At 73.2% G+C, this 230,686-nt stretch carries 130 protein-coding genes, 1 tRNA gene, 3 pseudogenes and 1 riboswitch (1 of these 135 running past the window's edge); of the genes and pseudogenes, 54 read left to right on the top strand and 80 right to left on the bottom strand.

Translation table 11 applies throughout. The annotated features are described in order from the left end of the window. The 3 genes and pseudogenes from JO379_RS34320 to JO379_RS31050 all read right to left on the bottom strand — a co-directional run. Nucleotides 1–15,678 carry the 5' portion of a type I polyketide synthase gene (locus JO379_RS34320; RefSeq protein WP_209518061.1) on the bottom strand. Its footprint begins 16,650 nt before the window's first position, so the window shows 15,678 of its 32,328 coding nt (coding positions 1–15,678); the start codon lies at nucleotides 15,676–15,678; its stop codon lies beyond the left edge, outside the window. Nucleotides 15,679–15,698: 20 nt separating this feature from the next. Then, the gene (locus JO379_RS31055) at nucleotides 15,699–25,193 is read right to left on the bottom strand and encodes a type I polyketide synthase (RefSeq protein ID WP_209518058.1); all 9,495 of its coding nucleotides are present in this window, start codon (nucleotides 25,191–25,193) and stop codon (nucleotides 15,699–15,701) included. A 293-nt stretch (nucleotides 25,194–25,486) separates the two neighbouring features. Continuing rightward, nucleotides 25,487–28,411: pseudogene (locus JO379_RS31050) on the bottom strand (type I polyketide synthase); the annotation flags it as partial. A 438-nt stretch (nucleotides 28,412–28,849) separates the two neighbouring features. Here JO379_RS31050 and JO379_RS31045 point away from each other — a divergent pair. The 4 genes from JO379_RS31045 (at nucleotide 28,850) to JO379_RS31030 (ending at nucleotide 32,873) form a co-directional block, all read left to right on the top strand. Then, on the top strand, nucleotides 28,850–30,238 hold the full coding sequence (locus JO379_RS31045) for a glycosyltransferase (RefSeq protein ID WP_209518054.1): 1,389 nt from the start codon (nucleotides 28,850–28,852) through the stop codon (nucleotides 30,236–30,238). An 11-nt stretch (nucleotides 30,239–30,249) separates the two neighbouring features. Beyond that, nucleotides 30,250–31,308, top strand: a complete 1,059-nt coding sequence (locus JO379_RS31040; protein ID WP_130880875.1) for a DegT/DnrJ/EryC1/StrS family aminotransferase — start codon at nucleotides 30,250–30,252, stop codon at nucleotides 31,306–31,308. An 89-nt stretch (nucleotides 31,309–31,397) separates the two neighbouring features. Continuing rightward, entirely contained in the window at nucleotides 31,398–32,573 is a 1,176-nt protein-coding gene (locus JO379_RS31035) for a cytochrome P450 (protein WP_130880876.1), read from the top strand. Nucleotides 32,574–32,672: 99 nt separating this feature from the next. After that, entirely contained in the window at nucleotides 32,673–32,873 is a 201-nt protein-coding gene (locus tag JO379_RS31030) for a ferredoxin (protein WP_242626363.1), read from the top strand. Nucleotides 32,874–32,972: 99 nt separating this feature from the next. Here JO379_RS31030 and JO379_RS31025 read toward each other — a convergent pair whose 3' ends face one another. The 5 genes from JO379_RS31025 to JO379_RS31005 all read right to left on the bottom strand — a co-directional run bounded on the left by JO379_RS31025 (nucleotide 32,973) and on the right by JO379_RS31005 (nucleotide 86,365). Next, entirely contained in the window at nucleotides 32,973–34,160 is a 1,188-nt protein-coding gene (locus tag JO379_RS31025) for a cytochrome P450 (protein ID WP_130880877.1), read from the bottom strand. Between the two features lie 98 nt (nucleotides 34,161–34,258). Then, a complete protein-coding gene (locus JO379_RS31020) occupies nucleotides 34,259–40,444 on the bottom strand; it encodes a type I polyketide synthase (RefSeq protein WP_443742809.1) in 6,186 nt (2,061 codons plus the stop codon). A 30-nt stretch (nucleotides 40,445–40,474) separates the two neighbouring features. Beyond that, nucleotides 40,475–56,650, bottom strand: a complete 16,176-nt coding sequence (locus JO379_RS31015) for a type I polyketide synthase (protein WP_209518050.1) — start codon at nucleotides 56,648–56,650, stop codon at nucleotides 40,475–40,477. A 12-nt stretch (nucleotides 56,651–56,662) separates the two neighbouring features. Continuing rightward, nucleotides 56,663–85,045, bottom strand: coding sequence for a type I polyketide synthase (locus JO379_RS31010; RefSeq protein WP_209518048.1), 28,383 nt, complete (start codon nucleotides 85,043–85,045; stop codon nucleotides 56,663–56,665). Between the two features lie 288 nt (nucleotides 85,046–85,333). Continuing rightward, entirely contained in the window at nucleotides 85,334–86,365 is a 1,032-nt protein-coding gene (locus JO379_RS31005) for a GDP-mannose 4,6-dehydratase (RefSeq protein WP_130880881.1), read from the bottom strand. A 353-nt stretch (nucleotides 86,366–86,718) separates the two neighbouring features. Here JO379_RS31005 and JO379_RS31000 point away from each other — a divergent pair, with 353 nt between their 5' ends. Continuing rightward, on the top strand, nucleotides 86,719–88,470 hold the full coding sequence (locus JO379_RS31000) for an ABC transporter ATP-binding protein (protein ID WP_209518047.1): 1,752 nt from the start codon (nucleotides 86,719–86,721) through the stop codon (nucleotides 88,468–88,470). Nucleotides 88,471–88,548: 78 nt separating this feature from the next. Further along, nucleotides 88,549–90,564, top strand: a complete 2,016-nt coding sequence (locus tag JO379_RS30995; protein ID WP_130880883.1) for an ABC transporter ATP-binding protein — start codon at nucleotides 88,549–88,551, stop codon at nucleotides 90,562–90,564. Here JO379_RS30995 and JO379_RS30990 read toward each other — a convergent pair. Further along, entirely contained in the window at nucleotides 90,555–90,878 is a 324-nt protein-coding gene (locus tag JO379_RS30990) for a nuclear transport factor 2-like protein (protein WP_130880884.1), read from the bottom strand. The genes JO379_RS30995 and JO379_RS30990 overlap by 10 nt on opposite strands. Nucleotides 90,879–91,102: 224 nt before the next feature. Here JO379_RS30990 and JO379_RS30985 point away from each other — a divergent pair, with 224 nt between their 5' ends. Then, complete coding sequence (locus tag JO379_RS30985) at nucleotides 91,103–93,376, top strand: family 2 encapsulin nanocompartment cargo protein terpene cyclase (RefSeq protein ID WP_209518045.1); 2,274 nt, start codon at nucleotides 91,103–91,105, stop codon at nucleotides 93,374–93,376. Nucleotides 93,377–93,428: 52 nt separating this feature from the next. Here JO379_RS30985 and JO379_RS33520 read toward each other — a convergent pair whose 3' ends face one another. The 3 genes and pseudogenes from JO379_RS33520 to JO379_RS30975 all read right to left on the bottom strand — a co-directional run bounded on the left by JO379_RS33520 (nucleotide 93,429) and on the right by JO379_RS30975 (nucleotide 96,476). Then, nucleotides 93,429–94,007, bottom strand: coding sequence for a polysaccharide deacetylase family protein (locus JO379_RS33520; RefSeq protein ID WP_278046351.1), 579 nt, complete (start codon nucleotides 94,005–94,007; stop codon nucleotides 93,429–93,431). Nucleotides 94,008–94,243: 236 nt separating this feature from the next. After that, nucleotides 94,244–95,146, bottom strand: coding sequence for a TIGR04222 domain-containing membrane protein (locus tag JO379_RS33515; protein WP_245381596.1), 903 nt, complete (start codon nucleotides 95,144–95,146; stop codon nucleotides 94,244–94,246). Between the two features lie 3 nt (nucleotides 95,147–95,149). Continuing rightward, nucleotides 95,150–96,476, bottom strand: a pseudogene (locus JO379_RS30975) (MbnB/TglH/ChrH family RiPP precursor modification enzyme). Between the two features lie 170 nt (nucleotides 96,477–96,646). On the opposite strand from JO379_RS30975, the gene JO379_RS30970 reads away from it, so the two are divergent. After that, nucleotides 96,647–97,207, top strand: a complete 561-nt coding sequence (locus tag JO379_RS30970; RefSeq protein WP_130880888.1) for a GNAT family N-acetyltransferase — start codon at nucleotides 96,647–96,649, stop codon at nucleotides 97,205–97,207. Nucleotides 97,208–97,257: 50 nt separating this feature from the next. Here JO379_RS30970 and JO379_RS30965 read toward each other — a convergent pair whose 3' ends face one another. Beyond that, nucleotides 97,258–97,677, bottom strand: a complete 420-nt coding sequence (locus JO379_RS30965; RefSeq protein WP_130880889.1) for a CBS domain-containing protein — start codon at nucleotides 97,675–97,677, stop codon at nucleotides 97,258–97,260. Between the two features lie 228 nt (nucleotides 97,678–97,905). Beyond that, a complete protein-coding gene (locus JO379_RS30960) occupies nucleotides 97,906–98,667 on the bottom strand; it encodes a thioesterase II family protein (RefSeq protein WP_130880890.1) in 762 nt (253 codons plus the stop codon). A 230-nt stretch (nucleotides 98,668–98,897) separates the two neighbouring features. Between JO379_RS30960 and JO379_RS30955 the strand changes: the two genes are divergently transcribed. Next, entirely contained in the window at nucleotides 98,898–99,989 is a 1,092-nt protein-coding gene (locus JO379_RS30955; RefSeq protein WP_209518043.1) for a PP2C family protein-serine/threonine phosphatase, read from the top strand. A gap of 57 nt (nucleotides 99,990–100,046) precedes the next feature. Here the strand turns inward: JO379_RS30955 and JO379_RS30950 are convergent, their stop codons facing one another. Then, a complete protein-coding gene (locus tag JO379_RS30950; RefSeq protein WP_245382701.1) occupies nucleotides 100,047–101,651 on the bottom strand; it encodes an alpha/beta hydrolase in 1,605 nt (534 codons plus the stop codon). A 202-nt stretch (nucleotides 101,652–101,853) separates the two neighbouring features. Here JO379_RS30950 and JO379_RS30945 point away from each other — a divergent pair, with 202 nt between their 5' ends. Further along, entirely contained in the window at nucleotides 101,854–103,428 is a 1,575-nt protein-coding gene (locus JO379_RS30945; RefSeq protein ID WP_209518039.1) for an FAD/NAD(P)-binding protein, read from the top strand. A 34-nt stretch (nucleotides 103,429–103,462) separates the two neighbouring features. Here the strand turns inward: JO379_RS30945 and JO379_RS30940 are convergent, their stop codons facing one another. The 5 genes from JO379_RS30940 to JO379_RS30925 form a co-directional block, all read right to left on the bottom strand. After that, on the bottom strand, nucleotides 103,463–105,019 hold the full coding sequence (locus JO379_RS30940) for an MFS transporter (RefSeq protein WP_505016577.1): 1,557 nt from the start codon (nucleotides 105,017–105,019) through the stop codon (nucleotides 103,463–103,465). Nucleotides 105,020–105,110: 91 nt separating this feature from the next. Further along, entirely contained in the window at nucleotides 105,111–106,127 is a 1,017-nt protein-coding gene (locus JO379_RS30935; protein WP_130880894.1) for an isopenicillin N synthase family dioxygenase, read from the bottom strand. A 167-nt stretch (nucleotides 106,128–106,294) separates the two neighbouring features. After that, a complete protein-coding gene (locus JO379_RS34245; RefSeq protein ID WP_362221080.1) occupies nucleotides 106,295–106,369 on the bottom strand; it encodes a putative leader peptide in 75 nt (24 codons plus the stop codon). A gap of 90 nt (nucleotides 106,370–106,459) precedes the next feature. Continuing rightward, a complete protein-coding gene (locus tag JO379_RS30930) occupies nucleotides 106,460–106,834 on the bottom strand; it encodes an RNA-binding S4 domain-containing protein (protein ID WP_130880895.1) in 375 nt (124 codons plus the stop codon). 100 nt (nucleotides 106,835–106,934) lie between these two features. Then, nucleotides 106,935–108,137 (bottom strand): cytochrome P450, encoded by a 1,203-nt coding sequence (locus JO379_RS30925; RefSeq protein WP_307842192.1) that lies wholly within the window; start codon nucleotides 108,135–108,137, stop codon nucleotides 106,935–106,937. 309 nt (nucleotides 108,138–108,446) lie between these two features. Here JO379_RS30925 and JO379_RS30920 point away from each other — a divergent pair, with 309 nt between their 5' ends. Then, the gene (locus tag JO379_RS30920) at nucleotides 108,447–109,178 is read left to right on the top strand and encodes an oxygen-binding di-iron domain-containing protein (protein WP_130880896.1); all 732 of its coding nucleotides are present in this window, start codon (nucleotides 108,447–108,449) and stop codon (nucleotides 109,176–109,178) included. Between the two features lie 39 nt (nucleotides 109,179–109,217). Here the strand turns inward: JO379_RS30920 and JO379_RS30915 are convergent, their stop codons facing one another. From JO379_RS30915 to JO379_RS30855, 13 genes are all read right to left on the bottom strand, one after another. Beyond that, the gene (locus JO379_RS30915; RefSeq protein ID WP_130880897.1) at nucleotides 109,218–111,764 is read right to left on the bottom strand and encodes a bifunctional lysylphosphatidylglycerol flippase/synthetase MprF; all 2,547 of its coding nucleotides are present in this window, start codon (nucleotides 111,762–111,764) and stop codon (nucleotides 109,218–109,220) included. Then, complete coding sequence (locus JO379_RS30910) at nucleotides 111,761–113,077, bottom strand: alpha/beta hydrolase (RefSeq protein WP_209518037.1); 1,317 nt, start codon at nucleotides 113,075–113,077, stop codon at nucleotides 111,761–111,763. The genes JO379_RS30915 and JO379_RS30910 overlap by 4 nt, the downstream gene beginning before the upstream one ends. A 188-nt stretch (nucleotides 113,078–113,265) precedes the next feature. Further along, entirely contained in the window at nucleotides 113,266–114,102 is an 837-nt protein-coding gene (locus JO379_RS30905; RefSeq protein ID WP_209518035.1) for an alpha/beta hydrolase, read from the bottom strand. A 65-nt stretch (nucleotides 114,103–114,167) separates the two neighbouring features. Further along, nucleotides 114,168–115,127 carry an endo alpha-1,4 polygalactosaminidase gene (locus JO379_RS30900; RefSeq protein ID WP_209518033.1) on the bottom strand — a complete coding sequence of 320 codons (960 nt, stop codon included), beginning with the start codon at nucleotides 115,125–115,127 and terminating at the stop codon, nucleotides 114,168–114,170. Further along, the gene (locus JO379_RS30895; RefSeq protein ID WP_130880901.1) at nucleotides 115,124–115,816 is read right to left on the bottom strand and encodes a spherulation-specific family 4 protein; all 693 of its coding nucleotides are present in this window, start codon (nucleotides 115,814–115,816) and stop codon (nucleotides 115,124–115,126) included. The genes JO379_RS30900 and JO379_RS30895 overlap by 4 nt, the downstream gene beginning before the upstream one ends. Then, on the bottom strand, nucleotides 115,813–116,715 hold the full coding sequence (locus tag JO379_RS30890; protein WP_209518031.1) for an NAD-dependent epimerase/dehydratase family protein: 903 nt from the start codon (nucleotides 116,713–116,715) through the stop codon (nucleotides 115,813–115,815). Before JO379_RS30890 ends, JO379_RS30895 begins: the two co-directional genes overlap by 4 nt. Before the next feature lie 9 nt (nucleotides 116,716–116,724). Further along, a complete protein-coding gene (locus JO379_RS30885) occupies nucleotides 116,725–117,438 on the bottom strand; it encodes a nucleotidyltransferase family protein (protein ID WP_130880903.1) in 714 nt (237 codons plus the stop codon). A 51-nt stretch (nucleotides 117,439–117,489) separates the two neighbouring features. Beyond that, on the bottom strand, nucleotides 117,490–118,497 hold the full coding sequence (locus tag JO379_RS30880) for an SDR family NAD(P)-dependent oxidoreductase (protein ID WP_209518029.1): 1,008 nt from the start codon (nucleotides 118,495–118,497) through the stop codon (nucleotides 117,490–117,492). Nucleotides 118,498–118,633: 136 nt separating this feature from the next. Further along, entirely contained in the window at nucleotides 118,634–120,094 is a 1,461-nt protein-coding gene (locus JO379_RS30875) for a hypothetical protein (protein ID WP_207304022.1), read from the bottom strand. After that, nucleotides 120,091–121,608 (bottom strand): GT4 family glycosyltransferase PelF, encoded by a 1,518-nt coding sequence (gene pelF / locus JO379_RS30870; RefSeq protein ID WP_130880905.1) that lies wholly within the window; start codon nucleotides 121,606–121,608, stop codon nucleotides 120,091–120,093. Before pelF ends, JO379_RS30875 begins: the two co-directional genes overlap by 4 nt. A gap of 65 nt (nucleotides 121,609–121,673) precedes the next feature. Beyond that, on the bottom strand, nucleotides 121,674–123,848 hold the full coding sequence (locus JO379_RS30865; RefSeq protein ID WP_209518027.1) for a hypothetical protein: 2,175 nt from the start codon (nucleotides 123,846–123,848) through the stop codon (nucleotides 121,674–121,676). Between the two features lie 853 nt (nucleotides 123,849–124,701). Continuing rightward, nucleotides 124,702–124,848, bottom strand: a complete 147-nt coding sequence (locus JO379_RS30860) for a hypothetical protein (protein WP_165451653.1) — start codon at nucleotides 124,846–124,848, stop codon at nucleotides 124,702–124,704. A 109-nt stretch (nucleotides 124,849–124,957) separates the two neighbouring features. Then, complete coding sequence (locus JO379_RS30855) at nucleotides 124,958–125,668, bottom strand: L,D-transpeptidase family protein (RefSeq protein WP_130880907.1); 711 nt, start codon at nucleotides 125,666–125,668, stop codon at nucleotides 124,958–124,960. 168 nt (nucleotides 125,669–125,836) lie between these two features. Here JO379_RS30855 and JO379_RS30850 point away from each other — a divergent pair, with 168 nt between their 5' ends. The 6 genes from JO379_RS30850 to JO379_RS30825 all read left to right on the top strand — a co-directional run bounded on the left by JO379_RS30850 (nucleotide 125,837) and on the right by JO379_RS30825 (nucleotide 130,222). Beyond that, nucleotides 125,837–126,805, top strand: coding sequence for a 2OG-Fe(II) oxygenase (locus JO379_RS30850; RefSeq protein ID WP_130880908.1), 969 nt, complete (start codon nucleotides 125,837–125,839; stop codon nucleotides 126,803–126,805). Nucleotides 126,806–126,984: 179 nt separating this feature from the next. Then, the gene (locus JO379_RS30845; RefSeq protein ID WP_242626365.1) at nucleotides 126,985–127,173 is read left to right on the top strand and encodes a hypothetical protein; all 189 of its coding nucleotides are present in this window, start codon (nucleotides 126,985–126,987) and stop codon (nucleotides 127,171–127,173) included. Between the two features lie 39 nt (nucleotides 127,174–127,212). After that, nucleotides 127,213–127,914, top strand: a complete 702-nt coding sequence (locus tag JO379_RS30840) for a hypothetical protein (protein WP_209518025.1) — start codon at nucleotides 127,213–127,215, stop codon at nucleotides 127,912–127,914. 27 nt (nucleotides 127,915–127,941) lie between these two features. After that, on the top strand, nucleotides 127,942–128,871 hold the full coding sequence (locus tag JO379_RS30835) for a DUF6895 family protein (protein ID WP_209518023.1): 930 nt from the start codon (nucleotides 127,942–127,944) through the stop codon (nucleotides 128,869–128,871). Further along, nucleotides 128,868–129,941, top strand: coding sequence for a serine hydrolase domain-containing protein (locus tag JO379_RS30830; protein WP_130880911.1), 1,074 nt, complete (start codon nucleotides 128,868–128,870; stop codon nucleotides 129,939–129,941). Before JO379_RS30835 ends, JO379_RS30830 begins: the two co-directional genes overlap by 4 nt. 95 nt (nucleotides 129,942–130,036) lie before the next feature. After that, nucleotides 130,037–130,222: a DUF1737 domain-containing protein gene (locus JO379_RS30825; RefSeq protein ID WP_130880912.1), complete on the top strand. Its 186-nt coding sequence runs from the start codon at nucleotides 130,037–130,039 to the stop codon at nucleotides 130,220–130,222. Nucleotides 130,223–130,225: 3 nt separating this feature from the next. Here JO379_RS30825 and JO379_RS30820 read toward each other — a convergent pair whose 3' ends face one another. The 5 genes from JO379_RS30820 to JO379_RS30800 all read right to left on the bottom strand — a co-directional run bounded on the left by JO379_RS30820 (nucleotide 130,226) and on the right by JO379_RS30800 (nucleotide 134,580). Continuing rightward, on the bottom strand, nucleotides 130,226–130,849 hold the full coding sequence (locus tag JO379_RS30820; protein WP_130880913.1) for a DUF4291 domain-containing protein: 624 nt from the start codon (nucleotides 130,847–130,849) through the stop codon (nucleotides 130,226–130,228). A 68-nt stretch (nucleotides 130,850–130,917) separates the two neighbouring features. Beyond that, nucleotides 130,918–132,009: a magnesium and cobalt transport protein CorA gene (locus JO379_RS30815; RefSeq protein WP_245381595.1), complete on the bottom strand. Its 1,092-nt coding sequence runs from the start codon at nucleotides 132,007–132,009 to the stop codon at nucleotides 130,918–130,920. A 135-nt stretch (nucleotides 132,010–132,144) separates the two neighbouring features. Then, nucleotides 132,145–132,936: a 2OG-Fe dioxygenase family protein gene (locus JO379_RS30810; protein ID WP_209518020.1), complete on the bottom strand. Its 792-nt coding sequence runs from the start codon at nucleotides 132,934–132,936 to the stop codon at nucleotides 132,145–132,147. Nucleotides 132,937–133,151: 215 nt separating this feature from the next. Then, on the bottom strand, nucleotides 133,152–134,201 hold the full coding sequence (locus JO379_RS30805) for a phytase (RefSeq protein ID WP_209518018.1): 1,050 nt from the start codon (nucleotides 134,199–134,201) through the stop codon (nucleotides 133,152–133,154). A 112-nt stretch (nucleotides 134,202–134,313) separates the two neighbouring features. Continuing rightward, nucleotides 134,314–134,580: a hypothetical protein gene (locus tag JO379_RS30800; protein WP_130880916.1), complete on the bottom strand. Its 267-nt coding sequence runs from the start codon at nucleotides 134,578–134,580 to the stop codon at nucleotides 134,314–134,316. A 256-nt stretch (nucleotides 134,581–134,836) separates the two neighbouring features. Here JO379_RS30800 and JO379_RS30795 point away from each other — a divergent pair, with 256 nt between their 5' ends. Next, nucleotides 134,837–135,367: an SRPBCC family protein gene (locus JO379_RS30795; protein ID WP_130880917.1), complete on the top strand. Its 531-nt coding sequence runs from the start codon at nucleotides 134,837–134,839 to the stop codon at nucleotides 135,365–135,367. 65 nt (nucleotides 135,368–135,432) lie between these two features. After that, nucleotides 135,433–135,506 (top strand) — tRNA-Trp (locus tag JO379_RS30790). Nucleotides 135,507–135,716: 210 nt separating this feature from the next. Here JO379_RS30790 and JO379_RS30785 read toward each other — a convergent pair. The 4 genes from JO379_RS30785 to JO379_RS30770 form a co-directional block, all read right to left on the bottom strand. Then, the gene (locus tag JO379_RS30785; RefSeq protein WP_130880918.1) at nucleotides 135,717–136,439 is read right to left on the bottom strand and encodes a GAF and ANTAR domain-containing protein; all 723 of its coding nucleotides are present in this window, start codon (nucleotides 136,437–136,439) and stop codon (nucleotides 135,717–135,719) included. Nucleotides 136,440–136,465: 26 nt separating this feature from the next. Further along, nucleotides 136,466–137,200 carry a GAF and ANTAR domain-containing protein gene (locus JO379_RS30780; protein ID WP_207304023.1) on the bottom strand — a complete coding sequence of 245 codons (735 nt, stop codon included), beginning with the start codon at nucleotides 137,198–137,200 and terminating at the stop codon, nucleotides 136,466–136,468. Continuing rightward, a complete protein-coding gene (locus tag JO379_RS30775; RefSeq protein WP_242626367.1) occupies nucleotides 137,197–137,883 on the bottom strand; it encodes a GAF domain-containing protein in 687 nt (228 codons plus the stop codon). Before JO379_RS30775 ends, JO379_RS30780 begins: the two co-directional genes overlap by 4 nt. A 295-nt stretch (nucleotides 137,884–138,178) precedes the next feature. Then, complete coding sequence (locus JO379_RS30770; RefSeq protein WP_130880920.1) at nucleotides 138,179–138,577, bottom strand: cupin domain-containing protein; 399 nt, start codon at nucleotides 138,575–138,577, stop codon at nucleotides 138,179–138,181. A gap of 52 nt (nucleotides 138,578–138,629) precedes the next feature. Between JO379_RS30770 and JO379_RS30765 the strand changes: the two genes are divergently transcribed. Next, nucleotides 138,630–139,610 (top strand): helix-turn-helix domain-containing protein, encoded by a 981-nt coding sequence (locus JO379_RS30765; protein ID WP_209518016.1) that lies wholly within the window; start codon nucleotides 138,630–138,632, stop codon nucleotides 139,608–139,610. Here JO379_RS30765 and JO379_RS30760 read toward each other — a convergent pair. Continuing rightward, the gene (locus tag JO379_RS30760) at nucleotides 139,565–140,653 is read right to left on the bottom strand and encodes a YncE family protein (protein ID WP_165451654.1); all 1,089 of its coding nucleotides are present in this window, start codon (nucleotides 140,651–140,653) and stop codon (nucleotides 139,565–139,567) included. The two genes, JO379_RS30765 and JO379_RS30760, sit on opposite strands and share 46 nt — an antisense overlap. A gap of 226 nt (nucleotides 140,654–140,879) precedes the next feature. On the opposite strand from JO379_RS30760, the gene JO379_RS30755 reads away from it, so the two are divergent. Next, complete coding sequence (locus JO379_RS30755) at nucleotides 140,880–141,863, top strand: SDR family oxidoreductase (RefSeq protein ID WP_130880922.1); 984 nt, start codon at nucleotides 140,880–140,882, stop codon at nucleotides 141,861–141,863. Nucleotides 141,864–141,937: 74 nt separating this feature from the next. Here the strand turns inward: JO379_RS30755 and JO379_RS30750 are convergent, their stop codons facing one another. Further along, a complete protein-coding gene (locus JO379_RS30750) occupies nucleotides 141,938–142,855 on the bottom strand; it encodes a DUF2867 domain-containing protein (RefSeq protein ID WP_209518014.1) in 918 nt (305 codons plus the stop codon). Between the two features lie 49 nt (nucleotides 142,856–142,904). On the opposite strand from JO379_RS30750, the gene JO379_RS30745 reads away from it, so the two are divergent. Continuing rightward, nucleotides 142,905–143,495, top strand: coding sequence for a TetR/AcrR family transcriptional regulator (locus JO379_RS30745; RefSeq protein ID WP_130880924.1), 591 nt, complete (start codon nucleotides 142,905–142,907; stop codon nucleotides 143,493–143,495). 128 nt (nucleotides 143,496–143,623) lie between these two features. Here the strand turns inward: JO379_RS30745 and JO379_RS30740 are convergent, their stop codons facing one another. Together JO379_RS30740 and JO379_RS30735 are read right to left on the bottom strand one after the other, a co-directional pair. Beyond that, on the bottom strand, nucleotides 143,624–144,394 hold the full coding sequence (locus JO379_RS30740; RefSeq protein WP_130880925.1) for a CbtA family protein: 771 nt from the start codon (nucleotides 144,392–144,394) through the stop codon (nucleotides 143,624–143,626). 21 nt (nucleotides 144,395–144,415) lie between these two features. Next, complete coding sequence (locus JO379_RS30735; RefSeq protein WP_130880926.1) at nucleotides 144,416–144,640, bottom strand: CbtB domain-containing protein; 225 nt, start codon at nucleotides 144,638–144,640, stop codon at nucleotides 144,416–144,418. A gap of 301 nt (nucleotides 144,641–144,941) precedes the next feature. On the opposite strand from JO379_RS30735, the gene JO379_RS30730 reads away from it, so the two are divergent. Next, a complete protein-coding gene (locus JO379_RS30730; protein ID WP_209518012.1) occupies nucleotides 144,942–145,529 on the top strand; it encodes a histidine phosphatase family protein in 588 nt (195 codons plus the stop codon). A gap of 27 nt (nucleotides 145,530–145,556) precedes the next feature. Here JO379_RS30730 and JO379_RS30725 read toward each other — a convergent pair whose 3' ends face one another. After that, complete coding sequence (locus JO379_RS30725; RefSeq protein WP_130880928.1) at nucleotides 145,557–145,901, bottom strand: hypothetical protein; 345 nt, start codon at nucleotides 145,899–145,901, stop codon at nucleotides 145,557–145,559. Between the two features lie 175 nt (nucleotides 145,902–146,076). Continuing rightward, the gene (gene metE, locus JO379_RS30720; protein WP_209518011.1) at nucleotides 146,077–148,404 is read right to left on the bottom strand and encodes a 5-methyltetrahydropteroyltriglutamate--homocysteine S-methyltransferase; all 2,328 of its coding nucleotides are present in this window, start codon (nucleotides 148,402–148,404) and stop codon (nucleotides 146,077–146,079) included. A 152-nt stretch (nucleotides 148,405–148,556) separates the two neighbouring features. Next, nucleotides 148,557–148,749: riboswitch (cobalamin riboswitch) on the bottom strand. A 316-nt stretch (nucleotides 148,750–149,065) separates the two neighbouring features. On the opposite strand from metE, the gene JO379_RS30715 reads away from it, so the two are divergent. The 9 genes from JO379_RS30715 (at nucleotide 149,066) to JO379_RS30675 (ending at nucleotide 167,401) form a co-directional block, all read left to right on the top strand. Beyond that, the gene (locus JO379_RS30715; protein WP_372449121.1) at nucleotides 149,066–149,941 is read left to right on the top strand and encodes an endonuclease/exonuclease/phosphatase family protein; all 876 of its coding nucleotides are present in this window, start codon (nucleotides 149,066–149,068) and stop codon (nucleotides 149,939–149,941) included. A gap of 293 nt (nucleotides 149,942–150,234) precedes the next feature. After that, complete coding sequence (locus JO379_RS30710) at nucleotides 150,235–151,515, top strand: MFS transporter (RefSeq protein ID WP_130880931.1); 1,281 nt, start codon at nucleotides 150,235–150,237, stop codon at nucleotides 151,513–151,515. Between the two features lie 163 nt (nucleotides 151,516–151,678). Continuing rightward, on the top strand, nucleotides 151,679–152,983 hold the full coding sequence (locus JO379_RS30705) for a condensation domain-containing protein (protein WP_209518006.1): 1,305 nt from the start codon (nucleotides 151,679–151,681) through the stop codon (nucleotides 152,981–152,983). A 97-nt stretch (nucleotides 152,984–153,080) separates the two neighbouring features. Continuing rightward, entirely contained in the window at nucleotides 153,081–156,257 is a 3,177-nt protein-coding gene (locus JO379_RS30700) for a non-ribosomal peptide synthetase (protein WP_209518005.1), read from the top strand. Next, nucleotides 156,254–157,453, top strand: a complete 1,200-nt coding sequence (locus JO379_RS30695) for an acyl-CoA dehydrogenase family protein (protein ID WP_130880934.1) — start codon at nucleotides 156,254–156,256, stop codon at nucleotides 157,451–157,453. The genes JO379_RS30700 and JO379_RS30695 overlap by 4 nt, the downstream gene beginning before the upstream one ends. A 100-nt stretch (nucleotides 157,454–157,553) precedes the next feature. Further along, complete coding sequence (locus JO379_RS30690) at nucleotides 157,554–161,366, top strand: amino acid adenylation domain-containing protein (RefSeq protein ID WP_245381593.1); 3,813 nt, start codon at nucleotides 157,554–157,556, stop codon at nucleotides 161,364–161,366. Further along, entirely contained in the window at nucleotides 161,363–163,987 is a 2,625-nt protein-coding gene (locus JO379_RS30685) for a condensation domain-containing protein (RefSeq protein WP_209518003.1), read from the top strand. Before JO379_RS30690 ends, JO379_RS30685 begins: the two co-directional genes overlap by 4 nt. 419 nt (nucleotides 163,988–164,406) lie before the next feature. Next, nucleotides 164,407–165,801, top strand: a complete 1,395-nt coding sequence (locus JO379_RS30680) for a serine/threonine-protein kinase (protein ID WP_165451655.1) — start codon at nucleotides 164,407–164,409, stop codon at nucleotides 165,799–165,801. Between the two features lie 124 nt (nucleotides 165,802–165,925). Continuing rightward, nucleotides 165,926–167,401 (top strand): DUF6777 domain-containing protein, encoded by a 1,476-nt coding sequence (locus JO379_RS30675; protein ID WP_209518001.1) that lies wholly within the window; start codon nucleotides 165,926–165,928, stop codon nucleotides 167,399–167,401. A 36-nt stretch (nucleotides 167,402–167,437) separates the two neighbouring features. On the opposite strand, the gene JO379_RS30670 is transcribed toward JO379_RS30675, so the two are convergent. The 4 genes from JO379_RS30670 to JO379_RS30655 all read right to left on the bottom strand — a co-directional run bounded on the left by JO379_RS30670 (nucleotide 167,438) and on the right by JO379_RS30655 (nucleotide 171,765). Next, nucleotides 167,438–168,628: a ferritin-like domain-containing protein gene (locus JO379_RS30670; RefSeq protein WP_209517999.1), complete on the bottom strand. Its 1,191-nt coding sequence runs from the start codon at nucleotides 168,626–168,628 to the stop codon at nucleotides 167,438–167,440. Next, nucleotides 168,625–170,529 (bottom strand): GMC family oxidoreductase, encoded by a 1,905-nt coding sequence (locus JO379_RS30665; RefSeq protein WP_209517996.1) that lies wholly within the window; start codon nucleotides 170,527–170,529, stop codon nucleotides 168,625–168,627. The genes JO379_RS30670 and JO379_RS30665 overlap by 4 nt, the downstream gene beginning before the upstream one ends. Next, entirely contained in the window at nucleotides 170,526–171,050 is a 525-nt protein-coding gene (locus tag JO379_RS30660; protein ID WP_130880939.1) for a hypothetical protein, read from the bottom strand. The genes JO379_RS30665 and JO379_RS30660 overlap by 4 nt, the downstream gene beginning before the upstream one ends. 130 nt (nucleotides 171,051–171,180) lie before the next feature. Further along, on the bottom strand, nucleotides 171,181–171,765 hold the full coding sequence (locus JO379_RS30655; RefSeq protein WP_209517994.1) for a TetR/AcrR family transcriptional regulator: 585 nt from the start codon (nucleotides 171,763–171,765) through the stop codon (nucleotides 171,181–171,183). Between the two features lie 97 nt (nucleotides 171,766–171,862). Here JO379_RS30655 and JO379_RS30650 point away from each other — a divergent pair, with 97 nt between their 5' ends. Beyond that, a complete protein-coding gene (locus JO379_RS30650; protein WP_209517993.1) occupies nucleotides 171,863–172,282 on the top strand; it encodes a nuclear transport factor 2 family protein in 420 nt (139 codons plus the stop codon). Between the two features lie 16 nt (nucleotides 172,283–172,298). Here JO379_RS30650 and JO379_RS30645 read toward each other — a convergent pair whose 3' ends face one another. Further along, nucleotides 172,299–172,877, bottom strand: a complete 579-nt coding sequence (locus JO379_RS30645; protein ID WP_130880941.1) for a cupin domain-containing protein — start codon at nucleotides 172,875–172,877, stop codon at nucleotides 172,299–172,301. A 284-nt stretch (nucleotides 172,878–173,161) separates the two neighbouring features. Between JO379_RS30645 and JO379_RS30640 the strand changes: the two genes are divergently transcribed. The 3 genes from JO379_RS30640 to JO379_RS30630 all read left to right on the top strand — a co-directional run bounded on the left by JO379_RS30640 (nucleotide 173,162) and on the right by JO379_RS30630 (nucleotide 176,211). After that, entirely contained in the window at nucleotides 173,162–174,046 is an 885-nt protein-coding gene (locus JO379_RS30640) for an AraC family transcriptional regulator (protein ID WP_130880942.1), read from the top strand. Between the two features lie 92 nt (nucleotides 174,047–174,138). Continuing rightward, entirely contained in the window at nucleotides 174,139–175,041 is a 903-nt protein-coding gene (locus JO379_RS30635) for an NAD(P)H-binding protein (RefSeq protein WP_130880943.1), read from the top strand. 183 nt (nucleotides 175,042–175,224) lie between these two features. Further along, on the top strand, nucleotides 175,225–176,211 hold the full coding sequence (locus tag JO379_RS30630; protein WP_130880944.1) for a DUF6528 family protein: 987 nt from the start codon (nucleotides 175,225–175,227) through the stop codon (nucleotides 176,209–176,211). Between the two features lie 28 nt (nucleotides 176,212–176,239). Here JO379_RS30630 and JO379_RS30625 read toward each other — a convergent pair whose 3' ends face one another. Continuing rightward, a complete protein-coding gene (locus JO379_RS30625; protein ID WP_130880945.1) occupies nucleotides 176,240–177,421 on the bottom strand; it encodes a hypothetical protein in 1,182 nt (393 codons plus the stop codon). Between the two features lie 350 nt (nucleotides 177,422–177,771). After that, the gene (locus tag JO379_RS30620; RefSeq protein WP_130880946.1) at nucleotides 177,772–177,966 is read right to left on the bottom strand and encodes a hypothetical protein; all 195 of its coding nucleotides are present in this window, start codon (nucleotides 177,964–177,966) and stop codon (nucleotides 177,772–177,774) included. 370 nt (nucleotides 177,967–178,336) lie between these two features. Here JO379_RS30620 and JO379_RS30615 point away from each other — a divergent pair, with 370 nt between their 5' ends. Beyond that, complete coding sequence (locus tag JO379_RS30615; RefSeq protein WP_209517991.1) at nucleotides 178,337–179,524, top strand: CapA family protein; 1,188 nt, start codon at nucleotides 178,337–178,339, stop codon at nucleotides 179,522–179,524. 2 nt (nucleotides 179,525–179,526) lie between these two features. Here JO379_RS30615 and JO379_RS30610 read toward each other — a convergent pair whose 3' ends face one another. Together JO379_RS30610 and ligD are read right to left on the bottom strand one after the other, a co-directional pair. Next, on the bottom strand, nucleotides 179,527–179,913 hold the full coding sequence (locus tag JO379_RS30610; RefSeq protein ID WP_130880948.1) for an SH3 domain-containing protein: 387 nt from the start codon (nucleotides 179,911–179,913) through the stop codon (nucleotides 179,527–179,529). 116 nt (nucleotides 179,914–180,029) lie between these two features. Then, the gene (ligD, locus tag JO379_RS30605; RefSeq protein WP_130880949.1) at nucleotides 180,030–181,034 is read right to left on the bottom strand and encodes a non-homologous end-joining DNA ligase; all 1,005 of its coding nucleotides are present in this window, start codon (nucleotides 181,032–181,034) and stop codon (nucleotides 180,030–180,032) included. A 77-nt stretch (nucleotides 181,035–181,111) separates the two neighbouring features. Here ligD and JO379_RS30600 point away from each other — a divergent pair, with 77 nt between their 5' ends. Then, nucleotides 181,112–182,173, top strand: coding sequence for an ATP-dependent DNA ligase (locus tag JO379_RS30600; protein WP_130880950.1), 1,062 nt, complete (start codon nucleotides 181,112–181,114; stop codon nucleotides 182,171–182,173). A gap of 134 nt (nucleotides 182,174–182,307) precedes the next feature. Beyond that, nucleotides 182,308–183,537 (top strand): glycoside hydrolase family 6 protein, encoded by a 1,230-nt coding sequence (locus JO379_RS30595; RefSeq protein ID WP_130880951.1) that lies wholly within the window; start codon nucleotides 182,308–182,310, stop codon nucleotides 183,535–183,537. A 105-nt stretch (nucleotides 183,538–183,642) separates the two neighbouring features. Here the strand turns inward: JO379_RS30595 and glxA are convergent, their stop codons facing one another. Next, nucleotides 183,643–185,580 (bottom strand): radical copper oxidase GlxA, encoded by a 1,938-nt coding sequence (gene glxA, locus JO379_RS30590; protein WP_130881873.1) that lies wholly within the window; start codon nucleotides 185,578–185,580, stop codon nucleotides 183,643–183,645. A gap of 114 nt (nucleotides 185,581–185,694) precedes the next feature. Beyond that, nucleotides 185,695–187,500 (bottom strand): glycosyltransferase family 2 protein, encoded by a 1,806-nt coding sequence (locus JO379_RS30585; protein ID WP_242626445.1) that lies wholly within the window; start codon nucleotides 187,498–187,500, stop codon nucleotides 185,695–185,697. A 563-nt stretch (nucleotides 187,501–188,063) separates the two neighbouring features. Here JO379_RS30585 and JO379_RS30580 point away from each other — a divergent pair. From JO379_RS30580 to JO379_RS30555, 6 genes are all read left to right on the top strand, one after another. Beyond that, a complete protein-coding gene (locus JO379_RS30580) occupies nucleotides 188,064–188,519 on the top strand; it encodes a pyridoxamine 5'-phosphate oxidase family protein (protein ID WP_207304024.1) in 456 nt (151 codons plus the stop codon). Between the two features lie 104 nt (nucleotides 188,520–188,623). After that, entirely contained in the window at nucleotides 188,624–188,821 is a 198-nt protein-coding gene (locus JO379_RS30575) for a hypothetical protein (RefSeq protein ID WP_209517987.1), read from the top strand. Nucleotides 188,822–188,826: 5 nt separating this feature from the next. After that, entirely contained in the window at nucleotides 188,827–189,171 is a 345-nt protein-coding gene (locus JO379_RS30570; RefSeq protein WP_130881875.1) for an ArsR/SmtB family transcription factor, read from the top strand. Nucleotides 189,172–189,240: 69 nt separating this feature from the next. After that, nucleotides 189,241–189,414, top strand: coding sequence for a DUF6126 family protein (locus JO379_RS30565; protein WP_165451656.1), 174 nt, complete (start codon nucleotides 189,241–189,243; stop codon nucleotides 189,412–189,414). A gap of 276 nt (nucleotides 189,415–189,690) precedes the next feature. Then, nucleotides 189,691–190,080 carry a DUF6233 domain-containing protein gene (locus JO379_RS30560; protein ID WP_130880954.1) on the top strand — a complete coding sequence of 130 codons (390 nt, stop codon included), beginning with the start codon at nucleotides 189,691–189,693 and terminating at the stop codon, nucleotides 190,078–190,080. Between the two features lie 128 nt (nucleotides 190,081–190,208). Then, complete coding sequence (locus JO379_RS30555; RefSeq protein ID WP_209517984.1) at nucleotides 190,209–191,120, top strand: hypothetical protein; 912 nt, start codon at nucleotides 190,209–190,211, stop codon at nucleotides 191,118–191,120. A 108-nt stretch (nucleotides 191,121–191,228) separates the two neighbouring features. Here JO379_RS30555 and JO379_RS30550 read toward each other — a convergent pair whose 3' ends face one another. The 3 genes from JO379_RS30550 to JO379_RS30540 form a co-directional block, all read right to left on the bottom strand. Then, complete coding sequence (locus tag JO379_RS30550) at nucleotides 191,229–191,438, bottom strand: DUF5302 domain-containing protein (protein WP_165451657.1); 210 nt, start codon at nucleotides 191,436–191,438, stop codon at nucleotides 191,229–191,231. Between the two features lie 180 nt (nucleotides 191,439–191,618). Continuing rightward, complete coding sequence (locus JO379_RS30545) at nucleotides 191,619–192,254, bottom strand: hypothetical protein (RefSeq protein ID WP_307842190.1); 636 nt, start codon at nucleotides 192,252–192,254, stop codon at nucleotides 191,619–191,621. A gap of 166 nt (nucleotides 192,255–192,420) precedes the next feature. Further along, the gene (locus JO379_RS30540) at nucleotides 192,421–193,848 is read right to left on the bottom strand and encodes a HEAT repeat domain-containing protein (RefSeq protein WP_130880956.1); all 1,428 of its coding nucleotides are present in this window, start codon (nucleotides 193,846–193,848) and stop codon (nucleotides 192,421–192,423) included. 349 nt (nucleotides 193,849–194,197) lie between these two features. Here JO379_RS30540 and JO379_RS30535 point away from each other — a divergent pair, with 349 nt between their 5' ends. Then, nucleotides 194,198–195,676 (top strand): PP2C family protein-serine/threonine phosphatase, encoded by a 1,479-nt coding sequence (locus tag JO379_RS30535; RefSeq protein WP_209517982.1) that lies wholly within the window; start codon nucleotides 194,198–194,200, stop codon nucleotides 195,674–195,676. Between the two features lie 143 nt (nucleotides 195,677–195,819). Here JO379_RS30535 and JO379_RS30530 read toward each other — a convergent pair whose 3' ends face one another. Continuing rightward, the gene (locus JO379_RS30530; protein WP_130880958.1) at nucleotides 195,820–197,319 is read right to left on the bottom strand and encodes a DNA-binding protein NsdB; all 1,500 of its coding nucleotides are present in this window, start codon (nucleotides 197,317–197,319) and stop codon (nucleotides 195,820–195,822) included. A 235-nt stretch (nucleotides 197,320–197,554) separates the two neighbouring features. Between JO379_RS30530 and JO379_RS30525 the strand changes: the two genes are divergently transcribed. Both JO379_RS30525 and JO379_RS30520 read left to right on the top strand, forming a co-directional pair. Continuing rightward, entirely contained in the window at nucleotides 197,555–198,664 is a 1,110-nt protein-coding gene (locus tag JO379_RS30525; RefSeq protein ID WP_130880959.1) for an aminoglycoside phosphotransferase family protein, read from the top strand. A gap of 262 nt (nucleotides 198,665–198,926) precedes the next feature. Beyond that, complete coding sequence (locus JO379_RS30520) at nucleotides 198,927–200,951, top strand: N-acetylmuramoyl-L-alanine amidase (RefSeq protein WP_372449120.1); 2,025 nt, start codon at nucleotides 198,927–198,929, stop codon at nucleotides 200,949–200,951. A 65-nt stretch (nucleotides 200,952–201,016) separates the two neighbouring features. On the opposite strand, the gene JO379_RS30515 is transcribed toward JO379_RS30520, so the two are convergent. The 7 genes from JO379_RS30515 to JO379_RS30485 form a co-directional block, all read right to left on the bottom strand. Beyond that, nucleotides 201,017–201,517, bottom strand: a complete 501-nt coding sequence (locus JO379_RS30515; RefSeq protein ID WP_130880961.1) for a hypothetical protein — start codon at nucleotides 201,515–201,517, stop codon at nucleotides 201,017–201,019. A 65-nt stretch (nucleotides 201,518–201,582) separates the two neighbouring features. Further along, nucleotides 201,583–201,981 (bottom strand): ACT domain-containing protein, encoded by a 399-nt coding sequence (locus tag JO379_RS30510; protein WP_209517979.1) that lies wholly within the window; start codon nucleotides 201,979–201,981, stop codon nucleotides 201,583–201,585. Nucleotides 201,982–202,113: 132 nt separating this feature from the next. Beyond that, nucleotides 202,114–202,362 (bottom strand): DUF397 domain-containing protein, encoded by a 249-nt coding sequence (locus tag JO379_RS30505; protein WP_130881878.1) that lies wholly within the window; start codon nucleotides 202,360–202,362, stop codon nucleotides 202,114–202,116. 105 nt (nucleotides 202,363–202,467) lie between these two features. Beyond that, nucleotides 202,468–203,634: a thiolase family protein gene (locus tag JO379_RS30500; protein WP_130880962.1), complete on the bottom strand. Its 1,167-nt coding sequence runs from the start codon at nucleotides 203,632–203,634 to the stop codon at nucleotides 202,468–202,470. Next, nucleotides 203,631–204,800: a thiolase family protein gene (locus tag JO379_RS30495; RefSeq protein WP_209517976.1), complete on the bottom strand. Its 1,170-nt coding sequence runs from the start codon at nucleotides 204,798–204,800 to the stop codon at nucleotides 203,631–203,633. The genes JO379_RS30500 and JO379_RS30495 overlap by 4 nt, the downstream gene beginning before the upstream one ends. Continuing rightward, a complete protein-coding gene (locus JO379_RS30490; RefSeq protein ID WP_209517974.1) occupies nucleotides 204,797–205,756 on the bottom strand; it encodes a Zn-ribbon domain-containing OB-fold protein in 960 nt (319 codons plus the stop codon). The genes JO379_RS30495 and JO379_RS30490 overlap by 4 nt, the downstream gene beginning before the upstream one ends. A gap of 29 nt (nucleotides 205,757–205,785) precedes the next feature. Then, nucleotides 205,786–206,586 (bottom strand): crotonase/enoyl-CoA hydratase family protein, encoded by an 801-nt coding sequence (locus tag JO379_RS30485; protein WP_209517973.1) that lies wholly within the window; start codon nucleotides 206,584–206,586, stop codon nucleotides 205,786–205,788. A gap of 176 nt (nucleotides 206,587–206,762) precedes the next feature. On the opposite strand from JO379_RS30485, the gene JO379_RS30480 reads away from it, so the two are divergent. Further along, nucleotides 206,763–208,412: an acyl-CoA synthetase gene (locus tag JO379_RS30480; RefSeq protein WP_209517971.1), complete on the top strand. Its 1,650-nt coding sequence runs from the start codon at nucleotides 206,763–206,765 to the stop codon at nucleotides 208,410–208,412. A 21-nt stretch (nucleotides 208,413–208,433) separates the two neighbouring features. On the opposite strand, the gene JO379_RS30475 is transcribed toward JO379_RS30480, so the two are convergent. Together JO379_RS30475 and JO379_RS30470 are read right to left on the bottom strand one after the other, a co-directional pair. Then, complete coding sequence (locus tag JO379_RS30475; RefSeq protein WP_209517969.1) at nucleotides 208,434–209,354, bottom strand: terpene synthase family protein; 921 nt, start codon at nucleotides 209,352–209,354, stop codon at nucleotides 208,434–208,436. A gap of 82 nt (nucleotides 209,355–209,436) precedes the next feature. Then, the gene (locus tag JO379_RS30470) at nucleotides 209,437–210,864 is read right to left on the bottom strand and encodes a cytochrome P450 (protein WP_165451658.1); all 1,428 of its coding nucleotides are present in this window, start codon (nucleotides 210,862–210,864) and stop codon (nucleotides 209,437–209,439) included. Between the two features lie 253 nt (nucleotides 210,865–211,117). Between JO379_RS30470 and JO379_RS30465 the strand changes: the two genes are divergently transcribed. Continuing rightward, complete coding sequence (locus tag JO379_RS30465; protein ID WP_165451659.1) at nucleotides 211,118–212,455, top strand: cytochrome P450; 1,338 nt, start codon at nucleotides 211,118–211,120, stop codon at nucleotides 212,453–212,455. Between the two features lie 117 nt (nucleotides 212,456–212,572). Beyond that, entirely contained in the window at nucleotides 212,573–213,880 is a 1,308-nt protein-coding gene (gene paaK / locus JO379_RS30460; protein WP_209517967.1) for a phenylacetate--CoA ligase PaaK, read from the top strand. 27 nt (nucleotides 213,881–213,907) lie between these two features. Here the strand turns inward: paaK and JO379_RS30455 are convergent. Then, nucleotides 213,908–215,448: pseudogene (locus JO379_RS30455) on the bottom strand (fatty acyl-CoA synthetase). Nucleotides 215,449–215,583: 135 nt separating this feature from the next. Between JO379_RS30455 and JO379_RS30450 the strand changes: the two are divergent. Continuing rightward, nucleotides 215,584–218,004, top strand: coding sequence for a penicillin acylase family protein (locus tag JO379_RS30450; protein ID WP_209517965.1), 2,421 nt, complete (start codon nucleotides 215,584–215,586; stop codon nucleotides 218,002–218,004). Nucleotides 218,005–218,077: 73 nt separating this feature from the next. Here JO379_RS30450 and JO379_RS30445 read toward each other — a convergent pair whose 3' ends face one another. The 3 genes from JO379_RS30445 to JO379_RS30435 form a co-directional block, all read right to left on the bottom strand. Beyond that, nucleotides 218,078–218,677 (bottom strand): hypothetical protein, encoded by a 600-nt coding sequence (locus JO379_RS30445; RefSeq protein WP_307842188.1) that lies wholly within the window; start codon nucleotides 218,675–218,677, stop codon nucleotides 218,078–218,080. 137 nt (nucleotides 218,678–218,814) lie between these two features. Further along, nucleotides 218,815–220,374 carry an acyl-CoA synthetase gene (locus tag JO379_RS30440; protein ID WP_209517962.1) on the bottom strand — a complete coding sequence of 520 codons (1,560 nt, stop codon included), beginning with the start codon at nucleotides 220,372–220,374 and terminating at the stop codon, nucleotides 218,815–218,817. Nucleotides 220,375–220,388: 14 nt separating this feature from the next. Next, the gene (locus JO379_RS30435) at nucleotides 220,389–221,555 is read right to left on the bottom strand and encodes an NAD(P)H-dependent flavin oxidoreductase (RefSeq protein WP_130880974.1); all 1,167 of its coding nucleotides are present in this window, start codon (nucleotides 221,553–221,555) and stop codon (nucleotides 220,389–220,391) included. A gap of 720 nt (nucleotides 221,556–222,275) precedes the next feature. On the opposite strand from JO379_RS30435, the gene ltrA reads away from it, so the two are divergent. Next, on the top strand, nucleotides 222,276–224,021 hold the full coding sequence (gene ltrA / locus JO379_RS30430) for a group II intron reverse transcriptase/maturase (RefSeq protein WP_307842134.1): 1,746 nt from the start codon (nucleotides 222,276–222,278) through the stop codon (nucleotides 224,019–224,021). A gap of 151 nt (nucleotides 224,022–224,172) precedes the next feature. Here the strand turns inward: ltrA and JO379_RS30425 are convergent, their stop codons facing one another. The 3 genes from JO379_RS30425 to JO379_RS30415 all read right to left on the bottom strand — a co-directional run bounded on the left by JO379_RS30425 (nucleotide 224,173) and on the right by JO379_RS30415 (nucleotide 228,607). Beyond that, nucleotides 224,173–226,464, bottom strand: a complete 2,292-nt coding sequence (locus tag JO379_RS30425; RefSeq protein WP_209517960.1) for a serine/threonine-protein kinase — start codon at nucleotides 226,462–226,464, stop codon at nucleotides 224,173–224,175. Between the two features lie 204 nt (nucleotides 226,465–226,668). Beyond that, nucleotides 226,669–227,349, bottom strand: a complete 681-nt coding sequence (locus tag JO379_RS30420; RefSeq protein ID WP_209517958.1) for a response regulator — start codon at nucleotides 227,347–227,349, stop codon at nucleotides 226,669–226,671. Then, on the bottom strand, nucleotides 227,312–228,607 hold the full coding sequence (locus tag JO379_RS30415; RefSeq protein ID WP_245381591.1) for a sensor histidine kinase: 1,296 nt from the start codon (nucleotides 228,605–228,607) through the stop codon (nucleotides 227,312–227,314). Before JO379_RS30415 ends, JO379_RS30420 begins: the two co-directional genes overlap by 38 nt. A 179-nt stretch (nucleotides 228,608–228,786) precedes the next feature. On the opposite strand from JO379_RS30415, the gene JO379_RS30410 reads away from it, so the two are divergent. Beyond that, complete coding sequence (locus tag JO379_RS30410) at nucleotides 228,787–229,446, top strand: hypothetical protein (protein WP_209517956.1); 660 nt, start codon at nucleotides 228,787–228,789, stop codon at nucleotides 229,444–229,446. Nucleotides 229,447–229,588: 142 nt separating this feature from the next. Here JO379_RS30410 and JO379_RS30405 read toward each other — a convergent pair whose 3' ends face one another. Continuing rightward, nucleotides 229,589–230,641, bottom strand: coding sequence for an SDR family NAD(P)-dependent oxidoreductase (locus tag JO379_RS30405; protein ID WP_209517955.1), 1,053 nt, complete (start codon nucleotides 230,639–230,641; stop codon nucleotides 229,589–229,591). Nucleotides 230,642–230,686 lie beyond the last annotated feature (45 nt).

Below are 230,686 nucleotides of genomic sequence, written 5' to 3'. Positions count from 1 at the left end.
TCCGGCGCTCTCGCCGCCGCGCCGGCTGGCGAGCAGCAGCCGCCGCACGCCGCGCTCGGCGACCAGGTGGCGGGCGAGGACGGCGCCGAGGCCGCCCGTGCCGCCGGTGATCAGTACCGTGCCGTCCGGTCCCCAGTCGGGGCCCGCGTCCGGCAGGCCCGCGGTCATCCGCGTCAGTCGGCCCGCCAGGACCTCACCGTCGCGGACGGTCACCTGCGGCTCGTCCGCGCCGAGCGCCGCGGGCAGGAACTCCACGGACGACGCGTCGTCGAGGTCGACCAGGCCGAAGCACCCGGGGTTCTCCGTCTGCGCCGAACGCACCAGACCCCATACGGCCGCGGCGGCCGGGTCGGCGCCGCCGACCGCGCCGCGGGTGACGAACACCAGGCGCGAGCCGACGAACCTCTCCTCGGCCAGCCATTCCTGCAGCCGGCCCAGGACCTCCGTGGTCGTCTCGTGGGCGGCGGCCACCGGTGCGGTGTCCGTGCGCCCGGCGACGCCCACCAGCACCACACCGGGTACCGGGGCATCGGATGCCACCAGCGACGCCAGATCGCGGTGGACCGCGACATTCGTTCCGGTCGCCGTCAGTGCGTCGGCCAGGCCGAGGACGTCCGGTCCGGCCACGGCCGTCGGCCGGTCGGCCACGGCCTCGGCCCGCACGGGAACCCAGTCGGTCCGGAACAGCGCGTTGCGGCTCAGCGATGCCGCATCGCTCAGCTGCTCGCCCGAAACGGCCCGTACGAGCAGGGAGTCCACCGAGGCGACGGGCTCTCCGGTGGTGTCGGCCACGGCGATCGACACCGTGTCCGCACCGGTCCGGAAGAGTCGTACCCGCAGTGCCGACGCGCCGGTGGCGTGCAGCGTGACGCCCTCCCAGGAGAACGGCAGCCCGCCCTCGCCGCCGTCGCCGGCGAGCAGGGAGGCGTGCAGGGCCGCGTCCAGCAGAGCGGGGTGCAGACCGTACGCGGCGGCGTCCGCCTGGACGTCGTCGGACAGTACGACCTCGGCGAACACCTCGTCGCCGCGCCGCCATGCGGCCCGCAGGCCCCGGAACACCGGGCCGTACGCGAAGCCGAGCTCGGCGAACCGCTCGTAGCAGCCCGTCACGTCGAGCGGCTCGGCACCCGTCGGCGGCCACACCACGGCGTCGAAGTCCGTGCCGGCCGGTTGCACGCCGCCGGCGAGCACACCCGAGGCGTGCTGCGACCAGGACTGTTCGTCGGCGCCCTCGGGCCGGGAGTGGACCGTGACGGTACGGCGGCCGGTGTCGTCGGCGACGCCGACGCGCAGCTGTACCTGTACGGCGCCGTGCTCCGGCAGCACGAGCGGTGCGGCCAGGGTCAGTTCCTCCACCCGGTCGCAGTCGACCTCGTCACCGGCGCGGATCGCCAGCTCCAGCAGGGCCGTTCCCGGCAGCAGGACGCGGCCCAGCACGGCGTGATCGGCCAGCCACGGGTGCGACTGGAGCGACAGGCGGCCGGTGAACAGCACCCCTTCGCCGTCGGCCAGTTCCACCGCGCCGTTGAGCAGCGGGTGGCCGACCGAGGTGAGGCCGACGGCGGCCGCGTTCGCCGCCCCGGTCGAACCGGTCGGCCAGTACCACTGCCGCTGGAACGCGTACGTCGGCAGCTCCACCCGGCGGGCGCCCGTCCCGGCGAAGAACCCGGCCCAGTCCACCGGGACTCCGGCGGTGTGCACACGGGCCAGTGCGGTGAGCGCGGCCGCTTCCTCGGGCCGGTTCCCGCGCAGTACGGGCACCACGGTCGCCGTCCCCTCGGACAGGGACTCCTGGGCCATGGCGGAGAGCACACCGTCCGGGCCCAGCTCGAGGAAGGTCGTCACACCGTGGTCGGCGAGCGTCCGCACGCCGTCGGCGAAGCGGACCGTTTCGCGGACGTGCCGCACCCAGTACTCCGGGGAGCGCAGCTCCTGCGAAGTGGCGGGCCGGCCCGTGAGGTTGGAGACCACCGGGACCGTGGCTTCGGCGAACGACAGGCTGTCGACCACCGCCCGGAAGTCCTCCAGCATCGGCTCCATCAGCGGCGAGTGGAAGGCGTGCGACACCGACAGGCGCGATGTCTTACGACCTTCCGCCGCGAGGCGGCCCGCGAGGCCCAGCACCTCGGCCTCGGCACCGGCGATCACCACGGACGAGGGGCCGTTGACCGCGGCGATCGACACCTTCTCGGTCAGCAGCGGCAGTACCTCGGCCTCGGTGGCCCGGACGGCCACCATCGCGCCGCCCGTGGGCAGCGCCTGCATCAGCCGGCCGCGCGCGGCCACCAGGCGGCACGCGTCCGCCAGGGACAGCACCTCCGCCGCGTGGGCGGCGGCCAGCTCGCCGATGGAGTGCCCGGCCAGGAAGTCCGGCCGCACCCCCCACGAGCTGACCAGCCGGAACAGCGCCACCTCGACCGCGAACAAGGCGGGCTGGGTGTGACCGGTCTCGTTCAGCGGGCCGGCGTCGTCACCCCACATCACCTCACGCAGCGAGGTGCCCAGCAGCGGCTCCAGCTCGGCCAGTACGGCGTCCAGGGCCTCGGCGAAGACGGGGAAGCGCTCGTGGAGCTCGCGGCCCATGCCGATCCGCTGGCTGCCCTGCCCGGAGAAGAGGAACGCGAGCTTGCCGCCCGAGACCGAGCCGCTGACCGTCGCGGCACCGGGATCGTCGCCGGCCAGGGCCGCCAGCTCCCGCACCGCGTCCGCGAGGTCACCGGCCAGGACGACGGCCCGGTGTTCGAAGCCCGTGCGCTGGGTGGCGAGGGAGAAGGCCACATCGGCCGGGCGCGGCGCGGAGAGCGCCTGGACGTGCGACAGCAGGCGTGCCGCCTGGCCGCGCAGTGCCTCCGGTGACTTGCCCGACAGCACCCACGGCACGAGGCCGGGCTCCGTCGCGGCGGCGTCAACAGCGGCGGCGTCGGGAGCCGTGCCGTCGGGAACGTTGCCCTCGGTGAGGGGTTCGTCGGCGGTCGGGGGCTGCTCCAGGATCAGATGCGCATTGGTGCCGCTGATACCGAAGGACGACACACCCGCGCGTCGCGCACGGCCCGAGTCGGGCCACTCGACCGGCTCGGTGAGCAGTTCCACGGCGCCCGCCGACCAGTCGACATGCGTCGAGGGCTCGGTGACGTGCAGGGTGCGCGGCAGCAGACCGTGCCGCATCGCCATCACCATCTTGATGACACCGGCCACACCGGCCGCGGCCTGGGAGTGGCCGAGGTTCGACTTCACCGAGCCGAGCCACAGCGGGCTCTCGGCGTCCCGGTCCCGGCCGTAGGTCGCCAGGAGTGCCTGCGCCTCGATCGGGTCGCCGAGCTTGGTGCCGGTGCCGTGGGCCTCGACCGCGTCGACGTCGGCCGGGGACAGACCGCCGCTGGCCAGGGCCCGGCGGATGACGCGCTGCTGCGACGGACCGTTCGGAGCCGTCAGACCGTTGGACGCACCGTCCTGGTTGACGGCCGAGCCGCGCAGCACGGCGAGCACGGGGTGACCGTTGCGCCGGGCGTCGGACAGCCGCTCCAGTACGACCATGCCCGCGCCCTCGGACCAGCCGACACCGTCGGCCGAGTCCGAGAACGCCTTGGACAGACCGTCGGGTGCGAGACCGCGCTGGCGGGCGAACTCCACGAACGTCTCGGGAGTCGACATCACCGTCACACCACCGGCCACCGCGAGCGAGCACTCACCGCTGCGCAGGGCCTGCGCGGCCAGGTGCATGGCCACCAGCGACGACGAGCACGCCGTGTCCACCGTGACCGCCGGGCCCTCGAAACCGAAGGTGTACGAGATACGGCCGGAGGCCACGCTCAGGGCGCTGCCGTTGCCGCGGAAGCCCTCGAACTCCTCACCTGCCAGCGTCGCACCGTAGCCGTTGTGCATGGCACCGGCGAAGACACCGGTCTGGCTGCCGCGTAGCGTCACCGGGTCGATGCCGGCCCGCTCGACGGCCTCCCAGGAGAGTTCCAGCAGCAGCCGCTGCTGGATGTCCGTCGCCATCGCCTCGCGCGGGCTCATCCCGAAGAACCCGGGGTCGAACTCGCCGGCGTCGTGCAGGAACCCGCCGGACCGGGTGTAGACGGTCCCCGTCCGCTCCGGGTCGGGGTCGTAGAGGGAGTCGAGGTCCCAGCCGCGGTTGGTCGGGAAGCCCGACATCGCGTGGCCGCCCTCGGAGACGAGCCGCCACAGGTCCTCGGGGGAGCTGACCCCTCCGGGGTAGCGGCAGCTCATGCCGACGACCACGATCGGGTCGTCCGCCTGGGTGACCGTTCGGGTGGGTTCCGCGAGGGCCGGCTCGGTGTCCGGGCCCGTCAGCTCCTCCAGCAGGTGGTCCGCCAGCACCCCGACGGTGGGGTAGTCGAAGACCATCGTGGCGGGCAGTCGCAGCCCGGTCGCGGTGTTCAGCTTGTTGCGCAGCTCGACGGCCGTGAGGGAGTCGAAGCCGAGGTCGCGGAACGCCCGCTCCGGGTCGACGTCGTCACCGCTCGCGTGACCGAGCACCAGGGCCGCCTGGGCGCGCACGAGGTCCAGGAGGGCTTCGAGCCGTTCGGCCCGCTCCAGCCTGCTCAGCCGCTGCGGCAGGTCGGCCGTGGCGGCGGGCCCGGCCACCGCGGTGCGCCGGGAGCGGTCGCGGATCAGGCCGCGCAGCAGCGCGGGGGCCTCGCCGCGCGTGCGCAGCACCGGGAGGTCCAGCCGTACGGGGAGCACGGCGGGTTCACCGGTGGCCAGGGCGGCGTCGAACAGTGCCAGTCCCTCTTCCACCGACAGCAGCGGCATGCCCGCGTCGGCGGCGCGGCGGATGTCGCGGTCGTCGAGGGTGCTGGTCATGCCCGCGCCCTGCTCCCACGCGCCCCACGCCAGGGAGACCGTGGGCAGGCCCTGGGCGGCGCGGTGGTGGGCGAGCGCGTCCAGGAAGGCGTTGCCCGCCGCGTAGTTGCCCTGTCCCGCGCCACCGAACGTGCCGGACACGGACGAGAACGTCACGAAGGCGGCGAGGTCGAGGTCGCGGGTCAGTTCGTGGAGGTGCCAGGCGGCGTCGACCTTCGGGCGGAGCACGGTGGCGAGTCGCTCGGGGGTGAGCGAGGCAATGACACCGTCGTCCAGGACACCCGCCGTGTGCACCACGGCCGTCAGCGGGTGCTCGGCCGGGATCCCGGCCAGCAGACCCGCCACGGCGGCACGGTCGGCGATGTCACTCGCGACAACGCTGACCTCGGCGCCGTGCGCCGTCAGCTCCTCACGGAGCTCCACCGCACCCGGAGCGTCCGGACCACGACGACTGACCAACAGCAGATGACGAACCGAACGCTCGGTGACCAAGTGGCGGGCCAGCTCGGCCGCGAGACCACCGGTACCACCGGTGATCAGCACCGTGCCGTCCGGGTCCCAGGCGCGGGGCAGGCTCAGCACGATCTTGCCGACGTGCTTGGCGAGGCTCATGTAGCGGAACGCGTCGCGTGCCCGCCGGATGTCCCACGTCCTGACCGGGACCGGACTCAGCACGCCCGCGTCGAACAGCCCCATGAGGGCGTCCCACATCGGCTGGATGTGGGCAGGGTCCACCCATCCCAGGTCGAACGACACGTAGCGGATGTCCCGCAGGTCCGCCGCGTCCCGGATGTCGGTCTTGCCCATCTCGATGAAGCGACCGCTGGGGGTCAGCAGCCGCAGTGACGCGTCCACGAACTCCCCTGCCAGGGAGTTCAGTACGACGTCGATACCGCCGTCGCCCGCGACGGCCGCGAACGCCGCCTCGAAGTCGGTGGTGCGCGAGGAGGCGATGTGGTCGTCGGCCACGCCCAGCGCGCGCAGGACGTCCCACTTGCCCTCGCTCGCCGTGGCGAAGACCTCCGCGCCCAGGTGGCGGGCGATCTGGATCGCCGCCATGCCCGCGCCACCCGCGCCGGCGTGGATCAGGACCTTCTCGCCCCGCCGCAGACCGGCCAGCTCGACCAGCCCGTAGTACGCGGTGAGGAACACCAGCGGCACCGAAGCGGCCGTCTCCCACGACCAGGCGTCGGGCACACGCGCCAGACGCCGTTCGTCGGCGACGACCAGCGAGCCGAAGCCGCCGACCACCACGCCCATGACGCGGTCGCCGGGGCGCAGCCCCGTCACGTCGGGGCCGACCTCGAGGACGACGCCGGAGGACTCGGAGCCGAAGACACCGGCGTCACCGGGGTACATGTCCAGCGCGTTCAGCACATCGCGGAAGTTCAGCCCGGCCGCCCGTACCCCGATCCGTACGTCGCGCCCGGTCAGCGGCTCCAGCACCTCCGGGCAGGGGGCCAGTTCGAGGCCGTCCAGGCTGCCCTTCGCCCGGCTGCCCAGGCGCCACGGCCCGTCGGCCGGCGGGACGAGCCCGCCGCTCGACGCGGTACGGGCCAGCCGGCCCGCCATGATCTCGTCATCGCGGACGATCAGCTGCGGCTCGTCCGTACCGAGCGCGCCCGGCAGTCCGGCCGCCGACGACACGGACGCGTCCAGGTCGACCAGGCCGAAGCAGCCGGGGTTCTCCGTCTGCGCCGAACGCACCATGCCCCACACGGAGGATGCGGCCAGGTCGGCGACGCCACCGGCGTCCACGGCCACGGCACCCCGCGTCACGAACACCAGACGCGAACCGCCGAACCGCTCGTCGGCCAGCCACTGCTGCAGCCGGCCCAGGGCCAGGGCCGTCGCCTCGTGCGTGGCGTCGATCACGGTCGCGTCGGCATCGCCGATGACGGGCACCAGGACTACGCCCGGCACGGGACCGTCCGAGGCCGCGAGCGCCCCGAGGTCCGGGTGCACCGTGACGTCGACGTCCGCGGCGCGCAGCGCCTCGGACAGGCCGAGGACATCGGCCCCGGCGACAGCCACCGGTCCCACGATCGCGATGTCGGCCGCTACCGGGGACCACTCCAGGCGGAAGAGGGAGTCACGGTCCCGGGTGTCGGCCTCGGCGAGCTGGTCGGCCGAGATCTCCCGGGCCAGCAGCGAGTCGATGGTGGCGACCGGAGCGCCCGAGGTGTCGGCGATGTCGATCGCCAGGGCACCGTCCGCGGCGCGCGACACCCTGACCCGCACGGTGGAGGCGCCGGAGGCGTGCAGCGACACGCCCTCCCACGAGAAGGGCACCGCCTGGCGCTCCGAGCCGAGCAGTCCGCCCGCGTGCAGCACCGCGTCGAGCAGCGCCGGGTGCAGACCGAACGCGTCCGGGGCCGCCTGCGCCGCGTCGGGCAGGCCGACCTCGGCGAACACCTCGCCGTCGCGCAGCCACGCCGCCCGCAGCCCCTGGAACTCGGGCCCGTACGCGAACCCGTCCTCGGCGCGGGCCTCGTAGAAGTCGGTCAGATCCACCGGCTCGGCGCCGGCCGGCGGCCACACCGTCGCGTCGAACGGGGCGTCGGCGGCACCGGTCCCCGGGACCAGCACACCCATCGCGTGCTGGGTCCACGGCACGTCCACCGCGCCCTCGATCCGCGAGTACACGCCCACGGACCGGCGTCCGGCGTCGTCGGCCCCGCCGACCCGCACCTGGAGCTGGACCGCGCCGCGCTCGGGCAGGACGAGCGGCGCGGCGAGCGCCAGGTCCTCGATCCGGTCGCAGCCGACCTCGTCACCGGCGCGGATCGCGAGCTCGACGAAGGCCGTGCCCGGGAGGAGCACGCGTCCCATCACGGCGTGGTCGGCCAGCCACGGGTGCGACCGCACCGACAGACGGTTGGTGAACAACGCGCCTTCGCCGTCGGCCAGTTCCACGGCGGCACCGAGCAGCGGGTGTCCGGGGGACGCCTGCCCCACGGCCCGCATGTCGCCGGGGTTGCTCAGCATCCCCGCAGGCCAGAACCGCTCGTGCTGGAAGGCGTAGGTGGGCAGGTCCACCCGGCGGGCGGCGGTCCCGGCGAAGAACGCCTCCCAGTCGACCGGTACACCCTGCACTTGGAGCCGTGCGAGAGCGGTGACGACGGCCGTCTCCTCCGGGCGGTCCTTGCGCAGAACCGGGACCGTCACGGTCTCCTCGGCCACCGACTCGGCGGCCATCGCGGACAGCACACCGTCCGGACCCAGCTCCAGGAACGTTCCGACGCCCTCGGCCGCCAAGGTCCGTATCCCGTCGGCGAAGCGGACCGCTTCACGGACGTGGCGCACCCAGTACTCGGGCGAGCACAGCTCCTCGGGGGTAGCCACCTGCCCGCTGAGGTTCGAGACCACCGGCACCGACGGCTCAGCGAAGGCCAAGCCCTCGACCACCGCGCGGAAGTCCTCCAGCATCGGCTCCATCAGCGGCGAGTGGAACGCATGCGACACCGACAACCGCGACGTCTTACGACCTTCAGCCGACAGACGGCCGGCGAGCTCCAGCACCGCGTCCTCGGCACCCGAGACGACCACCGACGACGGACCGTTGACCGCCGCGACCGACACCTCGTCAGTGACGAACGGCAGCACCTCGGCCTCGGTCGCCTGCACGGCCACCATCGCACCGCCCGCAGGCAGCGCCTGCATCAAACGGCCTCGCGCCGCGACCAGTCGGCAGGCGTCCGCCAGCGAGAACACACCGGCCAGATGCGCGGCCGTCACCTCACCGATCGAATGACCCGCCAGGAAGTCCGGCTTCACACCCCACGAACGCACCAGACGGAACAACGCCACCTCAACCGCGAACAACGCGGGCTGCGTGCAACCCGTCTCGTTCAACGCCCCGGCATCATCACCCCACATCACCTCACGCAGCGAGCCCTCCACCAACGGCTCCAGCTCCGCCAGCACCACATCCAGCGCCTCCGCGAACACCGGGAAACGCTCGTACAGCTCCCGGCCCATCCCCAGCCGCTGCGCACCCTGACCCGAGAACAGCACCGCCAGCGGACGATCGACCGCCGCCACACCACGCGCCGCCTCGACCACACCGTCAGCCGACGACAACAACACCGCACGGTGCCCGAACAGCGACCGTGAGGTCGCCAGGGAGAGGCCCAGGTCCACGGGCGCGATGTCGGCGCGCTCGGCCGCGAAGGTCGTGATCCGGTCCAGCTGCGCGTCCAGCGCGGCCTCGGTCCGGCCCGACACCACCCAGGGCACCACGTCCGGTGACACCGTCGGCTCCGGGGCCGGCGCGTCGGCGAACGGTGCCTGCTCGACGATGACGTGGGCGTTCGTCCCGCTGATACCGAACGACGAGACACCCGCCCGCCGCACCCGGCCCTCGGGCCAGGCCGTCTGCTCCGTCAGCAGCTCCACCGAGCCCGCCGACCACTCCACGTGTGTCGAAGGTTCCGTCACGTGCAGCGTGCGCGGCAAGACACCCTGCCGCATGGCCATGACCATCTTGATGACACCGGCCACGCCGGCCGCGGCCTGCGTGTGACCAATGTTGGACTTCACCGAACCGAGCAGCAGGGGACGCTCCCCGTCCCGGTCCCGGCCATAGGTGGCCAGCAGTGCCTGCGCCTCGATCGGGTCACCCAGCGTCGTACCCGTACCGTGCGCCTCGACGACGTCCACGTCGGTCGACGACAGGTGGCCGCTCGCGAGGGCCTGGCGGATGACGCGCTGCTGCGAGGGTCCGTTGGGGGCGGTCAGCCCGTTCGACGCACCGTCCTGGTTGACGGCCGAGCCGCGCAGTACCGCGAGGACCTGGTGGCCGTTGCGCCGGGCGTCGGACAGCCGCTCCAGCACCACCATGCCGACACCCTCCGACCAGCCGACACCGTCGGCCGAGTCGGAGAACGCCTTGCAGCGGCCGTCGGCGGCCAGGCCGCGCTGACGTGAGAACTCCACGAAGGTGTTGGGGGTGGACATGACCGTCACACCGCCGGCCAGCGCCAGCGAGCATTCGCCGGCGCGCAGGGCCTGGGCCGCCCAGTGCATGGCGACCAGCGACGACGAGCACGCCGTGTCGACCGTGACCGCCGGGCCCTCCAGCCCGAAGGTGTAGGAGACGCGGCCGGAGGCGACGCTCGGCGCGCTGCCGTTGCCCCGGAAGCCCTCGAACTCCTCGCCCGTCAGGGCGTTGCCGTAGTCGTTGTACATCACGCCGGCGAAGACACCGGTCTGGCTGCCGCGCAGGCTCACCGGGTCGATCCCGGACCGCTCGATGGCCTCCCACGACGTCTCCAGCAGCAGACGCTGCTGGGAGTCGGTGGCGAGGGCCTCGCGGGGGCTCATGCCGAAGAACTCGGCGTCGAACTCGCCCGCGTCGTGCAGGAAGCCGCCGTGCCGGACGTGGGTCCTGCCCGGGTGGTCCGGGTCGGGGTCGTACAGACCGTCGATGTCCCAGCCACGGTTGACCGGGAAGCCGGAGACCGCGTCGGCGCCCTCGGTGACCATCTGCCACAGGTCCTCCGGCGAGTCCACGTCACCGGGGTACCGGCATGCCATGCCGACGATCACGATCGGGTCGTCGGCGACGGGGGTCGTGGCCCGTACGGGGACGGGGGCGGCCGCTTCCGCCTCGGCGCCGAACAGCTCGTCCAGCAGGTAGTCGGCCAGGACTCCCGGGGTCGGGTAGTCGAAGACGAGGGTCGCGGGCAGTCGCAGGCCGGACGCCGTGTTGAGGCGGTTGCGCAGTTCGACCGCGGTCAGGGAGTCGAAGCCCAGGTCCTGGAACTGGCGGGCCACGTCGACGGAGCCCGCGCCGGCGTGGCCGAGCACCAGGGCCACCTGGCTTCGCACCAGGTCCAGCAGGACCTCGCGGCGCTCCTCACCGGTGAGGGGGACGAGTCGCTGCACGAGGGAGTCGACGGCGTTCGAGGACTGGGCGACGGCGCGGCGGGTGGGGACCCGGATGAGTCCGCGCAGCAGCGGGGGGATGTCGCCCTTGGCGCGCAGCGCCGGCAGGTCGAGGCGTACCGGCAGTGCCACGGGCTCCGTACCGGCCAGGGCCGCGTCGAAGAGTGTCACGCCCTGTTCGACGGAGAGGGGCGGCATGCCCAGCCGGGCGATGCGCTCGACGTCCACGTCGGTCAGCTCGCTCGTCATGCCCACCGACTGGGTCCAGGGGCCCCAGGCCAGGGACACGCCCGGCAGGCCCGCGGCGCGGCGGTGGGCGGCGAGGGCGTCGAGGAAGGCGTTGCCCGCCGCGTAGTTGCCCTGTCCCGCGCTGCCGAGGGTGGCGGACACCGACGAGAAGACGGCGAAGGCGGTCAGGTCCGCGTCGCGGGTCAGCTCGTGCAGGTTCCACACCGCGTCGACCTTGGGCCGCAGCACGGCGCTCAGGCGCTCGGGGGTCAGGGAGCCGATGACACCGTCGTCGACGACACCCGCGGTGTGCACGACGGCCCGCAGCGGGTGGGCGTCGTCGATGGTCTCCAGCAGCCCGGTCAGCGCGGCGCGGTCGGAGACGTCGCAGGCGGCGACGCGCACGTCTGCGCCCTGTGCGGTGAGTTCGGCGACCAGTTCCTCGGCGCCTGCGGCGGAAAGGCCCCGGCGGCTGACGAGCAGCAGCCGTCGGGCACCGCGGCCGGTGACGAGGTGACGGGCCAGCACGGCGCCCAGGCCGCCGGTGCCGCCGGTGACCAGGACCGTCCCGTCGGGGTCCCAGACGGCCTCGGGGGTGGTGTCCGGCACCGAGAGACGGGCCAGTCGGGCGGCCAGCGGCTGTCCGTCGCGGACCGCCAGCTGCGGCTCGTCGACGGCCAGCGCGGCCGGTACGGAGGTGAGCGAGGCGGCAGTGGTGTCGAGGTCCAGCAGGCCGAAGCGGCCCGGGTTCTCGGTCTGCGCGGAGCGCACGAGGCCCCACGCGGCGGCCGCGGCGAGGTCGGTGGGGGCGTCTCCGGCAACGGCCACCGCGCCTCGGGTCACGAAGACCAGGCGCGCGTCGGCGGACCGCTCGTCGGTCAGCCAGCGCTGCGCCAGGCCCAGGACGGCGCCGGTCACGGCGTGCGTCGCCGCGGCCTGCTCCGCGCCCGGCTCGCCGGTCACGGGGACGAGCACGACGTCGGGCACCGGGGTGCCCGCGGTGAACAGGGCGTCCAGGTCGGCGTACACGTCGGTGGTAGTGCCGGTGGCGCGCAGCGCGTCGGTCAGGGCGGCGGTGTCGGTGCCGACGACGGCGACCGGTCCGGTGGCCGTCACGGGCTCGGCCCGTACGGCGGACCATTCCACGCGGAACAGGGAGTCCCGGCGTACGGAGTCGGCCTCGGTCAGCTGCTCGGTGGGCACGCGGCGGGAGACCAGGGAGTCGACGGTGGCGACGAGGCCGCCGGTGGTGTCCGCGACGGCGATCGAGACCATGTCCTCGCCGGTGCGGGACAGCCTGGCCCGTACGGCCGAGGCGCCGGAGGCGTGCAGGGACACGCCCTCCCAGGAGAACGGCAGTCCGCCGTGGCTGATCGCGCCGAGGTCGCCGAAGGCGGCGGCGTGCTGGGCGGCGTCGAGCAGCGCGGGGTGGAGGCCGAACGCGGCCGCGTCGGCCTCCCCGCCCTCGGGCAGGCTCACTTCGGCGAACACCTCGTCGCCGCGCCGCCACGCGGCCCGCAGGCCCCGGAACAGCGGTCCGTAGTCGAAGCCGATCTCGGAGAGGCGTTCGTAGCAGCCGTCCAGGTCCACCGGCTCGGCGCCGGCCGGCGGCCACACGGTGGTGTCGAAGCCGGCTGCGGCCGTGCCCGTGCCGGGGGCGAGGACACCGGTCGCGTGCGCGGACCACGGGGCGTCGAGGGCACCCTCGGCCCGCGAGTACATGCCCACGGTCCGGCGCCCGGCGTCGTCGGCCGTGCCGACCCGCACCTGGAACTGGATGGCGCCCTGTGCGGGCAGGACCAGCGGGGCGGCCAGCGCCAGCTCCTCGACGCGGTCGCAGCCGACCTCGTCACCGGCACGGATCGCCAGTTCCACGAAGGCCGTGCCGGGCAGCAGCACCCGGCCCTGGACGACGTGGTCGGCCAGCCACGGGTGCGACTGGACCGAGAGGCGGCTGGTGAACAGCGCGCCTTCGCCGTTGGCCAGTTCGACCGCGGCACCGAGCAGGGGGTGCCCGGCGGAGGCCAGGCCGGCGGCACGCATGTCGCCGGTGTTGCCGGCGACGCCCGCGGGCCAGAACCGCTCGTTCTGGAACGGGTAGGTGGGCAGGTCCACCCGGCGGGCGCCGGTGCCGGCGAAGAACGCCTGCCAGTCCACGCGGACGCCGCCGACGTGCAGCCGGGCCAGCGTCGTCACGGCCGCGGTCTCCTCGGGCCGGTCCTTGCGCAGGACGGGCACCACCACGGTGCCCTCGGGCACCGACTCGGCGGCCATCGCCGAGCAGACCCCGTCGGGGCCGAGCTCCAGCAGGGTGCCGACGCCCTCGGCCACCAGGGCCCGTACCCCGTCGGCGAAGCGCACGGCCTCGCGGACGTGCCGCACCCAGTACTCCGGGGTGCGGATCTCCTCCGAGGTGGCCGTGCGGCCCGTGAGGTTGGACATCACCGGGATCGACGGTGCCTGGAACGTCAGGCCGGCGACGACGGTGCGGAAGTCGTCGAGCATCGGCTCCATGAGCGGCGAGTGGAAGGCGTGCGACACCGACAGCCGCGACGTCTTACGACCGTCGGCGGCGAGACGGCCGGCGAGGCCGAGAACCGCAGCCTCCTCCCCCGCGACCACCACCGACGAGGGGCCGTTGACCGCCGCGATCGACACTCCGTCGGTCAGCAGCGGCAGCACCTCCTCCTCGGTCGCCTGCACCGCCACCATCGCACCACCGGACGGCAGCGCCTGCATCAAACGACCCCGCGCGGCCACCAGACGGCAGGCGTCCACCAGCGAGAACACCCCCGCCACATGGGCCGCCGCGATCTCACCGATGGAGTGACCGGCCACGAAGTCCGGGGTGACGCCCCACGACTCGACCAGGCGGTACAGCGCGACCTCTATGGCGAAGAGCGCGGGCTGCGTGAAACCGGTTTCGTCCAGCGCCGCGGCGTCGTCGCCCCACATCACGTCCCGCAGGGGGCGGTCCAACAGCGGGTCCAGCTCGGCGAGCACCGCGTCCAGCGCCTCGGTGAACACGGGGAAGCGGCCGTACAGTTCGCGGCCCATGCCGAGCCGCTGCGAGCCCTGGCCGGAGAACACCACCGCGAGCAGGCGCTCGTCCGCCGCGGCCACCCCGCGGGCGGCCTCGACGACGCCTTCGCCGGAGGCCAGCAGCACCGTGCTGTACTCGAACACCGACCGGCCGGCGAGCGAGAGGCCCACGTCGAGCGGCGTGGCGTCGGGGTGCTCCGACGCGAACGTCGTGATGCGGTCCAGTTGCGCGTCCAGCGCCGCCGGGGACCTGCCGGACACCACCCACGGCACGACGCCCGGCGTCACCGTCGGCTCCTCGGCGGCCGGTGACGGGGCGGCCGGGGCCTGCTCGACGATGAGGTGCGCGTTCGTGCCGCTGATGCCGAAGGACGAGATGCCCGCCCGGCGCACCCGGCCCGCGTCGGGCCACCGCACGGACTCCGTCAGCAGCTCCACCGAGCCCGCCGACCACTCCACGTGCGACGACCGCTGGTTCAGGTGCAGCGTCCGGGGCAGGACGCCGTTGCGGATCGCCATGACCATCTTGATCACACCGGCGACGCCCGAAGCGGCCTGGGCGTGACCGATGTTGGACTTGAGCGAGCCGAGCAGCAGCGGGCGTTCCCGGTCCTGACCGTAGGTGGCCAGGAGGGCCTGGGCCTCGATCGGGTCGCCGAGGGTCGTGCCGGTGCCGTGGGCCTCGACCGCGTCCACGTCGGCGGGCGCGAGGTGCGCGTTCTCCAGGGCGGCGCGGATCACCCGCTGCTGGGAGGGGCCGTTGGGGGCGGTCAGGCCGTTGGAGGCGCCGTCCTGGTTGACGGCCGAGCCGCGCAGCACCGCGAGCACCGGGTGGCCGTTGCGCTGGGCGTCGGAGAGGCGTTCCAGGATGAGGATGCCGGAGCCCTCGCCCCAGCCCGTGCCGTCGGCGTCCTCGGAGAACGACTTGCACCGGCCGTCGGCGGCCAGGCCGTTCTGCGCGGTGAAGGAGACGAACGCGCCGGGCGTCGACATCACCGTCACACCGCCGGCCAGGGCGAGGTTGCACTCGCCGCCGCGCAGCGCCTGCGCGGCCAGGTGCAGGGCGACCAGCGACGCCGAGCAGCCCGTGTCGACGGTGACGGCGGGGCCTTCGCAGCCGAGCGTGTAGGACAGCCGCCCGGAGATGACGCTCGCCGCGTGCCCGGTGGTGGAGTACAGCTCGGCGTCCTCGTCGGAGCCGTTGATGACGGTGCTGTAGTCCTGGCCGGTGGTGCCGACGAACACACCCGTCTGGCTCTCCCGCAGGGACGCGGGGTCGATGCCGGCCCGCTCCAGCGCCTCCCAGGACACCTCCAGCAGCATGCGCTGCTGGGGGTCCATCGCCACCGCCTCACGGGGGGAGATGCCGAAGAAGCCGGGGTCGAACTCGGCCGCGTCGTAGACGAACCCGCCCTGCTGGGCGAGGCTGCTGCCGGGGCCGTCGCCCGCGAGGGCGCCCAGGTCCCAGCCCCGGTCGGTGGGGAAGTCGGTGATCGCGTCGCGGCCCTCGGCGACGAGTCGCCACAGGTCCTCCGGTGAGGCCACACCTCCCGGGAAGCGGCAGCCGATGCCGACGACCGCGATCGGTTCCACCGCCGCAGCGACCAGTTGTTGGTTCTGTTGCCGCAGCCGCTCGATTTCCTTCAGGGACGACCGCAGCGCTTCGACGTATTGGTTGGTGGAGGTGTTCATCGTTCTTCTCCAGGTCGCTTTCAGTTCGTCGTGCTCTCGGTCGCCAGTCGCAGCAGGCTTTCGGCGTCCATGTCGTCGATCGACTCGATCGGTGACGCGGCGTCGGGCGCGGCGGTGGCGGTCTCGGCTTCTTCGTTGGCGAGCTGCAACACCATGTCCAGCAGGCCCGCCTTGCGGAGCCGGCTGATGGGGACGGTGGTGAGGGCCTCGCGGATGTGCGCGTCCGGGTCGTCCGTCTTCTGTGCCGGTGCGGTGTCCGGGAAGAGGTACGAGCGCAGGCACTGGGCGAGCGCGGTCGGTGTCGGGTAGTCGAACACCAGGGCGGCGGGCAGGGCCAGCCCGGTCGCCACCCGGAGCCGGTTGCGCAGCTCGATGGCGGTCACGGAATCGAAGCCGACGTCGCGGAAGGCCCGGTCGGCGGGGATGGCGTCGGCCGCTTCGTGTCCGAGGGTGGCGGACGCCTCGACGCGGACGACGTCGAGCAGGGCGCGGCCGCGTTCGGCGTCGGACAGCGATTCGAGCCGTCGGCGCAGCGCGGACTCGTCGCCGCCGTCGTCGCCGGCCGGGGCTTCCTGGGCGGAGAGCACCGCGCGGACCTCGGGGATGCCGGACAGCAGGGGGCTGGGGCGGGTGGCGGTGAAGCTCGGGGTGAACAGCTCCCAGTCCATGTCCGTCACCGTGACCTGGGTGTCGTCGTCGGTGAGGCTCTGCTGGAGGGCGGCAATGGCCAGGGACGGCTCCATCGACATGACGCCGCGCCGGCTCAGCCGGTCGTGCACCTCGGCGACCGTGGCCATGCCGGCCTCGGCCCACGCTCCCCAGGCGACGGCCGTGGCGGTCAGGCCCCGGGCCCGGCGGTGCTCGGCGAGGGTGTCGAGGAAGGCGTTCGCGGCGGCGTAGCCCGCCTGTCCGCCGCTGCCCCAGATGCCGGCGCCCGAGGAGAACAGGACGAACGCGTCGAGGTCGAGGTCCGAGGTGGCCTCGTGCAGGTGGAGGGCGGCGGTCAGCTTCGAGCGCAGGAGCGCGTCGAGCTGTTCCAGGGTGAGGGACTGCGCGTCGGCGTCGCCGTCGGCGACACCGGCGGCGTGGACCACGGCCGTCAGGGGGAGCTCGGCGGGCAGCCCCGCCAGCAGTGCGTGCAGCGCGACGCGGTCCGCGGCGTCGCAGGCCGCGATGGTGACCTGGGCGCCCAGGCCCTCGAGTTCGGCGCGGAGCGCCTCGGCGCCGGGGGCTTCGGGCCCGCGGCGGCTGGTGAGGACGACGTGCCGGGCGCCGCGCTCGGTGATCCACCGGGCGACGCGGCCGCCGAGGCCGCCCGTGCCGCCGGTGATGAGCACGGTTCCCCGCTCCCACCAGCGCCGCTCGGGGCGGTTGCCGCCGGGGGCGGCGTGGACGAGCCTGCGGCCGAAGCTCCCCGAGGCGCGGAGGGCCAGCTGGTCCTCGCCGTCCGGTGCGGCCAGGACGGCGCGCAGGCGGGCGGCGGTGCGCGGGTCGACGGTGTCGGGGAGGTCGATCAGACCGCCCCAGCGGCCGGGCTGTTCCAGGGCGGTGACGAGGCCGAGGCCCCACAGTGCGCCCTGGACGGGGTGGGTGACCTTGTCGTCGCGGCCGACCGCGACGGCGTCCCGGGTGAGGCACCACAGCGGTGCCCCTATCCCCGCGTCACCCAGTGCCTGCACCAGGGCCAGCGTCATGGCCAGCCCGTCGGGCACCGAGGTGAAGCCGGGGTGCCGCTCCTCGGCGAGGCCGAGCAGTGACACCACGCCCGTGAGGCCGGGTGTGCCCTCGGCGGTGGCGGCCAGGAGTGCGGTCAGGACGTCACGGTCGGTGTCCTCGACGTCGACGCGGACGGTGTCCGGGCCCAGGGCGTCGATGACGGCCGTGGCCCACGGGTCGTCGGCGCCGCGTGCCGGTGCGACCACCAGCCAGGTGCCGGCCGGGGTCGTGCCGCCGGGCTCGCGGAGCCGGGTCCAGTCCACCTTGTAGCGCAGGGCGTTGGCCGCGGAGGCCTGCCGGGACTTGGTCCGCCACGCCGAGAGGGCCGGCAGCAGCGCGCCCAGGGAGGAGCGTCCGTCGTTCTCGGCGACGCCGAGTTCGCCGGCCAGGGTGTCCAGGTCGCCGTTCTCGACGAGCCCCCAGAAGGCGGTGTCGGCTTCCGTGCCGGTGCCGGGTCCGCCCGGGGCGGGCAGCTCCGCCTCCGGCCAGTACCGGCGGCGCTGGAAGGCGTAGGTGGGCAGCTCGACGGGGGCCTGGGAGGGGGATGCGGGGAACACCGCGCGCCAGTCGACGGGCGCGCCCTGTACGTGTGCCTCGGCCAGGGAGGTCAGGAAGCGCTTGGTGTCGCCCTCGTCGCGGCGCAGCGATCCCAGCGCCACCGCGGACTCGATCTCCGCGGACTCGGCGGTCTCCTGCACGGCCCCGGCGAGGACGGGGTGCGGGCTGGTCTCGACGAAGAGCCGGTGCCCGTCGGCGAGGAGCGCTCGCGTCGCCCGCTCCAGCTGTACGGTCTGCCGCAGGTTGGTGTACCAGTAGGTGCCGTCCATGGCGGGCGTGTCGAGCCGCTCACCGGTGACGGTCGAGTAGAAGGGCACCTTCGGCGCCCGGGGGGTGACCGAGGCCAGCAGGTTCGCCAACTCGTCCTGGATGAGCTCCACTTGGGAGCCGTGCGAGGCGTAGTCGACCGCGACCATGCGGGCGCGGATCTTCTCGGTCGCGCACTGTTCCTTGAGCTCGGCAAGGGCTTCGGGGTCGCCGGAGACGACGACGGAGGACGGGCCGTTCACGGCGGCCAGGGAGATCCGGTCGCCCCAGGGCCCCAGGAGCGCGGTCACCTGCTCGACGGAGGCGGCCACGGACATCATGCCGCCCCTGCCGGACAGGGCCAGCAGGGCCTTGCTGCGCAGTGCCACGACGGCCGCGGCGTCCGGCAGGGACAGGGCGCCCGCGACGCACGCCGCGGCGATCTCGCCCTGCGAGTGGCCCATCACGGCGGCGGGTTCGACACCGTGGGAGCGCCACAGCGCGGACAGGGCCACCATCATCGAGAACAGTGCGGGCTGGACCACGTCGACGCGCTCCAGCAGCGCAGGGTCCCCGGTGCCCGCCAGGACGTCGCGCAGCGACCAGTCGATGTGCGGGGCGAGGGCCTCGGCGCAGTCGTCCACGGCGGACCGGAACACCTCGGAGGTCTCCAGCAGTTCGCGGCCCATGCCCCACCACTGCGAGCCCTGGCCGGGGAAGACGAACACCGGACCGGCGTCGCCGGTGGCGGCGACACCGCGGACGACTCCCGGGGTGGTGCCGGCTGTCGCGAGGGCCTCCAGGCAGCGGGTGAAGTCCTCGTGCGTCTCACCGAGCAGCACCGCGCGGTGCTCCAGGCGGGGCCTGGTGGTGGCCAGTGACCAGCCGACGCTCACGGGAGGCAGTTCGGGGCTGTCGCCCACGTGGGCGAGCAGCCGGGCGGCCTGGTCGCGCAGCGCGGCGTCGGACTTCGCGGAGACCAGCCAGGGCACGACGCCCGTGTGGTCGGGAGCGGGTTCGGCGCCGTCGGCCTCGGTGTCCGGTGCCTGTTCGAGGATGAGGTGGGCGTTGGTGCCGCTGATGCCGAACGACGACACGCCCGCCCGGCGGGTGCGTCCCTCCGCCTGCCATTTCTCGGTCTCGGTCAGCAGCTCCACCGCACCCGAGGACCAGTCCACCCGCGACGAGGGCTCGCTCACGTTGACCGTCCTGGGCAGGACGCCTTCCCGCAGGGCCATGACCATCTTGATGACGCTGGCGACACCGGCGGCGGCCTGGGTGTGGCCGATGTTGGCCTTGAGGGAGCCCAGCCGCAGCGGTGTCTCCCGGTCCTGTCCGTAGGTGGCCAGCAGGGCCTGGGCCTCGATCGGGTCGCCCAGCTTGGTGCCGGTGCCGTGTGCCTCGACCACGTCGACGTCGGCGGGCGAGACGCCCGCGTTGGCGAGGGCCTGTCGGATGACGCGCTGCTGGGAGGGGCCGTTGGGGGCCGTCAGACCGTTGGACGCGCCGTCCTGGTTGATGGCCGAGCCGCGGACGACCGCGAGGACCCGGTGGCCGTTGCGGCGGGCGTCGGAGAGCCGCTCCAGCAGGACGAGGCCGACGCCCTCGGCGAGGGTCATGCCGTCCGCGTCGTCGGAGAACGGCTTGCAGTGGCCGTTGACGGCTAGGGCGCGCTGCCGGCTGAAGCCGATGAAGGGGCTCGGGGTCGACATGACGGCGACACCGCCCGCGAGGGCGAGGGTGCTCTCGCCGTTGCGCAGCGACTGGCAGGCCAGGTGCAGGGCGACCAGCGACGACGAGCAGGCCGTGTCGACCGTGACCGCCGGGCCCTCCAGGCCGAAGAGGTAGGAGACCCGGCCGGAGAGCACGCTGGACGCGGTGCCGGTGGCCATGTAGGTCTCGGACTCGGCGGCGTTCGGGACCCCGGAGGTGTAGTCCTGGTAGGTCGCGCCGATGAACGTGCCGGTCGGGCTGCCCCGCAGCGAGTCGGGGTCGATGCCGGCGCGTTCGAGGGCCTCGTGCGCGGTCTCCAGCAGCAGCCGCTGCTGGGGGTCCATCGCCACTGCCTCACGGGGGGAGATGCCGAAGAAGGAGGCGTCGAACTCGGCGGCCTCGTGCAGGAACCCGCCCTGGACGGAGTAGGTCCGGCCGTGCCGGTCGGGGTCGGGGTCGAAGAGCGCGTCGGCGTCCCAGCCGCGGTCGGCGGGGAACTCGGAGATCACGTCGGCGCCGTCGACGAGCAGCCGCCACAGGTCCTCGGGGGTGTGCGCGCCGCCGGGGTAGCGGCAGCTCATCCCGACGATCGCGATCGGCTCGTCGGTCGCGGCGGCGGACACCGCGGGAGCGGTGGCGGCGGCGGTGCCCGCGATCTCGTCGCGGAGGAACTCCGCCAGGGCGAGGGGGGTCGGGTAGTCGAAGACCAGGGTGCTGGGCAGCCGCAGTCCGGTGGCGGTCACCAGCCGGTTGCGCAGGTCGACGGAGGTGACGGAGTCGAAGCCGACGTCGCGGAAGGCACGCCGTTCGGGGAAGGCCTCACCGGAGGCGTGGCCGAGGACGGTCGCGGCCTGGCCGCGGACCAGGTCCAGCAGCAGGCGGTCCCGCTCGGCGGCGGGCAGGGCGCGCAGCCGGGCCGCGAACTCTCCTTCGGCGCCGGCGTTCACGGCCGCCGCCACGGGCCGGGTCAGCCGCTGAACCTCGGGCACCTCGTCGAACAGCGTCGTGGGCCGGCCGGATGTGAAGATCGGGTGGTAGACGTCCCAGTTGACGTCGGCGATGGCGAGTACCGTCTCGTCGTCGTCCAGGGCGCGCCGCATGCCGGCCAGTGCCGGGCCCGCGTCGATGAAGCCGAGGCCGCTGCGGCGGATCTGGTGCGGGTCGAGCTGCGCGGCCTCCGCGTCGTCGGGCCACTTCCCCCAGTGCAGGGACGTGGCGGTCGCCCCGCGGGCGCGGCGGTGGTCGGCCAGCGCGCTCAGATAGGCGTTGCCCGCGCCGTACGCGGCGTGCCGGCCGCTGCCCCACATGCCGGTGATGGAGGAGAAGAGGACGAACGCGTCGAGTTCCTCGTCGTCCAGCAGTTCGTCCAGGTGCCGGGCACCGGCGACCTTGGCGTGGACGACCCTGGCGAACTCCTCCATGGTGGTCTCGGCCAGCGACTCCAGCTCGATGACCGCCGCGGCGTGCACGACCGTCCGCACGGCGCGACCGTCGGCTCCCAGTCCCGACAGCAGCCCGGCGACCGCGTCGCGGTCGCTGATGTCACAGGCGACCGCTTCGGCCTCGGTGCCCAGCTCGGCGAGTTCGGCGATCAGCTCCGTGGCGCCGGGCGCGGCCGGGCCCCGGCGGCTGACCAGCACGAGGTGTTCGGCGCCCTGGGCCGCGAGCCACCGTGCGAGGTCCGGGGCCAGCGCCCCGGAGCCGCCGGTGATCAGCGTCGTACCGTGCGGCCGCCAGCCGCGTCCCGCGCCCTGGCCGCCGGCGGCGGCCCGGACCACCCGCCGGGTGAAGACGCCGGAGGACCGGATCGCGAGCTGGTCCTCGCCGGTGGTGCCCGCCAGGACGGCCGCGAGCCGTCGGCCGGCGCGCTCGTCGAGCGTGTCGGGCAGGTCGACGAGACCGCCCCAGCGCTGCGGGTGTTCCAGCGCGGCCGTCCAGCCCACGCCGTGCACCTGTGCCTGTACCGGATGGGTGACCAGGTCCGAGCGGCCGGTCGATACCGCGCCACGGGTCAGGCACCACAGCGGTGCGTCGATGCCCGTGTCGCCCAGGGCCTGGACGAGCGAGACGGTCAGGGCGAGGCCGGAGGCGAGTTGCGGGTACGCGGTGCTCGGCTGTTCCGCCGCCGCCAGCACGGAGACGATGCCCGCCACGTCGTGGGCGTCATCGAGCCGGGCCGCGAGGACGGCGCGGTCGACGCAGGAGTCGTCCAGGACCAGACGGCGCACCTCGGCGTCCTGGCCGGTCAGTGCGGTCACCACGTCGTCGTCCGCGATGCCCTCGGCCGTGACCACGAGCCAGGTGCCCGACAGCGAGGCCTTCGGCACACCGCTCAGCGGTGACCAGGCCACGCGGTAACGCCACGCGTCCAGCGCGGACTGCTCACGGCGCTCACGGCGCCACGACGAGAGGGCGGGCAGGACGGCGGCGAGGGAGTCCTCGTCGATGTGCAGTCGGGAGGTGAGCGAGCCGAGGTCCTCCCGCTCCACGGCGGCCCAGAACTCGGTGTCGGCGGGGTCCGCCGCCGCGAGGAGTTCGACCTCGTGCGGCATGGCCCAGAGGCGTTCGTGCTGGAACGGGTAGGTGGGCAGGTCCACCCGGCGGGCACCGGTGCCGGTGTAGAGGGACCGCCAGTCGACCGGCACGCCCCGGACGTACACCTCGGCCAGCGAGGTCAGGAAGCGGTGGAGGTCACCCTCGTAGCGCCGCAGGGTCCCGACCGCGACGGCGTGGCCGCCGGCGTCCTCGATGACGTCCTGTACGGCCATCGCCAGCACGGGGTGCGAGCTGACCTCCACGAACACGCCGTGGTCCGCGTCGAGCAGCGTCCGTATGCCGGCTTCGAACCGGACGGTGTTGCGCAGGTTGCGATGCCAGTACTCGGCGTCCATGCCGCTGGTGTCCAGCCACTCCCCCGACACCGTCGAGACGAAGGGCACGTCGGACTCGCGGGGCCGGATCGGCCCCAGCTCGGACAGCAGCTCCTCGTGCAGGTCCTCGACCTGCGCGGAGTGCGAGGCGTAGTCCACCGCGATCCGCCGCACCCGGACACCCTCGTCCGTGAGCCGCGCGGTCAGCTCGTCCAGACCCTCCGGGTCACCGGACACCACCACCGAACGCGGACCGTTGACGGCGGCGACGGACACCCGGCCCGCGAAACCACCCAAGCGCCCCTCGACCTCGGCCACCGGCAGGCCGACGGACATCATCCCGCCACGGCCCGCCAGCCGACGGCCGATCGCCTGGCTGCGCAGCGCCACCACCCGCGCGCCGTCCTCCAACGACAACGCACCCGACACCACCGCAGCCGCGATCTCACCCTGCGAATGACCCACCACCGCATCCGGAGACACACCGTGCGCCTGCCACAACGCCGCCAACGACACCATCACCGCGAACGACGCCGGCTGAATGACGTCGACCCGCTCCAGGGACGGCGCACCCGGCATCTGGCGCAGGACGTCCGTCAGCGACCAGTCCACGAAGGCGCCCAGCGCCTGGGCGCACTCCGCCAGCCTCTCGGCGAAGACGGGCGACTCCTCCAGCAGACGGGCGCCCATGCCCACCCACTGCGAACCCTGGCCGGGGAACACGAACACCGTCTTGCCGTCGATGTCCGCGACGCCCTGGACGACGGCGGCGGCGGTCTCCTCGGCCGCCAGGGCGCCGAGTCCCTCCCGCAGGTCGTCCATGCCGGCGCCCACCATCACGGCGCGGTGTTCGAACAGCGACCGGGAGGCGAGGGAGTACCCCACGTCGACCGGGCGGAGGCCGGGTTCGGCGTCCAGCCGGGAGAGGAGGTTCGCGGCCTGGTCGCGCACGGCGGCCGGGGCCCGGCCGGAGAGCACCCAGGGGACCACGGTGGCGGGGTTGTCCGTGGCCGGCGGCTCCTCGGCGGCCGGCTCCGCGTCCCGCGGTGCTTCCTCCAGCACCGCGTGCGCGTTCGTGCCGCTGACGCCGAAGGAGGACACCGCGCAGCGGCGCGGCCGCTCCCCCACCGGCCAGGCGACCGACTCGGTGAGCAGCTCCACGGCGCCCGCCGACCAGTCCACGTGGGACGAGGCGGTGTCGCTGTGCAGGGACTTGGGGAGGACGCCGTGGCGCATCGCCATGACCATCTTGATGACACCCGCGACGCCCGCCGCGGCCTGCGTATGACCGATGTTCGACTTCAGCGAACCCAGCCGCAAGGGCACCTCACGACCCTGGCCATAGGTGGCCAGCAGCGCCTGCGCCTCGATCGGGTCACCCAGCCTCGTACCCGTACCGTGCGCCTCCACCGCGTCCACATCGGCCACCGACAGACCCGCGTTCGCCAACGCCTGCCGGATGACCCGCTGCTGCGACGGACCGTTCGGCGCCGTCAGACCGTTCGACGCACCATCCTGATTCACCGCACTGCCCCGCAGCACCGCCAGCACCGGATGACCGTTGCGCCGCGCGTCCGACAGCCGTTCGACGACGAGTGCGCCGACTCCTTCGGACCAGCCCGTGCCGTCGGCCGCGTCGGAGAACGCCTTGCAGCGGCCGTCGGGGGCCAGGCCGCCCTGCTTGCTGAACTCGACGAACACGGCGGGGTCGGACAGGACGGTGACGCCGCCGACGACGGCGAGCGAGCACTCGTCGTCCCGCAGCGACCGCATCGCGACGTGCAGGGCCACCAGCGAGGACGAGCAGGCGGTGTCGACGGTGAGCGCCGGGCCTTCGAGGCCCAGGGTGTAGGCGAGCCGTCCCGACAGGACGCTGGCCGCGGTGCCGGTCAGCGCGTGGCCGTCCAGTTCGCCCGTCGCCCGGGCCGTGCCCGGGTTCCAGTGGTACGAGCCGACGAAGACGCCCGCCTGGCTGCCGCGCAGCGACAGCGGGTCGATGCCGGCCCGCTCCAGGGCCTCCCAGGAGACCTCCAGCAGCAGCCGCTGCTGCGGGTCCATGCCCAGCGCCTCACGCGGGGAGATCCCGAAGAAGCCGGCGTCGAAGTCGCCCGCCTCGTAGAGGAAGCCGCCCTCGTGGGTGTCGCTGTGGCCCTCGCCGTCGCCGGTCAGCGCGGCCAGGTCCCAGCCGCGGTCGGCCGGGAAGCCGGAGATGGCGTCGCCCTCGGAGGCGACCAGGTCCCACAGTCCCTCCGGCGAGCTGACCCCGCCGGGGAACCGGCAGCCCATGCCCACGATCGCGATCGGCTCGCGGCTCTTGGACTCCAGTTCGTCGATGCGCTGGCGCGCACGTCGGAGGTCTGCGGCGACTCGCCTCAAGTAGTCGACAACTTTGTCCTGCTGGTCTTCCTGCACCGGTCCGTCCTCATCCCGTTATGAACGAAAGCTGTCGATCTTTAAGCGATTTCGAATTCTTCGTCGATGATGTCGAGCAGTCTGTCGACCGACGCTGTCTTGATGTCCTCTTCGGAGTCGTCGGGCAGCTCCGCCGTTCCCGTCAATTCCCTGAGTGAGACGACGAGTTGGTCCAGGCGCGCGGCGATCGCCGCGCGCTCGGCGTCCGTGGCGTCCGCCGCCGCGGCCCGCACCACGGCCTCCAGCGTGTCGAGTTCCTGGAGAGCCGACTCCGGTGAGCCGTCCACGAGGTGCGCCAGCAGATGGTCGGCGACCGACGCCGGTGTCGGGCAGTCGAAGACGAGCGAGCTGGGCAGCCGCAGCCCGGTGACGGCGCTCAGCCGGTCACAGAGTTCGACCGCGGTGAGCGAGTCGAAGCCCAGTTCCTTGAAGATGTGGTGGGCGCCGACGCGCCCCACGCCGCTGTGCCCGAGCACGGCGGCGGCCTCGGAGCGTACGAGGTCGAGCAGATAGCCGGTACGCCGGTCGGCGGGCATCGACTCCAGACGCGCGCCGAGCGGCAGCGCCCGGCCGGCCGGTGCGGGTGCGGGCCCCGCCTCGGCGTGGTCACCGTCGGCCGCCGTGTGCCGCAAGGTGGTGTCCGCCCCGATCGGCCAGAAGCGCTCGCGCTGGAAGGCGTACGTCGGCAGGTCCACCCGGTGGGCGGCCGTGCCCTCGAACATCCGCGGCCAGTCCACCGGCACGCCGATGACGTGCAGTCGGCTCAGCGCGGTCAGCAGGGCGGTCTCCTCGCCGCGGTCGTCGCGCAGGGCGGGTACCACGGTGAGGTCCGCCGCGCCCAGGCAGTCCCTGGCCATGGCGGAGAGGATCCCGCCGGGGCCCAGTTCGAGGGTGACGCCCACGCCGGCCGTGTGCAGGGTCGTGATGCCGTCGGCGAAGCGGACGGCCCGGCGTACGTGCCGCACCCAGTACTCCGGTGAGCACAGTTCCCCCTGCTCGGCGACGCGGCCGGTGAGGTTGGAGACCACGGGCAGGTGCGGGGCGGAGAACGTCAGGCCTTCGAGGACCGCGCGGAACTCGTCGAGCATCGGTTCCATCAGCGGAGAGTGGGCGGCCATCGTCACCCGCAGCCGTGAGGTCTTGCGCCCGTCGGCCGCCAGTCGTCCCGCGATCTCCAGGACCGTTTCCCGGTTTCCGGAGACGACCACCGACGACGGGCCGTTGACCGCGGCGATCGACACCTTGCCGGTCAGCAGCGGCTGCACCTCGTCCTCGGTCGCCTGGACGGCGACCATCGCGCCGCGGTCCGCGACCTCCTGCATCAGCCGGCCGCGCTCGGCCACCAGGCGGCAGGCGTCCTCCAGCGAGAACACGCCGGCCACATGGGCGGCCGCCACCTCGCCGATGGAGTGGCCGGCCACGAACTCCGGTGTGACACCGAAGGACTCCACCAGGCGGAACAGCGCCACCTCGACCGCGAACAGGGCGGTCTGGGTGTAGCCGGTGAGGTTCAGCTCCTCCGGGTCCTCGCCCCACATCACCTCCCGGAGCGGGCGCGGCACATAGCGGTCGAGGACGGACAGCGCCTTGTCCAGGGCGTCGGCGAAGACGGGGAACCGTCCGTACAGCTCCCGGCCCATGCCGAGGCGCTGGCTCCCCTGCCCGGGGAACAGCACCGCCAGGGCTCCCGCGCCGCCAGCCGTACCGCGTGCCGCGAGGGCGGTCTCGCCCCGTGCGGCGAGCAGCACGGCACGGTGCTCGAAGACCGACCGGCCGGCCGCCAGGGAGAAGCCGACGTCCACCGGTGAGAGTCCGGCGTCGGCGGCCGCGAGCGGCCTGACGCGGTCCAATTGGGCGTCGAGCGCCTCCTCGGTGCGGGCGGACACCACCCACGGCACCACAGCGGGCTCCGTGCCCGAGCCCGGCTCCCGTACCGGTTCGGCGACCGGCGGGGCCTGCTCCAGCACCGCGTGCGCGTTGGTGCCGCTGATGCCGAACGACGACACCCCGGCGCGCCGGACGCGCCCCGTCTCCGGCCACGGCACGGTGTCGGTGAGCAGTTCCACGGCGCCCGCCGACCAGTCGGCCCGTGCTGTGGGCGTATCGACGTGCAGGGTCTTGGGGAGGACGCCGTGGCGCATCGCCATGACCATCTTGATGACACCCGCGACACCCGCCGCGGCCTGCGTATGACCGATGTTCGACTTCAGCGAACCCAGCCGCAACGGCACCTCACGACCCTGCCCGTACGTGGCCAGCAGCGCCTGCGCCTCGATCGGGTCACCCAGCCTCGTACCCGTACCGTGCGCCTCCACCGCGTCGACGTCTTCAGGGGACAGTCCGCCGCTGGCGAGCGCCTGGCGGATGACCCGCTGCTGCGACGGACCGTTCGGCGCCGTCAGACCGTTCGACGCACCATCCTGATTCACCGCACTGCCCCGCAGCACCGCCAGCACCGGATGACCGTTGCGCCGCGCGTCCGACAGCCGTTCCAGCAGCACCATGCCGACGCCCTCGGCCCAGGCCGTGCCGTCCGCGTCGTCGGAGAAGACCTTGCAGCGGCCGTCGGGGGCCAGGCCGCCCTGCCGGGAGTGCCCGACGAAGGCGGCGGGGGTGGACATGACCGTCACCCCGCCGGCCAGGGCGAGCGAGCACTCCCCCGCGCGCAGCGACCGCGCCGCCCAGTGCAGGGCCACCAGGGAGGAGGAGGCGGCCGTGTCCACGGTGATCGCCGGTCCCTCCAGTCCGAGGGTGTAGGCCACCCGGCCGGAGGCCACGGCCGGGGACAGTCCCGTCAGGGAGTGCCCTTCCAGGTCCTCCGCCGAGTGCTGGGTGACGAGCGCGTAGTCCTGGCCGCTGGTGCCGACGAAGACCCCGGTGCGGCTGCCGCGCAGGCTCACCGGGTCGATCCCGGCGTGTTCGACCGCCTCCCAGGACACCTCCAGCGTCAGGCGCTGCTGCGGGTCCATGCCCAGCGCCTCACGCGGGGAAATGCCGAAGAAGCCGGCGTCGAAGTCGGCCGCGTCGTAGAGGAAGCCGCCCTCACGGGCGGCGCTGGAGCCCCGGCCGGTACCGGCGAGGGCCTCCAGGTCCCAGCCGCGGTCGGCGGGGAACGCGGAGATCACGTCCTGGCCGGAGGCGACCACGTCCCACAGGTCCGCGGCCGACCGCACGCCGCCGGGGTACCGGCACGCCATGCCGACGATCGCCACCGGGTCGGCGGCGTGCGCTCCCGCCCCCTGATCGCCCGCGCCGCAGGACGCGCTGTCTGCTCCGCTCGTCATGACGCTGCACCACCCATGAGGAATGTCGGCTCGGATACTTCACTTCGAGCCGGATCGTATGGGCGGGAAGGCTGTAGATTTCCCTACAAGAAGAACGCGATCTCTTCGCTGACGCCGTGTCATATCCGGTACGCAGGGCCGGGTCCGGTGCTCCTGCCGATCCGTCGGCCGCACAAGACTAGGGATTCACTTCGACCTGGCGTGAGACCACGTAACTGTCACGCTTCTTCCCGCACTCTTGTCCCTTGACGTCCCGGGCGGACGACGCCGGCCGTGGACGCGGGCATCGATGGAGACGCGGCCACTCGGCGACCGGCCGTGCGCACACCTGGCGCCGAACTGCCGGGCCGCCACTTCTGGAGGGTTATTGTCATGGGCTCGACTCGGCGGCCGATTCTGTTTGTCAGTTATCCCGAAAGCGGACTGCTGAATCCGCTGCTCGTCCTGGCCGAGGAGCTGTCCCGCCGGGGCGTCGAGGACCTGTGGTTCGCGACGGACGGGAACCGGCGCTCGGAGATCGAGGCGCTCAAGGTGGACACCCCGGTGGAGTTCGCCTCCCTGGGCGAGGTGGTGCCCGAGATGTCGGCCGTCACCTGGGACGACAAGACGTACCGGGAGGTGACGCAGCGGTCGAGGTTCAAGGCGCACCGGGCGGTCATCAAGCATTCGTTCGCCCCCCGCTCGCGGGTGGCGAAGTACCGGGCGCTCGAGGCCGTGGTGGACGAGGTCAAGCCGGCGCTGATGGTCATCGAGAGCATGTGCCAGTACGCGTACGAGCTGGCGGTCACCAAGAAGATCCCGTTCGTGCTGGGTGTGCCGTTCCTGCCCAGCAATGTGCTGACCTCGCACGTGCCCTTCGCCAAGTCGTACACGCCGGCCCACTTCCCCGTGCCGCACACGGGTCTGCCGTTGGACATGACCCCCGCGCAGCGGGCGGCCAACCATCTGTTCCGCCTGCGCACGCTGGGGCTGTTCCTGACGTCCGACATGCGCAAGGTGGTGGAGGAGGACAACCGGGTCCGCGAGGAGCTGGGCATCTCTCCCGAGGCGCGCGGGATGATGGTCCGGATCGACAAGTCCGAGCTGGTCCTGTGCTATTCGGTGCCCGAGCTGGACTACCCGTTCCCCGTTCCCCCCAAGATGCGGCTGGTCGGCACGATGGTGCCGCCGCTGCCTCAGGCGCCCGAGGACGACGGCCTCTCGGACTGGCTCGCGCGCAACGACTCCGTGGTCTACATGGGGTTCGGCACGATCACCAGGCTGACGCGGGCGCACGTCGCGTCGCTGGTGGAGGTCGCGCGGCGGATGAGCGACCGGCACCAGTTCCTGTGGAAGCTGCCCAAGGAGCAGCAGAAGCTGCTGCCTTCGGCGGAGCTGCTGCCGGACAATCTGCGGATCGTGGACTGGGTTCCCTCCCAGCTCGATGTGCTGGCCCACCCGAGTGTGAAGGTCTTCTTCACGCACGCGGGCGGCAACGGTTTCCACGAGGGCCTGTACTTCGGCAAGCCCCTGGTCGTCAGGCCGTTGTGGGTGGACTGCGACGACCAGGCCCGGCGGGGTCAGGACTTCGGGGTGAGCCTGAAGCTCGACCGCCCCGAGACCGTCGACGCGGACGACGTGGTCGACAAGCTGGCCAGGGTGCTCGGCGACCGTTCGTTCCGCGAGCGCGCCGAGCACTTCGGACAGATTCTGCGGGCGGCCGGCGGGCGGGGCGCCGCGGCCGATCTGATCCTTGGACTCCCCGCACTGGCAAAGGACTGAGCGAGGTTTCCATGGCATTCACGTATCCGGTTTCGCAGCCCTGGCTCAAGGGGCGGGAACTTTCCTATGTGACCGAGGCGATCAACGACGGCTGGATCTCGTCGCAGGGCCCCAAGGTCAAGGAATTCGAGAGCGAATTCGCGCGGTACAACGGTGTCGCGCACGGAGTCGCCTGTTCCTCCGGGACCACGGCGCTGACCCTCGCCCTGCGGGCGCTCGGGGTCGGCCCGGGCGACGAGGTGCTGATCCCCGAATTCACGATGATCGCGAGCGCGTGGTCGGCGACGTATCTGGGCGCGACCCCGGTGTTCGTGGACTGCGGGGACGACCTCAATATCGATGTCTCCCGCATCGAGGAGAAGATCACCGAGCGCACGAAGGTCATCATGCCGGTGCACGTCTACGGGCGCCGGTGCGACATGGACGCGATCATGGAGCTGGCCCACGACTACAACCTGCGGGTCGTGGAGGACTCGGCGGAGGCGCACGGCGTACGGCCGGTCGGTGACATCGCCTGTTACTCGCTCTTCGCCAACAAGATCATCACCTCCGGTGAGGGCGGCGTCTGCCTCACCAACGACCCCCGGCTGGCCGAGCAGATGGCCCATCTGCGGGGGATGGCCTTCAACAAGGCGCACAACTTCCTGCACAAGAAGCTCGCCTACAACTTCCGTATGACGAACCTCCAGGCCGCCGTCGCACTGGCCCAGGTGGAGCAGCTCGACGAGATCCTGGCCACCCGCCGGGAGATAGAGAAGCGCTACGACGAGGGCCTGCGGGGCATCGAGGGGATCACCCTGATGCCCCCGCGGGACGTGCTGTGGATGTACGACCTGCGCGCCGAGCGCCGTGAGGAGCTGCGCGCGTTCCTGGCCGACGCCTCCATCGAGACCCGGGTGTTCTTCAAGCCGATGAGCATGCAGCCCGGCTATCTCGACCCGGTCTGGCCGACGCTGAACGCGACCCGGTTCAGCGAGGACGGCTTCTATCTGCCGACCCACACGGGCCTGACCGAGGACGACCAGAACTACATCATCGGGAAGATCCGCGAGTTCTACGACGCGCGCTGACCCCGGGACCGTGGGGGCGGCCGGCGGCCGCCCCCACGGCAACCCACTGCCCACGACTGGGACGTTTCGACCCTCAGGGAACTGCACACATGACTACCACCGATTCGAACCTGGTCGGCTTCCCGTTGCGGCGGCCCGGCCGGCCCTATCCGCCGGAGGAGTACGCGGGCCTGCGCAAGCGCGAGGGGCTCGTCCGCTCGACGCTGCCCACCGGCGCGTCGGTCTGGCTGGTGACCCGGCACGAAGAGGTCCGGGCCGTGCTCACCGACCCCCGGATCAGCTCCAATCCCTCGCACCCGGGCTTCCCCCGTCCGGCGAAGACCGGTGGGGTACCGGCCCAGGACCAGGTGCCCGGCTGGTTCGTGGCCCTGGACCCGCCGGAGCACACCCGATTCCGCAAGACGCTGATCCCCGAGTTCACCGTGCGCCGTATCAGGGAGATGCGGCCGGTGATCCAGGCGATCGTCGACGAGCGCATCGACGCCATGCTCGCCGGAGGCAACTCCGCCGATCTCATCTCGGACTTCGCGCTGCCCGTGCCGTCGCTGGTGATCTCCAGGCTGCTGGGGGTACCGAAGGCCGACTGCGACTTCTTCGAGGCCCAGACCCGGGTGCTGGTCACTCTGACCTCGACCGACGAGCAGCGGGAGGCGGCCACCAAGGCGCTGCTGCGCTATCTCAACCGGCTGATCGCGCTCAAGACGAAGCGGCCGGGCGACGACCTGATGAGCCGGCTGCTGGCGGACGGCAAGCTGACCCCGCAGGAACTGTCGGGCGTGGGGATGCTGTTGCTCATCGCCGGCCACGAGACGACGGCGAACAACATCGGGCTCGGCGCGGTGACGCTGCTGATGAACCCGCAGTGGATCGGTGACGACCGGGCGGTGGAGGAGCTGCTGCGCTACTACTCCGTCGCCGACCTGGTGGCCTTCCGGGTCGCCGTCGAGGACGTGGAGATCGGCGGGCAGCTCATCAAGGCGGGCGAGGGCATCGTCCCGCTCGTCGCCGCGGCCAACCACGACGAGACCGTCTTCGAGTGCCCGCACCAGTTCGATCCCAGCCGGTCCGCGCGCCACCACGTGGCGTTCGGCTACGGGGTGCACCAGTGCCTGGGGCAGAACCTGGTCCGGGTCGAGATGGAACTCGCCTACCGGTCGCTGTTCGAGCGGATCCCGACGCTGGAACTCGCGGTGCCGGTCGAGGAGCTGCCGCTGAAGTACGACGGCGTGCTCTTCGGGCTGCACGCGCTGCCCGTGCGCTGGTAGCGGCGTTCGCCCGCGGGTCGGACGGGGGACTCGGACTCCCCCGTCCGGCCCGTCGTGTACCGGGCACGCGAGAAGGTATCGATTCGCCGATGGAGGAAAATGATGGTTCGTATCAGCGTGGACATCGACAGCTGTATCGGAGCCGGGCAGTGCGTGCTGTCGGCGCCGGAGGTCTTCGACCAGGACGACGACGGGATCGTCATGGTCCTCGACGGGGAGCCGGGTGAGCCGGTGGCGGAGGACGTGCGGCTGGCGGGCAGGATCTGCCCGTCCCAGGCGATCACCGTGCACGAGGACTGAGCCGCCGTACGTACCGGTGGCACGGAAACAGGCCCCGCCCCCACCTGATGGTGGGGGCGGGGCCCGTTTCACGCCCCGTTCACATCCCGGGCGGGGCCGTCACCACCGCATGGGCAGTTCGGTGAGACCGCCCGAGAGGCGGCCGCCCAGCACCTGGAGGTCCTCCACCGGCAGGCCGAGCCGCAGCCCGGGCAGCCGGGTGAAGAGCAGGGTGTACATCGTCCGCAGCTCCAGCCGGGCCAGCGGGGCGCCGACGCAGTGCCACATGCCGTGGCCGAACGTCAGATGTGGGTTGGGCGAGCGGGTGATGTCGAAGCGCTCCGGCTCGTCGAAGACCTGCTCGTCGAAGTTGGGGAGGGTGAAGTCGAGCAGGACGAGGTCGCCCGCCTCGATGGTCACCTCGCCGATCTCGACGTCGGCGCTGGCGTACCGCGGCAGCACCGAACCGCCGGCCTTGGCCGTCCGCAGGATCTCCTCGACGGCGGCGGCCATGACGCGCGGGTCCCCCAGCGCGGCCTGCCGCGCCTCGGGATTGGTGGCGAGCAGCACCACGCCGAGGTCGACGTGGCTCGCGACGGCGTCCAGCCCGGCGAACAGCAGCCCCGCGGCCATGGGGCCGACCTTCTCGGCCGGGGCCCCGGTCTCGCACAGCCGGGACATCACGTCGTCGCCGGGGGCCGCCTGTTTACGGCCCGCCAGCTCGACCAGGTAGGCGAAGAGGGCCCGCTGGCCCTCCACGACCCGCTGTGGGTCGTCCACGCCGGCCATGCCGGACAGCAGCTCCACCAGGCGCGCCCGGTCCTCGGGCGGCACACCGATGAGTTCGCAGAGCACCATCAGGGAGTACGGCAGGGACAGCTGCCCGTGCAGATCGGCCGGCGGCCCCTGGGCGACGAACCCCTCCAGCACACCCTCCGCGATGGCCTCCACACGGGGCTTCAGGTCGCGGACGCGCTTGGCGGAGAAGTTCGGTGTGAGCAGCGTGCGGGTCTCGGCGTGCAGCTTGCGCGCGCTCTCGGGGTCGGCGTCGGTGATCAGCATGTCCAGGAACGGGTTCCTGACGTACCGCGGGGCGTTGGCCGGGTCGGGGTGCGAGCGGCCGAGACGCTCGTCGAGCAGGAGTTGCTTGAGCTCGGCGTGCCGGGTCACGAGCCATGCCTCGTCGCCGGCGGGGGTCTTGACCCGGCAGACCGGGCTTCGGGCCTGGAGGCCGCGGAGCAGCGGGCTCAGTCTCAGTACGGCGGGCGGGTCGGCGGTGATCTCGGGCAGTTCGTAGGACGTGGTCATGGAGCCTCCTTCTGGCGGTTGGGCGAGGGAGCGTGGGGTGGCCGCCCCGGTTTCCGGGGCGGCCACCCCACGTACGGGGTCCCGGTGACCGGGTGGGGTCACGCGCCGGCGGCCGGCAGGGCCCGGACCCACTCCTCGATCGCCCGCGCCGTCAGTGCCGAGTGCTCCTTGGCGAGCGACAGGTGGTCGGCCTCGATCGTGCGCACCTCGTCCACGGGCACCGAGGAGGTGTCGAAGATGAGGCCGTTGCAGGGCAGCGTGCACTTGACCAGGAGCTTCGGAGCGGTGGTGGGGGGCGCTTCGATGCTGGTCATGGCCATGAACCAGTGGGCCATGGCGGACATCCGCGCACTGTTGAGGTTGACCGACGGGGAGTCGACGTCGGCCAGGTAGAAGCGCATGGTCCGGTCGAGGTCGTTTCCTTCGCCCTGCTCGTAGCGCACGCTCGGGGTGTCCAGCAGGACGACCGCCTCGGGGCGGACCCCCCACGTCTCCTCCAGCACACCCGCGGCCTGGTAGGCGAGCGAGCCGCCGGAGGAGTGGCCGATCAGGACGAACGGTTCGCCGTCACTGGCGTGCAGGACACTCTCCGCGACGATCCTGCCCGCGGCCTCACTGGTGGCGGGCAACGGTTCGCCCGGAGCGAATCCCATGAGCGGGAGCGCGGAGACATGCCGCTTGCCCCGGAAGTGCGCCGCGATGCGGGCGTACTGGTGCACGCCCCCGGTGGCTCCCGGTGCGCTGACGAAGACCAGGCGGGGGCTGCTCGGTCCCTCGGCCAGGGTGACCGGAGCGGACAGCTCCTCCAGCTCGGCCGGGCTCTCGAAGGTGGGCCGGGTGTTGGCGACCGCCCTCAGCAGGCGCATGGCCTCGACCAGTTTGCCGGCCTTCGCCGCGTTGAAGAACAGTCCTTCCACCGTGTCGTCCGCGTGATGGGCCGTTCGCACGCCACCGGCCGCCGTGGGCGCGGCCTTCGGGTCGTGTTGGTTCACGAACTCGGTGTGCAGCCACGCGGCGAGCTTGACGGGCGTCTCGTTGTCGAACACCACCGAGGACGGCAGTCGCATGCCGAGCACGTCGGCGAGCTGGTTGCGGAGTCCGACGGAGGCCAGGGAGTCGAAACCGAGTTCGAGGAAGCGGCGCTCGGGGTTGATCGCGCTCGCGTCCCGGTGGCCGAGCAGACCGGCGGCGTACCCCGTCACCACCTCCATGAAGAGGCTCGCCTGCGCCGCGGTTTCGAGCCCGCGCAGCCGCTCCCGCAGGGTGACGGCGGACCTGTCCCCCGCCGTGGCCGTCCGGCGCGCGGCCGGGACCAGGTCCCGCCACAGGGCCGGCAGCGCCTGCTGCACCTGGAGTCCCGCGATGTTGACACGGGCCGGGACGACGGGCGTTTCCGCCCGGCCGATCGCGGCGTCGAACAGGGCCAGGCCCTGTTCCATGGACAGCGGCGGCATACCGGACCGGGACATCCGCTCCATGTCCGATGTGTCCAGGGAGCCGGTCATTCCACTGCCCTCGGCCCAGGGGCCCCAGGCCAGCGAGGTGCCGGGCAGGCCCAGCCCCCTGCGGTGCCGGACCAGTGCGTCCAGGAACGCGTTGGCCGCGGCGTAGTTGCCCTGTCCCGGGGCGCCCAGCACACCGGAGACGGACGAGTACAGCACGAACGCCGAGAGATCCAGTCCGCGCGTCGCCTCGTGCAGGTGCCAGGCCGCGTCCACCTTCGGCCGCAGCACCCGCTCCATCAGCTCGGGCGTCAACGACCCCAGCATCGCGTCGTCCAGGACACCGGCGGTGTGCACCACGGCCGTGAGCGGATGCTCGGCCGGTACGGCCGCCACCAGCGCGGACACCGCGTCCCGGTCGGCCACGTCGCACGCGGCGACCGAGACCTCGGCGCCCAGGGCAGCCAGCTCCGCCCGCAGTTCCGCGACGCCCGGCGCCGCTTCGCCGCGACGGCTGGCCAACAGCAGTCGCTTCACCCCGTGTTCGGCCGCCAGGTGACGTGCCAGGCCGCTGCCGAGGCCACCCGTACCACCGGTGATCAGCACCGTCCCGTGACCGGACCACGGCCCGCCGGCGTCCACCGGCCCTGCCGGGTTCCCGGGCAACCGTGTCATGCGGGCCGCGCGGACCGTGTTCGCACGCACCACCAGTTGCTGCTCGTCCAGGGTGATCAGGCCGGGCAGCTCCGCGGCCGAGACGAACGCGTCGTCCAGGTCCACCAGCAGGAAGCTGCCGGGGTTCTCGGTCTGGGCGGAGCGCACCAGGCCCCATACCGCGGCCGCGGCCAGGTCCTGGACGTCCTCGCCGTCGAGGGCGATGGCGCCCCGGGTCACGAACACGAGCCGCGAGTTCGCCAGCCGCTCGTCCGCCAGCCATTCCTGCAGCAGACCCAGCACCCAGGTCGTCAACGCGCGCACCGACGCGGGCCCGGCGTCCGCCGCGTCACTCACGACGGGCACCAGGAAGACGTCCGGTGCGACGCCGTTGTCGCCGACCGCCCCGGTCAGGGTGTCCCCGTACCCGGTGATGGACTCGTCGGCCCGGTGCATCGCGTAGGCGAGGTCGAGTTCATCGGCACCGACGACGGCCCAGCGCGTGCCCGCCGCGGCCGCGGCACCCGCCGGGACCTCGGCCCACTCGACACCGAACAGCGACGCCTGGCCGCCGGTCGCCGTGACCGCCACCCGCTGGTCGCCGGTCAGCGGACGCAACGTCAGCGACTCCGCCGAGATCACCGGGGCACCCGAGGTGTCGACGGCGGTGAACGACAGGGAGTCCCCGTCGGTGGCGGTCAGTCTGACGCGAAGCGCCGAGGCACCGGAGGCGTGCAGGGTGAGCCCGCCCCACGCGCCGGCCACGACCCCACCGTCGGTGTCACCGGCGGCCAGCAGGCCGGCGGCCCGGACGACACCGTCCAGCAGCGCCGGGTGCATCGCGAACGCCCCGGTGGACGCCGCCTCGCGAGGAAGCGTCACTTCCGCGAACCACTCCCCGTCACGGCGCCAGGCGGCCCGCAGCCCCTGGAACACCGGTCCGTAGGCCAGTCCGGCCCGGTCGAGTCGCGGATACAGGTCGGCGAGGTCGACCGGCTGCGCCCCCGTGGGGGGCCACACACCGTCCTCGAACCCGTCGGCCCCCTCGGTCCCGCCCGTCGGCTCGGAGGCGACGAGCACACCGTGGGCGTGCGATGTCCAGTCCCCGTCCACGGCGTCCGTGGGCCGGGAGTGGACGGTGACCGCACGCCGGCCGGGCCCGTCCGCCCCGCCGACGCGGACCTGGACCGAGACCGCGCCCCGCTCGGCGAGGACCAGCGGGGCGTCCAGGGTCAGCTCCGCCACCCGGTCGCAGCCCGCCTGGTCCCCGGCCCGGACGGCCAGTTCGACGAACGCCGTCCCGGGCAGGGTGATCCGGCCCATGACCCGGTGGTCGGCCAGCCAGGGGTGCGTGGCCACCGACAGCGTGCCGGTCAGGACCAGCTCGTCGGAGCCCGCCACGGACATCGCCGCGCCCAGCAGCGGATGCTCGGCGGGTATCAGCCCGAGCCCCGCGGCGTCACCGCCACGCGCCGAGACCGTCGGCCAGAACCGCTCGCGCTGGAACGCGTACGTCGGCAGGTCCACGCGACGGACGTCCGTGCCCCGGAAGAACGCGTCCCAGTCCACCGTGACACCGCCGGCGTGCAGCTCGGCCAGGGCGGTGACGGTCGTGAGTTCCTCGGGGCGGTTCCTACGCAGCACGGGTACGACGGCCACCGCCTCGTCCGCCAGCGTCTCCTGGGCCAGGGCCGACAGCACGGCGTCCGGGCCCAGTTCGACGAAGGTGGTCACGCCCTGCTTGAGGAGCGTCCGCGTGCCGTCGGCGAAACGCACCGCCTCGCGTACGTGCCGCACCCAGTAGTCGGCCGAGCACAGCTCCTCGGCCACCGCCACGTCGCCGGTGAGGTGGGAGACCACGGGAATGGCCGGTGCCTTGGGCGACAGGCCCCGCACGACGGTGCGGAAGTCGTCCAGCACCGCGTCCATCAGCGGTGAGTGGGACGCGATGCTGATCGACAGCCGGGACGTCTTGCGGCCCTGGGCCGACAGCCGGGCCGCGACCTCCAGTGCCGCGTCCTCGTCGCCGGAGATCACCACGGACGAGGGGCCGTTGACCGCGGCGATCGACAGCTTCTCGGTCAGCAGCGGCAGGACCTCCTCCTCGGAGGCCTGCAGTGCCACCATTGCCCCGCCCGCCGGCAGCGCCTGCATCAGCCCCGCGCGGGCCGCCACCAGCCGGCAGGCGTCCTCCAGCGAGAACACCCCCGCCACGTGGGCGGCCACGACCTCGCCGATGGAGTGGCCCGCCACGAAGTCGGGGGTGACGCCCCACGATTCCAGCAGCCGGAACAGCGCCACCTCGACCGCGAACAGGGCGGGCTGGGTGAAGCCGGTCCGGTTCAGCGGCTCCGGGTCGTCGGCCCACATCACCTCCCGCAGCGGTCGCTCCAGCGCCGGGTCCAGCCGGGCGAGAACGGCGTCCAAGGCCTCGGCGAAGACGGGGAAGCGCTCGTAGAGCTCCCGGCCCATGCCGATCCGCTGGCTGCCCTGCCCGGAGAACAGGAACGCGAGCTTCCCACCCGAGACCACGCCGTGGACCACCGCGGCCGTCGGCTCACCGGCGGCCAGTGCCGTCACGGCGTCCACCGCCTCCGCGAGGCCGGCGGCCGGTACGACGGCCCGGTGCTCGAAGGCCGTCCGGCCCGTCGCGAGCGAGAAGCCGATGTCCGCGGGCCGTGCCCCGGGGTGCGCTTCGAGCCACGACAGCAGCCGGTCCGCCTGCCCGCGCAGCGCCTCGGGGGACTTGCCCGACAGGGTCCACGGCACCACACCGGGCTGCAGGGCGCCGTCGATTCCGGTGTCCTCGGCCGGCGGGGCCTGCTCGAGGATCACGTGCGCGTTCGTGCCGCTGATGCCGAACGACGACACACCGGCACGTCGCGCACGGCCCGTCTCCGGCCACTCCCTGCTGTCCGTCAGCAGCTCCACCGCACCGGCGTCCCAGTCCACGTGCGAGGACGGCGTGTCCAGGTGCAGACTGCGGGGCAGCACCCCGTGCCGTATCGCCATGACCGTCTTGATCACACCGGCGACGCCGGCGGCGGCCTGCGTGTGGCCGATGTTCGACTTCAGCGAGCCCAGCAGCAGCGGACGCTCCCGGTCCTGGCCGTAGGTGGTCAGGAGTGCCTGCGCCTCGATCGGGTCACCCAGTGTGGTGCCCGTGCCGTGGGCCTCGACCGCGTCCACGTCGGCCGGGGACAGCCCGCCGCTGGCCAGGGCCTGGCGGATCACCCGCTGCTGGGAGGGGCCGTTCGGAGCCGTCAGACCGTTCGACGCGCCGTCCTGGTTCACGGCGCTGCCGCGCAGCACCGCGAGGACCGGGTGGCCGTTGCGCCGGGCGTCGGAGAGCCGCTCCACCAGCAGCATGCCGGCCCCTTCCGACCAGGCCGTGCCGTTCGCGGCGTCGGAGAAGGACTTGCAGCGCCCGTCGGGTGCGAGGCCGCCCTGCTGGCTGAAGCCGGCGAAGTTCGCGGAGGTCGCCATCACCGTCGCGCCACCGGCAAGTGCCAGCGAGCACTCACCGTTGCGCAGCGCCTGCGCCGCGAGGTGCAGCGAGACCAGCGACGAGGAGCAGGCCGTGTCCACGGTCACCGCGGGTCCTTCGAGCCCGAGGGTGAAGGACAGCCTGCCCGACAGGACGCTCGCCGCCAGACCGGTACCGGCGTAGCCGCCCATGTCGTCCTGCGATGCCAGCACCAGGTGGACGTAGTCCTGGTCGCTGGTGCCCACGAAGACACCGGTCCTGGTGCCCCGCAGCGAGACCGGGTCGATTCCCGCGCGTTCCATCGCCTCCCAGGACACCTCCAGCAGCAGGCGCTGCTGGGGGTCCATCGCCACCGCCTCGCGCGGCGAGATCCCGAAGAACCCCGGGTCGAAGTCCGCGAGGTCGTGCAGGAATCCGCTCTCGAGCGTCGCGCTGCCGCCCTGTCCGTCGGCGGCCAGCACATCCAGGTCCCAGCCGCGGTCGGTCGGGAAGCCGCTGATCGCGTCGCCACCGGAGGCGACCAGATCCCACAGTTCCTCCGGGGAGCGGACTTCGCCAGGCAGCCGGCAGGCCATTCCCACGATCGCCACCGGCTCGTGCCGGCCGGATTCGACCTCCCGCAGGCGCTGCCGGGTCTCGTGGAGATCGGCGGTGACCCACTTCAGGTAGTCGACGAGTTTCTTGTCGTCCGGCATCCTCAGGGAACCTTCCTTGTAAAAATCGACCGGGGCTCAGCGGTCATTCATCCGGCCGAGCTCGTTGTCAATGAAGGCGAACACCTCGTCGGTACTCGCCGCCTCGATGCGTTCCGTCACCGCGAGTCCCCCGGTCTCCGTGCCGGTTTCCGTCAGCCGGGCCAGCAACTGCCGTAGCCGTACCGCGACTCCGGACTTCGTGACCTCGTCGGGGTCGCCCGCCGACAGTGCCGCTTCGAGCCGGTCGAGTTCGGCCAGCGGGGACAGTGCGGTGGCCGGGGTGGAGTCGCCCAGCAGGGCCGTCGCGAGGTACTCGGAGACAGCCAGCGGAGTGGGGTGGTCGAACACCAAAGTGGTGGGCAGCTTCAACCCCGTCGCGGTGTTCAGCCGGTCGCGCAGCTCCACCGCCGTCAGGGAGTCGAAGCCCAGCCGACGGAACTCCTGGTCGGCCACGATCGTGTCCGGTGCGGGGTGTCCCAGCACGGCGGCGACCTCGGTCCGCACCAGCTCCGTCAGCAGTTGTGCCCGCTCGTTCTCGCGCACCCCTTCCAAGCGCTGGAGCAGGCCGGCCGACCGTCCTGCGGATGCCGCGGTGCGGCGACGGGTTCGTACCAGCCCTCGGAGGATCGACGGTATCTCACCGGCCGATCGAGCGGTCCCCTCAGCCGTCAGCCCTAGGGAGACCACCAGAGGCTCGTCCAGATCGCATGCCGTCCCGAAGAGCGCCAGGCCCTGTTCGAGCGTCAGCGGCGGCATTCCGAAACGGTCCGTCCGCTCCGTGTCCGCGGGCAGGGCAGGTGACGTGCCGCTGCCTCGAGCCCAGGGGCCCCACGCCACGGACGTTCCCGCGAGGCCCAGGTTCCTGCGGTACTGGGCCAGGGCGTCCAGGAACGCGTCGGCCGCGGAGGAGCCGGCCCGCTCCGGGCTGCCCAGCACGCCCGAGACGGAGGAGCACAGGACGAACGCCGACAGGTCCATCTCGCGCGTCGCCTCGTGCAGGTGCCACGCCGCGTCCGCCTTCGGCCGGAGCGCTTCGGCCAGTCGCTCGGGGGTCAGCGAGGCGAGCGCACCGTCGTCGTGGACACCGGCGGTGTGCACGACCGCTGTCAGCGGGTGCCCCGCGGGGACCGACGCGAGCAGCGCGGCCAGGTCGGCGCGGTCCGCGAGGTCGCAGGCGGCGACGGTGACCGTGGCTCCGGCGGCCGTCAGCTCCGCCGCCAGTTCCGCCGCCCCGGGCGTCTGCGGCCCGCTCGGGCCTGCCAGCAACAGGTGTCGTACGCCCTTCTCGGCGACCAGGTGGCGGGCCAGCTCTCCCCCCAGGCCGCCCGTACCGTCGGCGATGAGGACCGTGCCGTCCGGGTCCCAGGCCCGTGCGTCCGGCACCACCTCCTGGGGCACGCGGACCAGCCGCGCGACCCGGACGGCCTTGTCCCGCACCGCCAACTGGTCTTCGTCGCGGGCCAGGAGGGCCGGGACCAGGGACGGTACGAGCACGTCGTCCAGGTCGGCGAGCAGGAAGCCGCCGGGGCTCTGCGCCTGGGCGCTCCGTACCAGGCCCCACACCGCGGCGGCTGCCGGATCGGTCACGTCCCCGTCGCCCACGGCGACGGCGCCGCGGGTCACGAACACCAGCCGCGAGGCGGACAGCCGCAGGTCGGCCGACCACTCCTGCAGCAGAGCGAGCACCCGGGCCGAAACGGCCCGCACCGACGCGGGCAGCGCCTCCGTCCCACCGGCGGAGACGACCGGGACCATGACCGTGCCCGGGACGGCACCTTCGCCGTCGAACAGCTGCGCAAACGAGTCCACCCGCCGCACGGACCGTTCGCCGTCCGACTCCAGGGCGTCGACGAGGCCGAACGGGTCGGCACCGACGACGGCCCACCGGCCGCCGTCGGCCACCGGGTCGTGGGTGTGCGGTGCGTCGGGCCACTCGATGCGAAGCGTCGCCACCCCCTCGGCAGCGGCGGCAGCCGTCTCCCCGACCTGGGCCGGGCGCAGGACCATGGACGTCGCGGAGAGCACCGGGGCGCCCTCGATGTCGACCGCGGCGAGGGACACCGCGTCCGCGCCGGTGGCGGTCAGACGCACCCGGACGCTCGACGCGGCTCCGGCGTGCACCGACAGGCCGCTGAACGAGGCAGCCACCAGGCGGCCCTGCGTTTCCTCCGGCATCGCGAAACCGGCGGCCTGGGCCACGGCTTCGAGCAGCGCCGGATGCACGGCGAACGCCGCCGCGTCCGTGACCTGCTCGGGCAGCGCGGCCTCGGCGAACACGTCGGTGCCGCGCCGCCATACCGCGCTCAGGCACTGGAACACCGGGCCGTGGGCGACGCCGTCCTCGGCCGACTCCTCGTAGTGGCCGTCCAGGTCCACCTGCTCGGCGCCCTCGGGCGGCCAGGTGGTCGCGTCGAATCCGGCGGCGGCGTCTTCGGCACCGTCGGTGAGTGTGCCTTCGGCGTGCCGCGTCCACGGCGCACCCGTCGTGCCTTCGGGGCAGGAGTACACGCCGAGCGGGCGCCTGCCCTCGTCATCGGGGGTACCGATCCGCACCTGGAGCCGCACGGCGCCCTGTTCGGGCAGCGTCAGCGGGGCCAGGAGCGTGAGGGTGTCCACCCGGTCGCAGCCGACCTGGTCCCCCGCCCGGACGGCGAGTTCCGCGAAGCCGGCGCCCGGCAGCGACACCGCACCGCCGACCCGGTGGTCCGCCAGCCACGGGTGCGTGGCGAGCGACAGCCTGCCGGTCAGCACCACCTCGTCCGACCCGGCCATGATCACCGCGGCACCCAGCATCGGGTGCCCGGCGGACGTCAGCCCCAGGCCCGACACGTCGCCCACAGCGGCCGACACGCGCGGCCAATAGCGCTCGCGCTGGAAGGCGTAGGTGGGAAGCTCCACCCGCCGGGCGCCGGTCCCGGCGAAGTACGCCGTCCAGTCGACCGGGACGCCCTGTACGTGCAGCCGGGCCAGGGCGGTGACGGCAGCGGTCTCCTCGGGCCGGTCCTTGCGCAGGACGGGAACCGTCATGGTCCCCTCGGGCACGCTCTCGGCGGCCATCGCCGAGAGCACTCCGTCCGGGCCCAATTCCAGGAGGACGTTCGCGCCTTCACCGGCCAGGGTCCGCACCCCCTCGGCGAAGCGCACGGTCTCACGGACGTGGCGCACCCAGTACTCGGGCGAGCACAGTTCCTCGGAGGTGGCGAGCCGGCCGGTGAGGTTGGAGACCACCGGCACCGACGGTGCGTGGAACGACAAGCCGCTCACCACCGCGTGGAAGTCCGCCAGCATCGGCTCCATCAGCGGCGAGTGGAAGGCGTGCGACACCGGCAGTCGATGCGTCTTACGGCCCTCGGCCGCAAGCTTGGCCGCGAGCTCCAGGACGGCGTCCTCGGCGCCGGAGACGACCACCGACGACGGGCCGTTGACCGCCGCGACCGACACCTCGTCGGTCAGTAGCGGCAGCACCTCCTCCTCGGGCGCCTGCACGGCCACCATCGCACCGCCCGCGGGCAGCGCCTGCATCAGACGGGAACGGGCGGCCACCAGGCGGCACGCGTCCGGCAGCGGGAAGACGCCCGCCACATGCGCGGCCGCCACCTCACCGATGGAGTGACCGGCCACGTACTCCGGGGTGATTCCCAGCGATGCCACCAGCCGGAACAGCGCCACCTCGACCGCGAACAACGCGGGCTGTGTGTAACCCGTCTCGTTCAGCAGGCCGGCGTCCTCGCCCCACATCACCTCGCGCAACGGGCGGTCCAGCGACAGGTCCAGCTCCGCGAACACCGCGTCCAAGGCCTCGGCGAACACCGGGAAGCGTTCGTACAGCTCCCGGCCCATGCCCAGTCGCTGCGCACCCTGTCCCGAGAACAGCACGGCCGGCCGGCGGTCGGCCAGCGCGCCGCGAGCCGCCTCGACGATGCCGTCCCCGGAGGACAGGAGCACCGCTCGGTGCTCGAACACCGACCGGCCCGCCGCCAGCGAGTACCCGACGTCGAGCGAGGACGCCGTGGTGCCGTCGGCCGCGTAGGACCGCAGATTCTCCAGCTGAGCGTCCAACGCCGCCTCGGTCCGGCCCGACACCACCCACGGCACCACGCCCGGGACCGCCACCGGCCCCTGGGTCACCGGGGGTTCGGCGAGCGGTGCCTGCTCCAGGACGACGTGCGCGTTGGTGCCGCTGATGCCGAACGACGAGACACCGGCGCGACGCGCACGGCCCGACTCCGGCCAGGCCGTCTGTTCCGTCAGCAGTTCCACCGAGCCCGCCGACCAGTCCACGTGCGACGAGGGTTCGCTCACGTGCAGCGTGCGCGGCAGCACGCCGTGCCGCATCGCCATGACCATCTTGATGATGCCCGCGACACCGGCCGCGGCCTGCGTGTGACCGAGGTTCGACTTCACCGAACCCAGCCACAGCGGACGCTCCGCGTCCCGGTCACGCCCGTAGGTGGCCAGCAGCGCCTGCGCCTCGATCGGGTCACCCAGCTTCGTGCCCGTGCCGTGCGCTTCCACCGCGTCGACATCGGCCGGGGACAGACCACCGCCGGCCAGCGCCTGGCGGATCACCCGCTGCTGCGACGGACCGTTCGGAGCCGTCAGGCCGTTCGACGCACCGTCCTGGTTGACCGCGGAGCCCCGGACCACCGCGAGCACCGGGTGGCCGTTGCGCCGGGCGTCGGAGAGCCGCTCCACCACGAGCATGCCGATGCCTTCCGACCACGCGGTGCCGTCCGCGTCGTCGGAGAACGCCTTGACCTGGCCGTCCGGGGACAGGCCGCCCTGGCGGCTGAAGCCGGCGAAGCTCGTCGACGTCGCCATCAGGGTGACGCCACCGGCCAGGGCGAGCGAGCACTCGCCACCGCGCAGTGCCTGCGCGGCCCAGTGCAGGGACACCAGCGACGACGAGCACGCCGTGTCCACGGTCACCGCGGGACCCTCGAAGCCGAACGTGTAGGACAGCCTGCCCGAGATGACACTGGCCGCGAGCCCGGTGCCCGCGTGGCCCTCCACGTCGTCGCGCGCCTTGAGGACGAGATTGGCGTAGTCCTGCCCGTTGGTACCGACGAAGACGCCGGTCCGGCTGCCGCGCAGCGTCGCCGGGTCGATCCCGACGTGCTCGAAGGCCTCCCAGGACACCTCGAGCAGGAGGCGCTGCTGCGGGTCCATCGCCACCGCCTCGCGGGGCGAGATCCCGAAGAAGTCCGCGTCGAACTCCGCGGCGTCGTAGAGGAAGCCGCCCTTGCCGGTCGCGCTGGCGCCCTGCCCGCCGCCGGCGAGGAGGTCGAGGTCCCAGCCACGGTCCGAGGGGAATCCCGCGATGCCGTCGCGGCCGTCGACCAGCAGCTCCCACAGCTCTTGCGGCGAGTACACCCCGCCGGGGAAGCGGCACGCCATGCCGACGATCACGATCGGGTCGTCCGTGGGCGCGGCGGGGGTCGCGACGGGAGCGTCCGAATCCGCCCGCTCGTCCACCAGCTCGGCCACGAGGTGTTCGGCGAGGGCACGGGGGGTGGGGTAGTCGAAGACGAGGCTGGTGGGCAGGGGCAGGCCGGTCGCGCCCATGAGCTGGTTGCGCAGCTCCACAGCCGTCAACGAGTCGAAGCCGAAGTCCCGGAAGGCCTTGTCGCCGCTGATCGCCTCGGCACCGGCGTGCCCGAGGACGGCGGCGGCCCGCGTGCGCACCATCGAAAGCACCAGGGCCAGGCGCTCGGCACCGGTCGCGTTCGTCAGCTGTTGCCGTAGGCCGGACACCGCCGACTCGCTGTCCCGGCGGGCCTCGCGCACGGCCTCCGCCGCCCGGAGCGCCTCGGGCAGCTCGTCGAGCAGCGCGCTCGGCCGGAGGCTCAGGAGCGCCTCCAGCACGCGTGGCTGTCGCAGGTCCGCGAGCACGACCGACGCCGCCGGTTCGGCCACGGCCCGGGACAGTGCCGTGATCGCGGACTCGGGGTCCAGGACGGCACCGCCCGTACGCACGTCCGCCCGGTCGGCCATGCCGTCGCCCGCCCAGGCCCCCCAGGCGATCGACGTCGCCGGGAGGCCGGCCGCGCGCCGCCGTTCGGCGAGGGTGTCCAGCACCACGTTGGCAGCGGCGTAGTTCGCCTGGCCGGGGTTGCCGACGGCGCCCGCGATCGAGGAGAACAGGGCGAACACCGACAGGTCCAGCTCACGGGTCAGCTCGTCCAGCAGGAGCGCCGGAGCGACCTTGGAGCGGAACACCGCCTCGAACCGCTCCTCGGTCAGCCCGTCGAGCACACCGTCGTCCAGCGTGCCGGACGCGTGCACCACTCCGGTCAGCGGGAACTCCTCCGGTACGGCCGCGAGGACGGCCGTGAGGCCGGCCCGGTCGGAGGCGTCGCAGGCGGTGACGGTGACCTGGGCTCCGAGCGCGGTCAGTTCGTCCCGCAGTTCCGGTGCGCCGGGCGCCCGCAGACCGCTGCGGCTGAGCAGCAGCAGATGCCGCGCGCCGTGCCGGGCCAGCCAGCGGGCCACGTGCGCGCCCAGCGCACCGGTGCCGCCGGTGATCAGCACGGTGCCCGAGGGCTCCCAGCGCTTGTCGTGCTCCCCGCTCGGCGCGGGCACCAGCCGGCGGCCGAAGGCGCCCGAGGCCCGGACCGCGACCTGGTCCTCTCCGTCCACGCCCGCCAGGACGGCGGCGAAGCGCCGCGCGGACCGCTCGTCGAGCGTCTCCGGCAGGTCGACCAGCCCGCCCCAGTGTCCCGGGTACTCCAGCGCGGCGACCCGGCCGAGGCCCCAGACCGCGGACTGCACGAGGCTGGGCAGCCCGTCGGAGCGGCCCACGGACACCGCTCCCCGCGTCACGGCCCACAGCGGGGCGGCGATCCGGGCGTCGTTCAGCGCCTGGATGAGGACGGTGGTGCCGATCAGACCGGCGGGAACACCCGTGGCCCCGCTCGTCCCGTCGAGCGCCAGGAGAGACACGACGCCCGTGAACTCCGCTCCCTGCCCGGACAGTTCGGCGAGCTCTTCGGCCAGTCGACCGCGGTCCTGGCCGTCGACGTGGAGGCGGACCGCGTCCGGGCCGAGCGCGGCGACGGCCGCATCGACCCACGCGTCGTCGGTCGTGCCGGCCGGGGTGATCACCAGCCATGTCCCGGACGGCGCGGCCGAGGACACGCCCGTGAGCGGGCGCCACGCCTCGTGGTAGCGCCAGGAGTCCACCGCCGACTGCACGCGACGGCGAGTGCGCCAGGACGTCAGGGCGGGCAGCACGGCTTCGAGCGAATCGCCGTCGATCTCCAGGCTCGACGCGAGGGACGCGATGTCCTCCCGCTCCACCGCGGCCCAGAACTCCGCGTCCACGGCGTCCGTGCCGGTCGCGACGACGGCGGCGTCGGCCAGGCGCGGCCAGTACCGCTCGCGCTGGAAGGCGTAGGTGGGCAGGTCCACCCGGCGGGCGGCGGTCCCGGCGAAGAACGCCTCCCAGTCGACCGGTACACCTTGGGTGTGCAGCCTGGCCAGGGCGGTGACGGCCGCGGTCTCCTCCGGACGGTCCTTGCGCAGAACGGGAACCGTCACGGTCTCCTCGCCCACCGACTCGGCGGCCATCGCGGACAGCACACCGTCCGGACCCAGCTCCAGGAACGTCCCGACACCCTCAGCGACCAGGGTCCGTATCCCGTCGGCGAAGCGAACCGCTTCACGGACGTGCCGCACCCAGTACTCGGGCGAGCACAGCTCCTCGGGGGTAGCCACCTGCCCGGTGAGGTTCGAGACCACCGGCACCGACGGAGCAGTGAACGACAAGCCGTCGACCACCGCGCGGAAGTCCTCCAGCATCGGCTCCATCAGCGGCGAGTGGAACGCATGCGACACCGACAACCGCGACGTCTTACGACCCTCGGCCGCCAGACGACCCGCGATCTCCAGCACCGTGGATTCCTCGCCCGCGATCACCACGGACGAAGGGCCGTTGACCGCCGCGACCGACACCTCGTCGGTCAGTAGCGGCAGCACCTCCGCCTCGGTCGCCTGCACGGCCACCATCGCACCGCCCGCAGGCAGCGCCTGCATCAAACGGCCTCGCGCCGCCACCAGTCGGCAGGCGTCCGCCAGCGAGAACACACCGGCCACATGCGCGGCCGTCACCTCACCGATCGAATGACCGGCGAGGAAGTCCGGCTTCACACCCCACGAACGCACCAGACGGAACAACGCCACCTCGACCGCGAACAACGCGGGCTGCGTCCAACCCGTCTCGTTCAGCAGAGCGGCATCATCACCCCACATCACCTCACGCAGCGAGCCCTCCACCAGCGGCTCCAGCTCCGCCAGCACCACATCCAGCGCCTCCGCAAACACCGGGAAACGCTCGTACAGCTCCCGGCCCATCCCCAGCCGCTGCGCACCCTGACCCGAGAACAGCACCGCCAGCGGACGATCGACCGCCGCCACCCCACGCGCCGCCTCGACCACACCGTCAGCCGACGACAACAACACCGCACGGTGTTCGAACGCCGAGCGTGCCGTCGCCAGCGAGAAGCCGACGTCCACCGGGCCGGCGTCGTTCGTGCCGTCGGCCGCGAACGACCGCATCCGGTCCAGCTGCGCGTCGAGCGCGGCCTCGGACTTGGCCGACACCACCCACGGCACCACGCCCGGCACCACCTCGGGGCGCGTCGCCGGTGCCGTGGTCCGCGGCGCCTGCTCGACGATGACGTGGGCGTTCGTCCCACTGATACCGAACGACGACACACCCGCCCGCCGCACCCGGCCCTCCGGCCAGGCCGTCTGCTCCCTCAGCAGTTCCACCGAGCCCGCCGACCACTCCACGTGCGACGAGGGTTCGCTCACGTGCAGGGTGCGCGGCAGCACACCGTGCCGCATCGCCATGACCATCTTGATGACGCCCGCGACACCGGCCGCGGCCTGCGTGTGACCGAGGTTCGACTTCACCGAGCCCAGCCACAGCGGACGCTCGGCGTCCCGGTCACGCCCGTAGGTGGCCAGCAGCGCCTGTGCCTCGATCGGGTCACCCAGCGGGGTGCCCGTGCCGTGGGCCTCGACCGCGTCGACGTCGGCCGGGGACAGACCGCCGCTGGCCAAGGCCTCGCGGATGACGCGCTGCTGCGACGGACCGTTCGGGGCCGTCAGACCGTTCGACGCACCGTCCTGGTTGACGGCCGAGCCGCGCACCACCGCGAGAATGCGGTGGCCGTTGGCTTGCGCGTCCGACAGTCGCTCGACGACCAGCATGCCGACGCCCTCGGACCAGCCGGTGCCGTTGGCGTCGTCCGAGAACGCCCGGCACCGGCCGTCGTGGGCCAGCCCGCCCATGCGGGAGAAGCCGGCGAAGCCCATCGCGGTGGACATCACCGTCACACCGCCCGCCAGGGCCAGTGAGCACTCGCCGCTGCGCAGGGCCTGCGCGGCGAGGTGCAGGGACACCAGCGACGAGGAACAGGCCGTGTCGACCGACACGGCCGGGCCTTCGAGGCCGAGGGTGTAGGACAGCCGGCCGGAGGCGACGCTGACTGCGAGACCCGTGGTCGCGTGGCCTTCCACGTCGTCCTTGGAACGCATGATGAGCGTGGAGTAGTCCTGGCCGCTCACGCCGACGAAGACGCCGGTGCGGCTGCCGCGCAGTGCCGCCGGGTCGAGGCCGGAGCGCTCGACGGCCTCCCACGACACCTCCAGCAGCAGGCGCTGCTGCGGGTCCATGGCCAGGGCCTCGCGCGGGGAGATGCCGAAGAATCCGGCGTCGAAGTCGGCCGCTCCGCGCAGGAAGCCGCCCGCGCCGGTGAGGTCGCCGCCGCCGATGCCGTGCTGGTCCCAGTCGCGGTCGTCGGGGAATCCCGAGATCGCGTCACCGCCGGAGGCGATGAGGTGCCACAGGGCCTCCGGGGAGTCCACGCCGCCGGGGAACCGGCAGCTCATGCCGACGATGGCGATCGGCTCGTCCGTTGCCGCGGCCTTAGGCGCCGGGCTGCCGCCCGTCGCTTCGGTGTCCGCGCCCACCAGCTCGTCACGCAGGTACTCCGCGAGCCTTGTGGGGGTGGGGTAGTCGAAGACGAGGGTGGCGGACAGGGCGATGCCGGTGGTGGTCGACAGCCGGTTGCGGAGTTCGATCGCGGTCAGCGAGTCGAAACCGAGCCGACGGAACTCCTGTTCGGCGGCGATGGCCTCCGGTGAGGGGTGGGCGAGGACGACGGCGGCCTCGGCGCGGACGAGGTCGACCAGGAACCGCAGGCGCTCCTCGTCGCCGAGCCCGGCGAGCTGCTGGGCCAGGTCCTTGCGGGACGCGCGGGCGGCGCTGCTCGCCACCGAGCGGCGGCCGGTCGTGACGAGACCGCGCAGGACGGCCGGCAGGCCGTCCGCCGAGGGCAGCGCGCCGGAGCCGGAGCCGATGGGCAGCGGGACGACCAGTGCCTCGTCGGTCGTGGTGGCGGCGTCGAAGAGTGCGAGGCCCAGCTCCACCGGCAGGGGTGGCATGCCGCCGCCGCTGATGCGGCGTACGTCGCGGTCGTCGAGGGTGCTGGTCATGCCCGCGCCCTGCTCCCACGCGCCCCACGCGAGGGATGTCGCGGGCAGGCCCTGGCTGTGCCGGTGGTGGGCCAGGGCGTCGAGGAAGGTGTTGCCGGCGGCGTAGTTGCCCTGGCCGGGGCTGCCCATGACGCCGGCCGTGGAGGAGTAGAGGACGAAGGCGGCGAGGTCCAGGTCGCGGGTCAGTTCGTGGAGGTGCCAGGCGGCGTCGACCTTCGGACGGAGCACCGCGGCGAGTCGCTCGGGGGTGAGCGAGGCAATGACACCGTCGTCCAGGACACCCGCCGTGTGCACCACGGCCGTCAGCGGGTGCTCGGCCGGGATCCCGGCCAGCAGACCCGCCACGGCAGCACGGTCGGCGATATCGCTCGCGACAACGCTGACCTCGGCGCCGTGCGCCGTCAGCTCCTCACGGAGCTCCACCGCACCCGGAGCGTCCGGACCACGACGACTGACCAACAGCAGATGACGAACCGAACGCTCGGTGACCAAGTGGCGGGCCAGCTCGGCCGCGAGACCACCGGTACCACCGGTGATCAGCACCGTGCCGTCCGGGTCCCAGGCGGGGGGATTGGTCAGCACGATCTTGCCGACGTGCTTGGCGAGGCTCATGTAGCGGAACGCGTCCTTCGCACGGCGCACGTCCCAGGTCTTCATGGGCAGCGGCCGCAGGGCGCCCCGGTCGAAGAGGTCGACCAGTTCGGTCAGCATCTGCCGGATCCGGTCGGGGTCGGCGAATCCGAGGTCGAAGGACCGGTAGTCGACGCCCGGCAGGGTGTCGGCGTCGCGGATGTCGGTCTTGCCCATCTCCAGGAAGCGGCCGCCGGGCGCCAGCAGGCGCAGCGACGCGTCCACGAACTCACCGGACAGGGCGTTGAGGACGACGTCGATACCGCCGTCGCCCGCGACGGCGGCGAAGGCGTGCTCGAAGTCGGTGGTGCGCGAGGAGGCGATGTGGTCGTCGGCCACGCCCAGCGCGCGCAGGACGTCCCACTTGCCCTCGCTCGCCGTGGCGAAGACCTCCGCGCCCAGGTGGCGGGCCAGTTGGACGGTGGCCATGCCCACGCCGCCCGCGCCGGCGTGGACGAGGACCTTCTCACCGGGGCGCAGTCCGGCGAGGTCGACCATGGCGTAGTAGGCGGTGAGGAACACCAGCGGCACCGAGGCGGCGGTCTCCCACGACCAGGCGTCGGGGACGGGCGTGAGGAGCCGTTCGTCGACGATGCCCAGGGGGCCGAAGCCACCGAACAGCATGCCCATGACGTGGTCGCCGGGGCGCAGTCCGGTGACGTCCGGGCCGGTTTCGGTGACGACGCCGGCGGCTTCGGATCCGAAGAGCCCGGCCTCGCCGGGGTACATGCCGAGCGCGTTGAGGACGTCACGGAAGTTGACGCCGGCGGCCCGCACGTCGACCCGCACCTGACGGCCGGTCAGCGGTGCGAGGACCTCGGGGCAGGGGATGAGGGCCAGCCCGTCGAGGCTGCCCTTGGCGGCGCTGCCCAGCCGCCACGGGGTGCCCGCCGGGGGCACCAGGGCGCCGGCCGACGCGAGGCGCGCGAGGCGGCCGACCCGTAGGGTGCCGGCGCGGACTACGGCCTGCGGCTCGTCGGCCTCCAGCAGTCCCGGGAGGGCGGGGAGCAGGGCGGCGGAGTCCGCCGAGTCGTCGAGGTCGGCCAGGAGGAGGCGGCCGGGGTTTTCTGCCTGCGCGGACCGCACCAGGCCCCATACCGGCGCCGCGGCGACGTCGGTGACGCTCTCGTCGCCGGTCGCGACGGCACCCCGGGTCACGATCAGCAGCCGGGAGCTGGCGAACCGCTCGTCGGCCTGCCACTCCTGGAGGAGACGCAGCACGCGGTGGGTCAGTTCGTGCGCCGATTCGGGGACGCAGGTGGGGTCGCCGGTGACGGGGACGACGACGGTGTCCGCCGTCGGGTCCAGTTCGGTGAGCGTGGCGGCGTGGAGTGCGGTGACGCCGGCGGACTTCAGGGCGTCGGCCAGGGCGAGGGTGTCGTCGCCGAGGACCGCCCAGCCGGTGTGGTCGGTGTTCCCCGGCACGGTCTGCGGCACCCAGTCGAGACGGAACAGCGAGTTCATCTCGTCGCGGCGGGTGTGGGCGGCCGCCGCCTGGGGCGAGGCCGACCGCAGGGTCAGCGAGGTCACCGAGACGACGGGAGCGCCCTCGGCGTCCACGGCGATCAGTTCGACGGCGTCGGGGCCGCAGCTGGTGATCCGGACCCGCAGCACGGAGGCGCCGGAGGCGTGCAGGGAGACGCCGCTCCAGGAGAAGGGCAGCAGGCCCCGCTGGTCGCCGTCGGCGCTGGCGAAGACGGTCGAGTGCAGGACCGCGTCGAGCAGGGCGGGGTGGACGCCGAAGGCGTCGGCGTCCTTGACCCGCTGGTCGAGGGCGACCTCGGCGAAGAGTTCCTCGCCGCGTCGCCAGACCGCGCGCAGGCCCCGGAAGACCGGGCCGTAGTCCAGGCCCGTCTCGGCGTAGCGCTCGTACAGGCCGTCGAGGTCGACGGTGTCGGCGCCGTGCGGCGGCCACTGCGCGCCGTCGAAGTGCAGCGTCCGCTCGTCCTTGGCGAGCATGCCGGTGGCGTGCAGGGACCAGTCCTGGTCGGGGGCGTCGGCGGGGCGCGAGTGGAAGCGCACCTCCCGGCGGCCGTCCTCGTCCGCGCCGCCCACGTGGATCTGCACCTGGGTGGTGCCGCGCTCGGGCAGGATCAGCGGCGCCACGATGGTGAGGTCCTCGACGGACGCGCAGCCGACCTCGTCGGCGGCGCGGATCGCGAGCTCCAGGAAGCCGGTGCCGGGGAAGAAGACCATGCCGCTGACGACGTGGTCGCCCAGCCAGGGGTGGGTGCGCAGCGACAGGGTGCCGGTGAGCACCAGTTCGTCGGAGCCCGCCATCACCATCGTGGCGCCCAGCAGGGGGTGCTTGGCGGGGGTCAGGCCGAGCCCGGCGGCGTCGCCGGCGCTCATGGACGCCTGCGGCCAGAACCGCTCGTGCTGGAAGGCGTAGGTGGGCAGGTCCACCCGGCGGGCGCCGGTGCCGGCGAAGAACGCCTGCCAGTCCACGCGCACACCGGCCGTGTGGAGCCGGGCCAGGGCGGTGACGGCGGTGGTCTCCTCGGGGCGGTCCTTGCGCAGGACGGGCACGGTCGGGGTGCCGGCCGGGGCCGACTCCTGGGCCATGGCGGACAGGACGCCGTCCGGTCCCAGCTCCAGGTAGGTGCCCACGCCTTCGGCGGCGAGGGCCCGTACCCCGTCGGCGAAGCGCACGGCCTCCCGGGCGTGGCGCACCCAGTACTCGGGGGCGCACAGCTCCCCGATCTCGGCGAGGGCGCCGGTGAGGGTGGAGACGACGGGGATCGCCGGCTCGGTGAAGGCCAGGCCGGTGACGACGGTGCGGAAGTCGTCGAGCATCGGCTCCATGAGCGGCGAGTGGAAGGCGTGCGACACCGACAGCCGCGACGTCTTACGACCGTCGGCGGCGAGACGGCCGGCGAGGCCGAGAACCGCAGCCTCCTCCCCCGCGACCACCACCGACGAGGGGCCGTTGACCGCCGCGATCGACACTCCGTCGGTCAGCAGCGGCAGCACCTCCTCCTCGGTCGCCTGCACCGCCACCATCGCACCACCGGACGGCAGCGCCTGCATCAAACGACCCCGCGCGGCCACCAGACGGCAGGCGTCCACCAGCGAGAACACCCCCGCCACATGGGCCGCCGCGATCTCACCGATGGAGTGACCGGCCACGAAGTCCGGGGTGACGCCCCACGACTCGACCAGGCGGTACAGCGCGACCTCGATGGCGAAGAGCGCGGGCTGCGTGAAACCGGTCTCGTCCAGCGCCGCGGCGTCGTCGCCCCACATCACGTCCCGCAGGGGGCGGTCCAACAGCGGGTCCAGCTCGGCGAGCACCGCGTCCAGCGCCTCGGTGAACACGGGGAAGGAGCCGTACAGTTCGCGGCCCATGCCGAGCCGTTGCGAGCCCTGGCCGGAGAAGAGCACCGCGGACTTGGCCCGGCCCGCGGCGAGGCCCTCCACGGCGCCGGGGGCGGTGCCGTTCGCGGCCCAGGCGGCCAGGGCGGCGCGCAGGCCGTCGCCGTCGTCCGCCACGACGGCCAGCCGGTGCTCGAAGGCTGCCCTGGAGGTGGCGAGGGACAGCGCCACGTCCAGCGCGGCGGGGCGGGTTTCCGTCTCCAGGCGGGAGAGCAGGGCGGCCGCCTGGTCGCGCAGCGCCTCGGCTGTCCGGCCGGACAGCACCCACGGCACGGCGCCCGGCCGTCGGACGGGCTCCTCCCGCGCCGCGGGGGTGGTGTCCGCCGGCGCCTGCTCGATGATCACGTGCGCGTTGGTGCCGCTGACGCCGAAGGACGACACACCGGCCCGGCGGGGGTGGTCCGCCTCGGGCCAGTCACGGGCCTCGGTCAGCAGCGAGACGTCGCCCGCCGACCAGTCCACGTGCGAGGAGGGGGTGTCGGCGTGCAGCGTCTTCGGCAGGACGCCGTGCCGCATCGCCATGACCATCTTGATGACACCGGCGACGCCGGCCGCGGCCTGGGAGTGGCCGATGTTCGACTTGATCGTCCCCAGCAGCAGGGGCCGTTCGCGGCCCTGCCCGTAGGTGGCGAGCAGGCTCTGCGCCTCGATGGGGTCGCCGAGCGGGGTGCCCGTGCCGTGGGCCTCGACCGCGTCGACGTCCGCCGGGGACAGCCCGGCGCGCTCCAGGGCCTGCCGGATGACCCGCTGCTGGGCGGGGCCGTTGGGCGCGGTGAAGCCGTTGGAGGCACCGTCCTGGTTGACGGCGGAGCCGCGCACCACGGCGAGCACGGGGTGGCCGTTGCGCTGGGCGTCGGAGAGCCGCTCCAGGAGCAGCACGCCGACGCCCTCGGACCAGCCGGTGCCGTCGGCCGAGTCGGCGAACGCCTTGCAGCGGCCGTCGCGGGCGAGGCCGCCCTGACGGCTGAACTCGACCAGCGAGCCGGGGGTGGACATCACGTTGACGCCGCCCACGAGCGCCAGCGAGCAGTCGGCGTTGCGCAGCGACTGCACGGCCAGGTGCAGGGCGACCAGCGATGACGAGCAGGCGGTGTCGACGGTGACGGCGGGGCCTTCCAGGCCGAGCGCGTAGGAGAGCCGGCCGGAGGCGGCGCTCGCGGCGATGCCGGTGCCGACGTCGCCGGTCGCGTCGTCCAGCGACCTGACGGTCAGATAGGCGTAGTCCTGGCCGTTGGTGCCGACGAACACGCCGGTCTTGCTGCCGCGCAGCCCGTGGGCGTCGATGCCGGCCCGTTCGAAGGCCTCCCACCCGGTCTCCAGCAGCAGGCGCTGCTGGGGGTCGATGGTGACCGCCTCACGGGGGGAGATGCCGAAGAAGCCGGGGTCGAAGTCGGCGACGGAGCCGAGGAAGCCGCCGCGCTGGCTGACGCTGGTGCCCCGGTCGTCGACCTCGCTGGTGTGCAGGGCCTCCAGGTCCCAGCCGCGGTCGGTGGGGAAGCCGGAGATGGCGTCCGTGCCGGAGGCGACGAGCTGCCACAGGTCCTCGGGCGAGGCCACCGCGCCGGGGTACCGGCAGCTCATGCTGACGATGGCGATCGGTTCGGTGGCGGCGGTGACCAGTTGCCGGTTCTGCCGCCGCAGCCGCTCGGCTTCCTTCATCGCGGCACGGAGTGCTTCGACAACCTTCTCGTTGGTGCTGTTCATGTCTCTACTCCGTCAATCGCGCGACGCGTCGGACTGGTTGTCGAGGGCGGCACGGACCAGGTCGTCCAGGGCCATGGAGTCGATGGACTCCTCGTCCCCGTCCTCCGGTGCGGGGTCTGCGGTGCCCCGTCCGGCCAGTTGCAGCAGGGGCTCCAGTACGCCGATGTCGCGCAGCTGGGCGAGTGACACCGAGGACAGCAGGGACCGGATCTCCGCTTCCTCGTCGTCGGTGGTGTCGGTGGGGCCGTTCTCGTCGGGTACGAGCTGCCGCAGCATGTGCTCGGCGAGGGCGGCGGGGGTCGGGTGGTCGAACACGAGGGTCGCGGACAAGCCCAGACCGCTGGCGGCATTGAGCTGGTTGCGGAGTTCCACGGCGCCCAGGGAGTCGACTCCGAGGTCCCGGAAGGACCGTTCGGCGCCGACGGCGTCCCGGTCGGGGTGGCCGAGGACGTGGGCGGCCCGGGTGCGGACCAGGTCGAGCACCGCCTCGTGGCGCCTGCTGTGCGGCAGGCCCGCGAGCCGGTCGCGGAGGCCGCCGTCGGCCGTGCCGCCGCCGTCCTGCGGCGTGGTGGCCGCGATGGCAGCCTGGTATCCGGGGAGTTCCCGCAGGAGTGCCGCCGGGCGGGCGGCGCTGAAGGCCAGTGCGAACCTCTCCGGTGCGACGTCGGCGACGACCGCCGTCGGTTCGGTCTCCATGACCAGTCGGCGCATGGCCTCCAGGGCCAGCTCCGGGTCCATCGCGCCGATGCCGGCGCGCTGGGCCGCCGCGTCCGCCGCGGCGCCGTCGGCCATGCCGCCGCCGCCCCAGGCGCCCCAGGCGATCGAGGTCGCCGGGAAGCCGTGGGCCCGGCGGTGTTCGGCCAGTGCGTCGAGCACCGCGTTCGCCGCCGCGTAGTTGGCCTGGCCGGGGTTGCCGACGGCCGCCGAGGCGGAGGAGAACAGGACGAACACCGACAGGTCCAGCTCGCGGGTCAGCTCGTCCAGCAGGAACGCGGAGGTGACCTTGGAGCGGAAGACCGCTTCGAAGCGGTCCGGGGTGAGCCGGTCGAGGATGCCGTCGTCGAGGACGCCGGCCGCGTGCACCACACCGGTCAGCGGGTGCTCGGCCGGGATGTCCGCGAGGACGGCCTCCAGGGCGGTGCGGTCGGCGACGTCGCAGGCGGCGACGGTGACGCGGACGCCCAGGGCGAGGAGTTCGTCGCTCAGCGCCCGCGCGCCGGGCGCGTCCTCGCCGCGGCGGCTGGTGAGCACCAGGTGCCGGACGCCGTCGCGGGCCAGCCTGCGGGCGACGTGGCCGCCGAGGGCCCCGGTGCCGCCGGTGATCAGCACCGTGCCGCTGGGGTCCCACTGCGGGCCGGACGCCTTGCCGGGTGCCTGCACCAGCCGTCGGCCGAAGACCGCGGCGGGCCGTACGGCCACCTGGTCCTCCCCGTCCGAGCCGGCGAGGACCGCGGCGAAGCCGGTGGCCGAGCGCTCGTCGAGGACCTCGGGGAGGTCGACGAGTCCGCCCCAGCGCTCCGGGTGCTCCAGGGCGGCGACCCGGCCCAGGCCCCAGACGGCGGCCTGGAGGGGGCTGCGCAGCGCCTCGGCCCGGCCCACGGACACCGCGCCACGGGTGACGCACCACAGCGGGGCGCCGATCGCGGCGTCACCCAGGGCCTGGAGCAGCGCGGTGGTGAGGGCGAGCCCGGTGGGCGCGCTCCCCTCCGCGGTCTCCCGCAGGGCCAGCAGCGAGACGACCCCGGCGAACGGCGTGCCGCCCGCGGCGAGATCCCGCAACTGCCCGGCGAGAGCCGGGCGGTCGGCGGTGTCCGCCACGTCCAGCCGCACCACGTCGGTGCCGAGCGCGGCGAGCGCCTCGGTCGTCCAGGCGTCGTCCTCCGGTCCGGCGGGGACCACGGCGAGCCAGGTGCCGGCGGGGCGTCCGCCGCGGGTCCCGGTCAGCGGCTTCCAGACGATCCGGTGCCGCCAGCCGTCGACGACGGACTGCTCCTGCCGGGCCCGGCGCCAGTCGAGCAGTGCCGGGAGCACCTTGGAGAGGGTGTCTCCCCCGACGCTCAGGACCGTCTCCAGGGAGGCGAAGTCCTCCCGCTCGACCGCGTCCCAGAACTCGCGGTCGCCGGCGTCTGCTGCTACTTGGGACGCCGCCGGCCGGTCGTCGGGCCAGAAGCGGGCGTGTTCGAAGGCGTACGTCGGCAGCTCCGCCCGGCGGGCGCCGGTGCCCGCGTAGAACGCGGACCAGTCGGGTGCGACGCCGCCGAGGTGCAGCCGGGCCAGCGCGGTGACCAGGGTGGTCTCCTCACTGTGGCCCTTGCGCAGGACCGGTACGGCGAGGGTCGTCTCCGGTGCGGACTCCCGGGCCAGGGCGGACAGCACCCCGTCGGGGCCGAGTTCCAGGAGGGTGGTCACGCCCCGGCCGGTGAGGGCGCGGACGCCGTCGGCGAAGCGGACGGCCTCGCGGACGTGCCGCACCCAGTACTCGGGCGTGCACAGGTCCTCGCCGGTGCTCATCTCACCGGTCAGGTTCGACACGACGGGCACGACGGGCTTGTGGTACGTCAGTTCCTCGGCCACCCGCCGGAAGCCGTCCAGCATGGGGTCCATCAGTGGCGAGTGGAAGGCGTGGCTGACGGGCAGGCGCGTCGTCTTGCGTCCCAGGTCCGTGAAGTGACCGGCGATCAGGAGCACCGCCTCCTCGGTGCCGGAGACGACGACGGCGTTCGGGCCGTTGACCGCCGCGATCGCGACCTCGTCGGTCAGGAGCGGGGTGACCTCGTCCTCGGTGGCCCGCAGGGAGACCATGGCGCCGCCGGTGGGCAGGGCCCTCATCAGGCCCGCCCGGGCGGTCACCAGGCGGCACGCGTCCGCCAGTGAGAAGACGCCCGCGGCGTGCGCCGCGGCGACTTCGCCGATGGAGTGGCCGCCCACGAACTGCGGCCTGATGCCCCAGGACTCCACGAGGCGGAACAGCGCCACCTCGATGGCGAACAGGGCGGGCTGGGCGTAGCCGGTGTTGTCGAGGGCCCGCGCGTCCTCGCCCCACATCACCTCCCGCAGCGGGCGGTCGAGGCTGACGTCGAGGTGGGCCAGCACCTCGTCGAGTGCGTCGGCGAAGACGGGGAACCGCTCGTACAGCTCGCGGCCCATGCCGAGCCGCTGGCTGCCCTGTCCGGAGAACAGGAACGCGGTCCGGCCGGTGCGGCCGGCCTCGCCCTCCAGGACGTGCGGGGCGAGGTCCCCGGCGGCCAGCGCGGTGAGGCCGTCGAGGAGGGTGTCCCGGCCGGTGGCCAGGACGGCGGCCCGGTGCTCGAAGGCGGTCCGGGTGGTCGCCAGCGCGTACGCGAGGTCGCCGACGGTCGCGTCGGGGCTCGCGGTGGCGTGGTCGAGGAGCCTGCGGGCCTGGGCGCGCAGCGCGCCGGGCGTCTTGCCGGACACCAGGACCGGGAGGGTGCCGGTGTCCCGGACGGGTCCGGCGGGTGCCGCGGCGGGCTCGGCCGCGGGCGCCTGCTCCAGGATCACGTGGGCGTTGGTGCCGCTGGCGCCGAACGCCGAGACGGCGGCGCGGCGCGGGTGCCCGGCGTCGGGCCAGTCGGTCGTCTCCGTGAGCAGCCGGACCGCGCCCGCCGTCCAGTCCACATGGGTGGTGGGGGTGTCGGCGTGCAGGGTCTTCGGCAGCGTGCCGTGGCGCATCGCGAGGATCATCTTGATGACGCCCGCCACGCCCGCCGCGGCCTGGGTGTGGCCGATGTTGGACTTCAGCGAGCCGAGCAGCAGGGGCCGTTCCCGGTCCTGGCCGTAGGTCGCGAGGAGTGCCTGGGCCTCGATGGGGTCGCCGAGCTTGGTGCCGGTGCCGTGTGCCTCGGCGGCGTCGACGTCGGTGGTGGACAGTCCGGCGGCGGCCAGGGCGCGGCGGATGACGCGCTGCTGGGCGGGGCCGCTGGGCGCGGTGAGGCCGTTGGAGGCACCGTCCTGGTTGATGGCCGAGCCGCGCAGGACCGCAAGGACCTGGTGGCCGTTGCGCCGCGCGTCCGAGAGGCGCTCGATGACGAGCATGCCCACGCCCTCGGACCAGCCGGTGCCGTCGGCGGCGTCGGAGAAGGCCTTGCAGCGGCCGTCGGCGGACAGCGCGCCCTGGGCGCTGAACTCGATGAATCCGGTCGGGGTGGCCATGACGGTCACGCCGCCGGCCACCGCGAGGGAGCACTCGCCGTTGCGCAGGGCCTGTGCGGCCAGGTGCAGGGCGACCAGCGACGAGGAGCAGGCGGTGTCCACCGAGACGGTGGGCCCGTTCAGTCCGAAGCTGTAGGCGAGGCGGCCGGAGAGGAGGCTCGCCGACTGGGCGGTCTGCCACTCCCCGAACTCCACCGGCGGGCGGTAGTCGCCGCTGCCGCCGCCGACGAAGACACCGGCGTCGGTGCCGCGCAGGGTGACGGGGTCGATGCCCGCCCGCTCCAGCGCCTCCCAGGCGGCCTCCAGCACGATGCGCTGCTGGGGGTCCATGACCAGGGCCTCGCGCGGGGAGATCCCGAAGAAGCCGGGGTCGAACTCGGCGGCGTCGTAGAGGAACCCGCCGTGCCCGGTGGCGCTGCGGCCGCGGCCGCCCGGCCCGCCGGAGAGCAGGTCGTCGAGGTCCCAGCCGCGGTCGGTGGGCAGTTCGCCCACCGCGTCGGTCTCCGCCATGACGAGCCGCCACAGGTCCTCGGGGGAGCGCACCCCGCCCGGGTAGCGGCAGGCCATGCCGACGATCACGACGGGGTCGTCGGCCGGGTGTCCGGTGGGCAGGGCGTCGGCCGTGGTCCCGGGGGCCCCGGTCAGCTCGCCGAGCAGTTCGGCCTTGAGGTGGTCGGCCAGCACGGCGGGCGTGGGGTGGTCGAACGCGAGGGTCGCGGGCAGGCTGAGGCCGGTCGCGGTGGTGAGCTGACCGCGCAGGTCGACGGCGGTCAGGGAGTCGAAGCCGAGGTCCCGGAAGGGCAGGTCGGCGTCGACGGCGTCGGCGCTCGCGTGCCCGAGGACCACGGCGACCTTGTCGCGGACCACGTCGAGGAGTTCGGCGGACCGCTCGGACTCCGGCAGGGCACGCAGCCGCTCCCGCAGCGTGTCCGCGGCGGACTGCCCGTCCCGGCTGCCGCGCGTGAGGGCTTCGACGGCCGTACGGGCCTCCGGCAGCTCCGCGAAGAGCGCGGTGCGGCGGGTGGCGGTGGTGGCGGGTGCGAAGGTCTCCCAGCGCACGTCGGCGAGGGTGATGCCGCTGTCGTCGTCGGTGACGGCGTGGGCGAGGGCGGCGAGCGCCGCCTCGGTGTCCAGGACGGGCAGGCCGCTCAGTCGCAGGTGCCCGGTCATGCCCGGGTCCGTCGTCGTGGCCCAGGCGCCCCAGGAGACGGTGAGGGCGGTGGCGCCCCGGGCGCGGCGGCGGGTGGCGAACGCGTCCAGGAGGGCACAGGCCGCGGCCCCTTCGCCCTGCCCGCGGACGCCCCAGACCCCGGCGATGGAGCTGAAGAGGACGAACGCGTCCAGGGGCCGGTCGCCCAGTGCGGCGTCGAGGGTGGTCACCCCGGCGAGCGCGGCCGCGGCGTCGGTGCCGGTCTCCTCGTCGGCGTGGACGACCGCGGTCAGCGGGGTCCCCTCCGGGAGGGCGTCCAGCAGGTCGGTCAGGGTGGCACGGCCAAAGGCGCCGGTGAGGTCGCAGGCGGCGATCGTGACCGTGGCACCCAGCCCGGTCAGTTCGGCCTGGAGGTCTGCGGTACCGGGAGCCCGCTCGCCGTCCCGGCCGGTGAGCACCAGGTGCTCGGCACCGTGCCGGGCCAGCCAGCGGGCGATGTCGCCGCCCATCACGCCCGTACCGCCGGTGACGAGCACCGTGCCGGACGGGGTCCACGCGGTGGAGGAGGAGCGGCCGGCGCGCACCAGGCGCCGCGCGAACACCCCGGAGGGGCGGATCGCGAGCTGGTCCTCGCCGTCGTGGCCGCCCAGCGCGGTGGCGAAGCGGTCACCGGTGCGCGCGTCGAGGGTCTCGGGCAGGTCGGCCAGACCGCCCCAGCGGTCCGGGTGCTCCAGCGCGGCCACCCGGCCCTGGCCCCACACGGCGGCTTGGCCGGTGTTCACCAGGGGTTCCGAGCGGCCCACGGAGACCGCGCCGCGGGTGACGCACCACAGGGGCGCCTCGATCCCGGCGGCGTCGAGCGCCTCCAGCAGCTCGGCCGGCCATGCCGCGGGCGCGGGGAGCGAGGTGTCCCCCGTGGTGGCGGCGAGCAGGGACACGACCGCCGTGTACGCGCCGTCGGATTCCTGAATCGCCGTCAGTCGGTCGGCCAGAGCGGCGCGGTCGGTGAGGTCGGCCTCGACGCGGACGGTGTCCTCGCCGAGCGCGGTGACGGCGGTGGTGAGCCACGCGTCGTCGGCGTACCCGGCAGGCAGGATCACCAGTCGGCGGCCCTGCGAGGTGGCGGGTGCGGTGAGGGGCTTCCAGGTGACCCGGTAGCGCCAGGCGTCCGCGACGGACTGCTCGCGACGGCGGCGGCGCCAGGACGACAGCGCCGGCACCATCGCCGTCACCGTCTCCCCGTCCAGCTCCAGCGAATCAGCGAGCGACCCGAGGTCCTCCCGCTCCACCGCCGACCAGAACTCGGCATCCACCGGATCCACCGACCCGGCCACCGGAGCGGCAATCGCCTCAGGCCAGAACCGCTCCCGCTGGAACGCGTACGTCGGCAACTCCACCCGCCGCGCACCGGAACCTTCGAACAGGGCCGGCCAGTCGACGGACACCCCGTGCACGTGCAGTCGGGCGGCCGCGGTGACCACGGCCCGCTCCTCGCCCCGGTCGCCGCGCAGCACCGGCACGACGGCCGGTTCGGGCTCCTGGCCGTCGAGGGCGCGCCGGACCAGTGCGGAGAGCACTCCGTCGGGGCCGAGTTCGAGGAAGGTCACCGCGCCGGCGGCGCGCAGGGTGTGGACGCCGTCGGCGAAGCGCACGGCCTCGCGGACGTGCCGCACCCAGTAGTCGGCGGTGCACAGTTGCTCGGCGTCGGCGAGAGCGCCGGTGAGGTTGGAGACGACGGGGATGCGCGGCGCCGTGTAGGTCAGACCGTCCGCGACCGCGCGGAAGGCGCCCAGCATCGGGTCCATCAGCGGCGAGTGGAAGGCGTGGCTCACCCGCAGCCGTGTTGTGCGCCGGCCGTCGGCGGCGAACCGCCCGGCGGTCTCCAGGACGGCTTCCTCGGCGCCGGAGACGACGACGGCGTTCGGGCCGTTGACCGCGGCGATGGTGACGCCGTCGGCCAGGAGCGGGGTGACCTCGTCCTCGGTGGCCTCCACCGCGAGCATCGCCCCGCCCGCCGGCAGCGCCTGCATCAGCGTGGCGCGGGCGGCGACCAGCCGGCAGGCGTCCTCCAGGGAGAACACACCGGCCACATGGGCTGCGGTGATCTCGCCGATGGAGTGGCCGCCCACGAAGTCCGGGGTGATGCCCCACGACTCGACGAGGCGGTACAGCGCGACCTCGACGGCGAACAGCGCGGGCTGGGTGAAGCCGGTACGGTCCAGCAGCTCCGCCTCGTCGCTGCCTGCCTCGGCGAACAGCACTTCCCGCAGCGGGCGGTCCAGTTCCAGGTCCAGGTGGGCGAGGACGGCGTCCAGGGCCTCGGCGAAGACGGGGAAGCGCTCATAGAGTTCGCGGCCCATGCCGGTCCGCTGGCTGCCCTGTCCGGAGAACAGGAACGCGGACGTGCCTGTGGCGGCGCGCGGGCCGCGCGCGGCCTCCGTCACCCCGTCGGCGCCGGCCAGCAGCACCGCGCGGTGCCCGAAGGCGGAGCGGCCGCTCGCGAGCGAGTACCCCACGTCCACCGGGGACAGTTCAGGGTGCCCGGCGGCGAAGGAGGTGAGCCGCTCGATCTGCTCGTCGAGCGCCTCGCGCGTCCGGCCGGAGACGACCCACGGCACGACGGCGGGTGCACTCGCGGGCACGGGCCCGGCTTCAGGGGCGGCCTGGGCCGGCGGTGCCTGCTCGACGATGACGTGGGCGTTGGTGCCGCTGACGCCGAAGGCGGAGACACCCGCCCGGCGCGGCTGCCCGGTCTCGGGCCACTCGGCCGGCTCGGTCAGCAGCTCGACGGCGCCCGCCGACCAGTCGACGTGCGACGACGGCGCGTCGATGTGCAGGGTCTTCGGCAGGGTGCCGTGCCGCATGGCCAGGACCATCTTGATGACGCCCGCCATGCCGGCGGCGGCCTGGGTGTGACCGATGTTGGACTTCACCGCGCCGAGCAGCAGGGGCCGCTCGCGGTCCTGCCCGTACGTGGCGAGCAGCGCCTGGGCCTCGATCGGGTCGCCGAGCGTGGTGCCGGTGCCGTGTGCCTCGACGGCGTCGACGTCGGCGGCGGTCAGACCCGCGTCGGCCAGGGCCTGGCGGATGACCTGCTGCTGGGCCGGGCCGTTGGGCGCGGTGAGGCCGTTGGAGGCGCCGTCCTGGTTGACGGCGGTGCCGCGCACGAGGGCACGGACCTCGTGTCCGTTGCGCACGGCGTCGGAGAGGCGTTCCAGGACGAGGATGCCGACGCCCTCGGACCAGGCGGTGCCGTCGGCGCCGTCGGCGAAGGCCTTGCAGCGGCCGTCGGGGGCCAGGCCGCCCTGGGTGCTGAACTCGACGAAGGAGTCGGGGCCGGACATCACCGACGCGCCGCCGACGAGCGCCAGTTCGCACTCGCCGGAGCGCAGGGCGCCGGCCGCCCAGTGGGTGGCGACGAGCGACGCCGAGCAGGCGGTGTCGACGGTGACCGCCGGGCCTTCCAGGCCGAGCGTGTAGGAGAGCCTGCCGGACATGACGCTGGCGGTGTTGCCGGTCGCCACGTAGCCCTGGACGTCGGAGGCCGACCGGCGCAGCAGGGTGGGGTAGTCCTGGCCGTTGGTGCCGACGAAGACGCCAGTGCGGGAGCCGCGCAGCGACGCGGGGTCGATGCCGGCCCGCTCCAGGGCCTCCCAGGTGGTCTCCAGCAGCAGCCGCTGCTGGGGGTCCATGGCCAGGGCCTCGCGCGGGGAGATCCCGAAGAAGGCGGCGTCGAAGTCGGCGACGCCGGTGAGGAATCCGCCTTCGGCGGTGGCGGAGGCGCCGGCCGCGAGGGCGCCGAGGTCCCAGCCCCGGTCGGCCGGGAAGGCGGAGATGCCGTCGCGGCCGTCGGCGAGCAGACGCCAGAGGTCCTCCGGGGAGGACACGCCGCCGGGGAAGCGGCAGCCGATGCCGACGATCGCGATCGGGTCGTCGTCGGCGGGGCAGGCGGCGGGTGCCGTCGCCACGGCGGCGGGCAGCGTGCCCGCGATCTCGGCCAGCAGGAACCGTGACAGCTCCAGCAGGGTCGGGTGGTCGTAGACCAGGGAGGCGGGCAGGCTCAGGCCGGTGGCCGCGGCGAGCCCGTTGCGCAGTTCGAGGGCGGTCAGCGAGTCGAAGCCCAGGTCCTTGAAGGCCCGGTCGGACTCCACCCGTGAGGCGTCGGTGTGGCCGAGGACCGCGGCCACCTGGGTGCGCAGCAGGTCCACCAGGAACCGGCCGCGGTCGGCTTCGGGCAGCTCCGCGAGGCGGCTGCGCAGCGCGGGTTCGCCGCCGGTGGCGGGGTCCGCCGCGGTGCCGGTCGTGGTGGCCCGGCGCATCTCGGGCAGGTCGGCGACGAACGGGGCGGGCCGGACGGCCGCGACGGTGGCGGCGTAGCGGCTCCAGTCGATGTCGGCGAGGGCGACGACGGTGTCGTCGTGCTCGATGGCCTGCTTCAGGGCGGCGACGGCCCGCTCGGGTGCGAGCGGTGCGAAGCCGCCGCGGCGTACGCGGCTCTCGACGTCGGCGTCGACGGCGACCATGCCGGACTGGGCCCAGGGGCCCCAGGCGAGGGAGGTCGCGGTCAGGCCGGCGGCGCGGCGGTGCTCGGCGAGGGCGTCCAGGTAGGCGTTGGCGGCGGCGTAGTTGCCCTGTCCGGCGGCGCCGAGGGTACCGGCCGTGGAAGAGAACAGGACGAACGCCGACAGGGCGGTGTCCTGGGTCAGCTCGTGCAGATTGCGGGCCGAGACGGCCTTGGCGTTCATGACGGCGGAGAAGTTCTCCGGCGTCAGGTCGGCCAGGACGCCGTCCTCGACGACGCCCGCCGTGTGAATGACCGCGGTGAGCGGCCGGTCGGCGGGGACGCCGGCGAGTACGGCGGCGAGCGCGTCGCGGTCGGCGGCGTCGCAGGCGGTGACGGTGACGTCGGCGCCCAGCTGCTCGAGTTCCGCGCGCAGCGCGTCGGCGCCGGGGGCGTCCGGGCCGCGGCGGCTGGTGAGCAGCAGGTGCTGTGCGCCGCTGCGGGCGAGCCAGCGGGCGACGTGGCCGCCGAGTCCGCCGGTGCCGCCGGTGATCAGCACGGTGCCGGTCGGGGCGAACACGCGGCGTACGGGCCGGTCCGCGGCGGGGCTGTGGGCGAGTCGGCGGACGAAGACGCCGGAGGCGCGGACGGCCACCTGGTCCTCGCCGTCGGTCCGGGCGAGGACGCCCGCGATACGGCGGGCGGTGTGGGCGTCGAGCTGCTCGGGCAGGTCGAGGAGACCGCCCCAGCGCTGCGGGTTCTCCAGGGCGGCGACGCGGCCGAGTCCCCAGACCGCCGCCTGTGCGGGGTCCTGGAGGTGCTCGGAGCGGCCGACGGAGACGGCGCCGCGGGTGACGCACCACAGGGGCGCGTCGAGTCCGGCGTCGCCCGCGGCCTGGACGGCCGTGGCCGTCAGGGCCAGTGCGGCGGGCACGCCGGGGTGTCCGGCCGCCTCGTCGTCGGTGAGCGCGAGCAGTGACAGGACGCCCTCGAACCGGGCGCCTGCGTCGAGCAGTTCGCGCAGCCGCCCGGTGAGGGCGGTGCGGTCGGGTGCGGTCACCTCGACGCGGACGGTCTCCACGCCGAGGCCATCGGTCAGGGCGCCCGTCCAGGGGTCCGTCTCCGAGCCGGCCGGGACGAGGAGGAGCCAGGTGCCGCGCGGTGCGGCGGTGGCGGGTGCGGTGAGCGGCTTCCAGGTGACCCGGTAGCGCCAGGCGTCCGCGACGGACTGCTCACGACGGCGGCGGCGCCAGGACGACAGCGCCGGCACCATCGCCGTCACCGTCTCCCCGTCCAGCTCCAGCGAATCAGCGAGCGAACCCAGATCCTCCCGCTCCACCGCCGACCAGAACTCGGCATCCACCGGATCCACCGACCCGGCCACCGGAGCGGCAACCACCTCCGGCCAGAACCGCTCCCGCTGGAACGCGTACGTCGGCAACTCCACCCGCCGCGCACCCGAACCCGCGAAGAAACCGGACCAGTCCACGGACACCCCGTGCACGTGGGCGTCGACGAGCGCGGCGGTGAGTGCCGACTCCTCGGGGCGGCCCCGGCGCAGCAGGGGGACCAGCACGGTGTGCGGGTCGTCGGCGAGGCTCTCGCGGGCCATGCCGCAGAGCACGCCGTCGGGGCCGAGTTCCAGGAAGGTGCGTACGCCGTGCTCGGCCAGCCAGTTCACGCCGTCGGCGAAACGGACCGCGTCGCGGACGTGGCGCACCCAGTAGGCCGGGGAGCACACCTGCTCGGCGGTGGCGAGCCGGCCGGTGGTGTTGGACACGAAGGGGATGGCGGGCGCGTGGTAGGTGACGCCTTCGGCGACGCGGCGGAAGTCGTCGAGCATCGCGTCCATCAGCGGCGAGTGGAAGGCGTGGCTCACCCGCAGCAGCCGGGTCTTGCGCCCGTCGGCCTCGAAGCGGGCGGCGAGGTCCACCACGATGTCCTCGTCGCCGGAGACGACCAGCGAGGAGGGGCCGTTGACGGCCGCGAGGGACACCCGGTCGGTGTGGTCGGCCAGCAGCGGGAGGACCTCGTCCTCGGTGGCCTGGACGGCCGCCATGGCACCCCCGGCCGGGAGGGCCTGCATCAGCCGGCCGCGCGCGGCCACGAGGGCGCAAGCGTCCTCCAGGGACAGCACCCCGGCGACGTGCGCGGCGGCGAGTTCGCCGATGGAGTGCCCGGCGAGGTAGTCGGGGCGGATGCCCCAGGACTCGACGAGGCGGAAGAGTGCCACCTCGACGGCGAACAGGGCGGGCTGGGCGTAGCCGGTCGCATCGAGCAGCTCCGCCTCGGGCGTGCCGTCCCCGGCGAAGACCACCTCGCGCAGGGGGCGGTCGAGGGCGGTGTCCATCCGGGCGATCACCGCATCCAGCGCGTCGGCGAACACCGGGTACCGCTCGTAGAGTTCCCGGCCCATGCCGGGGCGCTGGCTGCCCTGTCCGGTGAAGAGGAACGCCAGCCGGCCACGGCCGGCGGTGCCCGTGCGGACGCCCGGGGCGGTGGTGCCGTCGCGCAGGGCGGCGAGGCCGCGCAGCAGTTCCTCGCGCTCCCCCGCCACGACGCCCGCCCGGCGGTCGAAGCCGGTCCGGGAGGTGGCCAGGGAGAAGGCGAGGTCGGTGAGGTGGAGTCCGGGCCGCTCGGCGAGCAGGGACAGCAGCCGGTCGGCCTGGGCGCGCAGGGCGGTGTCGCTCTTGGCGGACAGCGTCAGGGGCACGATGCCGGGCGCGGGCCCGCTCGCGGGCGCCGCCGGTTCGTCGGCAAGGGGTGCCTGTTCGAGGATGGTGTGCACGTTGGTGCCGCTGAGTCCGAAGGAGGACACACCGGCCCGGCGGGCACGCCCGGTCTCGGGCCACGCGGCCGGCTCGGTCAGCAGCTCGATGGCGCCGGCCGACCAGTCCACGTGGGACGAGGGGGTCTCGGCGTGCAGCGTCCTCGGCAGGACGCCCTCGCGCAGCGCCATGACCATTTTGATGACGCTCGCGACGCCGGAGGCCATCTGGGTGTGGCCGATGTTGGTCTTGACCGACCCGAGCAGCAACGGCCGCTCGCGGTCCTGGCCGTAGGTGGCCAGCAGGGCCTGGGCCTCGATCGGGTCGCCCAGGGCGGTGCCGGTGCCGTGTCCGTCGACCGCGTCGACGTCGGCGGGCGTGAGGCCGCCGTTGGCGAGGGCCTGGCGGATGACGCGCTGCTGGGAGGGGCCGTTGGGGGCCGTCAGACCGTTGGAGGCGCCGTCCTGGTTGATGGCGCTGGCGCGCACCACGGCGAGGATCTCGTGGCCGTTGCGGCGGGCGTCGGAGAGCCGCTCCAGCAGGACGAGGCCGACGCCCTCGGCGAGGGTCATGCCGTCCGCGTCGTCGGAGTACGCCTTGCAGCGGCCGTCGACGGCGAGGGCGCGCTGGCGGCTGAAGCCGATGAAGGCGTTCGGGGTGGCCATGATGCTGACGCCGCCGGCGAGGGCGAGGGAGCTCTCGCCGTTGCGCAGCGACTGGCAGGCCAGGTGCATGGCGACCAGCGAGGAGGAGCAGGCCGTGTCGAGCGTGACCGCGGGACCCTCGAAGCCGAAGAGGTAGGAGACCCGGCCGGAGAGGATGCTGGAGAGGGTGCCGGTGACCATGTGGCCCTCGGATCCCTCGGTGGCGTTGGCGGCGCCGGTGCCGTAGTCCTGGTAGCTCGCGCCGATGAAGGTGCCGGTCGAGCTGCCCCGCAGGGAGTCGGGGTCGATGCCGGCGCCTTCGAGTGCCTCCCAGGCGGTTTCCAGCAGCAGCCGCTGCTGGGGGTCCATGGCCAGGGCCTCACGCGGGGAGATGCCGAAGAAGGAGGCGTCGAAGTCCGCGACGTCCCGCAGGAATCCACCCTGGACGGAGTAGGTCTTGCCGTGGCTGTCGGGGTCCGGGTCGTAGAGCCCCTCGGCGTCCCAGCCGCGGTCGGCGGGGAAGCCGGAGACGGCGTCGGTGCCGTTCATGACGAGGTCCCACAGCGCCTGCGCCGAGCCGACCCCGCCGGGGTAGCGGCAGCTCATTCCGACGATGGCGATCGGCTCGTCGGTGAGTGCGGCGGAGGCCGCCGGGGCGGCCGCGGCGATGTCCGTGCCCGCGATCTCGGCGCGCAGGAACTCCACGAGCGCGAGGGGGGTGGGGTAGTCGAAGACCATGGTCGTCGGCAGCCGCAGCCCGGTGATCTCCCGGAGGCGGTTGCGCAGGCCCACGGCGGTCAGCGAGTCGAAGCCGACGTCACGGAAGGCACGCTGGTCGGACAGTGCCTCGGCCGAGGTGTAGCCGAGGACGCCCGCCGCCTCGGAGCGGACGAGCTCCAGCAGTTGGCGTTCCTGCTCGACGGCCGGGAGGGCCCGCAGCCGGGCCGCGAACTCCCCTTCGCCGCCCTTGCGCACGCTTCTCTCGGCGGCCTCGGCCAGTCGGCGGACCTCGGGCACCTCGTCGAAGAGCGTGGTGGGACGGCCGGAGGTGAACACCGGGTGGTAGGTGTCCCAGGCGACGCCCGCGATGGCGAGCACCGTCTCGTCGTCGTCCAGGGCGCGCCGCATGCCGGCCAGCGCCAGCCGGGCGTCCATGAACTCCAGGCCGCTGCCGCGGATCTGGTCGGGGTCGACCCGGCCGAGGCCGAGGTCGTCGGCCCAGATGCCCCAGTGCAGGGACGTGGCGGTGACCCCGCGGGCGCGGCGGTTCTCGGCGAGCGCGCTGACGAAGGCGTTGCCCGCCACGTAGGCGGCGTGCTGTCCGCTGCCCCACATGCCGGCGGCCGAGGAGAAGAGGACGAAGGCGTCCAGCTCGGCGTCGTCGAGCAGTTCGTCGAGGTTCTGTGCCCCGGCGACCTTGGCGTGGACGACCTTGGCGAAGGCCTCCATGGTGGTCTCCGCCAGGGAGTGCAGCTCGATGACGGCGGCGGTGTGGATGGCCGTGCGGATGGTGTGGCCGTCGGCCTTCAGGCCGGCGATCAGTTCGGCGAGCGCGTCGCGGTCGGTGATGTCGCAGGCGACGACGGAGGCCTCGGCGCCCTGTTCGGCGAGTTCGGCCACCAGCTCGGCGGCGCCGGGGGCGTTCATGCCGCTGCGGCTGACGAGGACGAGGCGCTCGGCGCCCTGGCCCGCGAGCCATCGTGCGATGTGGGGGCCGAGGGTGCCCGTGCCGCCGGTGATCAGTGTGGTGCCCCGGGGCGACCACGCACGGTCGGGGTTCGGTTCGCCGGCCGGGGCGGGGAGCACCCGCCGGGTGAAGACGCCGGAGGGGCGGATCGCGAGCTGGTCCTCGCCGGTGGTGCCGGCGAGGGCGGCGGCCAGGCGCTGTCCGGCGCGCTCGTCGAGCGTTCCGGGCAGGTCGATCATGCCGCCCCAGCGCTGCGGGTGTTCCAGCGCGGCCGTCCAGCCGACGCCCTGCACCTGCGCCTGCACCGGGTTGGTGACCAGGTCCGAACGGCCGGTCGACACCGCGCCACGGGTCACGCACCACAGCGGCGCGTCGATGCCCGCGTCGCCCAGGGCCTGGACGAGCGCCACGGTCAGCGCGAGGCCGGAGGCCAGCGCCGGGTGGGCGGCACAGGGCTGCTCGGCCGCGGCCAGCACCGAGACGATGCCGGTGACGTCGCCGGCGTCCCGCAGCCGGGCCGCGAGAACGGCGCGGTCGACGCAGGACTCGTCCAGGACCAGACGGCGCACCTCGGCGCCCTGGCCGCTCAGCGCGGCCACCACGTCGTCGTCCGCGATGCCCTCGGCACCGACCACCAGCCAGGTGCCCGACAGCGAAACCTGCGGCACACCGCTCAGCGGCGACCAGGCCACGCGGTAACGCCAGGCGTCCAGCGCGGACTGCTCACGCCGCTGGCGGCGCCACGACGACAGTCCGGGCAGCACGGCGGCGAGGGACTTCTCGTCGATGTGCAGGCTCGAGGTGAGGGCGGAGACGTCCTGCTGCTCGACGGCCGCCCAGAAGGCATCGTCGGCGGGGTCCGTCGTGGCCGTCCGGTCGGTTTCGGAGGGCACGATCCACAGGTGCTCGTGCTGGAAGGCGTACGTGGGCAGGTCGACGCGGCGGGCACCGGCGGCGGTGAGGTCCACCGGCCATGCGACGTCCGTGCCCCGGACGAACACCTCGGCCAGCGAGGTCAGGAACCGCCGCAGGCCGCCCTCGTCACGCCGCAGCGTGCCGGTCACCAGCCCCTGGCCGGTGGCGTCGTCGAGCATGTCCTGGACGCCGACGGTCAGCACCGGGTGGGAGCTGACCTCCACGAACACCCGGTGGTTGGTGCCGAGGAGCGACTGTACGGCCGCTTCGAACTCGACGGTGTTGCGCAGGTTGCGATGCCAGTACTCGGCGTCCATGCCGCTGGTGTCGAGCCACGCGCCGGTGACCGTCGAAAGGAACGGCACGTCGGACTCGCGGGGCCGGATCGGCCCCAGCTCGGACAGCAACTCCTCGTGCAGGTCCTCGACCTGCGCGGAGTGCGAGGCGTAGTCCACCGCGATCCGCCGCACCCGGACACCCTCGTCCGTGAGCCGCGCGGTCAGCTCGTCCAGACCCTCCGGGTCACCGGACACCACCACCGAACGCGGCCCGTTGACAGCGGCGACGGACACCCGGCCCGCGAAACCACCCAAGCGCCCCTCGACCTCGGCCACGGGCAGCGCGACGGACATCATCCCGCCACGGCCCGCCAGCCGACGGCCGATCGCCTGACTGCGCAGCGCCACCACCCGCGCGCCGTCCTCCAACGACAACGCACCCGACACCACCGCAGCCGCGATCTCACCCTGCGAATGACCCACCACGGCGTCGGGACGCACGCCGTGCTCCTGCCACAACGCGGCCAACGACACCATCATCGCGAACGATGCCGGCTGGACGACGTCGACCCGCTCCAGGGAGGGGGCGTCCGGTGCCTGGCGCAGGACGTCGGTCAGCGACCAGTCGACGAACGGGCTGAGGGCATCGGCGCATTGGGCGATGCGCTCGGCGAAGACGGGCGACTCCGCCAGCAGGCGGGCGCCCATGCCCACCCACTGCGAACCCTGGCCGGGGAACACGAACACCGTCTTGCCGTCGACGTCCGCGGCACCGCGCACGACGGCGGGCGACGACGCGTCGGCGGCGACGGCCCGCAGTCCGGTCAGCAGCTCCTCGCGGTCCGTGCCGACGACGACCGCGCGGTGTTCGAACAGCGAGCGTGCCGACGTCAGGGAGAAGGCGACGTCGGCCGGGCGCCAACCCGGCTCGGCCTCCACGGCCGACGCCAGGCTCGCCGCCTGGTCCCGTACGGCGGGTGCGCTGCGCGCGGACACCACCCAGGGGAGCAGCACGTCGCTGTCGGCCGCCGGGGCGGCGGGCTCCTCGGCCGCCGGTTCCCCGTCCCGCGGTGCTTCCTCCAGGACCGCGTGCGCGTTCGTGCCGCTGATGCCGAAGGACGACACCGCGCAGCGGCGCGGCCGCTCCCCCGCCGGCCAGGCGACCGGCTCGGTGAGCAGCTCGACCGCACCGGCCGACCAGTCGACGTGGGAAGAGGCGTTGTCGCTGTGCAGCGACTTCGGCAGCAGGCCGTGGCGCATCGCCATGACCATCTTGATGACGCCGGCGACGCCGGAGGCCGACTGGGTGTGGCCGATGTTGGATTTCACCGAGCCGAGCAGCAGCGGCCGGTCCGCGTCGCGGTCACGGCCGTAGGTGACCTGGAGTGCCTGGGCCTCGATGGGGTCGCCGAGCGGGGTGCCGGTGCCGTGGGCCTCCACCGCGTCGACGTCGGAGGGGGTCAGTCGCGCGTTGGCGAGGGCCTGGCGGATGACGCGCTGCTGGGAGGGGCCGTTGGGGGCGGTCAGACCGTTGGACGCGCCGTCCTGGTTGATGGCGCTGCCGCGCACGACCGCGAGGACGGGGTGGCCGTTGCGGCGGGCGTCGGAGAGCCGCTCGACGAGCAGGATGCCGACGCCCTCGGCGAGCGCGAAGCCGTCCGCTTCCTCGGCGAACGCCTTGGACCGGCCGTCGGTGGCCAGGGCCCGCTGGCGGCTGAAGGCCACGAACGGGTCGGTGGTCGTCATGACGGTGACGCCGCCCGCGACCGCGAGGGTCGTCTCGCCGTTGCGCAGCGACTGGCAGGCCAGGTGCAGGGCGACCAGCGACGACGAGCAGGCCGTGTCGACGGTGACGGCCGGGCCTTCCAGGCCGAAGACGTAGGAGACCCGGCCGGAGAGGACGCTGGGCTGGCTGCCGGTGACCATGTGGCCCTCGGAGCCGGGCTCGGCGCCGCCGCGGCCGTACTCCTGGTAGCTGGAGCCGATGAACGTGCCGGTCAGGCTGGAGCGCAGCGAGGCGGGGTCGATGCCGGCCCGTTCGACGGCCTCCCAGGTGGTCTCCAGCAGCAGTCGCTGCTGGGGGTCCATGCCCAGCGCCTCACGCGGGGAGATCCCGAAGAAGCCGGGGTCGAACTCGCCGGCCTCGTGCAGGAATCCGCCCTGCGTCGTGTAGGTCGTGCCGGCCCGGTCGGGGTCCGGGTCGTAGAGGCCGGTGGTGTCCCAGCCGCGGTTGGCGGGGAACTCCGAGATGGCGTCCACGCCGTCCGCGACGAGCCGCCAGAGCTGCTCGGGCGAGGTGACCCCGCCCGGGTAGCGGCAGCTCATGCCGATGATCGCGATCGGTTCGTCGTCGGCCGCCGCCGAGGTGGCGACCGGGCCGGCCACGTCGATGCCGGCGCCGAGGATCTCGGCGCCCAGGTAGCGCGCCAGGGCCAGCGGGGTGGGGTAGTCGAAGACCATGGTGGCCGGCAGGGTGAGACCGGTGACCGTGCCGAGGCGCTTGCGCAGCTCCACGGCGGTCAGCGAGTCGAACCCGGCCTCGCGGAAGGCCCGTTGTCCGGGGACGGAGTCCGCCGAGTCGTGGCCGAGGACCGCGGCGGCCTCGTCGCGGACCAGGTCCACCAGCAGCCGCTCCCGCTCCTCCGCGCCCAGGGCGCGCAGGCGTGCGGCGTACTCGGAGGCGGCACCCGTCTCGTGCTCGGTGCTCAGCCGCAGGTCGCGGATCTCGGGCAGGTCGGCGAGCAGCGCGCTGGGGCGCATCGCGGCGAACAGCGGGAAGTAGCGCTCCCAGTCGACGTCGGCGACGGTGACGGTGACGTCCCCCTGGACGACCGCGCGCCGCAGTTCGGTCATGGCGGACCGCGGGGTGAGGAAGCCCAGGCCCTGGCGGACCAGGCTGTCGGAGATGGCGTCGTCGACGGCCATGCCGGCCTCGGCCCACGGGCCCCAGGCCACACAGGTCGCGGCCAGGCCGTGGGCGCGGCGGTGCTCGGCCAGGGCGTCGAGGTAGGCGTTGGCGGCGCCGTAGGCGCTCTGGCCGCCGCTGCCCCAGACACCGGCGATCGAGCCGAAGAGGACGAACAGGTCGAGTTCGCGGTCCCCGAGCAGGGCGTGGAGATTGGCCGCGCCCGCGGCCTTGGCCGACATCAGTTCGGCGAAGGCGGCGACGGGGGTCTGCTCCAGGGGTGCGGCCTGGCCGACGCCCGCGGTGTGCACGACACCGGTCAGCGGCAGCTCCTCGGGCACGCCCGCGAGCACCGCGGCCAGCGCGTCGCGGTCGGCGACGTCGCAGGCGACGATCTCGACGCGGGAGCCCAGCGCCTGAAGTTCGGCGCGGAGTGCGTCCGCGCCGGGGGCGTCGGGGCCGCGGCGGCTGGTGAGCACCAGGTTCTCGGCGCCGGAGCGGGCGAGCCAGCGGGCGACGTCGGCGCCGAGCGCCCCGGTGCCGCCGGTGATCAGCACGGTGCTGCGGGCGGTGAAGGCCGTCTCGGCGGGCAGGTCCCCGGCGACGGCGCGGGCGAGGCGGCGGCCGGAGAGGCCGGAGGCGCGGACCGCCACCTGGTCCTCGCCGTCGAGGCCGGCCAGGACGCCCAGCAGGCGCTGGACGGCGTGCTTGTCGAGCACCTCGGGCAGGTCGACGAGTCCGCCCCAGCCCCGCGGGTACTCCAGGGCGGCGACACGGCCGAGGCCCCACGCGGCGGCCTGGGCGGGCCGGGTGACGGGGTCGGCGGGGCCGGTCGACACGGCGCCGCGGGTGGCGGTCCACAGCCGGGCGCCGAGCCCGCTGTCGCCGAGTGCCTGCGTGAGGGCGACCGTCAGGGCGAGTCCGGTGGTGAGCGGCGGGCAGGCCGTGCTCGGGCGCTCGTCGAGCGGGAGGAGGGACAGGACGCCCGTGAGGCCCTCGGCGTCCTCCAAGGCGGTGAGCCGCTCGGCGAGGACGCCCCGGTCGGCGCACGCGTCGTCGAGCACCAGGGAGCGGGCCTGCGTGCCGTGGGCGTTCAGCGCGGCGAGCAGGACGTCGTGGAGCGCGCCGTCGGTCCCGTCGGTGGTGACGAGCAGCCAGCTGCCGTCCGCCGCCGGGGCGGCGGCCCCGCGCAGCCGGGTCCACTCGACCCGGTAGCGCCAGGTGTCGAGGAGGGCCTTCTCCTGGTTGCCCTGGCGCCAGGACGACAGGGCGGGCAGCAGCGAGCCGAGCGAGGAGACCTGCTCGTCCGCCAGACCGAGGATGGCGGCCAGTTCATCGGCGTCGCCCCGCTCCACGGCGGCCCACAGCCGCTGGTGTGCGGGGTCGGCGGACGCGTCGGCGGTCACGGTCACCGGGGACGGGCCCTGCGGCCAGTAGAACTCGCGCTGGAAGGCGTACGTCGGCAGGTCCACCCGGCGGGCGCCGGAGCCCGCGAAGAAGGCGGACCAGTCCACGCTCACGCCGTGCACCTGCAGGCGCGCCAGCGCCGCGGTGACGGTCTGCTCCTCCGGGCGGTCGGCGCGCAGCACGGGGACGAGCAGGGCGCCGTGTTCGTCGCCGAGGGTGTCCTGTGCCATGGCGGACAGCACACCGTCGGGGCCGAGTTCCACGAAGGTGCTCACGCCCGCGTCGCGCAGGGTGCGGACGCCGTCGGCGAAGCGGACGGCGCCGCGCACGTGCCGGGTCCAGTAGTCGGGGGAGCGCAGCTCCTCCTCGGTGGCGAGCCGCCCGGTCAGGTTCGACACCAGGGGGATGGCCGGTGCCGCGTAGGTCAGCGACTCGGCGACGCGCCGGAAGTCGTCCAGCATCGCGTCCATGCGGGGCGAGTGGAAGGCATGGCTGACCCGCAGCCGCCTGGTCTTGCGCCCCTCCGCCGCGAGGCGGTCGGCGATGTCCCGGGCGGCGTCCTCGTCACCGGCGACGACGACCGACGCCGGTCCGTTGACCGCGGCGATCGAGACCCCGTCGGTCAGCAGCGGCAGGACCTCCTCCTCGGTGGCCTGGACGGCCACCATGGCGCCACCGGCCGGCAGCGCCTCCATGAGTCCGGCGCGGGCGGCGACCAGCGCGCAGGCGTCGGTGAGCGTCAGGACGCCCGCGACGTGCGCGGCGGCGATTTCGCCGATGGAGTGCCCGGTGACGTAGTCGGGGGCGACGCCCCAGGACGCCACGAGGCGGAACAGCGCCACCTCGACGGCGAAGAGCGCGGGCTGGGTCCAGCCCGTACGGTCCAGGAGGGCGGCGTCGGCCGAGTCCGCGGCGGCGAAGAGCACCTCGCGCAGCGGACGGTCCAGATGGGCCTCCAGGCGCGGGGCCAGTTCGGTGAGGACCGCGTCGAGGGCCTCGGCGAAGACGGGGAAGCGCTCGTACAGTTCGCGGCCCATGCCGAGGCGCTGCGCGCCCTGGCCGGCGAAGAGGAACGCCGTCCTGCCGGGGTGGGCGGCCTCGCCCTCGACGAGGTGGGCGTCGGGCCGGTCGGCGGCCAGTGCGGCGAGCGCGCGCAGCAGCGCGTCCCGGTCGCCCGCCACCGCGGCGGCGCGCTGGTCGAAGCGGGAGCGGGTGGTCAGCAGGGAGTGCGCGATGTCGGCGGGGTCCAGCTCGGGGCGCGCCTCGACGTAGGACCGCAGGCGTGCCGCCTGCGCCCGGAGGGCGTCACGGGTGCGGCCGGAGATCAGCCACGGGACCACGGCTGTGGCGTTCGGGGCGGCCGGGGCGGTGCGCTCGGGAGCGGGGGCCGGGGGCTGCTCGATGATGGTGTGGACGTTGGTGCCGCTGATGCCGAAGGAGGAGATGCCCGCCCGGCGGGGGCGGCCGGTCTCGGGCCACGCGGTCTGCTCGGTGAGCAGCTCGACGGCGCCCTCGGTCCAGTCGACCTTGCTGGAGGGGGCGTCGACGTGCAGGGTGCGCGGCAGGACGCCGTGGCGCATCGCCATGATCATCTTGATGACGCCGGCGACACCGGCGGCGGCCTGGGTGTGGCCGATGTTGGACTTCACCGAGCCGAGCAGCAGCGGCCGGTCCGCGTCGCGGTCCCGCCCGTAGGCGGCCAGGAGGGCCTGGGCCTCGATCGGGTCGCCGAGGGTGGTACCGGTGCCGTGGGCCTCGACGGCGTCGACGTCGGCGGGGGTGAGGCCGCCGCTGGCGAGGGCCTGGCGGATGACGCGCTGCTGGGAGGGGCCGTTGGGGGCCGTCAGGCCGTTGGAGGCGCCGTCCTGGTTGATGGCGCTGCCGCGCACGACCGCGAGCACGGGGTGGCCGTTGCGGCGGGCGTCGGAGAGCCGCTCGACGACGAGCACACCGACGCCCTCGGACCATCCGACGCCGTCGGCCGCGTCCGAGAACGCCTTGCAGCGGCCGTCCGCGGACAGCCCGCGCTGCTTGGAGAACTCGACGAACACCGACGGCGTCGACATGACCGTCACACCGCCGGCCAGCGCCAGCGAGCACTCGCCCGCCCGCAGGGCCTGAGCGGCCAGGTGCAGGGTCACCAGCGACGACGAGCAGGCCGTGTCGACGGTGACGGCCGGGCCTTCGAGGCCGAAGGTGTAGGAGACACGGCCCGAGACCAGGCTCGGGGAGGTGCCGCTGCCCTGGAAGCCCTCGAAGTCACCACCGGCGAGCACGGCACTGTAGTCGCTGTACATCACACCGGCGAAGACACCGGTCTGGCTGCCGCGCAGGCTCACCGGGTCGATCCCGGCGCGCTCGACGGCCTCCCAGGAGGCCTCCAGCAGCAGGCGCTGCTGGGAGTCGGTGGCGAGCGCCTCGCGCGGGCTCATGCCGAAGAAGGCGGGGTCGAACTCGCCCGCGTCGTGCAGGAAACCGCCCGAGCGGGTGTAGGCGGTGCCGGGGTGGTCGGGGTCGGGGTGGTACAGGCCGTCGACGTCCCAGCCGCGGTTGGCGGGGAAGCCGGAGACCGCGTCGGTGCCCTCGGTGACGAGCCGCCACAGGTCCTCCGGCGACGTCACGCCGCCCGGGTAGCGGCAGGCCATGCCCACGATCACGATCGGGTCGTCGGTGTCCACGGCCCGCGCGGCGGGCGCGGTGACGGCGGCCTCCGATCCGAGCAGCTCGTCGAGGACGTACCCGGCCAGGGTGCGCACGCTCGGGTAGTCGAAGACGAGGGTGGCGGGCAGCCGGAGCCCGGTCACGGTGTTCAGCCGGTTGCGCAGCTCGACCGCGGTCAGCGAGTCGAAGCCGAGGTCGCGGAACGGGCGGGCGACGTCGATCTCCTCGGCGTCGGCGTGCCCGAGCACCAGGGCCACCTGACCGCGCACCAGATCCAGCAGGGCCTCGTCACGGTCGGCGTCGGCCAGCCGTCCCAGGCGCTGCACGAGGCCGGTGGCGGTGCTCGATCCGGCCACGGCGGCGCGCCGGGCGCGGGTACGGATGAGGCCGCGCAGCAGGGGCGGTACGTCGCCGCTCGCGCGGAACGCGGACAGGGACAGGTCGAGGCGGACCGGCAGGACGACGGGCTCGTCGGTGGCCAGGGCCGCGTCGAACAGCGCGAGGCCCTGCTCGGCCGACAGCGCGGGCATGCCCGCACGGGCCAGCCGCTGGAGATCGGCTTCGGTGAGCGTGCCGGTCATGCCACCGGACTGGTCCCAGGGCCCCCACACCAGGGAGACGCCGGGCAGGCCCTCCTCGCGGCGCCGCTGGACGAGCGCGTCGAGGAAGGCGTTGCCTGCGGCGTAGTTGCCCTGGCCGGCACCGCCGAAGGTGCCGGCGACGGAGGAGAACACCACGAAGGCGGTCAGGTCCGCGTCGCGGGTCAGCTCGTGCAGGTTCCACACCGCGTCGGCCTTCGGACGCAGCACCGCGTCGACGCGCTCGGGCGTCAGGGAGGCGATGACCCCGTCGTCGAGGACACCCGCCGCGTGCACCACGGCGGTGACCGGGTGCCGGTCCAGCAGGTCGGCGAGAGCCTCACGGTCGGCGATGTCGCAGGCGGCCACCACGGCCTCGGCGCCCAGCTCCGCCAGCTCCGCGACCAGGTCCGGGACGCCGTCGGCGGCCGGGCCCCGGCGGCTCACCAACAGCAGCCGTCGCACGCCGTGTTCGGTCACCAGGTGCCGTGCCACGACCGCGCCCAGGCCGCTGGTGCCGCCGGTGACGAGCACCCGGCCCTCGGCGTCCCATACGGCTGCCCCGGACACGGCGTCCGACACCGGCACCCGGGCCAGGCGCGCGGCCTTCAGCTCGCCCGCGCGGACGGCCAGCTGCGGCTCGTCGGAGGCCAGCGCCCGCGTGAGCGCGGCGGCCGAAGCGTCGTTGCCGGTCTCCGTCTCCAGGTCCAGCAGGCCGAAGCAGCCGGGGTTCTCCGTCTGCGCCGAGCGCACCAGACCCCACACCGCGGCCGCGGCCGGGTCGCCGCCGCCCAGGGCGCCCCGGGTGACGAACACCAGGCGCGAGCCGACGAACCGCTCGTCGGCCAGCCAGTCCTGAAGGTGGCGCAGGGTCCGGGCGACCAGCGCGTGCGCGGAGCCGATGGTCTGGTCACCGGCCTCACCGGCGGCGGGGATCAGCACCACGGCCGGTATCGCCGCGTCAGCAGCCGTCAAGGACGCCAGGTCCTGATGGAGCACCGCGCCCGGCAGGGCGCCGGCCAGGCCGAGGGCGTCGGAGCCCACCAGGGCCACCGACTCCGGCGCGGCCGCCTCGGCCCGTACCGGTGCCCAGTCCAGGCGGAAGAGCGCGTCGCGGGCCGCGCCGGCGTCACCGAGGCGCTGCTCCGAGACCGGACGCAGCACCAGGGAGTCGACGGAGGCGACCGGCTCGCCGGAGGTGTCGGCGACGGCGATCGAGACCGTGCCCTCACCGGCCGGGGCGAGCCGGACCCGCAGCGCCGTGGCGCCGGTGGCGTGCAGCGACACGCCCTCCCACGAGAACGGCAGCCCGCCTTGGCCCTGCGCGCCGAGGTCGGTGAACCCGGCCGCGTGCAGCGCCGAGTCCAGCAGCGCGGGGTGGAGGCCGAAGGCACCCGCGTCGGCCTCGCCGCCCTCGGGCAGGCTCACCTCGGCGAACACCTCGCCGCCGAGCCGCCAGGCGGCCCGCAGGCCCTGGAACGTGGTGCCGTAGCCGAACCCGTCCTCCGCGAGGCGGTCGTAGTGGCCGTCGAGCGCCACCGGCTCGGCGCCCGCCGGGGGCCATACGGTCGCGTCGAACGGCACCCGGTGCTCGCCGGCGGTGAGCACACCGGTGGCGTGCTGCGTCCACGGCAGTTCGTCGGCACCGTCCGGACGGGAGTAGACGTTGAGGGTGCGGCGGCCGGACTCGTCGGGGCTGCCGATCCACAACTGGACCTGGATGCCGCCCTGTTCGGGCAGGGTCAGCGGGGCGGCGAGGGTCAGCTCCTCGACCCGGTCGCAGCCGACCTCGTCGCCGGCGCGGATGGCCAGCTCCAGGAAGGCGGTGCCGGGCAGCAGCACCGTGCCGCGTACGGCGTGGTCGGCGAGCCAGGGGTGGGAGCGCAGCGACAGCCGGCCGGTGAGCAGGGCGCCGTCGGAGTCGGCGAGGGAGACCGCCGCGGACAGCAGCGGGTGGTGTGCCACGCCGAGTCCCGCGGCGCGCAGGTCGCCGGACTGGCCGGGGTTGTCCTTGGGCCAGTACCGCCGCCGCTGGAAGGCGTAGGTCGGCAGGTCGACGCGGCGCGCTCCGGTGCCCTCGAAGTAGGCGCCCCAGGTCACCGGGACGCCTCGGGTGTGGAGACCGGCGAGGCCGGTGGTCGCGGCCTGGGCCTCGGGGCGGCCGGCGCGCAGCAGGGGCAGGGCGGCGCGGTCGTCGGCGCCGGCTTCGTCGAGGCAGCTCTGGGCCATGGCGGCGAGGACGCCGTCGGGGCCGAGCTCCAGAAAGGTGGTCACGCCGTGGTCGCGCAGCCAGTCGACGCCGTCGGCGAAGCGGACGGCCCGGCGGACGTGGTCGACCCAGTAGTCGGTGGAGGTGACCTGGGCGACGGTCACCGGCTCGCCGGTCACGTTCGACACGAACGGCATCAGCGGGGCCTGGAGGGTCAGCCCGGACACCACCGCGCGGAACTCGTCGAGCATCGGCTCCATGAGCGGCGAGTGGAAGGCGTGGGAGACGCGCAGTCGCTTGGTCTTGCGGCCGTCTGCCTCCAGGCGGGCGACGACGGAGGCGAGCGCGTCCTCGGCGCCGGCGATGACGACGGCGCCCGGGCCGTTGACCGCGGCGACGGACACCCGGTCGGTGTGGTCGGCCAGCAGCGGCTGGATCTCGTCCTCGGTGGCCTGGACGGCCACCATGGCGCCACCGGCCGGCAGTGCCTGCATGAGCCGGCCGCGGGCGGCGACCAGGGCGGCCGCGTCGCTCAGCGACAGCACCCCGGCGACGTGGGCAGCGACGACCTCGCCGATGGAGTGGCCGGCGAGGAAGTCGGGCTTGACGCCCCACGACCGGGTCAGCCGGAAGAGGGCCACCTCGACGGCGAACAGGGCGGGCTGGGCCCAGCGGGTGCGCTCCAGTTCCTCCTCCCGCTCGCCCCACATGACGTCGCGCAGCGACCCGTCCAGGTGGAGGTCCAGTGCGGCGAGGGCTTCGTCGAGCGCCGCGGCGAAGACGGGGAACCGCTCGTACAGCTCGCGCCCCATGCCGAGGCGTTGGCTGCCCTGGCCGGAGAAGAGGAAGGCGAGTTTGCCCTCGCCCCGGGTGGTGCCCTGCACGCAGCCGGGCGCCGGGCGGTCCTCGGCCAGGGCGGTCAGCCCGGCGATGACGTCGTCGTGTCCGGCGGCGACGAGCACGGCGCGGTGCTCCAGGCCGGCGCGCGAGGTGGCCAGCGAGTACGCGGTGTCGAGGACGCCGGGCCGGGGGTCGGCGGTCAGGGCGGACAGCAGTCGTCCGGCCTGGGCCCGCAGGGCCTCACGGGTGCGGCCGGAGAGCATCACCGGCACGACACCCGGGGCGACGGTGACGTCCGCCGGGCCCTCGGTCTCGTTCGCGGGCTCGGGCTCCGGGGCCTGCTCGACGATGGTGTGGGCGTTGGTGCCGCTGATGCCGAAGGAGGAGACGGCGGCGCGCATCGGCCGACCGGTCTCGGGCCAGGCGGTGTTCTCCGTGAGGAGCCGGACGGCGCCCTCGGACCAGTCCACGTGGGAGGAGGGGGCGTCGACCAGCAAGGTCCTGGGCAGCACGCCGTGGCGCATGGCCATGACCATCTTGATGACACCGGCGACACCGGCGGCGGCCTGGGTGTGGCTGATGTTCGACTTGACCGAGCCGAGCAGCAGCGGCCGGCTCTCGTCGCGGCCCCGGCCGTACGTGGCGAGCAGTGCCTGGGCCTCGACGGGGTCGCCCAGCGTGGTGCCCGTGCCGTGTGCCTCGACGACGTCGACCTCGTCGGCCGACAGCCGGGCGTTGACCAGTGCCTGCTGGATCACCGCTTGCTGGGAGGGGCCGTTCGGGGCGGTCAGGCCGTTGGACGCGCCGTCCTGGTTGACGGCCGAGCCGCGCACCACGGCGAGGATCTCGTGCCCGTTGCGCTGGGCGTCGGAGAGTCGCTCCAGCACCAGCACACCGACGCCCTCCGCCCAGCCGGTGCCGTCGGCGGAGTCGGCGAAGGAGCGGCAGCGGCCGTCGGCGGACAGCCCGCCCTGGCGGCTGAACTCGACGAACGTCGTGGGGCTCGCCATGACCGTGACACCGCCGGCCAGCGCCAGCGAGCACTCGCCCGCGCGCAGCGCCTGGGCGGCGAGGTGGAGGGCCACGAGCGAGGAGGAGCAGGCGGTGTCGACGGTCACGGCGGGACCGACGGCACCGAAGACGTAGGAGATACGGCCGGACAGCACACTGCCGGTGTTGCCGGTGAGCTGGAAGCCCTCGACGCCGTCGGCGGGGCCGAGGCGGTAGTCCTGGGCCATCGCGCCCATGAAGACACCGGTCCGGGTGCCCCGGATGGAGGTGGGGTCGATGCCGGCCCGCTCGAAGGCCTCCCAGGACGACTCCAGCAGCACCCGCTGCTGCGGGTCCATGGCCACGGCCTCGCGCGGCGAGATCCCGAAGAAGCCGGTGTCGAATTCGGCCGCGTCGTGCAGGAAGCCACCGGAATTGGTCTGCGAGGCGGCGAGGGCCTCGGGGTCCCAGCCACGGTCCGTGGGGAAGTCGGTGATGCCGTTCCCGCCGGCCTCGACCATCCGCCACAGGTCCTCCGGGCCGGCCACACCGCCCGGGTAGCGGCAGGTCATGCCGATGATGGCGATGGGCTCCTGGGAGGCCGCCTCGAGGTCCTGCACCCGCTGCCGTGTCCGTCGGAGGTCGGCTGTCGCTCGCTTGAGGTAGTCCCGGAGCTTCTGTTCGTTGTCCATCTCAACTCAACCAATCTCGACAGCCAGTGGCCGAACCTGAATCGCGCCGCCCGAACGTCACCCGGCAGGCACGTCTTGGCCCGGGGCGACGAGACTCGCGGCATCCGCGTCCGCGGAATGCCATGAAGCGAGTCTCGTCGGGACGTCGGCAAGAAATCCCTAGTTCTGCGCGGTGCTTGCGTCCGCGACGACGCGGCGGGACGCGGGTACGCGTCACGCCGCGTCGGTTTCTTGACGCCTGTTGTCTGCTGCTTGTCTGTTGCTTGTCTCTTGCGTGTCTGCCGGCTGTTACCAGCTGCCGGCCAGCAGGAGGTCGCCGTACTCGTGCTCACGAGAGACCTGCTGGAGGTCGGACTCGACCATCATGTGCATCAGCTGCGGGAAGTCGACGGTCGGCTCCCAGCCCAGCTCGGTGCGGACCCGCTGGGTGTCGGCGCACAGCACCTCCACCTCCGCCGGGCGCACCAGGGCGGGGTCGACGCAGACGTAGTCCTTCCAGTCGAGGTCCACGTGCTCGAAGGCATAGCGCACCGCGTCCCGGACCGTGTGCATCTGGCCGGTGCCCACCACGTAGTCGGTCGGCTCCTCCTGCTGGAGCATGAGGTGCATCGCCCGGACGTAGTCGCCGGCGAAGCCCCAGTCCCGCACCGCGTCGAGGTTTCCCAGGTCCAGCTTTTTCTGGTGGCCCAGCTTGATGCGGGCGGCCGCCAGCGAGATCTTCCGGGTGACGAACTCCGCGCCACGGCGCGGGGACTCGTGGTTGAAGAGCATCCCGGACACCGCGTACATCCCGAAGGACTCGCGGTAGTTCTTCGTGATGAAGTGCCCGTACGTCTTCGCGACGCCGTACGGGCTGCGGGGGTGGAACCTGGTGGTCTCGCTCTGCGGAGTCTCGGCGGCCTTGCCGAACATCTCCGAGGACGACGCCTGGTAGAAACGGATCTGGCCGCCGCCCGCATGCCGGGAGCCGTTCAGTCCGCTCACCATGCGGATGGCTTCGAGCATCCGCAGGACACCCATGCCGTTGATCTCGGTGACCAGTTCGGCCTGCTGCCACGACATCGGCACAAAGGAAATCGCGCCGAGGTTGTACACCTCGTCCGGCTGCACCGTGTCCACGGCCGAAACGAGACTTGCCTGATCCATGAGATCGCCGTCCACGAACGACAAATCGGAGACCAGACGGCTCACCCGCGATTTCCGCGGATTGGCCTGTCCCCTGATCAATCCCCATACCTGGTAACCCTGCGACAGCAGGTGTTCCGCCAGGTAAGAACCGTCCTGTCCGGTGATCCCAGTGATCAACGCGCGCCTGGACATGTCATCCCCTTCTCTCCCCCGGACAGACCGCCCGCACGCAGAGCTGTCCCACCACGGGAGCGGAACATGCGAAAGTCCGACGGTGAACGCACCGGAAGAATGACCGGTCGATGAACTGGCACCGAATGCGCTTCTGTCCGGCCGATATATGCGACCGCACGCTCGCAGTCGCCCGACGGCAGTGTCAAGAAAATGCCGACACACTAGGGAATTTGCGAGACTCGGCCCCCGCGGGACACCGTCGGCCGATGCCCGCGAGTGTTCGGCAGCGCGAACACTAGGGATTCTCCTGTGTGTTGTGCGGTGGACTGGGCGGGTCGGCGGTCCGCCGGCCCTGCCGTCCGGAGAGTTCGGTGCTGATCAGACTCCTGCGTGCCCGCCTGCGCCCCTACGGCCGCTCCGTCGCCCTTCTCGTGCTGCTGCAACTGGTGCAGGTCACGGCCACGTTGCTGCTGCCCATGTTCGGTGCCGCGGTCATCGACAACGGCGTGGTCAAGGCCGATACCGATTACATCTGGCGGACCGGCGCCGTCATGCTCGTCGTGGCGGCCCTGCAGATCGCCTGTGCGATCGGCGCGGTGACCCTCGGCTCCCGCACCTCGATGGGCCTCGGACGCGATCTGCGCTCGGCGGTCTTCCGCCGGGTGCTGGACTTCTCCGCCCGCGAGGTGGGCCGCTTCGGCACCCCTTCACTGATCACCAGAACGGTCAACGACGTCCAGCAGGTCCAGGCACTGTCCCAGTCGGCCTTCGGCATCGCGGTGTCGGCACCCATCATGTGCGTCGGCAGCGTGCTGCTGGCGCTGCGCCAGGACGTGCCGCTGTCGATGTTCCTGGTCGCGATCGTCGTGGTGATCGCCGCCACCTTCACGCTCATCCTGACCCGGATGAGCCCGTGGTACGACCTGATGCAACAGCGCGTCGACCAGGTCAACCGGATGCTGCGCGAGCAGATCACCGGGGTCCGGGTGGTGCGGGCCTTCGTGCGCGACACCCACGAACGCGAGCGGTTCACCCGGACGAACGCCGAGATGACCGCGCTGTCGCTGCGTGTCGCCCGGCTGATAGCGGCGATGCTCCCCCTCGTCATGCTGGTGATGAACGCCTTCATGGTGGGGCTGATCTGGTTCGGCGCCCGCCGTATCGAGGCCGGGTCGATGCAGCTCGGCTCGCTGAGCGCCTTCCTCAGCTATCTCGGTCTGATCCTGATGTCCGTGGTGATGGTGACGTTCGTCTTCCTGGCCGTACCCCGCGCGAAGGTGTCCGCCGAACGCATCCAGGAAGTGCTCGACACCGAGCCGAGCGTCAAGGCACCCGAGTACCCGGTCCACACCGGCACGGACGCCGGCCGACTGGAGCTGCGTGCCGTGGAGTTCCGCTACCCGGGAGCGGAGGAGCCGGTACTGCGGGACATCGACCTCACGGCCGGTCCCGGGGAGACGGTGGCGATCCTCGGCAGCACCGGGAGCGGCAAGACGACCCTGCTGAACGTGGTGCTGCGGCTCTTCGACCGCACGGGCGGATCGGTCCTGGTCGGCGGCGTCGACGTGCGCGCGTACGACGCGGACGCCCTCTCCCGCACCGTCGGCTTCGTGCCGCAGAAGCCCTATCTCTTCTCCGGCACCGTGGCGAGCAATCTGCGGTTCGGCAAGCCCGAGGCCACCGACGAGGAGCTGTGGCGCGCCCTGGAGACCGCCCAGGCCCGGGAGTTCGTCGAGCGCATGCCCGGTGGGCTGGGCGCGCGGATCGCGCAGGGCGGCACCAACCTCTCGGGCGGGCAGCGACAGCGACTGTCCATCGCGCGCACGCTGGTGCGCCGGCCCGACGTCTATCTCTTCGACGACTGTTTCTCGGCGCTCGACTACGCCACGGACGCGGCGTTGCGGGCGGCCCTCGCCCCCGAGATCGCCGGGGCGACGGTGGTCGTCGTCGCCCAGCGGGTCAGCACGGTCCGGCACGCCGACCGCATCGTGGTCCTCGACGCCGGGCGCGTCGTGGGGGCCGGCACCCACGAGGAGCTGATGTGCGACAGCACGACGTACCGCGAGATCGCGCTCTCCCAGCTCACCAGCGAGGAGGCCGCCGGTGCGACGAATCGGCCGTGAGCGCGGCGGGAGCACCGCTACGCCCGTACGCCGGCCGTCGCACCGGCTCCCCGGAACCCACAGGAAAGGCGGGGCGGCATGACTCCCCCGGTCAAGGTCGGCACGGCACCGGGCACGCCCCCGCGGGAACCCGGAGCCGTACCCGAAGGGGAGCAGCGCACCCCGCCGGAGAACGCCGAGCCGTCGGAGAAGGCACGCGACCCGCGCGGTACGGTCCGCCGGGTGCTGGGGCTGCTCCGTCCGCAGCGCGGGCGGGTGGCCGTGCTGCTCGGCCTCGGGATCGTCGGTGTCACCCTCAACGCCCTCGGTCCGAAGCTCCTCGGTGATGCCACGGACCTGGTCTTCGCCGGTGTCATCGGCAAGCAGGTGTCCACCGGGGAGTCCAAGGCCGCCGTCGTCGAGCGGTTGCGCGCCGAGGGCCACGACTCGCTCGCCAATGTCTTCAGCACGGTGGACGTGGTGCCCGGCCAGGGCATCGACTTCGACGGCGTCGGACGGCTGCTGCTGGTCGTCCTCGCGCTGTACGCCGCGGCGTCGCTGTTCACACTTCTGCAGGGGTGGCTGGCCACGGCCGTCGTGCAGCGGGTCGTGTTCGATCTCCGGGAGAGGGTGGAGGAGAAGCTCGCGCGTCTGCCGCTCAGCTACTTCGACCGCAATGCGCCGGGCGAGGTGCTGAGCCGGGTCACCAATGACGTCGACAATCTCCAGCAGACCCTCCAGCAGTCACTGAGCCAGCTGATCACCGCGGTGTTCTCGACGCTGAGCATGCTGGTCCTGATGTTCGTGATCTCACCGCTGCTGGCCCTGATCATGCTGATCGGCGTGCCCGTGTCGGCGCTGCTGGCCACGTTGATCGTCAAACGTGCGCAGCCTCAGTTCGCCACCCAGTGGGCGGCCACCGGGACGCTCAACGCCCATGTCGAGGAGATGTACAGCGGGCACTCGCTGGTGAAGGGCTTCGGCAGGCGGGAGTTGGCGGAGCGGGCCTTCGACGAGCACAACGAGGCGGTGTACCGGGCGGGCGCGAAGGCGCAGTCCGTCTCGGGCGCCATCGAACCGTCGATGATGTTCGTCGCCAACCTCAGCTATATCGTCGTGGCCGTCGTCGGCGCGCTGCGCGTGGTGAGCGGATCGCTGTCGATCGGTGAGGTGCAGGCGTTCATCCTGTATTCCGGTGGGTTCAGCCGGCCGATCGTCGAGGCGGCGAGCGTCGCGGGTCGTCTGCAGTCGGGCGCGGCGTCCGCCGAGCGGGTCTTCGCGCTGCTCGACGCGGACGAGCAGGGGCCCGACCCGCGGCGGCCGGTGCGGCCCGAACGCATCGAGGGGCATGTGGAGTTCGAGCGGGTGTCGTTCGCCTACACCCCGGGCACTCCGCTGATCGACGACCTGTCGCTCACCGTGCGGCCCGGCCAGACCGTGGCGATCGTCGGTCCGACCGGGGCGGGCAAGACCACACTCGGCAATCTCCTCATGCGCTTCTACGAGCTCGACGGCGGCCGCATCCTGCTGGACGGCACGGACATCGCCGGGATGACCCGCGAGGAACTGCGCGCGAACATCGGTCTCGTCCTCCAGGACGCCTGGCTGTTCGGCGGCACGATCGCCGAGAACATCGCGTACGGGCGCCCCGACGCCACCCGCGAGGAGATCGTCGCCGCGGCGCGCGCGACCTGCGTCGACCGTTTCGTGCGGACCCTGCCCGACGCGTACGACACCGTGCTCGACGACGAGACGTCGAGCGTCAGCGCCGGTGAGAAGCAGCTGATCACGGTGGCGCGGGCGTTTCTGACCGGGCCGGCGATCCTGTTGCTGGACGAGGCGACGAGTTCGGTCGACACCCGCACGGAGGTCCTCATCCAGCGGGCCCTGAACTCGCTGCGCGCGGGCCGTACCAGCTTCGTCATCGCGCACCGGCTGTCGACCATCCGGGACGCCGACGTCATCGTCGTCATGGAGGCCGGGCGGATCATCGAGCGGGGCACGCACGAGGAGCTGATCGGGAACGCGGGCACCTACGCCCGGATGTACGCCTCCCGGACCCTGGTGCCCGGGCAGGAGCCGGGAGAGCAGGGGGAGCCGGCCGGTCAGGCCTGACCGGTCTCGATGCGGCTGATCCTGCCGTCCGTCATCTCGAACCTCCAGGCGGTGCGCATCTCGCCCCAGGTGTCGTTGCGGAAGTCGGCGATCAGCGAGCGGCCGCCGTCCGACTCGGAGCGCACGTCCATGTGGCCCCCGGCGGTGAAGATCTCCTTGTCGATCCACTGGCGCAGATCACGGTCCGAGCCGTCGTCGGACAGGGTCGCGTCGTCGGTCAGCAGGGACAGGAAGCCCTCCCGGTCGCCGGTGTTGATCGCGAGGGCGAGGGATCTCACCAGGGGGTCGCTGAGGTTCTGGGGGGCGATGGTCATCGAAACCTGCTCCTCGGTCGTTCCGGGCGGATGTCCCGAACGGTAGCCAGGGGGCGGGGTTCCGGCCACGGGACCGCGCCCACCCCGTTTGTAAGATCGTTAAGCGGGGGGATCGACGCATTCACCTTATTGAGGGGAAAGATGACTTACCCCGCCATTCGGTGCGGCCCGCCGCCTAGCGTGAGGGGCGATTTGGTCCAGGCCACGCGAAAGGCCGTGCACGAATGTCCGATCCCTTCCGGCTCCCCTCCTTCTACATGCCGTATCCGGCCCGCCTGAACCCTCATCTGGAGAGTGCCCGCAAGCACTCCAAGGCGTGGGCCCGAGACATGAACATGATCGAGGGATCCGGCATCTGGGAGGAGTCGGACTTCGACTCGCACGACTACGCCCTGCTCTGCGCGTACACCCATCCGGACGCCTCGGCGGCGGAGCTGTCCCTGGTCACCGACTGGTACGTCTGGGTGTTCTTCTTCGACGACCACTTCCTGGACATCTTCAAGCGCAGCCGGGACATGGCCGGCGCGAAGGCCTATCTCGACCGGCTGCCCGCCTTCATGCCCGTCGACCCGGTGGACACGCCCGCGACACCGACCAACCAGGTCGAGGCCGGACTCGCGGAGCTGTGGGCCCGCACGGTCCCGGCGATGTCCCGGGACTGGCGCCGTCGCTTCCACGAGAGCACCCGGCATCTGCTGGAGGAGTCCCTCTGGGAGCTCGCCAACATCAATGAGGGCCGGGTGTCCAACCCCGTCGAGTACATCGAGATGCGCCGCAAGGTGGGCGGCGCCCCCTGGTCCGCCAATCTCGTCGAGCACGCGGTCGGCGCCGAGGTGCCCGCCGCGGTCGCGGCGAGCCGGCCGATGCGGGTCCTCAAGGACACCTTCGCCGACGGGGTGCACCTGCGCAACGACCTCTTCTCCTACCAGCGCGAGACCCAGAGCGAGGGCGAGCTGGCCAACGCGGTGCTGGTGCTGGAGAAGTTCCTGGGCTGCGACACCCAGGAGGCGGCGGACGCCGTCAACGACCTCCTCACCGCACGCCTGCAGCAGTTCGAGCACACCGCGCTGCATGAGGTGGCGCCGCTCCTGCGGGAGCAAGGACTCGACCCGGCGGCGCACGCCGATGTCTTCGCCTACGTCAAGGGGCTCCAGGACTGGCAGTCCGGCGGGCACGAGTGGCACATGCGCTCCAGCCGGTACATGAACGGCGCCTCGGGCGACGCCCACGCGAACGCCCCCGCTCCCCTGGCCACCGCGACCCTCCTGGCAGGCCCCTCCGGCCTCGGCACATCGGCGGCGCGGGCCGTGGTCTCGCTGGCGGTCTCGGTCCCCGCGAGGCTGAGGAGCTACGCCCACGTCCCCTTCCAGCAGGTCGGCCCGCTGCCGCACCCCGACTTCGCCATGCCCTACACGACCCGGCTGAGCCCGCATCTGGACGCCGCCCGCCGGCACAACGTCGAGTGGAGCCATGGTGTGGGAATCCTGGACGCCGTCCCCGGTATCCCCGGGTCCGGCATCTGGGACGAGGAGAAACTCAAGGACATCGACCTCCCCCTGTGCGCCGCCGGCATCCACCCCGACGCGACCCCCGGAGCTCTGGATCTGACGTCGGACTGGCTCACCTGGGGCACCTACGCCGACGACTACTACCCGGTGGTCTTCGGCCGCACCCCGGACATGGAAGCCGCGAAGGCGTGCCACGAACGGCTGCTGCTGTTCATGCCCTTGGACCTCGCGTCGGCGCCGGCCCCGCTGAACCCGCTGGAGCGCGGCCTCGCCGATCTGTGGCCGCGCACGGCGGGCCCGATGGACACCGACGACCGCCGCGCCTTCCAGGACGCCGTCCGGGTCATGCTGGAGAGCTGGCTGTGGGAGCTGTCCAACCAGAAGCAGAACCGCATCCCCGAGCCCGTCGACTACATCGAGATGCGCCGCCAGACCTTCGGCTCGGACCTCACCATGAGCCTGTCCCGGATCGGCCACGGACACACCGTGCCGCCGGAGGTCTACCGGTCACGGCCCGTCAAGGCGATGGAGAACGCGGCGCAGGACTACGCCTGCCTGATGAACGACGTCTTCTCGTACCAGAAGGAGATCCAGTTCGAGGGCGAGCTCCACAACGCGGTTCTCGTGGTGCGGAACTTCTTCAACTGCGGGACCGAGGAGGCACTCGGCATCGTCAGTGATCTGATGACCGCCCGGATGCGCGAGTTCCAGTACATCGTCGCCGTCCAGCTGCCCGCGATGTTCGACGACTTCGACCTGAGCGAGGAGGCCCGCGCGACCCTCACGGGCTATGCCGAGGAGCTCGAGCACTGGCTGTCCGGCATCCTCACCTGGCACCAGGGCTGCCGCCGGTACGCCGAGGTCGACCTGCTCCGCCACAACGCCCCGCCGGCGGCGGCGTGGGGCGTCCCCACGGGCCTCGGCACCTCGGCCGCCAGGATCACGACGCCGTTCCGCCCGCCCACGGCCATGGCGGTGGCCGGGGGCTGACCAGGGCCACGGGCCGCGAGGCTCAGCGGTTCAGAGCTCAGCGGCCCGGGGCTCAGCAGTCCAGGGGGTCCGGGATGCTCGCCGTGGTGGGGCCGCCGTTCCGGCACAGCCCGTAGCCCTGGTCGTGGAGGTCGTCGACGATCCCGGGCAGGGCGTCGGGGAAACGGGTGAAGAGATGCCCCAGGACGACTCCGCTGCGCTTGGCCGCCGCCGGCGCCTGCCGCACCCGGGCCCGCAGGACCTCCGGGCCCGGGAACTGCCCACCGGTCTTCTCCCAGTCCAGGGTGTCCAGGGTCCAGGTGCAGATCCGGTAGCCGAGCTCCGCCGCGAGTGCCGTCTCGCGCGGCCCGTAGTCACCGAACGGCGGTCGCAGCAAGGTGCTCCGCAGCCCGCTGCGGATCTCCTCGCGGGCCGCCTTCTCGCTCAGGGCGGGCAGATGGGGGTGGGAGTAGGAGTGATTGCCGACCCAGTGGCCCTGGCGCCGCAGGGTGACGGCAATGTGCGGATGGCGCTCGGCGTGATGGTTGACGAGGAAGAACGCGGCGCGGACGCCGCGCCCCCGCAGGAAGCTCCCGGCCCGCACGGCCCGGTCCGGGTCCTCGACGGACCAGTCGTCCAGCGTCAGCAGCACCCGGCCGGAGGTATTGCCGCACCGCTCGGCGTCATAGCCCGCCGCCGCGCTCGCGGGGGCCGCGCAGACCGCGAGGACAGCCGACAGCGCCGCCAGCACGGCGATCGCTGCCGTCACGGGCCGGGGGCGACGACAGGGACGGAACGGGCTGCCGGTGATCACCGCCTCAGGCTGGCAGCGGCCGCACCCCGGCGCAAATGAAGACTCGGCCGGCCGGGTGAGACAGGAGCGCCGGGTCAGGAACAGCTGCTTCCGCCGCAGCTCGAGCTGGAGCAGGAACTGCTGGAACACGAGCTGCCGGAGCAGCCCGTGCTGCAGCCGTAGCCGGTGGACGAGCTCGAACCGCCGCTGCCGGAAGAGCGGGACGACGAGGGCTTGTACGGTCGCCACTCGCCGGCCTTCTCCAACTGCTTCCCGAACTCCTCATGGGGGCCCCGTAGCAGGCCCGGACCCCACGCGGCGACGACACCCGCGATGCCCGCCGGATGGCGGTCCGGCTGCTGCTCCACCCAGGGGCATCCCACCCAGAGGTAGTCGTCCATCCGCGCCCCGTGGTCGGTGAACCGGCCGACGCGGGGGCGGCACAGCACCCGCAGCACGATCCCGAGGGCGACCAGGGTGGGAGGGACGAAGCGAGCCAGGGCGGAGTCCGCCGTGAAGGCCGACGCCAGGGCGAGGATCCCGGCGATCACCAGCCAGACGACGTGGATGCCCGCGGCCCAACGCCATGTGCCGTGCGCCTGTACCGGCATCAGCAGGCCTTGCTTCTCCAGCGAGCCTTCCAGGGTCCGCATGCCCCGGCAGCCGGTCAGCACGTCCCGCACCGCGCGCAGGTCGCTGCTCCAGTCGGTGGCGCATTCCTTCAACACGGCCCGCTCGAAGGAGTCCCGGGCGATCGGGCTGATCACTTTGACCTTGCCGGCGGAGTCCACGGAGATGCGTTCCTCGGCGTACATCCGGGCGATCACGGTATCGGCCACGCCCCCCTCCCACCCCTTCAAGTAGGCGATCTCCAGCAGACCCGGTTCGCACCCGGTCGTCAGCGGGACACGGGGGCCACGGGCCGTGAGGCGGAGGCGCAGAAGCCAGGCCGAGGAGATGGCGAGCGCGATCAGGGCCACGGTCAGGGCGATGATCATGGGTCAGCTGCCTTTCGGGGCGGCGCTCGTCGCGATGCGGAGCGAGCGCGCGGCGCGTGAGGTTCGTAGAGCCGTCACCAGACGGCCGAGGCGGCCGGGGGTGGGTCGCGGTCGCATCCGCTCCTCCCACCAGGCGGTCAGCAGCTCCCGCCGTTCGGCGTCCGGCGGTTGGCCGGTGTCAAGGAGGTGGCGGACGAAGTCCGTGGCGTCGCGGCGGTAGCCGTCGGTCATGGGGCGGGTGCGGGCGTAGGCCAAGAACAGGTCACGGAAGTCCCCGGCCAGGATCTCCGCCGGCTCGGGGGCCACTTTGGTGAGGACGTTCGCGCGTTTGGCGATCAGCGCCCGTCGTTGCACCCGCAGCCGCCCCGGGTCGAAGCCGTCGGGCGGCGGGCCGCCCGCGACGAGCGCGGACAGCAGCTCGGTCTGCGCGCGGGCGAGCCGGCGCCGGGCGGCGTCCGTGCCGGGCTCTTCCCCGTCGGGGTCGGGACGCGGGGATTCAGACACGGTGGGGCTCCCGGAGCACGCCGCGTATCGCGGCGAGTTCGGCGGCGAGCCCGTCCGCTGCGGGGAAGTGGTCGTCGCGCTCCAGCAGCACACCGGGCGGGGTGACACGGGAGCACAGCTCGGCGAGGACGTCGAGGACGGGCCGGGTCACCGGGTGCGCGTGGCTGTCGTGCCACAGGCCGTCCTTCTCGAAGCCGCCCGCCACATGGACGTAGGCGAGGGACTCGACCGGCAGTTCGTCCAGGAACGCGGCCGGGTCCTCACCACGGTTGACGTGATTGGTGTGCAGGTTGGCGACGTCGACGAGCAGCCGTACACCGGTCCCCTCGACCAGCTCGGTGAGGAAGCGTCCTTCGGTCAACTCCTCGCCCGGCCAGGTCAGATATGCCGCGATGTTCTCCAGCGCGAGCGGTACGGGCAGGATCTGCTGGGCGATCCGCACGTTCGCGCACAGCACGTCCAGGGCGTCGCGGGTGCGTGGGACGGGCAGCAGGTGGCCGGCCTCGATCCGTGGCGAGGCGGTCAGCGGGCCGCCGGCCCGGACGAAGGCGATGTGCTCGCTGACCAGCGGTGCGTCGAGCTCCTCGGCCAGTTCGGCGAGTGCGACCAGCCGGGCGAGGTCGGGGCGTTCGGCACCGCCGAGGCCGAGCGAGACACCGTGCGGGACGACGGGCGTACCGCGTGCGAGCAGCCGCTCCAGGGGGTCGGGAAGGTGGCCCGGGCAGAGGTTCTCCGCCACGACCTCCACCCAGTCGACGTCCGGCAGTCGCGCGATGTCGTCGGCGATCTCCGGGCGCCAGCCGATGCCCGTGCCCAAATACCCCATGGGTCCCCCGCCCCCGTGCTCCCGCGCGATACCGATCGCGCGGGGAAACAGTCCGGGGGAAAAATACCCCCTGTCGCATCATATGAATGCCTGTTCGAGGAGGCGCGGAAACGTCGGTGTGATGTTGGCATCAGCGGACACGGACACAGGTTCGACTAGCGTTCTGTGACATGCAGAAGAGTCTGTACGGAACCGCTGTCGTGTTGCGCCCGGCGACGCCGGCCGACATTCCCGCGCTCGCCGCCATCCGTGCGAAGCCCGAGGTGTACGCGCGTTGGCGCGGCGGCGAGGACTTGGCGGCCGCGGTGGCCGAGGATCTCGCCTACCCCGGCGACCACAGCCTGGTGATCGAGTACGACGACGAGGTGGCCGGTGCCATCCAGTGGTCCGCCGAGACCGATCCGGACTACCGTCACGCGAACATCGACCTCTATGTGGACCCGGCGGTGCACGGCCGGGGTGTCGGGAGCGACGCCGTGCGCACCCTCGTCCGGCATCTGATCAACGATCACGGCCATCACCGGGTGGTGATCGACCCGGCGGCCGACAACGCCGCGGCCATCCGCTGCTACGGCAAGGTGGGCTTCCGTCCGGTCGGCATCATGCGCCGCTACGAGCGGGGGCCGGACGGCACCTGGCACGACGCCCTGCTGATGGATCTGCTCGCCGAGGAACTGACCGACGACACCCGGCCCGGTGGCGAGGGCCGCGCCGCCTCCTCGGGGACCTGATCGCGGCCGGGGGCGGCCGCGGGATCCCGGCGGTCGCCCCCGGCGCGCGGCTACCGCACCGCGTAGACCTTTTCGGCGAACGCGGCGATCTGGTCGTCGGAGAGGTGCCGGGCCAGGTCCGCCTCGCTGATCATGCCCACGAGGCGCTTGTTCTCGATGACCGGCAGCCGGCGGATGCGGTGGCTCTCCATCTCCTCCAGCACCTCGGAGACATCGGCGTTCGCGTCTATCCAGCGCGGGGTGCCCTCGACCAGGTCGCCGGCGGTGATGTGGGACGGATCGTGACCGGCGGCGACACACTTCACGACGATGTCACGGTCGGTGACGATTCCGCACAGTCGGTCGTTCTCGTCGCTGACCGGCAGGGCGCCCACATCCAGCCGTCGCATCAGCTGGGCGGCGCGGTCCAGCGTCTCCGTACGGGGGATCCACTGCGCGCCCTCGTGCATGATTTCCTTGGCAGTGGTCATGGTTGCCTCCTTGCGTCCCCCCGGCGGCGCGGGCGCGCGCCGGGGGTTCGATCGGACGTCGCCGTGGCTGGCGCACACGGCTCTTCCATCGTCGCCGCCCGTGCCCTCCGCCGCGAACGCGGCACGCTCCGCCCCGGGGCGGCAGCCGGGCGGCCCTTCGCCGTGATCCAGCCGAATCCCCCGCAGTCGCCCGGAAAAAGCGCCTCGGAGGGGGATCCGGTCCGACGGTCAGTGGACGGGGGCCGCCGCCCGGATGTCCGCCACGACGGCCTCGACGAGGGCGGCCGGATCGGGCTGGAAGTAGAAGTGGCCCCCGCTGAACACCCGGGTGCCCAGGAAGCGCGTGCTGGTGGCCGCCCAGCCCTCCGTGCGCGACAGCGGGACGCCCGCGTCGCCGTCCGCGACGAACACCGACAGCGGGATCGGCAGGGCGGGGGCGTCGCGGCGCGGCCGCCAGGTCTCCGCGAGTTCGAAGTCGGCCCGCATGATCGGCGAGAAGAACGCCCAGAGGTCGGGGTCCTCCAGCACCTCGCGCGGTGTGCCGCCCAACCGCAGCACCGCTTCGCGCAGTCCGTCGTCGGGAAGGGCGAAGCGCCGGGTCCCCCGGGGGTGGTGCTCGGGGGCGCTGATCGCCGAGAGACCCAGCCACTGCGGCAGCGGAAGTCCGCGCTCGTGCGCGGCGAGGGCGCTCTCGTACGCGGCGATCGCGCCCATGCTGTGGCCGAAGAGGGCGTACGGACGGTCCATCAGGGGCCGGAAGTCGTCGAGGAACCGCTCGGCCAGCTCCGCCGCGCCGCGGCAGGGCGGGCCGGGGCGGGCGACCCGGCCGGGCGCGTCGACCAGGCACAGTTCCCACTCGGGCGGCAGCAACCGGGCCCAGCTCCGGAACGGCACGTGCGAGCCGCCGGCGTGGTGCAGGGCGAAGAGGCGCAACTCGGGGTCCTGGACGGGCCGGGGGCGGATGATGTTGTTGATCTTGTTGTCGGTCATCAGAGCGGTGGGTTCCTGTTCTCGTCGCCGTCGGCCCGCCGGTGCGCGAGGGCGGACTCGAACGCCAGTATGGCGAGTTCGTGCTCGCGGCACGGGGCCGGGGCGGTAAGTGACGGGGACGGAAACGGAACCTTACTTTCCATGTCGGGCGGTGCGGGGCCCCGCGCCCCCGGCGTACCACGGCGGTCCGGTTGCGGGCGGGGGCGGAGTCCCTATGGTGGAGAACAATCATGATGCTCGCCCCAGGCCGGGACAGGCCGCCCGAGGCTTCGCGGCTTCCCCGCCGCGCGCGACGCCTCGTCGTGGCCGCCTATGTGCTTCTCGCCGCCTCCGTCGCGACGGACCTGGCCACGAATCCGCAATGGACGCTCTCCCCCGTGCTCGCCACGGCGCCCGTGCTCGCCAGCATCGGCACCCGCCGCGCCCGGGTCCCCCTGACGGCCGGGCTGCTCGCCCTGGCGCTCGTCCCCCTGCTCGCGCGGGCCGACCCGGAGGTGTCGCTCGCCGTCCATCTGACCTCGGGCTTCACCGTCCTGGCCATCACCTCGGTCAGCACAGCGAACGTCGTTCTCGTGGCGACGCGGGAGCGCGAACTGCTCCAGTCCCGTTCCGTGGCGGAGGCGGCGCAGCGCACCCTGCTGCGGCCGTTGCCGGAGCGGATCGGCACGCTACGGGTGGCGGTGCGGTATCTGGCGGCCGCGGCCGAGGCCCGGGTGGGCGGCGACCTCTACGCGGCCCTGGCCACGCCTTTCGGGACCCGGCTGATCATCGGTGACGTCCGGGGCAAGGGGTTGTCCGCCGTGGACGCCGCGGCCGATGTGCTGGGCACCTTCCGGGAGGTCGCCCAGGTCGAGGCGGATCTGGCCACGGTGGCACGCCGGATCGACGCCGCCCTGGGACGCCGCCCGCCCAGCGAGGAGTTCGTGACCGCCGCGCTGGTCGGGGTGCCGGACGACGACGGCCCGGCCGAGCTGGTGAACTGCGGCCACCTGCCGCCGCTGCTGCTGCACGCGGGGACGGTGACCGAGGTGGAGACGCCCGTTCCGCAGCCGCCGCTGGGTCTGCTCCATCTGATCGGCGGCCTCTGCGACGGGCAGGGGTTCGTCTTCGAGCGGGGTGATCTGCTGGTGCTGTACACCGACGGCGTGACCGAGGCCCGCGACGCGTCCGGCGTCTTCTACCCCCTGACCGAGCGGCTCGCCCGACTGCCGGAGCTGGTCCCGGACGCGATGGCGGACCGTCTCGTGGCCGATCTGCTCAGCTACGCGGGCGGGGAACTGTCGGATGACGCCGCCCTGCTGGTCGTGCGGCGCGAGCAGTGACACGGCGCTCCCCTCGCGGGTCGGCGGATACCGTCCGTCCGGGGCCGCCGCGGGCGGTCAGGCGCCGCAGTCCAGTTCCGCCGGGGGCAGTTTGCCGGAGACGAGAAAGGTGTCCACCGCGCGGTCGGTGCACTCCGAACCGTTGGCGTAGGCGGAGTGCCCCGTGCCGGCCCGGACGACCAGGGAGCCCGCGCCCAGGTTCGTCCGTACCGCCCGGGCGTTGACCAGCGGCGTCGCCGGATCGACGGCGTAGGAGACCAGGACCATGGCGGGGGCGCCGGGCGCGCTGAGGGGTTCTGCCTTTCCCGTGGGGGTGATGGGCCAGGCCGCGCAGTGGACCATGGCCGTGGCCACGGTGGAGCCGAACAGCGGCGACGCCTTCTCGAACTCCCCGAGGTATCTGAGGATGTCGTCGGGGCTCCTCGGCCCCGGCCTGTCCAGGCAGTCGATGGCACTCCTGGCCATGGAGGGATCGGCGGTGGCTTCCCCGTTCTCCCCGGCCGGTCCCTGCCCGGTGAGCCGGCCCCCGTACGGGCCGAGCCGCAGGAGCGGCTCCGGGTCTCCGTTCATGGCGTCGACCAGGGCCTGGGTCAGCTCCGGCCACTTCGCGTCCTGGTAGAGGGAGTCACGGATGGCCTGGGCCGCCATGGCGGTGGTGAGCCGGGCGCCGTCGGGGCCGGGGACGGGGTGGGCGTCGAGGCCCCGCACGAAGTCGGTGGTCGTGGTGGTGACGTCGTCGGGTGTGGCACCGAGGGAACAGTCGTTCGCCGCGCAGGTCCGCGCGTAGCTCGCGAAGCTCTCGCTGATGGCCTTGACGTCCTCCCGCGCGGTCTGCGCCTGGTCGGCGCCCGGGTCCACGACCCCGTCGAGCACGAAGCGCCCGACCCGGTCCGGGAAGAGCCGGGCGTAGTGCTGGCCGATGTAGGTGCCGTAGGAGATGCCGAGGTAGTCGAGTCTGTCCTCGCCCAGGGCCGCCCTGAGCAGGTCCAGGTCACGGGCGACGCTGACGCTGTCCATGTGTGCCATCAGCGCACCGGTGACCTTCCGGCAGTCGGCCGCCCGCTCGGCGGCGATCTTGAACTCCGCGTCCATCAACTGCCGGGTGCGCGGGATGAGATCGCTGCCGCCGTCTCTCGCGGGGCATATCAGCGGGGCCGAGCGGTGGACGCCGCGCGGATCGAAGCCGACGAGGTCGTAGCGGTCGCTCACCTCGGGGGTCGCCGTGAACGTACCGTCGGCGACCAGGGCGGCGCCCGCCTCACCGGGCCCGCCGGGGTTGAAGACCAGCGAGCCGAGCCGCCGGGAACCGTCCGGTGCGCGCACCCGCGCCACCCGCACCTTGATGGTGTTCTTGTGGGGCACCGCGTAGTCCAGGGGCACCGTCAGCCAGGAGCACTCGGCGTCCGGCAGCGGCTGCTGCACGCCCTCCCCGGCGTCCTCGGGCTCGCAAGGGGCCCAGTCGAGGCGCTGCCGGGCGATCTCCCGGGGCACCCCCGGTACGGGGGGCCCGGGCGGGGCGGCCCGCCGGGGCCCGCCCGGACCCCCCGACGGCGACGGCGGCCCGGTCCTCCCGGCGCTCCCGCCGCCGTCCGCCGTGCAGCCGCCGGCCACGAAGGCCGCGGTGACCATCACCACCGCTATCCTGCCGGGCCGGGTCCGCATCCTCGTCACGTCCTCTCCTGGCGAGGCCCCGGCGGCGGGAGGAACACGGCCTCGGGGACGATCCCAGTCCATCCGCCACCGGGGCGGGCCGCAGCCGGAATGGGGCCATCGGGATGACACGGCCGGGCGGGTTCCCCGGGATCGGCGCGGGGCAGGGTGACTACGAACGTGGCCTGCGAAAGGGCCTGTGGAAAGGGGGACCATGGGACATGCCGCCGCGCCCGGTGGCGACCGGGAGACCGCGCACACCGACGACGACAGCCACGACGGCGACGGGAGGGACCGCGCCGCCGGGCGGGATGTCGTGATCGTGGGCGCCGGGTTCGCCGGTACCAGCGTCTTCCTGCACCTGGTGCGCGCACTGCTGCGCCCGGGCCCACGGACGCGGAACGGCCCCGCGGCCCGCCCGGTACGGTCGGTCCAGGTCGTGGACCCCCACCCCGTCGGGTGGGGGCTGGCCTTCGGCGACAGCGACCCGCTGCTGGTGTGCAACAGCGCCGCCGACGTCAACTCCCTGCTGGCGGACCGGCCCGCCGACTTCATCGACTACCTCCGGGCGCGCGGCGCGCCACCGGAACCGCAGGACTGTGTGCCGCGCGCCCGGATGGCCGAGTACTGCCACGACCGTCACACCGACGCCCGCGCCCTGGCCGTCGCCCACGGCATCGAGGTCCGGCACGTGCGGGACACGGCGGTGTCGGTCAGCACCGGGGCCGACGGGCACCGGGTGCGGCTCCGCGGCGGGCAGGAGATCACCGGCGACGAGGTCGTCGTCTGTACGGGCGTCCACCGCCCCCGCGTCCCGGACGGCTTCGCGGCCTTCACCGGCCACCCCCGCTATCTGGACAGCCCCTACCCCGCCGGCCGGATCCGGGAGGGCCTTCCCCGGGGCAGCCGGGTGCTGGTGCTCGGTACCCACCAATCGGCCGTCGACGCCGCCCTGTTGCTGTGCCGCGACGGCCACCGGACGACCATGGCCTCGCCCTCGGGACTCCTGCCCGCCGTACGGCAGTCGCTGGCCGCGCCGGTGCGCGACTTCCCGCCGTTGGCAGGGATCGCCCGGCTCGACCCCGCCGACCCCCGGCTCGAAGCGAAGGTGACGCGCCGCGCGGTGGAGGCGGTCCGGCTGCTCGACCGCCGCCCGCTGCGGGCGCAGGTCTCCACCGCCGCCGATCCCGTCCGGCGGCTGCGGGAGGAGACCGCGTTGGTGGAGTCCGGTGCCTGCTCGTGGCCCGGCGTCGTCGTGCCCCTGCTGGAAGGGGTGATCGCCCTGAGCGCCGACCTTCCCGCCGCCCGGCGCCGCGCGCTGATGGCGCACTTCGCGTGGTTCGTCGGCCGCTACGCGACGGCGCTGACCGTCCTCAACGCCCGTCGGCTGCTCGCCCACTTCGACACCGGTGCGCTGCGGATGGCTCCCGGCTACCCCCGCGCCGTGTCCTTCGAGGGGGGCGCGTGGCGGGTGGAGTGGCCGCGAACCACGCCTCGCGGGTCCGGGGCGAGCTTCGACTACGTCGTCAACGCCACCGGTTTCCTGCCCCCCGAGCTGTGTTGGGACCCCGACGGCAAGGCCGTGCACCTGGACGGGGCGCCGGGCCCCACCGCTGCCGTCGACCATCTGGAGGCCGATCTGCGGCTGCGCCCACGGCCCGGGGCGCAGCCCGAGCACATCTGGGTGGCCGGGGTGGGCACCCATCCGCGGATCCCGTTCTCCAACCATCTGCGCAACGTGGTCCGTCAGGCCCGCCAGGTCGCGGACGAGATCGCGGCACTGCCGTGAACGCGGGCGGGCGAGCAACTACCGCGTCAATTCCTCAGTGGCTGCTCGTCGTTCTGAAACCGCGGGGCACCAGCCACACCGCGAGCAGGGCCACCGCGACGACGATCGCCGCCGATGCGTACGCCGTCGTGGTGAGCGCGTCGTCGAAGGCGTCCCGGGCGGCTTCGAGCACCTGTCGCCCGGTCGTGCCGCCGGCCTCCTCGGCGACCTCCGTGGCACCGCCGACCGAATCCCGTGCCCGCTCCGCGTCGGCGCCGTCCAGGGGCAGTCCGGTCATGTGCTGGTAGTAGACGGCGCCGTGGATGCTGCCGAGCAGGGCCACGCCGAGGCCGACGCCGAGTTCGTAGGCGGTCTCCGAGACGGCGCCCGCCTGCCCGGCGCGTTCCGCCGGTACGGACGAGACCAGCACGGCTGCCGAGGCGGTGATCGCCAGCCCGTCGCCGAGGCCGAGCGCGGCCAGCACCACCGCGACGGCCGGGTATGCGGTGGGGACCGGGGACAGCGCCAGCAGCAGGAAACCCGCGGCGAGGGCGCCGAGTCCGAGGGCCATGACGGAACGGACCCCGACGTGGTGCATCAGCCAGGGGGTCGACAGCGAACCGGCCAGCATGGCGGCGGCCGCGGGCAGGGTCCGCAGACCGGCCTGGGAGGGCGAGTAGCCGTGGACGTACTGCAGCCACAGCGAGATGAGGAACAGCGCGGCACCGATGGCCAGCATGGCGAGCAGGGTGGCCAGCGCGGCGGCCAGGAAAGGACGGCGCTTGAAGAGGCGTACGTCCAGCAGCGGGTCGTCGGAGCGGAGTTGGCGTCGCGCGAACAGCGCCAGCAGCAGTACCCCGAGGGCGAGCGTGCCCACGTCCCCGGGCAGCAGACTGCCCTTGGCGACGTGCTTGATGCCCCAGGCCAGGGACACGATGCCGACGATGGAGAGCAGGGCGCCCGGCCAGTCGAGCCCGCCGGGCTGGGGGCTGCGGTACTCCGGCAGCAGCCGCAGTCCGGCGACGACCGTGACGACGACGACCGGGAGGTTCACCCAGAACGCGGCCGACCAGCCGAAGTGCTCGACGAGCACCCCGCCGACGAGCGGTCCCACGCACGCCCCGGCGCCCGCGACGGCGGCCCAGACGCCGATGGCGAGCGCCCGCTCGTGGGCGTCGGTGAAGATGTTGCGGATCAGGGACAGCGTCGACGGCATCACCATGGCGCCGCCGAGCCCGAGCAGCACCCGGCCGGCGATCAGCTGGGCGGAGCTGCCCGCGGTGGCCGCGACGACGGACGCCAGGCCGAAGAGGACGAAACCGGTCAGGAAGAGCCGCTTACGGCCGTACCGGTCACTCACCGCGCCGCTGGTGACCAGCAGGCCACCGAGTACGAGACCGTAGATGTCGATGATCCACAGCTGCTCCAGCGCACCCGGCTGGAGATCGTCGATGAGCGAGGGCAGCGCGACGTTGAGGATGGTGGCGTCCATGGCGACCAGCAGAAGGCTGGCGCAGAGCACCGCGAGCATCGCCCAGCGGCCGGGGTCGGGGACCGCGCGGTGGTCCGCCGCCGCGCCCTCGGGGACATCGGCAGGAGAGGCTCGCTCCATGGCACATCGCGCCCTTTCACCGGCTTCCCTTCGCATGATGGGCGAAGCCGGTGAAGGGCGCGATTCGTGATCGGCCGAGGGGCGTCGCGGGTCAGCTCACCGGTACGGGAGCGTCCAGCAGCCCGGCGTGGTGGCGGCGGGCGACGGCCGGGTGCGCCCGGAGCCAGCCCTTGATCTCGTTACGGCCGTACTCGGCGAACAGCGGGTTGGCCGAGTCCTGGGTGACGCCGGGGGCCCGGTGGGCGTGCGGGAAGGGCACCGGCTCGATCCGGGCGTCCAGCCGCGGGTTGTAGAAGAACGGGACGGAGTAGCGCTCCCGGTTCCCGGGCGGGGAGACGACCCGGTGGTTGGTGGCCTTGAGATAGCCGTTGGTGGCGACTTCCAGCAGTTCACCGAGGTTGACCACGAAGGCGCCGGGCATCGGCGGCACGTCGATGAACGCACCGTCGGGGCCCTCCACCTGCAGTCCGCCGACCGTGTCCTGGAGCAGCAGCGTCAGGAAGCCGTAGTCCTTGTGCGCGCCGACCCCCTGCGCGGCGCCGTCGGGGGCGCTGCCGGGGTAGCGGACGAGCTTGAGGTGCAGGTGGGGGCGGTCGGCGAAGGCCTCGTCGTAGAAGTCCGGCGGGGCGCCGATCGCGGCGAGCAGTTCGTGCAGCAGCCGCTGGGCCACCGAGCTCAGCCGGTCGACCCAGTTCAGGGCGGCGGTGCGCAGCTCGGGCAGGGCGGCGGGCCACTGGTTGGGGCCCTCCAGCCACCAGTAGCCGGGCTCGTCCGGGCCGGGCACGCGCGGCGCGCGTTCGGCGCCGATGTCGATCTGGTCCCGCCAGTCGCGGCTGCCGCCGGTCCGCTCGTCGCCTATGCGGGTGTAGCCACGGAAATGGGGCGAGTTGAGGTTGCTGATGGCGAGCCGCTCGGCTTCGGGCAGGGCGAAGAAGGCACGCAGGGTGCGCATCAGCTCAGCGGTCTCGGCCTCGGTGATGCCGTGGCCGGTCAGATGGAAGAAGCCCACGTCACGGGCGGCGGTGTGCAGCGCGTCATGGAAGCGCGCCCGGGCGTCGGGGCCTGCCGAGGCGGCGGAGAGGTCGATGACGGGAAGCTCGTTGATCATGAAATTTATCCACAGCGTGAGGGCCCGGTCACGCCCGGCGGTGGCCGGACGGCCCGCGAAGCGCCGCAGGGTATGCGGAGGGAGCGGGGCCGGGAAGCGGCTAGGAAAGGCAGAAGAAAGAAAAAGGGGGACCACTGCCCGGAGAGCGGGGCACGGTCAGGTGATGGTCAGCCGTAGTGGCGACAGGACATGCTCGTAACACGGACGAGGTCCACGTGGCGGCGCTTGACGAGCGGAATCACACGCCCAGCGTATACGACCGGGCGCCGAACCGTTTTTCGAGCCCGGTCCGGGGGCGGGCCGGGCCCTGCCGCCCGTGCTCCGCCGGGCGCTCAGCCGTTGCGCAGGCGCTCCAGGTCGCGGCGGTCGCGCTTGGTCGGGCGGCCGGCGCCCCGGTCACGGTGCGCGACCTGGGCGATCTCCTCGCGCGGCGGGGCCGGCGGGCTGTTGTCGACGTAGGCCTCGGCGGCGACCGCGGCGCCGACCCGCTTCTTCACGACGCGCGAGACCACGACGATCCGGTCCCGGCCGCCCACGCGCAGCCGGACCTCGTCGCCGCAGCGCACCGCGTGGGCGGGCTTGACGCGCTCGCCGTTGACGCGCACGTGACCGGCGCGGCAGGCGGTGCCCGCCAGCGAACGGGTCTTCGTGAGCCGCACGGACCAGATCCAGCTGTCGACCCGTACGGACTGCTCGTCGGAAGCCATGCCCCCACCTTATGCAAGCCCTCCCCGCGGGGTGAATGCCCCGCGGGGACGACATCGTGTCGTTCGCATGCTCACCGGGCGATGCCCACCGGGCGGATGATCACCACGCGACCGGCAGGTCGACCGGGCCCCGGATCAGCACCTCGGTCTGCCACCGCACCCGGTCGGCCGGAATCGCGAGCCGCAGCCCGGGGAGCCGGTCGGCCAGGGTGGCCAGCAGGACCTCCGATTCCATGCGGGCCAGCAGGGGGCCCACGCAGAAGTGCGGGCCGTGCCCGAAGGCGACGTGCGGCGGCCCCTGGCGCTCGAAGTCGATCCGGCCGGGCTCGGGGTAGACCTCCTCGTCCCAGTTGGCGGCGACGTAGGAGACGTAGACGATGTCACCGGCGGCGATCCGGGCTCCGCCGACCTCGATGTCCACGGTGGCGATGCGCGGCTGCCCGACGCCGTGCTTGTGCGGGATCCAGCGCAGCAGCTCGTCGACGGCCTTCGGCACCACCTCCGGCTCGGACCGCAGCCGGTCCAGCAGCCCGTCCTGGGTGAGCAGGGCGTAGACCATGTTCGAGGTGTTGTTGCGCACCGCGTGCCAGCCGTTGAGGCCCATGAGGGTGGCGAGGGCCAGCAGCTCCTCCTCGTCGATCCGGCCCGCGTCGACGGCGGCCACCATCGTGCTCATCAGGTCGTCCCGGGGTGCGGCGCGGCGTTCCGCGGCCAGCTGGCGGAAGTAGTCGTGGGCGGCCTGCTTGACGTCCTTGGCCCGCTCGGCCGCCCCCTCGTCGGACGCCCTCGTCAGCAGGGTCTGCGCCCAGTCGCGGATCTGCGGCCGGTCCCCGGCGGGGACGCCCATCAGCTCGCTGACCATCTCCAGGGGGAACGGCGAGGTGACGTACCGGATGAGATCGGCGGGCTGTCCGGCCGCCAGCAGATCGTCGATCAGGCCGTCGAGCACGGCCTGGGCGCGGGGCCGCAGCCGTTCCATGCTGCGCTGGGTGAACGCGGGGGCGACCACCGCGCGCACGCGGGCGTGGTCGGGCGGGTCCACGAAGCTGACGGCACGGTCGAGCGGGATGAAGTGCTTGGTCATCTTGGGCACGGACCTGCCGAGGATGTCCCGGCTGAACCGCGCGTCCGAGGCGACGAACTTGACGTCGGCGTACCGGGTCATCAGCCAGCAGTCGCCTTTGCCGTGCGGCAGCCGGATCCGGACGGGAGGGGCCTGCAGCGCCTCCTTGAGGAAGGGGTCGAAGTCCAGCGCGGGCAGGTCGGGGACCTCGTACATTTGCGGGGTTTCACCGATCGTCACAGTCGCCTCCGCCTCGATGGCCGCCTGGCCCGCCGCCAGGCCGGTCGCGCGTCACGCTACCGCCGACGGGGCCACCGGCCGCGGGGCACGCGCATCGTCGACCCCGTTCAGGCGAATGCCCCGCCGGTCACTTCGGTGGCGAGGGCTGGCGACGGCTGGCGACGGCCCCCTGGACGATGAGGCAGCCTCGGCCGGGGTCGGCCCGAGGCCGACAGGGTTGACCCGTTCGGGGGAATCGGTCCGCGGGCTCCGGCGCGGCCGACGGCGGGCCGCCCCCTTCGGCCGATCGGCCGCGGCCAGACTGGGCCGATGGAAACGCAGGTCACGGAGATCGCGCCGGACATCTACCGGCTGTCCACCTACATCAGCGACGCGGACTTCATGTTCAACCAGTTCCTCGTCGACGCCGAGGAGCCGCTGCTGTTCCACTGCGGGCTGCGGGCGCTGTTCCCCCTGGTGTCGGAGGCCGTGGCCCGGGTGACCCCGGTGGAGAACCTCCGCTGGATCACCTTCGGCCATGTCGAGGCCGACGAGTGCGGCTCGCTGAACTCCTGGCTCCAGGCGGCTCCCCGGGCCCAGGTCGCGCACGGCACGATGGGGTGCCTGGTGTCGGTGAACGACATGGCCGACCGTCAGCCGCGCCCGTTGGAGGACGAGGAGGTGCTCGACCTCGGCGGAAAGCGGGTGCGCCGCCTGGAGACCCCGCACATGCCGCACGGCTGGGACGCCGGGCTGCTCTACGAGGAGACGACCGGCACGCTCCTGTGCGGTGACCTCTTCACGCGGATCGGTGACGCCCCGCCCCTGACGGAGAGCGATCTCGTCGGCCCCGCCCTGGCGGCCGAGGACGTCTTCCGGTCGACGTGCCTGACGGCCGACACCGCCCCGACCATGCGCCGGCTGGCCGGGCTGCGGCCGGCGACGATGGGTTTGATGCACGGCCCGTCGTACACGGGCGACTGCGGCCGGGCGCTGACCGATCTGGCGGCGGCCTACGAGGACCGGTTCCTGGCGTCCTGCGACGGTCACCGCGGCAAATGACGGGCAAGTGACTCCGCCCTCGGCCGGCCGGGGCACGCGCTAGGTCGAGAACTGTCGCATCAGCCGCATGCCCTGGGCCGGTGTCATGTGCGGCAGATACGCCTTGGAGATCGCCCGGGTGATGGCGGGCAGGAAGGCCGGGTCCGGGTAGGCCATGTACATGGGCCGGTACTGGGGCTGGAATTTCGCCTTGAAGTTCAGCAGGGACCGGAAGCCGTAGACCGGTTCGAGGACCTTTCCCCCGTAGTCGAGGACGCGTTGCAGCGCGGCGGCGGGCTGGGCGCTGGCCGTGCGGGCCAGCGGGGCGCCGGAGAGGCTGAGGAACGCGGCGCCCTCCTCCTTGAAGCCGAGGGCCGCCGAGGCGATCAGGAACTCCATCGAGCCGCGGAATCCGCCGGCCCTGCGCCGCATGAAGTCCAGTGTCCAGCCCACGGGCCTGCCGTCGCCGTACACCGGCATCCAGCTGGTGATGCCGTGCACCGTGCGGTCGCCGTCCACGGCGAGCAGACAGCGCACCGCGGGGTCGTCGAGTTCGTCGAGGCCGCCCAGGGTGAAGCCCATCTCCGGCAGTCCCTTGTCGGCGACCCACTCCTCGGAGATCGACCGCACCTGGTCGGTGAGGGCGACCGGGGCCTCGGGGTAGGACCACCATTCCGCGGTGATGCCCTCCTTCTTGGCCTTGTTCAGGGCGGTACGGACGTCCTGCCATTTCTTTCCGGTGAAGGCCAGGTCGGGCAGCGGCACCACGGTGTCCTCGGCCACCTGCACCGACCGCCAGCCCAGCCGCTCGGCGGACCGGAGGGTCTCGGACCCCACGCTGTAGAAGCAGGGCGTCCAGCCGCGCTCGTCGCAGTACCGGGAGAAACCGGCGACGGCGGCCTCGCGGGCCCCCGGGTCGCCGAACGGGTCGCCGGTCGTCAGCGCCACCGTGGAGATCACCCGGTAGGCGACGGCGGCCCGGCCGCTCTCGTCGAACCAGTAGTAGTTGCCGTCCCAGGTGGTGAGGTAGGAGAGGTTGGAGCCGCCGTGCGCGGTGAGGAGTTCCCGGGCCCGTACGGCCGCGTCCGCGTCGGTGTGCAGCCGGGGGCGGCGGAAGGTGAAGAACAGCGCGACCAGGGCGACCGCCCAGAAGACGAGCCCGCAGTACTGGTAGAGCGCCTTCGCCATGCCGCCGACCGGGATCGGCGAGTCGGTGAACTCGTCGAGGAAGGCGGGCGGCAGGAACACCGACACCAGCCCGCCGAAGAGCAGCCCCGGGGTGGCGTCCGGGTCGTACTGGTCGCGCACGGCGTGTCCGATGCCCACGTAGGCGGCGCAGACCAGCACGAACGCGGCCCCGACGACCGCCGACAGCTTGGCGGTCGCGGTGCGCGGCAGCCGCAGGTCGAACCGGTCGCGGGTGAGGACGAGCAGGAGGAGGACCAGGACCGGCAGCAGCATCTGTTCGACGAAGGACTGGACGTAGCCCGCGTGGTCGGCGGGCACCGCGCCGTAGGCCCGGGGGTCGGCGAGGAAGTCGTTCAGCAGATAGCCGAGCAGCGCGATCCAGGCGAGGTGCACCAGCACGGCGAGGCCCCAGGCCAGGCGCAGCCCGCGGCGCAGCCCCTCCGCGAGGACGAGCAGCAGCAGGGGCACCAGCGCGGCCATGACGACGGACGGCGAGTGGTAGAAGTCCTGGATCGCGTGCTCGGAGTGGCAGTCGCGGGCGGAGGTGGCGCAGGCCTCCGCGACCTCCTCGGCGGTGGGCTGGATGGAGACGTAGAGGTTGTCGAAGGAGTTGAAGGGGCCGTACGCGTCGCGGTAGAGGATGGCGATCATCGGTCCGATCGCGGAGGCGGCCACGACGAGCGCGACCAGCACCCGGGCCTCGGTGTGCGAGGAGCGCCGCAGCCGCACCCGGCCGGAGCGGTGGTAGAGCGCGGCACCGGCGGCGAGGCCCACGACGACCCCGCCGAACCGCATGACGCCCTGCAGATGCCCCACGTACAGGGCCATCACGAGCGCGAACGCGCCGATGCCGAGCCGTACCCGGCGCCGCCACAGCGCGGTGAGCCGGTAGCTGAGGACCGCGCCGACGGCGAGCGCGCCGACGGTCGGGGTGACCGCGAGGTCCCCGGAGAGGCTGTCCAGCCACTGTTCGCCCGCCAGCGAGCCGAGTTTGACGATGCCGAGGGCGAGCAGGGTGCCCGCGATCTGGCCGCCGAGCAGGATCGCGGCGGTGCGGGCGACGCCGAGGCGGCGTTCGGCGGGCGTGAGGAGCACCAGGACGAGGAGGGTCGCGCCGATGTACCCGGCGAGGCCGGGGCACCACAGCAGCGACGTGGCCGGGGTCCACCACCGGCCCTCGGCGAGGGAGGGCAGCCCGGCCCCGAAGCGTTCCATGCGGTGTCGGCCGGGGCCGCTGCCGAGGCTGCCGGTGACGGCGCCGACGATCCACAGGACCGCGAGGAAGGCGAGGGTGAAGGGGGCGTGCCGGACGGGGGCGAGGAGCCGGTCGAGGGTGGTGCGCCACGGGTGCCGGCTGTCGCCGGTGACGGGCGCCTCGGCGGGGTCGTCGGGCGGTGCGGGAGGAGGGGCCGACGTCATCGGATCAGTCCTGTCTCCCGGGACAGCCAGGGTAGTTGGCGCTCCAGTCCGGGCCGCCAGACCTGCCAGCTGTGGCCCCCGGGGAGCTCCACCCACTCGGCCCGCATGCCGGCTTTGACGGCGGCCTCGTAGACCTTGCGCTGTTGCGGACCGTAGGTCTTGTCGTCGCTGCCGGCGATGAACGCGGCCTTGGTGTCGGGGAACCGGTTGCGTGCCATCACGTCGAGCGGGTTGACGGCGGCGAAGGCGGCCGGGTCGCCGCCGAACGCCGTGTCGACGGTCTTCTTGGTGCTGCCGAGGGTGGGGGCGTCCTGGCCGGAGATGTCGTTGACGACGCCGTAGACGTCGGGGGCGTTGACGCCGAGCTGGAGGGAGCAGGTGCCGCCGAAGGAGATGCCGGAGACGATCCAGGAGGTGCGGTCCGTCGCGACCTGGAGGTGGCTCCGGATCCAGGCGGGGACGTCCGCCGCGAGGTAGGACTGGACGTTGCCGAGTTTGGAGTCCACGCAGAGGGTGTTGGCGAACTGCTTGCCGAGCGGGTCCACGACGACGACCACCGGGGCGAGACCCCGGTGCGCGGCGGCGAAGGCGTTCATCATGTCCACCAGCCGGCCGGAGTTGATCCAGTCGTCCGGGGACCCCGGCTGGCCGGCCATGAGCACGATGACCGGCAGCAGGGGGCGGGGGGTGGAGCGGTAGGCGGGAGGCAGGAAGACATACGCGCTCCGGGCGTCGAAGCCGGAGGTGGTGCCGGGGATGGACGACTTGGAGAGCGTGCCCTTCTCGGGCAGTCCTTTGGGTGGCCGCCACACTTCCGAGACCGCCTTGCCCTCCGGGACCCGCAGGGCGGGCTCCTCGCGCCCGGTCGCGTCGGCCAGGCTGGTGGTCTTCTGCAGCCAGGTGTTCAGGGCGGTGCGCGCCGTCGGGTACTGGTCGAAGTGCCGGTTGATCTGCGAGGCCCCCAGCAGGACGACGAGGAACCCGGCGAGCAGGGCCGGCAGCCACAGGCGGGGCCGGAGCAGCGGGAGGCGGAAGGCCGCGAGAGTGATGCCGAGGACGGCCACTCCGGCCCACAGCACCACATCGGTCGGCAGCGGGTCGGGGAAGACCTGGAGCCAGTCGTCCACGGCCACTTGCAGCAGCCAGGTGAGGAGCACGGCGAGCACGACGGCGACCGGTCCCCAGCGGATCCACCACCGCCGCTGCCGGGAGTAGAGCAGGGCCCCCAGCGCGCACAGCCCCACGACCAGAAGGATGAGCGGAATCCATCCGCTCACCAGTGACCAGTCCAGCGGGCCTGCCGCGATCCGCATGCGTCGCACCACGTCCGTGTGGGGGCCGGGGGGTGTGGGCGAACGGGTCGCTCTGCCTTGAGCTACGGCCCCACGTCGGTGGAGCCGGGTGGACTTGAACGCACCATCTACCCGTTCACCGAAAATGCTACCTTTCGGTGGATATCCGGCAACTCAAGGAGGCCGGGCCACCGTGGCCGGGCCGTCTCTCACGCGAGCGTGCCGAGGATTTCGGCTATCTCGCCGGGCCGGAGTTGCACGCCGAGGTGGCTGGTGTCGACCGTGTGGACCTGGAAGGGGTTCCCGGGTGTCAGCGCGTCGGCCTCGGCGATCATCCGGTCCTGCATGGCGAGCGGGACGGCCCGGTCCAGGGAGAAGCGGACATAGGCGCGGGGGATCCGGCCCCACGTGTCGGCCCGGACACGGGCGTCGGCGGTGAGGACGCCCGCGGAGTCGGCGGGTTCGAGGATGTTCAGGCAGGCACGGAACTGCTCGTCGGTCGCGTCGGCCGCCAGCGCCTCCTTGGTCGTGAGGAGGAACCGCGGGTCGGCCGAGCGCCAGTTGACCAGGGACGAGGCGACGTCCCTGATCCCAAGGTCCGCCAGGTAGTCGGCCACGCTGGGCAGTTGGACGCAGCACCATGCGGAGACGTACACGATCCGGCCGATCAGGTCGGGCACCGTGTTTCCCACGCCGCTGATGGTCGCCCCGCCACCACTGGTTCCCACCAGGATCACCGGCCCGTACTCCGCGACCCGGCGCACCGCCTCCACGACGTGGGTGACGTTGTCCTCCAAGGTCACCCCGGCCAGCGGCGAGGGCTGCGCCGCGAAGGCCTCCGGATCCTGCGGTGCCTGGTAGGAGAGCGGGAAACAGGCGTCCATGCCATGGCCCGGCAGGTCGACGGCGAGCGCCCGGTGCCCGAGCAGCGCGAGTCGCCGGAGAACGGGCGACCAGGCGTAGGAACTGCTGTGCGCGCCGTGTACGAGCACGAAGGTCGGCCGGCCGTCCCGGCGCGCTGCACCTTGTTGACGCTCCAGCGCCATGGGGGGCTCCTCTCGACAGGGAATCGGGGTTCGTGCTCGTCCTTCCTACGGCGTGCGGCAGGCCGTCAGCAGGGTTTCCGCCAGGAATCCAGGTCGAGGCGCTTGCGCATGGAGCTGAGCCCGAGCCGCTTGGCGTCACGGCAGAACGCGTCTGGCGCCAAGGAGTACTCCACGTGGAAGACCGCCTTGTCCCGCCGCACGAACGGTGCCAGCCGGTCGCATTCGCCGAACTGCGCGCACTCCTCGTTCACCGCGAAGTCGAAGTCCCCCACGAGTTCCGGGATTTGGTCCAGGTCGTTCTTCAGGCCCACGGCGAGCCCCCGGTCGTGGGCCAGTTTCGCGAGCATGCGGTTGAAGTCCAGTTGGTGGGCGGCGGTGAGCGGAAATCCGGTGGTGTTGCGGTATCCCTCGGTCAGGTCCGGTTCGACGGCGTCGAAGCCCTTCTTCCGGCACATCTCGATACGGGCGGCCATCAGCGGACGGAGGACGTCGAGGCGACGGATGTCGAGCCACCGCTCGCCCGCCCAGCCGTTGTTCTCGCCGAGCAGTTCCCTGGGGAAGTCCGCCTGGTCCGGCCGGAATTTCTCCCAGGCGCCCGCGTTGATGTAGCAGATCACCTTGCGGCCGCGGGCGTGCAGTCCCGCGACGGTCTCCGCGGAGTTCTCGAAGCCGTCGATGTCGTAGACGGGAACGTCCACGCTCATGTCGACCCGCCCGTCGAGCTGCCATTGCCAGCGGGTCCCGGGGCGGGGCCGCCAGCGCCGGGAGGCGGGGCGGTTGGTGCCGGGGCCGCGGGAGCCGTGGGAATCGGCGGATTCCGAGGGCTCTGAGCGATCCGCGGGACCTGAGGGGCCTTGGGGGTCGTCCTTCTCCCCGTCGGGGTCCGGGGTGCCGGTTCTCCCGGGGGCGGCGGAGGAAGGCGTCCCCGATTCCTCGGTGCCGGGCCCGCCGTCGGCGGTGGAGCAGCCGGCGAGGCCGAGCAGGGCGAGGGCGAGCAGCCCGGCCCCGACGCGCCGCCCGGTCACCGGGCGTCCCCCGCGAGCCCGGTGCCGACGCCCGTCAGCGGCACGGTCTGCCAGGGGTTGGCCCCCTCCCCCGGCACCGCGCAGTGCACCGCGGCGCCCCGCCCGTCGGCGGTCCGTGCCACCTGCTCCGCGTGGTCGGGCGGGACCCCGTGGACGAGGTGGCAGAACCGCTCGGGCGGGTGATCGGCCGTCCAGTTCGGCACCGTCGCCCGCCGGTAGGTCTCCCAGCTGCCCTCGAAGGTGACCAGGAGGTCGGCGATCAGGGCGTAGCCGGGGTCGGGGTGGGTGCCGGGGTTGAGTACGGCCGTCCGGGCGCCCAGCGCCCTGGCGAGGACGACGAGCCTGCGGTAGCGGGGCAGCAGCGCGGCTCGGGCCGCCGCCTGGTCGAAGAAGATTCCGTCCACGTCGTACCACCTGCGGTATTTACGGATGTCGGAGATGATCTCGCGCGGTGGCCGGTGGCCGTAGCCGGTGTCGGTGTAGCCGAGCAGCGGGACGCCCGCGCCCCGGAGCCGGCCGGCGGCCGTCAGGAAGTCCGGGTCGGGGCGGTGGCCGGGGCCGTCCGCCACGTTGAGCACCACGGCGTACAGTCCGGCGGCGGCGTCCGTCAGCGACGTCCACGCCTGCGGGTTCACCGCGGGGTGGACGTACAGCGGGACGAGCAGCCGTCGCCGCGTCCGGCCGGTCACCGGAGGGACTCCGACCGGGTGCGGGTCTCGGCCCACAGATCGGCGAGGGAGTCGGCGAGGGCGTGCCGGGGGGCCCAGCGCAGGGCGTGCGCGGCGGCGGTGATGTCCGCCTGTTGCCAGGAGACGGCGGCGGAGCGCGTGGAGCCGCCGCCGTCCTCCTCGATGCGGCCGCGGAAGCCCGCGGCCCGTACGAGCCCGTCGGCGATCTCCCGGACCCGGCGGGCCCGGCCGCCGGCGATGTTGAGGAGAGGGGGCAGCGGCGCGGGCGCGGTGACGGCGAGGGTGACGGCGTGTGCCACGTCCCGCGCGTCGACGTAGTCGCGGTAGGCGGAGAGGTCCCCGGTGCGCACGTTGCCGTCGGGGCCCGCCCGGTGCAGTTCGGCGGCGAGCCGGCCGGGCAGTGAGGAGGCGGGGGAACCGGGGCCGACGAGGTTGAAGAGCCGCAGGACGACGGCGTCGAGGCCGGAGGCGGTCACCGCGAGGGTGCCGGCGAGTTTGGTGGCGCCGTAGAGGCCGACGGGCCGGGCCGGGGTGGTTTCGGTGACGGGCCGGTTTCCGTCCGTGGGCCCGTACTCGGCGGCGGAGCCGAGGTGGACCAGACGGGCCGCCGGGGCGGCCTCGCGCAGTGCTTCGCACAGCACGGCCGGCCCGCGGGCGTTGACGGCGGCGAGGTTCACCGCGCTGCCGTCGACGGCGCCCGCGCAGTTGACGACGGCGTCGGGGGCCGCCGCGCGCAGCGCGGCCGCCAGGTGGGCCGGGTCCGCGGTGGCCAGGTCGACGGGGAGATCGGCGCCGGGGGCCCGGCCGCCGTCGAGCACCCGCGCGCCCGGGAGGGCGCGCAGTTGCCCGACGGCGTGCCGGCCCAGGAAGCCGGTGGCGCCCAGAACGAGGATGCGCATGCGGACCGTTCACGCTCCCTTGATCAGCATGTCGCGGTGCAGGGAGAACTCCCGGTTGGCCCGGTCGTAGTCGTCGGGCCGGCCGATGTCGAGCCAGTAGCCGTCGAACTCGTACGCGTGCGGCGGGGTGTCCGCGGCCAGCATGTCCAGGACGAGCTCGTCGAAACCGAGCGGCAGACCGGGGGTGTAGCGGGACAGGGCATCGCGGGACACGCCGTACACGCCCATCGAGACCCGGTAGTCCATGCTGGGCTTCTCGGCGAAACCGACGACGCGCCCGCAGTCGGTGGTCAGCACCCCGAAGTCGATGTTCACTTTCCGGGCGTAGGTGGCGATGGTCAGCGGCGCCTCGGCGGCCACATGGGTGCGGTACATCGCGCCGAAGTCGAGGTCGGTGAGGATGTCGCCGTTCATCGCCAGGAAGTTCTCGGGCAGCCGGTCGAGCATGGTGAGCAGGGGGCCCATGGTGCCCAGTGGGCTCTCCTCGGTCGTGTAGTCGACCTTGATGCCCCATTGGGAGCCGTCGCCGACGTAGGCGCGGATGATGTGCCCGAGGTGGCCGATGGCCAGGGTGCAGCTGGTGAAGCCCGCGTCGGCCAGCTGGCGCATCACGATCTCGAGGATCGCGTGTTCCTCGCCGATGGGCACCAGGGGCTTGGGCAGCGCGGTGGTGTACGGACGCAGCCGGACGCCTTTGCCTCCGGCCAGTATGACGACATGCATGGTGGCATTCCTCTCTGCGATGGGTGGCGCCGGAACGGGTGTGACGTGACGTCAGACGTTGTAGATGCCGACCTTGTACCGGCTGAGGTTCGCCGGGTCGCGGAAGAAGTCGATGGCCCGGACGAGCCCCGCTTCGAGGGTGTGGGCGGGGGCCCAGCCGGTGGCGGCGCGCAGCCGGGTCGCGTCGCAGACCAGCCGCATCACCTCCGAGGCCGCGGGCCTGATGCGCGCGGGGTCCTCGGTGACGGCCAGGTCGGAGTCCATCAGCTTGCCGATCAGCAGCACCAGGTCGCCGATCGAGATCTCCTCCCCGGTGCCGGCGTTGAAGGTGCGGCCGACGACGTCGGCGGCGGGGGCGGCGCCGACGGCGAGGAAGGCGGCCACGGTGTCCTTCACATACGTGAAGTCCCGGGTGGGGCGCAGATCGCCGAGGGTGATGGCCCGCTCCCCGGCGGCCACCTGGGCGATGACGGTCGGGATGACGGCACGCATGGACTGGCGGGGGCCGAAGGTGTTGAACGGCCGCAGGGTGACCACCGGCAGGTCGAAGCTCGCGTGGTAGCTGTCGGCGAGGCGGTCGCCGCCGGCCTTCGAGGCGGCGTACGGGGACTGGGTGTTGATGGGGTGGTCCTCGTTGATCGGCACGGTCCGCGCGGTGCCGTACGTCTCGCTGGTGGAGGTGTGCACCAGACGGGGGATGCCCAGGTGGCGGACGGCCTCCAGCACGTTGAGGGTGCCGGTGACGTTGGTCTCCACATAGCTGTGCGGGGCGCGGTAGGAGTACGGGATCGCGATCAGCGCGGCCAGGTGGTAGACGGCCTCCGCGCCCGTCACCAGCCCGTTCACCGATCCGGGGTCGCGTACGTCGCCGAGGACCACCTCGACGTGGGACATCACCTCGTCGGGAAGCGTCTCCAGCCAGCCGAAGGAGGAGAAGGAGTTGTACTGCACCATGGCGCGTACCCGGTGCCCGGTGGTGACGAGTTCCTCCACCAGGTGCGAGCCGATGAATCCCTCGGCGCCGGTGACGGCGACCAATGCGGATGCGGATGCGGACATGCTGGATCTCCCTTGTGTGTGACGTTCGATCACCAGGCGTGTTCATGAAGGTCGTCCATGACGGGTGCCGTGCGGTGTGCGTGAGGTGCGATGCGCGGGTTGCGCGGGGACGGTGGTGCGGGGACGTGGTGGTGCTTCAGCGGTGCGTCGTGAGTCGTCCGAGCAGGGCGGTGGCGACGGCCAGGAGGCCGGCCGCCGTGCCGCCGCAGACGAGGAGTTGCGCGGTGGCCGGTGTGGAGATCCGCAGGAGCTGCGCGGCCGTCTCGGCCCCGGCCGCCGCCAGGCACAGCAGCGCCGGGGTCCAGGCGACGCCGAAGGCCTGGAGCAGCAGCCCGGTCCAGAGGACCGCGCCCAGCGCCAGCAGCGCGGCGGTCCGCAGGGCGGTGGGCGGCGGGCCGTCCGGCCACAGCGCCCCGGCGGCCAGGGCGAGGACGGCCAGGGCGGCGAGGTAGACCGCCACGCACAGGGCGAGCACCCGGGCGACCCGCAGCAGCAGTCCCCCGGTGGTGACGCTGCGGGCGAGCGCGCGCAGGGCAAGGCTCCGGCAGCGGTAGAGCAGCCACTCCGCGGCGCCCATGCTGAGGGTGAGCGCGATGACGGCGGAGCCCGCCGTGGTGGCGCCCGCCCCGTGCCGCAGGACGTCGCCGAGCGCGGCGAGGGTCGTCAGGACCCCGCAGCCCAGGCCGAACAGCCCGTACGGGATCGAGGCGGCCAGGGACATCGGGGCGGGCCCGGCCGGCGGGGCGTCGCCTTTGCGGGTGCGCGCGATCTCGTACGCCGCGGCGAAGAGCACGCCCCCGGCGGTGGCCAGCAGCAGGGCGACGCGTACGGAGGCCGGCGGGTCGGTGACGAGGAGCGCCGCTCCCCCGGTGGCGGTGGGCAGGAGGGCGAGCAGCAGGAGCCGCTCCCGGCCCAGCACCAGCAGGACGGTGGCCGCCGCGAGGTACAGCGCCTGGCCCGCCGCGTAGGCGGTGGCCCCGGCCGGGGCGGGGAACGCCGCCGCGACCGCGATGGCGAGCAGGGCGCCGAGCGGGGCGCCCCACATCAGGGTCCGCCCGGCGGCAGCGCGCCCGCCGGTGCCCAGCCGCAGGTAGGCGCGGTGGGCGAAGCCCTGGTTCCAGGCCCAGGCCGTGAGCGCGGAGGCGACGAGCGCGCCGGTGCCGGCGGGCAGGCCGTAGCCGTCCCGGGCGCCGGCCATGAAGGGGCCGCCGAGCGCGTAGCCGAAGCCGGGCAGGGTGAACACCAGGGCGCGCAGGACGAATTGGCCGGGGCGCACCTGCCACGGGTCGGGGCGCGGGCCGGGTTCGGGGTGGCCGCGCGGCACCCGTGCGTACAGTTCCGCCGCGAGTTCGAAGGCGTCGCGACGGCCGTAGCGCTCGGTGATCTGCTCGCCGGTCAGCCCGTCGGCCTCCAGCACGGCCGCGATCTCATCGGGGTGGACGGCGGCCGCGCAGACCTCGGCGAGCTCCTCGGCGAGCTCGTCGAGCGGGTCGGCGGCCCAGCGCGGCCGGGGCCGCGGGTGGGGGCGCGGGTGCGCGGAGGCGAGGTCGTGGACGGGTTCTGGCTCGTCGGGGACGAGCCGCAGCAAGCCGCTCATCCCGCACCACCCGCCGCCAGGGCCATGACGGGCACGGGCTCCGGCCGGAAGATCCGCCCGGACTCCGGCTGCCTGCTGCGGGCCAGGTCGTGGTAGATGTCGCGGAAGGAGTCGATGGTCTGGCGGAGGGTGAACTGCTCGATCACCCGCAGCCGGGCCGACTCGCCCATCCTCGCCCGCAGTCCGGGGTCCTTCAGCAGCCGCAGCGCGGCCTTCGCCATGCTCCCGGGGTCGCGCGGCGGCACGACCAGCCCGCTGTCGCCCACCGCCTCGCAGACGCCCCCCACATCCGTGGAGACGGTGGCGCGCCCGCAGGACATGGCTTCGATCAGGGTGAAGGGGAAGCCCTCGCTGATGCTGGAGAGCATCACCACGTTGCCCGCGGCGTAGGCGTCGCGGATGTCCTCCACCCGGCCCTCGAAGGTGACGCCGTCGGCGACGCCCAGCTCGGCCGCGAGGCTCTCGCAGGCGGTGCGGTAGCCCTCTCCGCCGCGCGGGGTACCGCCGAAGAGCCGCAGGCGTACGGCCGGGATCTCCGCCCGTACGAGCGCGAAGGCGCGGATCAGGGTCTCCAGGCCCTTGATGGGGTCGACGCGCCCGGCCCAGCTCAGGGTGGGGGTCTCCGGCTCCGGGCCGGCGGGCGGGAACGCCGCGGGGTCGACGCCGTTGTAGACGGTGCGGATGCGGTCGGGCGGGGTGCCGCCGTGTTCCTCCCACCGCCGGTTGTAGCGGTTGCCCGGGGTGACCAGGGCGGCGCGCCGGTAGCTCTCCTCGGCCAGCAGCCGGAACAGCCCCAGCATCAGGGCCTTGACCGGCCAGCGGTAGGGCTCGGCACGGAAGCCGAGATAGCGCTCGCGCAGATAGATGCCGTGCTCGGTGAGGAGGAACGGCGTGCCGTGGCGGTGGTGGGCGAGCAGCCCGGGGACCGCCGCGAGGCCGCCGCTCACCGCGTGGGTGACACCCTCGGCCGGCGCCTTCGCGGCGAGCGGGCGCAGCGCGTGTTCCAGCAGGTCGGTGGCGGTCAGCGCGTCGTGCAGGGTGGGGCGGGCGGCGGCGGTGGCCAGCTCCGGGCGGTTCCACACCCCGACCAGGGCCCGTGCGGCGGCTTCGCCGCGCAGGGCCGCCGGCAGGGTGCCCGCCGCGGCGTACTCGGCGAGCCGGTAGAAGGCGCGCGGGAAGTGGTGTTCCTGGGCGGGGTCGAGGAGGGCGAGCAGGAACCGTTCGTAGGCGGTGAGGAAGCGGCGCAGCGCCCGGCCGCGCGGGGCGCGGCCGGCCGGGGGCGGCCCCCACAGCGGGAGGGTGTCCACGCTGCGGACGTGGCCGGGCAGCTCCCAGGCGAGCGGCTCCCGGCCGGTGCCGGTCACGGCGATGACCCGGAAGTCGATGTCGGGCATGCCCTGGACCAGCTGGTCGCACCACACGCTCACCCCGCCGTGGCTGTGCGGGTAGGTCCCCTCGGTGAGCAGCGTCACCGAGGGGGTGTCCAACGCCGGTTCGGCGAACGGTCCGTGCATGAATTCTGTTCTCTCCGGAAGACGGTGGGGCATGGGGCGGCTCGGCACGGAGGACACGGGTCGGATCAGCGCCGGGCGGGGACTCCGGTCCCGGGGCGCACGGGGTGGCTGACTCCCTCGGGGACCGGGAGCGCGGCGGCCGGGGCCTGTACCCGGGCGGCGTCCTGAGGCGCGGTGTGGGCGGCCGGGGTCTCGGTGGGCAGGGTGAAGGTGAGCTGGTGCTGCCCGTCGGCGGGTGCGGCCCAGCCCGAGCGGGCTCCGGCGTAGGCGGCGCCGAACGGTGTGCTTCCGGTGCCCTTGACCTGCGTGGTGCCGTTCGGGAGCGTCGCGGTGGCCTCGACCCCGGCGGGGGCTTCGACGGTGACGGCGGAGCCGATCCGGTAGGCCGTGACCTTGCCCGCGGCGAGAGCCGCGTCCCAGGCGGCCCGCTTGCGCAGCTCCGTGGCGACGTCCCGCATCCGGAGGTTGACCAGGGGCGCGTTGTCGGCGAAGAGGGCTGCGTAGTCGGCGAGGACCTTCTCCATGACGGTGTAGCCCAGGCGCTCCTCGGAGAGGTTGGACTGGTGCATGAAGTGCGGCCGCGGGTCGTTGGCCAGGACGTGGCCGAGGGCGATCCGGGATTCGAGGGGCGCGATGTAGGACGCGAATCCGGTCCTGACGTCCAGCGGGGCCTTCAGACAGGTGGTCGTCGTGGAGTTCTCGCAGAAACCGCTGCCGCCGTCGGCCTTCTTGGTGTAGAGCCAGTTGTACTCGTCGGTCTGCTCGGCGGCCGTGCCGACGTTGTAGTAGACGTTCATCGGGTAGCGGGGCACGGTCAGCGCGGAGCCGACCTGGCGCTGGCGCGGTTCGCGCGAGTTGTCGCTGGCGATCGAGCCGACTCCGCTCGCGGTGAGGACGGGCGCGAGTTCGGGGTTGTCGACGTTCTGCTGGGGCAGCGTCCTGAGACCGGAGTGCTCGCCGGTCACCAGCTCGTCCCGGTCGAGGGTCAGCCCCTGGCGGGCCGCCCAGGTGAGGTTGTCGTTGATCTGGCCGTTGATGGTCTGGCGGCTGACCCAGCGCGTCCGGCCGAAGAGATCGGTGGCGCATTTCCAGGGCACGACGGAGGTGTTCTGTTCACAGCCCAGGAAGGCGTGGGTGTAGGTGTGGTTGATCCAGCGGTAGGACTTCTGGTCGGCGACCAGCTGCTTCAGCAGCGGGTCCTCCGCGCCGCCGCGCTCCGCCCGGTACTCCTCGCTGCCGACACCGTTGTAGGCGAGGTCCAGGGGGAGGCCGTGGCGGTCGGACCACTGCTTGGCGTAGGCCGCGTCGGCGGCCGTCATCCGGATCGGCGGGTTCTGGGCATCGGGGTTGCCCGGGCAGTCGACGTCACCGGGGGTGCACTTGAGCTTGGTGTCCCAGCGGTCGTCGGAGGCGAAGACGTCGTCGACGTGCACGCCGAAGTAGTTGCGGGCGGCTCCCAGGTGGACGCCCCGGGTCAGCCATTCCACGATGCCGCGGGAGACCAGCCGGAACTGCGACTGGTACCGGTTGTAGACGAAGGTGACGACCAGTTCGCTGCGGCCGTCGTGGTCGTACTGGCCGATCAGCGAGCCGCGCGCGGAGCCGCCGGGGATGGGCGCGTCGAGGTAGCTGGTGTACGTCGCGCCGTTCGCCTGCTTCTCCAGCGGGGTCGCGAGATAGCCCCAGCTCTCGTTGACGGCGGTGTCGTTGTCCTCAAAAGGAACGTTTCTCTTCAGATAGCCGAACGGCCCTCCGGCTCCGGCCCCGGTCACCTGGGCGGACTTGCCGTCCATCGAGCCGCTGTAGCCGGAGCCCTGGGGGGTGTTGAGCCCCACGGCCGGGCGGGCGTAGGTGTAGGCGTCCACCTGCCGGATCCCGAAGCGCTTCTCGTACCCGGCCAGGGCGGCCATCTCCGCCGAACCGGCCCCGAAGGGATTGTCGTTGGGCAGCACCACGCCCTGGAATCTGGCGCGCGGTCTGCCGTCCACCGTGTCGCTCAGGAACGCCTCGTCGATCCGCGGGCGGCCGGAGTCCGCCAGGGCGATCTTCGTGTACGGCGTGCCGGCTTCGTCGAGCTCGGCGCGGATCGCCTCGGTGGCCGGTCCGCCGTCGTCGACGACCAGCACCCGTAGGTCGATCCTGGGCTCCGCCCCGGCGGCGACGGCGCCGCCCGCCGGTAGCGTCACAGCCAGTAGGGCCGCCGAGGCGCATGCCGCGGCCAGCCGGGTCGTACGACCCATGGTGATCTCCCCCCATAACGGCACGGCGCGCGAGGGCGTCGTCCGTACGGTTCCTCACGTGCGCATGGCGTCGATGCCGCCACTGAGCGCACCCCGAATAGTCCCCAAGTCCGGCTCCGCTGCGGCCCGGGACCCCATCCCGGCCGCGTCCGCTCCTCCCCTGCCGCGGTACGCGCGCCGATGCCCGTACCCGTGCCGCGCGGACGGAGCCGAGACCGCGCGACAGTGACCGGGCGGGTGGCACAGCGGTGCCACACCCCCCGAGAGGCACACTCAGCCTCTCGACCGCCCAGCCATATAGTGCGCCATGCCAGAAGGCCGCGCGGGGCGCACTGAGGAGGAGCCGGGCGCTCGTACCGGGGTGTTGTCCGGAATTCAACTCGCCCCGGGCAGCGGCCCGATACGGACGGATCAGTTCTCGCTCCTCGGCCATCGCCGGGGTGACCTGTGGCGACATTGGTCTATGCCCCGCTCGTATGCCCGCCGCCGGGCCGCCGGGCGAGGCGGCGTCCCCGACATCGAACGGCGGCAAGATCGGCCTGATGACGGCTGTCGGAATTGCCGGTTGCGGTGGCAATTCGACGGATGTGCTTGGTGGCGATCACCCCCAACTCCCCTGCCGTACCGGCGTGTCGGGGCGGTGAAGTTCCGGAAACCGCGCGACCGGTCCGATATTGTGCCGAGTTTGTTCCGCGATCGTTCCCGGGGGGGCGGGGCTGGGGCCTCGGGGGCCGGGCAGGAGCCGGCGCTCGCCGCGGCGCGCCCCACGCGCAGCGCCCGGCCGTCGTCCCCGGCCCGGGCGCTGCGCCATGGTCTTCCCGGCCCGTACGGGCCGGGGTCTCGGCCCGTACGGTCAGCGCTTGCCGCGCACCTTGCCGAGCAGCGCCTTCAGTTGGGACCGCTTGCGTGGGTCCCGAGCGGCCCGCTTGCCCTCGCTGATGACCCGGCGGCCCTGAGGGCTCCGGGCGAAATTCTTGATCCGGTCGATCAACCCTGCCATGACCCATTCCTCCGGTCGCTCACGGCCCGGCGCGGCCCACGTGGTTCGAGACTCTGTGTCTACCCACGGACCGGGGGTCTCACGTGCGGGGGCGTCAGGTGGCGGTGCCTCACGTGCCGGGCTTGCGGCCGTACACCTGGACGTCGTCGCCGTTGCGGAGCATGGACCAGTACTTCTTCGCGTCCGCCGTACGCATGTTGACGCAGCCGTGCGACCCGGGCGGCGACCAGACACTGCCGCTGATGGCGTGGAAGGCCTGTCCGCCGTCGAAGAACTGGCTGTAGGGCATGCGGACCTTGTAGATGCTCGACCAGTGGTCGATCGCCCGCCAGTAGATCTTCTTCGCGCCGGTGCGCGTCTCGTACCCGTCCCGGCCCGTGCGCACCGGCACCGGGCCGAACTTGAGGGTCTTGCCGTCCTGGATCCAGCTGATCTGGCGCGTAAGGTCCACGCAGGCTATGCGGCCCTTGTTTACCGGGCACTTCCCGGCGGCGTTCGGATTGCGCCTGGTGATCTCATCCTGCATCGCCCGCCAGGTGACCGGGCCCGCGTAGCCGATGTTGGGGCGGATGCCGTGCTTGTTCTGGAAGGCCTGGATCGCCCGGCAGTCGGCCGGCGACTGCCGCCCGTCGACCGGCCGGCCCAGGAACTTCTCCGCGTCCTTCTGGTGCGGTCCCGCCTTGGTCGTACACGCGGTGGCCGCCTGCGCGGTCCCGCCCATCGCCACCGTCAGTGGCGCCGTGAGTCCGACGACCCCGAGCAGCACGGCCGTCCGGCGTGCCGCGACCGATCCCGTCAAGTTTCTCGCTCTGCTTCCCATACGGGGTATGACCCCTCACCCGGCCCGGCGGTTGCACGCCCCGGCCCCCCGCTTTTCCCCGGCATCACGTGGCGGGATCCGGACTTGTGGGGTCCGGGGCCCGGTGATTCGATGCCGCCATTCCGGTGAAGTGGTCCCCGGCGTTCTCCCATCGAAGGAGATCCAGTCATGCCCGTGAACCCCGCGAGAAGCGGCAGAAGAAGCGCGCTCGACCTGCCGAGGACGCCGACCGGATTCGACCAGGTCTTTCACGCGATACGGGCCCGTAAGCCACAACGGATCGCCCATCTGCCCGCCGAACCGCGCTGGCACGCCGATTACGTGGCACGGGAGGTCACGGGGCCGCGCATGACCCTCCAGGAATTCGGCTACCGCCGGGAGGAACTCCACCACGCGCACGGCAGGGTCGACGACACCGCCGCCGTCGGCCCCGTGCAGATCCTCACTCCGGAGGGCCTCGACCGGCTGGCCGAGGTGTGCGACAAGCTGGAAGGCGCGGCGGGCAGCAGCCGTTTCATCGCGACGCGGCGGCTGCGCAGTGCCGATCTCGTGTCGTCCTTCATCAACAACATGATTCGCGACCGGACTTTCCTGCTCACCTGCTCCCGGCTGGCGGGAGTTCCCTTGATCCCGCATCCGCTGCGCATTCCCACCGCGCAGATCAATTACTTCGAGGGCCGGGGCCGGCCGGAGATCGTGCGCTGGCACCGCGACGGCATGGACTACGTCTTCACCATCCAGCTCAGTGGTTACGACGATTACGAGGGCGGGCGCTTCACCTATTTCCAGGGGCGCACGGATGAATTCACGGGGGTGCCCGAGGGCGACCCACGGATCCGGGAGGCGCCGTGCGGGGAGCGCGGGGCGACGCTGTTCCTGCACGGCAGCCGGATCTTCCACGCGGTCACCCCGGTGACCGAGGGCCGCCGGGTGACTTTGGTGATCTCTTTGTTCTGCCCGTACTTCGCCCGGCAGGACTCGAATACGTTCTGGCACCTGGCGGGCGACGACGGCATCCCCGCCACGATCCCCGGCTGGCTGCGCCTCAAGTGGCCGGTCCGCGACCCGGCCATGGACTACAGCCTGCGGGCGGGCAGCCCGGCCATCACCTGGGAGGACGTCCTGCAGGGCGCCTGAACCGACGCCTGGGGCACCCGATTCTCAGCGCCGACGGCCCGACCCGACCGCGTCGTGGGCACAGGACGAGCGGGGTGCCGTGCGCCCCGAACGCCCCGACAAGCAACCTTTGTCTTCAAGGTCTAGCGTGGAAGGAGCAGACCGTTCGCTGGACAACCACACCTCTGGAGGTGTCAGCGATGATGATGCTCGACCGGAAGAGGGCCGTGGAACTCACCGCGAGCCCGACCGACGATGCCGCGGTCGGCGCCCTGATGGCAGAGCCGGAGACGGCACTCGGCGATGCGCCGGCGTTCACGCCGGATGCGACCGCAACCCTGATCCTGCTGCTCTCGCCGAAGGCGCCCAAGGAACCCAAGGAGCGGTGACCATGGCGGCCGCGAGTCGTCCGGAGGGAGGCGGCTGACGTGACCCGCCCCGCCGATCTCCGTGCCGTCTACACGGCCGCACACGACGAGCTGGCTGTACGTGTCCTCGACGCCCTGCCCGGGGGCACTTCCGTGCTCGCGGATTTCGTCGGCTCGGCGGCGGACCCCAAGGCGGCGCTCGCCGCCGTCCGCGTCGCCGGGGCCGACGCCCTGGCCCCTCAGGCCTTCGGCGCACGGCTGGATCCTGACGACGCGCAGGCCGCAGCCCAGGCACTGAACCTCTTCGACCTGGCCGCCGGTGGGCAGTCCGCGACCGTCGCCTGGCGCGACTGGGGCTTCGCCCGGCTGCTCGCCGACCACGCCGGTACCGCCCCTCCACCGCTGCCCGCCGCGCATGTGGTCCTCGCCGATCCCGGCGCCTGGCAGCCCTGGTGCCAGGCTGCCGCGCAGCTCGCCCCGCTCAGCCTGCCGGGGCTCGACGGCCCGGTGCGCGACGCCGTGCGCGGCCGGCCGCTGGCCCTCGCCCGCGGCACCACCCGCGCGCTGCTCCGCCGCGACTACCCGACGGCCGCGCGGCTCCTGCGGTGGCTCGCCGCCCTGCACGGCGAGCGCGTACGGCTGCCGTTGAAACCGGCGCCGATCCTCGACCATCTCGCCCTGCACGCGGGCGGCGGCGGCAGGCTGGCCCTCGACCTGGCGGTGACCCGCCGCATGCTCGATCCGGCGGCGAGCCCGGTCTGAGACTCGCACCCGCCTGAGAGGAGCCCTGTGGTGTCCAGCGTCACCGCCACCGCCCACCAGGTCGCCTCCAAGGCGCTGGCCTGGCTCCACGCCCATCACGAGCGCGGGGCGCTGCCGCCGGGCGCCGCCTCGCCGGACCTCGCCCACCCGGACAGCCAGTACAAGCCGCTGGGCGAGCACGCCCTCGCCGGCTCGCTCGTGTTGCGGGAGGCGGTCAGCGGCACGGCCGAGCAGCGCATGGCCCGCGAACTGGTGGACTTCGCCTGGGGCCAGTTCCGCGGCGGGGACCTGCTGTACGAGCGGACCCTGCGGCACACGCTGATCACCGACGCCCTGGAGCTCTACGGCCCCTTCGTGCGGGTCGGGCATCGGCACGGCGCCTTCGAGCAGTTGCTGCGTCACACCACCGCTCTGGCCTCCCTGCGCGCCGCCGAGATGCCGCCCAACCGACGGCTCGCGGTGGCCAACGCCGCCCGGCTGGTGGGCGTGGACGACGGGGCGGACTGGTCCGCGCTGATCCGGCGCACCTGGCTCGGCGGCTGCCCGGAGCCATGGGCCATCGACTGGATGACTGCCTACCACGTCACGCACGCCGTCTTCCACATCACCGACTGGGGCGCCCGGCCCGGCGATCTCCCGCCGGACATCGGCCGCTACTTGGCCAACTGGCTGCCGGTGTGGGCGGACGTCTGGGCGGAGGCGGAGCAGTGGGATCTGTTCTGCGAACTCCTGATCGTCGGCGCCTGCCTGGAGGAGCCGTGGTGCGATCCGGGTGCGTGGGCGGCGCTGGCCGCCGTGCAGCACGGTGACGGACTGGTGCCACGGGACGGGGAGCCGGTGGACGACGATCCCGGTCAGCGGTTCCTCGACCACCAGCACCCGGTGATCGTCGCCGCCGTGGCCGGGTGTCTGACCGTCTCGCGGACACTCGACGGCACACGGGCGCGTACGGCATGAGCACTCCGCTGAGGCGCCTCCCGGCAGTGGAGGAACAGGCCCTGCTCGCCCCGCTCCTGCCCGCCGCCGGGGCGGTCGTGATCACGGCGCGGGTTGCGGACCAGCGAGTGATCGCCGCCGCGGGGGTGGCGGGGGACGGCCGTACGGCGGCAGGTCCCGAAACCCGGTTCGAGACCGGATCGATCAGCAAGACCTTCGCCGGACTGCTGCTCGCCGAGATGGCCGCGCGCGGCGAGGTCGCGTACGACGCCCCCGTCGACCGCTTCCTGCCGCCCGGCACCGCGCCTCGTTCGCGCGGCGGCCGCGTCACCCTGCTCCATCTGGCCACGCACACCTCCGGGTTGCCGCGGCTTCCCGCCGCGCTGCTGCTCCGGGCCGGCCCGCGCTGGTTCAGTGATCCGTACGCCGCCTTCGGCACCGACGAACTGCTCGCCTCGGTCCGCCGGTCCCGGCCGCGGCCGGGGCACCGCGTCCGGTACTCGACCTTCGGCATCGGGCTGCTGGGCCTGGCCCTGTCCCGGGCGGCCGGTACCCCGTACCCCGACCTGCTCGCCGCCCGAGTGCTGCACCCCCTCGGCCTGCACCGCACCGACTGCGGCCAGGACCCCGACCAGGCGACCGGCTACTGGCACGGCCGCCCGCGCCCGCCCATCTCGCTGCCGGGCATGCCCGCCGCGGGCGCCGTACGGTCCACCGGGCGGGACCTGCTGGCGTACACCGAGGCGCTGCTCGCACCCGAAGAGGCCGGACCGGGCCTGCCGGAGAGCCTGCGGACGGGCTTGGCGGAGGCGGTGCGCCCGCGGCTGGCCGTACGTCCTGGCGGTGACCGGGTCGGCCTCGTGTGGAACATCCGGCGGCGGCCCGGGCACGACCTGTACTTTCACACCGGCGCCACCCGCGGCTTCACCACGTTCGCCGGGTTCAGCCCGCAGGCGCGGGTGGTCTTCACCGCCGCGGTCAACCAGACCTGCGGACGACGCGCCGACTTCGTCCAGCAGGCGTACCTGCTGCTGCGCGGGCTGGCGGACGGCGGGGTGCCCCAGGGGGTGTCCGGCACAGCCGCGGCGTAACGCCCCGACCGGCCGGACCTGTGGCCGGGAGCAATCGGCTTCGAGCCATGCCGGCCGCCGCCCCGATGGGCACGGGCGTCTGGGATCCTCTCCTCATGAGCACACCACCAGACGGATTGCCCGTCTACCGCGTCCTGACCGGACCGGACGACGCCACGTTCTGCCGGCGCGTGAGCGAAGCGATCGGTCTTGGCTACGAACTGCACGAAGGCCCTGCCGTCACCTTCAACGGTGAGAGCGTCATCGTCGCCCAGGCGCTGGTCTGGCCCACACGGTCGTAGGGACTAGGCGTCCCCGCCCGCCCCGGGCCGCGGCTGCGCCCGCAGATGGGCCAGCAGCTCGTCCCCGGCCGGGTACGGACGCTCCTCGGGCAGCAGCCGGGACGCCGTCGCCAGGTCACCGCCGCGCACGAGCGCGTGCACCTCGTGCGCGAGCGGGGTCACATCGGTGATGGCGACCGTCCACTCGTCGGCATAGCGTCGCGCGGCCTCGCCCGACAGCCCGAGCTGGAGGGAGCGGTACGGCAGCGCGGCCAGGCGCAGATCGCGCTCCGGGTCCCACTGCACCCGTGTCGGCGCCCGGCGCAGCTCGCGCCGCCAGGTGTCCCTGTCGGGGTGCACGCCGCGCTCGTAGTGCGACAGGGCGGCGTGCCGGAGCGCCCACTCGAAACCCTCACGGGTGATCTCGACGGCGAGAACCGTCTCCTGTCCCTCCTTCGCGCCCCAGCCGCAGCGGTACATCATCCACAGGAAAGAGGGCTTGATCCAGGTCATCCGGTCCCGCTTCCATACGGCGGGGAAGCGTCCCTCGCGCGCCGCGGGAACACCGATCGCGGGGGTGTAGGCCTGGTAGACGGTGATCGTGGAGTCCGTGTGGAGCGCGCGGATCCGGTGGTTCGGTTCGTGCATGACGATCACCATGAGGTACGCCGACCCGCGTTGGCCAGTGATTTACGGGCCGGGCGGGGTCGTCGGCGTTACAGCCAGCCGTTGCGGCGGAAGCCTCGGTGGATGGTGAAGCAGGCGACGGCGATGACGGTGAGGATGAGCGGGTAGCCGTAGGTCCAGCGCAGCTCCGGCATGTGGTCGAAGTTCATGCCGTAGATCCCGCAGACCATCGTGGGCACGGCGACGATCGCGACCCAGGCGCTGATCCGGCGCATGTCCTCGTTCTGCGCGACGGTGACCTGGGCGAGGTGGGCCTGCAGGATGGAGTTGATCAGATCGTCGAGGGCGATGATCTGCTCGGCGACCCGGGCCAGGTGGTCGGCGACGTCGCGGAAGTACGTCCGCAGTTCCTGGTCGACCACGGGGTACGGCCGGGTGGACAGCTCCCGCAGCGGTCGGTCCAGCGGTATCACGGCACGCCGGAATTCCAGGAGTTCGCGCTTGAGCTGGTAGATCCGGCCCGCATCGGCGGGGCCGCTGTCGCTGGCGAAGACCTCGGCCTCGACGTCGTCGATGTCGCTCTGCACGGAGTCGACGACGGCGAGGTAGTCGTCGACCGTGTGGTCCGCGATGGCGTGCAGGACGGCGGCGGGGCCCTTCGCGAGCAGTTCGGGGGCGGACTCCAGCTGCTCGCGCAGCGGGCCGAGGGAGCCGTGCCCGCCGTGCCGGACGGTGACGACGAAGTCATGGCCGGTGAAGACCATGGTCTCCCCGGTGCCGACCACTTCGCTCGTCGCGGTCAGCTTGTCGTGGTCGACGTAGCAGACGGTCTTGAAGACGGTGAAGAGCGTGTCGTTGTAGCTCTCCAGCTTGGGTCGCTGGTGGGCGTGGACGGCGTCCTCGACCGCCAGCGGGTGGAGGCCGAACAGCGTGGCGATGTCGGCGAACTCCTCCACGGTGGGCTCGTGCAGTCCGATCCAGACGAAGCCGTCGCCCGCCTTGCGCACGTGCTTGATCGCTTCCTCGGCGGGGCAGTCGTCCTCCTGCCGGATGCCGCCGATGTAGACCGCGCAGTTGACGACGGCGGATCCGAGCGGTGAGCGTGCCGGATGGCTGAGGTCCACCGCGGTGCGGCGGTGCCTCAGCCGTACCGCTTTGCGCAGCTGGCCGGTCATCGACATACGGGGTCCTCCTCCAGGTCGGCGGACAGTCTGCCATCTCCGGCCTGCGGGACCCAGTCGCGCCCGGGTGGCGCCGGCCCCGTGAATGCCCTCGTCACCGCGCCCGGCGCCCGGTCGCGCGCCCCCGCGCGGCGGTCAGCCGGTGGAGCCGGGGAAGAAGTCGACGAGCAGCATGTCGCGCACGCCGGTGCGGGCCCCTGACGCGGGCCGGACCGGGGAGACGCCGTGCAGGACGCGCCGGTCGTCGAGGACGATGGTCTCCAGGGGGGTGGTGAGCAGCGCGTGGTGGATGCGGCGCCGGCCGAGGTCGTAGAGGCTGGACTCGGCGCCCTCGACGTCCTCGCGGCGGATCAGCACCTGGGCGACGTAGCTGTGGCCGTCCTGGTGGACGCCCTCGGGGGCGGGGTGGCCCTCGGCGTCCTCGGTGGCGGTGATGCGTATCTGGTGCACCCCGCAGGTGTCGATGCCGGTGCGGGGGCCGGGGAGCCTGTCGAAGAGGGTGCGGACGACCGTGCGCAGCGCGGCACCGGAGGCCACCGAGTCGTCGAGCGGGGCGAACATGCGGTTCACCCCGCCGTTCACCTTGTTGACGGTTCTGTCCTGGAAGAAGGCGGTGTGCGGCAGTTTCTCGAGCCGGTCGGGCAGCAGCCGGAAGGACCCGTAGCGGCGGAAGCGGTAGGGCGTGGCGGTGCCCAGGTGGGCGTCGGCCGGCAGGTCGTGCCAGGAGTCGGTGAACTCCGTGACACCGTCCCCGGGGACCTCGGCCAGCGCGGTCGCGAGGAGGTCCGGGCCGAATTGAACGAAGGGGACGAAGGGGGCGAAGGGCATGAAGGGGGCGGCCTGGTCGAGGGGACCCGGTTCCGGTGCGTTCCCGGATCCGGATCCGGCTCCGGACGTGTCCGGTGCCCGCAGTGGCGCTGTGGTCATGGGCTTCCTTGCCTTCGTACGGGCCCTGTCGCGGGCCTTCGTGCGGACGTGCTCGGGGCACCGGGTCACGGGGGCTGAACGAACGTAGCAAGACCGGCCACCACGGGGAATCGGCCGAGGCGGCCGAAAAAGTCACATACAAAGGCGTGTTGACAAACGCGCGGGTGCCCGGACGACGTGCGTCGTCCGGGCACCCGTGGTGCGTGTGCGGTCCGTCAGCCGAGGACGGCGGAGATCCGTTCGAACGGGACGAGCTTGAAGTTCTGGTTACCGCTGGTTCCGGGGGCGGAGTTGGTGCCGTCCTGGCAGACGAAGACCCCGCCGGGGAATTTCGCGCCGAGGGGTGCGGCGGTGGCGTCGATGCCGTCGGTGTCCTCGCAGCCGTCGGCGGCCGTACCCTTGGTGACGGCGAAGCGGCCGAGGTAGCCGCCGCCGGTCCGGTCGTAGACGGCGAAGTCGTTGCTGCCCTGCGAGGAGACGATGAGGTAGCGGCCGGCGGCGGTGATGCCCTCGGCGTCGGCGGTCAGATGGCCGCCGGAGCCGGTGGAGTCGAGCTTGGTGCGCGTGGTGCCGGCGGTGGGCTCGGCGCCGTAGACCCACACGCCGACGTCCTCCTCGCCGAGGTAGAGCCTGCCGGTCTTCTCGTCGGCGTAGCAGCCCTCGACGGCGGAACCGGCGTCGAAGAGGCGGACGGAGGTGGCACTGACCTCGTCGCCGCGCACCGCGAGCTCCCACTGCTCGACCCGGCCGGAGGTGGAGTTGGGGTAGGCGTACAGCTTGCCGCTGGTGGGCGAGGTGTAAAGGCAGATGCCGTGCGCGGTGACCTCGGTGGCGACGTCCTTGAGGTGCGTCAGCTTCCGCGTGGCCGGGTCGATGCGGTAGATGTGCATCGCGCCGGCACCGTTCGCGGCCTCGTCGTCGGCGGAGACCACGATGTCTCCCCGCAGGTCGACGTTGTTGCCGTGGTCGCCGTTGATCCGCTGGATGCGGTTGCCGGAGAGGTCGAGCACCTCCAGCGCGCCCTTCTTGTCGGTGGTGACGATCACGGACCGGGACGGGTCGGTGGGGTGGACCCAGATCGCCGGGTCGTCGGCCGCGTCACCGCTGTGCGACACCGGGGCGGTCTCCACGGTGGCGGTCACCGGGAAGCGGCCGGGGGCGGCGGCCTGCGCGGGGCCGGTGGACTGCCAGAGCAGTGCCCCGGTCGCGAGGGCCAGGGCGGCCGAGGCGGCGCGCAGACGTACGGAGGTGGCCAGGGGCCTCATGGGAAGGAGCCTTCCGGAGACGACAACGTCGCGGCGAAGCTACGTTCGATACCGGACGGAGCGGTGAACTCCATTTGAATCCCGGGCGGCTGTTCCCCACCGCCCCGGTCGGTCACTCCGCCGTACGCATCGCCTGTTCGATCAGGGCCGCGGTGGTCGCCGCGGTCTCCCGCGTGGTCTCGTCCTCGCCGGTGCGGGCCAGTTCGCCCAGCAGGACGGCGGCGGCCTGGAGCACTCCGACGTGCACGGTCGCGGTCCGCAGCGCGGCGAGGGCGGCGGCGGCCTGCTCGCCCGACGACGCGGCGGGGCCGGGGATCAGGGTGCTGACGCCGCGTCCGAGGGCGGTACGGGGCGAGGGCTGAGGTGTCGTTGTGCTCACCGGTGCAGTTTCCCCCACCGGAGGACCGTGTGTGTACGTGCGGTGGAGCCGGCCGACTGCCGTCGGGCCGCTGCTCGCCAACCCCACAGAAGTGGGCGCCGGTTGACCGGCGGGCCAGGTGGCCCCCGCGTGTTACGTGTATCACCAATTCATCCCGTCGCGCCCTCACGGGGCCAGACTTGACCGGGTGAGGCGGTACGGCCCGATCGGCCGGCCGCACTGACACCCTGACCCGTCTTTCTTGCGAGGTACCCACGTGCGCTACGCGGACGGCCCCACTGTTCACAGCGACATCCACATCGACGCGCCCCCGTCCGAGGTCTGGGCGCTGGTGACCGACATCCACCTGCCCGCGCGGCTCAGCCCCGAACTCCAGCGCGTGGAGTGGCTGGACGGCGCCACCGGGGCCACGTTGGGGGCACGGTTCGCGGGATACAACCGTCACCCCCTGGTCGGCGACTGGCGGACCGTCTCCCATGTGGTCGAGCTGACCGACGAGCGGCTGTTCGGCTGGGCGGTCACGGATGCCGACGGCCGGTTCGGGGAACCCGTGACCGGCCCGGCCGGACGGCTGGCCACCTGGCGGTTCGAACTCACCCCCGAGGCGGGCGGCACCCTCGTGCGGCAGTCCGCGGAACTGGGCCCGGCCCGCTCCGGGGTCAGCCTCGCGATCGAGGGCAAGCCGGAGGCGGAGGAGGCCATCGTCGCGGCCCGGCTGAAGGACCTGCGCTCGGGCATCGAGGCCACGCTGAACGGGGTGAAGGACCTCGCCGAGGGGCGACGGTGACCATCGCCACGGATAATCGGCTGGCGGCGGACGCCCTGCCCATGGCAGAGTGATCACCACGCCGAAGGGGCGTAGCTCAGCTGGCCAGAGCAGCGGACTCCAAACCCGCTAGTCGCAGGTTCGAATCCTGTCGCCCCTGCTGACGGTCACTCAGGCTTGCTGCCTCTGACCTGCATTTCCGCATCGCGAAAGGCCGCCACGCACACCGTGGTGGCCTTTCGTCATGAGGGCGTCCGCTCCGGTGAGGCCGAGGTGAGGCCTGAGGAACCCTCCCGGTCTCCACCCGGGCGCCCTCACCCCTCCATGCCGACGGGCCGGGTGCCGGGCCGGCGCCGGGCTCTCCAGGACGTCAGGGAGTGGCGTCTTCTTCCGGGTCGAGGGACCGGCCGCTGATCACGTGGTCGGCGGTCTCCAGTAGGGGAAGGCCGTTGCTGTAGGCATGGGCGCGCAGGCGGGCGAGGGCGTCGTCCGTGGTGAGACCGGTGCGAGCGGCGAGCATGCCGGCGGCCTGGTGGACGGTGGGCGGGTACCCCTGCGGTCCGGGCTGTGACGCGTGGGTCCCCATGGTCAGGAGGTGGGGGTGCTCATCCAGGACGAGTACGGCCAGAATGCGGGCGTAGGCGAAGGCCCGGTTCCGTTGGTCGCCGGTCAGCGGTGACGAGCGGGTGCGGTACAGGTCCAGGACGCCGATCCGCAGGTCGCCGATGGACAGCGGGAGTGCGGCGACGGCACCGATCCCGACGTCGGCGGCGCACTGGGTGAAGGCCGGCCACCGGCTGGGCGGGCAGTGCAGGGCGGGCTCCTCGACCCAGGTGTCCTGGAGGAACGCCTCGGTGCAGGGTCCTTCGCCCGCGATGAGCTGGCAGTCCTCCAGGCGGGCGGCGCGCTCGTCGGTGGCGCAGGCCACCACACGCAGCTCACCGTCGGTGATCAGCGTGATGCCCACGGCGTCGGCCTCCAGCTCTTCGGCGCACACCGTGCAGACCGTGGCGACGGTGACGGCGGTACCCGCCTCGTGGGCCGCACCGACGATGCGTCCCCAGGCCGATCGACGTTCGCTTGCCTCGTCCATGATGCCCTCTCGAGGACCGGATGCGGTCAGGGAAAAGCGACGGCGGTGTCGAGTTCTCCGTTGACCACCTGTCGACAGAGTTCGACCAGCCGCAGCCGACGGGGGCGGGCGTAGCCGCGCAGGATCTCGAACGCTTCGTCGACGCTGGTCTGCCGGCGCTCGGCGAGAATGCCCTTGGCCTGTTCGATGAGGATGCGGCTGTGCAGGGCGGCCTCCAGCTGGCTCCGTTCCACGCTTGCGTGCTCGATGGTGCGCTGCTGCAGGATGGCGATGGTCGCCACATCGGCGAGTGTCTGCGCCAGCCGCACATCGGCGGTGGCGAGCGGGCGCCGGCTGTGCTGGAAGAGGTTCATCGCACCGACGACCTGGTCCCGCAGCCGCATCGGCAGCGCGTGAGTGAACGTGAAACCCGTCCGGCGGGCCCGGGCGGCGAACGCCGGGAACGCGGCGACGGTCTCGGGCGAGGTGAGGTCGATGTCCAGACGCGCGGTCCCGGTGCGGTGGCACTCCACGCAGGGTCCTTGGTCGTGCTGGAGGGCGAAGAGTTCCAGCAGCCGGGTGTGCTCGTCCGAGGCGGCGATCACCTCCAGATTGCCACCCGGGTCCGCGAGCATGACTCCGACCGCCTTCACGTCCAGGAGTTCCACACAGCGGTCACACAGCATGTGCAGGAAGTCGATCAGATCGAAGTCTTCGACAAGAGTGTCGACCGCTTCGACGACGACCTCCAGCACCCGGTCCTCGCGAGCCATGGTCTTCATCTCCCTCTCCCGCCGGAAACGTCCGGCCCGTCTCGATCGGCTCCGAAGTGCACACGCCGGGCCACCACGTCCTCCGCGACCTCCACCACCGGCCGCCCTTTCCCGAAGGCATGGGCGCGCAGCAGCAGCAGCGCCTCGGCGAGCGGTATTCCGGCCTGGACACTGATCATGCCGCTCGCCTGGTGCACGACGGCCCGGTAGAGGTCGGAGGACGGCGAAGCGGCGGCGAACGCCTCCCGGTGGTCGCCGCGGTCGATGATCACCGAGGTCAGGGCACCCGCGAGGATCAGGGCGTCGCTCATGAACGTGACCGGCAGCGGTCCCGGCACCGAGCGCTGCAGCGTCATCGTGCCCAGGCAGGCGCCGCCGATCGACAGCGGCAGACAGAACACCGCCCGCACTCCCAGCGCCATGGCCTCGGGCAACAGCGCAGGCCAGCGGTCGGCCGACAGCCGGGAGAGGTCGGGCTCCAGAACGGCGGCACCCGAGGCGACGACATCGGGTCCCGGCCCGTGACCGATCGTGAACTGCAGGTCCTCCAGACGCGTGCTCACCCCGGGAGTGGCCCAGACGAGTTCGCCGAGCTGCTCACCGGGGGCGAGCGACACCGCGACACCGTCCACACCGAGCACCCGGGCGCACTCCGCGGGATCACCACCGACCAGAGCCGTCCTCGCTTCCACGGGACGCAGGTTTCTCAGGACAGCGGCCATGCCCGTGCTGGCACCCACCGTCACTCACCCACTCCCGCAGGCCCCCTGTCTCTGAGCCGCTCGTCCGAACCGCTCACTGCCACTCTATGCCCGTGCGGAGTACTACGAAGGGGTGCCTGTTACGCCACCCGGGCCGCCTTCCCGTCTTCGCGTCCGCCCGCCGGGGGCCCGGACCGGCAGCATCACACGGTCCCCGTGCGCGGCCTGCGCCGTGTCGGTGGCGTAGGTGTGCGGGGCCACACGCCCGGCGATCGCCGCCCCGGCGTCAGCCGAGCGCGTGTCCGGTGGTGGCGTCGACGTGGGCGGGGACCGGGTCGTGGCGGTCGCCGACGGTGGACGTGCCGGTCGGTTCGAACAGGAGGATAGAGGCACCGTCGGTGGAGAACGGGCGATGTTCCACCCCGCGCGGGACGACGAACACCGAGCCCTTGGGCAGCACGACCACACGCTCGCCCTCGTCCTCTCCGTCGCGGAGGCCGATGCCCAGCTCGCCGTCGAGGACGAGGAAGAACTCGTCCGTGTTCTCGTGCACGTGCCAGACGTGTACCCCCGCCACCTTCGTGACGCGGACGTCGTAGTCGTTCACCTGGGTGACGATCCGTGGGCTCCACAGCTGGTCGAAACTGCTCAGTGCGGACTTCAGGTCGATCGGTTCGTTGATCACCACGCCATCATCACCATTGTCGATCGTGCGGGACCAGTGCTAGGAATCGCATATGTCGCATGGATCCTCGCACCGGGTGGCCGTCCTCGTCGACGAGGGCTCCAATCCCTTCGAACTGGGCGTGGCCACCGAACTGTTCGGCCTGCGCCGCCCGGAGATCGACCGGCGGTGGTACGACTTCACGCTCTGCGCCGCCTCGCCCGCCGTGCGGATGAACGACGGGATGTTCACGCTGTCCGGCGTGGCCGGGCTGGAGGCGGCCGATGCCGCCGACACCCTGATCGTGCCCAACCGCCCGGAGCCCCGCACCCCGCCGGAGCCGGCGGTGGCGGCCGCGATCCGGCGGGCCGCCGGGCGGGGTGCGCGCCTGGTGAGCTTCTGCACCGGCGCGTTCACCCTCGCCGCGGCCGGGGTGCTCGACGGCCGCCGCGCCACCACGCACTGGAAGTGGGCGGCGGAGTTCTCGGCCCGCTACCCCGAGGTCCGGCTCGAACCGGATGTCCTGTTCGTGGACGACGGTGACGTGCTGACCGCCGCCGGGAGCGCCGCCGCGCTGGATCTCGGCCTCTATCTGATCGGCCGTGACCACGGCGCCGAGATCGCGAACACGGTGAGCCGGCGGCTGGTGTTCGCGGCACACCGGGACGGCGGCCAGCGGCAGTTCGTCGAACGGCCCGTGCCGGCCGTGCCCGAGGCGTCGCTCGCTCCCCTGCTGGCCTGGGTCCAGGAGCGGCTGGACCGGCCGCTCTCCGTGGCGGATCTCGCGGCCCGCGCGGCGGTCAGCCCGGCCACCTTGCACCGGCGCTTCCGGGCCGAGCTCGGCACCACACCACTGGCGTGGCTCACCGGCGAACGGGTGGCGCTGGCCTGCCGGCTGATCGAGCGCGGCGAGCTACGTCTCGATGTGGTCGCCGAGGCCAGTGGCCTGGGGTCGGCCTCGAATCTCCGGGCGCAGCTGCGGCGACGCACCGGGCTCAGCCCGACGACCTACCGCCGGCGGTTCGGTCCGGCCGTGCCCGGGCCGGTGCGCTGAACGGATCGGCGGGCGGCCGGGAGGTACGCGAGGCCGTGCGCGCCGGGCTCGCCCGCGCGGTCGACCTCCAACGTGGTGATCACCCGCATCAGGGTCAGGTCGACGACGGTGACCGTGCTGGACATGACGTTGGAGACGTAGCCCACCGAGCCGTCCGGGGAGGAGGTGATGGTCAGGGGGAACCGGCCGACCTCGACCTGTCCGGCCACCTCCAGGGTGCCGGGTGCGTAGACGGTCAGCACGCCGTTGTCCTGGGCGCCCAGGGTGCTGCCGGGCGTCCGCGCCGCCATCCGCAGCTCGCCCACGAGCACCGCGCCGGTGATGGTGGTGTGCACGGGGAACACCACGCCTTCGGTGGGCAGGGTCCGTACGATCGCGCCGGTGGCGGTGTCGATCACGCGGATGCCCGGTGCGGCGGCGGGCGGGGCACCGAAGTCGCCCTTGGGGGCGGCCACGTAGACGTACCGGCCGTCGCGCGAGACGTCCAGGCCCTCGCTGCCGGGTACGGCGATCCGGCCGGTGAACTCGTCGCGTACGAGGTCCACGACGGAGACGAACTCCGCCTCCTTGTTGGTGGAGTAGCCCCGCCGCCCGTCCGGGGTGATCGTGAACCAGTGCGGGCCGTCGGCCATGAGCGGGATCCGGGTGATCCGCTCATGGGTCCGGGTGTCGTAGACGATCACGCCGCCGGGCTCGTTCCCGGTGGCTTCGACGCTGACGTAGAGCCGGGAACGGGCGGGGTCCAGGGCGAGTCCGTGCGGGGCGTGGTCCGGTGCGGTGTCGAGGGTGGCGACGATCTCGTGGGTGTCCACGTCGATGACGGTGATGTCCCGGGCCCGGCCCTGGTGGGCGTGGTAGTAGCCGGAGACGTAGGCGGTGGTGCAGTACAGCAGCCGTAGGTCCGCGTCGAAGCACAACTCGTGGGGTTCGGCGGGGACTTCCAGCACCCGGAGGGGCTCGTGGGTGCGGGCGTCGAAGAAGGTGACGGTGGGGCCGCTCTGGCTCACGACGGCGAGCTGGTCACGGGTGGTGTGGGTGTTCATGTCCCGCATCCTGGGCGGCCGGGGCGGGGCACTCCAGTGCGATGTGGTCAAGGATGTGTTGTCCTCGGCGCAATGATCCAGGTGGGCCCGTCCCCCGGCCGGAAACGCTGTGGCAGGGGTCACGCGCGCCAGGAAGCCCGGAGGCCGGGGGGTTCAGCTCTGGGCGATTCCGCTGAGAGCATGGGGCGCTTCCCCCGGCGGCGGTCCGGGGTGCACAGTCGCGGTCATGAGACTTCTGATACTGGGTGGAACGGAGTTCGTGGGCCGCGCCGTCACCGACGAGGCGCTGGCCCGGGGTTGGCACGTGACCGTCTTCCACCGGGGCCGCCACGCGCCCGCACCGGGCGTGGTCGAACTGCTCGGTGACCGTACCGAGGTGGGCGGTCTGGCGGCGCTGGACCAGGGCGAGTGGGACGTCGTGGTCGACACCTGGACGAACGCGCCGTCGGCCGTGCGGGACGCGGCACGGGCGCTGGCCGGACGGGTGAAGCGGTATGTGTATGTGTCCACCGGCTCGGTGTACGCCTACCCCTGCGCGCCCGGGCACGACGAGGACGCGCCTTTGGTGGAGGGCTCGCCCGACGCCGGCGAGGTGGACTATCCGCAGGCCAAGCGGGGCGGGGAGCTGGCGGCGACCGAGGCTTTCGGGGACCGGGCGCTGCTGGTGCGGGCCGGGCTGATCCTCGGCCCCCGGGAGAACATCGGGCGGCTGCCGTGGTGGCTGCTGCGCATCGCCCGCGGCGGCCCGGTACTGGCGCCCGGGCCACGCGACTTGGCGTTGCAGTACATCGACGCCCGCGATCTCGCCCGGTGGTCCCTGGACGCCGTCGAGCGGGGGCTCAGCGGCCCCTACAACCTCATCAGTCCGCCCGGCCACACCACCATGGGCGGGCTGCTGGAGGCGTGCGTACGCGTCACCGGTTCCGACGCCGAGCTGCGCTGGACGGATCCGGAGCCGATCCTCGCCGCGGGCGTCGAGCCGTGGACGGACCTGCCGGTCTGGGTGCCGCCGGGCGAGGCTTACGACACCATGCACCTGGGTGATGTGTCCAAGGCGCTGGCCGCCGGGCTGCGCTGCCGCCCCGTCGAGGAGACGGTGGCCGACACCTGGGCCTGGCTCCAGGAGTTGGACGGCCCGCCGCCGCAGCGGGCGGACCGTCCCCCGCTCGGCCTGGATCCGGAGGTCGAGGCCAAGCTGCTCCGCGGCTGAACAGCGAGCAGTACAGCCGCTGTGAGGGGAGACGGACCCGCTGTCCCCTGTTCAGCAGGTCCGCCTCCCGGTCATCAGACGGCCACCTCGGCGGTGGTCGTGTCCGCTGCCCGGTGGAACCGCTCGCGCGAGCCCGCGCTCGGGGTGGACAGCGCCAGTCGGCGGTGGGTGCGGCGCAGCAGGGCGCGGACCATGACGGGGTGCACCCGCTTGACGACCGCGAAGTAGGCCCGGCCCACCGCGTTGTGGGTCCTCACGACCGTGCTGAGCGTGACGCGCCCCTGGTCGACGAGGATCGAGGCCCGGAAGTCGAGGTGGCCGGCGTCCTTGCCCAGCAGGACCTCCCCGTCCCCGCGCGCGAGGACGGGGAAGCTCAGCGCGCCTTCCCAGGCCCGTGGGTCCTCGGGCATGCCGGGCAGGATCTCCATCTGCCAGGCGTCGGTGAAATCGGTGTGTTCGAAGGCCGTACGGGCCAGTCGGGCCCGGGCGGGGAGCTCCACCTCGACCGGCTTGTCCCATTCCAGCCGGTTCAGAAAGCGGACCCACGGGGACCAGCGCACCGCGCGCCGCAACGAACCGGTCGTCACGCGCTCGATGTTGTCGAAGACCTCCTCGACGACGGTGTCGTGTGCGAAGCGGATCGCGAGGGCCCACGCCAGTGCCTCGGTGCCGCGCTGGGTCTGCTCCAGGGTGTGCCGCACGCGGCAGCGGCCGGGGCCGAGCGGTTCCACGGCCATCTCGTGGAAGCCGTTCGACGGCGGGGCGAAGTCGAAGCGGATGCGGCTGCCGGGCTCGTAGGCGCCGACGCGGTAGCGCACCGGGCCGTGGCCGCCCTCGGCCCCGACTCCGAGCGGGCGGTCGAAGCGCATCGCGGGCCAGGCGGGGGTGGGGAAGATGGGGTCGTCGTCGGACGACAGCCGGTCGAGCAGGGCCCCGACCGTCTCCGCCGGAGCCTCGATGACGCGTTCGTGGATGTTGCGGACCGTGCGCATTGCCCCTCCATACGCTGGCGTATGTTCAACCGTACGGTAGCGTACGGTCATGGTGCAACGGCGATTGCGGGAACCCGGCGGACGACAGCGGCTCAGCGCGCTGGATTGGGCGGACGCGGCGCTCACCGCCATCGGCGAGGGCGGGCTGGCCGCCGTCGCGGTCGAACCGCTCGCCGTCCGGCTGGGCACGACCAAGGGCAGCTTCTACTGGCACTTCGCCAGCCGGGAGGCGCTGATCGAGGCCGCGCTGCTGCGCTGGGAGGAGACCCGCACCGAGGCGGTCATCGCCGCGCTGTCGGCCGAGCCGGACCCCGAGGTGCGGCTGCGGAGCCTTTTCACCCAGGCGACCGAGGCGGTGACCGAAAGCCCGCTGGAGGTCTCGCTGCTGGCCACCGTCGGGCACCCGCTGGTCGCCACGGTGGTGAGACGGGTGACCGAGCGCCGGCTCGGCTATCTCACCCAGCTCTTCTCCGAGCTGGGCTTCAACCCCGAAGAGGCCCGGCTGCGCGGCACTTTGGGCTACACCAGCTTCCTCGGCCACGGACAGCTGGTCAACGCCGTCCCGGAGGCCCTACCGCCGGGCCAGGGGCGGGCCCACCACCTCGACTCGATCATCGACATGCTGTTGCGCCGGGACTGACACCTGAGCGGGCGCGCAGTCTCCACCCGGACGACGCACCGAACGCGACTGTCCCGTGGACCGGCAGGGGCGTGCCCTTTCCGGACCCACGGGACAGGTGGGGTGTTTCCGGCGTGCGCTCCGCGCGCTCAGTTCGCCGCGGTGACCGTCCTCGACGCCGCCTCGTCGCCCTGCCGGTCCCCCGCCTTGGCGAGGAGCAGGCGCTCCGCGAGGTGACCGAAGAGCAGGCCGAAACCGGCCCACAGGACGAACTGGACGGCCAGCGTGGCGAGACGGAACTGCCACAGCAGCACGGCGGGGAAGCCCTCCGGCACGTTCTCGCCCGAGGGCAGGAACGCGAAGGCGATCCCCACCACCACCAGGAAGGCGGCGCCCGCCACGACACTCGCGTACCAATGGCCCAGGCGGGGAACCAGCCGCTTGCCCAGGATCACCGTGCCCACGGTGAGCAGCACACTGAGCGCGATCATCAGGAAGAACAGCGCGGTGCGCTGGTCCAGGGTGTCCGGGTCGCCCACGGCGGGCGGGTTCGCCGGATACTTCAGGAACGGCACCAGATAGACAGCGACGAACGCGCCGAGCGCGACCAGTGCGGCCGTCGCGCGCGGGCCGAAACGGCCGACGCGGCCCAGCGCATAGCAGTACACCAGGGCGGCGATACCGCCCAGTGCGACCCCGTAGACGAGGATGCCGGTGGCCAGCCCCGCGGTCGACTGCAGGGAGCGGCTGACCAGCTCCTCACCGCCGCCGTGGTCGTGGCTGTGCGCCTCTTCGAAGGCGATGGCCGCATCCACCCGGGATTCCCCGAGCAGATAGGCCGTGAGCAGCGCCAGCGCGCCGGCGGCGAGGCCGGCGAGCATGCCGCGTACGAGCAGGGCCCGTACGGAAATGGAGTTCACGAGCTCTTGACCCCTGGTCTCTCAGTGGCAGGGGAAGCCGAGCAGATGACGGCCGTCGTGCACCCACTCGTGGACACCCTCACCGGAGATCAGGGCGGTGGCGCCCTGCTCGGCGCCGACGAAGTACAGCAGGATCAGCGCGAGGATCCCGAAGAAGAGCGTCCACGGGGCGATCTCCTTCAGGGAGATCGGGGTGATCGCCGGTACGGCGGGGGTACCGGTCGCGGGGGCGGCTGACTGGGCCATGGCAAAACCTCCTGGGGAACACGCGTCCCGATCGTGGTGCTGTCAACGACGGTGCCGGGTCTGACTTCCCTGCCAGCGCCCCGCGTGGATCGGGGGCGTTCGCCGGGTACACAGTGGCGCGACCGTGCCGGGTTCTCACCGGACTTCCGTCACACCGTCGTCATGTACACGCGACCGTACCGTGTACGCGACCGGGGCGCTACGGCGTGCGGAGGCGCACCCCCGCGCGCGCCCCGCTCGCCCCCTCGTGGTCTGCTGGGCGCGGGCCGACCGGGCCCGCCCGGGAGGAGAGTTGAGGACCATGACCGTACGTGTGACGCTGCTCTCACCGGCGATGAGTGCCGCACTGCGCGAGGCCCGTTTCGACGACGGGTCCCCGCTCGACGACGCCGGGGCCCGGCAGACCCGCGCCGCCGCCGGCGGTCTGCCCCGGATGTCGGCCGCCCTCTGCGCCCCTTCCCCGCGCTGCCACGGGACGGCCGCCGCGCTCGGCCTGTCCCCCGCCCCCGTGCCCGAGCTGCGGGACCTCGAGGTGGGCGGCTGGCGCGGGCGGGGGCTGGCCGAGCTGTCCACGGCCGAACCCGAGGCGGTGGCCGCCTGGTTGGCGGACCCCGGCGCCGCGCCGCACGGCGGCGAGTCGCTGCTGGACCTCGTCGGCCGGGTCGGCTCCTGGCTGGACGGGCGGACCGACGACGACGGCCGGCTGCTCGCCGTCGTGGAACCCGCGGTGGTCCGCGCGGCGGTCGTGCACGCGCTGGGGCTGTCCCCGCGGCTCTTCTGGCGGCTCGACGTGCCCCCGCTGTCGCTGACCGAACTCACCGGCCGGGCCGGACGCTGGAACCTGCGCTGCGGCCGCCCGCTCACCCCGGAGCCGGCACCACCGGCCTGATGAACCGGCACCGGGGCGCACCGGGGCTCACAGGGCGGTCAGCCCGCCCCGCGTCCCGGCCGACGGCCTCCGGTGGATCAGCTCCAGCAGCCCGCAGCGGACGCAGGAGGCCGCCGGATGACCGGCGTCACCGCCGCCCCCGCCGTCGAAGGGCGGCCCCGGACGGCCGTGCGGGACGTCGGCCAGTAAGGACTCGACGGCCGTCAACAGGGCCAGGGCATGCTGGAGTTCGTGCTTGAGGACGCGGATACGGGCGCCCTGCGCGCCCACCTGTCTGCGGGTGGTCGCCAGGCGCTCGTACTCCTCGGGGGCCACCACCACCGCCTCCTCCCCACCGATGATCATTCGACGCGGCTCGGGGCGCCTGCTCATCGTGGCCGTCCTCTCCTGTGGGGGCATGACCGGTGGGGGCAGTCAATCATGAGAGTCCGTTGCGATTTGGGCCACTTGAGCGGGATTGGCCGTGAACAGCGGGCGTGGCCCCGGCACCTCGGTGCCGGGGCCACGCCCGCTGTCACCCCCTGATCAGGGCGGAGGGCGACCGGCGTCAGCGCATGTCGGCGCCGGTCAGCTCGGCCCGCACCTGCCGGGCCGCCCGGACCAGATGCTCCAGGGAGTCACGGACCTCGCTCCAGCCCCGTGTCTTCAGGCCGCAGTCGGGGTTGACCCACAAACGCTCGGCGGGAATGGCACCGAGCCCCTTGCGCAGCAGGCCGGCGGTCTCCTCGACGCCCGGCACCCGGGGCGAGTGGATGTCGTAGACGCCCGGGCCCACCTCATGTCCGTATCCGGCCACGGCGAGTTCGTCGGCGACCTGCATGTGCGAGCGGGCCGCCTCCAGGCTGATGACGTCGGCGTCCAGCTCCTCGATGGCACCGATGATGACGCCGAACTCGGCGTAGCACATATGCGTGTGGATCTGGGTGTCCGCCCGGACGCCCGCGGTGGTCAGCCGGAACGCCTCGGTCGCCCAGGCCAGATAGCCGGGCCGGTCGGCGGTGCGCAGCGGCAGCGTCTCGCGCAGCGCGGGCTCGTCGACCTGGATGACGGCGGTCCCGGCGGCCTCCAGGTCGGAGACCTCGTCGCGCAGGGCCAGGGCGACCTGGCGGGCGGTGTCGGCGAGCGGCTGGTCGTCGCGGACGAAGGACCAGGCAAGCATGGTGACGGGGCCGGTGAGCATGCCCTTGACCGGGCGCTCGGTCTGCGACTGGGCGTAGCTCGTCCAGGCCACGGTCATGGGCTCGGGGCGGGAGATGTCGCCGGCCAGGATCGGCGGGCGGACGTAGCGGGTGCCGTAGGACTGCACCCAGCCGTGCTGGGTGGCGAGGTAGCCGGTGAGCCGCTCCGCGAAGTACTGGACCATGTCGTTGCGTTCGGGCTCGCCGTGGACGAGGACGTCCAGCCCGGCCTTCTCCTGGAAGGCGAGGACGTCGCGGATCTCGGCGGCGATGCGCTCGTCGTAGCCGGCGGCGTCGATCCGTCCCGCGCGCAGATCGGCGCGGGCGGTACGCAGCTCGGTGGTCTGCGGGAACGAGCCGATGGTGGTGGTGGGCAGCAGCGGCAGACCCAGCCGGGCCCGCTGGGCGGCGGTCCGCTCGGAGTACGGCTGCGGGCGGCGGGTGTCCCGCTCGGTGACGGCCGCGGCACGGGCCCGGACGGCCGGGTCGTGGGTCAGGGCCGAGGCGGCGCGGGAGGCGCGGGCGGAGCGGTTGGCGGCGAGCTGCGGGGCGATGACGTCCGTGCCCTCGTTCAGTCCGCGGGCGAGGGTGACGATCTCCTCGGTCTTCTGGCGGGCGAAGGCGAGCCAGCGGGCGACCTGGGGGTCCACGTCGCGTTCGGCGGTGGCGTCGAGCGGGACGTGCAGCAACGAGCAGGAGGGGGCCACGTCCACCCGGCCGGCGAGGCCGAGGAGGGTGGCGAGGGTGGCCAGCGAGTGTTCGAGGTCGTTGATCCAGATGTTGCGTCCGTCGACGACGCCGGCGACGAGGCGCTTGCCCGGCACGCCGCCGGCCGCGGCGAGGGCTTCGAGGTTGGCGGCGGCGGGGCCGGTGAAGTCCAGGGCCAGTCCCTCGACGGGTGACTTGGCGAGGACGGGCAGGGCGTCACCGAGGCGGTCGAAGTAGGTGGCGGCCAGGATCCGGGGCCGGTCGGCGAGCGCGCCCAGGTCGCGGTAGGCGCGGGTGGCGGCGCTGAGGACGGCCGGCGACTGGTCCTGGACGAGCGCGGGCTCGTCGAGCTGGACCCACTCGGCGCCCGCGGCCCGCAGCTCGGCCAGCACCCGGGCGTACACGGGGAGCAGCCGGTCGAGGAGGGTGAGGGGCTGGAAGTCGGCCGGGGCGCCGGGGGCGGGCTTGGCGAGGAGCAGGTAGGTGACCGGGCCGACCAGGACGGGGCGGGCCGTGTGGCCGAGGGCGAGGGCCTCGCGCAGCTCGCCGAGCGGCTTGGCGGGGTCGGCGGTGAAGACGGTGTCCGGGCCCAGTTCGGGGACGAGGTAGTGGTAGTTGGTGTCGAACCACTTCGTCATCTCCAGCGGCGGGGCCTCCTGGGTGCCGCGGGCCATGGCGAAGTAGCCGTCCAGGGCGTTGTCCCGGACGGCGGCGCGGTGCCGCTCGGGGATGGCGCCGACCATGACCGTGGTGTCCAGGACGTGGTCGTAGAGCGAGAAGTCGCCGGTGGGCACCTCGTCCACGCCGGCCTCCGTCAACCGGCGCCAGGCGGCGCGGCGCAGAGTGGCGGCGGTGGTGTGCAGGGCGTCGGCGGTGACGCGGCCCGCCCAGTAGCCCTCGATGGCCTTCTTCAGCTCACGGGACTGGCCCTGCCGGGGGTAGCCGTGGACGGTGGCCCGGGAGGGCGGGGTGGTGTTGCGGTCGGTCACGGAACTCTCCTTCGCGAGTCGCGGAATGACCACGGCGGACCCGGGCGCGAAGGGACGACGAAGAGGGCGGGCGCGCTGGGCACACCTGCCTGCCACCGCCGGCCCTCCCTCGGGGCCACCGAGATCACCGCACGCGGGTGGCGCGCGGGCAGTGGCAGGTCTTCGGACTCGCGGGCGCGCCCTGGGGCCTTGGGGCCGCCGGGCACCTACTGGCCGTCGCTTCCCGGACGCGTGGGCGTCCAGTGCGTATGACGGCGGTCGTTCCCACTCACCGCTGCGGGGCAGTCCCGGATTTCCACCGGGTTCCCTCTTGCGACGCTCCCGCCTGGCGGGCGGGGCGAACCAGCTGCGTCCCCCACCCTAGACACAATGCGGAAGGACCGGTAGGGGAATCCGCGCAAGGATTCGATCTTGACGCGTGGCCGGTATCCGCCGGTGGACACTCCGCGCGTGCCGACCCGGCACGGCGTGGACGCCCGGCCCGACGTGCCGGGCGGCGGCCCGGGCGGGGCCTGTCCGCCCTGGAGGCACGGGCGTGCGGCACCCCGGTGGTCACCGCCGCGGCGGCCGCACCCGCCGCCCACGGCACCGTTGCGGGCGGTCCATGTGACGCATGAGAATCTCCGGTACGCCCGGACCCCGCCCGGACCCTGGAGTCGCCGTGACCGCCTTCGCGCACGCTCCTTTCGACCGCCGCACCGCGCTGCGGGCCGTGGCCGCGTCGGCCGCGGCCGGGCCCGTCGGGGGTGGTGGCGGCCGGAGTCCGCTGCGGGTGATGAGCTTCAACCTCCGCTACGCCTCCGACACCCCGCCGAACACCTGGGCCGATCGGCGGCCCGTCATGCGCACGCTGCTGCGCCACGAGCGCCCTCATCTCCTCGGCACCCAGGAGGGGTTGTACGCGCAGCTGCGCGACATCGCCGACGATCTCGGGCCGCGCTACGCCTGGGTCGGCACGGGCCGCGCGGGAGGCAGCCGCGATGAGTTCACCGCCGTCTTCCACGACGTGCGGCGGCTCGCCCCCGTCGCGTACGACCACTTCTGGCTCTCCGACACCCCGTATCTGATCGGCTCCGCGACCTGGGGCAACACTGTGATCCGGATGGTCACCTGGGTCCGGTTCCGCGATCTGCTCACCGGGGGCGAGTGCTACGCCCTCAACACCCATCTCGACCACGCCCATCAGAACGCGCGCGAGCGCTCCGCCGCGCTGATCACCACCCGGCTGCGCGGTCTGGATCCGGCCCTGCCCCGGATCGTCACCGGCGATTTCAACGTCCCCGCACACGGCAACCCCGTCTACGACACGATGCTCGAACAGGGTTCGCTCGTGGACTCCTGGGACACGGCCGATCAGCGCGGGGCGCAGTACGCGACCTTCCACGGCTACCGGCCGCTCGTGCCGGACGGCGACCGCATCGACTGGATCCTCACCTCGCCCCGGGTACGGACCCGGCGCGCGGCCATCAACGTCTTCCAGCAGGGCGGGCAGTTCCCCAGCGATCATCTGCCGGTGCAGGCGGACCTGGAGCTGTAGGGCGCCGCCTGTTTCATGGCCGCTTATCTCAAAGCCGCCCGAGTGTCACCACTTTGAACCGATCCACCCCGGGCACGGCACCGACTATCGGACATTCGAACATCAGGCCTCCCTTGGCGCACCAGAACCGCAGAAAACCCTTCCGCCGCAGGCCACCCTGGGTGACGTTCAAACAACGGTGTGAAACCTTTCGCCCCAACGTCACCACGAGTTGTCCGCATTACGAACAAAACTGGCCGGAAGTGCCCGGATCATTTTGACTGTGCCCACCCTCATCACCAAATGTCTGCCAAATGTCCTCGTCAGTGAAGCCCGTGTGCTCAGGGCTCTTACGGAACTACGACTTCCGATTACTGCTCTCCGGGGCAGCGGTGAGCCAGGTCGGCGCTCAAGTGACCGTCGTGGCACTGCCGTTGGTGGCCGTCATCGAGCTCGACGCCTCGCCCATGGAGGTCGGGCTGCTGACCGCCGCCGAGACCGCGGCGTTCCTCCTCGTCGGGCTGCCCGCCGGAGCCTGGGTGGACCGGATGCGGCGGCTGCCCCTGCTCATCCGCACCGACGTCGTACGGGCCGTGACGATGCTGAGCCTGCCGCTCGCGGCATGGGCCGGGGCACTGACCATGGCGCAGCTGTACGTGGCCGCCCTCATCACCGGTGTGGCCACCGTGTTCTTCGACATCGCGCACCAGAGCTACCTGCCCGGCCTGCTCCCCCGGGAGCAGCTGGTCGCGGGCAACGGCGCGCTGGAGACGGCCCGTTCGTCCGCCCAGGTCGCGGGGCCGGGGCTGGGCGGCGCCCTGGTGCAACTGCTCGGGGCACCCGTCGCCCTGCTGGCCGACGCGATCGGCTACCTCGTCTCGGCGCTCTTCCTGCGCGGGATCCGCGCCCGCGAGCCACAGCCCGCGCCCGTCGTGGGCGTCCCGCTGCGGGCCCAGGTCGCGGAGGGCCTCGTGTTCGTCCTCCGCCACCCCGTCCTGCGCATGATCGCCTGTGCCACCGGGGTCGCGAACTTCTTCTCCGCGATGCTGATGTCCGTGCAGACGGTGTTCCTCGTGCGGGAGCTCGACCTGCCTCCCGGCGTGCTCGGGCTGATGCTGTCGGCCTCGGCCGTCGGCGGGCTGGCGGGCGCGCTGTGCGCGGGACCGCTCGCCCGCGCGGTCGGCCAGGCCCGCATCATCTGGCTGTCGACCGTGGTCACCGGGCCGTTCGCGCTGCTGTGGCCGTTGGCCGGACACGGTGCCGCCGCCGTCTGGTTCGCCCTCGCCTCCGCGGCCGTCTTCTTCGGCGCGGTGGTCTACAACGTCGCCCAGGTCAGCTTCCGGCAACTGCTGTGCCCCGACGCGCTCCTCGGGCGGATGAACGCCACGCTGCGCTTCATGGTCTGGGGCACCATGCCGCTCGGCGCCGTGCTGGGCGGGGCCGTCGCCTCCGCCGCCGGGCCGCGCGCCGCCGTGTGGGTGTGTGCCGCGGGCTTTCTGCTCGTCCCCCTGCCCCTGCTGCTCTCCCCGCTGCGGCGCCTGCGCGATCTGCCGGCTCCCGCCGCCGACGCGAGCCGGACCGTGTCCGGAACCTAGGCCCCACCGCTCCACTCGTCGCCCGTCGCCCGTCGGCCGGAGGCGTCCTCGTAGCGGACCGCTCGGACGCCTCCACACCGCGTCGGACGTGCTCCACCGCTTCACCGCCCGACCCCCCTTTCGTCTCACGAGTCAGCGCGCCCCGGGCGCGCGGGAGGACATCGTGCAGTCCAGCAGCATCACCACGCAGTACCTCGACCGTTACCGCCGCACCGTCGACGGCGCGGCGGCCGCCGGGTCGCTTCCGGTCACCGGTGCGCAGCGGCGGTTCCTGCTCGCCCGGCGGATGGACCCGGCCGGGCGGGCCGACCTCGTACCGCTGTTCTTCGCCTTCCCCCGCGGTTCGGTCGACACCGGCCGGCTGCGGGCGGCGGCCGGGCACCTCGCCGCCCTGCACCCCGCCCTGCGGGCCCGCCCCGAGGCGCTGCGCGGGGTCCCCGTGCAGCGGCTCGGGGAGCCCGACGCCCGGGTGAGCCGGGTGGAGCCGCGCCCCGGCGAGAGCGCCGCCGACGCGCTGCGCCGGGCACTCGGCGCCTGGGCGGCCGAGGGGCCGCCGCTGCGGCTGTTCCTCGCCGCCGACCCGGCGGGCGACCGTGATGTCCTGGCCGTCGTCATGGACCACGCGGCCTGCGACGAGGCGTCCATCGGCCGGGTCATGGCGGATCTCACCGACGCCTACCGCGACGGGCTCGGCCCCCGGGACGTGCCCGGGTCCCGGGCGGCGGACGAGCTGGCCGCCTACCGCGAGGCCGTGCACCTCCAACTCGAGGCGGAGGCACGGGCGTCGGGGCAGCGGTCCGTCACCTACTGGGCCCGGCGGCTCGCCGCGCTCCGCCCGGCCGCCGGCCCCGCGCCGGCCCCGCGCGCCGGGGGCGGCCCGGCCGGCACCGGCGCCGTGCTGCACCGGCTGCCCGCCGACCCGGACGGCTCCCGGCCTCCCTTCCCCGTCCTGCTCGACGCCTGCACCGCCGCCGCGCGCACGCTGTACGGCCCGGACCGGATCCCGGCCCTGGGCTACCCCTGGGGCGGCAGGCCCGCCGCGGCGCAGCCCGTCCTGGGCTGCTTCCTCAACACGGTGGTGCACCCGGCCACCGCGTGCGACCTCGACGAGCGGACCGTGGCGTGGTGGGACGACCTCGACCACGCGGACGCCCCGTTCGACGAGGTGGTGCACGCGGCCCGGACCGCCGGGGTGCCCTGGTCGGGGCGGCTCGACGGCCTGCTCACCTCCGAGGACCTGCACCGCCGTCCGCCACTGCGGCTGGGCGACGCCACCGGACACGAGACGCACATCGACGGCCGTCCCGTCCAGGCGCCGTTCGCCGTGTCCGTCTCCCACGGCACGGACCTCCTCGTCCGGATGGCGTGGGACCGGGGCGTCGTGCCGGACCCCGTCGCCGAGGACGCCTTCGCCGCCCTGCTGGACGCCCTGCGGGCCCGCACCCACGGACACGCACCGGTGGGCTGAGCCGGACTCCGGCCGCCCGCCCCCTCACTTGACCCGGCCCGCCGTCCACCCGACGCGGGCACCGGGCCCCTCCAACCACCCCACGGAAGGGTTGACCATGTTCGGACTCTCCACATCCCAGGAGATCGTCTGGCTGCACGAGCAGATGCTGCCCGGCAGTCGCGCCTACAACTTCACCGCCACCATCGACCTGCGGGGCACGCTCGACGAGAGCGCGCTCCGCGACGGGCTGGCCGCCGCCCTCGACCGGCACCCCGGGCTGCGGCTCGAACTCGTCGAGAACCCCGGCGCGCTGCCCGGCCAGCGCGTCCGCGAGGGCTGCACGCCCCGCGTGCGGACCGTCGACCTCGGCCGGGAGGCCGACCCGGAGGCCGCGTTCGAGGAACTGCTGCGCACCGAGGCCGTCACGCCCCTCGATGTCTTCGAGGCGCCGCTGCTGCGCTGGTGCCTGGTCCGCCTCGGTGACGGCCACCACCGGATCATCCACGTCGAGCACCACCTCGTCCACGACGGGCACTCCTTCGCGATCCTGCTCCGCGACGTGTTCACCGTGTACCGGGCGCGGGTGCTGGGCGAGCCGGCCGAGTTGCCGGCCGCTCCCTCGTACGAGGACCACGTACGGGCCGCCGAGGGGCCGGGCCGGCAGGAGCGGCGGGAGGCGAGCCTCGCGTACTGGCAGCGGGAGCTGGCCGACGCCGCCTTCGATCTGCCGCTGCCCGGGCTCGCCCGGCCCGGTGTGCGGCGCCGGCACGCGGGCGCCCAGCTGCGCCAGCCGATCGACGCGGACCTCGCCGAGCGGCTGCGGGCGCACAGCCGCGCCCAGGGCCACACCCCGTTCTCCACGCTGCTCGCGCTCTTCGCCGAACTGCTGCGCCGCCACAGTGGGCGCACCGACCTCGTCGTCGGCACGGCGGTCGGCAACCGCCCGGAGGGCTTCGAGGGCGCCACGGGCATGTTCGTCAACACCATCCCGCTGCGTCTGCGGCTGGACCCCGCGGCCGGGGCCGACGCGATGGTGGACGAGGTGACCGACGGTCTGATCCGCGCGCTGCCGCACCAGGAAGTGCCCGTGCAGGTGCTCACCCGGGCGCTGGGGCTGCACACCTCCGGGGCGGACAACCCGCTGTTCAGCGTCATGTTCAGCGCGCACGACGCGGCGCTGCCGCAGATCGCGGTGCCGGGTCTGGAGGTGTCGCTGTTCGAGGGCTTCAACACCGGCACGACCCGCTTCGACCTCGACCTGGTGCTGCTCCCCGACGACCGGCGCACGGTCGGCCCGCGCGCGGGCGCGGCCGGGATGACGCTGGTGTGGGACTACGACCGGGACCTGTTCGACGAGGCGACGGCACAGCTGCTCTCCGAGCGTTTCCTGGGCCTCGTCCGCGCCTATCTGGGCGCGCCGACGACGCCGCTCGCCGAGCTCGCGCCCGCGCCCGCCGTCACGGTCCCCGCGGACGACCGGGCCGTGCCGGAGACGTCCGGGGCCGCTCTGGACCCCGTCGCGGGGCGCGACCCCGCGACCGTCGCGATCGTCAGCGGCGCCCTGAAGATCACCTACGGGGAGCTCGACCGGCGCGTCGAGGAGCTGGCCGGGAAGCTGCGGGCGGCGGGCGTCACGGAGGGCCGGCCGGTGGCGGCCGTGCTGCCGCGCGGGGTGGACACCGTGGTGACCCTGCTCGCCTGTCTGCGCACGGGAGCGGTGTACACCCCGCTCTCCCCCAACGACCCGGCCGCGCGCCTGGAGACGCTGCTGGCGCGGCTGCGGCCCGCGCTCGTGCTGACCGACCGGGAGAGCGCACTGTCCCTGCCCGCCGAGGGCCTGCCGGTGGCGCTGCTCGACGCGGCGGAGTTCCCCAAGGCCGAGCCCGCCGAGTGGCTGGAGGGCGCGGCGTACATCATCCACACCTCCGGCTCCACCGGTCTGCCCAAGGCCGTCGTGGTGGGCCGGGCCGCGCTGGCTCACTTCACCGCGGGCATGGCGCGGCGGTACGCGCTGACGCCGAAGGACCGGGTGCTGCTGTTCGCCCAGCCGTCGTTCGACGTGGCGCTGGAGGAGGTACTGCCGTCGCTGCTGGCCGGCGCGGCCCTCGTCGTGCCTCAGCGGGAGGTGCCGACGGCCGCGGAGCTGATCGCCGTGCTGTCGGCCCGCCGGGTCACCGTCGCCAATCTGCCGACGAGTTATCTCCTCGCGGTCCGCGAGGAGCTGCGCGACGCGCTCGGTGACGGCCGCTGGTCGCCGCGGCTCCTGGTGTGCGGCGGCGAGCGGCTGCCGGCCGGTGCGCTGCGGGAGCTGCTCGACGCCACGGATGCCGCCGGTACCGACACGGTCACGGTCCTGAACGCCTACGGGGTGACGGAGGCGACCGTCACCTCCACCGTCCACGAGGTGGACCGGGCGGAGCTCGCCGAGGGCACCGAGGTGCCGCTCGGCAGCGCGCTGCCGGGCGCCCGCGTCCACGTCCTGGACGCGGGCCGGTGTCCGCTGCCGTGGGGCGCGGTCGGTGAACTCGCCATCGGCGGCGCCTGCCTCGCCGAGGGGTACCTCGGCGAGGGGACGGCCGCCGAGGCCACGGCCGCCCGCTTCGTGACCGTGCCGGCGCTGGGCGGTGAGCGCGTGTACCTCACCGGTGACCTCGGCTACCGCGACCGCGAGGGCCGTCTGGTCTTCCTCGGCCGCCGCGACAACCAGATCAAGCTGCGCGGTTACCGCATCGAGCTGGAGGAGGTCGAGGCCGCGGCGTCCGCCGAGCTCGGCGGGCGGTCCTGCGCGGTCGTCCTCGACCGGGAGGCGTCCGGCGGGCCGCGGCTGGTGGGCTTCTTCGAGTCCCGTGCCGACGCGTCCACCGGGGCCCCGGCCGAGCCGGACGCCGAGGCCCTGCACGCCGCGCTGTCCGGGCGGCTGCCCGCCGCGCTCGTCCCCGGCCGCTGGATCCGGCTGGACGCGATGCCGACCCTGCCCGGTGGCAAGCCCGACCGCGCCGCCCTGACCCGCGCGGCCGCCGACCTGCCGCTCGACCACGTCGCCGACCAGGCGTCCGCGGAGCCCGCCGACCCGGCCGTCGCGCTGCTCAGCGAGGGCTGGCGGGAGGTGCTGGGCCACGACCGCTTCTCGCCGTCGTCGCACTTCTTCCAGGTGGGCGGGCACTCCCTGCTGGCCGCCCAGCTCGCCGCGTGGCTGGAGCCCCGGCTCGGCGGCCGCCCGCCGCTGCGGGTCCTCTTCCAGCATCCCGTCCTCGCCGACCAGGCCCGCGCGGTCACGGAGGCGACCCGATGAGCACCGCCCCCTCGTCCGTCCTGGAGACGGAGCACCGTGAACTCGTCGACTCCTTCGCGTCGTTCGTCCGCCGCGAGCTGGTTCCGCTGGCGGCCGAGCTGCCGGAGGACGGCGACCTGCCGCCCGCCGACCTGCGGGCCTACGTGCGCGCCCGCTCGGCGAAGCTCGGCTTCTACGCGGGCGACTACCCCGAGGAACTGGGCGGTTCCGGCATGCCGTTCAGCGCCGTGGTGCTGCTCCACCACGCCGCGGGGCGCAGCGGCTGTCCGCTCGCCCCGTACGCGCTGGCGGGTTCGGACGGGCCGAGCCCGCTGCTGCGGCAGGGCACCGAGCAGCAGATCGAGCGGTATCTGAAGCCGCTGGTGCGCGGGGAGGCGACCCGCTGTCTGGCGCTGACCGAGCCGAACGCCGGGTCGGACGCCTTCCACCTCACCAGCACCGCGACCCGCGAGGAGAGCGGGGAGTGGGTACTGACCGGCCGCAAGACGTTCGTGAGCAACGCCGGGCACGCGGACTTCGCGATCGTCGTGGCCCAGGCGGGCGGCGGCGCGGGTGAGGCGAGTGAGGCCAGTGAGGCCAGTGAGGGGGGCCCGACCGCGTTCGTCGTGGGGATGGACCATCCGCGGCTGCGGATCGGGCAGGCTTACGACGGCATGTCGGGCGAGCGGCTGTACGAGCTGGTGCTGGACGGGGTGCGGCTGCCGGCCGACGCCGTCGTGGGCGGCGAGGCCGGGGTCGGCGCCGCCCTCGGCAACGGCATCGACAGCCTCTCGCGGGGCCGTCTCGTGGTGGCCGCCATGTGCAACGGCATCGCCGAGTACGCGCTGCGGCTGGGCGTCGAGTACGCCCGGGAGCGGCGGGCGTTCGGGGAGCGCATCGGCGCGTACCAGCATGTGCAGGAGCACTTGGTGAGCAGTCGCGCGGAGGTCGAGGCGGCCAAGCTGCTGACGCTGGCATGCGCGCGGCTGGTGGACGAGGGCGTGGAGACGCCGGAGAACGCGGCGCTGGCCAAGCTGACCGCTTCGGAGACCGCCGTCCGGGTCGTGGACCGGTCGTTGCGGGTGCACGGCGCGACGGGCTGGGTCCGGGGCCATCCGCTGGAGTTCCTGTACCGGTACGTCCGGATGATGACGATCATCGAGGGGACGTCGGAGATCCAGAAGGTGATCGTCGCCCGGTCGATGGGCCTCGGCTGAGCCGGCCGCCCCTGCTCGGCCGTCCCTGCACCTCTCGCATCGCGCGCCCCGCGCCCTGTTCGCGGCCCGCGTGACCCATTCGACTTCGTCAAGAGGAATCATGACCACTGCAGTGAACACCTCCCGCCCGAACGCACCGGACGGCGAACCGCTCCTCAGCGTCGCCCACGGCCCGGCCGCCCCGGCGGACGGCTGGGACGTCCTGGCCCGGTTCGAGCACTGGGTCCGCCATGAGGCGTCCGCGACCGCCGTCGAGGACGGGGAGCTGAGCTGGACCTATGCCGAGCTGGACGCCCTGGCCGAGCGGGTCGCCGACGCGCTGCGCCCCCGGGTGCGCCCCGGTGACCTGGTCGGGGTGTGCCTGGACCGCTCCGCGGCCCTGGCCGCGACGGCCGTCGCCCTCGCCCGGCTCGGCGCCGTCTACCTCCCCCTCGGCCCCCGCCCCGGCGACCGGCGGCTCGCCGCCGTGACGGGCGGGCTCCGCGTGAGCGCGCTCGTCGGGGCACCCGAGGTGCTGCCCGCGGCGTACCCCGCCGCTGAGCGGCTGCCGCTGCCCCTGCCCGTCGCCGGGGCCGACGCGGCGGAGGCCGTCGCCGCGTTCGCCCCGCGCGACCGGGCGGCGGGGACGGCCGCGCCCGAGGGCGCCTTCTACGCCGTGCTCACCTCGGGCTCGACGGGGACGCCCAAGGCGGTCGCGGTGGACGGCGCCGCGCTCGCCGCGCGGCTGCGCTGGTATCTCGACCGCGTCGGCGCCCGCCCGGGCGACCGGCACAGTCTGCTGGTGGGGGTCTCCTTCGACCCGCACGTCCTGGAGCTGTGGGCCGCCCTGTGCTCCGGCGGCGCGCTGAGCGTCGCACCGGACGAGGTGCGCTGGGACCCCGAGGCGCTCACGGACTGGTGGCGGCGGGCGGCGGTGACGGTGGCGATCCTGCCGACGCCGCTCGCGGAGACCGTGTTCGAGCGGCCGTGGCCGCGGCTTCCCGCACTGCGTCACCTCTCCGTCGGCGGCGACCGGATGCGCCGGACGCCGGCGGCGGACGTCACCGCCCTGGTGGACAACGCGTACGGCCCCGCGGAGGCGACCGTCCTCGCCACCGCGCACGCCCTGAACCCGGCGGGCGGGGCGGACGGCGACGGCACGGCCGGCGAGGACGCCGACGCGCCGCCGCCCATCGGGCTGCCGCTGGACGGTACCGTTGTCGGGGTCGCCGACGCCTCCGGGCGCCTCGTGCCCCGGGGCGAGCCCGGTGAACTGCTCCTCGGCGGCGCCGGGCTGGCGATGGGCTATCTGGACGAGGAACTGACGGCCCGCCGCTTCGTGGCACCGCCGGCGGGCATGACCGGCACCGAGCGGGTCTACCGCACCGGTGACCGGGTGCGGATGCGGCCCGACGGCGTGCTGGAGTTCCTCGGCCGCCTGGACGACCAGGTCAAGGTGCGTGGCGTGCGCATCGAACCGGCCGAGGTCGAGGCGGCCTTCGAGCACGATCCGCGGGTCCGGCGGGCGGTCGTCGCGGCGACGACCGGAGCCGACGGCGCGGTACGGCTGATCGCGTACGTCCTGCCCGTCCCGGGCGGGCGGCCCCCGGCCGGGGCGGAGTTGCTGGCGGCCGTGCGCGACTGGCTGCCCGAACAGGCGGTACCGGCGGCGGTCCGGTACGTCGACGCCTTCCCCCTCGATGCCAACGGCAAGGTCGACCGCGCCGCGCTGCCGGCCGGGCGGGCGCCGCGGCAGACGGTTCCCCCGGCGGCCACGGTGCCCACCGCGCACGCCGCTTCCCGTTCGGAGGAGTTGGTGCTGCGGCTGTGCCGCGCGCTGCTCGACCGGCCGGACATCGGCCCGGCGGACAACTTCATCGGCAGCGGCGGTGACTCCCTCGCCGCCGCGCGGCTGCTGGCCGCCCTGGAGGAGGAGTGCGGCGTGCGGCTGCGGGCACCGGAAGTGCTGCGGCAGCCCGATCTGCGCGGCCTGGCCGCGCTGCTGGACAGCAAGCGGACGGACGCCCCCGCGCAGCCGGCGCCCCCGGCGGCTTCGGCGCCGGTGACCGCGACCGCGCCTGCGGCGGTCGCCGCGGCGGCCCCTGCCGACGGCGGTGTGCTCGGGCGGGTGGCCGACCGTGCCGAGGCGTCACCGCGCGACCTCGCCGTCCTGGACGGCGATCTGACGCTGACGTACGGCGAGTTGACCACCGCCGCCCGGCGGCTGGCCCGTGTGCTGCGCGACCGGGGCGTAGGGACCGGCACCCCGGTCGGGCTGCTGATGCCGCACTCGGTGGGCGTCGTCGTCGCCCAGCTCGCCGTCTGGTGGGCGGGCGGCCACTATGTCCCCCTCGACCCCGCGTACCCCCGGCCGCGTACGGACGCGATGCTGGCCGACGCCGGGGTCACGCTGACCCTGGGCGAGAAGGACCTGCTGGAGGCCGCGGGCATACCGGCGGGGCAGCAGCTCGCCCTCTCCCCGGCCGGGATCGCCGACACGAGTGCGCAGTGGCCGGACGAGGACCTCCCGGCGCTGCCCGGCCCCTACGACCCGGACGCCGTGGCGTACGTGATGTACACCTCGGGTTCGACGGGCCGCCCCAAGGGCGTGGCGATCACCCACCGCGGGGTGGCCGGACTGACCGTCGCCCCGGACTTCGTGACGGTCACCCCCCGGGACCGGGTGCTGTTCCACTCGGCGCAGACCTTCGACGCGGCCCCCTTCGAGGTCTGGGTGGCGCTGGCGAACGGTGCGGCGGTGGCCGTCTCCACGGCCGACCGGCATTCGCTGGAGGGGCTGGCCCGGGACGTGGAGCGGCTGGGCGTCACCGTCGCCCTGCTGACCACCGCGTTCTTCCACCACCTGGCCGACCGCCGGTCGTCGGTCTTCGACGTGCTGCGCGGCGTGCTCGTCGGGGGCGAGGCGATGTCGGCCCGGCACGCGCGGAGCGTGCTGCGCTCGCATCCGTGGCTGGAGCTGGTCCACGGGTACGGGCCGACGGAGGCCACGACCTTCGCCACCACCCATCGGGTGCGGGACACCGACTGCGACGGCCCGCCGCCGATCGGCCGCCCGGTCGCCGGGACGACGGCGCACGTCCTCGACGCGCACGGCGCCCCGGTGCCCGCGGGCACCCGCGGGGAGCTGTGGCTGGGCGGCCCCCGGATCGCCCGGGGCTATCTCGGCCGGCCCGACCTCACGGCGGAACGCTTCGTCGACCACCCGGCCGCCGGGCGGATCTACCGCACCGGTGACCTCGTGTCGGCCCATCCGGACGGCGTGCTGGACTTCCACGGCCGGACCGACGACCAGTTCAAGATCCGCGGCTTCCGGATCGAGCCCGGCGAGATCGAGCACGCGCTGCGGACCCACCCGCGCGTCGCGGACGCGGCCGTCACCGTGCTGCGGCCCACGCCGGAGGACGCGCGTCTGGTCGCCTTCGTCGTCCCCGTCGACGGCGGACACCTCACGGTCGCCACGCTCCGCGCCCACCTGGCCGAGCGGCTGCCCGCGCACCTGCTGCCCAACGGCTGGTCCGTGGTGGACGGTCTGCCGCTGACCGCCACCGGCAAGGTCGACCGCCGCGCGCTGGCCGAACAGCCGGTGCCCGGCATCCCGCAGCCCGCCGGGGCCGCGGAAACCCCGGCCGCGCGGCCGGCGTTGTCCCCGATCCAGCAGACCGTGGCCGAGGCGTGGGCCCGGGCGCTGGACCGCTCGGTCGACGCCCCGGACGCCGACTTCTTCGAACTCGGCGGCCACTCCCTGCTGGCCCTCGGCATCGTGGACGACGTGCGGGAGGACGTCGGCGTCGAGCTGTCGCTCGCCGAGTTCTTCGCGGCGCCCACGGTGGCCGGACAGGCCGCGCTGATCGAGGAAGCGCTCCTCGGCCGTTTCGGAGCGGACGTCGACACCGATGGGGAGGAAGGCCGATGACCGCCGTCCCCGACGCCGCCCGCCAGGAGGCGCTGCTCCGTCTCGCCCGGCAGCGCGGGCGGACCGCCGCCGCGACGGGCCGGGCGTCCGCGCCGGCCGGCGGGGCCGGAGGCCCGGCGCCGCTCTCGCACGCCCAGCACCGGATGTGGCTGATGGACCGGCTCGGCCAGGGCGGCGCCCTGTACAACGTGCCGTTCGCGACGCGGGTGCGCGGCCCCCTCGACCTGGACGCCCTCGCCGAGGCCGTCACCGCTCTCGTGCGCCGCCACGAGGTGCTGCGCACCCGGTACGCACACGACGACGGCGAGCCGTACCAGGAGGTGATGGCGGCCGGGCCGGTACCGGTCCGGGTCGTGGACGCCACGGGCGACGGCAGTGCTGAGCTGTCCGCCGAGGCGGCGCGTCCGTTCGACCTGGGCGCCGGGCCGCTGCCGCGCGTGCTCTGTGTGCGGCACGCGCCCGAGGACCATACGGTGCTGCTGACGTTCCACCACATCGCGGTGGACGGCGGCTCCCTCGACCTGATCATCCGCGAACTCGACGCCCGATACCGGTCGGCCGTGGAGGGCCGGGACGGGGAGCCGGACGGGGCGGACACCGACGCGCCGCAGTACGCCGACTTCGCCCGCCGGGAGCGCGCGGAGTCGGCCGCGACGCTCGACACGGGGCTGGCGTACTGGACGGAGCGGCTCGCGGGCGCCCGGCCCGTGCCGCTGCCCCGGCCCGCGGTACCCGGCGGCCGCGGCGAGGGCCACGTCCTCACCACGCCCCTGACGCCGCGCACCCTCGAAGGGCTGCGCGGGGCGGGCCGGGACCACAAGGCCACGCTGTTCACGGTGGTGCTCGCGGGTGCGTTCGCGACGCTGCTGGAGACGACCGGCGGCGAGGACCTCGTCATCGGGTGCGCGAGCAGCCACCGCGACCGGGCCGGGTGGCGGGATCTCGTCGGTCTGTGCGTCAACACCCTCGCGATCCGCACGGACCTGTCCGGCGCGCGGGACTTCGGGCAGCTGCTGTCGCGGGTGCGGGACGATCTGCTCGAAGCGCACCGTCACCGCGACGTCCCCTTCGACCTGGTGGTCGACCGGCTCGGTGCGGCGGCCCGGGACGGCGACGGCAATCCGCTGGTGGGCGTCACTGCCGACGTGCTGCCGAAGCCGTCGGGGCTGCGCCTCGCCCGTACGGAGTGCGAACCTGTCGACATCGACCTGGGGACGGCCAAGTTCGGCCTCGGCTTCTACGTCGCGGAGGCCACGGACCGCACCGGGCCGCGCGCTCTGGTGCAGTACGACCGGGGGCGGCTCGACGAGGAGACCGCGCGGGGGCTGCTGGACGCCTTCGCCGCGCTCCTCACCGAGGCGGCGTCGGATCCCGGGCGGCCGCTGTCGCGTGGGGCGGCCGACCGCGTGGACCGCCCCGTGGACGGGATCCCCGCCACGCCGCTCGGTGCGCGGGGCGAGGCCGTCATGGCGGTGTTCGGCGAGCTGTTGGGCGAGGACCCCGGCCCCGACGGCGACTTCTTCTTCCTGGGCGGGCACTCCCTGCTCGCCGTCCGCGTCGCGGAGCGGCTGCGGGAACGGCTCCGCCTGCCGCTGACGGGACTGGACGTGCTGGAGCACCGCACCCCGCGCGCGCTCGCCGCGCTGCTGGACGAGCGGGCGGAACAGCGGCGGCGGACGGCCACGGCCGCCGGCGGGGCCGCTCGCCGGGGGCCCGTCAGGACCGGCACGGTCCTGGTCACGGGCGGCACCGGTGGCGTCGGGGCCTTCGTCCTGCGGGAGTTGGCGGCCCGGGGACGGCCGGTGCGCGCGCTGGTGCGGCCCGAGTCGGCGCACCTGGTGGCGGGCGAGGGGATCGAGGTGGCCGAGGGCGATCTCGCCGACCCGCGGAGCCTGCGGGACGCGTTCACGGGCGTGGACGCGGTGATCCACTCCGCGTGCACGTTCACCTCGCCCGAGGTGGACGTCGCGGCGATGCGGGCGCTGCTGGACGGCTGGCATCAGGGCGCGTTCGTCTTCGTCAGCAGCGTGGACGCGTACGGCAGGCCGCCGGTGGTGGAGGTCACCGAGGACACGCCGTCCGCCGAACCGCTCACCGCGTACGGGCGGGCCAAGCTCGACTGCGAGCGGATGCTCTGGGAGGCGGCGGGCACCGGGGGGCGCGGCGGGGCGACCGCGGTGCGCGCGCCGCTGGTGTGGGGGCCACACCCCCGGCTGCGCGATCAGCTGAAGTGGGGGGCGACGGGGGCGCTGTTCCAGGCCGCCCGGTCCGGGGAACCGGTCGTGCTGCCCGCGGCGGGGCCCGTCCCGGCGTCCGGCGACACCTGGTCCGGGGCGCCCTGGGCGCACGCGGCCGCCCTGGCGCGTGCCCTGGTGACCTGCGCCGAACGTCCCGCGCACGGCATGGTGAACGCCATCGGCGGCCATGTCGGCTGGGAGGAGTTCGCGACCGAGCTGAACCGGCTGCTCGGGAGCACCGGCGGGATCCGCCCGGCGGCCACGACGGCCTCCGTGCCCCTGCTCCACCGTCACCGCTACCGTGCGGAGGCCCTCGCGGAGGAGCTGGTCGAACGGCCGGGTGAGGACTGGCGCTCGGTGATCGCGGCGATGCTGGAGCACTGACGCGCGCGGACGGACGGTCCCCAGGGGTGGCGGTGACGAGACCGCCACCCCTTCGGCGTCGGCCCGCGGTGAGAATATGCGCCGCCCTGCGAGAGCGGAGCAATTCCTTGCTGAATACACCGGCATTGCCGGGCCACTTCGGGGAATCAGCATCACGGAAGGGTGTATTCCCATAGTCGGCCGTAAAGGAAGCCCGATCACGGGCGAATCGACCGACGGGTAACTTCCCCGGGACGCAAGGGTAATCGGCCCAAAAGAGAGCCAAAGCCCCTGCCCAGAGAGGCCGTGTCGGGAGGGGCGCAAGGGAATTCATGAATTTCCCGGAGGCGGGAACGATATCGACGGTCCCGCCGTCTGATGGAGTGTGCCCGAATGCGCGCGGCCCGGGGTGTCGTGCGCGCGGGAAGGGGGCGTATGGCATGGACGAGGAGCGAAGTCCATTGCTGGCCGGACGTTACCGGATCGTCGAACGGCTCGGCAGTGGCGGCATGGGTGTGGTGTGGCGCGCCATCGACGAACTGCTCGACCGCGAGGTCGCGGTCAAGGAGGTCCGGGCGCCGGAGCACCTGCGCGAGGCGGACGTCCGGCTGCTGTACGCGCGGCTGAAGCAGGAAGCCCGGGCGGCCGCCCGGATCAGCCACCCGTACGTGATCACCGTGCACGACGTGGTCGAGCAGCAGGGCCGGCCCTGGATCGTCATGGAGCTGGTGCGCGGCAAGTCGCTGGCCGACGTGCTGGAGGAGGAAGGGGTGCTCCAGCCCAAGGAGGCGGCCAGGATCGGTTCGATGGTGCTCCAGGCGCTGCGCAGCGCGCACGCGGCCGGGGTGCTGCACCGTGACGTCAAGCCCGCCAACGTCCTGATCGAGGAGAGCGGCCGGGTCGTGCTGACCGACTTCGGCATCGCCGTGGTCGAGGGTTCGGGCGCCCTCACCCACACCGGCGACATCGTCGGCTCCCCCGACTTCCTCGCCCCCGAGCGGGCGATGGGCCAGCGCCCCGGCACTCCGTCCGACCTGTGGTCGCTGGGCACGACCCTGTACGCGGCGATCGAGGGCCTGTCGCCGTTCCGGCGCACCTCGGCACTGAGCACCCTGCAGGCGGTGGTGCAGGACGAGGCGCCCACGCCGCGGCGGGCCGGCCCGCTCACCCCGCTGCTCGAAGGGCTGCTCCGCAAGGACCCGCGGGACCGGATGGGCGCGGTGGAGGCCCAGCGGCTCCTGGACTCCGTCGCGGCCGGGCGGCTCACCGAGCCACCGGGCTGGGCGCGTTCGGACACCGGGGAGTACGTCCGTACGGCCGTCGCCGCGCCCTCCCCGGCGCCGGTGCCACGGCCTGCCCCGGCACCCGCCCCGGCACCCGTGCCGTCGCCCGTCCCCGCCCCCGGGCCCGTGCGTCATGCCTCGCCCGCACCGCCCGTCCCCCGCCCCCACGGTGTCTTCGGGCCGCCCACCCCGCAGCAGCCCGAGCGGCCGTTCCCCGGTCCGCAGCGCCCGCACCGCCCTGCCGGGCGCCGGAAGTCGATGGTGATCCTCGGCCCGGTGCTGGCGTTCCTGCTGGCCGGCGGAGCGGCCACCGTCGCGGTGATCGCCACCCGTGACGACGGCGGCTCTCCGTCGGGCGGCACCGGTGGGACGGTCGCCGAGACCAGCCGGCCGTCGGACGGCACGTCGGGGGGCCAGCCACAGCCGCGCCCGTCCACGACGCCCGGCGCGCGGGAGACGCCCGCGGCCACCGCGCCCGTCACCGGGCCGACACGGAACCCGGGCACGACGTGCGCGCCCGGCGGCTGGGTCCCGACCTGCGGATACGGCTGAGGGAAGGCGGGGGGCGGGGACACACGAGGGACACGCGTGGCGAGGCAGGCTAGGGGCTCCGGTGACGGGGTCCGGGGGAATCACTGATCACCGACATCACAGTCCGGCTTTCGGGGGTGCGCACATGCGGCTGGGGTCCTTTCCATACTTTCCCTACGGAGTCACCGAGCGCGAGACGGGCGGGCCGGGCACCCGGCGTGTCCGCAGGCGCAAGCAGCTGCTGCGCGCCGTCGCGCTGCTGGCCGTGCCCGCCCTGATCGGGGGCACGGGCACCCTGGGGTGCACGGGCCCCCAGAAGAAGAAGGCGGCCGAGCTCGCCCTGGAGGCCGTGGGAGTGGTCGGCGCCGCCCCGTTCCTCACCGGCGCGGGTACGGACCTCAAGGGGGTCGGCTCCGCCCGCCGCGGCGGCGAGCTGGCCGGTGACAGCCGCGGCGCGTTCGGCGGCACCCGTAACGTCGCGCACTGCGACAAGGCGGCCCTGGTCAAGGAGCTCACACGGGACAGCGTCAAGGCGAAGGCCTGGAGCTCGGCCCGCGACATCGACCCCCGGGACCTCGCCGCGCACATCGACAAGCTGACACCGGTGGTCCTGCTCCACGACACGCTGGTCAAGAACCACAACTACAAGGGCAACGGCGAGATCACCGGATATCTGTCGGTCCTCCAGGCGGGCGTCGCGGTGCTCGTCGACTCCTACGCGCGGCCGGCCGTCAAGTGCAACTGCGGGAATCCGCTGCGCCAACCGGAGACCAACGTCGACTACAAGGCGTCCTCGTACACGGGCAAGCGCTGGGAGGGCTTCGCCTACGTCCAGATCACGGTCATCAAGGAACGGCCCAAGGAGAAGGGGCCGCTGACGTCCGTCCCGCTCGTCGATCCGTACGCGCCGACCAAGGGCTTCGACCGCGGTACGGGCTCCGACGGTTCGAAGGACTCCCAGCCGTTCCCCGTGCCCACCCCGTCGGCCCTGCTCCCCACGCCCACGGGCGGCGGCAGCGGCACTCCGTCGCCGGAATCGGGCAAGCCCTCCTCACCGGCGCCGTCCGCTTCCGCCCCGGGGTCGGGGGCGCCCTCCTCACCGCCGGGCTCGGGAACGCCGTCCAAGGGGACAGCGTCCAAGGGAACGTCGTCTCCGGGCACGTCGTCCAAGCCGCCGACCGGCACCGGGCCGTCGTCGGTCCGCCCGCCGACGGCCTCGAAGCCTCCGAAGGCCACCGCGGCCGTGCCGACGGCACCGGCCGTGCCGTCCGCCCGCCCCAAGCCGCCGTCCGCGGCGTCCTCGTCCGTGCCGAGCGGCAGGCAGCCCACCGGGGGGCGGCTGCCGACGGCGAGCGGTCAGGACCGGCCGCCGCAGAAGTCGGTACAACCGCCGCAGACACCGCCGCGGAACACCGGGCAGGCCCCGCCGGCGACCAAACCGGTGAACCCGCCGACGTACAAGCCGACGTACAAGCCGGTGGACCCGCCCAAGCCTCCGCCGCAGTCTGCCGCCAAGCCCCCGGCCGACCGGCAGCCACCGCCCGCGCAACCGCCCACCGCGGACAAGCAGCTGCCGCCCGCGCCCCGCACCCCGCCCAAGGCCGAACCGCCGAGCACGTAGGCGGCCCCGCCGGTCAGTGAGCCGTGCCGCCGGGCATCACTGACCGGCGGCACCGGAGGCCTCGGACAGCCGGTCGCGCGCGAGGGTGAAGTGCCGGTCGGTGATCTCGTAGGTGGCCGAGGCGTACAGGCCCAGGGCGCGCTTGGCCGGGTCGGGGTGCGGATTGCGGTAGAGGGCCTCGGCGAGGTCGCGCAGCTCCAGCATGACCGGCACGGCCGCCCCGAGCAGCGCCGGATCCTCGGTGTAACCGCGTTCGAGGACGACGAGCAGCCGCGCGTACACCTCGTTGAAGTGGTCGGCGGCCCGGCGCACGGCGCTGCCGGGCGGGTAGTGCGCCACCTTCGCCTCGGGGTCGATGGGGTAGGTGTGCTGCCAGGCCACGTCCATGGCCGGGCCGGTCGGCCCGGAGCGCGGGGTGTCGTGCGGGCCGTAACTCCGCTCCTGACGGATCTCGTTGAACCGGAAGTAGTGGGCGACCTCTCGGGCCTCGCCGAAGAGCCGGTCGTCGGTGTCGTGGATGCCCCCGGCCGCGCCCTCGCCCTGCTCGGTGATGACCCGCAGGGCCTTGAGGGCGGACGGCAGGTCCGTGACCGCGAAGACCTCGCCGCCGGAGTTGTAGAAGTCCTTCGGGCCGGCCTGCCGCGCGGGGTCGCCGCAGAAGAGCTCCGCCTCGCCGAGCCTCCTCGACAGCCGGATCACCCCTTCGCGGATGGTGTTGTAGAACTGGCCGATGGAGGTCCAGCCGTCGTCGTCCGCCACGGAGGGGTGACCGGGCGGCTCGGCGACGTACTCCGGCCGCTCGATGTACAGGAAGGTGTCCAGCGCCTTCGTCCCGAAGTGCCGCAGCGCGATGGGGACCTCGTCCCGGCTGAAAGGCAGCCGGGCGGGGTAGCCGGTGACGAACCGCGAGTTCGCCACCAGGGGGGTGCCGCCCGTCGCGTTCAGGAGGTTGGCGACGAGCGTCATGTGCAGCATTTCCTCGAGCACCACCGCCCGGACGGCGAAGTGCGCGGGCCGGTTGGTGCCGGGCGGCAGCGTGTACATGGCCGTCAGATAGGGCGGGACGGTGAGGTGTTCGAGGGTCAGTGCGGCCTGGAGGAACAGATGCAGCTCCGCGCGGTCGCGCGGCACCCGGAAGGGCGGTTCCTCGACCACCGCGAGGTCGGCGGAGATGTCGGTGCGCAGGGCGGATCCGCTCTGCCCGGTCAGCGGGCCGGTGGCCGTCATGGGCGTCCCTCCGGGACGGGGGCGGTACGGACGGTCAGGGGCCGGCGCAACTCGCTCAGCTCCCGGTGGATCCGCTCGCTGCTGCGCAGGGCCAGGGCGGCCATGGTCAGCGAGGGGTTGGCGGTGCCGACCGAGGGCATGCTGCCGCAGCCGACGGCGTAGAGGCCCGGGTGGTCCCAGCAGCGCTGCCAGGGGTCGACCACGGACGTCTCGCGGGAGGCCCCCATCACATGGGTGCCGGCTCCGTGGCCCGCGCCCTGGTAGACGAAGTCGCGGCCCTCGTAGCGGAAGTGGCCGGGGGCGAAAGGCCCCGGGCCGTAGGCGGTGTGGTCCTCGGCCTCGAGGAGCCCGAAGATCTGGTCGGAGACGGCCTTCGCCGCCGCCATGCCGCGCTTGACGCGATCGGAGAGGTCGTAGGTGACGACGGGGCGCGGATTGCCCAGCAGATCGCGGTGGAGCGGGTCGATGGTGACCCGGTTCCGGCTCTCGGCCTCCTGCTCCATCTCGAATTGCAGGGCGAACTGCCGGCTGACGCCCCGGCCCAGTTCGTCGCGCAGCGCAGCGCCGAACAGCCCTCGCCCGCGCGGTGCCGCCGGGTCGCCGCCCATGCCGAGCAGCCGGGCCACGTCGGCGCCGGGTGAACCCGTGGGCCAGCTCCACCCCCAGTTGGCGATCACGATGCGGAAGGGCGCGCGGGTCCGCCGGCCGGCTCCGGTGCGGAAGCCCTCCAGGCCGGACGTCGACCCGGGGCCGCGGAACGGCCCGACGGGATGGTTCATCAACCCCCAGGTGAGCAGCACCGGGTGGTCCATCAGATTGCGCCCCACCTGGTCACTGCGGGTGGCCAGACGGGAGACGAGCAGCAGCTTGGCGTTCTCGATGGCGTGCGCGGCCAGGACGACGACATCGGCCTCGGCGGTGCGGGTGACGCTCGCGGGGGCGGCGGGGTCGTCGTACTCCTGGTACTCGACACCCCGGGCCCGGCCGTTGCTCGTGGTGAGGACCCGGCTCACCACGGCGCGGGTGACGAGGGTGACGTCACGGCTCCAGGCCGCCTGGGTCTTGAGGGGGGTGTATTTCGCCTGGGCCGGGCAGATCGGCGTGCAGGAGGCGTTGCCCACGCAGCGCTCACCGTAGTTGGGCAGCCCGGCCGCGCCGACCGGGCGGTAGCCGCGGCCGCCGTCGTAGTCCTCGTGGGGTGTGCTGTTGCGGGCGTGCGGGGTGGTGACGACCCGCAGCGTGGTGTGCGGGGAGCCCGGCTTCTCCTGGACGGCGTGTCCGTCGAGCCGGGCCGCCAGGACGTTGTCGAGGTAGCTGCGGGGGATCTCCCGCATCGGGTAGACGTAGCCCTCGGGGAACGGCAGGCCGATGGCGTCGGCCTGCTCGGCCGCGTCCCCGGCGACACCCAGCTCCCGCTCGGCCGCGCGGTAGTGGGGCTCCAGGTCGTCGTAGCCGATCGGCCAGTCCCGGCCGTAGCCGTAGCGGCTGCGGACGGCGAAGTCGTCCGGGTGCATGCGGGGCGTCAGCCCCAGCCAGTGCAGACCGGTGCCGCCGGCGGCGCGCAGATAGTCGGAGTTGTAGGGCAGGGCTCCGCGCTGGACGAGGTAGCCGGAGGCCCGGTACCCGCCGCCGGGCAGGCCGCCCACGTGGAGGACGTCGGGGGACGGGGCGACGGCGTTGGGCCGGTAGGGGGAGTTGGGCACCTTGGCCACGGCGGACGCGAAGGTGTTCAGCGCGTCGAGATGGCCGGGCCATGTGTCGAGGGTGCCGGTGCCCGCCTCCAGGACGAGCACGCGCCACCCCTGGTCCCCCAGGCGCTTGGCGACGAGGCTGCCGGCCATCCCGGCGCCCACTACGATCACGTCGTACCGGCGCCGGCCGGCCAGTGACGGGCTGTTCATGTGGCACCTCCCGTGCCGTGGGCCGGGCAGTCGGGCCGGGCGAGGGGCGGGGCCCCGGGCGGCGGATCGGCCCAGGTGCCGAAGCCGGGGGCCTTGGCGCCCGGCGGGTGACCGTGGAAGGTCCGCCAGACCAGGCCCTCGGGGTAGGCCTCGGGGGCGGCCGTGAAGGCGGTGTTGGCCTTCTCGCGGCCGAGCGCGCGGTGCACGGACCGGGCGAGCGCGGGCCATACCCCCAGGTACCACAGATGGGTGACGGCGCGGGCGATCTCGCGGGAGGTCTCGTCGACGAGCCGGTCCGGGTCTCCCCCGGCGGCCGCCAGGTCGTCGATGAAGCGGCCGACGGCCTCGCGGCCCACCTGGTCGACCGTGGTGTCGTGGTACAGCTGGGCCATTCCGGTGGCATACAGGTCGAATGCCGTGAATCCGGTGAGGCGTTCGGAGATGTCGATGAACCCCGCCACGGGCGGGGGCACTTCGACGGACTCGTCTTCAAGTGCCGTTCGATCGAGCTCGGGAATCATGCGTGACCACCCCTCCAAGGGACTGCCCGCATATTCTTGCCGAAGAGTCCATAGCGGGAGAAGAGGGGTGAACCACCTTTATCCGGAATGGAGTTGGCGGAATAGTCGATTCTGGACAGCCACCTCCGGCTCAGGGGTTCGGCCGGGCCACCGCGGCCTCCAGCAGGACGCGTGCGGCCTCCTTGGCCCGGAGCGCCGGCTCGGCATCACCGGAGATCGCGGCCGTCACGATGGCGCCCTCGGCGAGCAGGGCGAGCTGGTCCGCGAGCGCGGCGGGGGCGCCCGCCCCGGTCACCAGGCCGGTGAGGTACCGCCGGAAGGCGTCCTTGTGGGCGCGGGCGAGCGCCGCCACCGCCTCCGATCCGGCGCCGAGCTCCCCGAAGGAGTTCACGAAGGCGCAGCCACGGAAATCGGGCTCCCCGAACCACTGGTGGAGCCAGTCGAAGACGGCCAGGACCCGCTCGGCCCCGGCGGGCCGGGCGTCGGCGTAGCGCGCCAGCGCGTCCCGCCAGCGGGCGTCGCGCCGTCGCAGACAGGCCTCGACGAGGGAGTCCTTCGACGGGTAGAGCTGATAGAGGCGCTTGAGGGAGACTCCCGACGCGGCACGGATCGCGTCCATGCCCACCGCCTGGAGCCCCCGCCCGTAGAAGAGCGTCCCGGCGGCGTCCAGCACCCGGTCCTCCGGCGTCGCAGCTTCCGTTGCCGTGGTGTCCATTGCCGCTCCCACCTCGCGTCTTGCCCGAGAACCATCGTTCTCCTAGGCTACCGGACAGCAGGGAGAACGATCATTCTCCGCGTGGAAGGGGAAAGTCATGTCCGAGCAGAGGCCGCCGCTCCCGCCGTTCACCGCCGAGTCCGCCCTGGCGAAGGTCCAGGCCGCCGAGGACGCCTGGAACAGCCGCGATCCCGAGCGCGTCGCCCTCGCCTACACCGAGGACTCACAGTGGCGCAATCGCGATGTGTTCCTCAGCGGCCGGGCGGCGATCGTGGACTTCCTGCGCGCCAAGTGGGAGCGCGAGCACGGCTACCGCCTGCGCAAGGAACTGTGGGCGTACGGCGACGACCGCATCGCCGTGCGCTTCACGTACGAGTGGCACGACGACGAGGGCCAGTGGTGGCGCAGCCACGGCAACGAGAACTGGGAGTTCGACGGGAACGGTCTGATGCGGCGCCGCTACGCCAGCATCAATGATGTGCCGATCGCCGAGGACGAACGGCACATCGCCGTCTGACGGGCTCGCCGACGGATCAGGCCAGGACGGCGGGCGCGGCGGCGGGCTCGGGGGCGCCCGTGGGAGGGGCGGCGGTCAGGGGGGTGAGCTGCTCGATGTCGTAGCGCTTGCGCAGCGCGGCGATGGCGTCCTGGTCGATGTCCGGCCCCGAGTTGAGGATCTCGAAGAGCTCCTCGAAATAGCGCTCGTGGTCCGGCGGGGGCGAGGCCTGGAAGAACATCCGCGCGGGGTCGGACGTGGGGTTGGCGAACGCGTGCGGACAACCGGGCGGCACGACGATGAGCGTGCCCGCCGTGGCCCGCACACAGCGCTCGCCGCTCGGGGATTCCCACTCCCGCCAATTGCGGCGGGTCCGGACGCGGGGCTCGAAGGCGAGGACGTCGAGCTCGCCTTCGAGCACGTAGAAGAGCTCCTCGCTGCGGGTGTGCAGATGCGCGCCGACGTCGAAGCCCGGGGGGACGACGACCTCGAAGCTCGAGGCCGCCCGCGAGTGCTCCCCGGTCACCTTGAACGTCACCTGCTGGGCCGCCGTCACGAGGGTGCGCCCCGCGCCCGGGGGGACGATGAGGCCGTCCGGAGAGCTGGTGAGAGTCATCGTGCGCGGCCTTTCGGGATGTTCACGAGGCGAGCGGATTCGATCGTGGTCATCGGCGTGCACTCCTCGTCGTGAGGCGGACGCGAGCGAGGCGCGGCGGGGATCCCCGCGTCGGGCGCTCTCTCGGCAAATGATCCCCGACTCCGGGTGACGGCCACAGGCCGAGCCCGGAAAATCACCCGTCCAGGGCACGGATTCGAAAAGAAACCCTCCGCTTCCCGGTACGCCGGGCACGGCGCCGGATCCCTCTCCAGCCCGTCTTACGGCACGTCTAGAGTGACGGCATGGACGCCTTGGGGGATCTGTTGCGTGGGGTACGGGCCGACGGCGCCCTGTTCGGCCGGTGGACGGTGACGGCACCCTGGTCGCTGCGCTTCGCGGACGGGGCCCCACTGACCCTGTGCACGCTGGTGCGGGGGACGGGGTGGCTCGTACCGGCCGAGGGCGAGCCGCGACTGCTGCGGCGCGGTGACACCGCGCTCGTGCGCGGGCCCGCGCCGTTCACCTTCGTGGACGCGCTCGCGACCGCACCCGCGGACGCCACCGGCCACGGCGCCGAGCTGGTCTCCGGTGCCTACCGCTCGGAGTCCGACATCGGCCGGCGCCTGACCGGTGCGCTGCCGCCGGTGCTGATCGTGCCCGACGAGGGCGAGCCGGAGGGCTGCGGCGTGCTCCACGAGTTCATCGCGGCCGAGGTCGCCGCCGACAAGCCGGGGCAGCAGTTCGTGCTCGACCGGCTGATGGACTGGATGCTCGTCTGCACCCTGCGAGCGTGGTTCGAGCGCCCCGAGGCCTGTCCGCCCGCGTGGTACCGCGCGCTCGGCGACCCGGTGGTCGGCACGGCGCTGCGCGCGATGCACGACGCGCCGGCCCGGCCCTGGACCATCGCCGCGCTGGCCGCCGGGGCGGGGGTCTCCCGGGCGTCCCTGGCCAAGCGGTTCACGGAGCTGGTCGGGGAGCCCCCGCTGGCGTATCTGACGGGGTGGCGGATGACGCTCGCCGCCGAACTGCTGGCCGAGCCGGAGGCAACGGTCGCCGGGGTGGCGCGGCGGGTGGGGTACGCGGACGGGTTCGCCTTCAGCGCGGCCTTCAAGCGGGAACGCGGCCTCAGCCCGAGCGCGCACCGCGCGACCCGGGCCGAGGCGGACCGCGAGCGGGTCGGCGTCTGAGGCCACCGGCCCGCACCGCCCTGGACGCTCGGACATCCCGTCGAGCGTTTCGGCCATGGCCCGGCGGCAGGCCCGGCGGGGAAGCTCGGGGCATGACGAACGAACCGGTATTGGTGATCGGCGGCACGGGCAAGACCGGCCGCCGCGTGGTGGCAGGGCTCAAGGAGCGCGGCGTGGCCGTGCGGGTGGCGTCGCGCAGCAGTGAGCAGCGCTTCGACTGGCTGGACGAGAGCACATGGGGCCCGGCGCTGGAGGGCGTCGGCGCGGTGTACGCGGTACCGCTGGAGGGGGTGGCGGTGAGCCGGTCCTTCACCGGGCTCGCCAGGAGAAGCGGGGTCGAGCGCATCGTCCTGCTGTCGGCCCGTGGGGTGGACGTGCCCGGCTACTACGAGGACGGCGCGGCCGCGGACGAGGAAAAGAGCGAGGAGAAGAACGAGGAGAGGGCAGCCGGGGAGGAAGCCGGCGTCGCGAGCCATCTCCAGGGCGAGCACGCGGTGCGGGACTCGGGGCTGGAGTGGACGATCCTGCGCCCGGGGTGGTTCGCCCAGAACTTCAGCGAGGGGCTGTTCCTGGACGCGCTGCTCGCGGGCGAGCTGAGACTGCCGGTGGCGGACGGCGCGGCGACCTTCGTCGACCTCGAGGACGTCGCGGCGGTCGCGGTGGCGGCGCTGACCGAGGACGGGCACGCCGGGCAGGTCTACGAGATGTCCGGGCCCCGGGCGGTGAACCTGGAGACGGCCGTCGCGGAGATCGCCGGGGCCACGGGCCGCCCGATCCGCTATGTGCCGGTGACGGTCGACCGGTTCACGGCCGAGCTGAGGCAGGAGGGGCTTTCGGCGGAGGACGCACAGCTGTGGGCCGCGGCCCTGAACCCGATCCGCCGGGGCCTGGAGGCCAAGGTCTCCGACGGCGTGCGGCGCGCGCTGGGCCGGGACCCGCGCGACTTTGCGGAGTTCGTCAAGGACGCGGCCGCCGCCGGAGCCTGGCGCGGCTGACGCGCCCCCGCCGATCCGGTCGCGCCCCCTCGGCCGTTTCGGCCCACCCCGTTCGCGGGACCTCCGGGCGTGGCGCGGCGGGGGAAAGGGGCGCGCTCCCCGATCCTGTCGGCGCGGATGCCGCGTCACGGGATGGGAGTTCTGCGTGGAGAACGGGATCACGGCGACGGCGCGGGGGGCCGCGTGAGACGGCTGTGGGTCGCCGTCCTCGCGGCGCTGACCGTACTGGGGATGTCGGGGCCGGCGAGGGCCCAGCACACGGTGGGCGGGCGTTCCGCGCTCGCGGCGGTCACGCCGATCGTGGCGGCCGACCAGGCCACCCGGTCGGTGTACGTGCTGGACGCGGAGCGGACGCGGTGGAACGCCGAGGGGCCGGGCGGGGGCGTGCTGTGGTCGTGGCGTGCCGACGGCCGCGCGGACCTCGCCGATCTGCGGCCCGCGGGTTCGTGGACGAACCCGAGCGAGGCCAAGCTGCGGGAGATGGACGGCCGGCGGTATCTGCTGACCACGGCGTCCGGCGGGCTGGCCGCCGTGGTGCGGTATCCGGAGGGCACGTCGTACTGGGCGGCCGACACCGGCTCGGGCAACGCGCACAGCATCGAGCTGCTGCCGGACGGGAACGTGGCGGTCGCGGCCAGCAAGGGCGAGTACGTGCGGTTGTACGCCGCGTCCCGCAGCACGCGGGCCACCGAGTACACCCAGGTGGCCCTCGCCGGGGCGCACGGTGTGCACTGGGATCCGCGCAATGAGCTGCTGTGGGCGTTGGGCGACCGGGAGCTCGTGGCGCTGGCGGTGGGCGGTACGCCGGACTATCCCGCCCTCACGGTCGTCCACCGCCGGACGCTGCCCACCCGGGGCGGTCACGATCTGGCCCCGGTGCTCGCCTCGCCCGGGCGGCTGTGGGTGACGACGTCCTCGGCGGTGTACCAGTACGCGACCTCGGAGCGGCAGTTCGTCTCCTACCCGCTGCAGTCCAGGATCAGCGGGCGGTCGGTCAAGAGCGTCGGCGACGATCCGGTCACCGGGCAGGTGCTGGTCGCCCGGCCCGAACCGGGCAACCCCTGCGTCTGGTGCACCTCCACCCTGACCCTGTACCAGCCCGACGGGACCCGCACCCTGCTGCGCGGCGGAATGTACAAGGCCCGCTGGTGGACCTCCTACCGCAGCTGACGGCCCCTGGCGGGCAGTCGCCCGGCCGCTAGCGTGCTGCCGGGCGGGAGACCTCTTCCGTCAGACGGGCACGGACGTCGGCGGTGGCGTCGACGCTGTCGGGCACCTGCTCCCACAGGGCGAGCAGGGCGGGTGCCAGCCGGCGGGCGCGCTCCCCGCTGTGCTGCCAGCAGTAATGGGCCCGCTTCAGCGCGGCGAGGGCCTCGGTGTCCGCCGGGCCGCCCCGGGCGAGCCGGTTCGCGGCGGCCGACATCCACAGCTCGGCGGCGCGCGGGTGGTCGCCCGCCAGCCGGGCGAGGTCGGCGCGCACCTCGATCCACAGCCGGGCTTCCGCGCTGTCCGTGCCGTGCCGGCGCAGCGTCTGCTGTTCCCAGGCGGCGGCCATGTTGGCGGCCTCGTTGTGCCGGCCGGCGTGGGCGGCGGCGAGGATCCGCGGCAGCGGGTCGTCGTCCGGCCGGCCGGTGGGTTCGGGGACCCCTGGCGTCGGGGGCGTCGGGGGCGTCGCGGCCACCGGGGGCTCGGGGGCGACGGGCGCGGGGGACCCGAATCCGGGCACCGCCGGGACGGGCGCGGGGCGCCGGACCGCGGGGGCGGCACAGGGGTTGGTGAGGACGGGGCCGAACGCGCCGTGCTGGAAGGCCACGACGCCCTCGGGGAGGGTGACCTGGGCGAGGGCCTGGTGGTGGACGTGGGCGGGGTCGAGCGTGGGCCCCGCGGTGGGATGCCCGGTGCGCAGGGCCGCGAGGAAGGACCGGGTGTACGGCCCGGCCTCCAGGGGCGCCTTGGGCGCGGCGGGGGTGATGACGCCACAGGCGGGTACGCCCGCCGCGAGATGTCCTTCGCGGGCCGCGGCGGCCACGTGGGGCAGGGCGTGGGCGTCGGCTTCCGCGTCGATCACGAGCAGTGTCGGGCCGGGGTGGTCGCGCAGGGTACGGGTGAGCCATTCCCAGGGCAGTCCGGTGTAGCGGACGGTGGCGGGGGTGCTCTCCCGCAGGGCCAGGTGCAGTTCGGTGCTGCGGCGGGCCGGGATCATGAGGTGGCCGGTGACCCAGACCAGTAACGGCCCGGTGCCGGTGACGGCGTGCTGGAGGTAGGCCAGGACGCTCTGGGGCCCCGCCATGGCGGGAAGCTGCACCACGTCGGCGGACGCGGCGGCGAGGAAACCGCGGGGGTTGGCTCCGGCGATGGCGTGCGCGGTGGGGTTGGGCAAGGCTCCCCGCCGTCTGTCCGGGGTGCCGTCCAGCAACAGAACACAACCATGAGCGGGGTGGTTCACTGCGCGCTTCCTTCCGGCTGATGCGGGTCCCGCGCCGTCGCGGCGGGTACGGGCAGCCCTTGTGGCACGGGCTGCCCCTGTGGCTGGGTACGGGGGTCGGGTGCTCGGGCCGCCGCGGGTGGTGACCGCGGGCGCCCGTCACCGACAGGCGGGGCGGGGCCGGGCCCTGTCCCCGGCGACGTCCGGTATCTCCCCGTCGGCGAGGTCCGGTGGCGGGTGCCGTCGGCGCGGCCCGCGGCGGGGGTGGCCGGGCGGCCGGACGGCCGCCGGCCCGGCGGGCCCGTTCAGGACCACTTCCGGGCACCGGGGCGGCCCCGGCGCTCCTCGGTGCGGATCCGGCGCTCCTCGGCGGCCTTCTTCACACCTTCGGCGCGGCGCTCGGCGTAGCCGTTGGGTTCCACGACGTGGAAGCACTGGCCGCAGACATAGCCCCCTTCGGGGCCTTCGATCACCGGGTTCAGGCAGTCTTTGCACAGCATCGCGGCAGCATTCGTCTGGGGGATGTCGGTGCCGTCCATTATTTCCCGGCCGCGCCGCAGTTGTTGCACGACCAGCCGCCGTCGGACCCCTGGATCACGGGCGCGCCGCAGTGTGTACAGTTCACCGGATTCCCCTCCCCCGCCGGCCATCATGGCACCCGAGGGCGCCTGCCGGAAGCGTGACCGGCGCAGCCTTTCGGCGTGTGGTGGTCCCCGCGCCCCGGTAAGCGCCCGTACGCCCGTGGTCGGCGCCTTTCCGTCTCCTGTGCTTCCGTCACCCCCTGTCCCCGACTCGCCCAAGTCGCCCAGAGATGCCCCAATAAGTCATATAGGCGTGCAGCTCACTGTCGGCGAACCGGGAGTCGGAGCGATGGGGACATACGGAGGCAGGACCGCTGTGGCGGCGCTCGGGATAGTGCTCGCCGTGGCGCCGGGGTGCGCGCCGGGCGGGGACGCCGACGGGCGGGCGGCACGGGGACCGGGGGCCACGCAGGCGGCGCGGGGGCAGCGCGGATTCACCCTGCTGGCCTCGGGGGACGTACTGCCGCACGATTCGGTCATCCGGCAGTCGAAGCGGGACGGGGAACGGTCGGGCACGGCGTACGACTTCCGTCCGATGTTCGCCGGGGTGAAGGACATCGTCTCCCGCGCCGACCTGGCGATCTGTCATATGGAGACGGTGTACGGGGAGCGGTCGGGGCCGTTCAGCGGCTGGCCGGCGTTCGTCTCACCGCCGCAGGTCGCGCGGGCCCTGAAGGAGGCGGGCTACGACTCCTGCTCGACGGCCTCCAATCACACCCTGGACGCCGGGAGCGCGGGTGTGCGCCGGACGCTGGACGCGATGGACGCGGTGGGTCTGCGGCACACCGGTTCCGCGCGGTCGGCGGCGGAGCGGGCCCGGGTGAATCTGCTGCGGGCGGGGCCGGCGAAGGTGGCCCATCTGTCCTACACCTACGGCACGAACGGCATACCCGTGCCCGAGGGCAGTCCCTGGGCGGTCAATCTCCTCGACGAGGACCGCGTCGTCGAGGACGCCCGGGCCGCCCGGAAGGCCGGGGCCGACGTCGTCGCGGTCTCCCTGCACTGGGGCACGGAGTGGCAGCGGGACCCGGACGAGCAGCAGCTGGCCCTGGCCGAGCGGCTCACCGCCGCCAGGAGCCGCGGGCGCCCGGACATCGACGTCATCCTCGGCACGCACAACCATGTGCCGCAGGCCTACGAGAAGGTGCGCGGCACCTGGGTGGTCTACGGGATGGGCGACCAGCTCGCGGGTGAGATGTTCAATCCGCGGGGCGTCCCCGACGGGCGGGGCAACCAGAGCTCGCTCGCGCGCTTCACGTTCGCGCCGCCCGCGAAGGCGGGCGGGCGCTGGACGGTGACGAAGGCGGAGTTCCTGCCCCAGCTCACGGACCAGGGCCCGCCGTTCCGGGTGATCGCCCTGGGCCGGGCGGTGCGGGAGCGGCCGGGCCGCGCGGACCTCGCCGACGCCCGGGAGCAGATCCGCGAGGCGGTGCTGTCCCGGGGCGCGGCGAAGGACGGCCTGGTCATGGGCGACTGACGTCAGCCCATGGCGGCCCGGGTCGCGGGGGTGTCGTCGAGGACGCTGCGGTTGACGCTCCTGCAGAGGGGGACGTTCCCGACGGCGCCGACGTACTTCGCCGCGACCCAGGTGGGGCGGGCCCGCAGGAGGTACCAGTACTCGTTGCCGCCGATGTTCTGCGCACGGACCTTGCAGCGCAGGGCGATCGGCGCGCGGTGCTTCAGCGGGCGGCCCGTCACCTTGGAGTCGATGCTCGGGTACGCGCGCTCGTTGACGCCCGAGGCTGCTGTGACCGTGCCGCTCGGCGGCACCGGCACCGGTGCCGACTGGGCCGGTCCGACGGCCAGCAGCGGGGTGGCGAGCGCGACGGCCGCGAGCACGCCGCGGATCACGAGTGTCCTGGACATGGGAACTCCCTGCAGTGCGAAGTGGATAACGCTATGCCCAGTTTCCGCGCTGCTTGTCCCGATAAACCGGGACAAGGAATTCCGGCCCTTCCGGGTGATCAGCCGATCGGGTGGCCTCACTTCTTGGCGCGGCTCGGCTGGACCCGCTTCGGCTCGCCCTTCATCTTCGGGTGCTCCGGCGGGTAGGGTAGATCGCCCAGATCGTGTTCGCGCTCGTCGCGGTCGGCCAGTTCGAGCGCGGCCTCCAGACCGCAGGCCTGGTCGTCCATGTCGGCGTGCACGTCGCCCACCTCGGCGAACCGGGCGGGCATGGTGGCCAGGTCGAAGTCCTCGGGCACGGCGCTCGGGACCTCCTCCCAGCGCAGCGGTGCGGAGACCGGGGCGTGCGGGCGCGGCCGTACGGAGTAGGCACTGGCGATGGTGCGGTCGCGGGCGGTCTGGTTGTAGTCCACGAAGATCTTGGCGCCCCGCTCCTCCTTCCACCAGGCGGTGGTGATCCGCTCCGGCGCCCGCCGCTCCAGTTCCCGGGCGACGGCGATGGCCGCGCGCCGCACCTGGACGAAGGTCCACCTCGGTGCGATGGGGACGAAGACGTGCAGTCCCCGGCCGCCGGAGGTCTTGGGCCAGCCGGTCAGTCCCAGCCCGTCGAGCACGTCGCGCAGTTCGAGCGCGGCCCGGACCGCGTCGGCGTAGTCCGTGCCGGGCTGGGGGTCGAGGTCGATGCGCAGCTCGTCGGGGTGCTCGGTGTCGGCCCGCCGCACGGGCCAGGGGTGGAACGTGAGACAGCCGAGGTTGGCCGCCCACAGGACGGCCGCGGTCTCGGTGGGGCAGATCTCGTCGGCGTGGCGGCCGCTGGGGAAGGAGATACGGCCGGTCGGGATCCACTCGGGAAGGTTCTTGGGTGCCCGCTTCTGGAAGAACGACTCGCCCTCCACGCCGTCGGGGTACCGCTCCAGCGTGGTGGGCCGGTCCCTGAGCGTGCGCAGGATGCCGTCACCGACGCTCAGGTAGTAGCGGGCGAGGTCGGCCTTGGTGAACCCCCGCTGGGGGAAGTAGACCTTCTCCGGGTGGGACACCCGCACCGTCCGCTCGCCGACGGTGAGCTCCAGCGAATCTGCCATACCGTCACGCTAGGCCGCACGGGCGGGCGGCGCCCGTCGGCGGGCGCGAGAGCCGTCGCACCCGCACAATCAAGATCATGGACCTTCCGGTGATGCCTCCGGTACGGCCGATGCTGGCGAAGTCCGCGGCGGCCATCCCACCGGGCATGAGTTACGAGGCCAAATGGGACGGCTTCCGGGCCATCGTCTTCCGGGACGGCGAGGAGATCGAGCTCGGCAGCCGCTCGGGCAAGCCGCTGACCCGCTACTTCCCCGAACTCGTGCGCGGGCTGCGCGAACAGCTGCCGCCGCGCTGCGTCCTGGACGGCGAGATCGTCATCGTCCGGGGCGGACGGCTGGACTTCGACGCCCTGTTGGAGCGCATCCATCCGGCCGATTCCCGGGTACGCCATCTGGCGGAGACCACCCCCGCGAGCTTTGTGGCGTTCGATCTGCTGGCCCTCGGCGACGCGTCGTTGCTGGAGACGGCGCAGCGCGCCCGCCGCGCCGCGTTGGAGGACGCGCTGCGCGACGCGGCCGACCCGGTGTTCGTCGCGCCCGTCACCGAGGACATCGCCGTGGCCCGGGCGTGGTTCGAGCGGTTCGAGGGCGCGGGCCTGGACGGGGTCGTCGCCAAGCCGCCCGGACTCCCCTACCGGCAGGGCGAGCGGGTCATGGTCAAGGTGAAGCACGAGCGCACCGCCGACTGCGTGCTCGCGGGTCTGCGGCTGCACAAGAGCGGTCCGGTCGTCGGTTCGCTGCTCCTCGGCCTGCACGACGACGCGGGCCGGCTGCAGCACGTCGGGGTCTGCGCGTCCTTCCCCATGCGCCGCCGCCAGGAGTTGATGGGCGAGCTGGAGCCGCTGCGGATGCCCTCCGCCGAGGGCCACCCCTGGGAGCGGTGGGCCAGCGAGGAGGCGCAGGCCGCCGACCGGTTGCCCGGCGGCCCGAGCCGGTGGACGGGCAAGAAGGACCTGTCATGGATCCCGCTGCGCCCGGAGCGGGTGTGCGAGGTCGCCTACGACCACATGCAGGGCGACCGCTTCCGCCACACCGCCCAGTTCCGCCGCTGGCGCCCCGACCGGGAGCCGCGGGAGTGCACCTACGCGCAGTTGGAGGAGCCGGTCCACTACGACCTGGCGGAGGTGCTCGGCGGATAGCGGGCGAGGAGCCGAACCGCCGGCCGGGGCACCGTGCTGCCCGTTCGGCGCAGTTCCGCGCGACCTGACGGATCGACACGTGTAAGCGTGGAGGAACGGACGAGGACCATGTGAAGAGCGGAAGGGTGGGGTTCATGCCCAGGGCACATACAGCCCGCTTCATCACCGGAGCCCGGCGCGGCGCCGTCCTGTTCGCCTGCGCGTGCGGCGTGTGCCTGCCGTCCTGTGACGGCCGGGCGGCCGCGGCGAGCGCCACGGACGGCCCCGACTCCCCGTTCTGGGTGGAGCCCACGGGCCGGGCGGCACGGCAGGTGCGGGTGTGGCAGGAACGCGGCCGGGAACAGGACGCGGCGGTGCTCCGGCGCATCGCCGACCAGCCGACGGCCGTGTGGATGCCCGGTGACGGCCGCGACCCGAAGGAGCAGGTGGAGCAGGTCACCCGACAGGCCGAACAAGCGGACAAGGTGCCGTTGCTGGTGGCCTACAACATCCCGCACCGTGACTGCGGCCAGTACTCCTCCGGCGGCGCCAAGGACGCGGCCCACTACCGGGCCTGGCTGGACAGTGCCGCGGCGGGGATCGCCGAGCGCCGGGCGTGGGTGGTGCTGGAGCCCGACGCCATCGCCCAGTGGGCGTCGGGCTGTGTGACCCCGGAGGTGGCCAAGGAGCGGCTCGGGCTGCTGGGCGAGGCCGTACGGAAGTTCAAGGCCAACCCCCGTACGTCGGTGTACCTCGATGCCGGCAACTCCGGCTGGATCTCCGATCAGCGGCTGCTGGCGGGTGCGCTGGAGAGGGCGGGGGTGTCGCAGGCGGACGGATTCGCGCTGAACGTCTCCAACTTCCACACCACCCCCGTCACCCGCGCGTACGGCGACAAGCTCTCGGACCTGCTGGGCGGGGCGCACTACATCATCGACACCAGCCGCAACGGCAACGGTCCGCTGCCTCCGGAACAGGACAAGGCCACCGGCGGCAACGGAGCCGAGTCGTGGTGCAACCCCCCGGGCCGGGCCCTGGGCGCCGCGCCCACGACGCACACCGGCGCGGCGCGCGTCGACGCCTTCGTCTGGGTCAAGCGCCCCGGTGAGTCGGACGGTTCCTGCCGGGGCGCCCCGCCGGCCGGTCACTGGTGGGCCGACTACGCGCTGAAGCTGGCGCGCACCAGACCGACCGCCCCCGCGAAGCCGGCCGCGCCGCAGCCCGTGCAGGTCGAGAAGCCGGTGCCGGTGCTGAAGCCGGTGGTGCAACCCGTGACGCCGCCCGCGGTGATGCCGCCGGCCGCCCCTGCCGTCACCCCGGCGGCTCCCCCGGCCCCGCACCCGAGCCCGCAGACAGCGCCGGCCCCCCTCACACCGGCGAAGTAGCCACCGGCCGCGCCGGCCCCGATGACGTCGCCCGCGCGGCGGGGATGCCCGTCACACAGCCGACCCGGTGCCCGGCAACAGCTCGGGCACCGGGTCGGGTACGGCTCAGCGGACGCGCACCCACGCCGCCTCGGACGGGGTGCCTTCCCGGTCGGTCAGGAAGACCATGTACCAGCCGGCCGGCACCAGGGACGGATCCTTCGGGATGGTCACCGACAGGCCGTCGGCCCGGGCCGTCGCCTGCAGGGCGATGGAGCGCTGCTCGACGTCCGTGGCGTGGGTGACCGCGCTCGGGCGCATCAGCCGGACCGCCGCCACCTTGCCGGGGGCCGGCGTGGGGAGGGTGACGGTTCCGCCCCGCTCCGCCTTGAGCGGTCCCGTGCGCAGGGCCGGGCGCTTGTCGCGGTAGAGGTACGGCGGGGTGTAGACCTCGATGCGCTGCTCGAACACGCCGGGCCTGGTGTCGTCCTCGTCGGCGAAGAGCGGATTGGAGCCGAACACCGCGATCCGCCCGTCGGGCAGCAGCAGAGCCTCGGAGTGGTAGTTGCGGCCCACGGTGGGGGCGGCCATGGTGTCGAACGCCTTCGCCCGGGGGTCGTAGAACTGGGCACCCAGGATGTCCGAACCGCGCTTGCCGCGGTAGTCGCGTGAGCCGCCGGTGGTGAAGACCTTGTCGTCGGGGGTGAGGACGGCGTTGAGGTAGCGGGTGCCCACCGGCAGGTCGGGACCGGAGGTGAAGGCGGGGTTCTCGGCCTTCAGGTCCGCCACCGCGGTCCGCTTGGTGGCCTCGCGGGACTCCCCCACCCCGCCGCCGCCCAGGATCATCACCTTCTGGTCCTGGGCCGGGGGCAGCAGCACCGAGGCGGAGGTCTCGGTGAGCTGTGGGTCCCGCAGGCCGGGGACGGGGGTGAAGGTGTTCTCCTCCACGTCCCACACGCCCGGCTTGCGGCCCTTGTCGGCCGGGCCGTAGCCGGCGTTGGAGCCGGAGTAGAAGAGCTTCCCGCCGTTGGTGAGGAACAGCGCGGGGTAGGTGGGGAAGTACTGCTGCGGCGCCGGGCCCCAGGTGCGGGTCTTCGGGTCGTAGATCTCGTTCTTGCCCGGGATGATCTCGCCCATGTCGTCCAGGCCGGAGACGGACAGCACCCGGCCGTCCTTCAAGCTGACCAGGGTCGGGTACCAGCGGGCCTCCTCCATCGGGTCGACCGTCACATACCGCTCGGTGACGGGATCGAACTCGTAGGCCTCCTTGAGGCCCTGGAAGTCCTTCTTGTCCAGCCCCAGTTTCGTCGCGAGCCCGTAGACCATCTGGGCGTCCTTGCCCCGCAGCCCCTTGACCTTGTACTGGTCGGCGGTGTTGGCGATGCCCTCCTCGCCCTCGACGTCCGACTCCACGTACACCCGTGCCTGGGACGCGCTGACGACGACCTTCTTCGGGTTCTCGTCGGTCTCCTCGGTCACCGTCTTCTTCGCCCGCGGCACCAGCACCGGCAGCTGCGAGCGGTACCGCTTGCCGGTCGAGCCCTCGAAGACGGTGCCCGCGGGCAGGGTCCGGGGTTTGTCGGGGTCCTCGTTCTTCACCATCATCCCGCCGCCCGCGCGCGTCACATCGCCGGTCAGCTTCTCGTAGCGCGCGGTGCCGCCCGCCACCAGCAGCTTTCCGTCGGGCAGCTGCGCGTGCCCCGCGCAGAACATGTCCTTGGGGGTGTCGATCTCCTTGAAGGTGTCCTTCCGCGGGTCCCACAGCACGCTCTGGAAGGTCCCCGCCTTGAAGTTCTTCTCGTCGTTGCCCGAGCCCGCGATCAGCAGCACCTTGCCCGTGTGCAGCAGGGCCGCGTGGATCGCGTTGATCCTGAACTTCTCGGGGACGTCCACCAGGTCCCAGTGCCCGTAACGGGCCTTGTACGACTCCTGGTTGATGGTGTATTCGTGCCAGGCCCGCTCCGCGAACCCGGCGGCGGCCGGGGCGTTCGCCGCGACGAGCGCCGCGACCGCCACCGCGCCCAGCGCCGCCTTGCGTGTCTTCGTCTTCGGGTAGACCTTCACCACACCACCCACATCCCATCCGTCGCATCAGCACTCTCGGCGCCACCGCCCTCTCGGCACTGCCGCGCCGTACGTCCGTACCGAGGACCGCCGCCCGTGCCGGGCGGCCTCCGTTCACACCGGGCTGCGCTGCTCCACCGGGAGGGACGACCCGGCCTCCGCCTCCCCGGCCACCGCCGGATCCCCCGCCGCCACCGCCGGCTCCGCCCCGCGGCGGGCCCGCCAGCGGTCCCGCAGCAGACCCGCCTGCCATACCCCGAGCGGCCCGAGGGCGGTCAGCATGGCCAGCCCCGCCCAGATGCGCATGGCCGTGTGGGCGTGGCTCAGCACCATCGACGCGGCCAGCGACAGTCCGAAGACCCCGACCCACACCAGATGGGTGCGGAAGGTCGCCAGGCAGTCGGGGCTGGCCGAGTCGCCCTTGGGGGTCACGACGAACCGTGAGCGGCGCCGCAGCAGCGCCTCCCCCAGCGCCCGCGCGTACAGCGGGGCGGAGAGGGCGGACATCACCATCCCGGCCGCGCCGGAGGACCCGGCCGGCTCGTGCGGGCTCACGTTGTGGCGCCGGTTCCACATGTACAGCCCGACCTGGAGCGCCGCCGCGTCGCTGTAGAGCATCAGCCACACCTGGGACTCCACGTTGATGCCCGCCGCGCCCAGCCCGAGGAACAGCACGCACGACACGGCGCCGAGGAACCAGTTGAGCGCCGCCATCGGGTAATACGTCACCATCAGCGTGTAGTTGAGTGCCCGGCCGGGCGACAGGCGCCAGACCGCCCGGCCGTACTGCTTCAGCAGCGTCTCGAACGTCCCGCGCGACCAGCGCAGTTGCTGGGAGAAGAAGTCCGTCCAGGAGGACGGGCCCTCGCCCACGGCCAGCACGTCGGGGGTGTACACCGACCGCCAGCGGCGGCCCGTGGCGGGGTTGCGGCGGCGGTGGATCTCCAGCCCCGTCGCCATGTCCTCGGTGATCGAGTCGTAGAGCCCGCCGATCTGGCGCAGCACGCTGATGCGCACGCAGTTGCTCGTGCCCACGAACATCGGCGAGCCGTAGGCGTTGCCCGCCCGCTGGATCAGCGCGTGGAAGAGGAACTGCTGGCTCTCGGCGGCCTTCGTCACGGCCGCCGTGTAGTTGCCGTAGACCTGCGGGCCGACCACGAAGGCCACGTCCGGGTCGCGGAAGTAGCCCATCATGCGCTGGAGGAAGTTCGGCAGCGGCACGTGGTCGGTGTCCACGCAGGCCATGAACTCGTAGTCGTGGCCGTGCGCGTCGAGCCAGGCGTTGTAGTTCCCGTGCTTGGTGCGGGCCCGGAAGCAGCCCGACGGCTGGTTCCAGCGCACCGTCCCCTTGCGGGAGAAGTGCCGTACGCCGAGCTGTCGGCACAGCGCCTTGACCTCGCGGTCGTCGCCCTCGTCCAGCAGCCAGACATCGAGCACCCCGTCGTGCTCGATGCGCACCGCCCCCTCCAGCGTGGCCTTCACCATCTCCAGGGGTTCCTTGCCGGGGACGAAGCTCGTCAGGAACGCCACCCGGGTGCCCGGCTGTGCCCGCACCGGCACCGGATCGCGGGCGACCCAGGTCGCATGGGCGTTGGAGAGGACGTTGACCACTCTGAAGACCTCGATCAGCCCGATCGAGATCAGCATCGCCGTGTCCGCGGCGCGCCCGATGGGGCCGACGTACTCCCGGTGCGCCCAGTGCCCCGGCCACAACAGCCATACCAGCAAGCCCATAGACACCAGCGGGGCCGCTCCCACGAGCAGCCCGATCCCCCACCCACTGCCGGATTCCCGGTCCAGCAGCCGCTGGTACCGCACCCGGTACACGCCCTTGGGCGGCTCCGTCAGCTCCCCCGCCAGCCGGCTGAACCCCTCGTAGTCATAGCCCGCCGGTCCGCTCGCCCCGTCCGGCTCCGCCACCTCGGGCCCGCCGGGGCCGCCCGGCCCCGCTCCCCCGGAGCCCGGCCCGCCGGCGCCGGGGGCACCGGGGCTCCCCGGGCCCGCCGGGCCCGATCCGCCGGCGGCTCCGCCCGGGCCGGGAACGCCGCCGGGCGGCCCGCCGGACGCGACGGCGCCGGCTGAGCCGCCCCCGGCCGCCTTGCCGTCGACGGGCCGGCCGCCGGAAGCCTTGTCACTGGACACACTCGCCACCGCGCACCCATCGGTGGCCGCCAACCGGGCTCCACTCGCCGAAACCGTCACCACACACCCCCAGCCGCACAAGGACACGGGAACTTTGCATGACTCGAATAAATCGCATAAATCGCTGCATCAGCCCTGAAAACCTAACAAGCTGACTCTCTGATCATCTGACAATCTGCATGCAACACACCGTCAGGCCACCCACACAGACCACACGGGACCCGTACCGGCCGAGGGTCGCCCCAGGTCGAGGTAGGCCGCTGGTAGTACGGCGGTAGGCCCAGATGACGTACGGCTTACGGCCGAGGCGCGCAGGCGCGTTGCGTCGATAGCGTCCGGGGATGACGAACATGCCACCGGCGCGCAGTGCCGAGCAGCGGAAGTCCGACGTGCTGGAACGGCTGGAGAAGGACCAGGACGCGTGGGTGTCCACGGCGGACCGCGACGGCGGGCCGCTGCTGGCCCCGCTGTCCTTCGTCTGGCACGACGGCACGCTGGTGATGTGCACCCGCACCACCAACCGCACCGCCCGCAACCTCGCGGCGAACGGCGAGGCCCGCATCGCCCTCGGTCACACCCGGGACGTGATCCTCATCGATGCCGACGCCGAGACCGTCGCCGGGGCCGACCTCCCGGCCGCGGCGGCCGACGCCTTCGCCGCGAAGCTGGCGTGGGACCCCCGGGAACGCGACACCTGGGTGTACCTCCGCTTCCGGCCCCGTCGGCTCCTGGCCTGGCGGGAGGAGAACGAGCTGGAGGGACGGGAATTGATGAGGAACGGGGAGTGGCGGGTATGACCCGGCACCCGCCGGGTCGGACCCGGCGGGGCGTGCCCTAGAATTGAAGAATTCTTCAATTCACCAGGTGCCTGGGTCATCAGGCGTGCCGCTGGGGGGCTGTGGTGAGTGCGTTCGCCGAAGCGATGCGGGAGCGGGTGCGCGACGCGCGCGCGGCCCTGGAAGCGGCACAGGCCGACGGCGACGCCTACGCGGTGGCCATGGCCGCCGACGAGCTGGACGACGCGCTGCGGCTGGCCCGGGCGCACGGCGTCGACACCGGCGCCGCGACGGATCCGGACGAGGGGCGGGACGGGCGTTGATCGGGGTGCGGGTGCCGCTCTACCAGGCGAAGGCGGAGTTCTTCCGGATGCTCGGGCACCCCGTGCGCATCCGGGTGCTGGAGCTCCTCCAGGACGGGCCGATGCCGGTGCGGGACCTTCTCGCCGCCATCGGGATCGAGGCCTCCAGCCTCTCGCAGCAGTTGGCCGTGCTGCGTCGCTCCGGCATCGTCACCGCCACCCGCGAGGGCCCCACCGTCGTCTACGCCCTGGCGGGCGGGGACGTCGCGGAGCTGCTGGCGGCCGCCCGGCGGCTGCTCACCCAGGTCCTGACCGGCCAGGAGGAGCTCCTGACGGAACTGCGCGAGGCCGAGCGGCCGGACGCCCCCTGACACCACCCGCACCGGCGGCCGCCACCCGGCCGCCGCAGCACAGCACAGCACGACGACTGGAGAGCAGCAGTGACCGACGACCCGGCCGGGCAGGCCGCGCCCCCGCGCGACCTCGGCGCAGGCAGTGAGAAGTACAAGGAGAAGGCCGTGGCCTTCCGCGTGCTCATCTACGTCGTCGTCAGCCACCTGCTCGCCGGCTTCATCTGGCTGCTCTTCTACCTCGGCGAGCACGCGCCGAAGTAGCACGCGGCCCATCCGGCCGTCGGCCGGGAGCGCCGCCGTCATCCTCCTGGGCGACGGCGCATATGCCCGACTTCAGGCCGAAATCACCCTTGCCCTTGACGCCCAGGGGTTCCGGCCGGGGGGCGCGGGGTCGGCGGCGGCACCGTGCCTCGTGCACGCGTGCAGGGTGCACGCGGCATATTCCGCCGGTGTTCTTGTCAACTTGGCAGGTCAGAACATTTCTCCGACCTCCGGCGGCAGGGTCCGCCGCCCCTCGCGCTGCTACTGTCGCGCGTCATGGAGCAGCTCTTCACCCCTGATGAACGTGCCCGTATCGAGGCCGCTGCGCGAGAGACCGGCCACTCCCCGCGCGATTGGGTGCGCGCGGTCGTTCTGCACCACCTCGACAGCGGGGACTTCGAGGAGACCGATACCGCGCACGGCGCCCTCGCCACCCGCGCGGAGCACCCCGGACCGTACCGGCCCGGGCTCGAGGACGCCCTCTGGCTCGTCACCACGCACCGCCGGTCGGGCAGGCTCCTGATGGAGCTGCATCACGCGGGCTGCTGGGTGCCCAAGGGCGGCGAGGACGCCATGACCACCGCGGAGGCCCGCGACCAGCTCGCGTCGGACGGCGCCCGGCCCTGCGACGCCTGCCAGCCGCAGAGGTTCCTCGCCCGCTACTGAGGGCCCGCCCCGCACCGGTACCGGCCCCTCCGCTTCTCCTGCACTTCTCCTGCGGCGTTGTGGCGCGAATGCACCAATTATGCTGTCCACGTCAAGATCATCAAGTGGCGTGGCGGGGGATGTGGAACATGAACATAGGGACGCGGCTCACCGGGTGGGCGACGCTGATCGCCGCCTACGCGGCCGTGGTGGCCGGTGTGATCCCGTTCCGGGAGCTGCCGCCCAAGCGGCAGCAGCTGTGGCTGCTCGCCCTGGCCGCCGGCTGCGCCCTGTGCTGGATATGCGTCTCCTGGCTGGTCACGGCCAGAAGGCGGGCGGTGTCACGCAAGCGGGTCACGCGCAAGAAATACGGGCCCCGGTCCTCGCGCCTGGTGTGCTGGGTACTGGGCTTCGGCATCGCGCTCGCCAGCGGAGCCGCGCTCTGCCAGGGGGTGGGGCCGGACGGCCCCTACGGCGAGTGGCTCGCGAAGGTCGGACAGGCCGACGGCGCCACCCACGACGTCCGCATCCAACGGATCGTCGGCGAGCCGCGCTCCACGGGCGTGGAGATCAACGACGTCGACGAATACGCGTCGGCCGTCGAGGTCGTCCTCCCCTTCGACTCGGGGTCGCGGCGGGTCACCGTCGAGAACGTGCACACCCCGGGCATGCCGGAGGTGGGCCGCACCGTGCGGTTGCTGTACGCGCCGAGCCGGCCCGACCTCGGGGTGCGCGAGACGCCGGACAATGACATCGGCACCTTCGTCGGCCGGCTGATCGCCCTGCCCGCCATCTGGGTACTGACCTTCGCAGCCGGGGTCGTCACCGGCATGGTGCTGCACCGCAACGAGTCCGGCGTCCGCTCCGCCCGCCGGTTCACACCCCGCGTCCACCTGCCGGCGGCAGCTCTCCTGGCCTGTGGCGCCGGGCTGGTCCTGCCGCTGCTCACCGGGTTCCCGGCGACGGGCACGGGCTGGGCCCTGGCGGCGGGCGCCGCCACCACCCCCTGGCTCGCCCTGGTATGGCTGTTCAGAACGGCCGGAAAGGCCCGCCCGAGCTGAGGCGGACAGGGCCCGGACCGCGCAAAGGCCGGTGCCGCACCGGGAGTTGCCGGTGCGGCACCGGCCGAAGCGACCGGCCGCCAGGAGTCGGGCGGCGTCGGCGCGAGGTCAGCCGCTCTTGCGACGGAAGTTGCGCTGGCCGCCCGCCTTGCCGTGGGTGCCGTGGATCTTCGAGCCGTCGCGGTTCTGGCCGTTGGCACCACCCGCGGTCTTGCCCTGCTTGCGCTCCAGGGCCTCCCGGAACTTGCGCTTGACCGCGTCCTCGGTGCCCTCGGCACCCTCGGTGGTCGCGTCCTGCGGCACGTTGTTCTCTGTCATGAAAACCTCCTGGTCGGTCATACCGGTTAGCGACAGCTTGGCACACCGGCGCCACCACCATTCCCACGCCAGGTCCCACGCCAGGTCCCACGCCAGGTCCCACGTCAGGTCCCACGTCAGGCGCCCGGAGACCCCGGGCTCCGGCGCCGGGCACCGGCGAATCCCCCGCACGCCGTTCCGTCAGCGCACGATCAGGTCGCCGTCGGGCAGATCCTCCACCGTCACCACGCTCCCCGGCGTACCGAGACCCTCGGCCACGGCCGCCGCCAGCCCCTCCGGATCGGGCCGCGTCGGATACGGAACGGCCTCGCCGTCGCCGTAACTCTCCACGGCCTTGGTGAAGTAGCCGGGGTGCCAGGCCCCGACCGCGCCCTTGACCTCGACGGCACCGACGGCCCGGCCGCCCACCTGACGCCTCAGTGCCGCGAGGATCGCGTCCGACCGGTATTCACCGGGCACCTGGAACAGGCTGGCGTGGGCACCCGCCTTGCCGCCGTCGCGCAGGCGGACCGTCACCGTCAGACAGCTGGTCACACTGGGGTAGACGATCGTGCCACCCGGGCCGATCTCCTTAACCTGCCCCTCGGTGATCCGGACCGTCGCCGTCCGGCCGTCCGATACGGCCGTCCCGCCACCGGGGCCGGTCGCCGCCCCGGCCGGGAGCGCGCCGGCGCCGAGCTGGAGGGCCAGCACCGCGGACCCGACGAGCAGCACCCTGCCGCCGGCCGCCAGGAGCGGGGCGGCTCGGAGGCCGGACGGGCCGGCTGTCGACCGGGGCGGGGACGGGCAGGGTCGCGGTGCGCGCTGTTCGGGCACGTCGCTCCTTGGGACGAGGAGATAACCGACGCCCCGCTCGGCCCGCGAAAGGGGCCGCGCCCGGGCGGTCGGGCCGCGGACGGCGGCCCCGCACATCCTAGGAGCAGCGGGCAGCCTGAAGATCATCAGGTGGGGCGGCAACCGACCCGGCGCTGTCCCGGCGCCGTCAGACCGCCGGGGCGTCCGGGCCGAAGCGGCTGCGGACCGCGGTCTGCACCTCGGCCTCCTCCGCCGGATCAGCGGCGAGCCTGCGCAGCTGCTCGACGACGCGGGCATCGGCGGTGGTGGCGTGGTGCGCGGCGAGCTCGCGGGTGGTCTCCTCGCAGTCCCACAGGCACTCGACGGCGAACCCGGTGGCGAAGGAGGGGTCCGTCGCGGCGAGCGCCCGGGCCGCCCGGCCCCTCAGATGGGAGGAGGAGGTCTCGCGGTAGACGTGCCGCAGGACCGGTGCGGCGCAGGTGATCGCGAGCCGCCCGGCGCCGTCGACGAGGTCCCACAGCACCGGTGCGTCGGGGCCCTGGGCCCGCACGGTCCGGCGCAGGGCGCCGAGGACGAGCGCGGCGTCGTACTGGGCGCCCCGGCAGGCCAGCATCCCCGCGGCGGCGGCGCCGAGGGCGTCGGTGCGGTGGATCCAGGTGCGGGCCCGCTCCAGGGCCGCGGTGCTGCGCATGCGCCCGAAGGCGGTGACGGCGGCCTCCGCGACGAGCTCGCGGGGATCGTCGGCGGCGGCCTCGATGAGATCGAGGGCCTGGGGGTCGTGGTGCTCGGCGAGGTAGCGCAGCGCGGTGGCGCGCGCGGCGTCGGGGGCGTCGGCCGCGGCCTCGATGATCTCGACCCGGTCCTCGGGCCCGGCGACCGCGGTGAGGCAGCGGGTGGCGGGCACGTGGCGGTGCTGGGTGGGGTGGAGGGACAGGCCCTGCTGCGCCCAGTCGAGGACCTCGCGGACGCTCCAGCCCGGCCGCGGGCCGGTCGGCCGCAGCTGGCGCTGCCAGCGGTCGAAGGAGCCCTGTTCCCGCGCGGCGCGCACCCGGGCGGCGGTCGCGGGGGCGTGCGGGTCCTCGGCCCACAGCCGCCACGGGCGGGGCTCGAAGGCGTCCCGCACGGCGGTGGCGAGCGCGGACTCGCCCTCGGGCGTGCGGGGGAACCGGGCGACGATGATCTCGCCCAGGGCGGCCAGACCGGCGTCGTCGTCGCGCAGGGCGAGCTCGTCGAGGGCCCAGGACCAGTTGCCGCCGGCGGTGGCGTAGCGGCGCAGCAGCAGGAGGGCGTCGTCGCGGCCGTAGGAAGCGAGGTGGCCGAGGACGGCGAGGGCGAGGCCGGTGCGCTCCTCGGCGGTGTCGAGCAGGTCGTCCGGGGCGAAGAGGTGCTGCTCGATCTCCTCGAGACCGCCGTCGAGGTCCAGGTAGAGCCGCGCGTAGTAGAGGGAGCGGTTCTCCACCTGCCAGTCACACCGCGGATCGCGGAGCACGCAGTGGTGCAGTGCCGCGAGCGCCTCGGCCCGCGGCGCCGCGAGGGCATGCAGGGTCCCGTCGCCGCGGCCTCGCTGAAGGAGGCCGAGCAGGGTGCCGCTGGGCGCTATGTCTGGATCGAACATGGGGTCAGCATCCGGTGCGGGGAGTCGGCTGGCAACGGGATTTCCGTCGTCCGGCATTCTTGCCGGTGTCCACCTGGGCTATGCCTGGTGAACTGGAGGAACTCGAGGTCTTCCGAGCGCCCGCAGCCTACCCGGAGCGGAGCATTCCACCGAGCCGTGTCCGAATTGCCCCCCGCCGGATCCCGGAAAGCCTCTGACATATGCCTACAGCACCACCGTATCGGGTATTGCAAAATCACTGACGGACGCTCGCTCGCTGTGCAACAGTCGTTACCGGCCCTTCCCCAGATCCACCGGATCCCCCGGATCCGTCAGAGTTGGCCGCGCCGCGCATGTATCGGAGTACGTGATGCCGTCCCCCCTCTCCGCGGACCGTTCCGCCGCCGACCGACCGCCCCAGCGCGGAACGGTCGAGGCCCTGATCTCGCAGACGCGGCGGCTGCGCGGCGACATCGACGCCGTGCGCCGCGAGACGGCCGACGAGGAGCGCGCGGGAGACCCGGAGCTGCGCTGGCAGCGGGCCCTGTGCGATCTGGCCGCGCACCATCTGGACGGCCTCGGGGAGCACCTCGACCAGCTCCGCGCGGGACTGCCCGACGAAGCGCACGTCGACGTGCCCGCCGGTGTGCCCGCCCCCGCGCGGCCCGCGGTGCCGGACCCCGGCCCCGGCCGCGCCGGGAGCGCGGAGTGGAATCTCCTCAACGACGAGGTCACCTGGTCCGACGAGCTGTTCGAGCTCTTCGGCCGACGGCCCGAGGACGGGGCGCCGACCCTCGACGAGCTGCCCTCCTGGCTGCTGGAGGAGGACCGGGGACTGCTGTCCGCGATGGTCACCGACTGCCTCGTGGACGGCAAGGCGATCGACGGCGAGTTCCGCGTCGTGCGCGCGGACGGCGCCGTGCGCACCGTGCACATGATGGGTGAGCCGGTGCTCGACGCCGACGGCGCCACGGCCTCCATGTGGGCCGTCCTGCGGGACGTCAGCGAGCTGCGCCGCAGCCAGCGGGAGGTGCACGAGACCCGTGACTCGCTGCGCCGGGAGCGGCACATCGCGCAGGCCGAGCGCCGGCTCGCGGTCGAGCTGCAGGAAGCCGTGCTGCCCCCGTGGCGCGGCTCCCTCCGGCTCCCGCACGACGGGCCCACCCCTCCCGCCGTCGGCCCCGCCGAGGCGCCGGGCGTCCTCGATCTGGCCGCGCACTACCTCCCTTCCGCCAGCAGCGCCCTGATCGGCGGCGACTGGTACGACGCGATGCAGCTTCCGGACGGGCGGACGCTGCTGAGCGTCGGCGGTCTCACCGGACACGGGGTGACCGCCACCTCCGGCATGGCCATGCTGCTCGGCGCGCTGCGCGGCATGGCGGTCGCCGGGACCGAGCCGGGCCCCCTGATGGGCCTGCTCAATCGCCTGCTCGACGCCTCTGCCCAGCCCGCGCTGGGCAGCGCGGTGTGCTGCCGCTACGACCCCCGCGAGCGCACCCTGCTGTGGTCACAGGCCGGCCACCCCGCCCCCCTGCTCTTCCGGGACGGCCGGGGCCGGGCACTGCGGCCCCCGGAGGGCGTGCTGCTCGGAGCGGTCGCCGACGCCGCGTACGCCCAGGCCGAAGAGCACCTGGAGCCGGGTGACGTGCTCGTTCTGCACACCGAGGGGCTGTCGCCCCGCCGCACCACGCCCGCCACCGATCCGGGCACCGAGCGACTGCTGGAGCTGGCACCGCGCTTCGCGATGGCGAGAAGCGCGCAGGACGGTGTGCGAGTGGTGCTGGAGGAGTTCGGCGGCGAGGCGCGCGAGGACGACGCCTGCGTGCTCGTCGCCCGCGTCGGCTGCTGACCACGCCCGACCTGACCACGCCCGACCACATCACCATCACCGCGTCCGGCCACGACTGAGTCCGGCCGCGTCTGATCACGCGGGGGTTGCCGACCCCGGGGCTCAGGCCGTACGGATCGTCACGGGGCTCGTCACAGGGCCTGTCACACGCTCGTGCTCCTGCCTTTGCCCGTGCCCTTCCCCGGGCCCTTCGGCAGGGCCCGCTGGATCTCCTGGCGCAGATCCTCGATCCGGGCGAAGCCCGCGTACTTCCCCGTGAGCCGGTACATCTCGCGCAACCGGTCCCAGGTGCGGTGGGAGGAGGTGTCACCGATCGAGGCCAGGGCCAGCCGGGCGTAGGTGTCGGCCTGCTCGGGATCGTTGCCGAGGAGGCAGGCGGAGGCCATGGAGATGTAGTCGAAGATCTTCGAGCGCAGCGTGTCGTTCCCCCGCAGCGCCAGCGCCTGTTTGGCGTGCCGCTGGGCGATGACCGCGGCCCCCGGTTCATGATCCGCGAGCGTGCGGTAGGCCAGGGCCTGCATCCCGTGGAGTTCCATCTCGTGGAACGACTGCATCCAGCTCGGCGGCGGAACATCGCCCTTGTCCGACGCGAACAGCTCCTCGGCCTGGCCCAGGGTCCGCCGCATGGCCTGGCCACGCCCCATCGACGCCTGCGCCCAGGCCTCGATCGTGTACAGCATGGCCCGGGTGCGCGGCAGGGTCTCGCTGCCGGAGCCGGACTTGGCGAGCTTCATCAGGTCCAGGGCGTCGTCCGGGCGGCCGAGGTGGACCATCTGCCGGGCGGCCCGGGAGAGCGCCTCGCCCGCGCGCGGCCGGTCGCCGCCCTCGCGGGCCGCGTGCGCGGCGATGACGAAGTACTTCTGCGCGGTGGGCTCCAGGCCCACGTCATGGGACATCCACCCCGCCAGCACCGCGAGATTCGCGGCGACGCCCCAGAGCCTGCGCTGGAGGTGTTCGGGGTGGCGGTAGGAGAGCATGCCGCCCACCTCATTGAGCTGGCCGACCACCGCCTTGCGCTGCAACCCGCCGCCGCGGGCCGCGTCCCAGGCGCGGAAGACGTCGACCGAGCGCTCCAGGGCGTCGATCTCGGTGGAGCCCACGGGCGCCGCCTCGTAGCGGTCGAATCCCGCGGCGTCGGTGTACGCGCCGTCCCTGCGCAGCGGGTCGTCGAGCCGGGGGGCGTCGGAGGTGAGGAGGGGGTCGGTGTGCAGCCAGTCGTGCATGGCGCTGCTGAGTGCTGAGCCTGCGGAGAGCGCGGCGCACGCGCCCACCAAGCCGCGTCGGTTGAGCATGAGGTCCATTCCCGTGAATTCGGTGAGGACCGCGGCCGTCCGCTCGGGCGCCCAGGGCAGTCCGTCCACGGACTGCCCCTTGGTCGCGCGCCCGCGCCGGCCGAACCCGAGATCCTCAATGGTCACGACACGACCGAGACGCTCGGTGAACAGGGCGGCCAGCACCTTGGGCACGGGATCCCGGGGGGACTCCCCCATGTCGATCCAGCGCCGGACCCGCGAGGTGTCGGTCGCCAGCTGCGGATGTCCCATGACAGCCGCCTGCCGGTTCACGAGTCTCGCCAGCTCGCCCTTGGTCCATCCGGCGAGGCCGAACAGATCCGCCAGGCGGGTGTTGGGTTCCCTTGTCACGTCAAGCCCCCAGGTTCCTCGGCTGACTTGAAGGTATCGGCCCGTCATGGGCCAAGCGAGTATTCGCCAGGCTTCGCCAGGGTGCGCCAGATGGTGTGCCACCGGCGGCCGGGTGTGATGTAGGAACGCGCAACCCCGGCCCCCGCCGACCGGAGGGCATTCCCCAGGGTGCACCGGACCCCGGGGGCCGGGATGCGCGGCAACTCGTCGGCACACGAAGGGATCTGTTCCGCCCATGTATGCAGCATCGACCTCCGTGTCCGCGCCGCCCCGACCGATCCGACCGCAAGCGAGCGGCGGAGGGCCGTATCTCGACCCCTCCCACGCCGCGGGAGCCGCGTTCGGGGCGGGCCGGGCCCGGCGGGCCCCGGGGATCGGCGCCCAACCGCTCAGCGGAAGAATCGACCTGTCCGGCCCGCAGGGGACGCAGCTGCGCGCGGCCATCACGTCGGTGCACCGCATCTGTCCGGAGTTCAACCCCGTCCAGGTACTGCGTCGCAGCGCACGCTCGGTCCTTCTGGTCGGTACGACCGGACGCTCGACGGCCGTGGCCAAGTGCTTAACTGATCACTCTCCGGCCTGGGCCGAACGATTCCGGCACGAAATAGCCACATATCGCGCCTTCGTGCGCCATCGCCCGCCTGTGCGGGTACCCCGGCTCATCGCAGCCGATCCGGACAACTGCACACTCGTCATCGAGCGGATGCCCGGCCGCCCGGCCGCCGGCCAGCGGCATCCGGTGGACTCCCCGCCCCGCGCCGATGTGCGGGCGGCGCTCGGCGCGATCTGCCGGGTCAACCTCTGGCGGCCACCGGCCGGCATGTTCGACATGCCGCTGGACTACGGCAAGCGCATCGCCCGCTTCCACGAGCTCGGCCTGCTCACCGACCGTGACCTGGGCGATCTCCAGAAGCTGCTGCACGGACTGGCGCACGTCCAGGGGCAGTTCTGCCACGGCGACGCCCTGTTGTCGAACATCCTGCTCTCGCCCGCCGGGCCGGTGCTGGTCGACTGGGACCAGGCCGGCTGGTATCTGCCGGGGTACGACCTGGCCACGCTGTGGACCGTCCTCGGCGATGCCCCGGTGGCGCGGCGTCAGATCAGTCAGCACGCGCAGGCCGCGGGGCCCGCTTCCCGTGACGCCTTTCTGGTGAATCTCATGCTCGTACTGACCCGCGAGATCCGTACGTACGAGACCGCCGTGCAGCGTTCCATGCAGGACCCCACGCCGTCGGGGCCCGGCATGGCCGATGCGGGAGAGGAGCAGCGGCTGCTGCTGCGCCGGCTGCACGACGACTGCGCGCTGGCCCGGCGGGCCGTCCGGGCGGCGGTGGGCACCCGCTGAGCGCGGCGGGCCCGCCGCGCCCGGCGCGCGGCGGGCCGGGATTCTCCCCGCATTCACCGCATTGGAGCAGCACCGCCCCGCAGACCGAACGCCCGTGCCGGGAGAACGCCCCGACACGGGCGTTCGGCACGTCCGACACCGGCTCATCACGGTGATTGACGGATCGTCGGATTGCGGTTACCTCTGGAAAGTCCGGTCCCGCACGCCTGATCGCGCCCCTACCATCCCAGCGCATGGCACGGCCCGTCCCAAGGAGGCTGCATTGCGAGGATCCGCCGCGGAGTCATGGAGCACCCCACCGACCCGCCCCCGTAGACGTCCGCGCGGACGTCCCCTTCGATCCTGCCGTACCCTGCGGGCGGCCGGCGCCGTCGCGTCGGCCGCCCTGCTGTTGCCCGTGCTCGCCGCCGCGCCGACCGCGACGGCCGGACAGCCGGGCTCCGGAGCGTTGCAGCGAGCCTTCGCCGATGCCTCGGCGAAGTACCGCGTCCCGCAGAGCGTGCTGCTGGCCGTCTCCTATCTGGAGTCGCGCTGGGACTCCCACGGCGGCGCCCCGAGCGTCACGGGGGGCTACGGCCCGATGCATCTCACCGACGCGGCCACGGCCCTGGCCGGGGCCCCGCACCACAGCGAGGCCGGGGAGGACGCCCGGGGTGACGCCGCCCGGCCCCGTGCGGCCGCCCGCGCGGCCGAGCGGCCGATCACGGCGGGCCCGCTCCCGGCGCGGCTGCGCACCCTGGAGCGTGCCGCGGCGCTGACGGGCCTGTCCGGCAAGGCGCTGCGGCAGGAGACCTCGGCCAATGTGCTGGGCGGCGCCGCGCTGCTGGCCGCCGCGCAGAAGCGGCTGGGGCTGCCGCCGAGCGGGAGTCCCGCCGACTGGTACGGCGCGGTGGCGAGCTACTCGGGCGCCTCGGACGCGGCGACCGCGGCCACCTTCGCGAACGACGTCATGGACGTCATCCGCACCGGCGAGCGGCGCACCACCGACGCGGGCCAGCACGTCACGCTGGCCGCGACGCCGCGGCTGGCGGCCCGTACGGAGCAGGTGCGGCGGCTGGGCCTGGCCACACCCCCGGCCGCCGGGGTCGAATGCCCGCCCACCGTGGCCTGCGAGTCGATCCCCGCGCCGTACCAGAAGCTCGAGGGCGAGGACTACGGCAACCACGACCGGGCGAACCGGCCGACGTCGCAGAAGCCCGATTTCATCATCGTCCATGACACCGAGGGGTCGTGGGAGACCTCGATCAAGCTGGTGAAGGATCCGACGTACGTCTCCTGGAACTACACCGTGCGCTCCTCGGACGGCCACATCGCGCAGCACGTGCCGACCAAGGACGTCGCCTGGCACGCGGGCAATTGGTATGTGAACGCCAAGTCGGTCGGCATCGAGCACGAGGGCTTCCTCGCCCAGCCCGACGCCTGGTACACGGAGGCGATGTACCGTACGTCCGCCCGGCTGGTGAAGTATCTGGCGCACAAGCTGAAGATCCCGTTGGACCGGCAGCACATCCTGGGCCACGACAATGTCCCCGGCACCACCACCGCGACGATCAGGGGCATGCACACCGACCCCGGCCCGTACTGGGACTGGGCGCACTACTTCGCGCTGATGGGCAGGCCCTTCCAGCCCACGGGCGGCCCGTTCGCCGGCATGGTCACCATCGCGCCGCTCTACCACGACCACCAGATCGACTACACCGGCTGCGTCAAGCCCGGTCAGGCCTGTGTCCGGCACGGTTCGGGAGCGGTCCGGCTGCACACCGGGCCCGGCCCGGACGCCCCGCTGGTGAAGGACATCGGTCTGCGCCCCGACGGCGGCGCCTCGACCACCGACGTCAACGACACGGGTGCCCGTGCCTCCACCGGTCAGCAGTTCGCGGTCGCCGGTCACCGGGGCGACTGGACCGCCATCTGGTACCTGGGCCAGAAGGCGTGGTTCCACAACCCGTGGGACGGTCCGACGGCGATGGACGCCTACGGCAAGGTGGTCACGCCCAAGCGCGGCCGGACGGACATCCCCGTCTACGGGCGCGCGTACCCGGAGAAGGAGGCGTATCCGGCGGGTGTGCCGGTGCAGGCCGTCTCGCCCCTGCCGTACAAGCTGCTCGCCGGTCAGGCCTACGCGCTGGGCCAGCGGTCGCCGAGCGAGTATCTGTGGGCGTCGACCTTCGACGAGAAGGGCCACCGGGTGGTCCGCGGCAAGGACACGTACTACGAGATCCAGTTCGGGCACCGGGTGGCCTTCGTGAAGGCCTCCGATGTGGACGTCCGGCCCTCGAACCGTTAGGGCGCCCTCCGGGAGCGCGAAGGAGCCCGGCACGGTGACCGTGCCGGGCTCCGGGGTTACGGGGCTCAGCCCTGCTGGAACATCTCCGCGGGCAGCGGCTTGAGGAGCTGGTACAGCTCGTCGGTGATGGGGCGGTCCCAGCTCGCGATGGTGACGAGCACGCCGTCGCTGCGGTCGAACTGGGTGCAGGAGATGCGGCCCTCGGAGCACTTCACGCGCCGCACGATGAGGAGGTTGTCCTCGTGCATGACGGGGATGTCCTCGGTGCCCACCACGTGCACGGGCTCGTCGTTGCCCAGCGCCGCGAGGAGCTGCGCGACCTCGAACGGCACCTGGTCCTCGTCCAGCTCGCGCGCCGGGGAGCCCTCCGGCAGATTGCCGATGATCATCGCCGGGCCGCGCCCGCCGAAGAGGTCGTAGCGGAGGAAGACGCCCTGGCAGGTGCCGTCGGGCGCGGGCAGCAGCCCGGCCCCGAGGTCGCCGGGCCAGTCCCCCGGGTCCATGGCGAGGACGTCGAAGTCCGGCCCGGTGGGCGTGGCTGCGCTGCGGCGGCGGAGGAACGACATGCCCACATCGTACGTGCCCGTGGCCGGGCCGCCGCCCCGGGGAACCCGGCGTGGCCCGCTCCCGCTCAGGCGGCCCCGGCGGCGAGGGCCTCGAGCAGCTCCACGGCCTCCGCGGCCCGCTCGTAGGGGACGAAGAGGTGGTCGTGGTGGCAGCCCGCGACGACGTTGCAGCTCAGCCCCGCCTGGGCCAGGGCCTGAGCCACGGCGGCGGTGAGACCGACGGCCTCCAGGGCCGAATGGACCCGCAGGGTGATCCAGCCCGCGACGTACGCGTACGCCAGGCCGGCGGCGTCGGCCTCCTCCTTGCGGAGCACGAGGGTGAGTCCCTCGTCCTCGGCCACGGTCACCACCGGTGTGACGCCGGCCGGCGCCGGGCCGCTCACCACGGTGAAGACATAGCGCCCGGGGTTGAGCCGCGGTCGCATGCCGCCGAGCAGTTTCGTCAGATCGCGTTCTCCCGCCATGCGGTCACCCTACGGGGGTGACGGGTGCCGCGTGCGGCGGCGAGCGCCCTGCGGGCGCGTCCTCAAACGCCGGACAGGCTCATTTGAGTCTGTCCGGCGCTTGAGGACACAGCCGCGCAGCGGGGGTGCGGGCTAGGTGAGGTCGAACTCGCCCTTTCGCGCGCCCACGACGAAGGCACGCCATTCCTCCGGGGTGAACACGAGCGAGGGCCCGGTCGGGTTGCGGCCGTCGCGCATGGCGATGTAGCCCTCGACGAAGGCGATCTGTACGTCGCCCGTCCCTTCGCTGCTCGACTGCCAGGTGGCCTTGCCGAGGTCCAGCTCCGGCTGCGCGCCGCCCGTCAGTCGCCCCGGACGTTGTTCCCTCAGGTGACCCGTCATGCTGTCCGCCACGTCTGCGCTCCTCCCGGTTCGTCGTCGTCCCGGGGCCACAGTAGCGAGCGCGGCGGGTGGCGGACAGGCCGCCGGGAAAGGCCCGTACTCCCGTCAGGTCGTGGGGGGTTCGGCGGCGACCAGCCACATGGAGAAGAACTGCGCGCCCCCGCCGTAGGCGTGGCCGAGCGCCTTGCGGGCGCCCGCCACTTGGTGCTCGCCCGCCCGGCCCCGGACCTGCAGTGCGGCCTCGGCGAAGCGGAGCATGCCGGAGGCGCCGATCGGGTTGGTGGACAGGACGCCGCCGGAGGGGTTGACGGGAAGGTCGCCGTCCAGTGCGGTCACCCCGGCCTCGGTGAGCTTCCAGCCCTCGCCCTCCGCCGCGAAGCCGAGGTTCTCCAGCCACATCGGCTCGTACCAGCTGAACGGTACGTACATCTCGACGGCGTCGATCTCGCGCCGCGGGTCGGTGATCCCGGCCTGGTGGTAGACGTCGGCGGCGCAGTCCTTCCCGGCGCGGGGCGAGACGAAGTCCTTTCCGGCGAAGAGCGTCGGCTCGCTGCGCATGGCGCCGCCGTGCAGCCATGCGGGCGGGTAGGGAGCGCGGGCCGCGCCCGCGCGGTCGGTGAGGACCATGGCGCAGGCCCCGTCGGAGGAGGGGCAGGTCTCGGAGTAGCGGATCGGGTCCCAGAGCATGGGCGAGGTGCGGACCTTCTCCAGGGTGATGTCGTGCTCGTGGAGGTGGGCGTAGGGGTTCTTGAGGGCGTTGCGGCGGTCCTTGTAGGCGACGAGGGAGCCCACGCCGTCGGGCGCGCCGGTGCGGCGCATGTACGCCCGGACATGCGGGGCGAAGAAGCCGCCCGCGCCGGCCAGCAGGGGCTGCTGGAAGGGGACGGGCAGGGACAGGCCCCACATGGCGTTGGACTCGGACTGCTTCTCGAAGGCCAGGGTCAGGACGGTCCGGTGGACGCGTGCGGCGACGAGGTCGGCGGCCACGAGGGCGGTGGAGCCGCCGACGGAGCCCGCGGTGTGCACCCGCAGCAGCGGTTTGCCGACCGCGCCGAGCGCGTCGGCGAGGTAGTGCTCGGGCGTCATGACGCCCTCGAAGAAGTCGGGTGCCTTGCCGATGACGACGGCGTCGATGTCCGACCAGGTCAGGGCCGCGTCGTCGAGGGCGCGGCGGGCGGCCTCGCGGACCAGTCCGGCGATGGAGACGTCGCGGCGGGCGGCGGCGTGCCGGGTCTGCCCGATTCCGACGACGGCCACGGGTTCTCGGGTCACCGCGTCTCTCCTTCCAGGACCGCGACGAGGTTCTGCTGGAGGCACGGGCCGGCGGTGGCGTGGGCGAGGGCGCGGTCGCTCGCGCCGCGGTGGATCCGGGCCGCGGCCTCGCCGAGCCGGATGAGGCCGGTGGCCATGACGGGGTTGGCGGCCAGGGCGCCGCCCGAGGGGTTGACGGTGACGTCGTCGCCCAGCCGCAGCGCCTTGCGCAGCACGACCTCCTGCGAGGTGAAGGGCGCGTGCAGTTCCGCGGTGTCGACGGGGGCGTCGAAGGCTCCGGCGCGGGTCGCGGCGAGGCGGGTGGAGGGCGATTCGGTGAGATCGCGTACGCCGAGGGCGTGGGCCTCGATGCGGTGGTCGATGCCGCGGATCCAGGCGGGCCGGTCGTGGATCCGCCGGGCGGTGTCCCCGGCGGCGAGGACGACAGCGGCGGCGCCGTCGCCGATGGGCGGGCAGTCGCGGGCGCGCAGCGGCGCCACGACGTAGTCGTCGGCCGCCCGGGAGCCGCGGACGGTGCCCTTGGCGTCGGCGGACCGGGCGGCGACGGTCTCCGCGATCCACGCGGCACGCCCGTCATTCCCCCGTGGCTGTCCGGCTCGGGGGCCGGTGCCGCAGTGCCGTTGCGGGACTGCCGCACCTGGTGCGGCCGCCGCGCGGCTTCTCGCGGCGATGCCGGCGAGGGCGCGCTCGTCGGTGTCTCCCGCGTCGATGAGCGCCCGTGCCTGGAGGGCGGCCAGGGCGACGGGGTCGGGCCACAGGGGGGCGAGGTAGTAGGGGTCGAGCTGCCGGGTGAGGACGTCCCGGATGTCACCGGCCGAGGAGGTGCCGAAGGCGTAGACGAGGGCGGTGTCGGCCGCGCCGGTGAGGATCTTGACCCATGCCTCGTAGAGCGCCCAGGCCCCGTCCGTCTCCACATGGGACTCGGCGATGGGCGGCCAGGCCCCGACCCCGTCGAGGGCCATGGTGAAGGAGAAGGCGCGGCCGGCCAGGTAGTCGCTGGACCCGGAGCAGGTGAAGTCGATGTCGCGGGCGGCCAGGCCCGCTTGTCCGAGGGCGTCGTGGAGCACCGGCATGAGCGTCTCGACCTCGGAGAGTCCGTCGGTGCGGTGCCGGTGATCGGTCTGTGCGAAGGCGACGATCGCCACGTCCCTGCGGGCGTGCGTCACAGCAGCTCCTTGTACGTGTCGTAGTCGGCGTCGGGTTCGTCGGCGGGGCGGTAGTGGTCGGGGTAGCGGGCGCCTTCGGTCCATACGGGCTCGACGCGCAGCCCCATGCGCACCCGGTCATAGGGGATGCCCGCGATGCGTCCGTGGAGGGCGAGGTCGGCGCCGTCGAGGGCGATGTGGGCGTAGACGTAGGGGACTTCGATGTCCTGGCCCTTGGCCTTGATGTTGACGACGCAGTAGGTGGTGACGGTGCCGCGCGGGCCGACCTCCACCTCTTCGTCGGTGGCGACGCCGCAGGTGGGGCAGGCGCCGCGGGGCGGGACGTAGACCTTGCGGCAGGCGGGGCAGCGTTCGCCCACGGTCCTGCGGCCGGTGAGGGCGGTGAGGTAGCGGCTCTGGGCGCGGCCGGGCGTGTAGGTGTAGTCGAGGCGGGCGGGGGTGGTGATGGTGGTGACGGGGTCGGCGAACGCGCCCGGTGGGGAGGTGTGCGCGGTGGCGGCCCCGGGCCCGGTGGTCCCGTCGTCGTGCGGTTCGAAGCAGGCGATGTCGGTGATCGCTCCGGTCCGCTCCGGGGCCCAGCGGATCCGGACCCGCATCCCGGTGCGCACGGTGTCCGAGTCCGGGGCGTCGAGGGCGTGCAGCAGGGCGGTGTCGGCGCCGTCGAGACGGACGAGGGCCCAGGCGAAGGGGGTGCGCAGCGGCTGGCCGCGGCGGGGGGCGGGGTTCCAGGCCCAGGTGGTGACGGTGCCGGTGGCGGCGACCTCGACGAGGTCGCGGATCTCCTCGGCGGTGCGTGGGTCGTATTCGACGGGGGGCACGAGCACCTGTCCGTCGGTGGTCCGGACGCCGAGTACGGTCCGCTCGCGCAGCCCGGTGAGGAACGCGCTCTGTACGGGGCCGAGGGAGCGGGTGAAGGGGAATTCCACGACCAGGGGGGCGGTCAGGGGCTCGGGCATGGCGGCTGTTCTCCTTCGGCGGCCGGCGCTCAGGAGCGCCGGTAGACGGCGGGGCGCTTCTCGGCGAAGGCGCGGGCGCCTTCCTTGGCGTCGTCGGTGTCGAAGACCGGCCAGCCGCGCCGGAGTTCGAGGGCGAGGCCGTCCGCCTCGCTCATGTCGGCGGCGTCGTGGACGCAGGCCTTGACGGCTTCGACGGCGAGCGGTCCGTTGGCGTTGATGAGTTCGGCGGTCGCCAGGGCCGCTTCCAGGGCCGTGCCGTCGGGGACGACGCGTCCGATGAGGCCGATGCGTTCGGCTTCCCGGGCGGGGTACGGGCGTCCGGTGAGCAGCATTTCCAGGGCGTGGGTGCGGGGGATCTGGCGGGCGAGGCGGACGGTGGAGCCGCCGATGGGGAACAGGCCGCGGCGCACTTCGAAGAGGCCGAAGACGGCGCTCTCGCCGGCGATGCGGATGTCGGTGCCCTGGAGGATCTCGGTGCCGCCGGCGACGCAGGGGCCCTCGACGGCGGCGATGACCGGTTTGCGGGGCCGGTGGTGCCGGAGCATGGCCTTCCAGTGCAGGTCGGGGTCGGCGTCGAGGCGCTCGCGGTACACATCGCGGCTCTGCCCCCGGCCGGCGAGGGCCTTGAGGTCCATGCCGGCGCAGAAGGCGCCGCCGGCGCCGGTGAGGACGACCGAGCGGATCGCGTCGTCGGCGTCGGCCGCCAGCCAGCCGTCGTACAGGCCGACCAGCATCGGCAGCGAGAGGGCGTTCTTGGCCTCCGGCCGGTTCAGGGTGAGCACGAGGGTCGCGCCGACGCGCTCCGCGGTGAGGTGCGGGGTCCCGCCCATGACAGTTCTCCCGTCTCGAGACGGAGAACAGGTTGCAGGAGGCGGGGGCCGGGTTCAATAGCTTTCTGACTTCCCGTCAGTTTTCTTGGGCGAACTCCCTTCCCCCCTCGGCCCCCGGACGCTCTAATGACCGCCGTGCCCCTGTTCCCCCGGTCGGGCCCCGGTCAGGAGGAGACGTGGACTACAACCTCGCCGATCTCTTCGAGTCGGTCGTCGACACGGTGCCGGAGCGGGAGGCCCTGGTCCATCTCGACCTCCCGGGCGGCGGCGCCGAGCGGCGGCTGACGTACTTGCAGCTGGACACGGCGGCCAACCGGCTGGCCCACCACCTCCAGGACAGCGGGATCGGGCCGGGCGCACATGTGGGGCTCCACCTCTACAACGGCGTCGAGTACCTCCAGACCGTATGGGCCTGCCTGAAGATCCGGGCCGTGCCCGTCAATGTGAACTACCGCTATGTGGACGAGGAGTTGGCGTATCTCTACCGGGACGCCGATCTGGCCGCCCTGGTCTTCGACGCGGAGTTCACCGGCCGGGTCGCGGCCGCCGCGCCCCGGGCGGAGCGGCTGCGGCATCTGGTCCGGGTGGGCACGGCCCCCGAGGGCGCCGCCGAGCCGCACATCGCTCCCGTCGGCTTCGCGGCCGCCGAGGCGGCGGGGGCACCCTGGCGTGACTTCGCACCGCGCTCGGGCGACGACCAGTTCATCATCTACACCGGCGGCACCACGGGACTGCCCAAGGGGGTGATGTGGCGGCAGGAGGACCTGTTCTTCTCGGGCCTCGGCGGCGGCGCGCCGACCGGCGTCCCGGTGAAGCGGCCGCAGGAGGTGGCCGAGCGGGTCGCGGCGGGCGGCGAGGGGCTCGTCTTCTTCCCCACCCCGCCGCTGATGCACGGCACCTCCACGCTCACCTCGTTCATCGCCTTCGACTTCGGGCAGAAGGTCGTCCTCCACCGCAAGTACGCGCCCGAGGAAGTGCTGCGCACCGTCGCGCGCGAGCGGGTGACCAGCCTCTCGCTGGTGGGTGACGCGATGCTGCGGCCGCTGGTGGACGCGCTGTCCGGGCCGCTGCGCGACACCGACTGCTCCTCGCTGCTGACCGTCAGCAGCTCCGGTGCCGTCCTCTCCGACACCGTGCGCGCCCAGTTCGCGGCGCTGCTGCCACGGGTGGCGCTGCTGAACAACTTCGGCTCCTCCGAGTCCGGCTTCAACGGCACCGCCACCGAGGACGCAGGGCCCCGGCGGGGCTTCAGGCTGCGCGTCAACGACCGCACCGCCGTGGTGGATCCCGCGACGCGCGAGCGGGTCGCGGCCGGCGAGGTGGGGCGGATCGCGCAGCGCGGCCATGTGCCGCTGGGCTACTACAACGACCCCGTGAAGACCGCCGAGACGTTCTTCCGGGCGCACGGCGAGCGCTGGGTGCTGCTCGGCGACATGGCGACGGTCGACGAGACGGGCGTGGTCACGGTCCTCGGCCGTGGCTCGCAGTGCATCAACACCGGTGGGGAGAAGGTGTATCCGGAGGAGGTCGAGCAGGCCCTCAAGGCCCATCCGGATGTGTACGACGCGCTGGTCGCGGGCGTGCCCGACCCGAGGTGGGGCCAGCGCGTCGCCGCCGTCGTCCAGCCCCGTACGGGTGCCGCGCCGCTGACGGCCGACGCCGTACGGGCCCACTGCCGGTCCCGGCTCGCGGGCTACAAGATCCCGCGCGTCGTCGTCCTCACCGACCACGTCCGGCGCTCCCCCAGTGGCAAGGCGGACTACCGCTGGGCGCGCGAGGTGGCACAGGCCGCGGCCGACGGGGACGGCGACGACGCGCGGGCCTGACGCGCGCACCCGCCGGTCCTCTTATCCCCCGAACAGCGAGGGCAGCTCGCCGGGCGGTTGTGGCGCGGCCACGTGGTACCGGCCGCAGCTCATCGACCAGTCCAGGTTGCCCCGGATCCACGCGCCCAGGCCCCGGACGTACCGGGCCAACGCCGCGTCCCCTTCCGCGGCCAGCGGCTTGGACAGCCGGTCGAACCGCTTCATCTGTGCCTCGCACATGCCCACCGCCCTGTCCAGCGCCTGCGCCAGGGAGCAGCGGTAGTGACCGGCCAATACGGTGATCAGGTTGATGTGGCCCGGCCAGTACAGTTCGCGTATGCCCGAGAGGATGTCGTGGGTATAGGCGATGGCACGGGCAGCGGCCTGTTCGCACAGGCGCACATCCGGCCTCGCCCACACCGGGCCCGGCAGATAGCAGTCGTCGGCCAGTTCGGTGATGACGAAACACATCCCGCGCATCAGGATGGTGGACTCCCGGAGCCGGAGGTACTGGCCCAGGTCGGGCGCGATGCCCTTGGCCCGGTAGATCGCCTCCGCCGCCACCGCGCCCAGATACCGGTTGAAGCCGTCGGCGAACCGCTCCACCTGCTCGGGGTCGGCCGCCATACGGGCCAGTCTGCCGCGCAGGTCCACCAGTGCTTCCAGGTAGGGCTCGGGCACGGCGGGGTTCTCCCGATGGCTGTGCAGCACCCGCTGTGACCACAGGATGTGCTCGGCCAGTTCCTCGATCCTGCCCTGCGCCGGTGCCCGTTCGGAGAACCGGTCGTCCTGGAGGAACAGCCACACCATCAGCTGCGCGGCCAGCACCGATCCCTCGAGGGCGCCGTGCGGGTAGGTCAGCGCGCCCAGTTCACCGAACCGGGCCTCCCGGGCCATGACTTCCTCGGCGGGCGTGGTGATGTAGCCGAAGCGCCGCATCCAGGTGACGGTCTGCTCGGTCACCTCCTTCTCGTCCGGGTGGCACGCCGGGGCGACGGGGCACCAGAGGCGGGGTGCGCGGAGCCCCGCCGCCGGGTGCGGCGGATCAGTCGGCGGCAGGGTGGACGGGGCAGCGGAGCGCTGTGGTTCCATCGGCGGCCTCCTGGTGTCCCTGGTCTCGGATGCCGCGTGGCTCGACCGTCAGCTTCAAGGGGACGGGTGAGAGCGTCATGCGCAGCAGTGGCGCCGCGTCCGGCGTGCCGGGCACCTTCGCGAGACGGACCCGGGACATGACGACCGCGGCGGCGAGCGTGGCCTCGGTCATGCCGTAGGTGTCGCCGATGCACTTGCGGGTGCCGGAGCCGAACGGGATGAACGCCTCGCGCTGTTCCTGGTGCACCTGGCCGGGCAGCCAGCGGTCGGGGCAGAACCGTTCGGGGTCGGGGAAGACGTCGGCGTCCCGGTGCAGGCAGTAGGGGCTGAACATGACTTCGTCCCCCGGCGACAGAGCGGCGCCGTCGAGGCGGACGGGCCGGGTGACCTTGCGGCTGAGGACCGAGACCGACGGATACAGCCGCAGGGTCTCGGTCAGGGCCCGGCCCAGGCGGGGCAGGCGGGAGACGTCGTCGTGGGCGGGGGCGCGCCCGCCCAGTACGGCATCCGCCTCCCCGTGCAGCTCTTTCTCCACGGTGCCGTCCTGGGACAGGACGCAGAAGAACCAGGCCAGCAGGTCCGCGGTGGCGGGGATGCCACCGATCATGAGGGTGGCGATCTGGTCGCACACCTCGTCGTCGGTGAAGCCCCGTCCCCTCTCGTCCCTGGCGGACATGATCAGGGAGAGGCCGTCGCCCAGGCCGGCTCCGCGGGCCCGGTAGGCGGCGACCATCCGGCCGATCAGGGAACGCGCGGTGACACGGGCCCTGGCGAAGCGGCGGTTGGCCGGCAGGGGGGCCTTGTGCACCAGGCCCACGGGGATGACCATCTGCCACCACATGCCGGGCATCAGAACGGTGTAGGCCTCTTCGATCTCGAGCGTGAGCCGCGCCTGGGCGGGGTCGGAGAACAGGGTGCGGGTCAGGGCCCGGCAGGCCAGCCGGCGCATCTCCCGGCACACGTCCACGATCTGACCGGGCTGCCACGAGGCGACCATGTCCTCGGCGCACTCGACCATGGCGGTGGTGTAGGAGTCGATGCACGGCCGGCGGAACGCCTCGTTCATCAGGGGCCGCTGATAGCGGTGGTCCTCCGCCGAGCAGGTGCCGAGTCCGTCGCCGATCAGGGTGCGGGCCGCGTCGACGAACGGGCCGCCCTTGTCGAACCGGTGCTGCTCGGTGACCAGCACCTGACGCACCGGGCCGGGGCGGGTGACGAGGTGGACGAGCTTGGGACCGAGGCGCAGCCGCACCACGGGGGCGAGAGCGTGCTGTTCCAGCAGGAACGGCATGGGGTCGCGCCACATCGGCAGCGTATGGCCCAGGAGCGGGAGGGCCTGGGTGGCCATGGGCGGGATGACGGTGCGAGCGGGCGCGGACATATGGCCCCTTCTTCCGTTCTTCCGGTTCTTCCGGTCCCCCTCCCGGAGGGAAAGCGCATGCTCCGGGAGGGGGAAAGGCACGACAGGGCCCCTGCGGCCCTCCATGCTGGCGCCGGTCGGTCCGCTCGGTAAGAGCGTGCGAGGGAGCACGTGAGGGGCGCGGGCCGGAGGGGGCGGCACGCCTTCCCGGGGCGGCAGTTGGATGGGCACAGTGGTGCGGTCAGGGGCAGGACACGGCACGAAGGGGCGGCGTGTGAACACGATCCGTGACGTACCCACCGCTCCCGGCGGACTGCCGGGGGTGGGGCATCTTCACCGGCTCGTCCGGCACCGGCTGCGCTTCCTGGAGTCGCTGCGACAGGTCGGGCCCTTGGTGCGCATCCGGCTGGGTACCGCGCCGGTGTACGTGGTGACCGACCCCGCCCTGGTGCATCAGGTGCAGTCGTCCAAGGGGCGCAGCTTCGGGCGGGGCAAGCAGTTCCAGCGGATGGTGCCCCTGCTGGGCCACGGTGTGATCACCTCGGACGGGGAGCTGTACCACCGGCAACGGCGCACCATCCAGAAGGCGTTCACCCCGGCGCATATCGAACGGCACCTGGTCGCGATCCACCGGCAGGCGGAAAAGCTCTGCGCGACCTGGGAGGACGGAAGGCCGGTGGACGTGCTGCACGCCCTGAAGGGCCTTGCGGTGGCGGTGACGGCCGAGACGCTGTTCTCCGGACGCATGACCGACCAAGTCCTCGCCCAGCTGAACCGGGTGCTGCCGGTGGTCGAGAAGGCCGCAGTGGAACGTCCGATGATGCCGAAGGTGGTGGACCGGCTGCCCCTGCCCTTCGTGCGGCGCGGCGACGAGGCGATGGCCGGGATGCGTGCCGTGGTGGCGGAGGCGGTGGCCGCCTGCCGGGGGCAGAGCTCGCGGAGCGAGGGCGACATGGTGGCGTGCCTGCTGGCGGCGCGCGATCCCGACACCGGCCGGCCGCTGAGCGACGACCTGGTGTGCGACGAGGTCATCGCCATGCTCATCGGCGGGGCGGCCAATGTGCCGGCCACGCTGGCGTGGGCGTGGTTCCACCTGGCGCTGCGCCCCGGGGCCGAGGAGCGGATGCTCACCGAGATCGGCGTGCCGGCCGACGGCCCTCCGACGATGGCGGAGCTGAACCGGATGCCCTACACCCGGGCGGTGATGTACGAGGCGATGCGGCTGCACTCGGTGCAATTGGTGACGCAGCGCACCACCGCCGCCGTGGAGCTGGGCGGGGTGATGCTGCCGTGCGGCACCGACACCGCCTACAGCCAGCACTCGCTGCACACCGATCCCCGTTTCTGTCCGCGGCCCGCGGCGTTCTCGCCGGAGCGGTGGCTGCCGGGGAGCGGGTGGGAACCGGCGCGGCACGCGTTCGTTCCGTTCGGCGGGGGCAGGTTCAAGTGCGTCGGGGACAACTTCGCCTGCGCGGTGATGATGGCGACACTGGTGGCGGTGGGCGGGCGGTGGCGGCTTCACCGGCCGCCCGGTCTGCGGGTGGGAGTGTCGGTGAGGGAGCCCGTCCCCAGCCCCACGGGACTGAGCCTCGTGCCGCGTCACCGGTCCTAGGGCCGCGTCATGGGTACTCCCGGCGTCGCACTCCTTGACTACCGCCCGGGCTGCTGGTTACTTGATCACACAGGTGACTACCGAATGATCGGTCGGCTCGGTGGGGCGGTGGAGCGCATGACGGATTCCCGGGGACTTCCCGACGCGGCGGAGCGGCTCTCGCACGAGGAGCTGGCGGCGCTGCAACTGAACAGGCTGCGCTCCACGCTGCGGCACGCCTACGACCACGTCGGCTTCTACCGGCGCTCGTTCGACGCGGCCGGGGTGCACCCCGAGGACTGCCGCAGCCTCGCCGATCTGGCGCTGTTCCCCTTCACCACCAAGGCCGATCTGCGCGCCAACTACCCCTTCGGCATGTTCGCCGTGCCCCAGGCGGAGGTGCGGCGCGTCCACGCGTCCAGCGGCACCACCGGCGAGCCGACCGTCGTCGGCTACACCGAGCGGGACCTCGACACCTGGGCCGATGTCGTCGCCCGCTCCATCCGCGCCGCCGGCGGGCGGCCGGGCGACAAGGTCCACGTGGCCTACGGCTACGGTCTGTTCACCGGTGGCCTGGGCGCGCACTACGGTGCCGAGCGGCTCGGCTGTACGGTGATTCCCGCCTCCGGCGGCATGACCGCGCGCCAGGTGCGGATCATCTCGGACTTCCGGCCCGAGGTCATCATGGTCACGCCGTCCTACATGCTCACGCTGCTCGACGAGTTCGAACGCCAGGGCGTGGATCCCCGGTCCACATCGCTGCGGGTCGGCATCTTCGGCGCCGAACCGTGGGGCGAGGGGATGCGCCGGGAGATCGAGGACCGCTTCGCCATCGACGCCGTCGACATATACGGGCTCTCGGAGGTCATCGGCCCCGGCGTCGCCCAGGAGTGCGTGGAGACCAAGGACGGCCCGCACATCTGGGAGGACCACTTCTACCCGGAGATCGTCGATCCCCTCACCGGCGAGCCCGTGCCCGAGGGCGGCCACGGCGAGCTGGTCTTCACCTCGCTCACCAAGGAGGCCATGCCCGTCGTCCGCTACCGCACCCGCGATCTCACCCGGTTGCTGCCCGGCACCGCCCGCCCCGCCTTCCGCCGGATGGAGAAGATCACCGGCCGCAGCGACGACATGGTCATCCTGCGTGGGGTCAATCTCTTCCCCGCGCAGATCGAGGAGATCGTCCTCGGCACCCCCGGCATCGCCCCGCACTTCCAGCTGCGGCTGACCCGCGAGGGACGGCTGGACCACCTCACCGTGCGGGCCGAGGCGCGTCAGGGGGCGACGCCCGAGCAGCGGGCGGCGGCGGTCTCCGGCATCGTCCGGCGGGTGAAGGACGGGATCGGGGTCTCGGTGGCGGTCGAGATCGTGGACCCCGGGGCCCTGGAGCGGTCGGTGGGCAAGCTCAAGCGGATCGTGGACCTGCGCCCGAAGAGCCCGTCGTGATCCACGCCGTGCGCCGGTGGCGGGCCCTCACGAGCCGAAGCGGTCGCGCAGCTCCCGTTTGAGGATCTTCCCACTGGCGTTGCGCGGCAGCCGGTCCACGAACAGCACCCGCTTGGGCGCCTTGAACGCGGCGAGCCGCTCGCGCGCGTAGGCGATCAGCTCCGCTTCGCCGACCTTGTCGCGTACGACGACCACGGCCGTGACCGCCTCGATCCACCGCTCGTCCGGCAGCCCGATCACCGCCGCCTCGGCGACGGCCGGGTGTCCGTAGAGGACGTCCTCGACCTGGCGGGAGGCGACGAGCACACCGCCGGAGTTGATGACGTCCTTGACCCGGTCGACGACGGTGAAGTAGCCCTCGCCGTCGCGGACCGCGAGGTCGCCGGAGCGGAACCAGCCGTCGCGGAAGGCCTCTGCCGTCTCCTCCGGTTTCTCCCAGTAGCCCTCGCACAACTGCGGCGATCGGTAGACGACTTCGCCCGTGGTGCCGTCGGGCACCTCGCGGCCCCGCTCGTCCACGACCCGGGCCTCCACGAACAGCACCGGCCGCCCGCACGACGCCGGCCGCCCCTCGTGCTCGTCCGGGCCGAGGACCGTGGCCAGCGGGCCGATCTCTCCCCCGGACTCCGTCCGGGAGGTGCCCCCAGCCCGAAGCAGTTGTAGAAGGCGAGGCCGGGGAGACGGGCGCGCAGCCGTTCCAGGACGGGGGCGGGCATGACGGAGGCCCCGTAGTACGCCTTGCGCAGGGCGCTCAGGTCGCGGGTGGCGAAACCCGGGTGGCCGGCCAGTGCGATCCATACGGTCGGCGGGGCGAAGAAGCTGTCGGCGTGCCCGGCGGAGACGAGTTCGAGGATCCGGTACGGATCGGGGGCGTCGATGACGGTGTTCTCCGCGCCCACCGCCAGGTACGGCATCAGGAAGACATGCAGCTGCGCCGAGTGGTAGAGCGGCAGCGCGTGGAGAGGCCGGTCCGTCTCCTTCAGGTCGAGGGCCAGGACGGCACTGGTGTAGGCGTGCAGCAGCGCGCCGTGCGTCATCATCGCGCCCTTGGGCAGCGCGGTGGTGCCGGAGGTGTAGAGCAGCTGCGCGAGATCGCCCTCGTCCGGGCCGCCGGCCAGGACCGTGAACGTCCCCGGCGGGGCCTCGATCCGCTCCAGCAGGGAGCCGGTGGCGTCGCGCAGCGGCAGTGCCCGCACGCCGCCCGGCAGCCGGTGTTCGAGCAGCGGGTCGGCGAGCACCAGTGCGGCGCCGGACTGTTCGAGGAGGTAGCGCAGGTCCTCGCCGGTGAGGTGGTGGTGGACGGGCACGTGCACCAGCCCGGCGCGGGCACAGCCCAGGAAGCCGATCAGATAGGCGTCGGAGTTGTGCCCGTAGGCGGCGACGCGGTCACCGGACCGCAGGCCGTGCTCCAGCAGCACCCGGGCCGCGCCGGTCACCGCCTCGTCGAGCTCGCGGTACGTCCAGACGCGCTCCCCGTACCGCAGGGCGGTCCGCCCCGGTACCCGCCGGGCGCTGCGTCGCAGGACGCCGTCCACCGTGTTCTCGCGAGCTGAAGGCCGTGTAGGCATGGCCGGATCCTGCGGGCGCGCCGGGGCCCGCGTCAAGGGCACCGGAGAACACGCACGAGACGGTCAACTGACGGCGCGGCGGCTGCGTCTGACCCCTCGCAGACAACCGTTTCTCCGTTCTTCATAGGGGAGTTCATGGTGCACTTCCGTCACCGCTTACGCGCGCTGACCGTAGGGGGGCTGGCGCTGCTGACCGCGGCCACGGCGCTGCCCGCCTCGGCAGCCGCCCCGGACCGCACGGACAGACCGTCGGACGGCGGGCTGTCCGCCGTCATCCGCTACACCGAGTACGGAATCCCGCACATCACCGGCAAGGACTACGCGCAGCTGGGGTTCGGCCAGGGCTGGGCGCAGGCCACCGACCAGGTGTGCACCCTCGCCGACGGGTTCGTCACCCTGCGCGGCGACCGCTCGCGTCACTTCGGCGGTGACGCCGCGCCCGACCGTTCGCTGTCCGCGGCCGCCACCAACCTCTCCAGCGATCTGCACTTCCGGGGGCTGCGGGACGCGAGGACCGTGGAGAAGCTCCTCGACCGGCCCGCGCCCCTCGGTCCGACCCGGCAGGCCAAGGAGCTGATGCGCGGCTGGGCCGCCGGGTACAACGCCTGGCTGCGGCAGAACAAGATCACCGACCCGGCCTGCCGCACGGCGGACTGGGTCCGCCCGGTGACCACCCCGGACGTGGCGCGACGCCTCCACGCGATCACGCAGCTGGCCGGCCACGGCGCGGTCGTGGACGGCACCACGGCCCCCCGCCCGCAGGACAAGAAGCCCGCCCGTACCGCCGGGGCTCTCGACCCGGCCAAGGCGTCCCGCGAGCTCCTCGTCCGCCGCGGCAACACCATGGGGTCCAACGCGGTCGCCTTCTCCGGCTCCACCACCGCCGACGGACGCGGCCTGCTGCACGGCAATCTGCACTACCCGTGGCAGGGCGGCGCCCGGTTCTGGCAGACGCAGCTGACGATCCCCGGCGAGCTGAACGTCGCGGGCGGCTCGCTGCTCGGCGTGCCGATCGTCACCGTCGGCCACAACGCGGACATGGCCTGGAACTATACGGTCGCCACCGGCATGGCCATGAGTGTGTACGAGCTCAAGACCGTGCCCGGCGACCCGTATTCCTACCTCGTCGACGGCAAGCGCGAGCGCATGACCAAGCGCGCGGTCACCGTGCCGGTGCGGGGCAAGGACGGCCGCACCACCGAGGTCACCCGCACCCAGTGGTGGACCCGCTTCGGTCCGGTCACGACCAGCATGGAGGACATTCCCCTGCCGTGGACGGCCGGCTCCGTCCACACGCTCGTCGACCCCAGCACGGACAATCTGCGGGTGACCGACGCCTTCCTGGCGCTGAGCAAGGCCGATGGGGTGCGCGGTGTCCAGGACGCGCTGCGCCGCACGCAGGGGCTGCCGTGGGTCAACACCATCGCCGCCGACTCCCGGGGCCACAGCCTCTACACCCAGTCGCAGGTGCTGCCGCGGGTCACCGACGAGCTGGCGAAGCGGTGTTCCACGCCGCTCGGCCGGCAGGTCTTCCCGGCCTCGGGCCTCGCGGTGCTGGACGGCTCGCGCCGGGACTGTGCGCTCGGCAACGACCCCGACGCACTGCAGCCCGGGACGTTCGGCCCGGCCGCGATGCCGACGCTGGTCGACGCCCCGTACGCCGAGAACGCCAACGACAGCGCCTGGCTCGCCAACGCGGACCGGCCGCTCACCGGCTACCCCAGGATCTTCGGCGACATCGGCACCACGCGTTCGGTGCGCACCCGCGGTGTCATCGAGGACGTCGCGGCCATGGCCAAGCGCGGCAACCTGAAGGTGGCCGACCTTCAGCGGCAGGAGTTCGCCAACCGGGCGCCCGCGGGTGATCTGGCGGCCAAGGACGCGGCGAAGGCGTGCGCGGCGCTGCCGGGCGGCAAGGCCACCGGCAGTAACGGCAAGGCCGTCGACGTCTCGGCGGCGTGCGACGTGCTGGCCGGCTGGGACCGGACCGTGCGGGCCGGCAGCAGGGGCGCGCTGCTCTTCGACCGCTTCTGGCGCGCTCTGGTCAGCTCCGTTCCGGAGCAGCGGCTGTGGCGGGTGCCGTTCTCGGCGGCCGCCCCCGTCACCACCCCGAACACCCTCAACACCGCGGACCCGGGCTTCGCCAGGGCGCTGGCCGACGCGGTCGGCGAGCTGCGCGCGGCAGGCATCGCGCTGGACGCCCCGTGGGGCGAGCACCAGTTCGTCGTGCGGAACGGCAAGCGCATCCCGCTCTCCGGCGGCGCCCACGAGCTGGGCATCTGGAACGTGATCACCGCCCGCTGGGACGCACAGCGCGGCGGTTACCACGACGTGGTGCACGGCTCCAGCTACATCCAAGCCGTCGGCTTCGACGGCAGTGGCTGCCCCGTGGCCCGTACGCTGCTGACCTACGGGCAGTCCTCCAACCCGCTCTCGCCGCACTACAGCGACCAGACCGAGCTGTACTCGGCGGGGCGCATGGTCACGAGCCGGTTCTGTGAGAAGGACATCCTCGCGTCGCCGAAGCTCAAGGTGGTGCGGGTGAGCGAGCGCTGATCCGCTCCGAACGCGAGGGGGGCGCACCGCGCGGCATCGCGCGGTGCGCCCTTCGCCATGGTCCCGGCGCGGGTCAGACCCAGAGCTGGACCGCTTCCAGCCGCAGCGAGCGGCCGGTGGTGCCGACGGTGACGGGGTTGCCGCGCACGGACCCGAGCCAGCCGTAGTTCTGCACGTGCGCCCGGGCCGCCACGGATCCGGAGTTGACGCTGACGGAGAGCGCTTCCATCCGGCGGGACTGGCCCGTGGTGCCCACCACGACGTTGGTGTAATCCGCGCCGCAGCGGGTGCCCTGCCAGCCGATGCCTTGCAGATGGGCGTTGAGGCACAGGCCGCCGACGTTGCCGGTGGCCGCCTCCAGGGCCTCGATGGCTCTGCTCTGGCCCGTGGTGCCCGCGATGCTGCCGTCACAGACGGCCGACTGCCAGCCGATGCCCGCGACATGGGCGCGGTAGCACACGATGCGGGCGTCCGGTCCGGCCGTCGCGCGCTTGCCCAGTTCGGCCCGCACCGCTTCGGCGGCCGTGCGCGGCGCACCGGCCGGGGACTGGCCGCGCCCGGTGTCCGTGGCGGCCGGGCCCGCGTGGGCGGTGCTCATGCCCGTGACGCCGAGCACGGCGGTGACGGACAGGGCGAGCAGGGCTTTTCCGCTCTTGGTGACGAAGCCGTTCACAGTGTTTTCCTCCTGTTGATGGCTGACAGCGGACATGTCTAGCGAGCCGGGGAGGAGAGCGGAACCTCGTGGGCCGAGGCGGCCGGGATTGGTGCGTGAGGGGCCGGGTCCGGGTGGGAGGGGCGGGATCGGGCGGGTCAGACCGAGCGCTCCCGGCCTTCCCAGTACGGTGCGCGCAGGCGCCGCTTGTAGAGCTTGCCGTTGGGGTCGCGGGGCATGGTGGCGATGAAGTCGAGGGACCTCGGGCGCTTGTAGCGCGCGAGCCGGTCCTCGCAGTGGGCGAGGATCTCCGCGGCGAGCGCCGCGTCCGGTGCCCGGCCTCCGGCGGGTTCGACGACGGCCTTGACCTCCTCGCCCCATTCCTCGTGCGGGATGCCGAAGACGGCGGCGTCGGCGACGGCGGGATGGGCCAGGAGGACGGATTCGATCTCCGCGGGGTAGATGTTGACGCCACCCGAGATGATCATGTCGATCTTGCGGTCGCGGAGGAAGAGGTACCCGTCCGCGTCGAGGTGGCCGATGTCGCCGACGGTGAAGAAGTCACCGATGCGGTTCTTCGCCGTCTTGCCCTCGTCCTTGTGGTAGGCGAAGCCGCCGGTGGTCATCCGCATGTAGACGGTGCCGAGTTCACCGGCGGGCAGCCGGTTGCCGTCGTCGTCGAAGACGGCGAGTTCGCTGATGGGCCAGGCCCTGCCGACCGTGCCGGGCTTCTTCAGCCAGTCCTCGGCGGTGGCGAAGGCGCCGCCGCCCTCGCTCGCGGCGTAGTACTCCTCGACACAGGGCCCCCACCAGTCGATCATCGCCCGTTTGACGTGGTCGGGGCAGGGGGCCGCGCCGTGCACGGCGTGCCGCATCGACGAGACGTCGTACGCGGCCCGGACCGGCTCCTCCAGGGCCAGCAGCCGCTGGAACTGGGTGGGGACCATATGCGTGTGCGTGCATCGGTGGCCGTCGATGAGGCGCAGCATCTCCTCGGGCGTCCACTTGTCCATCATCACCAGCCGGTGCCCGATGTGCAGGGAGGCGGCGGCGAATTGGAGGACGGCCGTGTGGTACAGCGGCGAACAGACGAGGTGGGTGTTGCCGTCGAACGGCTTGATGCCGAAGATGCCGAGGAATCCGCCGAGGTGGGACTCCTCGGGCGGCCGGCCGGGCAGCGGGCGGCGGATACCGCGGGGGCGGCCGGTGGTGCCGGAGGTGTAGTTCATGACCCAGCCGAGGGTGCGGTCGGCGGGCGGGGTGGCGGGCTGTCCGTCGAGGAGGGCGGGGTACGGGCGGAAGCCGGTGATGCCGCCGACGGCGTAGCGGCGGTCCGCGGGGGTGCCGGCCTCGTCGGCCGCGGCCGTCGCGGCGGCGGCGAACCGTTCGTGCGCGATGAGGACCTCGGCCCCGGAGTCGGCGACGATCCAGGCGATCTCCGGGCCGACGAGGTGGTGGTTGACGGGGACGAGGTAGAACCCGGCCTGGGCGGCGGCGAGGTAGGCGGTGAGGAGCTCGACGCCGTTGGGCAGGACGACGGCGAAGGCGGCGCCCGGCCGGAGCCCGGCGGCGCGCAGCCCGTGCACGAGCCGGTTGGCGGCGGCGTGCAGAGCGCCCGCGGTCCACTCCCGGCCGTCCGGTGCGACGAGCACGCACCGGGTGGGGTCCGCGGTGGCCTGTGCCCAGAAGCCGTTGGGGTGCTGGAGGGTGTCTGCCATGGCGGTGCTCCTCCTCAGGTGTCCGTGCTCGTGCCCGTGTCCGTGCCTGTGCCCGTGCCTGTTCCCGTGTCCGTGGCGGCGGCGCGTCCGGCGATGCGCTCCAGGCGGTCGAGGGCATGCTCGAAGCCCGTCGTCAGGTCGTCGAAGACGGCTTGGACGCTGCGCCGCGCGGTCATCCGGCCGACGATCTGGCCGACGGGTGTGCCCAGCAGCGGCTCGGCCTCGTACCGCTGCACACGGGAGACGGCCTCGGCGACCAGCAGCCCCTGGAGCGGCATGGGGAGCGTGCCGGGGCCCGCCGGGTCGTCCCAGGCGTCGGTCCACGCGGTGCGCAGCTGGCGGGCGGGCTTGCCGGTCAGGGCGCGGGAGCGGACGGTGTCGCCGGAGCCGGCGGCGAGGAGTTTGGCGGTCAGCGCCGGGGAGTTCAGCTCGGCCTCCTCGGTGGTGAGCCAGATCGAGCCGAGCCAGACGCCCTGCGCGCCGAGGGCCAGTCCGGCGGCGATCTGCTCGCCGGAGCCGATGCCGCCGGCGGCCAGGACGGGCAGCGGGGCCACGGCCCGCACGAGTTCCGGAGTCAGCACCATGGTGGCGATCTCGCCGGTGTGGCCGCCGGCCTCGTAGCCCTGGGCGACGACGACGTCGATGCCGGCGGCGACGTGGTGCGCGGCGTGCCGGGCGCTGCCCGCGAGCGCGGCGACGAGCATGCCGTGGTCGTGGGCGCGCCGGACGACGTCGGCGGGCGGCGGACCGAGGGCGCTGGCGAGCAGCTTGACGGGGTAGTCGAAGGCGACGTCGAGCTGGGAGCGGGCGACCTCTTCCATCCATCCGGTGATGCGCCAGCCCGAGGCCTCGCCGTCGGGGAGTTCGGGCACGCCGTACCGGGCGAGGGTCTCCGCGACGAACCGGCGGTGCCCGGCCGGGATCATCGCCTCGACGTCGGCCTCGGTCACGCCCTCGACCTTCGTGGCAGGCATGACGACGTCGAGGCCGTACGGCTTGCCGTCGGTGTGCTCCTGCATCCAGTCGAGGTCCCGGGCGAGGTCGTCGGGGGTGCTGTAGCGCACCGCGCCGAGCACGCCGAGGCCCCCGGCCCGGGAGATGGCCGCGGCGACCGCGGGAAAGGGCGTGAAGCCGAAGACGGCGTGCTCGATGCCCAGCTGCTGGCTCAACTCCGTCTGCATGGGCGGCAGGATGCCGCAACGGGCCGGGCGAGGGAAGAGACTTTCTGAGTGCGACACGAGGTCGCCGTAACAAGTAGGTCAGAAAAGGAGTCGGTATGACCTCCGGCCAGTGATCAGGGCCGGTCCCTGCCCCCGGGCGCGTCGCTGGCAACGGCGGGGTGTCGAGCACGGGGATTCACGCCCAAGGGTTCGCGGGCCATCGTGAGCCACAGGCAAGGGGAAGACCGGAAGGAAGAACGAGAGTGAACCCCTGTATTTACGCATCGTTAATCTCACGTCGCGTCATGGTCTGCAATCGGCGGCGGAAGGGTCCTGCGTTGAGAGGCGCGAAGCGGACATCGGGTCTTCAGAGCCTGGTGTTGGATCACCGCTGACCTCGGTGCAAAGGGGGCTTCCTCACCGGTCGCATCTTGTTGCGGTGAAACGTGGAAACCCCGTAAGGGTCCGGCCTAGGCCGGTAAGCCAAAGGCAACCGAGGCCCAACTCCCTTGCGGGACAGGATGTTCCGAGAAGCGAATGCTGCCAGGCGAAAGCCCAGAGGAAACGAGCGGATCACGGAGACTCCTTCGCCGTTCATAACTCGGCGGATACCGGTGGATGCCGGGCCCGAAAGGGAGCTGACGCGGAACAGGTAGGCCGAAGAAGTGGAACTGCCGGAAGCACCAACCGGGGTGCAAGTTAGATGCTGGGGGTGGGGTGGAAACGCTGGAAACTGACGGAGTGGCCGTCCTCGAACCAGGGAACGGAACCTCGGACGAGTTCGAGCGGTACTGGGCCGGGATCAACTGGCCCGAGACCGAGCGGAACGTCGTGCGTCTGCGACAGAGGATCTTCAAGGCGTCCCAGGAAGGGGACCTCAAACGGGTCCGGAACCTTCAGAAGCTCATGCTGCGCTCCCACTCGAACACGCTCTCTAGCGTGCGCAGGGTGACCCAGCGCAGCACGGGGAAGGCAACGGCCGGCGTTGACGGCGAGCGCGCCCTGACCCATCAGGGCAGGGCGAAACTGGTCGCGGAGATCGCCTCCGAGTCCGGGCTCAAGACCAAGCCGGTCAGACGCGTATACATCCCGAAGGCGAACGGGAAGAAGCGGCCACTCGGAATCCCCACGATCAGGGACCGGGTCCACCAGGCCAGAGCGAAAAACGCACTGGAACCTGAATGGGAAGCCCGCTTCGAGGCGCGGAGCTACGGCTTCCGCCCCGGGCGGAGCTGCCACGATGCCATCCAAGCGATCTTCAACGTCTCCGCACATAAGTCTGCGCGGAGGCTGTGGGTCCTCGATGCGGATCTGTCAGCGGCCTTCGACCGGATCGACCATAGACACCTGATGAGGGCGATCGGGGGCTTTCCCGGAAGGGGCATGGTCCTGCGATGGCTCAAGGCGGGGGTTATGGAGGGCGGAAGGTTCGCCCCAACGGAGGAAGGAACTCCGCAGGGGGGAGTCATCAGCCCGCTCCTTCTCAACATCGCCCTGCACGGGATGGGTGAGGCGGCAGGAGCCGTGGCGAATCCGCAGTCCAATGCGGGGCGTGTGGCTCCGGTCCTGGTGAGGTACGCCGACGATTTCGTGGCGCTGTGCGCCACGGAGGGCGAGGCGGAGGACGTCAAGTCGCGGTTGGAGGAATGGTTCAGGCCCAGGGGACTGGCCTTCAATGAGGAGAAAACCAAGGTGGTCCACCTCAGAGAGGGCTTCGATTTCCTCGGCTTCAACGTCCGCCGGTTCAACGACAAGATGATCATCAAGCCGAGCCCGGACGCCGTGAGCCGATGCAAACGCGAGATGAAGAAGAACGTCCGGCAGATGGCGGGCGCTCCGGTGGCGGCGGTAATCCACCGGTTGAACCCGATCATCCGGGGATGGTCAACTTACTATCGCGCCGTCGTCTCCAAGGAAACGTTCGGAAAGCTCGATCACTACATGTGGGAACTGTTGTGGCGATGGGCTAAGCGAAGGCACCGCAAAAAGGGCGGCCGATGGATCGCCGCCCGGTATTGGGGGACCTTCCGTCCGGGCAGTCAGAACCGGTGGATATTCGGCGACCGGGACACCGGTGACAGACTCCACCAGTTCGCCGAGACCAAGATTGTCAGGCACGTGTCCGTCAAGGGCCCGGCGTCGAAGGACGACCCGACCCTGACCACGTATTGGGCGGCCAGGCGACGAAGTCGCCCGCACCCGCAGGCGGACGGAAAGAACCGCGTCCTCCTGGCGGTGCGACAGAGGGGCCTATGCCCCCGCTGTGGTCACGACCTGGTCGCCGGTGACAGCTACGAACCCCAGAGCACCCGCGAATGGGTGCTCTGGTTCACGGCAGCGACGCGGGGGACACACGTCCACCACGTCGTCCACCGGCACCAGGGCGGCTCGGACGACAAGAAGAACCTTGAACTCATCCACGCGGAATGTCACCGGCGACACCACGCCAGTGACCACCAGCCCCGGAAACTGGAGAAACAGCCATGACTGAGCACGCCGATGGCCCGCTTGAGCCGGATGCGTCGAGAGGCGCACGTCCGGTTCTGAGGGGGGACCGGTCCGGGCAACCGGCCGGTCCTACCCGACTGCTTCGTCAGATCGACGCCCGCTCGGGGCCGCCGCACACGGCCCCCCGGTGTCACCGCGGGTGGTGGGCCCCGTGCGGGGAGCGGGTCTGGCGCAGCGCCGCGACCTGGCGGTACAGCTCGTGGGCCTCGGCGGAGCGGCCCAGCTGCTCCAGGCAGTGGGCCTCGTCGTTCCGGCTGGCCAGGGCGTCGGGGTGATCGGCGCCCAGGACCCGCTGGCGGGCCTGGGCGACCTCGCGGTAGACGGCGAGCGCGTCGGCCCAGCGGCCGAGCCAGCCGAGCCCGACCGCGACCTCACGGCGGCTGACGAGCGTGTCGGGGTGCTCCGGACCGAGCACCCGGGCGCGGATCGCGCAGACGTCGCGCGCCTCGGCGAGGGCCTCCTCCCAGCGGCCGAGCCGGCCGAGATTGACGCCGAGCCCGTGCCGGGCACGCAGGGTGTCGGGATGGTCCGCTCCCTGCGCGCGGGTGCGGACCTCCACGAGGTCGCGGTACAGCGCCAGGGCCTCCGCGCTGCGGCCGAGCCGGCCCAGGCAGATACCGGCCTCGTAGCGGGCGGCGAGGGTGTCGGGATGGTCGGCCCCCAGGGCCCGGACCCGGGCGGCCGCCACCTCGTGGTAGGTGTGCAGCGCCTCGGCCCAGCGGCCCAACTGGCCCAGCGCGTAACCGACCTCGTAGCGGGTGACGAGCGTGTCGGGGTGCTCGGCGCCCAGCACACGGGCGCGCGCCGCGGCCACGTCCCGGGCCATGCGGTGGGAGTCCTCCAGCCGCCCGAGTCTGCTGAGGTTGTAGGCGAGGTTGTGACGGCAGCGCAGCGTGTCCGGGTGGTCGGCGCCCATGGTGCGCTCCCGGGCGGCGAGCACATCGGCGTAGACCTGATGGGCCTCGAAGTGACGGCCGAGCTGCCCGAGGACGTACGCGATCTCCTGGCGGGCGGCGAGGGTGTCGGGGTGGTCGGGGCCGAGCACCCGCTCCCGGCCGTCCGCCGCCTGGGCGTATTCGCGCAGCGCGTCGGCGGGACGGCCCAGCCGGCTGAGGGTGAAGGCCACTTCGTACCGGCTGGCGAGGGTGTCGGGGTGGTCCGGACCGAGGACGTGCTCGCGCTCGGCGGCCACACCGCGGTGCACCTTCCCGGCCTCGTCCCAGCGGCCGAGGCGGGCCAGGCTCAGCCCGGCGCTGTGCCGGCTCGCCAGCTCGGCGAGGACCTCGGGGGGCGGCGGCGGGCGCTCGGTGCCGGCGGCGGCCGCGGCCGGGCGGCGGGGATCGGTGACGCCGTTCCACGCCCCCGTCCAGGAGCCGGTGAGGGCGACGGCGGGATGCGGCGGGGGCTGGAGCGGTCCGGTGCCGACCGCCTTGGAACCGGTGGTCATGTCCCTGGCCCAGCCGGGCAGCCGGGGCGGCTCGGGCAGCCGGACGGACGCCCGGACCGGCCGGACCCTGCCCTCGGGCAGCGTCCGCTGCGGCGCGTCCCCGCGAACCCCGCCGGGCCGGCCCGCCGCGCGCAGCCGCGCGATCCGCCGGACGAGTTCACCGGCGTCGTCCGGCCGGTCCCCGGGCTCCTTGGCGAGCAGGTCCAGGACGATCCGCTCGAAGGCCTCGGGCAATTCGGGGCGCCGCTCGCGCGGCGGCTCGGGCCGGGTGTCGCGGTGGCCGACGAGGACGGCCCAGGCGTCGTCCATGTCGAAGGGCGGTGCACCGGTGGCGAGCTCGTAGAGGACGCAGCCCAGCGAGTACAGGTCGCTGCGGTGGTCGACGTTGCCGCCGCCGATCTGCTCGGGCGACATGTAGTGCGGGGTGCCCATGGCGATGCCGGTGCCGGTGAGGCGGCTGGTGAAGCCGATGTCGTGGCCGAGGCGGGCGATGCCGAAGTCGCAGATCTTCACGGTGCCGTCGGCGACGCGCATGATGTTGGCGGGCTTGAGGTCGCGGTGCACGACGCTCTGCCGGTGGGTGTAGTCCAGGGCGGCGCCGACCTGCTCGGCGATGTCGACGACCTCGGGCACGGGCAGGGGGCGCTGCCGGTGGTCCTCCAGGAGCTGGCTGAGGTTGCGGCCGTCGAGCAGCTCCATGACCAGGTACAGCACGCCCTCGCACTCGCCGAAGTCGTGGACGACGGTGATGCCGCGGTGCTGGAGCGCGGCCGCGACCCGGGCCTCGCGCCGGAACCGCTCACGCAGCACGCGCAGATACGACTGCTCGTGGTGGGGCCCCATGGGCTTGAGGCACTTGACGGCCACCTGCCGGCCCAGCGATTCGTCGCGGGCCCGCCACACCTCGCCCATCCCGCCCCGCCCGATCAGGTCGAGCAGCTGGTACCGGCCCTGGATCAGCCTGGTGTCCGCCATCGGTGTGCCGCCGCCCCCGTCGAATTCGCTGTGCCGCCCCCGGCCCCTCCAGTATGGCGGCCGGTCCGCGCGGGTTGTAGGCGGACGGACGGCCCTCGGTGTCCGCGGTCCCCGCGTCGATCACTCCGGCCCCTGCCCCGTGCTGTTCCCCGTCCTGGTCCCCGGCTTGCCCCCGCGCGCTGCTGTGACCTCGGTGCCCTTCCCCTACGCCCGTGGCTCGACGAGGTTCGTCTCCCAGGCCCAGGCGGCGATGCCCACCCGGTTACGGGTCTTCAATTTGGCCTGGATGTTGGCGATGTGGGTCTTGGCCGTGCCCGGGGTGATGAAGAGTTCGGCGCCGATCTCGGCGTTGGTCAGGCCCCGGGCGACGAGTCGGGCGATGTCCTGTTCCCGGCCGGTGAGCGGGGCGGGCGGGTCGGCGGATGCCGGGGAGGCCGGGGAGCGGGGCGGGGCGGCCAGGCGGTCGAGCAGGCGCACGGTGATCTGGGGGCTGATGAGCGCGTCCCCGGCCATGGCGGCCCGGACGCCCTCGATGAGCAGGGCCGGTCCGGAGCGCTTCAGCAGGAACCCGCAGGCACCGTTGCGCAGGGCCGTGTGCACGTACTCGTCGTGGTCGAAGGTCGTGACGACCACGACGCGCGTGGGCCGGACGGCTTCGGGGCCCGTGAGCAGGCGGGTGAGTTCCAGGCCGTCGAGGCGGGGCATGCGGATGTCCGCCAGCACGACGTCGGGTTCGAGCCGGCGGGCGAGGTCCAGCGCGGTGGCACCGTCGGCGGCCTCGCCGACGACCGTCATGTCCGGCTGCGAGTCGAGTACGAGGCGGAAGCCGCTGCGGACGTCGCTGTGGTCATCGGCCAGCAGGATGCGTATGGTCACACCGGTCATGATCCCTCTCCGGAGGGACCGGGGGCGGGCCAGGTGTCCGGGGCAGGACGGCGACGACGTGCCAGCCGCTGCCGTCACGCGGTCCGGCGGACAGGCTCCCGCCGGCCACCCGCACCCGCTCGCGCAGGCCCCGCAGGCCGTGTCCGCCATTCCGGTCGTCCCGCTCCCAGCGGGCGGCGGGGCCCTTCTGCCCGTTGTCCCCCGCGTCGTTGCTCACCCTGACCTCGACGGTGTCCTCTCCCGTGGCGGCGAGGACGACATCGACGCGGGTCGCCCGGGGCGCGTGCCGTCGGACGTTGGTCAGCGCCTCCACGACGACGCGGTACGCGGTCGCGCCGGCATCGCGGGAGAGGGTGTCCGCCGCGCCCGGGTCGAGGGCGAGACGGGCCCGGGGTCCGTCCGCGGCCGAGAACCGCTCGATCAGTCCCGGGAGTTGCCCGGGGCCCGGCAGCGGGTCGACGCCGTGCGGAGCGGCACCGTCGGTCCAGGTGTCGTCGTGGAGCATCCGGACCATGCGGTCCATCGACTCCAGTGCGTTGAGGCCGGCCTCCTCGATGCGCCTCAGCGCGGGCAGGGCCTGCTCGGGGGCGGAGGCGGCGACGAAGCCGGCCGCCTGCGCCTGGGCGACGATGCCGCTGACGTCGTGGGCGATGAAGTCGTGGAGGTCGCGGGCGATCCCGAGCTGCTGCGCGCGCCGCGCGTCCCGCACCCGGCCCCGTGCCCGGCGCTCGGCCCACCGGGGGTAGCCGCCGACGACGACCGCCCCCAGCACCGGCAGCGACCAGAACGCGGCCGCGCCGACGTGCGCCAGGAAGGACAGGGACGGCACCAACGGCCAGGTCCACAACGAGACGGCCGCCCCGGCCACGAGCCCGGCCGGCAGCACGTGCCGCACCGGCGACCGGCGGACCACCACGGTGAGCAGCGCCGCCAGCGCCCCCGCCTCGACGAGGTTCCCGTACGAGCCCCAGCCGCCGTCCGTCCGGTCCTGCGGAACGGCGAAGGTACTCACCAGGGACAGCACCGCCGCCGCCGCGACCGGCAGTGCCAGGCGCTCCCTGGACCGCGCCCGGCACAGCAGCGCCCAGAGGGCCAGCGCGGGCGCCGCGACCGTCGACAGGGCCGCGACCGGATGCCCCCCGTGGGTGAGGGCCGCGACGCCCGCCGCCGCGCAGGCCGACGCTCCTGTGCCGGCGGCCAGGACCGTGTCGCGACGCGTCATCGCCGATGTCATGCGCTCCCCCGTGATCGTCCCCATGCCGTGGACTCTACGGACGGCCGCCGCACCGGCGCTCTCCGCCGATCGGCACAGACCCGCCGCCGACGGGAGCGGAGGGATCCGCCGATCGGCAGATGGCCGCGGTCACGACCGGTGGACGACGCTTGGTCCATCAGCCGGAGCGCGGCCACCGGGCCTGCGGAGCGAGGGAGTTCACCATGCGAGACATCACCCGCACCACCTGCCGCAAGGCCGTCGTCGCCGTCGTCGCGACGGCGGCACTGGCCACCTTGACGACCGGCGTCCCGGCTTCGGCGGCACCGGAGCAGCGCGACGCACGGCCGGCCGGTCCCGCGAGCGTCCACGGCGGGGGCCGGATCTTCTACGGTTTCGTCCCCGACGACGACATCCGCTTCACCGTCGACGCGACGTCCGCTCCGTACTCGCGGCCCTATCCCGGCATCCCGCAGTTGGAGAACGGCCTGCCCACCGACGCGAAGGGCACGATCACCATCTCGCACTGGTCGGCCAAGGACAACAAGACCATGAAGTCCGTGGCGACCGTCGACTGCCTCGTGACCGGCGACCGCACCGCGACAGTCACCGCGACCATCGCCACGGTCAACGATCCGGAGCTGGCCGACACCATCGGTGAGCGGCGGGGATTCAGCATCCACGACGGCAGGGGCGGCCAGGACCGGTTCGGTTTCTCCTGGGGGGTGGGGAACCTGGACACCGACGAGAAGGGGAGCCCCGTCGGAGCGCGCGTGGGCACCTGCATGGCTCCGGCCCCCTTCGCCCCGGTGGTCGAGGGCGGTTTCGCGGTGCGGCACGCGGAACTCGCCACCAAGCCGCCGAAGGCGGCCCGGGGCCGCTGACCTCGGTCCGGTCCGGCGCGGGGGCCCGGGACCGGACCGGTGATCGAAGGACGTCAGCCCGCCGGTCGTCCGCGCGGCGCCCGGCGTCAGGCGGTGGGCGTCAGGCGGTGGGCATCAAGCGGTGGGCGTCAGGCGGTGGGCGTCAGGCGGTGGGCAGAGTGACGGCACCGAGCTGGAGCAGCATGCCCAGCCAGTCCTCGCCGAACCACGCGTCGGTTATCTTGCCGTCCCGGACGGTGTAGATGCCGATGCCGAGCCATTCGGCTTTCCTTCCGGTGGCCGGTACCCCCAGGAACGCCCGGGAGTGGATGGCGCTTCCGACGAACCGGACCACCACCTTGTCGCCGCTCGCGACGACGTCCTTGACGTCCAGGTGCAGGTCGGCGAGGGCACCCCGGTTCGCCGCCATGAACCCTTTCCACTCGTCGAGGCCGTGGCACTCCCCCAGGATGCCGCCGCGGCAATGGAGGTCTTCCGCCCACAGTTCGTCGACGAGGCCGACGTCGCCGCCGTTGACCACTTCGTCGAGGTGTCGTCTGACGACGTCTGCGGGGCGGGCCGGGGCGTCGTCAGGTCCCAGCACGACGTGTATCGGTGGTTCGTCCAGCTCCACGAGGCGGCGGACGGTGTCCGCGACGTCCGCCGGGTCGTCGGCCGCGCGGGGGAAACCCTCCTGGCGGAAGCCGGATCCGGAGCCGCCGGGCTCGATCACCGTGACCTTGATCCCGAGCGGGGCGACCTCCCGGGCGAGCACCTCGCTGAAGCCGCTCACGGCCACATCGGCGAGGTGGTCCGGGGAGAGGCCCGGTGCGGACAAGGTGAGGAGGTGCCCCTTCCCCTGCCGGCGCAGCACGGGCAGGGCCGCCTTGGTGACGTTGACGACTGCTGACAGACGGGTGTCCCCGACGGCCTCCGGAGCGGATTCCGGATCCACGTGGCCCGCGTTGTTCACGACGACGTCGATCCGCCCGAAGGCCCGCACCGCCTCGTCGACGGCCCGGCGGGCCGCGGCCGGGTCGGTCACGTCGAGCGGAAGGGGCAGGAGGTCACTGCCGTAGGACCGTGCGAGCCCGTCGAGGCACCCCTCGTCATGGGTGGTCGCGGCGACGCGGTCGCCGGCACGCAGGGCCGCTTCGGCGATCTCCCGTCCCAGGCCACGGGCGCTCACGGTGATGAACCACACCTTGCCGGTCATATGCCCCTCCTCTTTCCGATCCTTCTTCTGGCCACAACCCGTTGG

Source organism: Streptomyces syringium (genome assembly GCF_017876625.1).
GTDB lineage: Bacteria > Actinomycetota > Actinomycetes > Streptomycetales > Streptomycetaceae > Streptomyces > Streptomyces syringius.
The sequence above is the reverse complement of the archived record's forward strand: the minus strand, read 5'-3'. Positions and strand labels throughout refer to the sequence as shown.

What these genes read in the sequence shown, in the direction of transcription:
- JO379_RS31045 (WP_209518054.1), top strand. Translation starts at nt 28,850, where the DNA reads ATGGGCTCGACTCGGCGGCCGATTCTGTTTGTCAGTTATCCCGAAAGC.
- JO379_RS31040 (WP_130880875.1), top strand. Translation starts at nt 30,250, where the DNA reads ATGGCATTCACGTATCCGGTTTCGCAGCCCTGGCTCAAGGGGCGGGAA.
- JO379_RS31035 (WP_130880876.1), top strand. Translation starts at nt 31,398, where the DNA reads ATGACTACCACCGATTCGAACCTGGTCGGCTTCCCGTTGCGGCGGCCC.
- JO379_RS31030 (WP_242626363.1), top strand. Translation starts at nt 32,673, where the DNA reads ATGATGGTTCGTATCAGCGTGGACATCGACAGCTGTATCGGAGCCGGG.
- JO379_RS31025 (WP_130880877.1), bottom strand. Translation starts at nt 34,160, where the DNA reads ATGACCACGTCCTACGAACTGCCCGAGATCACCGCCGACCCGCCCGCC.
- JO379_RS31015 (WP_209518050.1), bottom strand. Translation starts at nt 56,650, where the DNA reads ATGAACAGCACCAACGAGAAGGTTGTCGAAGCACTCCGTGCCGCGATG.
- JO379_RS31010 (WP_209518048.1), bottom strand. Translation starts at nt 85,045, where the DNA reads ATGGACAACGAACAGAAGCTCCGGGACTACCTCAAGCGAGCGACAGCC.
- JO379_RS31005 (WP_130880881.1), bottom strand. Translation starts at nt 86,365, where the DNA reads ATGTCCAGGCGCGCGTTGATCACTGGGATCACCGGACAGGACGGTTCT.
- JO379_RS30995 (WP_130880883.1), top strand. Translation starts at nt 88,549, where the DNA reads ATGACTCCCCCGGTCAAGGTCGGCACGGCACCGGGCACGCCCCCGCGG.
- JO379_RS30990 (WP_130880884.1), bottom strand. Translation starts at nt 90,878, where the DNA reads ATGACCATCGCCCCCCAGAACCTCAGCGACCCCCTGGTGAGATCCCTC.
- JO379_RS30985 (WP_209518045.1), top strand. Translation starts at nt 91,103, where the DNA reads ATGTCCGATCCCTTCCGGCTCCCCTCCTTCTACATGCCGTATCCGGCC.
- JO379_RS33515 (WP_245381596.1), bottom strand. Translation starts at nt 95,146, where the DNA reads ATGATCATCGCCCTGACCGTGGCCCTGATCGCGCTCGCCATCTCCTCG.
- JO379_RS30970 (WP_130880888.1), top strand. Translation starts at nt 96,647, where the DNA reads ATGCAGAAGAGTCTGTACGGAACCGCTGTCGTGTTGCGCCCGGCGACG.
- JO379_RS30965 (WP_130880889.1), bottom strand. Translation starts at nt 97,677, where the DNA reads ATGACCACTGCCAAGGAAATCATGCACGAGGGCGCGCAGTGGATCCCC.
- JO379_RS30960 (WP_130880890.1), bottom strand. Translation starts at nt 98,667, where the DNA reads ATGACCGACAACAAGATCAACAACATCATCCGCCCCCGGCCCGTCCAG.
- JO379_RS30955 (WP_209518043.1), top strand. Translation starts at nt 98,898, where the DNA reads ATGATGCTCGCCCCAGGCCGGGACAGGCCGCCCGAGGCTTCGCGGCTT.
- JO379_RS30950 (WP_245382701.1), bottom strand. Translation starts at nt 101,651, where the DNA reads ATGCGGACCCGGCCCGGCAGGATAGCGGTGGTGATGGTCACCGCGGCC.
- JO379_RS30945 (WP_209518039.1), top strand. Translation starts at nt 101,854, where the DNA reads ATGGGACATGCCGCCGCGCCCGGTGGCGACCGGGAGACCGCGCACACC.
- JO379_RS30940 (WP_505016577.1), bottom strand. Translation starts at nt 105,019, where the DNA reads ATGGAGCGAGCCTCTCCTGCCGATGTCCCCGAGGGCGCGGCGGCGGAC.
- JO379_RS30935 (WP_130880894.1), bottom strand. Translation starts at nt 106,127, where the DNA reads ATGATCAACGAGCTTCCCGTCATCGACCTCTCCGCCGCCTCGGCAGGC.
- JO379_RS30930 (WP_130880895.1), bottom strand. Translation starts at nt 106,834, where the DNA reads ATGGCTTCCGACGAGCAGTCCGTACGGGTCGACAGCTGGATCTGGTCC.
- JO379_RS30920 (WP_130880896.1), top strand. Translation starts at nt 108,447, where the DNA reads ATGGAAACGCAGGTCACGGAGATCGCGCCGGACATCTACCGGCTGTCC.
- JO379_RS30915 (WP_130880897.1), bottom strand. Translation starts at nt 111,764, where the DNA reads ATGACGTCGGCCCCTCCTCCCGCACCGCCCGACGACCCCGCCGAGGCG.
- JO379_RS30910 (WP_209518037.1), bottom strand. Translation starts at nt 113,077, where the DNA reads ATGCGGATCGCGGCAGGCCCGCTGGACTGGTCACTGGTGAGCGGATGG.
- JO379_RS30905 (WP_209518035.1), bottom strand. Translation starts at nt 114,102, where the DNA reads ATGGCGCTGGAGCGTCAACAAGGTGCAGCGCGCCGGGACGGCCGGCCG.
- JO379_RS30890 (WP_209518031.1), bottom strand. Translation starts at nt 116,715, where the DNA reads ATGCGCATCCTCGTTCTGGGCGCCACCGGCTTCCTGGGCCGGCACGCC.
- JO379_RS30885 (WP_130880903.1), bottom strand. Translation starts at nt 117,438, where the DNA reads ATGCATGTCGTCATACTGGCCGGAGGCAAAGGCGTCCGGCTGCGTCCG.
- JO379_RS30880 (WP_209518029.1), bottom strand. Translation starts at nt 118,497, where the DNA reads ATGTCCGCATCCGCATCCGCATTGGTCGCCGTCACCGGCGCCGAGGGA.
- JO379_RS30875 (WP_207304022.1), bottom strand. Translation starts at nt 120,094, where the DNA reads ATGAGCGGCTTGCTGCGGCTCGTCCCCGACGAGCCAGAACCCGTCCAC.
- pelF (WP_130880905.1), bottom strand. Translation starts at nt 121,608, where the DNA reads ATGCACGGACCGTTCGCCGAACCGGCGTTGGACACCCCCTCGGTGACG.
- JO379_RS30865 (WP_209518027.1), bottom strand. Translation starts at nt 123,848, where the DNA reads ATGGGTCGTACGACCCGGCTGGCCGCGGCATGCGCCTCGGCGGCCCTA.
- JO379_RS30860 (WP_165451653.1), bottom strand. Translation starts at nt 124,848, where the DNA reads ATGGCAGGGTTGATCGACCGGATCAAGAATTTCGCCCGGAGCCCTCAG.
- JO379_RS30855 (WP_130880907.1), bottom strand. Translation starts at nt 125,668, where the DNA reads ATGGGAAGCAGAGCGAGAAACTTGACGGGATCGGTCGCGGCACGCCGG.
- JO379_RS30850 (WP_130880908.1), top strand. Translation starts at nt 125,837, where the DNA reads ATGCCCGTGAACCCCGCGAGAAGCGGCAGAAGAAGCGCGCTCGACCTG.
- JO379_RS30845 (WP_242626365.1), top strand. Translation starts at nt 126,985, where the DNA reads ATGATGATGCTCGACCGGAAGAGGGCCGTGGAACTCACCGCGAGCCCG.
- JO379_RS30830 (WP_130880911.1), top strand. Translation starts at nt 128,868, where the DNA reads ATGAGCACTCCGCTGAGGCGCCTCCCGGCAGTGGAGGAACAGGCCCTG.
- JO379_RS30825 (WP_130880912.1), top strand. Translation starts at nt 130,037, where the DNA reads ATGAGCACACCACCAGACGGATTGCCCGTCTACCGCGTCCTGACCGGA.
- JO379_RS30820 (WP_130880913.1), bottom strand. Translation starts at nt 130,849, where the DNA reads ATGCACGAACCGAACCACCGGATCCGCGCGCTCCACACGGACTCCACG.
- JO379_RS30815 (WP_245381595.1), bottom strand. Translation starts at nt 132,009, where the DNA reads ATGTCGATGACCGGCCAGCTGCGCAAAGCGGTACGGCTGAGGCACCGC.
- JO379_RS30810 (WP_209518020.1), bottom strand. Translation starts at nt 132,936, where the DNA reads ATGACCACAGCGCCACTGCGGGCACCGGACACGTCCGGAGCCGGATCC.
- JO379_RS30805 (WP_209518018.1), bottom strand. Translation starts at nt 134,201, where the DNA reads ATGAGGCCCCTGGCCACCTCCGTACGTCTGCGCGCCGCCTCGGCCGCC.
- JO379_RS30785 (WP_130880918.1), bottom strand. Translation starts at nt 136,439, where the DNA reads ATGGACGAGGCAAGCGAACGTCGATCGGCCTGGGGACGCATCGTCGGT.
- JO379_RS30780 (WP_207304023.1), bottom strand. Translation starts at nt 137,200, where the DNA reads ATGAAGACCATGGCTCGCGAGGACCGGGTGCTGGAGGTCGTCGTCGAA.
- JO379_RS30765 (WP_209518016.1), top strand. Translation starts at nt 138,630, where the DNA reads ATGTCGCATGGATCCTCGCACCGGGTGGCCGTCCTCGTCGACGAGGGC.
- JO379_RS30760 (WP_165451654.1), bottom strand. Translation starts at nt 140,653, where the DNA reads ATGAACACCCACACCACCCGTGACCAGCTCGCCGTCGTGAGCCAGAGC.
- JO379_RS30755 (WP_130880922.1), top strand. Translation starts at nt 140,880, where the DNA reads ATGAGACTTCTGATACTGGGTGGAACGGAGTTCGTGGGCCGCGCCGTC.
- JO379_RS30750 (WP_209518014.1), bottom strand. Translation starts at nt 142,855, where the DNA reads ATGCGCACGGTCCGCAACATCCACGAACGCGTCATCGAGGCTCCGGCG.
- JO379_RS30745 (WP_130880924.1), top strand. Translation starts at nt 142,905, where the DNA reads ATGGTGCAACGGCGATTGCGGGAACCCGGCGGACGACAGCGGCTCAGC.
- JO379_RS30735 (WP_130880926.1), bottom strand. Translation starts at nt 144,640, where the DNA reads ATGGCCCAGTCAGCCGCCCCCGCGACCGGTACCCCCGCCGTACCGGCG.
- JO379_RS30730 (WP_209518012.1), top strand. Translation starts at nt 144,942, where the DNA reads ATGACCGTACGTGTGACGCTGCTCTCACCGGCGATGAGTGCCGCACTG.
- JO379_RS30725 (WP_130880928.1), bottom strand. Translation starts at nt 145,901, where the DNA reads ATGAGCAGGCGCCCCGAGCCGCGTCGAATGATCATCGGTGGGGAGGAG.
- JO379_RS30710 (WP_130880931.1), top strand. Translation starts at nt 150,235, where the DNA reads ATGTCCTCGTCAGTGAAGCCCGTGTGCTCAGGGCTCTTACGGAACTAC.
- JO379_RS30700 (WP_209518005.1), top strand. Translation starts at nt 153,081, where the DNA reads ATGTTCGGACTCTCCACATCCCAGGAGATCGTCTGGCTGCACGAGCAG.
- JO379_RS30695 (WP_130880934.1), top strand. Translation starts at nt 156,254, where the DNA reads ATGAGCACCGCCCCCTCGTCCGTCCTGGAGACGGAGCACCGTGAACTC.
- JO379_RS30690 (WP_245381593.1), top strand. Translation starts at nt 157,554, where the DNA reads ATGACCACTGCAGTGAACACCTCCCGCCCGAACGCACCGGACGGCGAA.
- JO379_RS30685 (WP_209518003.1), top strand. Translation starts at nt 161,363, where the DNA reads ATGACCGCCGTCCCCGACGCCGCCCGCCAGGAGGCGCTGCTCCGTCTC.
- JO379_RS30680 (WP_165451655.1), top strand. Translation starts at nt 164,407, where the DNA reads ATGGACGAGGAGCGAAGTCCATTGCTGGCCGGACGTTACCGGATCGTC.
- JO379_RS30675 (WP_209518001.1), top strand. Translation starts at nt 165,926, where the DNA reads ATGCGGCTGGGGTCCTTTCCATACTTTCCCTACGGAGTCACCGAGCGC.
- JO379_RS30670 (WP_209517999.1), bottom strand. Translation starts at nt 168,628, where the DNA reads ATGACGGCCACCGGCCCGCTGACCGGGCAGAGCGGATCCGCCCTGCGC.
- JO379_RS30665 (WP_209517996.1), bottom strand. Translation starts at nt 170,529, where the DNA reads ATGAACAGCCCGTCACTGGCCGGCCGGCGCCGGTACGACGTGATCGTA.
- JO379_RS30660 (WP_130880939.1), bottom strand. Translation starts at nt 171,050, where the DNA reads ATGATTCCCGAGCTCGATCGAACGGCACTTGAAGACGAGTCCGTCGAA.
- JO379_RS30655 (WP_209517994.1), bottom strand. Translation starts at nt 171,765, where the DNA reads ATGGACACCACGGCAACGGAAGCTGCGACGCCGGAGGACCGGGTGCTG.
- JO379_RS30650 (WP_209517993.1), top strand. Translation starts at nt 171,863, where the DNA reads ATGTCCGAGCAGAGGCCGCCGCTCCCGCCGTTCACCGCCGAGTCCGCC.
- JO379_RS30645 (WP_130880941.1), bottom strand. Translation starts at nt 172,877, where the DNA reads ATGACTCTCACCAGCTCTCCGGACGGCCTCATCGTCCCCCCGGGCGCG.
- JO379_RS30640 (WP_130880942.1), top strand. Translation starts at nt 173,162, where the DNA reads ATGGACGCCTTGGGGGATCTGTTGCGTGGGGTACGGGCCGACGGCGCC.
- JO379_RS30635 (WP_130880943.1), top strand. Translation starts at nt 174,139, where the DNA reads ATGACGAACGAACCGGTATTGGTGATCGGCGGCACGGGCAAGACCGGC.
- JO379_RS30620 (WP_130880946.1), bottom strand. Translation starts at nt 177,966, where the DNA reads ATGCTGTGCAAAGACTGCCTGAACCCGGTGATCGAAGGCCCCGAAGGG.
- JO379_RS30615 (WP_209517991.1), top strand. Translation starts at nt 178,337, where the DNA reads ATGGGGACATACGGAGGCAGGACCGCTGTGGCGGCGCTCGGGATAGTG.
- JO379_RS30610 (WP_130880948.1), bottom strand. Translation starts at nt 179,913, where the DNA reads ATGTCCAGGACACTCGTGATCCGCGGCGTGCTCGCGGCCGTCGCGCTC.
- ligD (WP_130880949.1), bottom strand. Translation starts at nt 181,034, where the DNA reads ATGGCAGATTCGCTGGAGCTCACCGTCGGCGAGCGGACGGTGCGGGTG.
- JO379_RS30600 (WP_130880950.1), top strand. Translation starts at nt 181,112, where the DNA reads ATGGACCTTCCGGTGATGCCTCCGGTACGGCCGATGCTGGCGAAGTCC.
- JO379_RS30595 (WP_130880951.1), top strand. Translation starts at nt 182,308, where the DNA reads ATGCCCAGGGCACATACAGCCCGCTTCATCACCGGAGCCCGGCGCGGC.
- JO379_RS30580 (WP_207304024.1), top strand. Translation starts at nt 188,064, where the DNA reads ATGACGAACATGCCACCGGCGCGCAGTGCCGAGCAGCGGAAGTCCGAC.
- JO379_RS30560 (WP_130880954.1), top strand. Translation starts at nt 189,691, where the DNA reads ATGGAGCAGCTCTTCACCCCTGATGAACGTGCCCGTATCGAGGCCGCT.
- JO379_RS30555 (WP_209517984.1), top strand. Translation starts at nt 190,209, where the DNA reads ATGAACATAGGGACGCGGCTCACCGGGTGGGCGACGCTGATCGCCGCC.
- JO379_RS30550 (WP_165451657.1), bottom strand. Translation starts at nt 191,438, where the DNA reads ATGACAGAGAACAACGTGCCGCAGGACGCGACCACCGAGGGTGCCGAG.
- JO379_RS30540 (WP_130880956.1), bottom strand. Translation starts at nt 193,848, where the DNA reads ATGTTCGATCCAGACATAGCGCCCAGCGGCACCCTGCTCGGCCTCCTT.
- JO379_RS30535 (WP_209517982.1), top strand. Translation starts at nt 194,198, where the DNA reads ATGCCGTCCCCCCTCTCCGCGGACCGTTCCGCCGCCGACCGACCGCCC.
- JO379_RS30525 (WP_130880959.1), top strand. Translation starts at nt 197,555, where the DNA reads ATGTATGCAGCATCGACCTCCGTGTCCGCGCCGCCCCGACCGATCCGA.
- JO379_RS30515 (WP_130880961.1), bottom strand. Translation starts at nt 201,517, where the DNA reads ATGTCGTTCCTCCGCCGCCGCAGCGCAGCCACGCCCACCGGGCCGGAC.
- JO379_RS30510 (WP_209517979.1), bottom strand. Translation starts at nt 201,981, where the DNA reads ATGGCGGGAGAACGCGATCTGACGAAACTGCTCGGCGGCATGCGACCG.
- JO379_RS30505 (WP_130881878.1), bottom strand. Translation starts at nt 202,362, where the DNA reads ATGACGGGTCACCTGAGGGAACAACGTCCGGGGCGACTGACGGGCGGC.
- JO379_RS30490 (WP_209517974.1), bottom strand. Translation starts at nt 205,756, where the DNA reads ATGCCCGAGCCCCTGACCGCCCCCCTGGTCGTGGAATTCCCCTTCACC.
- JO379_RS30485 (WP_209517973.1), bottom strand. Translation starts at nt 206,586, where the DNA reads ATGGGCGGGACCCCGCACCTCACCGCGGAGCGCGTCGGCGCGACCCTC.
- JO379_RS30470 (WP_165451658.1), bottom strand. Translation starts at nt 210,864, where the DNA reads ATGTCCGCGCCCGCTCGCACCGTCATCCCGCCCATGGCCACCCAGGCC.
- paaK (WP_209517967.1), top strand. Translation starts at nt 212,573, where the DNA reads ATGACGGATTCCCGGGGACTTCCCGACGCGGCGGAGCGGCTCTCGCAC.
- JO379_RS30450 (WP_209517965.1), top strand. Translation starts at nt 215,584, where the DNA reads ATGGTGCACTTCCGTCACCGCTTACGCGCGCTGACCGTAGGGGGGCTG.
- JO379_RS30440 (WP_209517962.1), bottom strand. Translation starts at nt 220,374, where the DNA reads ATGGCAGACACCCTCCAGCACCCCAACGGCTTCTGGGCACAGGCCACC.
- JO379_RS30435 (WP_130880974.1), bottom strand. Translation starts at nt 221,555, where the DNA reads ATGCAGACGGAGTTGAGCCAGCAGCTGGGCATCGAGCACGCCGTCTTC.
- JO379_RS30425 (WP_209517960.1), bottom strand. Translation starts at nt 226,464, where the DNA reads ATGGCGGACACCAGGCTGATCCAGGGCCGGTACCAGCTGCTCGACCTG.
- JO379_RS30420 (WP_209517958.1), bottom strand. Translation starts at nt 227,349, where the DNA reads ATGACCGGTGTGACCATACGCATCCTGCTGGCCGATGACCACAGCGAC.
- JO379_RS30415 (WP_245381591.1), bottom strand. Translation starts at nt 228,607, where the DNA reads ATGGGGACGATCACGGGGGAGCGCATGACATCGGCGATGACGCGTCGC.
- JO379_RS30410 (WP_209517956.1), top strand. Translation starts at nt 228,787, where the DNA reads ATGCGAGACATCACCCGCACCACCTGCCGCAAGGCCGTCGTCGCCGTC.
- JO379_RS30405 (WP_209517955.1), bottom strand. Translation starts at nt 230,641, where the DNA reads ATGACCGGCAAGGTGTGGTTCATCACCGTGAGCGCCCGTGGCCTGGGA.